The following is a 222,277-nucleotide window of genomic DNA, read 5'->3' as shown; positions in this document are numbered from 1 at the left end:
GCTGCGCAAGGACGGCAGGGAAAGGTCGGCCGAAACGCAACATCTTCGCGCCTCCGCGCGAACCCCGAAAAAACGAAGCCCCCGCTTTCGCGGGGGCGACATGAACCATGACAAGGAAAGGACGCGATACCCGCCCTCAAAGCGCCTTTTCGTAGATCACGTATTCGCGGTTGACCTTGCTGTTGATGGCATCGGCAATCGCGACCATTCCCTGATTGTCCTCAAGGATCCAGCCGATCTCACCGCGCTTCGCACCGAACTTGGCCGTGGCCGAACGGCGGATGTACTCGATCATCATGAAAGCCAGCTGGCTGGCCAGACGCGAGGATTGCAGCTTCTTGCGCACGCCCATCAGCGGCACGCGCATGTCGGCCGGATTGGGCTTGCGCAGCCACAGCAGCAGCTTGATCAGGCCGAACAAGCCCGGCTTGCCCTTGGGACCGTTGAACCGCTTCTGCGCCTGATTGAGATCGGGCCAGGTCATCATGAAGGCCACGGGCTCGCCCTCGTATTCCGCAATGCGGATCAGTTCGGGGTGAACCAGCGGCTTCAGCGCCTTGCCGGTGTACTCGATTTCCTTCTCGGTGAAGGGAACGAAGCCCCAGTTGTCCGACCAGGCATCGTTGAGGATGTCGCAGATCAGCGCCGCTTCCTCGTTGAAACGCTTAGGATCGACTTCGCGGATGCGGATCTTGGCGTTCTTCTCGCCCGAGGAGACGATGCGCTGGACCAGCGGCGGGAACTGCTGGGTCACGTCCAGATCGTAAGTATAGAGCGTCTTGGCGGGCGTATAACCGCTGCCTTCGATCCACGGCTGGTAAGCCGAATCGTGGTGCGCCATCATCACCATCGGCGCATGGTCGAACCCGCGCACCTGAAGGCCGGGCTCTTCCCAGACCGAGAGATTCATCGGCGCCAGAACGCGGGTCATGCCTTCCGCCCGCAGCCAGTCCTCGGCGGTGGCGATCAGGGCCTTGGCGACATCTTCGTCCTCGGCCTCGATCGCGCCCCAGTTGCCGGTGCCCGGGCCCATGCCCTGCTCCAGCGGCTGTTTCACCGCCAGTTCATCGATATGCGCCGATATGCGCCCGACAACCTCATTCCCGCGCTTTGCCAGGAACAGCTGGCCCCGCGCGTGATCCCAGAACGGGTTCTTGCCGGGGGTGAACTTGGACACTTCCTCCGAGCGCAGGTTGGGCACCCAGTTTTGATCTGACGCATTGTGCCGATAAGCGTAATCGACAAAGGCGTTCCTGTCGGCCTTGCTGGAAACGGGTGTGATGACTAGTTCGGCTTTGGCCACGATCCTGCCTTTGTTCCGCGTTATGGGACTTTCAGGATCGCGACCTGCGGCCGGTGCCTGCACCTTGTCAAGCAGATGCAAGGTGAAATCCGGGGCCCGCCGCTCGCAAAACCCGTACCGGGCCGGCTTTTTGCCCGATGACTTTGGAATTTTGATCGTATGACCGCCCAGGAAGCCATCGACCTGTCCCCCAGCGCCCCGCGCGAAGCGGCCGGACACGTGCGCTCTTCGCAGATCCCCGACGACAAGGAGATGCTGCGCGCCGCCGTGGAATTGACCCGCGATATCGCCACCGCGCGCCCGGCGATCTACTGGCCCGACATGCTGGGCTCTGCCCTGGTAGGCTACGCCGCGCTGGCCGCCACGATTCTGGCGAGCAATCCCTGGGTCGCGCTGGCCTGCGGCGTGCTCTCGGCGCTCGCGCTCTACCGCGCGCTGCTGTTCATTCATGAGCTGACGCATATCCACCGCGATGCACTGCCCGGCTTCCGCTTTGCGTGGAATCTGCTGGTGGGCATCCCGATGCTGATCCCCTCGCTGATGTACGAGGGCGTGCACACGATCCATCACACCCGCACCCGCTACGGCACCGTGGAAGACCCGGAATACCTGCCGCTGGCGCTGATGAAGCCGTGGAGCCTGCCGGTGTTTGCGCTCACCGCGATCCTGCTGCCCGTGGCGCTGCTGATCCGCTCGGCCGTGCTGGTGCCGCTGGGCGCGATCGTTCCGCCAGTACGCAAGCTGGTCTGGGAACGGGCCTCTGCCCTCGCGATCAACCCGCAGTTCGGCCGCCGCCCGGCCGAGGGCCCGTTCGCGCGCATGGTGTTCTGGCAGGAACTGGGCTGTTCGGTCTGGGCAATCGCCGTGCTGGCCGCCAGCTACGCCTATGGCTGGCGGCCGCTGATCATCGCGCTCTGTGTCGTGTCGGTGACCGCCTTCCTCAATCAGGTCCGCACGCTGGTCGCGCACCTGTGGGAGAACGACGGCGATGCCATGACCGTGACCGCGCAGTACCTAGATTCGGTCAACGTGCCGCCGCCCGCGAAGTTCTCCGAGCTGTGGGCGCCGGTGGGGCTGCGCTATCACGCGCTGCACCACCTGCTGCCCTCGATGCCCTACCACTCGCTGGCCGAGGCGCACCGCCGCCTTGCCGCGCAGTTCGGCTCAGGATCGACCTATTCGAAGGCGAACTACCCCGGCCTGATGCCGCTACTGGAACGCCTCGCGAAGAGCACGATGCAGGCGCGCTGATTGACGGTGTTGGATATGAAAAAGGCCTCGCGGATTGCGGGGCCTTTTTTGTTTGGGGAAGGAAGAGGAGATTCTGGGGCCCTTCGACAAGCTCAGGAGATCCCCCAGACCCGCGAAATGTCTGCGTTGCGGCCTGCTCTATCCGTTCTGCGCCCACTTCGAGCCGGGAGACATTAATGGCCTGCGGCCGCAAGGGGCGCACGTCGCCTTAGGCACGCGCGACGAAGACGGTAATGGGAGTGCAGGGGGGCCATGCTCCCCTGCTTTAACCTTCTACTCTTCGGTCCGTATCAGCACCGTCTCGCCAATCAGCGCAAACAGCACGAACGGCGCCCATGCCGCGATCAATGGCGGATACCCACCGAAGTTACCCATCGCCAGCGCCGCATTGTCGAGCACGAAGTAGGCAAAGCCCAGCGCCATACCGATCACAGCGCGAATCAGCAGCTGGCCCGAGCGGGCAAGACCGAACGCGGTCACCGCGCCCAGCAGCGGCATCAGCACCGAGGAGAACGGCCCCGACAGCTTGTGCCACCACGCCGCCTCAAGCTCGCTGGTGCGGCGACCGGCCGCCTTCAGCGCCTCGATAGAGCGCGTCAGCTGAAAGATGTTTTGCGAATCCGCATCCACGTTCGCGAGCATGATCTTGGCGGGCGTAATCCCCGGCGCCACGGTCACCGCGGCGGACCGCGACGTCGTGATCGTGGCCACGTCAAAGCGGACCGGATTTTCGAAACGCCAGCCCGGATTGGCAAATGTCGCGCGATCGGCGCGAAGCTTTTCGGTGACGATGGCGGTGTCGTCACGATGGTAGAAAGTCACATCGTGCAGCACCATCGCGTTGCCATCGCCGTCGATATTCCCCGCGATCAGCAGATCGCGCCCATCGGACATATAGAGGTTGGCCTTGGCGTTGGAACTCTTGGGGATCGGCCCGTACTTCACGGCCTGCCAGGCATTGAGCATCGCCGTCGCGCGCGTGACCACGCGCTCGTTGAAGGCAAGGCTTCCGGCCGAGATCACCAGCGCGGACAGGAACAGCGGCGCCAGCACCTGATGCGCGGAAAGGCCCGCCGCCTTCATCGAGATGACTTCGCTGTTCTGGTTCAGCGTGGCCAGCGTGATGATCGTCGCCAGTAGCACCGAATAGGGCAGGAACCGCGCGATCAGCTGCGGAACGCGCAAAGTGACGTAGTAGAGCAACTGCGCCTGACCATTGCCGTGATAGGCAAGGATATCGCCGCTCTCACCCAGCAGGTCGAGCACCTGGAGCACCAGCACCAGCATCAGCAAGACCGCGAAGATGCGGGTGACAAACAGGCGCGCGAGATACCAGGTCAGCGAGCGCGAAGGGAAGAATTCCATCTGCATCCGGGATCAGGCCCCGCTTTCGGGGGCGGGTTCAGGCAGGATCGGCCCATGCCGCCGCCGTTTGAGCAGCGACTTGAACCATTTGATGACGACGTCCGAGCCCTTTTCAAGCCAGCCGATCGCCTGTCCGCCGGGAACATAGGCAACGCGCCAGTACATCCACACGATCAGCGCACCGAACAGCGCGAACGGCCCCCAAAGGCCAAGGATCGGATTGATCCGGCCCAGCGAGGCCACATCGGCCGCGTACTGGTTCACCTTGTGATAGGCGACCACCATCACGATCGAAACGAACAGGCCGAGCGCAGAAGTCGAGCGTTTGGGCGGGATCGCCAGAGCCACTGCCAGCAAGGGCAGCAGCAGCATCATGATGACTTCCACCATGCGGAAATTGAAATTGGCCTGACTGGAAATCCGTTCCTCGCGCGGAAGGCTCTTGTTCCAGCCGAGTCGCATCAGTTCGGGCAGCAGGTACTCGCGGTCCTGCCCGCCGCGCTGACGGAAACGCTCCACCTGCGGAAGCTCGATCGGCAGGTCATGCCGCGTAAAGCTCAGCACGCGGGGGTCCCTGCCCGGCATGTCCTGAATGATCTGGCCATTGTTGAGCCGCAGGATGATGGTGTCCGGCTGGCCCTTCAGCGCAAGGAACTGGCCCTCGCGCGCGGAGATCGACATGACTTGCCCGTTCCTGTCGGCAACGCGCGCAAAGATGCCGATCAGTCGGCGGCCGTCATCCTGACTCTCGTCGATGCGAAGGGCGATGCGGTCCTTGAGCGACGTGAACTCGCCCACCTTGATCGAGGCACCGAGCGCGCCCGACTTCAGCTCGTAATTCAGCTCTTCGTAGGCGTAGCGCGCGAGCGGCTGGAGATAGCCGACAATCGCGAAGTTCGCCCCGGCCAGCAGGATCGCAAGGATGTAGGGCACCCGCAGCAGACGCGTATAGCTCAGCCCGACAGCGCGCATGACGTCCAGTTCGCTGGATGTCGCCAGCTTGCGGAACGCCAGCAGGATGCCGAGCATCAGCCCGAGCGGAATCGCCAGGCTTGCATATTCGGGAAGCAGGTTGATCAGCATCTTGAAGACGACCCCGATCGGGCCGCCCTCCGTCGCGACAAAGTCGAACAATCTCAGCATCTTGTCCATGACAAGCAGAGACGCCGCGAGAAGGAAGATGCCGATCATGGGCATCAACACCAAGCGGAAGATATATCGGTCGATGGCGTTGAGGAATTTCACGCTGGTAGGTTCACCGGAATGTCGTCACAAAACCGTGCACTTGAGGCCCTTAAACGCTTGCCGCAGGTGGGCAAAGCGAATTGTCCACCGCTGCGTGCACAACACGCCTCTGCGGGGTCGCAAAGCGGCGGAAGGCCACGGATCTGCGGCAGAATGAAGCCGGCAGAGCGGTAGCGACCCCAAAGCTGCCCATCATCGATTAACTATCTGTTATCCAACGATTTAACTGTTAAACGGTGCCGTTTCACGATTGCGCGTGCGCCCCAAGCTCCGAAGAGCGGCGGCGAATTGGCCTCCTGCAAACGGCGGGCGGCCCACTGCAATTTCCTGAAAACAGGCTCCCCCCCGATGCCGCCAGAACTGCCGCCGACAGAATTTTTCGATACCGAAGCACTCTTCCTTGCCGAGCGCGAGGTCCTGGGATCGACCGGTGCCGATTTCGTACGAGACCTTGAACGCTTCGCCCTGCGTGCCGAAATGGCCGAGAAATCCCAGGCCGGGATCGTCGTGCTCGAAGCGCTGGTGATCTTCGGACGGGCCGGCAGGACGCTTGACGAGGATCGCTGGAACCTTCTTGCCAACGAGGCCGCCGCCCACGTGCGCAAGGGCGAGGAAGAGGCGGCGGCGAGGCTGCTGACACCCCATGACGCGGAGCTTTCCGTCGAGACACTGGCGCCGACGGTGGAACTTGCCCGAATGGTGAGGGTCGAAGGAGCGACAGACTCGCAGAGCACGGGACGGTCGCGCTGTGCCGCCATCATCGCGGCACTGTTCCGCGCGCTGGCCAGCCATTTCGCCGGGATCTGCATCGAGGATTGCCCCGCGGATGCCGGTGCGGTCGACGATTGTGCCGCCAATGCCGGTGCGCCCGAGTCGGTGTCCGAAACCGACACCTGATCCAGGTCATCTCAAGGGAGGTGGCGCAACCGCGTCACCTCTCAAAAAAGCCCGATCAGGCCTTTTCGAGCGTGCACTGAAGCGGGTGCTGATTCTGCCGGGCGAAGTCCATGACCTGGTTCACCTTGGTTTCGGCGATCTCGTAAGGAAAGATGCCGCAGACCCCCACGCCCTTCTGGTGGACATGGAGCATGACGCGCGTCGCCTGCTCAAGATCCATATGGAAGAAGCGCTTGAGGACCATCACCACGAATTCCATCGGGGTGTAGTCGTCATTGAGCATCAGCACCTTGAACTGGCTGGGCTTCTTGGGCTTGGCGCGGGTCTTGGTGGCAATGCCGACCTGCTCGCTGCCATCGGTATCGCCCCCTTCCGAATCGGGGCCGCCGACCGTGAGGCCGGCAGTGGCCGCAAGCGTGCCTGGAACGTCAGCATGCGCCAAAACGGCGCACAGGGACGCAGGAAGGCTCGGGCAGGAATCGGACGTGGGGGAATTCATGGGAACAGAATATCGTATCGCCCCCCCGGGAAACAAGGTCTGCGTCGAACATTGTCGCCTTTGGGCGAACTACGACCGGATGGATCGCTCCATCCGGTCGCTGGATCGACGTCGACAGGACTGCCCGGGGACGGTTCAGCCCGCCTGATTCAGGGTGAACCCGAAATCAGGTCGGCCGAAGATCAGACCGATACGTGGCGGGCCTTTTCCATGGCCACGCTGACGCGGCCCGAGATCGGGGCGATCGCATCGCTCACCAGCTTGAGCATCGTTTCGCTGTTCTTCGAGCCGTAAGCGACGGCGGTGTCGAAGTTCTTGCGCAGGATGTCGCCCTGAAGCTTGAAGAAGTCGGTCGGCGACTTGACGGCCGCGAGTTCCTTGATGTCGCCCGAGAAGGTCGCGAACGAGGTGCGGCCTTCGGCAACCAGTTCCGAGCTGATGCCCTGAAGGCCCTCGGCGAGGATCTTGCCCGATTCCACCACGGCCTCGAGGTTGCCCTTGGTGAAGTCACCCAGCTCGCCCATCAGGCTGGAGCTCTTTTCGAAAGCAGCCTTGGCCTTGCCCTGGGCCTCGGTAACGGCATCCTGGAAAGCATTGATATTAGCGCTCATGTCCATCGTGGTATCCTCGAGCATGAAGTTGGAGATCAGTCCTGCGAAGCTAGTCTTGGCGGCCCCTGTTGTTCCGGGGCCTGTCTTGGTCGCGCTGCCGGGCGTGGCCTTTGGCTGGTCCGGCTTGCCGGCCACCGGGGCCGGTTTGGGAACGACAGGCGCGCGCGCAGCGACTGCCGGTTTGGTAATGATCTTGACCTTGCTAGCCGTCAGCTGCGGAGTCGCCTTTTTCGCGGCAACGGCTGCGGGCTTGGCCGAGGCAAGCTTGGCTGCTGCAGCCTTGGCCGGGGTCTTCGGCGCGGCCTTGGGCTTTACGGAGCCCTTGGGCTTGGCCGCGACTTTCGGCTTCACCGGCGCCTTGACAGCAGGTGACTTCACGGGAGCAGCCTTGGCCGCGACGGGAGCCACCGGGGTCGGTACAGCCTTGATCGGCGCTGCCACGACGGGTTCGGGAACCGCAGGCGAAACCGGTGCCGGCTTGGCGCTCTCCACCGGAGCCGTTTTGGCTTCGGCGGGCGCCAGCGGCGTAGTGACAGGCGCAGATGCCGCTTTCGCTTCGGGCATCGGGGCAGTTACCGGCTTGGCTTCGGAAGCAGCCTTCGCAGGCGCGGCCTTGCCACTGCCGATTTTCGTTACATTCTTGGCCGAGAGGTCTTTCGCAACCGCACCCTTATCGACCTCGGCCTTTAGAGCGGTCGGGGCCTTTTCAGCCGCAGCCGCATAGGCCTTTTCAGCCAACGCGTCGTCCTTGTCTTCGTTGCCGGCCATCTGACTGTTCCTGCGTTCCTGGCGAGAAATCGTACTGATAGACGATGTCCGAGCCATGGGCGCCACGTGACCGTTATATCGATCCGCATGCCCTGCCAGCCCGGCGTGACTGCAAACTTGGAAGTCCCTGCGATTCGTTAATTCGTTTGTTGCGTTGCACAATATGCGTTCGCGAAGGCGGTGTCAATCGCCTTATGTTGCACTGCAGCATAAATGCTGCAGTGCAACTAATCTCCGATTTAAGGTGAGTTCGCGCGCCTGCCTGCAGCCCCAAATCTGGCCGGCCGCAGTCCGTTGGCGCCGGTTCTAAGCCACTGAAACGCTCATGCAAAACGCGATTGCACCCGAAATGGAGCAAGCGCGCCGATGCTTCATCGGCGCCTGCCGCGCCGCTTCAGAACCCCAATCGACCGGCCGACACGGGCCGATCGGGAGCCGATACACGGCAAACCAAGTCGGCATACCGTTTGAGATGCAAGGCGAAACGTTGGAAAGCGCTCGGTGTCTGTCTGGAAATCCGGCCGGTGCCGTGCCGAACTGCTCGGACGGGCATTTTCCGGGCAGCCTCTCAGCGCATCGTGACGTAGCGGCCCGGCGCGTCCTCTATCGCCTGATCGCCGCGCCCTCCCGGCCGGCGCTTTCCGCGTGCGGGCACTTCCGCCGGGTCGAGCGCGCGCAGCCACTCGGCCCAGTGCGGCCACCAGCTTCCCGGATGGACCTCGGCACCATCGACGAAGGCCTCAAGCGTGTCCGCACCGGCATCGTTGGTCCAGTACTGATACTTGTTGGCCGAGGGCGGATTGACGACGCCGGCGATGTGGCCGGAACCAGCCAGCACGAAGGTCGAGGGACCGGAAAGGTAATGCGTCAGCTTCCAGACGCTCTCCGGCGGCGCAATGTGATCCTCGCGGCCCGCCTGAATGTACGTGGGCGTCGCGATGCGGTGGAGGTCGATCGGCACGCCGCAGGCCTGCAGCGAATCCGCCACAACCATCCGGTTGTCGCGATAGAGATCGCGCAGATAGCTGCGGTGCCAGCCTGCCGGCAGATTGGTCACGTCGGCATTCCAGTGGAGCAGGTCGAAGGCGGGATACTGCTCGCCCATCAGGTAGTTCTTCTCGACCGTGCTCCAGATCAGGTCGTTGCCGCGCAGGATATTGAACGTGGCGGCAAGATAGCGCCCGTCGAGATAGCCTTCGGGCGAGAGCTTGCCGATCGTCTCGATCTGCTGGTCGTCGATGAAGTTGCGAAGATCGCCCGCATCCTCGAAATCGACTTGGGCGGTGAAGAACGTGGCGCTGGCGACCTTGTCAGCCTCGCCCTTGCGCGCCAGCACGGCCAGCGTCGCCGCCAGCGTGGTCCCCGCCACGCAGTAGCCGATGGTGTGCACAGCGGGCACGCCCAGCCGCGCGCGCACATGATCGATCGCCTCGATCTGCGCGGCGATGTAATCGTCCCACACCAGATCCGCCATCGACGCATCGGCAGACTTCCACGAGACCATGAACACCGTCACGCCCTGCTCCACCGCCCAGCGCACGAAGCTTTTCTTGGCGTTGAGGTCGAGGATGTAGAACCGGTTGATCCACGGCGGGAAGATCAGCAGCGGGGTCTTGAGCACCTTGTCGGTGGTCGGCGTGTACTGGATGAGCTGGTAGAGCGGGGTCTCGAACACGACCTTGCCCGGCGTCACCGCAATGTTCTCGCCCAGCACGAAGGCGCCGGGGCGCGTATGGGTAAGCTGGCCCTTGCGCATGTCGTCGAGCATGTTCTCGAAACCGCGGATCAGGCTTTCGCCCTGCGAGTTGCGGGCGGCCTCCAGCGCGACCGGATTGGTCAGCGGGAAGTTCGCCGGGCTCAGCGCATCGGCAATCGTCTGTGCCGCGAATACCAGCTGCATCTTGCGCGCGGGCTCCAGACCTTCGGCCTTCTCGGCCATGCCGACGAACTGCTCGGTCAGCATCAGGTAGAGTTGGTGAATCACCGCGAAAAACGGCTGGCGGCGCCATTCCGGATCGGCAAAGCGGCGGTCCGATCGCGGCAGGTCCGGACCGTCGGCGCCGCGCGCCTCTTGTGCTTCGGCCTGCGGGCCAAGGCCGTATTGGCCCAACACCGCATTGATTAGTTCCGCCGCATCGTTCCAGAGACGCTGCTGGATCGCCGGATCGGACAGCGGCAACTGACGCACCACCGATTCCGCCGTGGCGACCCACTTGGCCGGATCGGACCAGTGCGCCTTGCCCTCCTTCGCCTTGCCGAGCTGTTCGACCTGAAAGTCCGTCCAGATCGAATGCATGCGGCTGGCGATCTCCGCCCAGTGCACCGCGTTTTCGGCTTCGGGCGTGCCTTCCTTGGGCACGAGCCCGCCGAACAGGCCGGTAACCTGGCTAGCGTGGTCGCGCAGGAGATTGGCCATGAAGTTGGCGGCCAGATCGGGGGCAAGATCGTTGGCGTCGGTCGCCATGTGCGGTCGAACTCCAGTGCGGGGCGGGATCCAGAGCGAATCCCTCGCCCGCCATTCCTATCGATTGGGCCGCCGCTCGCCAACCAGACAAAACTTGCGCGTTACCGCGATTTCCCAACACACGATTGCGCAAGCCCCATTTGCGCTGCGCCTTTATTCCCCTACAGGGACCGGCGCGGCACTTTCCGCCGCAAGCATCATGGATTCTCAGAGGTCATGGAAGACGAGTTCTACCGCATCAAGCGACTGCCGCCCTACGTTATCGCCGAAGTCAACGCGATGCGTCATGCGGCCCGCCAGGCGGGTAAGGACATCATCGACCTCGGCATGGGCAACCCGGACCTGCCGCCGCCCGCCCACGTGATCGACAAGCTGTGCGAAGTGGCCCGCAAGGAAGACGCGCACGGCTATTCGGCCTCCTCGGGCATTCCCGGCATCCGCAAGGCCCAGGCGAACTACTACGGCCGCCGCTTCAACGTCGATCTCGATCCCGAGACCGAAGTGGTGATGACGATGGGGTCTAAGGAAGGCCTCGCCAGCCTCGCCACCGCGATCACCGCGCCGGGCGACGTGGTGCTGGCGCCCAACCCCAGCTACCCGATCCATACGTTCGGCTTCATCATCGCCGGCGCCACGATCCGCTCGGTGCCGACCACGCCGGACGAGCGCTATTGGGAATCGCTGAACCGCGCGATGGCCTTCACGGTGCCGCGCCCGTCGATCCTGATCGTCAACTACCCCTCGAACCCCACGGCCGAGACGGTGGATCTCGCATTCTACGAACGTCTCGTCGCCTGGGCGAAGGAGAACAAGGTCTGGATCCTGTCCGACCTTGCCTATTCGGAACTCTATTTCGACGGCAACCCGACGCGCTCGATCCTCGAAGTGCCGGGTGCCAAGGACGTGGCGGTGGAATTCACCTCGATGTCGAAGACGTTCTCCATGGCCGGCTGGCGCGTCGGCTTCGCGGTGGGCAACCCGAAGCTGATCGCCGCGCTGAAGCGCGTGAAGTCCTATCTCGACTACGGTGCCTTCACGCCCATTCAGGCCGCTGCCTGCGCCGCACTGAACGGCCCGCAGGACATCGTCGAGAAGAACCGCAACCTCTACCAGAAGCGCCGCGACGTGATGGTCGAAGCGTTCGGCCGCGCCGGTTGGGACATCCCCAGCCCCAAGGCATCGATGTTCGCCTGGGCCCCGCTGCCGCCGGCACTGAAGGACATGGGCAGTCTCGAATTCTCGAAACAATTGCTCACCCATGCCGAAGTCGCGGTCGCACCGGGCGTCGGCTATGGCGAGGATGGCGAAGGTTTCGTGCGCATCGCCATGGTCGAAAACGAGCAGCGGCTGCGTCAGGCGGCGCGCAACATCAAACGATACCTTGCGTCGATGGGCGTCAACACACCGGCGGGGTGATGTCGGACAAAATTATACCGACCTAAAGGCTGAAGCACGTAAAACTGGGGAATTTCAGCCTACAATATACTCGTACTGTAAAATTATAGGTATTGTTCCGAGGCCTTCATCCGCTCAGGGTGCGGGCTTCGGAACCACCATCGACCTTGCGGAATAGGGGGGGGAATGACCTATCTGGGCAAGAGCGACTGCCATGCGCCACGTTTTCGTTGGCTGGCACAGCAAACAATACCGGCTGAGCTGGATCTGCGCCGGTGCGGCTGGATCCTTGAGCCGGAACAACTGCCGTCGGCCGATTGCATCGGCATGATCGACGCACTCCATCTCGATTCCGGGCAATGGTTGACCTTGCTCAACGCATTGCCACAGGACCAGCGCCGCACGGTGCTGGTAACGGGCGTGAGCGAGGCCTGCGAACGCGCCTCGCTGCTTCATGTCGGCTTCGGCGATGTGCTGTCGGAGGCGATCGAACTGAACGAGTTGGACGCCCGCGCCAGCCGCCTCTCCCAATTCGCGCAGTGCCTGCCGCGTCGGCGCCGCATCGGCCGCCTCACGCTCGACCTGCTCGCGCGGGAGGCATTCGGAGACGGCGAACCGCTGAACCTCAACCCGCGTGAGTTCGCCCTGATCTGGCGCCTTGCTGATTCGCTCAATGACACCGTTAGCAAAGAGACATTGATCTACGACGTCTGGCGCATGGGCTTCGTTCCCGAGACCAACAGCGTGGCCGTCCACATGTCACGCCTGCGGCGCAAGCTGGCTTTCGTCGGACTTGCGGGCGTGATCGAGACATCGGCCAATGGCGGCTACCGCCTGCTGACGCCTTCGGTCGACGTTCCGGCCATTGATCGCCCCCTCCACGCAAGCGCCGAAACGCTCTCGCACTAAAGGCCGCACATTACCGTTTCTTCAGCGCGGCAAGATCCTCCGGCGTGTTGATATTGGCGATGGCCATCGGCAGTTCGATGGCCATCGCGCCGATGCGTTCGGCAAAACGCCGCATCGCATGCGGCTCGTCGCTGTGCAGCAGGGCCTCCAGCGTCGCCGTGGCCGAAACCGGCCAGATGCCGATCACCGGCTGCGCGGCCAGGTAGGCTGGAGCGCGGCCAAGCCGTTCCGGCAGATCGTCGGGCAAGGGCCCCGAATCCACCCCGCACGTCAGCACTTCCGTATAGCCCTCATCCTGCGCATGGCGCATCGCGGCGGCCAGCCCGCCCAGCGGCCCCATGCCCGCGGCAGGCCAGTCGGGCAGCGTCGGCGCCGGAGCCGTCTCCCGCCCTGTCACCACGACATATTCGCACCAGCCCGAAAGCGTATCGACGGCCAGTGCCAGCAGACTGTGCCCGTCCAGCATGGCCAGCGCCTTGTCGCTGCCGAACCGGGACGACTGCCCTCCGGCTAGAACCGCTCCGAGAATCATGGCCAGGCTCCTTGGTAAGACGGGGTATGAAGACAGGAAATCCCAGCGGGCGACCCCCCTATCGCGAAAGCACCCAGCGTTGGCTAGGTTCCCACGCCCACGCGAACCTGTCGATGAAATTCGCCGGAGGTGTGAATCCCGGTTGCGTCCGACCGAATCCGTTGTTAGGGGCGCCTCTCTCCACACGGATGGCCCGATGGCGGAGTGGTGACGCAGAGGACTGCAAATCCTTGCACGCCGGTTCGATTCCGGCTCGGGCCTCCATCTCTTTCTCTCGGCATGGACTGAGAGCAACTCGTAAAAGCCTGTTTTCAGGCGCTTTACGCGGTACTGTGGACACCATTCCCCCCATAGCCCCTCGATACCGATTCCGCCGCTTTCGGCCCGGAGGTATCTCCCATGAACAGATTCATCGTGATTTCCGGCTGCTCCGGAGGCGGCAAGTCAACGCTGCTCTCCGAACTGGCGCGGCGCGGGCATGCGATTGTCGAAGAACCCGGCCGCCGCATCGTCGCCGAAGCGCGCGAAGGCGATGGATTGATGCTGCCATGGGTGGACCCGGCCGCCTTTGCCGAACGCGCGAATGCCCTCTCCTTGCAGGATCGCCAGGACGCTGCGCATCATCCGGGCCGGGTTTTCTTCGATCGCGGGCTGATCGACGCCGCCGTTGCCCTCGAACATGCTCGGGGTACGCCGCTGATCAATCGGCTCGGCGGCGAGCATCGTTATCACCGGCAGGTCTTCTTCACGCCGCCCTGGCCGGAAATCTACCGGCAGGATGACGAGCGTCGGCACGGCATCGACGCTGCAGTAGCCGAGTACAACCGGCTACTGGAGGCCTACCCCCGCCTCGGATACGAAGTCGTCATCCTGCCCAAGGCCCCGGTCGAAGAGCGGGCCGATTTCCTGCTGGATCGACTGGACAACAGCCCGGCCGAATGACCTGTCAGGGGCGCAGCAGGTCGTAGCTCTGGATCATGCCGGCGAGCCGCCCTTCTTGGTCCACGACGGGCACCACCGACAGCGGCCGCCCCGCTTCCTGAAGCAGCAGCAGCACATCGGCGATCACCGCGCCTGCTTCGGCCACGACCGGTTCGGTCTGCATGATCTCGCCAGTGCGCGTGGCGTAGATGTCGCGGCGCGATTCGATCACGCGGCGTACATCGCCGTCGACGACGATGCCGAGCAGCTTGCCAGCCGGATCGACCACGCAGGCTGCCCCCATGCATCCGGCGGAGATCACCGTTATCATGTCCGCCACACTCGCATCCGGGCTGACAATGGGCAGGTCTGCACCCTTGCGCATCACGTGGCGGATCGGGATCATGTGGCGGCCGAGCAGGCCGGCCGGGTGATGGCGCAGGAAATCCTCCCGCGTGAAGCCGCGCGCGCGGCTGACCGCGACGGCGAGCGCGTCGCCGATCGCCATCTGCAACGTGGTGCTGGACGTGGGCGCCATGCCGATATGATCGGCCTCGCCCTGCACATCCATCGGGATCAGATGTTCGACCACGTGCGCCAGCGGCGATTCCGCGCGGCCGATAATGCCGATCAACCGGCATCCGCGTGCCTTGAGGATCGGCAGGATGCGCATGATCTCCTCGGTCGAGCCGCTGTTGGAGAACAGCAGCACGACATTCTCGGTCTGCACCGCGCCCAGATCACCATGGGCCGCCTCCGCCGCATTGAGGAAGAAGGCGGAAGTGCCCAGGCTGGAGAACGTCGCCGCCACTTTCGCCGCCACCAGGCCGGACTTGCCGATGCCAAGGCACACGATCGGCCTCTCCTGCGCGGCGATCAGCGCGACTATGGCAGGAATGGCGCTGTGATCGGCCGTCAGATAGTGACCGAGCGCATCGCGTTCGGCCGCCAGCACGTTACGGAACCAGAGGGTTTCCACATCGCCGACGGATCCCGGCTCGTTCATGACCCGGAAGTGGGCGATAGTATTGTTCAGCATATCTTTCTCCGCCCTGCCCCGTCACGCGCCCTTCTGCAAGAGCGCCGAGCGAAGCTGCCGGTTTTCCCGCTCCACATCGCCGTTCCACGTCGCCAGACCGAAGCGGCGCACATCGACCTGACGCCAGAACAGCCCCGGATCGCTATCGAGCAAATGGAATTTGCTTAGAGCATTGGCGCATTGCGATCCCATGTCGATCACCTCGGCCAGTTCGGTGAGGTAGAAATGAAGCGGCCGCGCAGGATCGCCCATGTGCTCGCGGTGAGGGCTGGCCGCAGCGCGCAGGGCGGTATCGACCCCCTGCTGGAGCGCGCGCCGTGCCTCGTCGCGGTGGCCGTTGGCGATATGGATCCGCGCCTCGTGGAAAGCGGCGCCCACTGCCTTGGTGGCGAGAATCGGGGAGAACGCCTGCCAGTTCGCCTCGGCCGCGGTCCGGTACCAGTTCAGCGCCTCATCGCGGTCTCCGACAAGTTCACAGAGCCGCCCGGCAAGGAACGAGAGCGAGATCGCCCAGCGGCCCACATGCGGCGGTGCATCGGCTCCGGCGGCCGCGACATAGCCCCGAATGGCCTCGATCAGCGCCCCAACCGCGCTGCCCGCGCGCGTTTCCAGCACGCGGTAGCCATAGACGGTCAGCGCCGCGCCCTGATCGGCCGAGCCGGGACGTGCATTGGCGATCACATATTCGGCCAGCCGGGTCAGCGTTTCCTCGTTACCGAGCCGCTCGCCCATCTGCACCATCGAGCGATAGAGCCAGGGATTGTCATAGGCATTGCCGAAGTCCGCGAGCGTCGCCGTTTTCATCTCCACACCCTCGAAGGCGGGATGGCGGAACGCGGCGGCATGGTCGGCACCCGCCAGCGGATTGGCAGAGACGACCACGAAGAACCATGGGCCGTTCGATGCCTGATCCAGCGGCACCGGCGCAATCATCCGCGCGCCCATCGGATCCTGCGTGAGCGGGGTCAATTCGTAGCGGCTCTCGACCAGAAAACGGCTGGACAGCGCGGCATTCAGGGCAGGCCAATCCGCCGGCAGCGCTTCGCCGGGCTGCTGCGCGCTTCGGATCACCAGGACCAGCCGGCCGTCGGCCTTGAGCACGCGCATATAGTCGTCGAGCCGCGCTTCCCAGCCGCGCGGCATCGCGGGCTGCATCGCCACCACCAGGTCGAGCGACCGGTCCGCAACAGTGCGCAGCGTGGGATCGACGCGGGCGACGCCGTTCTCGTCACCCGCACTGCCACCGTGTGCATCCGCGACCTGCCGGACCGTCGCGGCCTGCGACAGCGCCTCCAGAATACGCGCACCATCGGCCGCATAAGCACCGTCGACCAGTACTGCGTCACCCAGCCGGACGTGATTGGCCGCCTGCGCGTAACGGGCGATCACCGCATCCCCCTCCACACCGCCACGGCCGAGCAGGCTCTCTCCCGAAACGGCCGGCGCGCGGCAATAATAGCTGAGCGGCGGCAGCGCATGGCCGTTCCACGCGGCATATTCGGCGTGGTTCATGCCGCCGGGATGGCGGCTCCAGCCCCCGGCGAAGAGCGCGCGCTCCACTTCGTCGCGGCTCTTGCCCGCTGATTGGAGGACGAGCGTGTCCACGCCGCGATAGGGCGCGACGGCTTCGGCCAGCGTCCCGGCCCCGCCGATGCGCGGCCATTCGATGAAGCCGACCACAGTGCGCTCATCCGGCGCGGTGTGGAGTTCGCAGCCCAGCAGCGCCAGTTCCTGCGCCAGCCGACCATGGGCCGAAAGATCGAGCGCGATGCGGCAGGGTCCGAGACGCGCAACGATTGCAGCGGCGTTGTGGATGCTCATGGCGGCTTTCTCACTCCAATGACGTGGGCTGCTCCGCCACCTTGCGAAAGCGCTGGTGGGGCGGCGTGGGGGGCGGCGGGACGGCCTCGGATCGCATCCGGGATCGCCTCGCGATCATGGTATTTATAGGATAACTCCCGCCCGTTTCGACGAGGGGACCCGGCAATTCCTTCCCCTATCCCTTCCCGCGCCCCGGATGCCTTCGTTTCCCTCTATATTTAGGCATGGCCGCGCATCGGCCTCGATCCGCCTTCCGTCCATTTCCCGAGGGATGCCATGTCCACAAACTCCATCCGCGCTGCGGCCCTGCCCAATTTCCTGGACGCGCTGCCGGCGGACCTGCCGATCACCCATCTCTCACTCGACTGTTTCGACACGCTGATCTGGCGCAACACGCAGGCTCCGTACGATCTGTTCGCCGATCTGCCGGTCACCGGCGGCGCGCTGGTGCCGCGTCAGCAGGCCGAATCGCGCGCCCGCATGAATGCGCCGCATACGCAGGGCCGGTACGAAGTCACGCTAGACGAGATCCACGCCGAACTGCTGCCCCGCCACAGCAAGGAAGAACGCGCGGCGATGGTGCAAGCCGAACTGGACGCCGAGTCGCGCCACTGCTTCGCTTTCGGGCCGACGCGCGACCTGATCGTCGACGCCAAGCGGCGCGGCCTCAAGGTCGTGATCGTGTCCGACACCTATCTGTCCGAACCGCGCCTGCGCAATCTGATCGCCGAAGTGGGCGGTGCCGATCTTGCCGCGATGATCGACCGCATCTTCTGCTCCTGCGAATATGGCGTCGGCAAGGCGGGCGGCCTGTTCAAGCCGGTGCTCAAGGCGCTCGGCATCCGGCCGCAGCAGATGCTGCACATCGGCGACAACCTGATCGCCGACCTCGAAGCGCCGCGACTGCTCGGCATCCCGAGCATGCATCTGACGCAGTTCGATACGCAGGCCCAGCAGCGCCTGCGCATGGAAGCCGCCGCCGCCAGCATGATCGATCCGGCCACGCGCGTAACCGTCCCGGTCTACCAGCCGCACCGCGCGCAGATCGCGATGCGCACCGATGGCGATCCAACCACAGCGTTCGGCCATGACGTGCTCGGCCCGCTGATGCACGGCTTCGCTTCGTGGGTCCGCGACGAGGCCGAGGCGATGGAGCGCGCCACCGGCCGGCGCGTGAAGCTGCTGTTCCTCCAGCGCGACGGACACTTGCCCGCCCGCGCCTTCAGCGCGCTCTATCCCGACTGGGCAGACCGCGTGGCCGAACCGGCGATCAGCCGCGTGATCGCCGTCGCCGCCAGCTTCGTCGACGAGGCGGCGATCCGCGAATTCATGGCCCCGTGGCTGTCACCCAATGTCGAAAAGACGCTCGCCAAGGCGAAGATCTGCCTGCGCCAACTGCTCTTCGACGATCGCGAGATCGAGAAGCTGCTGCAAGGCAAGCCCCTTGAAGGCTTCGGCGCGCGCGTGCTCCAGCCCGTCAATATCGCCAGGATCCTGAAGCGCTCCGCCGCATTGGGCGAGCGCATGTTCCAGCATTTGCGCAATCTCGGCGTCGAGCAGGACGACGCGGTCATGATGATCGACCTTGGCTATAACGGATCGGTCCAGAACGCCGCCGAACCGCGCCTGCGCAAAGGCATGGGGCTGGAGGTCGTGGGCCGCTATCTCCTGCTGCGCGAAAACACGCCCTCCGGTCTCGACAAGAAGGGCTACTTCGACACGCGCCACTACGATTACAACGTGCTGTCGACCCTGTTCAGTTCCATCGCCGTGGTCGAGCAGTTCTGCACGATGTCGATCGGCTCCGCCGTCGACTACCAGGCCGATGGCACCGCGATCCGCGATGCCGTGAACGTCGATCAGGCGCAGAGCGAATGCCGCGAACTGGCGCAGGAGGCCTGCCTCGTGTTCCTGCGCGGCATCGGCTCGGCCTTCGTCAAACCGCCCCGCTCGGACAATGCCGAAAGCCGCCGCATGGCTGCCATGGGCGTGATCGGCCGGCTGGTGACGATGCCGATCGACCAGGAAGTCGAACTGCTGAAGACGTTCAGCCACGACGCCAACTTCGGCGTCGACGACCTGATCCAGATGTCCGACCTTGAAGGCGCCCAGCAGAGCATCCGCCGGCGCGGCTTCTTCTACACGCGCCATGCCGAACGCATGTACCTGCCGGGCGAGCTTCAGCAGTTCGGCCTGCCGCTGAACCTGTCGATCTTCGGCATCCGCCGCTTCAATCTCGATTTCGCAAAGGGCGATATCGATATCGAGGCGCTGGAACTGCCCATCCAGGTCTATGGCGGCGGCGATTCCGCGGCCCAGACGGTGGGCGCCCACCGCACCGCCGATGGCTATTTCCGCGCCATCATTCCCATCGGCATGGGTCAGTACTCGATCGGCGTGTTCCTTGGCCGCCTGTTCGAATACGTGCAGTTCGAGGAAATCAGCGTGCAGCCGGTCAAGGCCCTGACCGACGAGGACGTTACCCCCGCGACCGTGGCAACCGACGGCATGGAGGAACTCTCGCCGGGCCTCTACCGGATCGACGGGCCGCAGGGCTTCATGGTCGTGCCTGCCGTCGCCAGCGATGAGCAGATGCTGCTGAACCTTGTCTTCCGCCCTATCGTCACCCGGTCGGAAGCGCAGGCCCGCGCGAACCGCCAAGCGGCCTGATCGAGATCCGGCGCCGCCCTTTCGGGCAGGCGCCGGACAGCCTTCCCGAGGCGAATGACAAGACGCCCGTCGCACACGCGGCGGGCGTCTTGTCGTGTATACCTTCCGGACAAGAAGCCATGCCGGGCTCTCCCGCCCGGCGGTCATATATCGGTCACGCCCGGTCGTTAGGGGCGACGCTCCGAAACGGTCTGCGGGGCGTAATTTTCGGGTCGGTAACGATATAGGGAAAAACCCCCATATGCGGGGATAACCATCCATAAAATATACATTTTTAACGCCGCCACCCCCCTCATAAAACCCATAAGGGAAATCCCTTAGTTGGTTGCGTAGTATACGAAAGCCATTGGTCATTCGTGATGATCAAACACTCCCAGGGTCCGAGGGGCGCGGACACATCAAGCACAGCGGGATGTATTCTTGAGAGTATAATGACGAAAAATTTACCTTCGGGGCGCGTGGAAAACATCGACTGTTATGCAATGTCGCAGATCGAATACTGGTTCTCTCTCAAACTGAGAGTCGATTCTCCTGGCAAGCTCTGGCAGGCAGCCGCATTGCGCTGTCTGGCTCAACCCGGAATTTGCGAGGATGATGTCGCCGAGATGATCGGCCCTGCCGATGATCCGTCGATCGCCGATTGCCTCATGGTGTTGGCGCTGCCCGAGCATGTGCCCGGTTGCACACGCCTTGATGTGGCGCTCGGCAATGAGGGAACCGACGATGGCGCAGACCTTGTGGCGATGACCGCATCGCGCTGACGTCGCCCGCTACAGACACGATCAAGGCCGGCGTTGGGCAACGCCGGCCTTGATAGATACGAAGCCCGAGGGTCGCAAACCGGGCTGGTAGATGTGCGCCGCGACGGCGCTGCCTATATGCTGTCGAACAGCCTCCACCCATCTTGAACGCCAATGCGGCGACGGGGCCCGCCAGCCCCGTCGCCGCCGGCGGGCATCAGATGTTGGTGCCGGACGCGGCGATTGCCACCAGCCCGTCGACCGACATGCGGATGCCGTTGACGCCCAGCATGATCGTCGAACCATCCGTCACCACGTCGGAGACCTTCGCCACCGAGTTGATCGTCGTATCGAGCGTGTCGCCCGCCGCATCGGTTGCGGTGACCGCCAGCGTATAGGCGCCGTTCGCCGCCTTGGTGCCGTCGGCCTGGGTACCGTCCCACTCGTAAGTGCCCTGCGCGGTGGGATCGAGCGTGACCGTCTGGACGACCTTGCCGTTAGAATCGGAGATCGTCGCGGTGACCGCCGTGGGCGTGCCATCCACATAATACGTCCAGTGCGCCGGATCGTCGCCCAGACCCGCCACCGGGGAATCGAAGCGCGCTTCCTTGCCGATGAAGCTGGAAGCCTGCGCCATGTCCTGCGAGCTGAGCTGGGTGAGGATGTCGCTCAGCTTCGAGTTCTGCTGGATCGACTGCTCCACCTGCGAATACTGCACCAGCTGCTGCGTATATTCCGAGGTGTCGGTCGGGTTGAGCGGATCCTGGTTGGTCATCTGCGTGGTCAGCAGCTTGAGGAACAGGTTGTAGTCCGACAGCAGGCTCGTGGTGGAGGCCGCAGTCGGATCGGTCGTCGAGGACGAGCCGCTTGAGGACGAAGTGTTCGAGATCGTGGTCATGCTGCTGGTGTCCTATGCCATGAGATCGACGTGGCCGCTGCTCCTGAGCGACCGGTAGGCCGGGTCGTCGCCCCCGCTGAATCCATCCGATTGGGCCTGCTGGCCCTGCCAGCGCTGACCGCCCTGACTGCCGCTCTGGCCATTGCCCTGACCGGCGCCCTGCCCCATGCCCTGACCGCCGGCGCGCGTATCGAAACGCAGCGACTGGCTGTCGGCACGGATCCCGGCATCGGCCAGCGCGCGGTTGAGATCGGTGCTTTCACGGCGGAGCATGTCGGTGGCAGTGGTGGTGTCCGCCGACATGACCGCGCGCAGGACGCCCTGATGGTCGAACGAGAGGCGCACATCGATGCGGCCCATGTCGCGCGGGTCCAGCTTGATCAGGAGGTCGTTGCCGCCCTTGTCCAGCGCGCGGGCGATTTGCACGCCCATGTCGGTGCCGAACTGTCCCTCGCGCACGGTCACCGTCGCGGACTGCGCGGCATTCTGCGCGGCGGCAGGATAAGGCAGCGCCGCCGGACGGCTCACAGCGGCTGCGAATGTCTGCGACAGCACCGGGGCCGACAATGTCGAACCGTTCGCCGGAGCCGGATCGGCAGTCGCCAAACCGGCGTCATGAGTGGTCGCAGCGGCGCCTCCCGCAGCGTGCCCCGTGCTGGTGCTGGTGCTCGTACCGCTTCCCGTACCGGTTGCCTCGGTCGTGGCACCGAACGCTGCCTGCTTTGCGGGTCCGCGCGCGGATGCTGCCGAGGCGAGCGTGACAGCGGGACCGCCTTCGACCTTGCCCTTGGCGTCCTTGCCCTCCGAAGCGTCGGCCGTGTTCCCGGCTACAGCCTGTGGCGCGCCGGTCAGAGCCGCTTGCGCCGTGGTGGCAGAGGTGGGCGTCGTGGCGGCCAGTTGGGCACCGGCCTGCGGCAGGATCGGCAGCGGCACGGTCTGATCGTCCGCATCGGCGGAACGGGCGCGGTCATCGGTCTTGCCCGGCTCTGCGGTTTCGCCCGCCTTGGCATCACCGGTGCCGGTGGTTTCGGCAGGTGCCGCATCAGCGGCGGCGGCGGGCTCGGCGGCTCCGGCCAATGCCAGTGCCGCCTGCTTCCCGGGCGCGGCCTTGTGCGAGGCCATGTTCATCGGCTTGGCCGCGAGCGGCGTCGCAGCCTGCGCGCCGTTCTGAACCAATGTCGCGGCGGGGTCCGGCGTCAGCGCCGCGCCCGCATCTTCAGCAGGTACGGTCTCGATAGCGGGCACCGTTTCCTCGGCGGCCGCCAGCGTATCGGCAGCGACATCGGCGGTTGCCGTCTCGGCCGGGGCGGCTTGCGTGGCCGCATCGTCCTTCCCGGAGGCCGCATCCTTGGACGCCGTGGAACCGGACTTTGCAGGGGAATCAGATTTGGACTGAGCCGCCTTGGCAGGCCGGTCGCTTTTTACCGGGCGACTGGACGCCGGGCGGCTGTCGTTATCGTCGGCCGCGTGGTCGACCATCGTTCCGAACGAAGAGGCCTTGCCATCATCGCCGCCCGCCGCGTTGTCGGCCGGACGGGGCGCGCTGGCAGCGCTCGCAGCGGGTGCGGCCATCGGAAACGCGGGATTGATGGAAACTGTCATGTGTCGCTACCCTGCGCCGGCGTCGACCGGCTACTTCCTATAATAGAGCGGTTTGCGCCTTTCCGGTCGAAAGGCCCTCCCCTCACCCGATCGTGCCGAGGCTGCGCAGACGCGCGCGCGGGTGGATCTCGTTTTGCGAGAGCACCACGGTCGCCGGGCGCACGCGCTCGATGATCGAGCGGACGAAAGGCCGCAGCGGCGGGCTGGTGAGCAGGCACGGGATCTCGCCCTGCGCGGCGAAGCGGTCGTAGGACTCGCGCACGGCGGCAATGAAGGCTTGCAGGCTGGAGGGCGCCATGGCCAGATGGCGGTCGTCGCCCTGCCCGACGATGGCCTCGCCGAAGGCCTCGTCCCATTCGCCGCCCAGCGTGACGATGGGGATCATCCCGTCGAATGTCTGCTGGGCCGAGATCTGGCGGGCAAGACGGGCGCGTACATGCTCGGTCACTTGCGTCAGATTGTTGGTCATCGCGGTCGATTCCGCGATGCCTTCGAGGATTGTCGGCACGTCGCGGATAGAGACGCTTTCCGAAAGCAGGTTCTGCAGGATCCGCTGCACGCCCGAGATCGAGATCTTGGCCGGGATCAGGTCCGCGATCAGCTTCTCGGTTTCCTTGTGGACTTCGCTCAGCAGCTTCTGCGTCTCGGTATAGGAGAGCAGGTCGGCGATGTTGTCCTTGACGATCTCGGTCAGGTGGGTGGTGACGATAGTGCCGCAGTCGACCACGGTGAGGCCGCGGAAACCCGCTTCCTCGCGCATCTCGCGGTCGATCCACAGCGCCGGAAGCTGGAACACCGGCTCCTTGGTCGGCTCGCCGCGCAGGCCCGTCTCGCCGCCCGCCGCATTGATGACGAGCAGCTTGCCGATGCGCAGTTCGCCGCGCGCGATCTCGGTCTCCTTGACGAAGACGATATATTCGTTGGGCTGGAGCGCCATGTTGTCGAGAATGCGGACGGCGGGCAGCACGAAGCCGAAATCGATCGCCATCTGGCGGCGCAGCGCCTTGACCTGATCGTCCAGACGCGGCTCGGCGCTGGCATCGTTGATGAGCGGCAGCAGTCCGTAGCCCAATTCGATGCGCAGCGCGTCGATGGCGAGCGTGCGGGCGATCGGCTCTTCCGCCTGCGCCGCCTCGCGCTGCTTGTTCTGCGCGGCTTCGATCCGCTCGCGCACGACTTCAGCTTCGGCCTTCTTGGTCATCGTCCAGGCCGCCCAGCCGCAGAGCCCGGCCAGCGTGGCGAAGGGGATGAACGGCAGGCCGGGCATCAGCGACAGCGTGCCCATCAGCGCGGCCACGATGCCGAAGGCCTTGGGATAGCGGCCAAGCTGCTCGCCCAGCGCCGCGCCGGTCTTGCCGGTGACGCCGCCCTTCGAAACCAGCAGGCCCGCCGCCGTCGAGACGATCAGCGCCGGGATCTGGCTGACAAGGCCGTCGCCGACCGTGAGGATCGTGTAAGTCTTGAAGGCTTCGCTGAACGGCACGCCGTGGATGGCCACGCCGATGATGAGGCCGACGACGATGTTGATCGCGGTGATCAGCAGGCCGGCGACGGCATCGCCCTTCACGAACTTGGAGGCACCGTCCATGGCGCCGTAGAAGCCGCTCTCGGCCTCGATCTCGGCGCGGCGTTCGCGGGCCTGCGCCTCGGTGATGGTGCCGGCGTTGAGATCGGCGTCGATCGCCATCTGCTTGCCGGGCATGGCATCGAGGCTGAAGCGCGCCGCCACTTCGGCGATGCGGCCCGCACCCTTGGTGATGACCACGAAGTTGATGACGACGAGGATCGCGAAGATGGTGAGGCCGATGACGGTCTCGCCGCCCATCAGGAACTCGCCGAAGGCCGCGATCACGCCGCCCGCCGCATGGTGCCCCTCATGCCCGTGGCCGAGGATCAGGCGGGTGGAAGCGAGGTTGAGGCCAAGCCGCAGCATCGTCACGATCAGCAGGATCGTCGGGAAGCTGGAAAGCTGGAGCGGCTTTTCGATGAACAGCGCCGTCATCAGGATCAACACCGAGGCGGTGATCGAGAGGGCAAGGCCCATGTCGAGCATCCAGCCGGGCATCGGCAGGATGAGCATGGCGATGATCGCCGTGACGCCGAGCGCCAGCGCAAGATCGCGGCTGGGGCCCAATCGCGCCATCAACTGGTCTAGCCTGGGAAGGACAAGGGCTTTCATCGCGTTACCCGATATATGGACGGCGGTTGGAAGCGGACCGGACGGCGCCCGGCAGCATCACGACAGGATGGGCGGAACTGAAGTGGCACCGCGGGCGGCCGCTAGTGGCGGACCAGCCCCGGCGGCAGCACTTGCCCGTCGGCCAGGAAGGTGCGCAGCTTGTTGCGCATGGTGCGCACCGAAATGCCGAGCATCGACGCCGCGCTGGTGCGGTTGCCCGCGCAGCGTTCCAGCGTCTGGAGGATCAGCTCGCGCTCGACATGGTCGATGCTGTGACCGACCAGCCCGCTGACCGCGCGGCGGAACACCAGCTTGCCCGGCCTTTCGCCGCGCAGGCGCGCCATCACGTCGGGCAGGTCTACCGCGAATTCGATCACCGCGACATCGCCGCCGCAGCGCCAGGTCTCGCGGATCGCGCCGCCGGCCGTGCCGACCGCGATGCTGGCGGCCGAGCCGCGCACCATCTCCACCGCCAGCCCCATCGCCGTGCCCAGCTCTCCGACCAGCATGAGCCGGGTGGCATCGGCAGGTGGCGCCTCGGCGCTCAGCTCGGTTCCGGGTTCGGGGCCGGGATCGACAACCGCGTCGGATTTGCCGGACGGTATCATCCGTCCTGCCTCACGATCTCGGTGAGCGTCACGCCCAGCGTGCTGTCGATCAGCACCACTTCGCCGCGCGCAATCAGGCGGTTGTTGACGAAGATGTCCACCGGCTCACCCACGCGGCGGTCGAGTTCGACCACCATGCCGGGCTTGAGCCGCAGCAGATCGCCGATGTCCATCCGCGAGCGGCCGAGCACGGCCTGCACTTTCACCGGCACGTCGAACACGGCCTGAAGATCGTCGGGCGTCGGCGGCGTCTCGGGACGCGGGGTCCAGGGGCGGGCTTCGGTGAAATCACCGGCAGGCGCATCGTCGTCGTTCAGGAACGCCGGGGCGAGCTGGCGGGGTTCGAGGTCGTCGCTCATGCGGGGGCCTTTCAACTGTTCATCCATTGGCGGATCACCGAAGCGGATTCGGCGGGACTGGAGGAGATGGCATCACCGATGCGGCGCAAGGCGGAGAGCTTGATGCGGCCATCGACCTGAGCCAGCGCGATTTCCTGATCGAGCAGCGGCTCGCCATTCTCTCCGCGCAGCTCTTCAAGGCGGCGCAGCGCATCGGGATCGCCGTCGGCCGCGCGTTCGCCCAGCGACAGCATCTCGCCATCGGCCAGACGCGGTTCGACCACGCCTTCAAGCAGCGGCGGCGGCGGCATCAGCTTGGGCTTCAGCATGCGCAGGCCGATCAGGACGATACCGCCGACAAGCACGATCTTGAACACGTCGAACAGACGGTCCCAGGTCAGGCCGAACGGCAGACCGGCGGACGCGCCATCGACATCCTGCGGCGCGTTGAACGCCATGTTCTCCACGACCACGCTGTCCCCGCGCGAGGCATCGAAGCCCACCGCGTTCTCGACCAGTCGCTGCAGGCGCTGGATCTGCGGGGCAGGCAGGCCCTGCGGCCCACCGTCCACCATCACGGCCACGGTCAGGCGGCTGAGCTGGCCGGGATTGCGCACCGCGACCTTCTGGGTGCGGCTGTTCTGGTAAGTGGTATCTTCCGAGGTCTCGTTGCGGGCGGCGCGGCGGTTGCTGCCGCCGCTGCCGGCAATATTGGCCTGGTTGTCGGGAAGCTGCGTGCTCACGGAAGCGCCCTGTGCGCTGGCGCCGTTCTCGTCGTTCTGGTCGTTCGATTCGACCGTGACCTGATGCGCGACGACCTGCTTGTCGGGATCGTAGGATTCCGATTCCTCGCGGACCTGATCGCGTTCCAGCACGGCGGCGACTTCGGCGCGCACCTTGCCCTGGCCGACGATCGGCGCAAGCATCGCCTCGATCTCGTCGCGCAGACGTCCCTCGATAGCCGACTGGCGCTCTTCGAGATCGCCCGAGCCACCGGCCCCGGCATCGCCCGCGCGCGCCAACAGCGCACCGGTCTGATCGACGATCGACACCGCATCGGGCGTGAGATCGGGGACCGAGGAGGACACGAGATAACGGATCGCCTGCACCGTCTCGTTCGGCAGGCGGCCCATCGTCTTCACGGTCACGGCGGCGCTGGCCTTGCGCGGTTCGGTCTCGAACATCGCGCGCTCGGGCATGACGATGTGGACGCGGGCCTTGCTCACTTTCTCCACCGTCTCGATCGAGCGGGCGAGTTCGCCTTCGATCGCGCGGGTTTCGTTGAGCTTGGCGCGCGAGGAGGAAACCCCGAAAGGCTCCTCGGAATCGAGCACTTCGTAACCGATCTTGCCGCCAAGCTGTTCACCGGCCAGCGACATCCGCAGCTCGGCCAGCTTGTCCACCGGGGCCATGACCGCGCTGCCATCGGCCGAAAGCTGGAAGGGCACGTTTTGCGCCTTCAGCTTTTCGGTGATCGACTGGGCAGCGGCGGGATCGAGATCGGAGTAGAGGTAGCCCATCTCGCTCGCGGGCGTGCGCAGCGCCATCCAGGCGAGCCCCCCGAGCATTGCGAGGGCCACGCCCCCCATCAGCAGGGCCCGGCGCAGGCCTATCTGCTCGATAAAGTTGCGCAACGCGTTCAAGATCGCCTCTTAATCCCGGCGAGGCCCCCCTGGCTTCGCTCACGCTCATTATAGGATAAGAGACTAGGCAACTCTTGCCGGTCGCCGGAAAAGTTTACGCGGCGGCGTCGAGCCCCGAAATCTGCCCATGATCGGTGTCCGGATGGGCTGCTTCAAAGCCGTGTTCGGCAGCTTCGGAACCGACATCTTCCGCCATTTCCGACACTTCTGCCACTTCGCTCCGGGTTTCCACCGCAGCCAGCACCGGCGCATCGCGTCCCGGGCCGAGCAGACCGGCCAGTTCGGCCAGCACCGCCGCGCGGCGCGCACCGGCATCGACGCCAAGACCACCCTCGACCCAGCCGATGCGGGCATCGGCGGGCGAGACGGCCGGATCTTCGACCACCAGCACCTGAAGCGTCCGGCGTTCTGCCGCCTGACGCGCGGCCACGACATGTTCGACCAGTTCGCGCATCGAGGGATGGACGCGCACCGTGATCTGGGTGCTGCGCGCGACTTGTTCGAGCGCGCGGGACAGCGCCTCGTCAATGGCGCGCGCGGGTTCCAGCGAAACGGCATGGCCGGCCAGCATCTCGGCAGCGAGCAGCGCGACCGAGGCCGCCTCGCGCGCGACCAGATCGGTCACTTCGTCGAAACGGCGGGCCACGTCGTCAAGCCCGGCATGGAGCGCGTCGGTCGCGGCGAGCAGCGCGGCATCGCGTTCGTGGCGCGCCTGCGCCAGCCCGGCCTCGAAACCGTCGGCGCGCGCGCGGGCGAGTTCGGCGGCATGGTCTTCACGCATCCGTTCGATACGCGCCTCCATTGCCGCCAGTTCCTCGTGCAGCGCTTCGCCGCCTTCCTTTTCCTCAGCCTCCGCCGAGGAAAAGCGGAAGACCCTGTCGAAGCCGAAGGGCTGAATGCTCATGGCCATCTCCATTGGCGCGAATCCGCTCTCACTTATCGTTAACGAACTGCTAAGTCTCAGTAAATCATCGCATCATCGCTCTTGGGATCGACCAGCATGATCTCGCCGCGATCTCCAAGCGACTTGGCCAGACGCACCAGCGCGGTCTGCGCTTCTTCGCATTCGCGCGCGCGCACGGGGCCCATCGCGGCCATGTCGTCGCGCATCAGCTTGGCGGCACGTTCGGTCATGGCGTTGAAGAACACCTTCTTCATGTCGTCCGGCGCGCCCTTGAGCGCCAGCGCCAGCTCGCGCTTGTTGCAATTGCGCACGATCGTCTGGATCGCGCCGGGCAACAGGTTGGCCAGATCCTCGAACGTGAACATCAGCGCGCGGATGCGTTCGGCCGATTCCGGTGCCTTTTCGTCCAGCTCGCCCAACATGGCCTCTTCGGTCGAACGGTCGAGCGCGTTGAACAGCTCTGCCATCATCTCGTGGGGATCGCGGCGCTGCGCGCGCGAGAGATTGGTCATGAACTCGCTCTTCAGCGTCTGCTCCACCTGGACCAGCACGTCCTTCTGCACCGTGTCCATCCGCAGCATGCGCATGACCACATCGGTGGCGAAATCGCGCGGCAGTTCGGCCAGCACGCGCGCGGCGTGATCGGGGCGCAGCTTGTGCAGGATCACCGCCACGGTCTGCGGATATTCGTTCTTGAGGTACCCCGCGAGCACGGCTTCGCTGACGTTGGACAGCTTGTCCCACATCGTGCGGCCGGACGGACCGCGGATATCCTCCATGATCTCCTTGACCTTGTCGACCGGGAGAATTCCCTCCAGCAGCCGCTCCGTGCTCTCGAACGAGCCGTGGAGCGAGGCCATGCTGGAAACTTCGCCGGAGAACTGCACCAGCAGGTGCTCGACCACCACCGAAGGCACGCGGCCGAGCTGGGCGATAGTTGCCGAAAGCTCCTTTATTTCCTCGGTCGTCAGCTGTTCCCAGATCGGACCGCCCTGCTCGTGCCCAAGCGACAGCATCAACGCGGCAGCGCGTTGAATTCCCGAATACTTCTTCAGCTCGGGTGGTTCGCCGATGGCGGCCATCATCGTCACGTCTTTCATCCCCAAAAAAGTCCGCAATACCGACCTGTCGGCGAATGCAACCGTCTATCTTATAGGATGATAGTGGGCGGGTGCGAAGCCCGGGAGGCAGTTTTGACGATAAACACCAACAATGCGCTGATCGGTCTTTCGATCCTGGGCGGAACCAGCGCCTATTCGAGCGCCCTCTCGTCAACCAGTTCGACGGATACCCCGGCGGTGACCAAGGCCAAGGCGGCCTTCACGATGGCGGCGACGACCCCACCGTGGAAGTTGGACGATCCCAGCGCCTCCACCTCCACCAGCGCGCAAGTCACCGCGATCCAGAAGTTGCTGTCGATCGTGGACGAAAAGACCTACGACCGTGACAGCACGCTGGACAACCTGCCCGACGTCAAGGCCACCTTCACGATCTACAAGGCGCTGGACCGGTTGCAAACGCTGGCCGAAAGCGCCGCCAGCACCAGCACCTCGGCCGCTCAACGCGCCTCGCTCGAAAAGACTTTCGCCAAGGGCCTCAGCGACCTTCAGAGCTATATCGGCTCGGCCGATACCGATCTGCTGACGCTCAACTTCGGCACTTCGGCCAGCCAGGCCAAGACGATCGCGGTGGACAAGCCCGATGTCACCGGCGCGGTCGCCGGCAATCCCATTTCCACCAAGGAAGGCGATGCGATCGCCGGCCTGACCGGCAACGAGATCTTCCAGGTCACCATGACCAAGGGTGCGACCACCCAGACGGTCAATGTCGACCTGTCGCAGTCCACCCAGCCGCCGACGCTCGATTCGGTGGCCGCCGTGCTCAATGCCGCGATCGGCGCCCAGCCGCAGCTCGACGCCAATGGCGATCCGGTGCTCGACGCGGACGGCAAGCCCGTCAGCGAGTGGCAGTCCAACTTCACCGTCAAGTACGACAGCGACTCCGAAAAGTGGGGCCTCGTCTTCAACCCGTCGGGCATTGAGAAGGTCTCGCTCGAACAAGTCGGCGCCGGCGATTCGATCATGGTCGCCAGCGGCGAGACCCGCAAGGATTCGACCACCGACGCCAGCGTCTACCGCTTCGGAGACATCGACGGCTCGCTGAGCTGGTCGCGCCTCGGCTCGATCAACGCCGTCGACGCCGCCGCCACCGCGCAGGCCCAGACCGCCGCGGCCGCCAGCACGACGACCACCACGTCCAGCAGTTCGTCCGGCAGCACCGCCACCCCCGACTACACGGTTGATGCCGCCACCTCGGCGCGCGGGATGGTGACCGACGCCGATGGCTTCAGCTACGTCGTCGGCACTACCAATGGCGACCTTGGCAGCCAGGTCACCGACGGTTCGAACGACATGTTCCTCACCAAGATCGATTCCGAAGGTCAGGTGGTGTGGCAACGCAATCTGGGCGCTGCCGGCTCGGCCTCGGGCTCGGCCGTCACGATCGCGCCCAACGGCGACATCGTCGTGGCCGGCTCGGTCAGCGGCGATTTCAACAACAGCGATCCAAGCCAGACCGACCTGCTGGTGGCGCGCTTCAGCAATACCGGCAACGAACTTTCGACCACCGCGATCCGCCAAACCGGCACCGAAAGCGCCAATGCGGTGACGGTCGGCAATGACGGCAGCATCTACATCGCCGGCCGCGCATCGACCGGCGGCGGCGATGCCGTCATCGTCAAGCTCGATTCCACCGGCAAGTTCGTCGAGCGCCGCACGATCGACAGCGGCGGCAACGACATGGTCAACTCGCTCGCCATCGACGGCTCGGGCAACCTGCTGGCGCTGACCAACGAGGACGGCGTTGCCAAGCTGCGCCAGATCGATGCAAGCTCGCTGTCGAACGACCTCAACTCGGTCACGCTCGGCAATGTCGAGGCGCGCGCAATTTCGGTGTCCGATACCGGCGAGATCGCGGTGGTAGGTGCCGCCAGCACCCCGGTAGGTGGCGATCAGGTCAATACGATCAGCGGATCGCGCGATGCTTTCGTCACCCGCATCGATTCCGGCCTGACTTCCGCCAGCACGACCTATATCGGCACCTCGGACGACGATCAGGCCGATAGCGTTACCTGGCTCAACGGCACGCTCTATGTCGGCGGCCGCACGGCCGGTACGCTGAGCGGGACCAAGGCCGGCACGGTGGACGGCTTCATCGCCCGCGTCGATGGGGACACCGGCGCGGTGCAGACGGTTTCGCAATGGGGCCTCGTCGCCTCGACCGTGGAGCCGGTGCGCATCACCACGCTGGCGGGCGGCGACAACGCCCTCGGCGCGCTCGGCCTGCACAGCGGAACGCTGAACCCGACGACGTCGGCAACGCTGGTCTCGGAGACCAGCCTGCGCGCGGGCGACGAGTTCTCGGTCATGGTCGACGGCGGCGACGCCCGCAAAATCACGATCGACGAAAACGAGACGATGACCACGCTCGCCGCCAAGATCAAGAAGATCACCGGCACCAACGCCACGGTCACGACCTCGCTGGTCGATGGCCAGACGACGCTCAAGATCACCGTCGCCGCCGGGCATACGCTGGTGCTGGGCGCCGGGGGCGACGGCAAGGACGCGCTGGCCAAGCTCGGGCTTTCGCCGGTCAAGCTGAGCACGCCCAAGGTCAAGACCGCGACAGATGCCAAAGTGACGCCGGGCGGCGCGTATAGCCTCGCGCTCACCAGCGCGCTGAGCCTGACCGACTCCAAGGCCGCCTCCGTCGCGCTGACCAAGGTCAAGTCGGCGCTTTCGATGATCCAGACCGCCTATCGCTCGCTTTACTGGGACTCGGGCAAGGCGTCGCTGGTCAACGGCACGCTCTCCACCGGCAGCGGATCGGCCTATCAGCAGAAACAGCTCGCCAACTATCAGGCCGCCCTGACGCGCCTCACCAGTTCCTGATTCTCCGGCTCTTTTCGAGGAATATTCGATGTCTTCGCTTCCCCCTCTGCTGGATGGCATGGCCGCCTCGATGAAGGCGATGGCCGAGCACCAGCGCGTCATTTCCGAGAACATCGCCAACAGCGAGACCCCCGGATACAAGGCCCGCACCGTAACCGCGCCCGACTTCTCGTCGCTGGTCGCGCAATATGGAGAAGCCACCGGGGCGCCGCATGTCTCGCGCCCGCATATAGAATTGTCCGCCTCGATGTCGGCGCTGGGGGCGCGCCCCCCGCAGGGCGGAGGACGCATCGTTCTCGACAGCGAGACCAGCGAGACCAAGCCGGACGGCAACAATGTCACGCTGGAAGACCAACTGCTGACACTTGGCCAGGTCCAGGCGGACTACACAGCCATGACCAACATCTACAAAAAGCAGATCGGCCTTCTCAAGTTGGCCCTTGGACGCGGCTAAAATCGCGCGCGGCTGAACGGAACTGACCGTCCGCCCATCCCCATATAGAATCGGACGGGATTACTCTGGGCGCGCTCCTTCGGGAGTGCGCCCTGTTTTGTTACAAAGATGCAATTCACGTCGAAATTACAGGAACAAAAGAACGATTTCGGCGTTCATTCAATAAGATGCGCAATTTCCAGAATTCCGAGCCTGTCAGGCCTTGGTCCCCCTCCGGCGTGCCCGACGCCCGTTACGCGCGCGCGCATTTCCGCAAGTTCTCACAGTATTATGCACTTTATTTCAAAGATTTGCTGGTAGCGCTCTCAATCAGGCCGCTGTCCCAAAATGGACGTTACAGGGTCCAGGTAACCGTTAAAAACCTGCAATCGGTGCGATACAATGACCATTCACCCTAAAGTCATCATACTAGAAGGCATGGGGTCATCCGCGAACGCGCCCTAACTTGACCCGTTTTGAACCATCATCCCAAGAGCGATATTGACCCTGTTTAAGGATCATGAAACATCTTGGGCATTGCAATGAAATTCGAGCTTCAATGACCGAAAAATCAGTTCGATCTGGCAGGCGGGCAAGGACGGCTACTGCATCCGTACCCGCAACCCTTGAGATCGACGCCTGCCGCAGTCTGGTATTTCCAAACGGGATAAGGAAATTTCGCAAGCAACAAAATATAGGCTCATTGCTGGAACTGGCCGAACGCCTTCCGGACATTACCTATATTCGACTTTCCAAGATCGAACGTGGCGAGGTTTTCGCTCGTGCCCCGGAAATGCGCGCCATCGCAGCCGCACTCCAGGTCGATCCGCTGGATCTGCTTGTGGACATCGACGATCCCGCTTTCGATATCGAGGACTGGGCAGAGCCGATCATGGGTAACGACCGCACCGATCCGGAGGCTGACCGCCTCGCGGTTCTGGTGGCGGCGGCCGTACGCGCCCGCCGCGTTGCCGACGATACGCTGACCATCGCCGTACTCGAAGAACAGTACGGGATTGCGCCGGTGATCCTCTCGCGCATCGAAAACGCCCACAAGCCCTACGACCGCTGGAACGACGAAGTGCGCGGCTCGCTACGCCGCCTGTTCGGCGTGGCCGACGATGCCGCGCTCGCGGCCGCCGTCGTCGCAGCCTGCGCGCGCGGCGAACTCGACGCGTTCCTGTCGCTGGTGGCCAATCCGCAGATCCGCATTACCAAGACCCGCACCCGCACCGCCGCGCTGCGCGCCGAACTGGGTGGTTCACCGGGCGCTTCTGCCGAGGCCCCTGCGATGCGGCAGACCGGCGCTTCCGACGCAAGGGTGCTCAACGCATCCATCGGTTCTTCGCTGGAGACATCCGTGCTCGAACGCCCGGTTCCCGTGCTCGATGCCGCCAGCCCTCCGGCGTTCGCGCCGAAAGCTCCCGAGAGCCCGGCGCCCGCGCAGTCGGTTGGGGAGGACGCATCGGTCCGGCTGGTTCCCGTCTTCGGATCGCCGCTTCCCGATGGCCTGCTCGCCCGCACGCCGACCGGTACATTCGTGGAAGTGCCGCGCAGCGCCGGGCCGAACGCCTATGGCTTGCGCATCGGCCGCTCGACGCTCGGCGCCGGGCTGCCCGGCCGCGCCGTGCTGGTGGTCGATCCCGATCGCTTCCCCTCGGCCGGCGGTCTCGCCGTGATCGAACAGGATACCGGCCTGCGAGTAATCGCCATCACGTTCGACCGGCAGGGCCACACCCTGGGCTTCAGCCTCAATCCCGATTTCGAAGTGGCGCTTGACGCATTCGACCCGGCCCGCATCGCCACGGTGCTGTCGGCTATGTTCGAATAGGCGCTAATTGTAGGACAACCCGGCCGTTGCGCACTCCAATCCCATATAATGGATTAAGGAGACAAGTTGACAGACGATGCGCAGCGCCAGCCAGCGAGATACGACCGCAGGGCACGAACGGAGACCGGGAAGCGATAGCCCGGAATTCGGGAGCGCCGGCGAGTCCCCGTTTGACGGGCACGAACCGCCGCTGCGGAGTGTCGAACGGGCCGTGGCGTTCCTGCGCGGAGAAGACGGCGCTCCGCAGCCGCTTTCCCTGCTGATCCTCGATCTCGACAGGTTCAAGCTGGTCAATGACTTGTGCGGCCACGCCGCCGGGGACGAAGTCATCGCCATCGCCGCCGGACGCTGCGGGCGGATCGCGGCCAAAGTCTCGGGCCGGGTCGTCCATGTCGGCGGGGACGAGTTCGCCTGCGTCCTGCCCCTGAACGACGGCGCCGACCTCTCCGAGGCTGTGGCTGCAGACCTGCTGGACGTACTGGCCTCGCCCATCGTGCTGGGGCGGCACATGATCCACCTGACCGCCTCGATCGGCATCGCCAGCGATCCCTCGGGCACTACCACGCCCGAGCGACTGCTGCGCGGCGCCTCGATCGCGATGTCGCGCGCCAAGGCTTCGGGCGGAGCCGCCGTGCGTCGCTTCACGCCTGAAATGCTTGCCACCCTGACCGACCGTGCGGCGCTGGAAGAGGCCCTGCGCTCGGCCCTGCTGCGCGGCGAACTGGTTCCGCATTACCAGCCCATCGTCGCCCTGCCCTCGCGCAAGATCGCGCGCTTCGAGGTGCTGGCCCGCTGGGAGCATCCGCATCGCGGCCTGCTGGGCCCCGACTTGTTCCTGCAAGTGGGCGAAGACCTCCGGCTGATCGACGAGATGCTGTTCGGCCTGCTGCGTCAGGCCTGCCGCGACGCGCGCGAATGGCCGGACGAGGTGGGCCTTTCCGTCAACATGTCGCCGCAGCAAGTCTGCGATCCGGGCGTTGCCGCAAGGCTGCTCCAGATCGTCTTCGCCTGCGGCCTGCCGCCCGAGCGGCTGACGGTGGAAATCACCGAGAACGCGATGGTGGACAATCTCGCCGATGCGCGCGCGACGATCGACACGCTGCGGGGGGCCGGTGCGCGCATCGCGCTGGACGATTTCGGCACGGGCTATGCCAGCCTTGCGCGGCTGTGCCACTTGCCGCTGGACACCATCAAGATCGACCGCACGCTGATCCAGGCGCTCGACAGCGACCCCGGGCGCAAGCTGGTCAACACGGTGCTCGACCTTGGCCGCAGCCTTGGCATGCCGGTGACGGCAGAAGGCATCGAGACCGAGGAGCAAGCCCACTTCCTCGTCGAACGCGGCTGCGCCTTCGGGCAGGGCTTCCTGTTCGGCCGCGCGGCACCGGCTTCGGCGACCCTTGGTATGCTGGAAAAGGCCGATAAGCTGGAAAAGGTGGGCGGCCCGGACGGCGAGGTCTGACTGCACTTTCGCCGGCGATTGCTGATGCCTCGGAGGTGCTACCCACGGGCTAGATATTGACCGTGAGCTAGCAGCCTCAGACCCCGTCGCCCCCGCGAAGGCGGGGGCCCCGCTTCTTGGCGACGTCCAGCCCCGCACAACAGAAGCGGGATCCCCGCCTTCGCGGGGATGACGGAGTTTGTGTTCGTAACCCGCTCCGTATTCGGGGGAATGGGTCCGTCGCCCAGTATTCCGCTCTGGTATTCCGCCTTAGTATTCGCCGTTGAACGAGATCGGCGTCGCCGCCTCCACGCGGGCCATGTCGCCGCTGGCGCCGTAGGTATAGGAACGGTTGCCGCTCAGCCGCTTGGCTTCCTCGGCGATGGCCGTCATCATTTCCATCGACAGTTCGATCTGCCGCTCCAGCAGCGCCGCATTGGCGATCGAGGCCGCGCGCAGTTCGCTCAGGCAGTCCGACAGGCGCTCGCGCGTTTCCTCGTCCATCTGCTCGGTCCACTCCGGCTCACGGCGGTTGCGGCGGGCCAGCATTTCCTCCAGCGAGGCGACCAGGCGCGCTTTCGCCGCTGCCAGCGAGGCAAGGTCGAGCACGCGCTCGCGGCGTTCCAGACGCTCGGTTTCCTCACGCATGACCAGCGAGAGCGAGGTCATGATCTCGATCATTTCATTCGGCATTGCCGGTCACTCCCTGAGGGTTGCCGCCCTGCATGCGGATGATCTGGGCCTGGACGGCCGAGGCGATGCCCAGCCCCTTGCCCTTGGCGATCTGGTTACCGACCTGCTCGGCCAGGACCCCGCGGAACATTTCCTCGCCGTGGCCGCCCGAGAATTCATCGCCCTGATCGACGCTTTCGAGCATCATCTTGGCGACCTGCCCGGCGAACACGCCTTCGAACTGGCGGGCCACGCTGGCCGGAGACTTGTCCGGCGAAGGAGAAACCTGCGGCGCCGGAAGCGACGTGATGGTGGTGTCGGTCATCTTGCTGCCTCCTTTTCTTATTGCACGGTGATCTCGGCCTGAAGCGCACCCGCGCTCTGCAAGGCCTGAAGGATGGTGATGAGGTCACGCGGGCTGACGCCCAGCGCATTGAGCCCCGAGACCAGATTCTGGAGCGAGGTGCCCCCGGTCAGCATCGCCAGCGAGGCGCCGTTGCCGTCGTTCGCCTCGATCCGGGTGCGCGGCACGGTGGTCGTCTGCCCGCTGGACAGCGGCCCGGGCTGCGAGACTACAGGGGTTTCGGTCACGCTGATGGTAAGCCCGCCCTGCGCGATCGCGACCGGGCTCACGCGCACGTCCGCGCCCATGACCACGGTTCCCGCCGCCTCGTTGATGACGATGCGCGCGGGCTGGTCGACCGGCACGGTCAGGTTCTCGATCCGGGTGACCAGCTCGATCACCGAGCCGCCGTGCGGCGTGATCTCAACCGTCGCGGGATCGAGCACGGTGGCAGCTCCCGAAACTTCGTTGTTGATCCGTTCGGCGATCCGCCGCGCGGTGGTGAAATCGGGGTTCTTGAGCGCCAGCTTGAGGCTCTGCGCAGAGCGCAAATCGTAAGGCACCTCACGCTCGACGATGGCGCCGCCGGCAATCCGCGCGGTGGTCATCACGCCGCGGCTAAGCTTGGCCGCCGCGCCTTGCGCCTTGAAGCCGGAGACCGCGACGGGGCCTTGCGCCACCGCGTAGATCTCGCCGTCCAGCGCGCGCAGCGAGGAGACCAGCAGGATGCCGCCCTGAAGGCTGGTGGAATCGCCCAGCGCCGAGACCTGCACGTCGATCGTCGAGCCCGATCGGGCAAACGGCGGCATCGTCGCGGTCACGGTCACGGCCGCGACGTTCTGGGTCAGCATCTGGTCGCCGCGAATGTTGACGCCCATGCGTTCGAGCATGGCCTGCAACGTCTCTTCGGTGAACGGCACGTTGCGGATACGGTCGCCGGTGCCCTGGAGGCCGACGACGAGACCATAGCCGACCAACTGGTTCGGCCGCACGTTCTCGACATCGACGATGTCCTTGATGCGCGGCTGCGAGTCCGCAAAGGCGGTGGCCGGCGCGGCCAGCGCCAGCACGGCGGCAAGGGCTGGAGCCAGGACAGCGAGCGACGCGCGCTTCCGCGATTTCAGGGGCATCTGCATCAGTGTCCTTATAGGAAGGTGGTTGAGCGCGCCGGAGCGGGTCATCGGCCTTTTTCCCTTCACCGCACGCTGCTCCCGGCAGGGCGTCCGGCGCCGCGACGGGCGAGGCGCATGACGTAGCCGATGATCTCCGCCACGGCGGCGTAGTGCTCAATGGGGATCGGCCGGTCGATCTCGACCGAGGCGAAAAGCGCACGCGCAAGCGGCGGGCTCTCCACGATCGGGACATTGGCCTCGGTGGCGATCTCACGGATCCTGAGCGCGATGGCATCGACGCCCTTGGCAATGACCAGCGGCGCGGCCATCTGCCCGTGGTCGTACTTGAGCGCGACAGCATAGTGGGTGGGATTGGTGACGATCACGCTGGCGGTCGGCACTGCCGCCATCATGCGCTGGCGCGATCGCCGCATCTGGATCTGGCGGATCTTGCCCTTGATCTTGGGATCGCCCTCGCTCTGCTTGTGCTCGTCCTTCACTTCCTGAAGAGTCATGCGCATGCGCTTGAGGAAGGCGCGCTTCTGGTAGACATAGTCGGCCAGCGCCAGCAGCGAGACCGAGATCGCCGCCGCGCGCACCGCGTCGAACATCAATTCGGCCGCCGCCCTGGCTACCGCGCCGGGCGCATAGCCGACCAGCTGGTCGAGCCCGACAATGCGCGGGCTCAGCACCTTGAACACGACGAAGGCAATGCCCAGGAACTTGGCAAGCGTCTTGGCGAATTCGATCAGCGCGCGCTTGCCGAACATGCGCGAGAGGCCGGAGACGGGATTGAACTTGGACCATTTCGGCGCGAGCCGGGCCCAGGCGATGGTGAAGCGGCCCTGCACCATGGCCATCACCGCGATACAGGCCAGCAGCACCGCGAAGACCGGCAGGAGCGACCAGATGAAGTGAATGGCGAGCCCGGTCATAAGGCTCTGCGCTCCGTTGGAATCGAGCCGATATTCGTCGGCATTGCCCCAAAGGCGCACCATCAGCGGGCCCAGCGAGGCAAAGGCGCTGGCACCCACGCCGCCGGTGACGATCAGCGCGCCAATCAACATCGCCGCGTGGCGGACTTCGGTGGCCATCGCCACTTCGCCGCGCTGGCGGGCATCCTCAAGGCGCTTGGGTGTCGCCTCCTGTGTCCGCTGGTCCTTTTCGCTTTCGGCCATGGCGTCAGAACTTCCATCCGTCCTGCATGAACGCGGTCATGGCCGAGGCGAAGGCGGTGAGCATGGAGCCCAGCGTCACGCCGACCAGCGAAATACCCAGCATCAGGTTGAGCGGCTGGGTGATGAAGAAGACCTGGATCTGCGGCGCCACGCGGGCAGCAAGGCCAAGGCCGAGGTTGAACAGCGCGCCGTAGAGGATCAGCGGCGCGGCCAGGCTGACACCCAGCGCCATCGCCTGCCCGGTCACGTGGATCGCCAGTTGCGCGAAGTCCGCCGCAGGCGGCATCCCGCCGACCGGGAAAGTAGAATAGGACCGGACGATCGCCTCGATCCACAAGTGGTGCACGCCGAACGCCATGCAGACGAGCACCGCCGCCAGCCCGAACAGGCGCGACAGCAGCGGTGACTGCCCGCCCATCGAGGGATCGTTGACCAGCGCGGAGGAAAGCCCGACCTGCTGCGTCGCCATGGAACCGGCAATAGCTGCGGCAGTGAACATGATCTTGACGATAGAGCCGAACGCCAGCCCCACCAGCATCTCCGCGATCACGATGATCGGCAGGTTGGCCATGCCGCCCTGCGGGCCCTGCAATACCGGGCCAATGCGCGGGGCAAGCAGCCCGTAAAGCCCGACGGAAAGGCCCAGCGCCATCACCAGCCGGATCTGCGCGGGCACCGATTCCTCGGAAAAGGCCGGAAGCAGCATGACCACCGCACCTACCCGCGTGAACAGGATCAGGAAGGTGGTCGCATCAACCGGCAGCGCGGCAAGGAGGGCGGCGTCCATCGCCTCAACCCGCGACGATGAGGTCGGCTATACGCTCCATGAAAGCCGAAAGCGCATGGCCGATCATCGGCAGGGAAAGCAGCAGCACCGTGCCCACCACCACCAGCTTGGGCACGAAAGTCAGGGTCATTTCCTGCACTTGCGTCAACGCCTGAAGCAGGCCGACCAGAACGCCGACGATCAGCCCCGCGATCAGCATGGGGCCGGCGACCGTCAGCACCAGCACCATCGCGGTGCGCGCAATCTCGATGGTGGAAGCCGAGTCCATGACGCGCCCCTGCCCTTCCGGCTAGATCTGCATCCGCATGATTTCGGAATAGGCGTTGACCACACGATCACGCACCGAAACCACGGTGTCGAGAGCGGTTTCGGCGGCGCCGATGGCGGTGACGACGTCGATCAGGTCACCCTTGCCCGCCACTTGCTTGGCACTCTGCGTCTCGGCGTTGCGCAGCGAGTTGGCAGTATCGCCGACCATCGATTCCACCATCGAACCGAAGGTGCCGCCGCCACTGGCAGCACCGTCGACCGAGGTGGAGCTGTCGTCCGACGTGCCGAACGTAGGCGCAGTGTTCTTGATCGCGCGGCCATAGGCGGCGGCCGCGTCGAGGGCTCCGATTGCCATGGTCTGGTTCCTTACTTGAGCAGGTCGATCGTGCGCATGGTCATGCCGCGCGCGGATTCGATAGCGTTGAGATTGGCTTCGTAAGAGCGCTGGGCGGCCTTCATGTCGGCCGCCTCAATCAGCGGATTGACGTTCGGCTGCTCAACATAACCGCTGGCGTCGGCAGCGGGGCTGCCCGGCTGGTAGACGCGGGTGAACTCGCTCTTGTCGCCCTCGATCGACTTGATCGAGACTTTGGTGGCCCCGGTCGCACGGTCGACTTCGGAGGCGAAAGTGGCGACGCGGCGGCGATAGGGATCACCGCCCGCAGTGGTCGCGACCGAGTCCGAGTTCGCGAGGTTTTCCGCGATCACGCGCATGCGCAGCGACTGGGCACGCAGGCCGGACGCCGATACGTCGATCGAGTCTTGCAATTCCATCGTGTTAGCTCCCCTGTCCGCAGTCAGCCTGCGGTGCAGACAGCTTCCTTATAGGCATTTTTTGCCTAGTTCGGATCACTCCTATATTTTTCTTTCCTATAACGAGGGCGAAAGGAGACGCACTGCAATGTCCGTCCTCGAAGGTATTCCCATCGACCTGTCGATCGTGCTGGGTTCCACCAGCATTCCCATCCGGCAGGTTCTCAAGATGAGCCGCGGCGCGGTGATCCCGCTCGACTGCGGCCACAGCGACCCCACCCGCGTCTACGTGAACGAAGAGCTGGTGGCCGAAGGCAAGATCCTGGTGAACGGCGAGCACATGTCGCTCGAAATCACCAAGGTCGTCGAGCGCGAGGGTTGATCGGTGGAGTTTCTTGCCCTGCTGCGCACGCTGGGCGCGCTGGCCGTGGTGCTGGGGCTGCTGGTCGGCGCGCTCTGGGTGGTGCGCCGATACGACTTGCGGCTGCCGCAGAAATGGCTCGCCAACCTGGGCGACAAGGACACCACGCGCCGTCTGGAACTGGTCGAGCGCCTCTCGCTCGATCCGCGCCGTCAGGTCGTGCTGATCCGGCGCGACTACAAGGAAATCAGCCTGCTGATCGCCCCGGAAGGCGTGATCATGCTGGATTCGGCTCCATGCAGCGGCATCAGCCGGAACAGGGACGCGGGCGAATGAACCGGCGTATCGCACTTGTCGCGGCGCTGGGCTGTGCCGCTCTCGTATTCGTCGTGCCCGAACTCGCCATGGCCAAGGCCGCCGCTGCGGCAGCCGCGCCCGACGCATTAGGCGGGCTTGGTGGCGGCGGTGCCGGCGGCGGCGCGGTGTCGAGCCGGGTGATCCAGCTTGTCCTGCTGATGACGGTGCTGAGCCTTGCGCCCGGCATCCTGATGACAGTCACTTCGTTTACCCGCATCGTCGTCGCGCTCTCGCTGCTGCGCTCGGGCCTTGGCGCGCAGGGCGTACCGCCGAACCCGGTGATCATCAGTCTGGCGCTGTTCCTCAGCTTCTTCGTCATGGCCCCGACGTTCGACGCGGCGTACAAGGATGCCATGGTCCCGTACAACCAGGGCCGCATCAATGAGACGCAGGCGCTGGACCGGGCGCAGAAGCCGTTCCACACCTTCATGCTGAAGCAAGTGCGCGACGAGGACGTGAAGCTGTTCGTCTCGCTCTCCGGCAAAGTCCCCGCCTCGCGCGAGGCGCTGCCGATGTCGACGCTGATGCCCGCCTTCATGATCTCCGAACTGCGCCGCGCTTTCGAGATCGGCTTCCTGCTGCTGCTGCCGTTCCTCGTGATCGACCTTGCCGTGGCCGCCGTGCTGATGGCGATGGGCATGATGATGCTGCCGCCCGCGACAGTGTCCTTGCCGATGAAGATCATCTTCTTCGTGCTGGTGGACGGCTGGGCACTGGTGGCGGGGTCGCTGGTCAAAAGCTTCGGTGGGCCGGGATAAACTCCGGCCCCGATTTCCCCGTTACGATCCGTCTTCCTGCTTCCCGAACCGGGCGCGCATGTCGAGCAGCCAGGGGCCCAGCTCCGCAAACGCGAGCGGTTCGAGGAAGACCAGCCCGCAGGCCTCCTCCCCCACCCAGCGCACCGCCGCCTCGTGCTCGCCAAGGCCTGGGATGGCGATGCCGAGCAACTGGTCGCGCGGCATGGCGCTGGCCACGGTCACGCGAGCGCCGCCCTGCGAGATATCGACCAGACGCGCCGGATGGCGATAGCCCACCACCAGCAGCGCTACCGGGCAATCGGCGGTAAAGCGGGGCCCGCGCGCGATGCCCTCGGCGCCGCTGCGCATCGCCGCATGGGCCAGCAGTTCGGGCACATCGACCTTTTCGTCGAACGCCACGCCGATCCGGCCCGCGCGGTTCCAGCGCACGGTGCCGGCCAGCGTGTCCCCGGCCTTGAGCGTGACTTCGACCGCTTCGTTGACCGCGAAGCTGCCGTGGACTTCGGCCATCATCCCGGTTTCCGAGATGTTGCGCACGCGGCACAGGGTTTCGCGGTCGCCCGCCGCCAGCTTGCCGATCAGCAGGATCGTGGTGACGCGCGGCGCGCGGGCAACGAGATCGCGCGGGTTCATGGCTTCCGGTCCGGAATCGGGTGCAACCTCGACCGCATGGTCGGGGGCAGCACCGAGCGAGCCCGAAAGCTCGTCGGCGGCACCGAGGCGGGATGAAGGCGGCAACGGCATGTACGTGTCCTTGAAGGTGTCAGATCGGTGCTGCCTGGGTGATGACCGCCCGGCGCACGAGTTCGGGTCCGTAGACTTCGCGCGCGGCATCCATCACCACGCGGCGGAATACGTCGAGATTGGGGATCATCCCGTCGGGCCCGCTCGCCAGCGGCTGGCGATAGCTGCGCATGTTGACCGCGTTGAGCAGCACCGGCAGCTGCTTCGTCACTTCCTCGCCCTTGCCCTTGGGCACTTCGAGCTGACACTCGAACGAGACGTAGCCCGAAAGGCGCCCGTCGGCGAACGTGATCGGCGCCAGGATCGTGCCCGTCGGCACGAATTCGCTGGCTGCGGGCTGCTTGTGCATCCCCGGCAGCCATTGCGGCGCCCATTGTACAACGCCATAAGCCGCGCCCCCGCCGATGGCGGTGCCACCGACCAGCGCGGCCACTGCGATCATGATCTTCCTGATCACCTGCTGCTCCAAACTTGCATCATCGTGCCCCGGTAGATCCTTCAGAACCGGAAACTGGCATCCTGCGGCAATGCCGAGGATGCGGCCATCACGACGATCGTGATGCGCCGGTTCTCGGGCCGCTCGGGATGGTCGGGATAGACCGGCTCGGTCCCCGCCTTGGCGACGACTTCGGCGAAACGGTCGGCCGGCAGGCCCGCGCCTACCATGGCCGCGCGCGCGGCAAGCGCACGCTGGGCGGACAGCGACCAGTTGGCCTCGCTCTGCCCGCCGGTGGAATCGGTGTGGCCTTCGATCGCGATCTGCGCGCCGGTTCCGGCCAGCTTGCGGGCGATCCGCACGAGCATGTCGCGCGCATAGTCATTGAGCTGGGCCGTGGCGCCCTTGAACATCGAACGCTGGGCCGTGTCGACAAGGTGGATCCGCAGGCCATCGCGCTCTTGCTCGACATCGACGTTTTGCTTGCCTTCGGAAGCATCGACCGGCTGTTCGAGCGAGAGCTGCATTTCCTGCGCCATCACCCGCAGCGCGGCTTCCGGCACATCGGCCGTGCCCCCGCGCGAGGCGCCCTTCACGCCGGATTCGGCGGAGGGCTGGCCCAGCGCCTTCTGGTCCTCGGCCTGGGCGCGGCGGGTATGCCCGCCAAGGCCCGGCTGCGGGCCCGGCGTGCTGGTCAGCGTCGAAGGCTGGGCGTTGCGTTCGGCGGCCGGTGAGAAGTATTCGGCCAGCCCCTTGAGCTGCGCCTTATCCGGGTTCGCCAGCAGCCAGAGTAGCATGAAGAAGGCCATCATCGCGGTCACGAAGTCGGCATAGGCCACCTTCCACGCCCCGCCGTGATGAGCCGGTCGGGCCATCTTCTTGACCTTGCGGATGACGATCGTCGTATCGCCGTTGCCCTGCGCCACTCAGGTATTCCTTCAGTCGAGCGCGGCGCGGAGGCGCGCCTGCATGACATTGAGCCGGACCTGGCCCAGCGCATCGGGCAGCGGCTGCCCGGCCGCCACGCGTTCGAGCAGTGCCGCGCTCTCGTCCACGTGCTGGGCGATGAGGTCGAAGGCCTGGAGCTGGTCGAGGTAGTCGGCCACGAAGCGCTCGTCGGACACCAGCACTCCGGCCAGTTCCTCCAGCAGTTCGCGCGCCACGCGCATCTCGTGCGCGAGTGCGTGGCCAAACGGCGCCTGGCACAGCGGCGCGCCATCGCCTTCCATCATGATCGTCACTTCTTCGGTCCCCCTGTAGTCGCTCGCCGGCCGATCGAGCGACGCCGTCATCAGAAAAGTTCGAGTTCGCCCGTGCGCTGCGGCGCGGCGAGGGGCGCGGGCCGCAGAGCGACGGGCAGCGGCTGGTCCTTGACCAGCATCGCGCGGACCCGCCCCTCGAACGGCATGAATTCCACCTTGCGGGCCTGCGTGCCGCCCAGGTCGCAGCGGTCGACCGCGATCCCTTCGGTGCGCATGAAGTTGCGGGCGAATTCGCCGTTCTTCGTGCCGATGCCGCCAAGCCCGGCCACGATGTTCGCACCGCCGTAAAGATGCCCCCGCAGCCGCGAGCGCTGGGCGCCGCGCTGCATCAGGGCGTTGATCAGCAGTTCCATCGCATGAACGCCGTATCGCTGCATTTCGACGCCGGTGACCGGGCTATCCGCACCCGGCTCACCCAGCAAGAAATGGTTCATGCCCCCCACCCGCGCCACCGGGTCCTGAAGGCATGCGGCGATGCACGAGCCGAGCAGCGTGGAAATGACCACGCCTTCCTGGCTCGCGACATGGAATTCGCCCTGGACGATGGAGACGCGGCGCATGGAGATCAGACGAGCTCACCGAAGACGCGCTCGATCTTCTCCTTCAGCGCAGCGGGCGCGAAAGGCTTGACCACGTAGTTGTTGACGCCCAGCGCGGCGGCCTTCTGGACGACCTCCTTGTCGGCCGAGCCGGTGAGCATGATAAACACGGTCTTGCCGATCACCGGATCGTTACGCACCGCCTCGAGGAATTCGAGGCCGTCCATGTCCGGCATGTTGTAGTCCGAGATGACGAGATGCACGCGGTCCGATTTGATTGCCGCCAGCGCCTCGCCCGCCCCGGCCTTGTCACGAATGTCCTTGAAACCCAGATCCTGCAATGCGCGGCGGATCATCGCGCGCATGCTTGTCTGGTCGTCGACCACCATTACCTTGATTGCAGCCGCTGCCGGCATGTGACGCGCTCCATTTACCTTCGGCACGCCGCGAGGATAGCCTCGGGCATTGCCGACAAATTCACTTCCTTCTCAACCGCGCCCCGCTCGAAAGCGGCACGCGGCATCCCGTAGACCACGCAGGTCTCGCGGCTCTGGCCGAGCGTGCGGGCACCTCCGGCACGCATCGCCGAAAGCCCCTCGGCCCCGTCCGCGCCCATGCCGGTGAGGATGACCCCCACCGCCCGCGAGCCGAGCCGGGCAACCGAATTGAACAGCACGTCCACCGAGGGCCGATGGCCGCCGACGGGGTCCGACGCGACCAGTCGCACGTGGCCGCTGGTCCCGCCGACCAATTCCATGTGATGGCTGCCGCCGGGCGCGAGGTAGACTGTCCCGCGCTTCAACGGCATGCCGTCCTTGGCCTCCACCACGGTCACCCGCGCCTCGCGGTCGAGCCGCGCGGCGAAGCCACCGGTGAAGATCGCGGGCATGTGCTGAACCACCAGCACCGGCGGGCAATCGACCGGCAGCGCGCCGATGATCGTGAACAGGGCCTCGACGCCGCCGGTGGAGGCGCCGATGGCGATCACCACGTCGCGCATGGGACCGGCCGTAGGCGCCGGATTGGCCGGGACCACGCGCCCCGGAACCGGGCGGGCCACGGCCGCACGCACCGAAGAGCGCGCGGCGGTCTTGACCATCTTGCGCAGCAGCGCGCCATCCTGGGCGATTTCCAGCGGGTTGCCCGAAGGCTTGGCGATGCAGTCCACCGCGCCGAGGCGCAGCGCCTCGATCGTCGCTTCGGTACCGCGCGCGGTCAGCGTCGAGCACATGACCACCGGCATCGGCCGCAGGCGCATGATCCGTTCAAGGAACGAAAGCCCGTCCATCCCCGGCATCTCGACATCGAGCGTGACGACATCGGGGTTGAGCGCCTTGATCATCTCGCGCGCGGCGTGCGGTTCGGGGGCCTGCCCCACCACCTCGATCATCGGATCGTGGTTGAGCAGCTTGGTCAGCAGCGCGCGCATCGCCGCGCTGTCATCGACGACGACGACGCGGACTTTGTCGGTTGTTTCGGTCATGCCGCCCCCGCGCCGTCGATGCGGGCATAGGCGGTCTGCGCAACCGGCTTCATGCGGGTGGCGGCAGGGCCGATCAGGCGTTCGGAATGACCGATGTAGAGCATGCCGCCCGGCACCAGCATGTCGACGAGACGCGCCTCCAGCTCGGCCTTGGCGGTATCGTCGAAGTAGATCATCACGTTGCGACAGAAGATCACGTCGTACTTCTGGCGCATCGGCCAGCTGTCGAAGAGATTGAGCACGCGGGCCGCAACCAGCTTGCGCAGCGGCTCGGCAACGGTGTTGTAGCCGGCGCCCGCCGGGCGCAGCCAACGCTGGCGATAGGCGGCCGGGATCGGCTCCACCGCCGCGTCGGGATAGGTCGCCAGCCTCACCGCCTCGACCACCGGGGGCGAGATGTCGGTGGCGAGCAGACGCACATCGCCCTGCTCCAGCCAGGCCGCACCCGCAGGCGTATCGCCCGCCAGGCACATGGCGATCGAATAGACTTCCTCGCCGCTCGAACAGCCTGCCGACCAGATCCGCACTTTCTCGCCGCGCCGCGCGCGTTCCTGCAACTGCGGCACCACGGCCGAGCGCAAGTGATCGAAGTGATGGACTTCGCGGAAGAAGTGCGTGTGGTTGGTGGTCAGCGCCACGACCATGGCATGACGCTCGGTCGCATCGCGCTGCACCAGCGAAACATAGTCGGCGAAGCTGGTCAGCCCGTGCTCGCGCAGACGGCGGCTAAGGCGCGAATGCACCAGCGTCGTCTTGGCTTCGACAAGATGGATGCGTGCCTCGCGCTGCATGATCGCGGCGATCTCGTGGAACTGCGCGGGGCGCAGCTCCGCGTTCGCCGCGAGCGTGCCCGCAGAAGCAGTGCCGGTGCTCACGCAGCCAGTTCCGGGATATGACGCGTCAGGCTCAGCGCTTCGAGGTCGAGCAGCAGGCACATCGCTTCCGGGTTCGACGCGTCCGAGGTGCGGCGCTCGATCTTGACGAGACCGGCGATAGCGCTCTGGTCATTGACCTCTGTATCGGGCGCGGGCTGAATCTCGCTGCCCTTGATCGAGACGATGTCCTGCACTTCGTCCACCAGGAACCCGGCATTGCGGCCGCCGATGGTGACGACCAGCACGCACGAGCGCGAGTGCAGCACGCTGGGCTCCCAGCCCAGACGCTCGGACAGGCCGACGATCGGGATCACCGAACCGCGCAGGTTGGCGACGCCCAGAACATAGGACGGCACGCTGGGCAGCGGGGTCGGCTCTTCCCACTCGCGGATCTCGATCAGCGAGGCCATCTCGATCCCGAACAGCTGGTTGCCCAGCGTGAACGTGACGATCTTGCGTTCGTCGTTTGCAATCGCTTCGGTGCTCATGCCGCCAGTCCTTTCAGTACATATTTGGAAAAGCCGCCTCCGGGCACGACCAGTGCGTCGACATCGAGGATCAGCGCGATGGCGCCGTCGCCCAGGATGGTCGCGCCGCCGAGGCCGCGGATCGGGTGGAGGTTGTCCTCCAGGCTCTTGATGACCACCTCGCGGCGGTTGTCGATCGTGTCGACCATCAGCCCGACATGGCCCGCCGTGTCACTTTCGACGATGATGACGAGCGAGTCCTCGGGCGCCCGCTGCGAGCGCAGGCCGAACATCTCGCCCACGCGCCGCACCGGCAGGTATTGGCCGCGCAGCTCGATCACTTCGGACGTCGGCGAAGTCGCCTGGACCTGGCCCCGCTCGGGCTGGACGGTCTCGATCACATTGGCCAGCGGCAGCACGAAGCGCTGTTCGCCAAGCCGCACGATCATGCCGTCGAGAATGGCGAGCGTGAGCGGCAGCGCCATCGAGAAGGTCGTCCCCTCGCCCGGCACCGAATTGATTTCCAGTCGGCCGCCCAGTGACTCGACGTTCGAGCGCACCACGTCCATGCCGACACCGCGACCCGAGATGTTCGAGATCGTCTCGGCGGTGGAGAAGCCCGGCGCACAGATCAGGCCGTCGATTTCCTCGTCGGAAAGCTGGGCGTCGGCGGTGATGATGCCGCGCTCGATCGCCTTGGCGCGCACGCGCTCGCGGTTGATGCCGCGCCCGTCGTCACGCACCCGCACGATGATGCGGCCGCCCTTCTGCTCGGCGGAGAGATGGATCGTGCCCTCGGCCGGCTTGCCGGCGGCCTCGCGCTCCTCGGGCCCCTCGATGCCGTGATCCACGGCATTGCGGATCATGTGCGTCAGCGGGTCTCCGATCTTCTCGATCACGCCCTTGTCGACTTCGGTCATCTCGCCGGTGGTTTCGAGCTGAACGCGCTTGCCGGTCTCTGCCATCAGGTCGCGCAGCATGCGCGGCACGCGGGAGAACGCCTGCTTGATCGGCTGCGCGCGCAGCGACATGACGTTGTCCTGGATCTGGCGGATCAGGCGCGAAAGCTCGGGAAGCTCGACGCGCTCCTGGTCGGCGGGCGGTAGGCGGTCCGAGAGGATCGAGCTGCGGATCACCAGTTCGCCGACGAGATTGAGCAGCTGGTCCAGCTTGCCGAGATCGACGCGGATCGATTGCGCCACCTCGACACCGCCGGACTTGGCTTCCGGCTTCGGCGCCTCCGCCTTCCGGACCGCGACCGTGGGCCGGGGCGCCTCGACCGGCGTGGCAACGGCGACCGGCGCGGGGGGCGAGACAGGTTCGGCGAGAACCGGCTCGGCCTCGAACGACACCGGTTCGAACGGGATCGGCTCGAACGGCAATTCCTCGAACGCTGCGGCGACCGGCTCGGCGCCACCGACAACGGTGTCTTCCGCGCGCACGACTTCGATCAGCGAGTCCGGTGCAACGAAGTCGAAGCAGTCGCGAATGTCGCGCTCGTCCACGCTGGCGGGAACCGTCAGCGTCCAGACGAAGTAACTGTCCTCGGGATCGAGTTCGGCCAGCGGCGGCAGGGCCTCGCTATCGACGGCGGTCACTTCGCCGCCCATCGATTCCAGCTCGCGGATCACCAGCAGCGGTTCGCCGCCATTGGCCATGGCCGCGCGCGAGGGACCGAAGCGGACCGTCCAGCCCGCCGGTTCGGCAGCCTCGGGCGCATCGAAATCGTCGAGAGCAACGGCCACCGGCTCGAAACCGAAGGGATCGAAATCGGCATCCAGATCGATGATCGGCGCCGCGACCGGGACGAAGCCGAACTCGTCCTCCGCTACCGCAACGGGCTCCGGCGCGACGGGCTCCGGTTCCGGCTGGGCGGCCGGCGCGCCGCCGCCCGCGAGAATGGCGTCCAGCTGCTCCAGCATCAGCCCGTCGTCCGGCGTATCGCCACCGGTCTGCGCGGCGGAAACATGATCGGACAGGATATCGAATGCGCCCAGCAGGCACTGCGTCACTTCGAGCGTCGGCGCGATACGGCCGGCGCGCACTTCGTCCAGCACGTTCTCGAACCGGTGCGAGAAGCCGAGCAGCGCAGTGTGTCCGAACGCGCCCGAGCCACCCTTGATCGAGTGGACGGCGCGGAACACGCCAGCGATCACGCCTGACGAGGTATCACCGGCGGCCATGGCGGAAAGGCCTTCCTCGGCCACCGCCAGACCCTCGACGCACTCCTCGAAGAAGATCGCCTGGATTTCGTCGAGTTCGTCGCTCACGGGCAGACGCGGCGGATCGCCGCTCCCAGACGGTCGGCGTCGAACGGCTTGGTGATCCAGCCGGTGGCCCCGGCCTCACGGGCGCGGGTCTTCTTCTCGTCCGAGAACTCGGTCGAGAGCACCAGGATCGGCGTGCCCTTGAACTCGTTGGTCTTGCGCACGGCCTCGATCAGTTCGAAGCCGTCCATCTTGGGCATGTTGATGTCGGTGATCAGCAGGTCCGGCTTCACCTCGTGCATGCGCTCCAGCCCGTGCTCGCCGTCATTGGCGCTCTCGATGCGGAAGCCCTGCGCGCTCAGCGATGCCTTCAGCAGCATGCGGATCGTGGCGGAATCGTCGACAGTCAGGATGAGTTTGCTCACGCGGGAAATTCCTCTTCAACGAGCCCCAGCGGCGCCGCCAGTCCGCAAGCGCGGACGCGGTCGACAAAGGGCTGGCTGGGATTGACGATGGCGAACGGGCGACCCGTCGCATCCGCCTCGTTCCGGGCGGCGAGAAGTAGCTGGAGCACGGCCTGCCCCACGGATTCCACGTTCGCGGCATCGATCTCGATGGCGCCGATGGTGGCAACCAGACGGTCGCGCAGTTCCTCGGCCGTCACGGTCGAAGCGTGAGTAGGCAGTGCGAGCGGCCCTTCGCCGCTCGTGCCTTCAGGCAGGCTTGGCATTGAGCTGGTCCTTCACTTCGTCGAGCGCCGCTTCAAGCTGGGTGAACGAGGGCGCGTAAGGCGAGGGGGTCATGCGGCGGGCGAGTTCGATGGCGACTTCGGTGGGCTGCCCCTGCGCGTGGCCGATGATCGCGGTCTTGACGATCATGTAGGGCTTGAAGTCGGAATCGATGACCTGCTGGAGCTTCTGCGCGATCGGGCCGACCAGGCAGTAGGCGAGCAACACGCCCAGGAACGTACCGACCAGCGCGCCGCCGATCATCGCGCCCAGAATCTCGGTGGGCTGGTCGATCGAGCTCATCGTCTTGATGACGCCGAGAACGGCGGCGACGATGCCGAGCGCGGGCAGGCCGTCGGCCATCATCTGGAGCGAGTGCTGCGGCAGCATTTCCTCATGATGATGGCGCTCGATATCGTGCTCCATCGCTTCGGCCAGCTGGTGCGGGTCCTCGAAGTTGACGGTCATCATGCGCAAGTAGTCGCAGGTGAACTCGATCAGCCCGGCATCGATCAGCAGGCGCGGATAGCGCTGGAAGATGCTGCTCTCGGCCGGCTCATCCAGATGGCGCTCGATCGCATTGGCGCCTTCCTTGCGGAACGTGGCGAGCAACGTGAACAGCAGCGTCAGCAGGTCGCGGAAGTCGCCCTCGCTCCAGTGCGAGCCCTTGAATACGCGCAGCACGCCCTTCCAGGCCTTCTTGACCGTTTCGAGCGAGTTTCCAAGGATGAAGGCGCCGATCGCGGCACCCGCGATCGCCATCATTTCGTGCGGCAGGGCATGGAAGATGACCATGATGTTACCGCCCGACATCAGGAAGCTGCCGAAGACGCACAGCAGAATGACGACAAGGCCGATGGCGTTGAGCATGAATGGGTCCGCGAATGATGAATGGCCGAAGCCTTGCCGTGATTATAGGAAGAAGTTCACACTCCCCGGATGCGGCACGCGGGTTTTTGAAGGACGAGGGGCGACAGACCACGCCGCACGACCGTCCGCCGCGATTTCGTCCTATATTGATGGGCGCGCATCGGCGCGGACGACATTCGCTGGAGCCACCATGTCAATCAATGCCTATCGCCGCGTGCAGGAAGTCGCCGCCTCGCCGCGCAGCACCGAGTACCGGCTGATGACCCAGATCACTTCAGAGATGATCGCGGCGCGCGACGCCGGGCTCAGGGGCGCCAAGCTCATGCCCGCCTTGCACCGCAACCGCATGGTCTGGGGCACGTTCGCAAATATCTGTGCGATACCGGGAAATCGCCTTCCGGACGATCTGCGGGCAACGATCATTTCCATTGGCCTGTGGGTGAGCAGATACACCTCGGACGTGATGGCCGGACGCGATGAAATCGACGACCTGATCGACGTCAACCGCGCCATTCTCAACGGTCTTTCCAACGAGAACGGCGTGGTCGGCCAGGGCCTACCGCCGGTCTAAGCCCATCCGGATTCGGCCCGCGCGGGCCCCACAAGAATTCTGGCCCCCGAATTCTGGCCAGCGAATTCTGGCCGGGATTTCGCGGCATCCGCGCGTGCCCCAAAATGCGCTTCATCGCATTTTTGAAAAACTCTTCAGGAAATATCCGGAAAACACCGGTTTCGGGAAACCGAATATCAACCGGTTATCCGCAAACCGGGCCGCATGTCGCGCCCGGCCCCTTCCCCGTCTATTTACAAACCCGCGCGACGCGATAATGCGGCCCTCGCCTTGGAGCCTGAGATTCTAGGCGGAAACAGCGGACCCGGATGCAGGAACTGAATCCTCCTCCGCCGCGCTGGAGCGGGTTGCCTCCTGCCACGTTGGCACCGGCTGTGCCTGCCCTTGTCGCGGTGGCGCAAATCATCGGCATGGTCGTTCTGATGGGCTGGTTCTCGGGGAACCTCAGCCTGACGGGACAGCCCGCCACCGGCTATCTCATGCAGCCGCTTACCGCGGTATCCTGCATGGCGATCGGCATGGCCGTGTGGGCAACCGCGCGCGGCAGGCGTAGTGCTGCCCTTGTCATTCTGCTGCTTCCCATGCTCGTCGGCGTGATCGCGCTGGTCGAAGAGGCCTGCGGACGCGCGCTCGGGATAGACACGCTGCTGTTTCCCGATGCCGTCGCCGCGCAGCTTCGTCCATCGCCGGGCCGGCCGGGCGTACTGCCCGCCATCGCCCTGCTGCTGCTCAGCCTTGCCACGTTCTCGGTCGCCTCGCCGCGCCAGATAATGCGCCGCGCGACCGTGACATTCGCCTGCGTCTCCATCGCAATCGCGGCGATTTCCGGCAGCCTCCTGCCCACCGGCGTCAGCCGGCCGGACGAAGCGACCCGCCATGCGCTGATGTCGGTGCCGACGATGCTTTCGGTCTGCCTGCTGGCCATCGCCATCGTGCTGATGCGCCGCGAATATGCCTGGCCGCGCAAACCGGCTTGCGGGTTCGGCGCCTCCACGCTGCAATGGACGCTGGCGCTGTCGGTCATCCTGCCGGTCGCCTCGGCGCTCACCCACTTCTGGGCCCACAAGCATACCGCGCTCGCGCCCGAGGCGGTGGTGATCTTCCTGGCGGCGCTGCAAGTGACGGCCTCCTGCGCGGTGATCGCCTGGGCGTGGCTGCGCATCGGCCGCGAGAGCAGCGCGCGCTGGGCCATCGATGCCGCGCTCGATTCCGCCCCTATCGCCATCACCGACCTCGAAGGGCGCGTGCTGCGCTGGTCGGACGGTTGCACGCGGCTTTACGGCTGGACCGCCGAACAGGCCATCGGGCTCAACAAGCACGAACTGACCGGCGCGGTGAAAGTCACCGGGCGCGACTACCTGCGCACGCACCCCGCCGCGCTGCAGGAGACTGAGCTGACCGAACTGCGCAGCGACGGCACCCGCCTGCGCGTGTTCGAGACTCGCCAGATCGTGCAGCCGCGCAGCGACCTGCCGCCGATGATGGTGCTCTCGATGACCGACGTCACCGCTCGCCAGCAGGCCGAACAGGCCATGCTGGCGAGCGAGGCCCGCCTGTCACTGGCCGTCGACCTCCACGGCCTCGGCATTTTCGAATGGTCCAGCGATACGGACCGGTTCTGCTTCCACGGCCAGGCGGAAACGCTGTTCGGGCTTGTTCCAGGTGCTTTCACGGGCGGGATGGAGCAGTGGCGCGCGCATCTGGGCGATGCGTTCACGCGCGAAGTTGCGCCGCCCGACACGTGGCAGCCCGGCCGCTACGCCTTCCGCCTCCAGTCGCGCCGCCCCGACCAGCCGCATGTCATCGAGGGCACCGTGCTGGTCCACCGCGACTCCGGCTCCGGCGGCATCGGCGTGATCGGCATCGTGATGGATTCGACCGAGCGCGAGCAGCGCGCCGAAATGCTGGAATCGCGCGAATCCGAACTGCGCTCGATCCTTGAAACCGTGCCCGAGGCGATGATTACCATCGACGAGCACGGCCATGTCCGCAGCTTCTCCGCCACGGCCGAGGCGCTGTTCGGCTACGCCGCGCACGAAGTTCTGGGCGAGGACGTACGCGTTGTGCTGCCGCAGTACTTCCAGCCGATCGCCGAAGTCGAACCGCCTTCCGGACCGGGCGCCGGTGCGGACAAAATGCAGCAGCCACCCACTCGCGCGCCCGCCCAGCCCAGTGCGGCCGAGCGCTGGCAGGGCCGCCCGACGCGCACGCGCATTACCGCCGGGCTGGATCGCTCGGGCAATCAGGTTCCCGTAGAACTCGCCGTGGGCGCCGCCAATGTCGGTAACGAGCAGATCTCGATCGCCTTCGTGCGCAACTTGCGCGAGCAACTCGATACCGAGGCACGCATTCACGAACTGCGCGAACAGTTCCTCCACGCCTCGCGCGTCAGCGCCATGGGCGAGATGGGCGCGGAACTGGCGCACGAGTTGAACCAGCCGCTCACCGCCACCTCGAACTTCCTTGGCGCCATCGAACTGCAATTGCAGCGCGACTGGCGCCCGGACCAGCTCCGCCGCCTGCTGCGCCTCGCCAGCCAGGAAGTGCTCCGCGCGGGCGACATCATCCGCCGCATGCGCGCCTTCGTCTCCAAGGGCGAACTCGACATCCGCGCCGAGCCGCTCGACGATGTGATTGCCGATACGCTCCAGCTTGCCCGCTCGCGCAGCCGGGCGCCCGGGGTGCTGCTCGAATACCGGCCTTGCGGCACCTCGCCGCTGATCCTGGCGGACCGCATCCATGTCCAGCAGGTCTTGGTGAACCTCATCAACAATGCGTTCGACGCGCTTGAGGCGCACGACGTCTCCACCCCCGCCGTGACCATTACCACGCTCACACCGGGCGAGGGCCAGATCATGATCCGCGTCATCGACAACGGGCCCGGTTTCCCCGAACAGGTCATCAACCGCCCGTTCGAGGCATTCAGCTCGACCAAGGCCAATGGCATGGGCCTAGGCCTCTCGATCTGCCGCCGTATCGTCGAGACGCATGGCGGCAGCCTGTCGCTCCGCAACATCGAAGGCGGCGGCGCGGCCATCGAATTTACGCTGCCGACGTATTGCGAGCAGGAGTTGAAGGCCGGATGACCGTGCGCCGGATCTATATCGTCGACGACGACTATGCAGTGCGGACTTCGCTGGAGTACCTGCTCTCGCTGATCGTCGACAGCCGCATCATGTGCTTTGAATCGGGCGACGCGTTTCTGGAGGCAGCGCCCTCGCTCGAACCGGGATGCCTGCTGCTGGACCTGCACATGCCCGGCACGCCCGGCCTCCAGGTTCTCTCGGCCATCGGCGATGCGCCCGCGCGTTTCGTGCCGATCGTGCTCACCGGAGAAGGCGACGTTTCAGTCGCGGTGCAGGCGATGAAGTTCGGCGCTGCCGACTTTATCGAGAAGCCCTGCGACCACCTCAAGCTGATCGCTGCGCTGGAATCCGCCTTTTCGCATCAGGCCGCCTCGCGCGCCGCCGCGCAGCGCAAGGAGCAGGCGATTGCCATGCTCGAACAACTTTCGCCGCGTGAGCACGACGTGCTGATGGGATTGATCGATGGGCAGTCGAACAAGGTGATCGCGCACGATCTCGACATCAGCCCGCGCACGGTGGAGATCTATCGCGCCAAGCTGATGGAAAAGCTCGGCGTGCGCAGCCTGTCCGAAGCGCTGCGCATTGCCTTTTCGGCCGGACTGGTCCCGATGGATTGAGGTCCGGCCCGCAACGGACCGGAGCTCACACCGTCCTCAAAAATCGAAATACATGTCGAAGTAGCCGTACTTCGTATCGCCCGTCTGCGGCGCATTGGGCGCTTCGGTCAGGAACCGGCCCTTGTCGAGATAGGCCACGCCGGTATCGAAATGCAGCACGTTGGGCACCAGCGTACGGCGATAGCGCAGTTCGAACTGGTTACCCGCGAACCGGCCGCTGTCACCCTTGCCATCCTTGACGCTGGTCGAGGCGAAGCTGTCCGTGCGCGAGGCAAGCCACAGCGCGCGGTACATGAACATCACGTCCGACTTCTTGTCCGGCTTGGCTTCCGCGCGCACGCCGCCCGACAGCAGGTTGGAGCGCCCGACCGGGCCATAGAGCCCCGTCGGCCCGAAGTCGAAGCGGCGCGCGCCGTAGAGCGTGTCGAAACGGTTATAGCTCTTCGACCCGGCCTGATCGCCGCTGGCAATATCGAAATCGAGCGAGAGGCGCGGCTGCCAGCTGCTCTTGAAGGTCTGCCCGGCCTCGGCATGGATCATGTAGGCCGAGACGCTCACGTCCTTCATGTCGCTGGCAGCCGTGGTCAGACGGGTCGAGCCCATCTGGTAGGCGCCTTCCAGATCCCAGTCGACCTGCCCCGCCTTGGGCTTGCGATAGAGGCGCATGCCGGGGGTGAAGAGGTGGCGGTTCTTGGTCAACACATCGGGGCTGTCCCGCTCGTCCAGGCCGAAACCGTAGACTTCCATGACGCCGCCGAAGATCCCGGCCTTGGTGAGATGCGCGCCCCAGAGTTGCAGGTCGGTGCTCTCCCGGTCCCACACCACCTTGTTGTCGCGAATGCCGTCGGCATCGTCGGGCAGGCGCTGCTGCGGCATCGACCAGAGCGCGATCAGCTGGTCGCCCTTGCTGTCCTTCCACACGAAGTTCACGCCGGTATAGGCATTGGTGGAGTTGCGGAACTGCTGCCGGGCGACAAGGCGGCGAGAACCGATGTTCATGGTGAAGCGTCCGGCAGTCAGCCTGGCCTCGCTTTTGTCGCCAGTCTTGAAATCGAGCCCGACATAGGCCTGCACCAGCTCCATCGCATTGACTTCGGTGGTGCCGGCCGAGGAATCGTGGTGCTGGCCATAGGCGCGCGCATCCCACAATTCGCCGCCGATGCGGAAGGGACCACCGTCGTAGTCGACCAGCAGCGTGGTCTTCAGCGAGAACATCACGTCGTCCTGAGCCTTGTCCGGCCGGAACTGCCCGTCGATCCCCTCGACACGCGCACGCACGCCGCCGGTGATGGTAAGGCCGTCGGGCCCGCCGACCGCCTGCTTCAGCAGGCCGTCATCGGCATGCGCGGTGCCGGACAATCCGGCCAGCAGCGCCGCCGCGCCGATCAAAGTCCCTGTTCCTTGCGCGATACGGCGTGCGGCACGCGCAGCCACAACAGGAACGGTCGCCTGGGTTGTCCCGTGGGCGAGGGCCTGACGGCCCGATAGACGGTTCATGGTCTTGGAAAGCTCCCTCACTGGCTTCCGGCGCCCTGCTGTTTGCAGGGTTACGCCGGGCTAACCACAATCTAGCACCGATTGGGCGCCAAGTGCGCGGGCCTTCGTTAAAATTCGGCGGGGCGAAGCGGCATCTGCACAAACGATTGGGGAGGAGGCACGCAAGGCACCTCCTCCCCAATCGTTTGTGCAGATGCCTGCGATCGGGCGGGCCCGTCGCCCCGACCGGCAGATCAGTGCGCGCAGAGCAGGCGCCCGTATTCCGCCATCATCGCGAAGCGGGGATCGAGCCCGGCCAGTTCGCACATCGTGCGCGCGGCGCGCTTGGCGATCTGGCGCGCGCGCTCGCGCAGCAGACCGGATTCGTCCTCGAAGATGTCGCCGGGAACGAGGTCGAACAACCGGTTCTCCACCACCATGCGGTTGTGGAGCAGGCGCTCTTCCAGCTCGGCGAGATCGGCGGGATCGATCGGCGCATTCTCGGCGCGCCAGACGCGGCGGGCCTGACGCTCACCGGAACCCTCCGCGGCCTCGGCCTCCTCCGTGCCCTTGCGGGCCTTCTTCGGACGGGCCTGACGGCGCAGACGATCGACGCCCAGCTTGCGCAAATGCTCGATATAACTGTCGGTAAGAGAGAGCATGGCCTCGCGCGCCAGATAGTCCGACGCGGCCGCCTCGGTGCGGCCCAGTGCTTCCTCGTCCTCGATGGAGGCAACGATCGAGATTTCCTCGCCGTCCTCGCCGCTGCCGATCGCGTCGAGCGAGACGGTCACCGCCTCCACCTTCTTCGCCGAAGGGCGCTGGTCGGTCATCAGGCGAAAGCGCAGGCTCTGAAGCTCGCCCCGGATCTGCCAGTTCACGAACGTCGTGAACTGCGCCTTTTCCGGATCGTAGGCCTGGATCGCACGGTGAACGGCGATGGCGCAGGCCTGCTCGGCATCGTCCCAATGGGCGGTGAGGCCGTACTGGCGGATGAAGTGGCGGATGCGCGGTGCAATCAAGCGCAGGATATGCGCGAAAGCACGATCCACTCCGGCGCGTTGCCGTGCGGACGGTGCCTCCCCTTCAGGCGCTGTATTGGCCTTCACGCTGGCCACTGCGGATTCCAGTGCAATAGTGATCTTAGACACGTTGAGCCCCCAAGCACGGGACGGTGCTGCACCCCTGCGGCAACCGTCCGTCAACCAGTCAATCGGTGCTCAATGTCTTAACGCGTCATCAATCCTATAACAAGAAATCTTTTATCCTATATTTTCTCAAAATTAAGCACTAGCCCCGAGGCCCTCGGCCAGTCGCTCAAAATGCCCGTCAGGCCGCGAAATTTGCTGGTTTTATAGTGCGTCCGACATAATCGAGCAGCCACGAACGGTGCGCCGCGACGGCGCTTCCGGCGGCGGCAATGCGGCGGCTGGCCTGCGCCGCGCCGATCTGGGCGTCCAGCAAACGGCGCGCACGGTCGGGATCGAGACTGCCGGTCAGGAAGCGCACCGCGTCGCCGCGGCCGAGGTGATGGCCGATATAGGCAGCCTTGGCAATGTCCTCGACGCCCTCGCCGATGCGCACCCCGGCGCGGCGCAAACCGTCGAGATTGGCGCGCGCATAGTCGGCAGTGGTCTCGATCGCCGCTTGCGGATCGTAGCGCAGCGACAGCAACTCCGCACGGGCATCACCGCGCACATGGCCGCGATCGTCCAGCCAGCCATTGGCGCGGGCGGTGGCGTGCAGCCAGGTGCCTTCGCGCTCGGCCTCGCCCTCCCAGGTGCCCGAGAGAAACTGGCCGAGGCCCGCCGCGCTCGAACGCGGATTGCGGGAATAGGGCAGCCAGCGGCCGTCACCGTCCTTGGCCGCCTCGGCATGGACGATGGTGGCGAGCACCGGCGCCGGCAGCCCGGTGCGCGACGCCGCCGCGCTGAGCGTGGGCGCATAGCGTGCATTGGGGCCGTGGCCGAGCGACAGCGTGCTGCCGTCGTCGTCACCACCCTCGCCCGAGCCGTTCCGGCGCCTGCCATTGCCGCCGCCCTCGCCCAGATCGTCGCCCTGCTGCGGCATTGGCACGGTGCCCGCGAAAGGCCCTTGCGGTGCGGTCTTACCGTCCCCCTCCAGCAGGCCGATCAGCGCCTCAAGACTCATCGGCATGCCGTGCCGGTCGGTCGGACGCGTCTTGTCGCCATCGGCATCGCTGCCCTGCGAACCACCATCGCCCAGCGCGGCGCGCCAGAGCCGGTCGGACATTTCGCTGCGGGCCTGTGCGTAGATCAGCCGCGCCTTGCTGGCCGGATCGAGCGCGCGCACTTGCGCCGCCGCCTGCCCGGCCGCATGCGGAGAAGGTCCGGCAACCGGATCGCTCATGTCCGCTGTCCGTCGCGCATGGCGCGCTGGGCCTTGAGGAAGGCGACTGCGGCAAGATCGTCGATACCGGCCTGCTCGGCGCTGGCCTGAACGCGCTCGGCTTCCTGCCGGAAGGCGTCGGCAGCGCTTTCGATGGTGCGGAAGGTGCCGAAAGCCTCGACCGCTTCCGAACGCAGGGTTTCCAGCCGGGTGCTGAGTTCGGCCTGAAGGCTGGTGAGCTGGCGCCGCTCGTCCCGCTTGCGGGCGAAATAGCCGTGCGAGGGAATGCCGAGGCCTTCGCTCATGTCGGTGCCCGCCAGATCGGCCTCGCGGCGCACGGCGGCGCTGGCCTCGGCCTGCGCCTGCTCGACGGCGGCCAGCACGCCCGCTTCGCGGCTGATGGCGACGCTCATCTCATCGATCTCACGCTGCTGCACGCGCAGCGCGGCATCATACGGTGTTTTCATCGGAGCCCTCCATGATCGCCGCGAGCGCCGCGAAGCTCTCTTCGGCATGGCCGCGTTCGTTCTTGCCCTGCTTGAGCAGGTCCTCGATCCGCGGCGCCAGCGCGACCGCGCGGTCCACCACCTCACTCGATCCGGCGCGATAGGCGCCCAGGCGGACCATCTCTTCCATGTCGCGATAGGTCGAAAGCTCGCGTCGCGCGGCAAGGCGCAAGTGGTTCTCGTTCTCTCCCAGCGCGTGCGGCAGGGTGCGCGAGACCGACTTCAACACGTCGATCGCCGGATAGCGGCCGCGCTCGGCGATCTGGCGGGTAATGACCACGTGCCCGTCGAGAATGCCGCGCACGGCGTCGGCCACCGGCTCGTTGTGATCGTCGCCGTCGACCAGCACGGTGAACAGGCCGGTGATCGTCCCCTGCCCCGGCAGCCCCGGCCCGGCGCGCTCCAGCAGGCGCGGCAGTTCGGCGAAGACGGTAGGGGTGTACCCCTTGGTGGCGGGCGGCTCGCCGCTGGCCAGGCCGATCTCGCGCTGCGCCATGGCGAAGCGGGTGACCGAGTCCATCAGGCACAGCACATTGAGCCCCTGATCGCGGAAATGCTCGGCCACGCTGAGCGTGGTCCACGCCGCCTGACGGCGCATCAGCGCGGGTTCGTCCGAGGTGGCGACGACGACGACACTGCGTGCGAGGCCTTCCTCGCCCAGATCGTCCTGCACGAATTCCTGCACTTCGCGGCCGCGTTCGCCGATCAGGCCGATCACCGCCACGTCGCACTCGGTCCAGCGTGCCAGCATCGAGAGCAGGACGGACTTGCCGACGCCCGATCCCGCGAACAGGCCAAGCCGCTGCCCCTTGCAGAGCGGCGCGAAGATATCGAGCGCACGCACCCCGGTCGACACGCAAGTCCCCACCCGCGCGCGGGATGAGGCCGGCGGCGGCGAGGCCTTGATCTTGCGCAGGATCGCGCCTTGCGCCAGCGGGCCCTTGTCGTCCACCGGGCGGCCGAGCCCGTCGATCATGCGCCCGAGCCACTCGCCCGAGGGGCGCAGCGCGAACTGGCTGGCGGAAAGATTGGCCTTTGCGCCCGAGGCGATGCCCTGCGGATCACTGAACGGCAGGCAATGGGCAATGCCGCGATCGAGCCCGGTCACTTCCGCCTCGACGCCGCCGCCCGGTGCCTGCAACGTCACGCGTGAGCCGATCTGCGCGGCTCCGGCAAGGCCCTCGACCTCGATCAGCGCCCCGCGCACCGCCACAACCCGGCCATGACGCTGGTCGGGCGTGAGCAGGCGCAAGCCGGCAGCGGCAGCAGCAAGACTGGCCATGACGGCGCCCCGTTCAGGCGGCCGGAGCGGCTTCGTCGGCGACTTCGGCCGGTGCGAAGCGAGCGATGGCGTCGGATTCGTAAGCGATCAGCCAGCGGCAGTCGACAAGCGCGGCGTAGAACTGCCCCACCGCGACTTTCTGGGCGAAGCGGATGCAGACGGCCTTGGCCTCATGCGATTCCAGCGCGTCCATCAGCGCTTCCAGCCGCTCCAGCACCGATTGCTGATGGCGCGGCAGATCGGCCTGATCGATATAGGCCATCATGCAGGCGAAATAGAGAGCGCGGGCCGGAGTCACCGCTTCCTCGGGCTGCATCACATCGCGGCCACGCAGGATCGTCGCGGAATTCTCGACGACGAGGTCGGTCCGCGACTGGGCGCGCAGCACCGCGCCGTTGACGATCACCGGCTCGCCCTTCTTGAGCGAAATGCGAAGAGTCATGTGTGCAGCCCCCGAAACACGTTTCACAAATTATAGGATGATGTGAGTCATCCCGGTGACGGTCCCGAGGCTTTTTTCATGCACATCCGCACGGTTGAGCGTGCAGTTCATCCTACAATGCTCTGTCCGTATGCCGGTACCGCCATTTTCCGGCCCGGACGCAAGGAGAATGACATGAGCCTCTATTCAGCTCTTTACGCGGGCGTGTCGGGCCTCGGCGCTCAAGCCAGCGCGATGGCGACCGTTGCGGACAACATCACCAACGTCAACACCGTGGGCTACAAGGGCGTCTCGGCACAGTTCCAGACGCTCGTCACCGACGGCAAGGTCAAGAGCAGCTACTCGGCCGGCGGTGTTACCGCCACGCCCAAGGCACTGATCTCGAAGCAGGGCCTGCTGCAGGCCTCGACCAGCCTGACCGATATCGGCATCGACGGCGCCGGCTTCTTCGTCGTGCGTTCCAGCCCCGACGCCAGCGGCACGATCGCCTATACCCGCGCCGGTTCGTTCACGACCGACCCCCAGGGCTATCTGGTCAACACCGCCGGGTATTACCTGACCGGCTGGCCGCTCGATGCCGACGGCAACTACGTCAACAACGGCAGCATGTCGTCGCTTCAGCCGATCAAGCCGAATGCGCTGACCGGCGCCGCCACGCCGACCACCACGGTCTCGATGCGGGCCAACCTCGATTCCACCGCGGATCCCGTCACCGGCTACACCGCCGGCGACATGACCTCGGGCGCGGTGACGCCGCAGTTCTCGCGCTCGGTCGTCGTCTATGACGCGCAGGGCACGTCGCACTCGCTGACGTTCAACTACACCAAGACCGGCACGAACCAGTGGGCCGCCGAAATCTCGGGCGATCCCGCCGATGTGGCCAGCGTTGGCGGCACTGCCACCACCACCGGCCTGCTTGCCAGCGGCACGATCAGCTTCAATGCCGACGGCAGCCTCGACGTTGCCGGTTCGAGCCCCGCGCTGTTCTCCGACCTCGACATCGGCTGGGCCAACGGCGCCGGTTCGGAACCGATCAGCCTCAAGCTCGGCAGCGATGACGGTCTCGACGGCCTGACCCAGTTCGGCAGCGCTTCGGCCCTGCTCAACTCCAGCGCCAACGGCGGCATGCTCGGCACCGTTTCGTCGGTCAACATTTCGAAGGACGGCGTTGTCAGCGCGGTGTTCGACGACGGCACCTCGCGCGCGATCTACCAGCTTCCGCTGGCGACGTTCGCCAACCCGGACGGCCTGACGCGCATCAGCGGCAATGCCTACGCGGCCTCGCAGGATTCGGGCAATGCCTCGATCAACGAGCCCGGCTCGCTGGGCGGCGGCGATCTGTCGGCCGGTACGCTCGAAGCCTCGAACGTCGATCTCGCGTCCGAGTTCTCGAACATGATCATCTACCAGCGCGCCTACAGCGCCTCGTCGAAGATCATCACGACCGTCGACGACATGCTTCAGGAAGTCAGCAACCTGAAGAGGTGATTTAGTCTGGCTGGAAATGCGCCAAGGCGCATTTCCAGCCGGTACTCCAAAATCCCATCCCCATCCCTTCACGAGACTTGCAGGAAACCGAAACGTGTCCCTCAACCAGATTCTCAGTTCCGCCATGTCCGGCCTTTCGGCGTCGCAGGCGGGGATGCAAACGGTCTCCAACAACATCGCCAACGTCAACACCCCCGGCTACGCCCGGCAGAAGGTGTCGCTGGCGACGTCCGTATCGGGAGGCCAGGTCAGCGGCGTCGTCGTCGGCGAGCCATCGCGCGTGGCAGACAAGTTCCTTGAGAACGCGGTCTATCAGCGTGCAGGCGCGGCCGGCCGGAGCGATGCGGCCAATTCCTATCTCGACCGGCTCCAGTCGCTGCTGGGGGCCACCGATTCCACGTCCAGCCTCACGGCGCAGTTGTCGTCCATTTCCAGCGCGGTCTCCCAGATCAGCGGACTTCAGGGCACCTCGCAGTCGATCGCGCTGTTCACGAGCAATATTTCGAACACGCTGGACACGCTGAACGGCCTGACCAAGGACGTCTCGAGCCTCCAGTCCGACGTCGAGAGCGAAGTCAGCGACACGGTCGCCCGCTCCAACGTGTTGCTGCAAAAGATCAACGACCTCAACGACCAGGTCGCCCGCCTCCAGGGCCTTGGCCAGAGCACGTCCGGCCCCGCCGACGAGCGCATGTCCGCGCTTCAGGAACTGAGCGGGCTGATGAGCGTGAACGTGCGCGAACAGAGCGACGGGCGCGTCTTCATCGACACCGCCTCGGGCCAGACCTTGCTCGACACGCGCCTGCGCCAGCTGTCCTACAATTCGGGCGCGGGTGCCGCGCAGGCGACGTACCCCTCGATCGATATCCGCTTCGCCGCCGATGACGGCACGATGGGCGCCGCCACCGGCGAGAAGATTGATTCCACCTCGGTGGGCGGCAAGCTCGGCGGGCTGCTGGACATGCGCGACCGCGTGCTGCCGCAGTTCAACGAACAGCTCGGCCAGCTTTTCAGCGGCCTGTCACAGCAGCTCAACAAGGTTTCCAACGAGGGCACCACCCTGCCCCCGCCCAACACCATGACCGGACAGGCCAACGGCCTTGTCGGCAGCGACCGCCTCGGCTTTACCGGCAAGGCGACGTTCGCGGTGGTGGGCAAGGACGGCACGCTGGTCAACAAGACCACCATCGACTTCGACGCCCTGGGCGCCGGCGCCACGGTGGATGACGCGGTGGCGGCGATCAACGCGGGCCTCTCGCCCGATGCCACCGCCAGCATCGACGCCAAGGGCGTGCTGTCGATCAGTGCGGCGTCGAGCAGCAACGGCATCGCCATCGCGCAGGATCCCGATACCCCCAGCGACCGCGCGGGGGTGGGCTTCTCGCAGTTCTTCGGGCTGAACAACATCATCCGCTCGGACAGCAGTGCGCTGGCCCCGTCGGGCTTCACGTCCAGCGATCCGACCGGCTTCACCGCCGGCCAGACCTCTCAGATCGTGCTGCGCGATTCCAACGGCAAAGTGCTGTCCCAGTACACGCTGACCAGTGCCGCAGGTGACACTTGGGGCGATACGATCAACAACCTGAACGCCAGTCCGTTGGCCAAGTACGGCAGCTTCGCGCTGGACGACAGCGGCCGGGTGGCGTTCACCCCCAATGCCTCCAGCGCCGGATCGTCGATCTCGATCCCATCGGATTCGACCAACCGCAACGGCACCGGCCTTTCGTTCTCGGCACTTTCGGGCCTTACCGGCAATGCCAGCGGGCTGGCGAACGCAGAAGTCGATCCGGCGATGCTGGCGGATACCTCCAAGGTGCCGCTCGCCCAGCTCCAGCTCACTGCCGCCGTGGGCGAAAAGGCCGTGGGCGCGGGCGACTTCCGCAATTCCACCGCCTTCATCGACGCGCTGTCCTCCAATGCCGATTTCGGCAAGAACGGCAGCAAGACGATCGACAACTTCGCCAACGCCCTGCTCGGCGGCATCGGATCGATGGCCTCGCAGGCCTCCGACGCCAACGACGATGCCTCGGCCCGTCTCAATGACGCGGTCAGCCGCCGCGACAGCTATGCCGGCGTCAACATCGACGAAGAGCTGGCCCAGATGGTGGTGCTCCAGAACAGCTACAGCGCCGCCGCCCGTGTGATGACCACCGCCTCGGACATGTACGACGCCCTGCTCGGCATGATCAGATAAGGAAGCAGCAGATGACCCGCGTTGCCACCATTCCCATGCAGAACACGCTTGCGAGCGCGATCGCGCGTTCGCAGGAAAGCCTGTCCGTCAGCCAGATGCAGCTTGCCACGGGCTCCAAGGCGCCCGACTATGCCAGCCTCGGCCTCGACGCCGTGCGCACGCTGTCGGCGCACTCGATGCTGGCCCAGCAGCAGAGCTACAAGGCGGTCGCCAGCACCGTTTCGACCACGCTGTCGCTTTACGATGCCAATCTCAACCAGATCGACTCCTCGCTCTCCGACTTGCGCACCCAGCTGATGACGGCGCTGGGCACCGGCGATTCGCCCAGCCTCCAGTCGACCGTCGAAAGCGCCTTTGGCGATGTCCGCGCATCGCTCAATGCCACGTCGGGCGGCGTGCCGCTGTTCGCCGGTTCGCAGACCTCGACCTCGCCGTTCCTGCCCAAGACGCTGGACGACACCAAGGGTCTGGATGCCGCCGACGCCTTCGCCAATGACGATGTGCACCAGTCGGCCCGCATGGGCGACGGCGTGGACGTGCAGTACGGCATCACCGCCAGCGACGCCGGCTCGGGCCTGATCCCGGCGTTCCGCACGCTGGCCGAGGCCGGCCCCTTCGGCGACAAGCTGACCGACGACCAGAAGACCGCGATCCAGACCGCGCTCAGCCAGCTGGACACCGGGCTTGCGCAAGTGCGCAATGTCAACGCCGTCAACGGCCAGCGCCAGAACCAGGTGGACACGCTGTCGACGCGCGCCGACGACCGCTCCAACCTGCTCACCGAAGTGATCGGCGGCGTCGAGGACGCGGACCTTGGCCAAGTCGCGATCGACATCACGCAGCGCCAGACCATCCTGGAAGCGAGCTACTCGGTGTTCTCGCAGCTTTCGAGCATGTCGCTCACGAACTACCTCACCTGAGCTTCAGGCTCGCGGAGGGCCCGGCAACCGGCGCAAAAAAGAAGGGCAGGAGGTCGAACCTCCTGCCCTTTTTGTTTGGCTATCTGCCCGCTGCTCTCAGTGCTTGGCCTGCTTGGTCGGAACCGGGGCCACATCGGGCGCGCGGTCGATCAGGTCGGCAAGGTCGCCAGCCGGGCTGGCCGAGGGCAGAGCCGCCATCGCCCGGCCGAGCGCACCGGCATCGGCGCCCATCGGATGGGCGGTAAGCATCTCGAACACCGGCGCGGTCGTCAGCCCATTGAACGCCCCGGCATAGCGCGCATGCAGCGCCGTCAGCGCATCCTCGTGGCCAAGCATGGCCAGCGAGATCGCATGGCGCAGCACCACCGCCTGCCCGACCTGATCGAGCGCACGCGGCGGCGGCAGGCTGGACGCGGACTTATCTGCATAGCGCTGCCAGTCGCGGTGCTTCCACAGGATCTCCGCCTGTAGCGGCGTGCTGCCGGGCACCGTGTCGAGCACCGCCAGCGCCTCGTCGATGCGGCCGATCTGGCTGAGCGCCACGGCCTCCACCCGGTCGCGCTCACCGATCATGGCGTCGGGGAAGCTCGGATCCTCGGACTTGCGCAGCGCCTCCAGCGCCTTGTCGGGACGGCCGGCAAGGATGTAGAGGCTCGCCACCCGGGCCGAGAGCGGCCCGCGCGCAAGATCACCCGCGCGCACGAAAAGCTGGTAATCGAGCAGGTCTGCCGCACGCTCGTAAAGCCCGGCAGCCTGCAAGCGCTCGGCCAGACGGCTCGACAGCAGGTCGCCCTCGGCACCGCCGGGCGCCAGGTCGCGATAGTCCCAGTAAAGCCCCGCGGCCTGATCGAGCGGCAGGTTGCGAGCAGGATCGAGCGCGGCGGTGAGCTTGGCGCGCAGTGCGGGCAGAATCGCCGCATCCTGCCCCTCCAGCCCGAAACCGCGCAGCAGGGCGGCGCCGCTTTCCAGCGCGCCGGCAATGTCGCCGCGCGCGTCCTGAAGCCGGTAGGTCAGCCGCAGCGCGCGCTGCTCGATCGCATCGCCGCGCCAGCCGTAGCGCAGCGCTTCAAGCTGGCGCAGTGCGTCGTTCATGCCGATCGTATGCGCAGCCACGCGCGCCTCGATCTCGCTGAGCTGCGCATCGGTGCGCTGCTCCATCGTGCCCGAGTGGGCGACGCGGGCGAAGCGCAGCCGCGCCTCGTCGCCATGCCCTTGCTGCAGCTGGGCGCGCCCGCGCAGCAGGTTGGCGGCGGGATCGCTGTCCGGCATCGGCTGGAGCCATTCCATCGCCTTGTCCGGCTGCCCGCCCTCGACCGCCGATAATGCGGCAGCCAGCACGAACGACTTGGGCCGCGCCGCGCGAAGGGCCGGGCGGGCGCAGGCCACTTGCCCCAGCGCTTGTTCGGCCAGATGGCTCGCGGCCAGCGCGCGCAGGCGCCAGGCACAAGCCTCGGGATTGATCGCAAGGCCGGACGAGGACAGCGCGGCAACCGCGTCAGCATTGCGATCAAGCAGCGTCAAGGCCGCCCCGCGCGCAAGGCGGTAGCTGTCGACCATCGCAAGGTCGGGATCGTCCTGCACCATGACTTCGAGCACACCGAAAGCCTCCGCGCCGCGCTCGGCGCCGACAAGGCTGCGCGCATAGTCCCAGCGCGCCTGCTGAAGTTGCGGTTGCGGCACGCGGGAGATCCGGTCCCACGCCGCCGCCTGCGTCATCGCGCCCCAGGCCGAAGGGCCCAGGATCACCGGTTGCTGGGCAAGGTCCGCCGCAAAGCCGGGCAGGCGCGAGGCGGGGGGAAGCGCCGGAGGACCGGCCTCGGGAGCCGCGAGGGCAGCCGGTAACGCGGTGGGCGATGCGGTAGGCGATGCAGCGGGAACAACCGAAACCGCCGTGGCACCGGGCAAGAGCGCGGCGCTGGCCGCGAGCAGCAATGCCTTCGTCGAACGCGAACGCGTCATGGCGGAACGGATCACTGGAATATGCCGGGGAACAGCAGCGACGTGGTCACGAACAGCCCGCCCAGCGTGCTGCCGATCACGAAAAGAACGATGGCACCGGCAACCCACAACAAGCTTGGGCTCGCATTGTCATCCTGACCCGCTTTGGCATTGGCAACGACAGACGGGACCGAAGCGCCCTGCTCGCCCTTGTCAGATCCGCCAGTATTGCCGGGATCGCCGCGCCGACGCGCAGGCTCCGCAGCCGGAATGCCCGAGGACAAGACCCGGACTTTGGCCGGGCTGGTATTGGTGTTCATTCTTGGCGCCCCCTGCGACGTTTACCGCATGTTACCGAATCCACTCTATTATAGAGGAGCAGGCTCCCTCGTGGGCCATGCGCTATCCGTATTCGTCCTGCCTATCAGACGCATACATGCAACTGGAGTTCCGCATGTCCTTAAGCGCCCTCAATGCCACCGCGGCCCTCGCCGTGGCCCTTGCTGCGGCTGCCGGACTCGCGCCCGCGTCCACACAGGCCGCGAAGCAAGTCGATCCCGCCAATCTCATCACGCTCGAACAGATCGATACCCCGATCGTCGACGCCGGACGGATCGACGGCGTGATGCACGTACGCGTGGTGGTTGAGGCTCAATCCGCCTCCACGGCCACCGAACTGACGCGGCGGATGCCGGAACTGCGCGCCGCATCGCTGGCCGCCTCCATCGAATTCGCCCGGCTCCGCGCCTCGCCGTTCGCCGCGCTGGATGTCGAGCGGCTGTCGCAGACGCTCACGCCCGCACTCAAGCGCGTCGATCCGAGCGTGGCCCGCGTCCTCATCGTGCGCGCCACCGCCTTCCGCAGCTGATCCGCGCTACCGCAAATACAACAAAGGGGCCCCACGCGCAGCGTGTGCCCCTTCGTCACATCTCCCCCTAAGGGGAGCGCTTTACCCCCAAATCAGTGGGCGGCGGCAGCCTGAGGCGGAGTGCCTTGGCCCACCGGCCCCGCAAGCTTCGCCTGCGGCTTGAGCCGCGTCTGCGGCGGCGTCTGCGCCACCGGCGGCGGAGTCCGCACATGCACCACCTTGCGCCCTGCCAGCGACATCGAGAGTTCGACCGCCGCAGCCGGCGTCATGTAGGACAGGATCTGCGCGGTCACCTGATCGCGCATGCGGCGCGCAACCTGGGTCTGCACTTCCAGATCGAGCTTCTCGAAGATCGGCGCGGCGCGCTGCGGCTTCATGCGCTGGTAGATCTGGGCGAGCGTGTCGTAAGGCACCTCGGGCTGGTCCTGTCCGGGACGGCCGGGCGTCGGCGTGCCCGGCTGCGCCGGCTGCCCGGGCTGCTGGCCCTGAAGCTGACCGGCCAACCGCGTCTCACCGGCGCGGACGGCCTGCTCGCGCATTTCGAGCTTGCGACGTTCGGCCGCCGCATCGCGGTCCCGCTTGCCAAGCGCGTCCTGAAGCGAAGCGCCAAGGCGGCCCGAAGACGCGCCCCCCGCTGCCGCATTGGGCTCGGGCGCGGCGCCAAGCGCCATGGCATTGGCCACGACCGCCACCCCGGCGACACCGAACAACAGGCGCGAAGGCCGGGTCATCCCGCGCAGCGCGTTCATCAGCCGGCTCATTCCGGTAACCGGAACGGGCAGATTGGCGGTTGCCGTGGTCATGCCGCGGCGCGCTGGGCGTTCGCGGCGCGTGCCGGGTGCATGACGATTTCGGCCGAAAGCTCACCGGCCTCGGCGATGGCAGCGGCAATGGCGGCCTCGACGAGCGGATCTGCCTTCTGGATCGGCGCGGTCGTGCGGGCGGGCGCCTTGCGGGCACGGCTCTTGCGGGGAGCCGCCGCCTTGCGGGCGGGAGCCTTTTCGGCGGCCTTTTCGGCGACCTTCTCGCCGGTCGCCGCATCGGTCGCGGCCTCGGCCTTGACGGCGCGCTTGCGGCCGGTGCGGGCAGCGGCCTTCTGTTCCGGCTGCGCGGCGGCGGCGACAATGCGCTCGGCCACGGCATTGCCGATCCCGACCATCATCGAAAGCTCATCGCGCATGGCTTCGGCTTCCGCAATCGTGTTGGCCTGCGCGATGCCGTCGGTCGCCAGCACGCGCTTCAGTTCGCCCAGCACGCCGCGCGCCTGCGCGGTGGCATGTTCCAGGCTCATGATGCCATCGGTCAGCGTGGCATTGCGGAAGGCCTTCATCCGGCGGTCGATCCGCCAGCCCTGCACCAGCACGGCCATGCACAGCGGAACCAGCGAAAGGTTGATCATGGTGGCAGTGTTCACTTCGGATACCCCCTTGAGATGTCGTTCGCCATGCGCACGGCGATGTTTCTCGAACGTTGCCCGATATGCGCGATCCCCAGCGGCACACCGCCGCACTGGACCTGAAGCGCATCATTCGGGCTCTGACTGAAAGCGATGGTCTGGCCGACCTTGAGGTTCATCACCTCTCGCAGCTTCATCTGTTTCTCGCCCAGCACCACGTCCACGGTGACTTCGGTGTGGGTGAGTTCGCTGGCCATGTGCGCGGCCCACATGCGGTCACGCCCGAGCTTTTCGCCCATGAAGCGTTGCAGCAGCTTGTTACGCACCGGCTCGATCGTGGCATAAGGCAGCAGCACGCTGAACTTGCCGCCGCGCCCTTCCATGTCGACGCGGAAAGTCGCGACCGCGGCGATGTTGCTCGGCCCGGCAATGGCGGCGAAGCGCGGACTCGATTCCATGCGCTCTACCCGCATGTTCACCTGCTCGATCGCCTCGAACGCCTGCGACAGGTCGTCGAGCGCCAGTTGCACCATCTTGGAAACCAGCATGGTCTCGATCGTGGTGAAGGCGCGGCCCTCCACGCGCATCGGGCGGCTGCCCTTGCGTCCGCCCAGCAGGGCATCGACCACCGCGTAGATCAGGCTCGATTCCACCGTGACGACGCCGTAGTTCTCCCACTCGGTCACCTGGAACACGCCGAACATGGCGGGCAGCGCCACGCGGTTCATGAACTCGCCGAAGCGGGTGGAGGTGATCTCCTCAAGGCTGACGTCGATGGCGTCCGACGTGAGGTTGCGCATGCTGGTGGCAAACGTGCGCACCATGCGTTCGCAGACCACCTCGAGCATCGGCAGACGCTCGTGGCTGATCACATTGGATTCGATGACCGCCTTGAGGCCGCTCTTGGGCTGTGCGGGCGCATCGCCGTCGAAGCCGAACAGCGCATCGATGCCCGCCTGGTCGAAGGTATCGTCGCCCGACGCCTCCATCTTCGGCGGATCGGGCAGCAGGAAGTCGTCGAAATCGTCGATCATTGCTGGATCAGGTCCTGAATGAGTACGTCGCTGACCATGCCGGGCCCAAGCGCCTGCGTGGTCCGGCGCATCATCTCTTCCTTGATGCGGAACACCGCCGCCGACCCGTCAAGGTCGTCCGGGCGCAATTCGCGCAGGAAGGGCTGGAGCGCGTCGAGCACCACCGGCAGCTTTTCCTTGACCTTGGCGGCCTTGCCCTCGTCCGCGGCGACAATGATGAAGCGCAGCTTGAGGAAGCGCGCAGAGGCATCGCTGCCGCGCAAGTTGACCACCAGCGGCGGCACTTCGACATAGGAGGAGACGCCGGCCTTCGAGGCCTCCGAACCGCTCTCCGACGAAGCGCTTTCGCTGCTGCCGGCACTGCTGCTGCCACCGGCGAACTGGCGATAGGCGAAATAGCCGCCCACCCCGCCGACAAGCAGCACGGCCACGGCCGCGCCGATCACGATCAGCCGCTTGCGCGACGATGACGTGGTCTTGTCCGCATCGACGGGCGCGACGTCGATGATCTCTTCACTGGACACTGTGAACCCCCTTGGCTCTCGCGAAGGCGGACCGGAAAAGTGAAATCCTTCATTCCGACCGCATTCGCGTTTTCGCCTCTATTATAGGATGACAATGCGGCAAATTTTGCCTTGTGCAGAAATCCGCGAACTTTTTCCCGAGGTACCGGAAATGGACGTTTCCTCCTTCGTTTTGCTGAGCCACGAACAGGCCTTGCGCCGCCAGTTGGACATCGTTGCCAACAACATGGCGAACACCAGCACGGTGGGCTTCAAGCGCGAACGGGCGCTGTTCCACGAATATGTTGAGACCGCGCAGGAAGCGCCGGTGGACGATGCGCGCAAGACGTCCTTCGTGCTCGACTTCGGTACCGTGCATGACACCTCGCAGGGCTCCTTCCAGGCCACCGGCAATCCGCTCGACGTGATGATCGACGGTGACGGCTACCTCAATGTGGAGAGCCCGGACGGCGGCGTGGTCTATACCCGCGCCGGGTTCATCAAGGTGCTTCAGAACGGCGATCTGGCCACGTCGGGCGGACAGCGCCTGCTGGACGAGAACGGCCGCCCGATCAATGTGCCGGCCGACCAGATGAGCGGCATGTCAATCGCCGAGGACGGCACCGTGATGGGCAAGAACGGCCCGCTCGGCCGCCTTGCCGTGACCACGTTCGCCGATGAAAACATGGTCGACCCGCGCGGCGACGGCCTGTTCACCGGCACCGGCGGCAATATGCTGGCGGCCACGCAGACCAAGCTCAAGAGCGGCGGCGTCGAAGCCTCCAATGTCGAGCCGATCACCGAGACCACCCACATGGTGGAGATCCTGCGGTCATACCAGACCAGCCAGCGGATGACGGCCGACCTTGCCGACATGCGCAAGCGCGCGATCGACCGGCTGAGCAAGGTCAGCTGACCCAGAATAACCGCCGACCACCCATTCTCACGAAGGAGCCATCATGCGTTCGCTCTCCATTGCCTCGACCGGCATGCTTGCACAGCAGACCAACGTCGACGTCATTTCGAACAACATCGCCAACATGAACACCACCGCGTACAAGCGCCAGCGCGCGGAGTTCCAGGACCTGCTCTACCAGCAAGTCTCGCGCCCCGGCGCGGCCACCAGCGCGGACGGCACGCAAGTCCCCTCGGGCATCCAGCTCGGCGCGGGTGTGAAGACCGGCGGCATCTACCGCATCACCGAACAGGGCGCGCTGACCAACACCGGCAATACCTATGACCTCGCGGTCGACGGTCAGGGCTATTTCCAGGTCATGCAGCCCTCGGGCGAGCTGGCCTATACCCGCGCCGGCTCGTTCCAGCTTTCGGACCAGGGCGAACTCGTCACCACCGACGGCTACCGCGTCCAGCCCGATATCACCATTCCGCAGGGCGCCGTCAGCGTCACTGTCTCGAAGACCGGCGAAGTGCAGGTCAAGATGGACGGCCAGACCAACCTGCAGACGGTTGGCCAGCTCCAGCTCGCCACGTTTGTCAACGAAGCGGGCCTCGAAGCGATCGGCTCGAACCTCTATCTGGAAACCGGCGCTTCGGGCCAGCCGACCGTCGGCAACCCGGCCGATCCCTCGTTCGGCTCGATCAACCAGGGCTTCGTCGAGGCATCGAACGTCAACCCGGTTTCGGAAATCACCTCGCTCATCACCGCGCAGCGCGCTTATGAGATGAACAGCCGCGTGGTGAAGACCTCCGACGAGATGCTCCAGACCTCCACGCAGACCGGCGGCTAAGGTCATGGCGGCGGCGATCCTGTTCATGCTGGCGGCAGCGGCTCCGGTCGCCGCTCCGGCCGTACCGGAAATGGTCAAGGCCCCGGTGCTCGTCCGCACGGTCGAGCGCGGCGAGACGCTGGCCGCCGGGGACTTCACCCAGTCCCCGCTCGCCCCTGGCTCGGCGCGCGGCGCACTGTCTCCGGCGCAGGCCGCCGGGCAGCAAGCGACGCGCCGCCTGAACCAGGGCGCGCCGGTGCGGGCCGGGGACGTTGCCGCCCCGCGCCTCATCCACCGGGGCGAGGCGGTGACGATCTCGGTCTCCACCGCCACCATGCACATTTCCTCGGCCGGCCGCGCGCTGGCCGATGCCGGCAAGGGCGAGCCCGTACGTGTGCTCAACCTTGCCACCAACCGCACGCTCGACGCCGTCGCCGACGGGCCCGGGCAAGTCAGTATCCCGATGCGTTGATCGCTGTGAGCGGCACCGGCCCACTCCCCCACCCGACCACTCATCAGGATACACTCGTGGGTGGTCGGGCGGGAGAGTGGGCCGGTGCCGCAGGCCTTCGACGGATGTCGAAGACATGCCAAGCCAAGGACATTCTCATCATGAAACCGACTTACACCCGTCTCGTGCCCGTCTTGATGGCCGCCACGCTGTTGACCGGCTGCGGCGCCGTGGGCCGGCTCAAGAACGTGGGCAAGGCACCCAAGCTGAGCGCCGCGGAGGTCCCGGTGGCCCCGCGCGTCGAACCTTCCATCGGCAACCAGGGCATCGCCGAGCGCGGCGCCGTGGATGATCCCTCGCTGACCCAGGGCGAGCGCGGCGCATCGCTGTTCCGCACCGGCGCGGGCGCGTTCTTCCACGACCAGCGCGCCTCGCGCGTGGGCGACATCGTCACCATCCGCATCAACATCGCGGACAATGCGCAAGTCGACAACACGACCACGCGCACCCGCGACGGTACGGAAACCGCCGGTATCGCCCACCTGCTGGGGCTGGAGAACAATATCCAGAAGATAACCGGCTCCGACCCCTCGAAGCTGGTCGACACCAACTCGGCATCGAGCGCGGTGGGCGTGGGCAAGACCGCGCGCAGCGAGCAGATCAACATGACCATCGCCGCATCGGTGGTGGGGGTGCTGCCCAACGGCAATCTCCAGATCCGTGGCCGGCAGGAAGTGCGCGTGAACTACGAGCTGCGCGAACTCGTCGTTACCGGCGTGATCCGGCCCGAGGACATCGCGCGTGACAACTCGATCAAGCACTCGCAGATCGCCGATGCCCGCATCAGCTACGGCGGCCGCGGCCAGTTGACCGATGCACAACAGGCTCGTTGGGGCCAGCAGATCTACGACGCGCTGTTCCCATTCTGATGGGTTTCAGGGGCGCATCGAATTCGGAGCTAAGCCCCCCATTCTGCACCTCAGACCCAATACATCGTCGCCCCCGCGAAGGCTGGGGCCCCGCTTCCTTCTTCCTTGCGCTCGAAGAACAAGCGGGATCACCGCCTTCGCGGGGATGACGGGGTTGGGTTGGGGACAGCGGTTTTTAGATAGGGGTGCGACGGCCTTTACATAGGCAGCATCCGCCGTCCGGTCCGGAAATCCGCCTGCTGCTTCTGACAGGATTTGAAAAATAAAGGAGGGGGTGCTGCCACGTGCGGCGCCCCTCTTTGTTTTGAGGCCCCTCCCGCGTTGAAAAAGGCCCGAAAGCGCCTTTCCATCTGCTTCAGCTAGGCAAATTTTGCCGCCCTCTCAAATAAATAGCGCGGATCGCGTCCGGTCTCCCCAAGCACGTTCCTAGAAGAGTCTTGCGGGCCTGAAGAAGCAGGTCTGCACGGGGACCGGCGTACTCCGGTTCAGGCCGCAGAATTCGGCCTTAATATTCTAGAAGGAATGAAAACGATGTCGTTTTCCGTCAAGACCAATGCCGGCGCAATGGCCGCCCTTCAGTCCCTGAATGCCACCAACCAGTCGCTGTCCACGACCCAGAGCCGCATCAACACCGGCCTGAACGTGTCCTCGACCAAGGATGACTCGGCAAAGTACACCGTCGCGCAGACCCTGCGTGGCGACCAGGGTGGTCTGGCCTCGGTAACCTCGTCGCTCAACAACGCCAAGAGCGTTGTCGACGTCGCGGTTTCGGGCGCAGAGCAGATCTCGGACCTCATGAACGACATGAAGTCCAAGGCCTACGAAGCTGCCTCGGCAACCGACTCGGGCACGCTCAGCGCGCTCCAGAAGGACTACGACGGCCTGAAGTCGCAGATCGACTCGATCATCAAGTCGTCGGACTTCAACGGCGTCAACCTGCTCGACAGCAGCGGCGGTTCGGTCAGCTCGCTGCAGACCCTCGACACCAGCAACCTGCTGAAGGTCGGCAGCGTTGACCTTACCACGCTGAAGGGCACGTCGTCTGTCACCCTGGGCTCGCTCAGCGGCAGCACCGACCTTGCCTCCGCTTCGTCGGCAGCTACCGCGGTCACCAACCTCGATGCCCTGTCGACGGCTCTGAACGACAAGCTCAGCACCCTCGGTGCCGCTTCGCGTCAGATCGACGGCCAGCTGGACTTCACCAGCAAGCTCAGCGACACCATCGAGACCGGCATCGGCAACCTTGTCGACGCCGACCTCGCCAAGGAATCGGCGAAGCTTCAGGCCCTGCAGGTCCAGCAGCAGCTGGGCGTTCAGGCTCTGTCGATCGCCAACCAGGCGCCGCAGACGATCCTGTCGCTCTTCCGTTAAGAGTCGACCGGCGGCCTTTCAGCCCCCAAGCAGAAGGCCGACACGTCATGGAGGCCAGGGTGGTTCGCCATCCTGGCCTCTTTTTTTAATTCGGTCCGCAGTCGCCGGAACAGACGCGAATTCCCCTTGATCGGGGTCACTTTGAATAATGCGCAAAAGCGCATGCCTGGCGCGGCGCCGGCCGCCCCCCATCCGACCGCCCGGCGGACCTACGCTCGGACGGTGGGATGGGGAGCGGATCGCCGCCGCAGGTCCGGTCATGGCCGGATTTTCAAACAGTCTCGCAGCCTGCCCGAATTCGATGCGAAGCCGATGAATTCTTGACCGGATCGTTTCCCCAAGCCGCCCGAACCGCGCCGTCATCCTATAATATTCATGGCGCGCCGATGGCGGGGCCGACCCCTTCAAGCTGGAATTGGACCTAAGATGCTTGATTCTCTAAATAATTGGCGGTTGCCCAAAAAGCTTCTGGCCGCCTTTATCGTTCTCGGCGTCATGCTCGGCGCTGTGGGACTCAACGGATTTCTTTCGACGCGCACGCTGAATACCATCGCGCAGACGCATGTTCAGCGCGGCGTCGGCGGCATGTCCGCGCTTGCCGACGTGATCAGCAACGTCAAGGAACTGCGGATCATCGTTTACAGCTACTACAACGCCGCCGATGCCGACGATGCCGCCAAGCTGCGTGACCGCGTGAAGAGCGGCAATGACGAACTGCTCAAGTCCATCGACGCGTTCGACAACATTGCCGATGACTCGCTCAAGCCCGATATCGCCGAAATGCGGCGCGTGGCCGGCGAGCTTACCCAGGTCAACGATCGCATCTTCGATCTGCGCACCAAGGGCGATTTCCCGGGCGCGATGGCGATGATCAAGAGCGAAGGCAAGCAGGCCTCGCACGACACCATCGCACAGGCCCAGAAGCTCATCGACATGATGCGCAAGCGCACTGCCCAGAAGGCCGCCGAAGGCGAAGCGACCGCCGATACCGCGATCTTCCTTGCCATCAGCCTGGCCACCACCGGCATCATTGCCATCATCCTCGTCTGGCTGGCAATCAACCGCTCGGTCGCGGTGCCGATGGGCCGCATTGCCGAAGTGACCACCACGCTGGCCGAAGGCGGCAAGGTCGACGTGCCCTTCCGCGACCGCCGCGACGAGATCGGCGAGATCGCCGAAGCCGTCGAGCAGTTCCGCGCCGCCGCCGAAGCCCGCGCCGAGATCGACGCGCGCATCGCCGCCGAACAGGAAATCGTCACCACCACGCTGCGCTCCAGCCTTCAGGCGATCCGCGAAGGCGATCTGACGCAGACCATCTCGGCCGAGTTCCCCGCCACTTATGCGGAGCTGAAGACGAACTTCAACGCCGCCCTTGCCGCGCTGCGCGACCTGATCGGCGCCGTGGCCGAAAGCGCCGTCGCCATCCGCACCGGCTCGGGCGAGATCGCCCAGGCTTCCGAAGACCTTGCCCGCCGCACCGAAAGCAATGCCGCGAGCCTTGAAGAGACGTCGGCCGCGATCACCCAGATGGACGACCGCCTGCGCGCCACTGCCGCCGCCGCCGGCCGCACCGTGCAGCGCGCCGACGGGGCGATGGGCGTGGTCGAATCCGGCCGCTCGATCGCCGATGAGGCCGTGCAGGCCATGGGCCGCGTGAGCGAAAGCGCCAAGGGCATCGACTCGGTTATCGAAGGTCTCGACAAGATCGCCTTCCAGACCCGCGTGCTTGCCATGAACGCCGCCGTCGAGGCGGGCCGTGCCGGTGATGCAGGTCGCGGCTTCGCAGTCGTCGCCGATCTCGTTTCGGCCCTTGCCATGCGTTCGGAAGAAGAAGCCAAGCGCGCCCGCGAGCAGCTCACCGCCACGCAGACCGACATCGGCACTGCGGTGGAAGCCGTGCAGCGCGTCGATGGGGCGCTCCAGAACATCTCGGGCGACGTGACCGAGGTGCATACGCTGCTGAGCGACATCGCCACCGACAACCAGGCGCAGTCCTCGACGATCACCCAGATCAGCGCCGCCATCGGCACGATGGATCAGGCGACGCAGCAGAACGCCGCTATGGTGGAGGAAACCTCGGCCGCCGCGCGCAACCTCAACAGCGAGGTCACCGCGTTGTCGGACCGCGCCGCGATGTTCCGCATCGGCAACGAGCCGCGCGGCGCCGCCCCGGCCCGCCCGGCCGCGCGCCCTGTCCCGGCCGCCATCACCACCAGCCAGGTCGCGCCGCAAGTCAGCGCTGTCCGCAAGCCCGCCATCGCACTGGCGACCGGGCAGGACGACTGGGTGGATTTCTGACGCATTGATCTTCGGCGGGCTGCCCTTTGGGCTGCCGCCGCATCCTGAAAAGGCCGCCTCTTCGCAGGCGGCCTTTTTTGTGCGCGGCTACTTCAGCCGCAGCGGCAGACCGGCCGCGACGAAGACCACGGAATCGGCAATCGCGGCGATCCGCTGGTTGAGCCGCCCCGCCTCATCGCGAAAAGCGCGGCCCAGCGGGGTTTCCGGCACGAGGCCCAGCCCGACCTCATTGGCCACCAGCGCAATCGGGCAAGGACAGGCGGCTACGGCGGCGCAGAGCGCATCGAACCGGGGCGCGAGCGCGATCTCGGCCAGAATCAGGTTGGACAGCCAGAGCGTGAGGCAATCGACCAGCACGGCATCGGCCTCATCGGCCGCGCGCGCGATGGCGCCGACGAGATCGAGCGGTGCCTCGATCGTGCTCCAGCGCGGGCCCCGCTCTTCGCGGTGGCGGGCGATACGCGCTTCCATCTCAAGGTCGAGCCCCTCGCCGGTCGCGATATAGGCAAGCTTGCCGGGAAAGCCCTCGATCAGGGATTGCGCATGGCGGCTCTTGCCCGACCGCGCGCCGCCGAGGACGAGAGTGCTCAGGGTCATGGGCGATACTCCGTAAGGGCAAGAAGGCCATCGATGTCGAGATGCGCCTCCATGGCGGCGGCGAGTTCGTTCAGCGCGGCATCGACGTCGGCATGGTGGTCGCGCCGGTCGCTCATCGCGCCGAGGCGGGCGAGCAGTTCGGCACGCAGATCGGTCGAGGCGAGCAGGCCGTGGCAATAGGTTCCGATCACGCGCCCACCAGCATCGACGGCACCGTCCGGCCGGTCCCCGTCCAGCATGGCGAACGGCGCCGCCATGTCACGTTCTGTGACGCCCATATGCATCTCGTAACCGGTCAGGTTCACGCCAAGTGCGGTGCCCGAAACCTCGCGCAAAGCCTTGCGATTGCCCAGCACCGTCGTGACATCGAGCAGGCCGAGCCCCGCCATTTCGCCGGGCTCGCCCTCGATCCCCAGCGGGTCGGCAATGGTCCTGCCCAGCATCTGGAAACCGCCACAGATGCCCAGGATCATGCCCCCGCGCCGATGATGCGCCAGCACATCGATATCCCAGCCCTCGGCCCGCATGAAGGCCAGATCCGCCATTGTAGCCTTGGAGCCCGGCAACACGATCAGCGCGGCCTGCGCCGGGATCGGCGTGCCCGGCGGGATCATCGCGACTTCGACGGCTGACTCCTGCCGCAGCGGGTCGAGATCGTCGAAATTGGCGATGCGCGGCAGGATCGGGCAGGCGACGAGCAGCTTTCCGGAACCGCCGCCCAGCCCGCGTTCGAGCACCACGGCGTCCTCGCTCGGCAGGCGGCCGACCGCGCTCTGCCACGGCAGCACTCCATAGCCGCGCCAGCCCGAACGCTGCTCGATGGCGGCGTAGCCATCGGCGAAAAGCGCCGGATCGCCGCGGAACTTGTTGATGAGAAAACCCCGGATCTGCGCGGCATCCTCGGGCTCGATCACCGCGCGGGTACCCACCAGCGAGGCGATCACCCCGCCCCGGTCGATATCCCCGATCAGCACCACGGGAACGTCCGCCTCGCGCGCAAAGCCCATGTTCGCGATGTCCCCGGCGCGCAAGTTGATCTCGGCCGGAGAGCCCGCGCCTTCGACCACGACGAGATCGCAGCGCGCCTCCAGCCGGCGGTAGCTGGCCATGACTTCGGGCAGCAGCCTGCGCCGCGCCTCGCGGAAATTGGCGCTTCCCAGCGTGCCGCGCACTTCGCCGTGGACCACCAGTTGCGAAGTCCGGTCGGCCTGCGGCTTCAGCAGCACGGGGTTCATGTCGACATGGAGGGGCGCCCGCGCCGCCAGTGCCTGAAGCGCCTGAGCACGGCCGATCTCGCCGCCTTCCGGGGTGACGGCGGCATTGTTGGACATGTTCTGCGGCTTGAACGGAAGCACGCGCAGACCCCGGTTGGCCAGCGCACGGCACAGCCCCGCGACCATGACCGACTTGCCCACGTCGGAGCCGGTTCCCTGCAACATCAAGCCAGCCATGCTACTCCTAACGCGATAAGTCCCAGCAGCACGCAGGCCCAGCGGTAGATCGCCAGTGCCCGCCGCAAATCCGCCGCCTGCGCTTCGGCGCCCTCCTCCCCGATCCACGGCTTGGCCGCAAGCACGCCGTCATAGGTGACCGGCCCGGCCAGCCGCACGCCCAGCGCGCCCGCCATCGCCGCCTCCGGCCATCCGGCATTGGGCGAGGCATGGCGGCCATGGTCGCGCGCCAAAACGCGCCAGCCGCCCGCTCCGGCAAGGCAGAGCAGCACGCCCGCCAGCCGCGCCGGGATCAGGTTCGCGAGATCATCGATCCGCGCCGCCGCCCAGCCATAGGCGCGGAGCGGTTCCTCCGGATGGCCGATCAGGCTGTCCGCCGTGTTGATCGCCTTGTAGGCCCAGACGCCCGGAAGTCCGCCGACCAGCAGCCAGAACAGCGGGGCGGCGACGCCGTCGCAGAAGCTTTCGGCAAGGCTTTCGATGGCGGCGCGGACGACGCCCGCCTCGTCAAGTTGCGCGGTCTCGCGGCCGACGATCATGCCCACGGAGCGCCGCGCGGCGGCGAGATCTCCAGCCTCCAGCGCGGCCAGCACTGGGCGCACGTGATCGTCGAGGCTGCGCGCGGCCAGCGCGGGCCACGCCAACAAAGCGAGCACAATCCATGCGAAGTTCCCGGCTACGGCGCGGACGGCGAATTTGACCAGCAGCGCCGCGCCGACAACGCCGCCGATCAGCGCGAGCATCGCGCCAAGCCCCGCCATGCGGCGCAGCGACGCGGGCCATGCCGCACGGTTCAGCATGCGCTCGCAGGCGCCGATCGCCTTCGCGAAAAAGCCCACCGGATGGCCGGTCAGCGCATGCAGTCGCGACGGCCAGCCCAGCAGCGCCTCAAGCACCAGCGCCGCGACGGCGACCGGCTCAGCCATGGCCCAGCGCCGCGTCGAGACGTGCCAGCGCGGCGGCATCGGCCGGTACGCCGAAGCGCAGCCAATCGGGGAATTGCTCGAAGGGGCGCACCAGTATCCGCGCGCGGGCAAGGCGCTCGAAAACCTCTCCGGCCGCGCAGCCGGTGACCAAGCGGAACAGCGGGCAATCGCCGCGCGGTTCGAGGTCGTGACGCCGCAGCACCGCATCCAGCTTGGCGGCGCGGGGGGGAAGCTCCTGCCGGGTCCTGGCGATCCAGTCGATATCGCGATAGGCGGCCGCGCCGATAGTCAGCGCCGCCGTGTGGAGCGGCCAGCTTCCCATCAGCGCGCGCAGCGTGGACAGGATCTTCGGCGGCGCCAGCACGAAGCCGAGGCGCAGCCCGGCGAGTCCGAAGAACTTGCCGAACGAGCGCAGGACGATGAGCCGGCCCCCGTCCACCGCATCGGCCACGCTCGTTTCCGGGCGGCAATCGGCGAAGGCTTCGTCGACGATCAGCCAGCCGCCCTGCCGTTCGATCCGGTCAGCCCAGTCCAGCACATCGCCGCGCGCGTGCAGGGCGCCGTCCGGATTGTTCGGATTGGCCATGACGACCACTTCGGGCGTGGCAGGGTCCTCGCCAAAGCGCACCGGACGGGATTCCGCGAAAGCCTCGACATGGCTGCGATAGCACGGCACCACCGCGCGGCCCGGCAGGCCTAGCACATGCCCGAGCAGGCGCAGCGCCGTCTCGCTGCCGGGGACCGCACAGCACAGCGCCGGATCGACGCCATAGTGGCGAGCGGCGACGGTCTCCAGCCGAGCGAGCCAATCCGGGTCGGGCAAGGCGCTCCAGTCCGGCGCCAATGCGTATGGGATCGGCCAGGGCGCGGGATTGAGGCCGGTGGACAGGTCGAGCCAGTCCTCCTGCGCGCCGCCGAACAGCCGCGCCGCCTCCGCCACGCGGCCGCCATGGTGCAGGAACCGCGCGATCACCGCAGCACCACCAGCGCGGCGAGCAGCGCGGTTTCGACAAGCTCGATGCCCGCGCCGTGCCCGTCGCCCGAAATGCCGCCGATCCGGCTCCTCAGCCAGTAGCCCCAGAGAGGCACGGCAAGGAACAAAACGAGCAGCGGCGGCGCGATCAGGACTCCGGCAAGCACTGCGGGCACGCACCAGCAGGCAAGATGCGGCCAGCGGATCGCGCTGCGAAAGCGGCTTCCGAGCCCTTCATGCAGCGGCGGCAGGGCCATGGTCCAGAACAGCGGCCCGATCCGCGCCAGCGCGGGCACCAGCAGCAGCGCCCAGACCTGCCCCGGCATCAGCGCATGAAGTAGCACCAGCTTGGCCAGCAGTTGCAGCACGATAGTGACGACCGCAAAGCTGCCGACATGGGGGTCGGCCAGAACCGCCGAAAGCCGCGCCCGGTCCTTGTGCGCGGCGCCCGTGGCATCGGCGATGTCGCCAAGCCCGTCGAGATGGAGCGCGCCCGTCACCGCTACCCAGGCGACAAGCGCGGCCAGCGCCGCCAGCCAGTCCGGCCCGGCCTTCGCGCCGAGCCACCAGCATCCGGCGACCAATGCCCCCACCATCAGACCCGCCAGCGGAAACCAGCGCATCGATTTCGCAAAGTCGTCATCATCCGCGCGCACGGCCGGCAGCGGCAGGCGCGTCAGGAACTGAAGCGCGAGGACGACTTGCCGGATCACGCGCTGCCCCGGTCCAGCGAAACGATCTGCGCGGCCGGCAGCCGTCCGCCGGTTTCCGGCCAGAGCCGCAGGCTGAGCAGCGCGCTATAGCCCAGTTCGAAAGCCCAGACTTGCCGGTGGTCGAAGCCAAACAGCACCGAGAGCACCGCGCGCATGGCACCGGCGTGGGTGACGACCAGCGTGGCGCGGTCAATGCCGCGCAGGGCCTCGGCAATGCGGTTGCGCAGTTGCGACCAGCGCTCGCCACCGGGCGGGGCGGAGCCTTCCGGATCGTCCCAGAACCGCGTCTGCACGGCGGGGTCCAGCTCATGCGGGGCCATGCCGTCCCACTCGCCGAAATCGAGTTCGCGCCAGCGCCGGTCGGAGCGATGCGGCAGTTTCCGCTGCCCAGCGATCTGCCGCGCGGGGACTTGCGAGCGCGAGAGGTCCGAACTCAGCACCTGGGCGAAGTCCAACCCGTCCGCCCGCAGCACGCAGCGCGCAGTACCCGAGGGAAGCGGCGGATCGTCGCGATGGCCGAGCAGGAGGCCCGGTTCGCGCGGCTCGCCGTGGCGCATCAGGTGAAGGACAATGCCGTTCACGCGGTCTCCGTTCCGGCGCCAACTCCGGCCTGCGCCCCGGCAACGGCGGCTTCGGCAAACGTCGCCATGCCTTCATGGGCCGCCAGGGCCGAGAGCACCACTTGCGCCGCCACCGCCGCGCCGGAGCCTTCGCCAAGGCGCATGCCAAGGTGGAGCAGCGGATCGAGGCCCAGCTTATCCAGCAGCCGCACGTGCCCCGCCTCGGCCGAGCAATGCGCGGCCAGACAGTGGTCCAGCACGCCGCCATTGTCCGCGAAGAGCGGCGCCAGCGAGGCGCAGCAGATGAACCCGTCGAGCAGGACCGGAACGCGGTGATGCCGTGCGGCCAGCACGGCGCCCGCCATCGCGGCGATCTCGCGACCGCCAAGGCGGCGCAGCGTCTCGAAAGCGTCGGTGCAATCGGCGCCGTGGAGCGCCAGTGCTGCCGCGACCGCCTCGGCCTTGCGCGCCACGCCCGCATCGTCGAGCCCGGTGCCACGGCCGGTCCAGTCGCGCGCCTCGCCGCCGAAGACTTGTGCCGAAAGCGCGGCGGCGGGGGTGGTGTTGCCGATGCCCATCTCGCCCACGAACAGCAGGTCGGTTTCGGGACGGACCACGGCGGCGCCAATGTTGATCGCCTGAAGGCATTCGGCCGCGCTCATGGCCGGCTCACGCGTGATGTCGCCGGTCGGCCGGTCGAGATCGAGCGGCACCACGCCCAGTTCCGCCCCACAGGCGCGCGTCAGCGCATTGATCGCTGCCCCGCCCGCACGGAAATTGGCGACCATCTGGTGAGTGACTTCGGGCGGATAGGCGCTCACCCCGCGCGCGGCGACGCCGTGGTTGCCCGCGAAGATCACGGCGTGGATCCGCTCGGCGCGGGGGATTTCCTGGCCCTGCCAGCCGGCCATGAAGACCGCGATCTCCTCCAGCCGGCCCAGCGAACCGGCGGGCTTGGTCAGCTCCGCCTGCCGCCGCGCCGCCGCATCGGCGGCCCCGGCATCGGGCGCGGGAAGATCGGCAAGCGCGGCGGCGAAAGCCGCGCTGTCGGCGAACATGGTCATGTGCAGATATACCCTTCGGGGGGAGTGCGGGTGATGAAGTGGCCTTTCACGCCCTGCGGCCATTCGCGATAAGGGACCTGCCCTTCCTCACTGGCCGCGTGGCGCACGGCATATTCGAGGATCGCACGCGCGGCCTCTTCGTCGGGCGTGAAGTCGCCCAGCACATAGCCCACCTTGCCCGGCGCGCGCAGATGGACGGCGCAGTGGCGCTGGCAGGCGAACAGGCAGGGCATCTCCTGGACCGCCACGCCTTGCAGGCCCGGTTCGGCGGCCTGCACCGTGCGCATGGCCTCGGCCAGCAGCGCGCCGCCGCGCTGCCCGCCTTCGTCCTCGCGTGCAGCGGCCGAGAACCGGCAGGTGCTGCAAACCACCACCGACGGTCCCGGCTCGACTGCGTTCAACATCAGAACTGGCTCCTCAGGCCCAGGTAAACCGTACGGCCGAGCGAATTGTAGCCGGCCGCCGTCTCGTAGTCCTTGTCGGTCAGGTTTTCGATGCGGCCCTGAAGCATGAGCCCGGGCGCGACTGTCCACTGGGCGCGCAAGTCGAGCAACCAGTAATCGTCAAGCTTCGCCGTGCCGGTGGCGGCGTTGTAGCTCCCGCCCGAATAACGCGCGGCGATGCTGGCGCGGATGCCCTGCGGCAGGTCCACGCCGCCCTCGATATTGGCGAGATGGCGCGGCACGCGCTGAAGTTGGCGGCCATAGGTGCTGCTGTCCGGCGTGCGGTCCTCCGCCTCGATCAGGCTGTAATTGCCTTCGGCGAAGAGCACCTTCCACTTGGCGGACGCCGCCAGTTCGAGGCCCTGCGCATGGGCCTTGCGAACATTGGCGTAGTAGCCGAAGCGCTCGGTGGTGGTGCCCGGGATGTAGCAGATGTCCGGCAGGGTGCCGCTGGTCGGGCAATAGGCGAAGTCGATCAGGTTGTCGGTATCGCGCTGGAACCAGGTGGCCGAGACGTGGAACAGGTCGCCAAGCCCCTGCTCGGCGCCCACCTGCCAGCCCTTGGCCTTTTCAGGCTGGAGGTTGGCCGCGCCGTAGTCGCTGAACAGCTGGTAGAGCGACGGAGCCTTGTAGCCCTGATCGTAGCTGGCGCGGATCACGGTCTTGCCCGCGTTCGGCGTATAGGCCGCACCGGCGCTGAACACCGTGTTGCCACCGAAGCGCGACTGATGGTCGTAACGCGCGCCGCCGCTCACGGTGAGCCCGGTCACAGGGCTGACGCGCAGTTCGCCGTAGACGCTGTTGGTATCCGCCTTGCTGGGCGTCAACACGTAAGGATCCGTGCTGTCCGTGGGCGAGGCGGTGGTCATCCGCTGCTCCTCGCGCTCGGCGCCGAAGACGGCCTGCACCGCGTCCGAGAAGCTGTAGGTGCCCTGATACTCGTAGCGACGCACGCGGCCATGCGCATCGAACGTGAGCTGCCGAATGGTCTGCGCGGGATCGAAGTTCTGGCGGTCGGTCTCGGTCTGGGTCACGGCCACGCGGTTGACCAGCTTGCCATCGAGCAGCGCGAAGTTGAGCCCGGCGTAGCCCGCCCACTCCTTGTTCACGCCATAGGCGAGCGAGTCCCCTCCAAAGCCGTCGAAGTCGTTATGCGAATCCGACCAATAGCCCTTGAGATCGATCGAAACGCCCGGCGCGACGCGATATGTGAACGACCCGTTGGCCGCAGACCGGCGATAGCCATCGGGCTCGGTGCCCTGATCGCTGGCCGAGATGCCGTCGGTGGTGAAGCGCGAGGCGGAGACACGCCAATCGATCGAATCCGACGTGCCGCCCACGCCGGCACGCGCCGAGACGGTATCGTGCGTGCCCGCTTCCACCGCGAAGCTGCCTTCCAGCGGCTTGGTCGGGGCACGGGTGGTGACATTGATGACGCCGCCGATGGCATCGCTACCCCAGAGGATCGACTGCGGACCGCGCAGGATCTCGATGTGATCGATATCGTCGGTGAAGAGGTTGGAGAAGGCATAGCCGCCCGCCGTCGAAGACGGATCGGCGAGGCGCATGCCGTCGATCACCATCACGCTCTGACCGGCATCGGCGCCGCGAATGCGTAGGCTGGTGGTCGTGCCGTAGCCGCCGTTGCGCGAAAGGCTGATGCCCGGCGTGCGCAGCAGCATGTCGGTGAGGGCGATCGGCTGCGCGGAAACGATGTGTGCGTCGTCGAGGACGGTCACCGTCTGGGCGACGCGATCGGCCGCCAGCGGGGTGCGCAGCGCGGTAACGACGATGCTGTCGCCACTATCTGCTTCGTCGGCGAAAGCCATCGTCGGGCAGGCCGCCGCGAGGGCCGCGAGCGAAACCGTGGTGGCGAAAATCCGGAACGTCATGGGTTTTCCTTCAAACAAGCATCGAAGACCCCCGCCGAAGCGCGAGCACCGGCAAGGCAATGGCTGTCGTTGCGCGAGGAAAAAGCCCCCTCGTTCACCCGGCACACCCTGTCCGGACGAAGAACGACTGCGTCAGGCAGGTCTCCTGGCTTGCGGGTCAATGCCGTCTCGGCCGCCTTCTCAGAATCCTGCCAAGTCAATGGCTTCGGCTCCAATGGCGAAATGGCCGCACGGCTCGCCGCTCACAGTTGCAGGGGCAGCCCGGGTCTTGAACCCGTGTTCCCTTTTGATCCTCTTACGAGGAACCTGTCGCGGCGCGGCAACTATCGTGCGGGCGCCCCGCTGGCAAGTGCCCGAAGCTTGCGCGCGCCCGCGAAGTGCCATAGGTCCGCCCCTGCAAAGGGTGCCCGAGAGGGCTTAATCGGGAAGTCCGGACCTGCGGGGAAACTCGCGGGACAGGCCGGCACTGCTCCCGCAACTGTAACCGGGGATGCGCCCCGCCACGCGCCATTGGGACCGGACGGTTCCGAGAAGGCGGCGGAAGGCGCGACGATCCGGGAAGTCAGGAAACCGGCCCCTTGCCGTCGTTCCTCTGCGCGGGCGGGATGCACCGGGCGGACGAGGGCATGGTTCCCGTAGCGGGAAGCAGCCCTGGCGAGACGACAGTCGAAGTCGTGTCGAAAGGAGCCTGCCAGAGTGACACCGATCCGCTGATCCTCTCGCCGGGGCGATATCGCCCGGGGCCTTTCCTGCACGCCTTTCCCCAACCGCCTTGGGAGATCCCAGACCATGAACCGTTCCGCCAATCCGCCATCCGCCCGCGTCAGCCTCTTCGTGTTTGCCGCGCTCGCCGCCGTCATGCTGGTGACGCGCACCAATTCGCTGAGTCAGGTCGTCCACTTGCCAGACACCGACCTTGCGAGCTTCTTCGTGCTCGGCTTCTTCGTCCGCCGTGTCATCGGTTTCGCCGCGCTGTTCGCGCTCGGCTATGCGATCGATGTCGTGGTGATCTCGGTGCTGGGCGGTTCCGGATTCTGCTTTACCCCGGCCTACGCGATGCTGGTCCCGGCCTATGGCGTGATGTGGCTCGCCGGGCGCGTGGCGGCGGCGAAGCTCGGTGACCGCCTTGCCGCCCTGCCTGCCATGGCCGTGCTGCTGATCGCCGCCACTTTCACCTCGCACTTGCTGTCGAGTGGCGGGTTCTACTTCCTTGGCGGCCGTTTCCCCGATCCGACGCTGGCCGGGTTCCTGCCGCGTATCGGGCGCTATTTCCCGACAACGCTCCTCTCCACGCTGCTGTGGTCGGGCATCGCCGCCGCGCTCTGGGCGCTGGCTGTGACGGTGCGTCCGGCTCTGCACGAGGGCCGCAAGTGACCGCCTGCCCTGCCCTGCTGGTCGCCGCGCCCGCCTCGGGGCAGGGCAAGACGCTCGTCACCGCCGCGCTCGCCCGCCGCCACGCCCGCGAGGGGCGGCGCGTGCGCGTGTTCAAGTGCGGGCCCGACTTCCTCGATCCCATGATCCTCGAAGCAGCGAGCGGTGCCCCGGTGCATCAGCTCGACCTCTTCATGGTGGGCGAGGCCGAGTGCCGCGCCCTGCTGTATGACGCCGCTTGCGAGGCGGACCTGATCCTTGTCGAAGGGGTGATGGGCCTGCACGATGGCGATCCCTCCGCCGCCGATCTCGCGCGGCGCTTCGGCCTGCCGGTGCTCGCGGTGATCGACGGATCATCCATGGCGCAGACTTTCGGCGCGCTCGTCCATGGCCTCGCGACCTATCGCGCGGGCGTGAACCTTACCGCCGTGCTCGCCAACCGCGTGGGCAGCGCAAGGCATTCGGACCTGTTGGAGCAAAGCGTACCCAGTGACATCCGCTGGCTGGGCGCACTGGGCCGAGACGCCGCAATCGGCCTGCCCGAACGGCACCTCGGGCTGGTGCAGGCGGGCGAAGTGGCCGACCTTTCCGCCCGGTTGGACCGGGCGGCGGACCTCCTGCCGGAAAGCGCACTCTGGCTGCCGGAGCCCGTGAGCTTCGCCGCGCCGGAGGACATTCCTCCACCGCCATCGCTCGCCGGAAAACGCATCGCCATTGCCCGCGACAAAGCTTTCGCCTTCATCTACCCGGCCAACCTCGCCTTCCTCGAAAAGGCAGGCGCGCAGGGCGTGCTTTTCTCGCCGCTGACCGACGCGGCCCTGCCCGCATGCGATGCGCTCTGGCTGCCGGGCGGTTATCCCGAACTGCATCTGGACCGCCTTGCCGCCAATGCTGCGATGCTGGCCTCGATCCGCGCGCATCACGCCGCCGGTCGCCCGATCCTCGCCGAGTGCGGCGGCATGCTCTACACGTGCGAGACGCTGGATGACGGCAAGGGCACCCGCGCCGCCCTGCTCGGCCTGCTAGCGGCCCAAGCGACAATGCAGCCTCGACTGGCTGCTCTGGGAATGCAGGAGGCCGAGATCGACGGCCATCCCGTGCGCGGCCATACGTTCCACTATTCGACGCTGGAAACCGCGCTTTCCCCCATAGCCCATGCCGACACACCCGATGGGCGCCCCGGCGAGCGCGTGTTCCGCCGTGGGTCGCTGACGGCCAGCTACATGCACCTCTACTTTCCCTCGGGACCGGAGCTGGTGGCCGCGCTGTTCACCGGGACCGCCCTGAAGTCAGCCGCAAAGCCCGGTTGACACCGCGCCGCGCAAGCGCCCTAAGCTGCCGGCATGTCCGCCGATATGCAGACCATTGCCGATGCCCGACAGGCCCTGTCCTCGGGCGATCTCGACCGCGCCGAGGCGCTGGCCGAAACGGCCCGCGCGCAGCCCGCGCTGGCACTCGACGCGATCGAGGTGCTGGCCCTTGCCGCCAAGGCGCGCGGCGCGGACGACCGCCACGAAGCCCTGTTGCGCGAGGCTATCGCCCTCGTTCCCGAGAGCGCCTGGCCGCGCGACGCACTGGCCGAGGAACTGCATGGCACCGGCCGCCTGCATGACGCCGAGACGGTCCAGCGCGAAACGATTGCCGCCCAGCCCGACAACCCCGATGCCCACACGCGCCTCGGCCATATGCTGAGCGAGCGCGACGAACTGGTCGAAGGCACGCACCACCTTTCCGAGGCCATCCGCATCGCCGGACGGCAGCCCCAGTTGCTCGCCGATCTCGGCCGCAATCTTCAGCGTCAGGGGCGGCTCGACGAAGCTGCCCCTCTACTGGAAGAAGCCGTGCAGGCCATGCCCGAAGCGCTGCCGCCGCTGCTCTGGCTGGCGGAGTTGGAGGAACAGGCCGGCCGTTTCGACCGCGCCGGCGCCCTGCTCGGCGGCGCGGAAACACTGGCCCAGCGACAGGGCACCGACCTGACGCTCCAGCGCGTGACGCTGCTTTCGCACACGGTGGACTGGCCGAAAGGCCTCGCCATGCTGGAAGCCGAACCCGAGCCTTCCGGCCCCGCCCTGCTGCTGCGCGGCCGCCTGCGCGACCGGGCCGGGTGTAAGGCCGAGGCATGGGATGATTTCGTCGCGGGCAAGGCCGCGCTCGCCCATGCCGCCAGCCGCAGCTATCCGGCCCGCGCGGTGGGCGAACTCGTCGCGCAATGGCGGGACTTCTTCACGCCCGAGCGCTTCGCCGATTTCCTGCCCGCCTCGCGCCGCAAGGGGGTGCCGCAGCCGGTGTTCATCCTCGGTTTTCCGCGCTCCGGCACCGCGCTGATCGAGCAAGTGGCAGCGAGCCATTCCGAAGTCCGGGCGGGCGGCGAATTGCCCTTCGGCCGCGAGCTGGCGGACAAGGCGGCCTTGTGGACTGCGGGCGCGTTCCCTCGCCACGCCGAGGCCGTAACCGAGGAACAGCGCGACACGCTGGGCGTACAACTGCGCGACCATTACTTCGCGCTTGCCGAACGCCATGGCCTGCTGCGCGATGGCGCCACGCTCTTCACCGACCGGATGGCGCTGAACGAGCTTTACCTGCCGCTGCTGCAACTGGCGTTCCCGCAATCACCGGTCGTGGTGGTGGCCCGCGATCCGCGCGACGTGATGGTCTCGGCGATGGGCCATGACTTCACGCACGGCTTTTCCTGCGGTTACCGGATCGAGGACCTCGCACAGCACTATGCGCGGATGGAGGAACTGACCAGACACTGGCTGGAAAGCTTGCCGGTCCCCGCGCACGAACTGCGTTACGAGCATTTCGTGGCCGATCAGCACGCCCAGACCGCAGAGCTGATGGCGTGGCTGGGGCTCGACATGGAACCGGCGCAGCTTGAATTCCACACCTTCGCCCATCACAGTCCGACGCCCAGCCACGCGCGCATTCGCGAGCCGCTCAGCACCCGGTCGATTGGGCGCTGGACGGGCTACGCGCGGGAACTCAACGATGTGCTGCCGGTGCTGGCCGAGGCCATCGAACGCGGCGGTTATGCAGCCCCCGATGCCGACGCACGCGAGAGCGGGCCGACAATCAACTGAGCCCTTCCGCGCCGCGTGGAACCCTGCGCGCCGCCATGCCCAAAGGCCATCGTTGCCCGTTCCCGCCCTCGGGGAGCGCTCATCCTGCTTGCGCATTAGTAGTACAAACTTAATACCAAAATTTGCCTATCCGCAAAATCCATGATTTTTGGTATTGAAGTGGCATTGTCCTTTGCCGTAGAAAACGGGCCACTGAATGGAGACAAAGGCAATGTTCGTCGATCGCGTCGGCAGGCTTCCGGAGGGGGATACCGCCCCGCTCTACCGGCAATTCGAGCGCCTTTTGCGCCAGGCGATCGAGCATCAGGTCCTCCTGCCGGACGAGGCCCTGCCGCCCGAGCGCGACCTTGCCGCCGCCTACAACCTTTCCCGCGTGACGGTACGCAAGGCGCTCGACGGCCTTGTCGAAGCGCGCATGCTCACGCGCCGTCAGGGGGCCGGCACCTTCGTTGCCCCGCGCGTCGAGAAGAACTTCGCGGCGATCTCCTCGTTCACCGAGGACATGCTGTCGCGAGGCCGCGCGCCGCACAGCAGATGGATCTCGCGCACCGAAGCGGTGGTCTCGCCCGAAGAGGCGATGGCGCTGGGGCTGAGCCCGGGCAGCACGGTCTACCGCTTCACCCGGATCCGTTATGCGGACGGCGTTTCGATGGCGCTGGAATCGGCCACGGTTCCGGCCTCCTCGCTGCCTTCGCCCGATGCCGTAGAGGATTCGCTCTACGATGCGCTGGGCGATGATCGGCCCGTCCGCGTGCTCCAGCGCTTCCGTGCGGTGCTGTTCACCGACGAGCAGGCCGCCCTGCTCAAGATCCCGAAGAATTCGCCGGGCCTCGCCATCGAACGCCGCGGATATAATGCCGAAGGGCGCCCGGTGGAGCTGACCCGGTCGTGGTATCGCGGCGATGCCTATGACTTCGTCGCCGAACTCAACGTGCCACGCGCCGGATAGCAGGACCATGATCGACAATCCTGAAACCACCCTGATGTTCGCCGAGACCGCCGAAGCTGCCGAGGCCGTGGCTCGCCAGCGCGCACGCAACGCGCCTGCCCTTGCCGCGCTGGCCGAAAGTTTGCGCGCGGCCCCACCCCGCGCAGTGGCGACACTGGCGCGCGGCAGCTCTGACAATGCCGCCACGCTCGCCCGCTATCTGGTGGAGACGCAGCTAAGGCTGCTGACCACTTCGGTCGCGCCTTCGGTCAGCTCGGTCTACGATTCGCCACCCGACTATGCCGAGACGCTGATGATCGCGATCTCGCAATCCGGCCGTAGCCCGGACCTGATCGCCGCCGCCGAACATGCCCGCGCGGGCGGCGCGCGTCTGATCTCACTGGTCAACGACGAAGCCTCGCCGCTGGCGACCGATGCCGAAGTGCTGCTGCCGCTCTGCGCGGGGCCGGAGCGTTCGGTTGCGGCGACGAAGTCCTACATCACCAGCATTGCTGGCATTCTCGACCTGATCGCGGCGTGGAGCGAGGACGCGGACCTCACTGCCGCGCTGAGCGCATTGCCGAGCCTGCTCGCGCAGGCGTGGCAGCTTGACTGGACGCCCGCGCTCGAACCGCTGCGCGAGGCGCGCAATCTCTTCGTCGTCGCGCGCGGTCCCGCGTTCGGCGTGGCGCAGGAGATGGCCCTCAAGATCAAGGAAACCTGCGGCTTCCATGCCGAGGCCTTCAGCGCCGCCGAAGTGCGCCATGGACCGATGGCCATCGTCGAGAACGGCTTCCCGGTGATCCTGCTGGGTCAGGACGACGAATCGAACGAAAGCGTCGCCGCCCTCGCCCCGATGTTCGCCGAGCGCGGTGCCACCGTGATCGGCGCGGGCATCGGCCCGAGCATCGGCAAATTTCCCGGCATCACCCTGCCCACGCTAACCGCGCATCCGATGCTCCAACCGGTGCTGGCAGCGCAGAGTTTCTACCGCCTTGCCAACGCCCTTTCGGTCGCGCGCGGCCGCGATCCCGACAGCCCGCCGCATCTCGCGAAAGTGACCCGTACTCTTTGACAGGGCCCGTAGAGGCCGAGGAAAAAGTCCGCGCCCGGAATGAGGCGGTTATCGAGCGTCTTAACCACCGTCCGCCAAGAAGATGCGGCCGCTCAACGGGTTGTATGGTCAACAAAATCAACCTTGCCGCCCCCGTCTTCGAACCGCGCCTCCACTATGTATTTTGATACATTTTTTGTTCTCCCGCAGGGGCAAATGCTCTGCTACAGGGGCGCCGAACTAGATATCGTATATTTTCATAAGATAGACGAAATCCCGGGGGTCTCGCTTGTCCACGTCCGTTTTCCGCCTCGCAACCGCCATTCTGCTGGCAGGCGCGGCGCTTCCTTGTCTCGCTCAGGCGGCGACTCCGGCAGCGGCCCCGTCGCCTGACGCCGGCGCAACGGCCGACGCGCGCTTCAAGGCGATCACCGACAAGGAATGGGCCTGGCGCAGCGAGCAACTGGGTGAGGACGATGACGGCCCGGGCCATTTGCGCGCGCATCTGCCGGACGTCACCCCCAAGACCCAGGCCGCGCGGCTCGCCTACTGGCAGGACGTGCGCAAGCAGGTTGCCGCGATCCCCGCCGACCAGCTTTCGCCCACCGTGCGTATCGACCAGCAAGTCTACCTCGTGCAGATCGATGCGCTGATCGCCCAGCAGCAGTTCCGCGAGTGGGAAAAGCCGCTCAATTCGGACTCCAGCTTCTGGAGCGATCTTGCCAGCGTTGGCCGCCGCACGTTCTCCAGCGAAGACGAATACCGGCGCTACATCGCGCTGATGAACGAATTCCCGCGCTATTTCCACGACCAGATCGCCAACATGCAGGCCGGTCTGGCGCGCGGCTTCACCTCGCCGCATGTCACCTTGTACGGCCGCGACGATTCGATTGCCTCGGTGGCCGACAAGGCGGCCGAGGACACGGCCTACTTCGAGCCGTTCAGGGCCATGCCCGCGACCATTCCCGCCGCGACGCAGGCCGAACTGCGCGAGGCAGGGCTGAAGGCGATCCGGGAATCGGTGATCCCCGCGCACAAGGAACTGCTGGCCTACGTACGCGGCAAGTACATTCCCGGCGCCCGCAAGACGCTCGCCGCCGAGGCCCTGCCCGACGGCAAGGCCTACTACCGCTCGGTCATCAAGGAATACGCGACGACCGACATGAGCCCCGAGCAAATCCATCAGCTCGGCCTGTCGGAAATGGCCAAGATCCGCGCGGAAATGCTGGAGACCATGAAGGAGGCCAAGTTCGACGGCGACTTGCCCGCCTTCCTCGAATTCCTGCGCACCGATCCGCAATTCTACGCCAAGACCCCGCAGGACCTGCTGGACCGCGCCGCCTGGACCGCCAAGGAAGTGGACCGCAAGGTCGGCCGCTTCATCGGCCACCTGCCGCGCCAGCGCTTCGGCATCATCCCCGTGCCGGCGGATATCGCGCCCTTCTACACCGCCGGTCGCGGCGGCCCGGGCGTCTACCTCGTCAACACTTACGACCTGCCGAGCCGCCCGCTCTATTCGCTGCCGGCGCTGACGCTGCACGAATCGGCGCCGGGTCACGCCTTCCAGATGCCGGTCGCCGCCGAGAACAAGGATCAGCCTGACTTCCGCCGGGGAACGTACATCTCGGCCTTCGGCGAAGGCTGGGCGCTCTATTGCGAACGCCTCGGCACCGAGATGGGCATCTATCAGACGCCTTACGAGAAGTTCGGCATGCTGAGCTACCAGGCCTGGCGCGCGGCGCGGCTCGTGGTCGATACCGGCGTCCACCACTATGGCTGGACCCGCGAGCGGGCGCAGCAGTACCTCTACGACAACACCGCGCTCTCCAATCACGAGATCGAGACCGAGGTGGACCGCTACATCGCGTGGCCGGGGCAGGCGCTGTCCTATTACCTCGGCGAAATGGCGATCATGGACGGCCGCCACAAGGCCGAGGCCGCGCTCGGCCCCAAGTTCAACATCCGCGCCTTCCACGACACGGTACTGGCGCTCGGCTCGGTGCCGCTGCCGGTACTGTCCGCGCGGATCGACCAGTTCATCGCCGAAGGCGGCAAGGGTCCCTATCCCGACGAGGAGTCCTGACGATCACGAGAGGGGCGACAGCGATTGCCCCCCGGATCAGAAGAGCCCGACGGGTCGCAAGGAGGGGGCGGGAAACCGCCCCCTCCGTTTATTTAGGGGTTGAGGGTGAGGGTCCGGTCCAGCCGCGATTACCGAAACCCAAGCCTCGACAGTCAAAACGCTCCGTCAGCCCAAAGCACTCCGTCGCCCCCGCGTAGGCGGGGCCCCGCTATCTTTCTCGCCACGCAGCCAAGAAAAGCGGGTCCCCGTCTATGCGGGGACGACGAGGTTTGGGCCAAGGAAACTGCTTTCGATTTATTCCGGCCCGTTCAACCGAACGGCTGATCGATCGACGGCTGCGGCTCGGTGAACCACTTTGCGCCGTTCTCCGTCACGTAGAAGTGGTCTTCCAGACGCACACCGAAACGATCGGGAATGACGATCATCGGCTCGTTTGAGAAGCACATGCCCGGCGCCAGCGGCGTCTTGTCGCCACGCACCAGATAGGCCGGCTCATGGATCGAAAGCCCGATGCCATGCCCGGTGCGATGCGGCAGGCCGGGCAGCTTGTAGTCCGGCCCCAGCCCCGCCTTCTCCAGCACCGCACGCGCCGCGTAGTCGACCAGTTCGCAAGGCTTGCCGGGCTCGACCGCGTCGAAGGCCGCCTGCTGCGCGGTGCGTTCCAGTTCCCAGATCGCACGCTGCTCGTCGTTCGCCTCGCCGTAGACATATGTGCGGGTGATGTCCGAGTGATAACCGGCCACGCGGCAGCCCGTATCGATCAGCACGATCTCGCCCTCATGCAGTTCGCGGTCCCCCGGCAGTCCATGCGGATAGGCACTGGCAAGGCCGAACTGGACAATCACGAAAGCATTGCCGCCGGGCGCACCAATGGCGCGATGAGCCTCGTCGATGAAGCGGGCGACCTCGCTGGCGCGGATGCCGGGACGCAGTATGCTGGCGGCGCGGCGATGCACTTCCAGCGTCATCGACTTGGCCTGCTGCATCAGCGCCAGTTCGGCAGCGGACTTGAACATGCGGCACCCATCGATCACGGGCGCACCGGACACGAGCGTGGCCGACGGTGCATCCTTGGCGATACGGTCGACGAAGAGGTAGCTCATCGCCGGATCGATCGCGAGGCGCGATACGCCCTTCTCACGCAGCGCGGCGGCCAAAAGCGCGGTCGGGCTCTCATCTTCTTCCCAAAGGCGGAAGTCCGCCTCAATCAGCAGACCCGCTTCCAGCGTGCCCAGTTCGAAGCGCGGCGCGATCAGGATCGGCGCGCCATCGACCGGCAGCAGCATCGCCACCAGACGCTCGGATTCACTCCAGGCAAGGCCTGCAAAATAGTTGAGGCTGGCTCCGGCCGTCACAAGCAGCGCCTCGGCACCGATATCGCGCGTCAGGCGGCGGGCCTTTTCAATGCGGGCCATGCGCTCATCCAGCGCGATCGCCGGCGCGGGATCGGCCCAAGGGCGAATTTCCGCCAGCTGCTCGACCGCATTCGATCCGCCGATTGCCTGTGCCACCTAGAACTCCTGTAATGTTGAACCGCCGCGCTAGCACAAAGCCGTTGCTGACACAGATTATATATCGTATACGAATTGTTCCGTCAATTTTCAGGAACACCGCAAGATGCCTTCGACCAAGACGCTCTGGACCGGGGTCTATCCCGCCGCGACCACGCAATTTGCTCCGGACTACTCGGTCGATCACGATGCCACGCAGGCTGTCCAGACCGCGCTCGTGGACGACGGAGTCGACGGCCTGATCCTGCTCGGCACCTGCGGCGAGAACAACTCGCTGGAAGGCGATGAAAAGCGCAAGATCCTGACCGGCGCAGTGGAAGCCGTGGGCGCGCGCGTGCCGCTGGTGGCGGGCGTTTCCGAATTCACCACCGAACGCGCCGTCGCCTACGCCAAGGATGCCGAAAAGATCGGCGTGGACGCGCTGATGCTGCTGCCGGCGATGGTCTACGTGCCCACCACCGAGGAACTGGTCGCCCATTTCCGCACCGTGGCCGAGGCAACCTCGCTGCCGATCATGCTCTACAACAACCCGCCGGCCTACCGCGTGAACGTCAGCGCCGAAGCACTGGAAGCGCTGGCCGACGTGCCGAACATCGTCGCAGTCAAGGAAAGCGCGCCCGACACCCGCCGCTTCACCGACCTCATCAACCGCTTCGGTGACCGTTACTCGGTCATGGCCGGCCTCGACGACGTGGCGCTGGAAGGCATGATGCTGGGCGCGAGTGGCTGGGTCTCGGGCCTCACCAGCGCCTTCCCGCGTGAATCGGTGCGCCTGATCGCCGCCTTCAACGAAGGCAATATAGAGGAGGCCCGCGCGATCTACCGCTGGTTCATGCCGTTGCTACACCTCGATGCCGAGCATGATCTCGTGCAATCGATCAAGCTGGCCGAAACGATCATGGGTCGCGGCACCGAACGCGTCCGCATGCCGCGCCTTCCCCTCTCCGGCAAGCGCCGCGAGGACGTGATCCAGTGGGTCGAAACCTGCAAGGCCACCCGCCCTTGCCCTGACGCCTGATCCGTCAAAAGACTTGAGCGTGCGCGATACCAACGGCGTCGCGCACGCCTCACTTCAAAACCTTCGCGACACACCGAAGTACAGTTCCAGATCCGGGGCATCGCGGTCCAGCCCGACATTCCCGCCCGCATCGAGCTGAAGGTCGTCCGTCGGCTGCCAGCCGAGTGACAAGCCTGAAAGGTGTGCGACACTGTGCCCCTGCGGATCGTGATCCGCCGTGATCTGGTATTCGGCCGTGGCCGTCACGGCTGTGCCGAGTTGCAGGGACGCCCCGATCACCTGACTGAACGCAAAGTGTCGGCCATCGCGGTCCTGGTCCACCGCCGCATCGAACTCGGTCGTCGATGTGAGGCTCCACTTGTCCGAGAGTTCATAGGACAATGGCATCAGCACCCCGGCGCCCCAGTCCCCCGCTCCGGACGGCTGCCCCCCTGTCGGCAGCGATACGTAAGGCATGAGTGCAACCGACAGGCCCGAGCCATCAGGACTGACGAGATTACGCCGCAACGCCAGAGTGACATCCCCCGTACCGCTGCGATGTTGGACCTCCCCGGTCGCCCGATCGCGCGTGCGGGAAAAACCAAGCATGGTCCAACCGACCTGCACCTCGGCATGCTCGGCAATGCCGTAACGGACAAGCAGGTCGCCCACGCCAAAGTCGTCCTCCCGTTCGGCCGAACTCCTGTCGAGCGTCCAGTCCCCAATTCCGAGCTCAACCGAGGCCTGCCCAGGAGAGATAGTACAAGGCGGCGTACCGATACCCGGCCGATCGGGGCAATAAGGACGCCCGTCAGCAAGCGCGGCCGACGGAACAAGGGCAAGACATAGGAAAGCGGCTGCGCGAAAATGCATCACGGGAGTCTCTCGAAGGATTACAAGCGCATATATCGCCGCATTCTAGCCAGTTCCCCAGCGCTTTGTCTCGGCGGCAACACTGCGTCGCCACAGATGCCGTCCAGCGACAGATAGTGCAATGGCGAGAACCCCTCACATGCCCGCTAACGCGGACGCCTGATTTCATGAATCCTTGAAATAGCCCTCTGGCGCAGCGCGGGAGGGATTATAAGTATTGTTAAATACATTTTTTAATACAAAATCTTATTCCAACAATCACTTACAGCCGCCACGCCCTTACCCACACGAACAAAAATCATAAAATTGGTGACACTGTTCGCTCTATTTTATGGACGCCGAGGGCCTTGTCCATAGGTAATTTTCAATTTCGTCCATCCTATTGCATCCATGCAAATCCACACCCGTCTAGATATATAACGGACACCTCCAAGAACCGACTGTTCGGGCGTGATGGGGCACAGATTGGGGAACAAGGCCATCTAGGCCTTTCCCATTCGGTAAGTTTTGGCGGTTCGGGAAAGGCTTTTGACGCCAACTCGAAGCCGTTTCCCTGTCGGCCTAGCGCAGTGGCCTGCGGCGCAGCGACCAGCTTCGCGCAAAACCTCGAAGTCCACGACAGCGCCAGGGCGATCCAGTGGGTCGCCCGCAGCGCTCAATGCCAGCATCGCCCGAAAGATCGAACAAATCCGGATGCCCAACCATCCCCTACCTCCGCCCTCGCGCTCCGGAAGTGAAACACCACACGCCACCAGAGCCTACCGGCTTTTCGAGGTGTCCAGCTTCTTCGCCAGTGCGACCTTCAAACTCAACTACGTTCCATCTTCGGGCGGCAATGGCTGTGGGGGCTGCAATCCATCAACCATCAACAACAGACCGCTCCAGAAGGTGTGGTCGGCGTTAAGCGCACTCTAAGAGCAAGTCCCCTCAACTAGGTGACAAGCCCGACCTGCCAGAAGGCGGACCAAGGCCTCTGCAGTCCATTCGCACTGAGGTGAGGAAAATGATCCACATTTAGCAAATGTGGCCCAAATAATAACCTCACCCCGACCTCATTTTGATCCATTAAATTGGGTTATTTTCTTTGCCACAGACAATGGTATGATTGCGGTTGCTAGTGTTCTAGCCACTCCGAGAACAGAATTAATTTCAAAAATATTAAAATACTTAACTTGAGCCCGCAACCTCGCCATTATTTGTTTTTTTCTCCTGCTATTTGATATCCCATTCGGATCATCAACGTATTTTATCAAAACTTCGTCGAGAGACCGCACCTTCGACAAGCTCGCCATCCTCAAAGCCAGCTCGTAATCTTCCGCACCACAGTACGCCCGATCATATCCGCCAAATAGATCTAGAGAATCAGTCCGCATAAAGAACGTAGAGTGTTTGAAAGCCGCGTTAAAATACAACACGTCTTTCACATCGCCGATTCTATCACCATGAACAAATAGAAAGTTATCAAATTTATCAACAACCCTCGACGCCCCACCTAGAAGTGAGACATCGAGATTTTCTTCCATGAACTCGAATTGACGCTTAACTCTATCGGAAGCAGAGGCATCACCAACATCCAGGCGGCATATATATTTATATTTATTCCGCACGGCGTAATCGGTTCCCGCGATCAACGCACCGGTTATCCCTTGATTTTGTGGCAGCCTCAGAACTTTCACGAAATCAACCTGATCGGCATGCAATTCGATCGGCTCAGGAGAGCCATCATCGATAACGCAAATATCGACAACAGTTGATTGATTCAACATAGAAGCAATAGTCTGAAACAAATCTGATTTTGACGGCCTATATGCAGGAATCAAACAGACAATATCTGAATTCATTTTCACGGCCTTTCACGCAAGGCTTCCTGGTAAACTTCATCAAGCTGAGCAAACATACGGTCAGAGGCATACTCTGCCTCGAATACGGCCCTAGCCCCCCGCCCGAGCTCAGCAATATCACTATTCGATACTTTTATGATACCATCTCGAAGTGAATTAGCATTATCCGGTTCAACTATTACACCGGTCATACCATCTCTAATACATTCGTTTAATCCGCCCACATCGGTGCCAACGAGAGGCCTCCCCGCTCGCATCGCCTCAAGCGCAACGAGCGGCATACCTTCCCACCTTGATGGCATTACAACAATGTCAGAAGACGACATAATCCTTCTCACCTCATCCGGGCTCTGCCATTTCAAATGAGTAACGCTAGAAGGAATTTCTATATTGGAACCCGAACCAACGACAGAGTCACCGATAAGAGTAAGATGAAATTCATCTTCAGGGAGGTTTCCATAGGCATCCATCAAGATGTCTAGCCCCTTTTGTTTGTCAAATCTACCAACAAACAGAAGTTTGATTTTCTCTTCGTTCGGGAAGGCGGGAAGCCATCCCGTCATTCTAATTCCATTTTTAATCAGACGACATTTGGAGATATCGATTCCCGCGTTTTTTGCACGCTGCTGCTCCGCGTCCGAAATGGTAATTATAGAATCGGCTTTATGCGCCAAAAGTCTTTCGACCACCTTGTAGGCCTGACGAAAAATCCAAGGGTGCGATTTTGCGGCGAATGCCCACCCATGCGGGCAATATATTATGGCCGAATCAACCGTTCCTAGAAATAATCGACCGATTATACCCGCAAATGTACTGTGCAGGTGAATCACATCGAATTCACTACACCTGATGACTTCTCTAAATTTTGAATACGCGCCAAGTATTCCTCGAATGTTTCGAGCCGAATACCTAAACCCATGTCGAATCAAACGCCCCTCTCTCACATGGTCCATGTGAGAATCCGGACACAGCAAATGAACTTCATGCGAGGCATCGCACTGCAGACGAGCTAGCTCATCTATATATGTCGCTGGACCACCCGGAAGCGTTTCCGCAAAATGGAGTATTCTCATCATTATCTCTTATATTTTGCGACCACAATTGATTGAGTTTAGCGCACTAAATACAATGAAATCCCTCTAATTCTTGAGAACTTCATGTAGTTTTTGATAGTTTTTACGCGAACGCAGGAGAACGTCTGGAAGTGCTTTCTTCACCACATTTCGCAAGCGAGGCAAATCTGTGACGAATCTGTCTATGGCATCCTCCATCATTCCAACCTCGAGCGCACGTGAAGCGCTGATCAGCATTTCCTCGGGCAGATCGAAATGGCTAAACAGGCCCTCAAATTTGTCTTGGTAGGTCACACAAAGAACGGGCACGCCTTTGCCTAGTGCGCCGATAGCAAGGTGCATCCGCCCGGTGACCACCCCGTCGAGAATGCCAGCGATTGATTTGAGATCCGCCGCATTGCATTCGGCGGCATCGACTAGCATAAGGTTGCCCGCTTGCTCTGCCTCCAGCGCATCAAAAACTGCCTGTAATACAACAAGATCACCCACGCTTCCCCTGCGGTCATGGGGAATTAGGACCCAAGATATCCTATGCTTTTTGATACCGAAGCGCAGTGACGAAACGCTCTCTGCGATAAGCTGGCGGACCAGCAGAGGGTCCTCCTTGACCAGCATCGGGTGCAAATTGAAGCCCAGCACGCACCGCCCATTCAACCGTTGGTTAGCGACCCAATCACTGACGTCTGAACGCGGTGTAGTCGCATGCATCATGAATGCACTATCCGCAACGAGCAGCGGCTCCGCCCCTGTGAACGCCGCAAACCTTTCCAACGAAGGTTGATCCCGCAGACACAGAGTCACGTCCGGAGAAATCGCGCCAATTGCTTCAATGAGTTCGGGTCGCGGATGCTTGTTGAAGCTTGAACCAAGGATTGTCGTAGCGACACCCGCGCGCGAAGCGATATCGGCTGAATATATCATGCGCCCAGGCACTAGGACGCCGTACACTCCGTCGATAATATCGGCCCCATTGCCAACCATGGCTCCAATCCTCTCTTCGCGCAGCATGGTGCAGAATCTCGAGAGGAATTTGTCACATCGCCATAGGTCAATCGGCTTAACGCCCATCCTGCGAGCGATACCAGCAGCCTTGTCGCCGCAAACGATAATACAAATATGAGCGGAAGGGTCAGCTTCTCGCGCTTGCTGGATTGAAGCGGTGATCATCGCTTCGTCGCCAACCGAGCCAATTAGTTCCACGGGATCGCCTGGGAAAATCAGCAATCCCTTCCCCTGCACGGCTTCTTCGCCTGGCGCGACCGAGGAATGCATGGACAACCACTCGTCGCGAAGGGACACGAATCCACGCTTATCCGTCACTTCATTGACATATCCCCGCAGGCGACGCGGCGTCACTCGCTTCACCAAGCCCTTAAAGCTCATGATTTGCTTCCTTGTAGCCGCTTGAGGACAAATTCATACACCAACCTAATTTGCGGCCGACCAAGGACCAAAACGACAGGGAAATAGACGATCGCAAATAGCCCACCGAGTATCATTCCCTTTGAAAGCGCTGCCGTGATGCCATGCAACTCAAGGAAGGGACGCGTCAGCGAGACAGCTCGGTCCGCAAGCCCGCCGCCGATCGCTACCGGCAAAAGATCGCGGATCAGACGGCTGATAGGAGCGCCCAGTTCCCTTGATGTGATGTAGAAAGCCACTGGAGAAGCCAGCAGCTGCATCGCAGCGAAAACCTGAACCAACTGATAAAGCGATTTGTGCGGCAGCAAAACCAAGCCACCAATGGTGACGGAGAATTTGAACACCGCGATAATTAACACTCGTTCCGATCGACCCCGCGCGCTTAAATAGGGGCGACTGAGGAATTGGACCACGAATATCGCGCCAAGCAAAAAAAGCGGCCTCATAATGACGCCGACACCATCCCATTTAGAACCAAATACAAAACTTGTTATTTCTAACGAGATAGAGGCACATAAAATGAATATTGGAGAAAGTAGATTCGAGGCAATAATTGTCGACATCCGGTAAATTGTAGCCAAGCGCTCTCGTTCGTCTGATATTTTGGACAACACTGAGAGCGAAACGTCGCTTAGCGCGGCCTGCAACATATCGAGCATCGTCTGGCTGAGCCTAGAGCCAGCAGCGTAGAGCCCGTAGGAGTGCACGCCGTAGCGCCCAATAGTGATGATTTCCACCAGGCGTGTTGATCCAAAATCCAGCACACGCATAACTAGGATTGAAACGCCAAACCTTACGAGCTCGATAAATGTATTTAGTCTTAGCTCCAGGCCGGGTCGCCAATAAGGACGCGCCCACATCCACACGAGACCAACGATCGTCGCGGTGTATTGCTGCGCTACGAGAGCCCAAACACCGTACCCAGCGACCGCCATCGTTATCGAGATAACTCCGGAGACGCAGTTGGCCACCAAGACTCGAGCCGCCAACCGCTGGAAAGCTAGATGACGCTTATACTGCATCTCCTGGAACAATGAGACCGTCGTTATCGGAGTCAGCAAGGCCAGCGCGACGATCACCGGCCTCGCCCCCTCCACGTGAACCCAAGCCTCTAGCCACGCAGAAAACGTTACGACCAATCCAGCCATTATCGAGGACAACGCGAGCGAAAAATAGAATGGCAGATTCACATCCGCGTCTTCTAGTTCAGGGCGCTGGATAATCGCGTCAGTAAATCCGAATTCTGCGATTAGGGTAATGATAAGTACAATAATAGCTGCAGCCGAAGCGATGCCAAACTGCATAGGGTCCAGCAAGCGCGCCAAAACCACAAACAGTACGAAGGTTACTACTCGCCCACCCCAGTTCTGAACTACGGACCAAAATAGGCCGTGCATGGCCATGCCACCCACGGAACCATCATTCTTCAAGATTTTCATAGAAATCGGACGCGCGCGCAAAAATTTTGACCTTTATCTCTGCGGCGCTCCGAGACTGCTCCGCCGAGCGAAGGGCCCATTTCAGAATGCCGCACGTAAAGCGAACTAGGAGGTTGTCAATCCAGAGCGTGTCCAGCCTACAAACCCATGAAAATCTATGCCTTATGAGATGATGCGGTGGATCGACGCGACACACCGAGCAACGGAGAGCGCCTAAGCAGTTGGCGTCATTAGAGAGTCCGCCCCCGAAACGTGCGGCAGCCCGGTCCCGCAGCCGATCGATGCTCAGCACATACAGTAGCCTTCTCGGACGGATACCTGCAAAACGTGACCGGAAATGACGCGGAACATGCCGACATTTTCATGGCAGGACGCTCTCGATGGATTCACTCCCGCAAGGCCTCACGGTTGCATTTCAGCGGACACGCGCAACCAGCTTCGGGAGCGGCTGCGGCCCAAGTTCGCACTGCGACAGGACAGGAGATACCAAGCGGACCCTCCCCGAGTTTGACATGGAGGCAGTGCAGCGGACGGCAGGCGTTGCGAAGCGCGCCTCATCCGTTTTGCGCGCCCCATAATCGAGAGCCCCTCCTATGATCGAGATATGGCATGATCAATTTGTTCGGTCGGAGCATGATCTGTAGGGATTACAAAATCTCGGTACACCCCATGCGTGCCAAGCCTCATCTTCTGGCACTTGATTATTCCCTCAATCTGCAACCCATCAAAACCGATGCATTATGAGCAAGGCCGAGCCAGGCGATTCAATCAAGGAAGATCAGAGTTCGACATTTCGTAAATCCTTGTCCATCACGACCGCCAGATCGCGAAGGAGAGAATTTGACGCCCCTCACACACCTCCCATAGCTTACCCCCCAACCAGGAAACCTGATGAAATGTACTCAGCTTGCGAAATACTCCTTAGACTTATTATATACTCGCTTCCGTTTAGTGGACTAAAGACATCCGTTGGACTTGGCGAGGTCCAAGGAGAGGCAAGTTTTTATGTATCTTTCGTGTACATTTTATTCATTTTCATGCTTTTTCTTAAAAGCAAACAACTGGACACCATTCCAGCCAAATCTTATATTAAGCTACAGTCACCTTATATTATTATTATAATTTTTAGTTTCGCATTAAATTCCGGCATCATATTTTCAAATTATCATGCGGGAAAAACAGGGTTGAGTAGATACTTCTTATCTTCAGCAACTTTTATTTATTATGTTTTGTTGGGATGTTGCATAACTTGGCACGCTAGGCACATCGGCGTTTCTAGATTTACGTCTTTGATAGCATCAACATTCAGAAATTTGGGTTGGTTCCTTGTCGCGATCTCAATAATCGGCGTTATCGGCTGGTTCGCTCCAGCAGCAGAAGCTCCGCTCGTTGCATTGCGAACTCTCCTGTATCCTCGGCCAGAATCGGTCATTTTCCGCTTGTCCGGCGTCTCTGGTGAACCATCATTCCACGCGTTCACTATGCTCGCGTGCGTTCCATGGACCCTGCGCATCTCCCGCAAGGACTCTGGCGCACCCTTTCTGTTTACCGCGCTAGCCCTGTGCTGCACCCTTTCGGGCTCAAGGAGCGCCTATGTCGGCATCGTGCTCGCCATGCTTTTCTGGGCCCTGATTGCCGTTGGTGGTAAAGAGAGGCGTATTCTTTCCACAGCCCTCCCGACGAGCGTAGCATTAATTTGCGCTGTCGGAATATATATCCCGGTTTATGCCTTTAAACGACTCGCTTTTACAGCTTCTGTTTCGGATGTCACGAGATCGTATCTGTCATCCATGGCAGTTGAGGCAGGAAATGCGAACTTTTTTGGCCAAGGATTTGGGCAAGTCGCCTTTTACATAATGAAACACCCGTCTCTTATGTTCAAGGAAAGCTGGGAACTCGTCTCCTACTACAAGGGAAGCTGGTACGGAGATCTTCCTCCAATATTTTCATGGTACACACGTACACTCGGTGAGTTCGGCTGGCTTGGATTCTCTCTACTTCTCATATTTTTGTTCGGATCAGCTACACGTATCATAACGGTATCAAGAAGAACCCTCCCTTATGATTTAAAACTTCTGTCTACAATTGGAGGTGTTTCTTTTTCTCAATTCCTAGCGTCCTCATTTTCGATCGATAGTGTAAGAGTCGTTTCCTACTGGCTAACTTGGTCGATCTTAACGTTGCTTTGGATGGAGAAACGATACCCAACAACAGCCAAAAGAAATCACAATCACCATCATATTGACCCCGTCCCGGAAAATGCCTCCAGCGGAATTGCGAGAAATCTGACAAAATCGAAGCCGAGCCGAGCTCGAGATTTTGTATGAAGAAGTCGAGGTTCCCAGGCTAGCAGATCGCGTTTACGCTGCGCCAGATGGAGGCCCGCGCACCGATCGCCGAGACGTGCCCGGAGACGGGCATGTCCGATGCGTCCTACTCATGCCGGAAGCAGCTGTACGGAGAATTGGGTCCATCGGAGCTGCGCAAGATTCACCAGCTTGGAGAAGAGAACCAAAAGCTGAAGCGCCTCGTGGCGGATTTGTCGCTGGATAAGGCCATGCTCCGGGAGGTGCTGGCAAACGAAGGGAAGCGTCTGGTCGACTGCGCGAGATCGTCCACCGGGTGCAGGATCGTTGTCGGGTAAGTGAGCGGTGCAGTTGTGCCGCTCTCCGGTTCGACCGCAAGACGCACCGCTATCGATCGATCCGAAGCGACCAGCCGCCACTCAGAAAGAGGGGCAAGGAAATCGCGGCGACCCGCGTCCGCTGTGGGCATCGCCGTATCTACGTACTGCTTCAGCGCGAAGGCTGGCCGGTCAATATAAAGCGGGTGCACCGACTTCATCGTCTGGAAGGCCTTAAATTGGGCGAAAAGACCCCGCCGGCATGCCTTGGCCGCTCAGCAGGCGGAACGGCCCTTACCTTCGCGCAGGACCTAGATCTGGAGGGATGGACTTCGTGTCCGACGCCCTAATCGACGTTAAGCGCTTCCGCGCATTGACCGTTGTCGATGCCTACACCCGCGATTGCCTGACAATCCATCTCGACCAATCGATCAAGTGTGAATAGGTGGTCGCCGCCGCAGAGCAAGGGGGCGTTCGTCTGGCACCCAGACTTCCGGCAGCAATCCGGTTGAATAGAGCTTCGCCAGCACAGCGGCATCAATCGCACCTGTCTTGATCTTGGCGTGAGCGATCATCCACACCTACTTAGGGTTGGCGATTAGGACGCGGCCGACATGAGGTGTCAGAACCTCTGCAACAGCCGCAGCGTTGCCAGTGGCCTCGACGATCACGTGGTCATCGTGCGTCAGTTCCTTCCGGGCAAAGGCTTCAAGGCTGTATAGAGCCATGGGGATACGCTCCATGCGGTGGAATTGCCCATCCAGCAATGAGACGACGTCGGCCGCAACTCGGTGGATGTCCATTCCAATAATGCGCGTCTCCCCCTCCATGGTCGGTGCGAAAGGGGGCTGCGGGCAACACGACAATTACGGATCCGCGCTCGCAGCGCATCAACGGGCACCGAACTTTCCCCAGATGTGGGCGCCCAAAATTCCCTAGGTTGGCGGTTAGGGATGGTGCGGTGATCAGCCGTATTCGAGATCGGTTTTTCCCTTCATCGGTGGTCGGCCGCGCCGCTTTTGCGGCGGTGGATTGAACGCGGCGCCGTTGCCCACATTTTCGGGCACGAGCGCCGCGTGCTCGCGCATGCGATAGCTGAAACCCTCGATCTGAATGACGACGGCGTGGAGGACGGACTTAACGGGCCCCGACCTCAGACATCCTTAGGATCCATGACACCAGCCGAATTTGTTTCATGGCCGGGGTCACCCCCGGGCCGATGAAATACCGGATCTCTCGTTCTGGCCGGTGGCAGAACTGGGACAGGATCAGGTGTGGCCGTCAAGCAAGCAGATGGCAGGAAGGGAGCGACTGTCCCTCCTGTGCGCGCTCCGCCCCTGCCATCAGTCCCTCACGCTGGTTGCGACTACCGATCGAACCACGGCCGGCTGAAAAAGCGGCCGCGTTCGAAGCCGCGCACCAAAACTGGACACCTCGAAAAACCGCTGGCGCCTAGCGGCTTGAGCTGATTCACTGCCTTTGCACGACGGTGGAGGCGATGGTGGCGGGACAGCCGAGTTTCTTCGATCTTTCGGACCGATACGAGGCGTTGAGCGCGGCAGGCGATCCGCTTGAACGGCTTGCGGCTGTGGTCGACTTCGAGGTTTTCCGCGGCCCGTTGGTAGCAGCACTGCGGCGGAGTGTCCGCGGCAAGGGCGGCAGGCCGCCGTTCGATCCGGTCCTCATGTTCAAGATCCTGGTGCTGCAGGCGCTCTACTCGCTGTCTGACGAGGCCACCGAGTTCCAGATCAAGGATCGCTTGTCGTTCCAGCGCTTCCTAGGGCTCGGGCTCGACGGCACGGTGCCGGACGCAACGACGGTGTGGTTGTTCCGCGAGAGGTTGGTCAAGGCCAAGGCGATCGACAGGCTGTTCGCTCGCTTCGATGCCGCGCTCACCGAGCGGGGCTATCTCGCCATGGGTGGGCAGATCATCGACGCCACGGTCGTGCCGGCACCCAAGCAGAGGAACACCGAGGCCGAGAAGATGGCGATCAAGGAAGGCAGAGTGCCCGAAGACTGGAAGCCGGCCAAGGTCAGGCAGAAGGATCGCGATGCGCGCTGGAGCGTCAAGTACACCAAGGCCAAGGTGAAGGAGGGCGCCGATCCCAAGGCGCCGAAGCCAGTCGACCTCGCTATCCCGATGTTCGGTTACAAGAATCACATCGGCATCGACCGCGCTCATGGTCTCATCCGCACCTGGGACGCGAGCGCCGCCAATGCCCACGACGGCGCGCGACTGCCCGAGGTGGTCAGCAAGGACAACACCGGCTCGGGCGTGTGGGCCGACACCGCCTACCGGTCCAAGAAGAACGAGGCCTTCCTCGCCAAGGGCATGTTCACCAGCCACATCCATCAGAAGAAGCCGCCACGCCGGCCGATGCCCGAGCGCATCGCCAGGGCCAATGCGAAGCGCTCCGCCGTGCGCTCAGCAGTCGAGCACGTGTTTGCCGGCCAGAAACACCGCATGCGGCTTGTCGTTCGCACCATCGGCATCGCCCGCGCCCGCATCAAAATCGGAATGGCGAACCTCGCCTATAATTTCCAACGCCTCGCCTGGCTTGAGGGGCGAACTGCGCCCGCGTGACGCCGGAAACCAGCCTTCCGGCCGCCCATCACCCGAAAATCAGAAGATCAGGAGCAGGAAACTGAGGTCCACCGTCCCCTCCCGCGCGGTCACGTCAAAATCATGCCGAATTCAGACGGTTCTTCGAGGCGTCCAACTCGTCACAGGGTCGAATGCCAGGCGACGCTGCACGCGAATGCGACCCTACATTGCGGTCGCAGACTTCAGGCGCATCCAACCAAACGAGTCATTACGCAAGCGAGGTGCTTTTTGAAGGATTGGACAAGCCGTTTGCGACCCTCCTTCCAAGCCGATTAAATGGCTGCTCAACATACGTGAACAAGGCCCATGATGAAAACATAATAAGGGGGAAAGATAAAAATGTTATCCCAGCCACGGAAGCCTGACTGGCTCCGGGATTTGCCAAAGCGAAAGACCCAACTATTATTGAAAATACAGGAATATGGATCAAATATGTCGAATATGACCAAGAACCCACTTTCGACATAATGCGACTTTTAAAAAGGACATTAACCGATCCATTAATAAAAGCATTATCGAATTTTATAAGTCCCCATTCCGTCATAGCGAGGGTTACGAAAACTATCCAAATTGCTGCCTCGACGGGCCCCGCCAAGGTGGCCACTGCGATAGCGAGCACAATTAACGACTCTGCCCCAGCCTTTTTCATCTGAGGATCGCCAAGCAGGATTCTGCTTAATATGCCAATCAGGAAGTATTGGAAAGCTAACGGAAGGAAAGAGGGGAAACTCCATTTTCCAATTATCCCGAACTTCGTAATTGCAAGCAAAGCAATCATTCCGAGAGCGGTCGTCAACATCACCTTACTTCGACGAGAAAGCAAGAAAATCAACAGAGGGGCCACAATATAAAACTGCCACTCCAACGACAAACTCCAAGCCGGAGACAAAAATGTCGTAGACGAATAAGGGAGAACGCTGTCTGGAAAAATTCCGTGAATCATCAACAGGTGGAGCATTAAATATTCAGTGAAATGCCCATGCTCCAGGCCCGCCCGTTCGAGGCGCATCTCACTTCCCGCGACCCAAGGCAATGAATACGCGGAAATATATAATCTTGAGACTGCAATAGCCAGAAACAGACAAAACAGATATGCCGGAAACAACCGAAATATTCTCCGAGTCATATAGGGAATATACGGCTCTTTTTTAGATAAAACCAAATGAGTTATAACAAATCCGCTGACAATTATAAAAACATTTACAGCTATCCCAGCCCTCTCCAAAATCTCTGTGAGAAATATAGGAAGAAATCTTCCACCCCCTACCAAGTGACACGCGTGACCCACCACAACCCACCATGCCATGTAGCCACGCAAACTCTCAATGGACGTGAAATTCTTCATTATCGTTCCTACGAATTTCTCGATATATTCCGGTCCGGGAGACCCAAAATTGGAGAACGCGATACCGGCGCTTTATTCACGGCTCCACCCCTAAAATCAGCCCAAAATGCGCGAATGCGCATCCTGACACGGCACCACCCCAACACGGTCCAACTGGCCACAGGATTCACCTATGACCAATGGACAAGCGCGCTGATGCGACAAATCCCGCCTCAGCGGGATTTGAAAGCTGGCACTAATCTGGCCAAAGCCCATTGTCGAAGGCGATTTTGCAGCATCGCAACCCATCGACGCCTCACAGTAGAACATTCAGCACACACAAAATTAGAAATATTATTCGATTATCACAACCCCTCACTCCCGTTATCTACTAAAATATCTAGCCAATATCCCAGAATTTTCCGTTAAACACGGCTGGATACTATAAGGATCGCCATCCTTGTCCCATATATCCCCATCCCATGTGTAGTAGAATACGGCATAAATTGCATCGGAGTAAGGTGAATTAAGAAGCTGATCGTCTGTCGACTGGATTAACTTTGTGCGCGAATCTGGGCAATCGCCTGGCTTATGGGTATAACCCCACTCGGTCACCCAACACGGCTTCGAGGATGAATATCGGCAGGCCTCAAGCGCATATTTCGAAAACCGCTGGCTGCGCGCGGCATCTGCTCGAGGATCGCCCGGCGATGAATTCCACGGGTAACTGTGGACCGCATAACCATCAACGTATTTAGACAAGCCAAGCTTATCCAAATATTGTCTGGTTGCTATCGCATCCAGCATGCTCGGAGATTTGACATCTATAGCTTGGGGCGGGCCTTCGTGAACACTAAGTCCAGCAGATATGATCTTCACGCGCCCCGCATCGGAAGTGGCATTCACCACTTGTCGAACTTTAGCGACCAGCTCCACATACTTTTTCAATCCCAACCGAACTGAATTACCGCTTTCTGAATTAAGCCAATCATAACCATAAATTCGGCCGGTGTCATCGACTTTAAAATCACCATTAAACGGAGATATATTTATCTCGTTTCCGACTTCTATCGCAAATACAGGATTTTGCCCCTTCAACTCCCCTAAAAAGCGCCCAAGCTTGTCTCCTAAAATCTGAGAGTCCAGCGTTGAAATTGCATATCTAGACCAAAAACCGGCAATCTTCTGGCTCTTAGGCCTGAACTGAGAAGTTTTACTCGCAGCATAGTCCAGATCAACCACCATTAGTACGGATATACCGTTTTCATAGCATTGTTTAAGAAATGTCACGCCGTCTTCGTTTAATTTTACAGGAGACCTCACATACCTCACGCCTTTTTCGTGAAGATCCTGAAGCAATTTCTGACGGTCGCTCTCACTGCGATTCATCGGATTAGTGATGTTAAAGCCCGCGATTTGCCCAGCAACGACGACCTGAGGGACAAAAAAAAGACTAATCGACAACAATACGACTATTGATTTGCAGATTAATTCATATATTCGCATCATCTTTATTCACCGATATCAGGTAGCCGGTAGCTCAATCACAAACATCTATCACAAGCGCGCCACGACAAATGCAGCCCGGTCACCACGTTGCATCTTCATGAAATCTGGGCCAATCTTGATCGCGCCATCGAGCAATAGCAAGAACCAGTAAGCACATTCGCGCTGCGAAGTGGCCCAAAAGTGTCAAACCGAAAGCGATGGACTGCCATCCCTTTCGACAAGGCAGTTGTGAGCCCGCAGAGAGCCGCAGCTGCCATGTGGGCCTTCGCCACTTGCGGGGCGTCACCGCATCCGGATCGGCGGGTTCAACAAGAACTTTCACGGATTCCGCAGGTACGAATTCCATGTCGAAATTCTGAAGGTGCTGCGGAGATGTATGGTCGCCGCTTTCAGCATGCTATGATTGTTCTCGACAGAGCCGCCTCATAACCGGTCGAACCTTGATGGTTAACTCATCGGAATATATGCAGCCTGGAAATTTGGAATCCTGAGTTGTTAGCGGGGTACGGCGGTGCATATCGTGAAGCGGGCTGAGCGCCTTCTGTGGCTTGATGCCGCAAAGGCTATCGCCATCATTTTTGTGATCCTAGGCCACATATTCCGCGGGCTGAATGACGCAGGAGTTTTCGCGGATGAGCGCGCCTTCCAGATGATGGACAACGCCATCTACATGTTCCACATGCCTGCGTTCTTCCTGATTTCGGGTATGCTGTTCCGCCGCAAAGATTGGTCAACGTTTGCAAAAACTTCTGCTTGGAACATCGTGCTTCCCTACTTCCTGTGGAGCTCCGTGATCATTTTCGTTCAGATGGCTTTAAGCTCGGTTGCAAATGCCAACGCGACATGGGCGAACCTCTGGATGCTTCCCTATATGCCCTACTCAATATTTTGGTTCCTCTACGCATTACTGCTCATCCAGATCTTTGCACAGATTATTCTACCATTGACCAACGGCATGTGGCTTTTAGCTGCTCTCGGCATTGCCGCCTCAATCATCCAGGCTACCATCCTCCCGAAGGGCTTTGCCCCATTGAGCTTGGCAGCAACGTTCCTCGTGTATTTCGCGGCCGGCCAACTTCTCCACAGTGAGCTCAAAAAGAACCGATCCAATCACGCCGCAGCAGCCGGATGCCTCGCAGCACTTCTGGTAATTGACGCACTCGCAGTGTCGAGCGGGGTGGCCGTGGAAACTCTTCCTGGCCGCGCGACTGGCATTGTGCTTGCCTACCTGTTCGTCGGAGTTTTCATTTTTTCGCCGCAATTCAATGCTTGGCGGGCGTTCCGCAGGATAGGCGAAGACACAATTGCGATATACTGCATGCACACGATCTTCACGGCTGGCACACGGGCGGTTCTGTCGAAGGTCGGAATCGTATCCGTGCCCATTCATGTAATAGTTGGCTTGGCGGCTGGCTTATTAGGACCAATGATCGCAATCGAGATCGCTCGGCGGTTTGGTATGCAGCAACTGATTGGCTTTGGATCCGCCCCGTCCCTTCCGCCCACGACGCGAATTGATCTTCCCGAGCGCCAGACGACTTGAACGATTGCCTACAAATTTAATCGAAAGCAAAGCTCGATCGCAACCACGCAATTCGATTTTCTACCGCGCAGCGTTCCGACCTGATCGCGCGCAACAGAAGCGGCTGATCGTCAGTCGTCGTTCGCATCTATCTTGGCGGTTTGGTCAAGCGGCGGAGACGGCCCCAGGACCCACGTATGATTCACCGTCAAGTTCGAGCCGCTTTGCATTGCGAAAGAGACGGCCCAGGATCGCGTCGCGTAGGTCGGATCGTTTACTGTTTGATGCCAGAGAGATACTGGGAGTTCGCCAGTGCCGAGCGTGGAGCGCTAACCGTATTACCCCTTGAGCACGTCGACGAGATGATAGTGGACGCTGCCGTCGAACCGCTGAAGGCCCCAATCATCCACGATCGGCAACTCGACCTTGGCATGCGTGATCGTCGAGCTACCTTGGCTGCCGGGCGTTGAGTACGTAGCGGCCATCACGGCAAGCCAAGCGACCGATCGCACAGAACAATCAGCCTTTCCCAATGCCGATCGGGCCGAGAAGGGCCAATTTCTCGTGCCTAGTGGTTCGATTCAATCAGGATGGATCCCCAAGGATTGACGGAAATCTGCGCCTTTGAGGACCAATTCACGGGACTCATCCGTTGCGTTCATACCACTAGAGATCAATTCTCCGGCGTAACGCGTCTCGAAGAGCCGCCGATCATGTCTGCGGAGCGTTCGGTAATCGACATTTTCAGACATCGCTCGGTGCTGCGCGTTGGCGTGTCCCAGGCAGAGCGAGTCATCTGAACTTGGGATATGTGGTCGCAACTTCGAGCAGCGATGCCTGCCCTTCGACAGGGCTTAGATTGGCAACATCATCGCTGTTGGCTATCTCGACAAAGGCTGTCCATGCTGGCGAGCGGTCAAAGAGGTCGAGCGCCATTGCCTACCAGAGCACACGCCCGCTGCCTTGCTCGCAATCTAGAGATATGATGCCGACGCCATTCAAGCCAACCTTGCCGATCGGAAGATCGAGACCGTCATTCCCTGTCGGTCAATTCGTCGCGCGAAGATCGAACTTAGCCGCACGCTTTACAAGTAGCGCAATCGCATCGAGCGGATGTTCGTCCACCAGAAGGCAACTACTCCACCCCCAACCGCCACGACCAACTGTCCACCTGGTTACTCGGCGCGTTCGTCTCGTCAACGCCAAATACTGGCTGAATTTGCTCATCCGACCAGTCAGCGATTCCACACAATACTCAGACTTCCACACTTAAAAACACTATTTTAAATATAACATTCATTGACCAATTACGGATCTATAAAAATTCTCGTGGCTGTTCGATATAACCTCCCAAGAAAATCTACTTTGGTTATTTGCATCTCTATTTTTTCCCACAATCGTGGAATCATTGACTATCGCGTCAGCGAAAGCTTGAACGTCGCCTTCTTCTATTAAGCACCCGGTGTCACCATCATCAATTACGTCTACTAGTCCGCCCACCGCAAACGCGATAACAGGCCGAGAGTTTGCAAAAGCAGCTGCGACAACACCACTTTGCGTAGCACTTCGATAAGGCAAAGCAATAAGTTCGGCTTCCTGAAATGCACCTATCACTTCTGCAGGCGACAGGAACCTATCTGAGACGAAAACGTTCCTGGCCTTGTCTATTCTTTTAGAGAGCCTCTCCAGTTCTGGTCCTCGACCTGCAAAATGAAATCTTATGTCAGGTCTAACGGCGCCCACTAGATCCGCAACGTCTAAAAGCAAGTCTACCCCCTTGTAATACTCCATCCTTCCAAAAAAAAGAACGACCCCTTTATTTGGATCCTTTCTATCCTTAAGGGAAGGATTAAACAGCTCCCCATGATCAACGGAAAATAGCATCTTTCCACGAGAAACATCTAATGACGAATATAGATTTAGGCAGAAATTTCCGTGAAGGACGATCCCATTGGCCCTCCGTCGCACTTCACTAATAACCTGAGACCCCGCCTCGGCCTTGCCCACATCACTCCCTTCGTGAGGAACCGGATCGTGAACAGTCAACAAAACAGGCGCTCGGACTCCAAATATCTTTGCGATGATTCTGTTCGAGAAGTGAGGGGTTTCTTGTAAGTGAACAACTTGTGGTCTAAATATCAGAAGCATCACCAATAACTTCGCACCACCAAAAATAGTGCTCCAACGAGAGCTACCGATATCAACAGTAATGCACGAAGAAGGGAGCGGTAAATCGACGCCCTCCAACTCAGAAATTACATTTTTACGACTTCTTACGAGAAATACGCTATTATTAACGGCCAGTTCTTTAGCCAGGCGAGTGGAATACTCAGCAAACCCCTGAGAGTAAATTAACACTCTAAGCGCCTTATCACCAAACATACTACTAACCATTCCAAAAATTGAATAATAAATTTGATTTCATTGTCGCGTACTTCAAGCAAGAGACTTTATTTCGAAACATTTTAAAAAATTTAATCTAAAATATAGTGAAATATTATGACGAGCCCAAGGCGAATAGCGCGATCTTCATTTACATGGACCCACGTATATTTTTTACACTACACTAAAATCTTCTCCAATCCGTCTCCCAACCAACCGTCAATCATCAGCCCCCAATCCAAAAAATCATAGGTCTCCTATTCTGCGTGCGCAAATCGGGCGTCAATGAGATTGTACCGCACTTGCAAAATACGGCGATAAACCGTGACTTTTCAGATGTTGAGACGATGTGGCTGGTGCCGCGCTGTCCTCGCTCGTCAATCGTTTCATGGAGTCCTGCTGCCAGATTGTTACTCTTCGCCAAGTGCTTTCAGGGGCTTAGGCTCGCCGCTCAGGATACCGCCATCCACGTCCATCGGCAGTCATCCGAAGAATCTCAAGCGCATCTCGTACAATCAGCTCCGGTAGCGGGGGACACGCGGACTAATCGGCAAACTTGCGTGTTCGCCTGATCAGCCCCCGCAAGCTGTCCAGAGGCACAAGGGTCATCGATCCGATCTTGGCGATCTCGATTTGGCCGTCGGCAATAAGCTCGTAGAGCTTGGAACGGCTAATCCCCGTGAGACGGCATGCCTCGGGAATACGGACCGCCAAGGGCTCGGTCAGCGATTGATTGTCGTGTTTGTTGCTCACAGCCCGCGTCCACTCGTCGTCCATCATTTCTCTCCTTCGCCTGACGTCGAATTCCCACTCCCCCTTCCGCCTTGTCCTCTCGCCGCCTGCTCTCCAACCAGCCGGACGAATGCGTCGTAACGTGCCAGCCCAAGTTTTCGGGTCGCCGCATCGAATGCAGGATGATGCGCGGTCAGTGTCAGTTGATGCCGCACGAAGAGCCCGACCACCTCGGTAAGGTAATCGAGCCTCCGTTCCATTCGTTCGGCCGCCCTCGCCTGCCGCTCCAGCTTCTTCCCGAACTGTCGCTCGGCCTCGACGTCTTCGCGGCGCTCGAACCAGGCGCCGAGCGCCGCGGTCATGATCGACGTCTTGGAATTGTTCGGCTCCGCCGCCAATGCATCAAGCCGCGCCGAGAGGTGATCGGGCAGGTAAAGCTGATGGCGGGTCTTGCGCGTCTGCATGCACGCGAGAATGCCAGCCGGCAAATTCCGATCATAGACTCCGACGGATGCACCGAAGGTACTTTCCGGCGCCTCTCGTGACGATCACGAGATTTCCGGGCCGCCGCGATCGATCCCGCGCCGCCACGTGATCCCCGCTCCCCGCACAAGGCCGGACACCTCCTGGTTGAGATGCTTCTCCAGCTCTGATCGCCAGGGCACCAGCGTGAACTCCCGTGACTTTTCGATCAGGGCGTACTTCTCGCCGCCGACCTCAATGGCCCGGCGATAGGTCCCCTCGACATGAGCATGCCGATTTTCAGCAAATGGGAGCCCCAGTTCTTCGGAGAGTTGGCCAGCCACACGGCGAAGCTCACGCTGCTGCAGGTTGGCGAGCAGATTTGCTCTGAAACGAACCGTGCTGCCCTCCTGCTCGGCGAAGCCCTGTTCGATGAGCCATTGCCGGCGCTGCTGGAGTGCGCCACGAACTTCGCCGCCCAATCGCCCCTGAAGCTGCTCGGGATCCTGGGCGATGCACTGCCGGTCCAGCCAGGTCGGACCGTCGTGCTGAACCAACTGCTCCAGTGGACGCTCGGCCAGAACCTCCACCTTGACCGGTCGACTTTGCGCCAGGCGCAGTTCGTACTGCTCGACACGCTTCAGATGGTCTTCCGGGATCTTCCAGGTCCCATCGAGCTGGCGCTCCACCCCGCCCTGGGCTCGCCGAATGGCTTCAAGGCGGCGCACGTGGGTTTCGGCAAATTCCCGCCTGGCGGTGCGATCATGGGCCAGATGCTTTTTGACGCTGTAGATCCCGCCATTGGCAGCGGCGATCTCGGCCACGTTGCGATCTGCAATGCGGGTGCCGAACCGCGCCTGCTCGACCCTGACAAGCCGACCCTGCATGGCGCCGTCGGCCAGTTCGTGTCCGAGATCGACGTAATGGGTTCGACCATCGGTCGCCTCGACAATCATGTAGTGGCGATCCTGGTGCTCGTCGGACAGGCCTCGCGCTTCCACTCGGCCGACAATCGCGTGGTCGTTGCCAGGCTCGAAGATCGTATAGTCATGCGGCGCCAATTCGGGTCGCGCTTTCAGGCGATCATGCATGGTGGCGATGATGTCGCCGCGCTTGCCCATTATCCGCAGCGTACTCTCGAGATCGGGGTCGAGGCGGTAGCGCCCCTTCTCTTCCTCGACAGCGAGCCCCATCCGCGCGAGCGTGCCAAGCCGCGCAGCACGCACGCTTTGTTCGAACGAGTCGCGATGCCAGGCCGGTGCCAGCCCCTGCTCATCGAGCGAGGTCAACAGAGTGCGGTCGATCCGGGTGAAGCGCTCGGCTGAAATCTCGGAGCGCCGCGCTTGCTGAATTTCCAGCTCGGTGCGCGGCCCGAGATCGAGACTGACGATATCGGAAGCGCGGGCGGCGATGCCTCTGCTGATGTAATCGCGGGCGATGACGAGGTCCTTGCCCCGATCATCGACGCCGCGCACGACGATATGCGTGTGCGGATGGCCGGTGTTGTAGTGGTCGACCGCCACCCATTCGAGGCGGGTATCGAGGTCGGTTTCGACATCCTGCATCAGACGGCGCGTCAGTGGCTTCAAGTCCTCGTAATGCTGGCCGTCTTCAGGCGAGACGATGAAGCGAAACTGGTGGCGATCGCCAGCTCCGCGTTCGAGGAATGCCTTGCCATCCTCGGCATCGATTTCGCGGCCGTAGAGCGTGCCGCGCTCCCCCTCGCGGGTGGTGCCGTCGCGCTGCAGATAACGCAGATGGGCAATGGCAGCCTTCGCGCCCTTTCCGGCGAGCTTCACATAGCGAACTTTGACGATGACCCGGCGCGCACGGGACGCACCAAAGTCGTCACGATTTGCCAGCATCCGTCCTGCGGCAGCGCCGCGGCCGATCCGGCTTCCAACGAAGCGGGCTTTCCCGCTTCCCGAAGCGCGGCGGCCTCCCCCGGCCTGATTGACCGCCCGCCGCAGTGCATTTCGGAAGGAACGCTCCTTGCCAATGTGGCCAAGCCACACCAGGAAATTGTCATCCATCGCGCGTACCTCGCTTGCAAAGCCCTCGATGAGGGATTGCGCGCGCGTTGCTTCAAGGGCCTCCACTGTCAGCGAGTCCCAAGGGCGCAGGAATCCGCCATTTCTGGGGCCAAAAATCTGGCGATGGAGGCATGGCGAGGCCAGGAACCCGCCGAAATCTCGTAAAAAACGGTGTGCAGACAATGAGTTGGATCGCGGCGCGAGACTACGCCTTTTAACTTGCCCTCCCCCTTCTTACCCTCTCATGCCTTCCACACCCTCTCCCCCACCATGTTCCCCAGCAGCGCCAAGACGTCCTCGCTCGGCACGCGCGCGGCAACATCAAGCACCCTGCTCGATGCTGCTGTCTCAGGTCAGCGGAGATTTTCGCCGGTCTTTCAAGACTGGTCGTGATGGGTGATGTCGGGTCGGTGCTCCCCGATTTGGTCTCGCCTGCAGGTGCCCGCATTGACCCAAATCCAGGCGAAAACAGGTCAGGAATGAGCGGCAACTTCGAGCAACAAACCGATCGGATCACGCCGGTTTTCCGCAGCGGAACCGGACAGAAAAAGGGCGTCGCCGGTCATGGCGACGCCCTGGATTTAGCGCTCGATTTTATGGGAGCGGCCGTACCTAGGTGCGGCTGCCGGTCTTCTTGAGGTGAGCTGCGCAGATCTCCTTGGTAACCTCCTGAAGTATCTTCGCCCGATCCCCCAACCATTCCAGTTCGACATCCCTGACGTTGTAATGCGGTGAGTAGCGGGCCTTCACATAAGCCTGCTGAAGAAGCTCAAAGCAACGCCGGGCAAACTTCGTATCTCGGGGCCAGACTGGTATCAGATCGCGGGCGATATCCTCGGCCTTGTTCCGCAGGAACTCAAGGTTGTGCGACTTTGGGCTATAGAGGGTCAGAGTTAGCAAATTGCAGTGATAAAGTTGCTCCACTGCCTGGTGCAGTTCGAACACAGCCTTATTCCGCCAGTAAACATCATCCCCTTGGCTCCGTTGGAGACGGAATGTGGAAAGTGACCGGTCCGCCATGGAGAACCAACGCGTGTAGTTCTGCTCGGCCTCCAAGAAAGCCACCGCCGTATCCAGCGGCTTGGGCATTTCGAAGTGCTGCTCTTCGAGCGAGTAAAGGACCACGCCCTCGCGCACGACATCCATGAAGAAGGGCCGGCTGCGCGACAATTGGCCGTTCACGTCGGCCATACTGTGGACGACCATGCCGACCGGTGCCGAGATGCGCTTGGCGATGCTCCACTCGCGCATCAGATGTTCCTGCGCGCGGTGCCAGTATTCGGGATCGGCCAGCCGCTCGTCATTCACGATGACGAGGATATCGTAGTCCGAATAGTACCCGCCCTGGTGATCCTCGATCCAGTTCCCACGCGCATAGGAGCCATAAAGGATGATCTGGGCGATCCGCCCCTCCCGCTTCCATTTCTGCGTGGAAAGCGCGCGCGCATCCTCGAATTCCGCAAAGATGATCTGCACCACGCGTTCGAGATCGTGGCGCTTGCGGTCGGGGAGATGATCGAGATCGGTCTTCATGGGCTTGGCTCGACTGTGGGGCATAAGGGACGGCAGGCGCAAGGAAAAGACGGCGGGCTCATGGCCCGCCGCCTTCTTCCAGTATGCGCGTGATGATTCCGATTGCCCTGCTCATCCGCTTCTCGATGTCCTTCACCGAACGGCAGGTCCGCCGCGCGATTTCCACGTAGCTCATGCCGTCCAGACGCGCGGCGAGGAAAATCTCCCTATCGATTTTTGACAATGCAGCCATGGCGGCTTCCAGCCGGGCCAAAAGCTCAGGGCTCGGTTCTTTGTCCATTTGCGATCTCCCGATGGCGGGAAGCCCGGCAGCGCTCTCACGTCGCCGGGCTATTTCCCTCATGCTCCGTTCGCAGAGTCTCGAGGTTGCGCGGCTTCATCGCTGCCTTCCTTATCGAGGCCTGCACATCCGATAATGCTTCGGACGATGCGTTTGACGGCGCACCCCATGAGCCTGCGGACCTCGCGCTCGGAGAGCCCCGTCTGACGGGCGATTTCGTGCATCTCCATGTGATAGACACATCGGGCGAGGAAGATTCGCCGCTGCAATTCCGGCAGTTCGGCCAGTGCTGCTTCGATGCGTGCCAGCCCTTGCGAATTGGCGGCTTGATCGGATTTCTGTTCCATTTCCATATCTCCCGTGGAGGGAAATCCCGGCCCCGCTGCGCGCAGCCGGGCTTCCGGGTCAGGCTGCGTGCGGCAGGTTGTGGGGTTGATCGGCGTCGCCCTTGCTCGTGGCTTCCGCTGCCGGCAGCATGGCAATCCGCTGCGACCGCTCGGCACTGCCGACACCCCCGCGCGCGGTGTAAGTCGCGGTCGGAAACGCCATCCAGCGCGGTACCCAGCCCTCGACTTTCGCCCGTCCGTGCTCGCCCGCAAGGCAATCCCGAATGATTGCGCGCTGGACCTTGGTGGCAGCTTTCGCGTTCTCGGCGGCGACCGTTTCACCCGCCACTTCGGTCAGCAGCAGCCCCATGACCTCGCGGTCGCGGATACTATCGAGCAAGGCATCGTCCGCCTGCCACACAGCCGCCATGTCGACGCCCATATGCCGCCCGAGCAGGTCGACAAGGCTGGTTCCGACCGCCAGCGTTTCGCCCATGACGATAGCCAGCACGGCCATCACCTGTTCGTCACTGAGCGCAATCAGACGCAGGAGCAGACAGCAAATATCGCCGCCATCCGGATCGCTGCCGGTGACGGTGGGCGTCTCCCCGTTCAATCCCAGCAGCGCAAGAACCTGCCGCCGCCCGGCATCGAATGCCGCTTCGGAAACGCAGCCCTCGACGCTCTCCGCCACAGCATCGTTCGGAGCGCGCTGATCCGCGATCCGCACATGCCAGAGCGGCGAACCGGCAATCACGTGCGCGACCATGACCCGCAGCGACAGGCCGGGATCGCCCGCCAGCCTTGCCCGGACTGCCGCATGGCGATGCAGGTCGATGTAGGCATTGACCGTACTCGATACCTCGGGGCGAACCGGGTGCTCGATCGCCTCGCCGCGTTCCAGCCGCCGCGCTTCCCTGGCGGTGAGATAGCCTTCGTGGATCGTCACATCGCCGCGATGGCCGATAGCGATATAGACCCTGCCGCCCCTCGATTTGGCGACGTGCACGTATTCCCATGAATGGAAAGTCTCGCCCCGCGGCATCACCACGACCTCGGCCCAGCCATGCTCGCGCAGATCCGCCGCCCTGGCCTCGACCGCTTCCATCTGCGCTGCCCAGAAAGGCTCGGTGGAGGCGAAGTAGCGCTCGGCGCCGAACAGGTCCGCGACGATCTCGCCCGTGTAGGCCTCGACATCGAACAGGGCCGACGAGGTCGGGATCGATGCCCCTCCGAACAGCCACGCCTTCAGCCCAAAACCGGTGGGCGTATAGGCGCCGGGGGTATCGAACAGGGCTAGCCATTCGCGCTGCCGGGACCTCGATGCCATGGTGAGATGACGCAGCGACACGGGATCGATCTTCTCCGAGCGGTAGAGATTGCGCAGACGCGGGATCAGGTTGCCCAGCGCCAGCGTGCGCTTCACCTGCAAGGCGGTCAGCCCGAAGGTGTAGGCCACGTCCTCGACCGACCGCCCTTCCCGCATGAGGCGCACGAACGTCTCGCAGCGGGTCATCTCGTCGGGATCAAGCCGGGCAATGTTCTCGATCAGGGAGGCTTCGAGCGCGGCTGCATCATCGCCGGGTTCCAGCACCGCGCAGGGCAGGTCCTCGATGCCGCCCCCTTCCTCGGCCAAGGTCAGAGCCGCATGGTAGCGCCGCTTGCCTGCGAGGATTTCATAGGCGGGAGCGTGATCGCCGCCCTCACCTTCGCCGCTTAAACCGGCAGCATCGCCCGCCAGTTCGCGAACGATAAGCGGCACCAGCACGCCCCGTGCCCGAACCGAGGGCAGGATATTGGCGATATCGCAGGCCTTGCGGGTGCCCCGCATGTTGAGCTCGGAGACCGACAGACGGCCAAGCTCGATGTGCTTCAGTTCCATTGTCCTTCACTCCTTTTCTAACCGCGCATTGGCCGCCGGACGGCGGGGTGGGCGGCAAGAGCGATCCGGCAGGCACGCCGATCGAGGCGCGGTGCACCCGCAGGGCCGGAATGGAATGGAGGAGGCGAGCCTGCTCGCCTTGCGCCGCGCCGCGGCGGGCCTAGAGGATGAGCGACGCCCACCCCGCCAGGCCGGAAGGCCAATCAGGCGCCATCGCGCACACGCGCGATGTCTGCTTGCGGGACCGCAGGCCCCGCCCCCTGCAAGGGATCGTCACCCGAAGGGACGAGACGCCGTCAGGCGGCTCGGTCGAGCGCAAGCGAGATAGAGCCCGGCCGCGCGCCCGCGCGGGGCAGCCCGACTTTGCCTCATCACTTGCCTTGGAATTGCTCACACAGCCGCCCGGCCCCGAGCACGGCAAAGAGGCCGGTAGTGGCAGGGGGCCCATCAACCCGCCTCTCTAAACAGCGAAACCTACCCCTCGCCGAAATTCAAGAATGGGACCACCTGTTGGACTCATACGCCAGACTGTGGAACCGAAATATCGCCAAAAATTTGTCATCAAAATACCAATTAAGGATGATTTTCAGGCGGCTCGATTTGCGGGTTTTCAGTCAGAAATTTTGCGCTGCGGCAAAATGTAACCTTGTGTTAATATTAAATTTGTTCAGTCTACGGATCGACGCGGATCGCTTTGCAAGAATCCGCGTCAGAGCTATTTGAGCGTGTCTCGAAAGGATAGTCGCATGCAGATGATCCCACAGGCAGTGCGATGCCTTTTGAACCGTCACGAACCCGTTCGCCATGATGCGAAATGGGACATCTCGGGCCACTATCTGAGCTCGTGCGCAAACTGCGGCACGAGCATCAAGCGTCTGCGCAAGGGCGTGTGGCGCAGGGACGAGGCGCCCCCTCACTAATACGGCGGGGTCAGGAACTCCGACGGCTACTCCGCAAGCTTCTTTCCGCAGCCCAAGCCGCTCCGCTCGAGGCGATTCCTGCAACATTTCCTCTGCATCCAGATCGCGAACGAATCAGCCATGCTGATCTCGGCTACCGACCATTTTGCTGCAAATTTTCCGCGCAAAAAACGAAGCGCCTCTCAGGAAATCGAGCCTGAATAGTCCCTTATCGCAAATAATGACACATTTAATATTGCGATGAACGGGTGTATTATGGCGACGAATCGAGGGGAATAAAAGTGAACGGAGCGGATTTGAAGATCAAGGTCGAGCGGCTTGCCGACGGCGAGCTTCTCGGTCAGGTCGCGGATGACACCTCTTCGAACCCATGGGTCCGAACAGGGGCGGAAGTTCGCTTATATTTGAACGAGCCGGGCACCGTATTCAGAAGTCCGGACACTCTGGGTATCGGCCGGGTCTATGAGGACCGAGTGGAAGTCGACATGATCCTTCCGCCTTCCGTCATAAACAGGCTGCTCACGCAGTTGACCGACGGCAAACAGGCCTGTCTCGGCCTCGATACCCACGAGACCGGCGAATACACATTTCGCGTACTGTCCTGCACGAGCCAATCCGCGCGGCAAGAGAGCAAACCGGCTTCGAGATACGCGGCAGCAGCCAAGCACGCCGCGTAAGCGGTCTTCTAAGGAGATCGGTGCGAAGGTTCAGGCACCTGGATTAGACGAAGCGAGGCCGGGAACACCGAAACGCTCCCGCTCCTTCGCCCAATCCCGATAAGCAGGCAAACGCTACGCCGAGGCGCCTCGCATCAATTGCCCGCCTGCGTTTTGTCTGCCGGCGCAGGCACTTCGATATCCACCAGCTCCCATCCCAGGCCATCGCGCTTGAAGATGAGCGTCGGCGCCTTTTCGCCGTCCTGTGCCTTCGGATGCGCCGTGAAGCGGTCCAGCCCTCGCCGCTCGATCTGCCACTGGGCCTCTTCGCCCTTGGTCTGATCGGCTACCGGCTGCCCCGGAGTCTTCATCTTCCCGCTTTCGACCATGACCTTGATGCCTTCGGGCGAAACGGCACCATCGATCATGGGGTCGATGATAGCGCCCGCAAAAGCCATGCCCATCGCGGCAAAGGGATTGTCCTTCTCCTTCGCCAGTTCGGCGGTCACCATCGCGCGCATCTGGCTCTTCAAGGATTCGCGAATGGCGGGAAAATCGACACGCTCGCGCAATTCGTCCTTGTCGCCCGCCAGCGCCGCATCCCGCAGCCCCTTCATCGCCAGACCGGGCGACAACCAATACCAGCCACCGGCCGCGACGACGATCGCGGCCACAACCGCCAAAACAGCTTTCTTCAACTGAGCCCCCGTTCAATGTTTCGAAACGGCTAAGTGAAGCGCTATCCCGCTGTCTACATGGATTTTTTCACTCTTCGTGATCCAGATCACTTTCGCTGGCCGAAGCGGAGGCATCTAATTCGCCACTCTCGTTCTGACAACAGAACGCCGCCCAATCATCCATCATGATCCGCCGCTTCTGGAGCAGATTGCCGCGCCGGTAGGCGGCTTCGGTCTTGTCCTTCACAAGATGCGCCAGCGCGGCTTCGGCGACATCTCCGGGATGCTGGGTCTCCTCGCTGACCCAGTCCCGGAAGGACGAGCGAAATCCGTGGACCGTGGATGACTGCTTCATGTCCCTGAGAAGCTGGGTTAGGGTCATATCGGAAAGCGGCGCATTGCGCCGAAGGCCCGGAAACAGAAGCGGGCAGCGCGGGTGGCGCAGTTCGGCACAGCGCTCGAGAATCCGGATTGCGGGTTTGGAAAGCGGCACGACGTGCTCGCGCTGCGCCTTCATGCGCTGTTTGGGGATCGTCCAGAGCTTCGCCTCCAGATCGATCTCGTCCCAGGTGGCGCCTCGCACCTCGCCGGACCGGGCCGCCGTCAGGATGGCAAAGTGCAATGCGAATCTACCGTACGATTCGCGCGCGCTGAGTTTGACTAGGAACGCAGGCACCCTGTCATAATCCATGGCCTCGAAGTGAGTGTCCTTTTTGGGCTGCCGGGGCAGGCCCTTGGAGATCGCCCGCATCGGCGCTTCGCTGTCCCGGTACCCTGAGGCATAGGCCCAATCCAGCACGGTCCCGATACGCTGCCGGACGCGCCGGGCCGTTTCCGGCTTCGAGAGCCAGATTGCCATCAGCACTTCGCGAATCATGGGCCCGGTGATTTCGCTGACTTTCACGTTCCCGAGGCGCGGAAAGGCATAGACCTCGAGCGTCCTCATCCACTGGGCTTCGTGCTTTTCGTTTCGCCAGGTCTTGCGAAGCGCCGCTATCACCTGCCCAGCCATTAGTCGAAAGGTCGGAACGCCTTCCGCTTTTTGTCTCTCGAGAATCGGATCGAGCCCCATCTCCACCCAGGTGCGAATTTCGGCGGCTCGCTCGCGCGCCAGCGCCAGGGGGACCTTTGTCGCGCTGCCGAGGCCGAAATCGCGGCGCGTGCCGTTCTTTTGGACCCGGCACAGCCAGCTCTTGGTCCCGCTTGGTTGCACGACCAGAAAGAGACCGTCGCCGTCGCCCCATCGGCCGGGGCGGGTAATGGATTTCACAGCTGCCGCAGAGAGTTTTCCCATAGCCTTTTTTCCCACACTTCTTATCAAGTTACCAATCGGTCACCGATGGACAGAGAAGGACGCGTGGGGACGCGAATCGCTCGTAACGCTCTAAGAACGTGGAGCTTTTTTGATTCGCTTTGGATTTGGCTGGATCAGCCGGTGGCGGAGCGGGAGGGATTCGAACCCTCGATACGCTTTTGGCGTATACTCACTTTCCAGGCGAGCGCCTTCGACCACTCGGCCACCGCTCCGCATGCACTGGAGACGCGCGCCCTAGCGTGGGATGCGGGCTTTCGCAAGCGTTCCTGGCATGCCAAGACCCACTCATGCGCAAATTCCTTTTGACCGCCATGCTTTCCGCCGCTTTTTCCGCCCCGCCGATCGCTTCGGAGGCGCCGAAACTGCTCACGCCCAGCGATATCGTCGCCAGTTCCCCGGCCTCCGACTGGCGCCGGATCGCGCCGAAGGACCTCCTCGTCATGGACCTTGCGCCCGATGCCGCCGGAAAGCCGCGCCGGGTGGTGATCCAGCTGATTTCCGCACCTTTCTCGCAAGGTTGGGTGGACAATATCCGCAAGCTTGTGGCCGCGCGCTGGTACGACGGGATCGCCGTCGTGCGCGTGCAGGACAACTATGTCGCGCAGTGGGGCGATCCCGATGGCGAAGTTGCGGGCAAAGCGAAAGCACTGCCGGTGGGTCTGAAGGTCATGAAAGACAGCGACTACGCCGTTGCGGATAAGTCGGTCTTGGCGGCCTATTCCGCCGGGGCCAAGCTGAAGGACAGCTATGCCTCGGTGACTTCATTTCGAGATGGATGGCCGTTCGCCGGGTCTTCGCATGCGATCTGGCCTGTCCATTGCTACGGCGCGGTAGGCGTCGGCCGCAATCTCACGCCTGACGCCGGTACGGGTGCCGAGCTTTATGCCGTGATCGGCCATGCCCCGCGCCAGCTTGACCGCAATGTTGCCGTGGTTGGCCGCGTGATCGAGGGTATCGAGAATCTCTCCGCCCTGCCGCGCGGGACTGGACCGATGGGCTTCTATGCAGACCCGGCGCAGCGCGTGAAACTGCTCTCGGTCCGCATGGGCGACGAAGTGCCCGGCCTGCCCGCCTACGAATATCTTTCGACCGAGAGCCCGAGCTTCGCCGCCTATGCCGGCAAGCGGGCCAACCGAAAGGACGATTTCTACATTCAGCCGGCCGGCGGTGTGGACATCTGCAACCTGCCCGTGCCGATCCGTGTCGTGAAACCGTGACCGGCGCGCTTCATACCGAGCATGTCACGCATACCGGCCGGCTCTGGCGCTGGGCCGGGGGTGCGAACGGCACCTGGCACTTTCTCACTATCGACGGGGCCGCTGGCGAGGCGCTTTCGGGCACGGCGCTGATGCGCAAGCTTGAGGGCCAGTCGCGTGGGTTCGGCTCGCTCAAGGTCAAGGTGCAGATCGGCCAGACCGTGTTTGCCACCTCGGTCTTCCCCAGCAAGGCGGAAGGGGGCTGGCTGCTGCCCGTCAAGGCCAGCGTACGGCGCGCCGAGAGCCTTGCCGAAGGCGACGACGTGGAGGTCTCGCTCGAATTCTGAGCGAGACCTCCACGTCTTCAGATGCGTTCGGCGTTCGCCACGGCCTCGCTCGCGCGCAGGGCGCCGACGATGCGGGTGAGGTGCGCGAGGTCGTTCACCTCCAGATCGACGATATAAGTGCCGAACGGCTCGTCGCGCTGGATCATCTGCAAGTTGGTGACGTTGGCTCTGTTGGAAGCGAGGATCTGCGTCACTTCGGCCAGCGTGCCCGGCCGGTTGTAGAGGACCAACTGCAAGTGGCCGACCGCGCCGGTGGTGCGTTCGCCCCATGACAGGTCCAGCCAGTCCGCATCGACGCCGTTAGCGAGCGTCAGACAGTCGATGGTGTGAACTTCGACCTTGTGATCGGGGCGACGCAGGCCGACGATGCGGTCGCCGGGAACCGGGTGGCAGCAGGATGCCAGCTCGAAGCCCACGCCCGGCGTGAGCCCCCGGATCGAGATCGCGCGTTCGACACGGGTCCATTCGGGCTCGTCCGGCAGTTCCGCCGTGCTGCCGGGCATCAGCGCTTCCATGACCTGCCGGTCGGTCAGCCGCGCCGAGCCGACCGCGAACAGCAGGTCTTCCTCGTCACGCATACCGAGGCGCTGGATCGCACCGTCGATCGCCTTCTTGCCGATGCGGGCAGGCAGGCGTCCGGCGATCTCGTCCAGCAGCTTGGCACCGATCTCGGCGACCTCGGCGCGTTCCTTGGCCCGCACCGCACGGCGGATCGAGGCCCGCGCCTTGCCGGTGACGACGAAGCCCAGCCACGAGAGCTGCGGTTCCGAACCGGGGCTCTTGATGATCTCCACCACGTCGCCGTTGGACAGGCGCGTGCGCAGCGGCATGTGCCGCCCGTTGATCTTCACGCCGACCGCGGCATTGCCGAGATTGGTGTGCACCGCATAGGCGAAGTCTACTGCGGTCGAGCCTTTAGGAAGCTGGAACAGCGCGCCCTTGGGCGTGAAGGCGAAGATGCGGTCCTGATAGATCGCCATCTTCGTGTGTTCGAGCAGTTCCTCGGCATCGTGGCTGGCATCGACAATCTCGATAAGGTCGCGCAGCCAGCCCACTTGCCCGTCGGGGCGGGAGCCGCCCTGCTTGTAGGCCCAGTGTGCGGCGAGGCCGAACTCGTTCGTGCGGTGCATCTCCCGGGTGCGGATCTGCACTTCGACACGCATCGAATTCTCGTAGATCAGCGACGTGTGGAGCGACTGGTAGCCGTTCGACTTGGGCGTGGAGATATAGTCCTTGAAGCGCCCCGGGATCGATTGCCAGGTCGTGTGCAGCACGCCTAGCGCCTTGTAGCATTCCTCGACCGAATCGGTGAGCACGCGGAAGGCCATGATATCGGTGATCTGCTCGAAGGTGACGTGGCGCTCGGCCATCTTGTGCCAGATCGAATAGGGATGCTTCTCGCGACCGGAGACTTCCACGTTGAGCCCGGCCTCGGTCAGCGCCTGCTTCACCGACAGCGCGATGGCATCGACATGGCCGCCTTCCTGATTGCGGATCTGCGCGAGGCGGCCGGTGATCGTGGCATAGCCTTCCGGCTCAAGCTGCTCGAAAGCGAGCAGCTGCATCTCGCGCATATATTCATACATGCCCACGCGCTCGGCGAGCGGGGCGTAGATATCCATGGTCTCGCGGGCGATGCGGCGGCGCTTGTCCTCCTTCTTGATGTAATGGAGGGTGCGCATGTTGTGCAGCCGGTCGGCCAGCTTCACCAGCAGGACGCGCAAGTCCTCGCTCATGGCGAGCAGGAACTTGCGCAGGTTTTCCGCCGCGCGCTCGTTCTCGGTCATCACCTCGATCTTGGAGAGCTTGGTGACGCCGTCCACCAGCCGCGCGACATCGGGGCCGAACAGCTTCTCGATCTCCTCGATCGTCGCCAGCGTGTCCTCCACGGTATCGTGGAGCAAAGCGGTGATGATGGTCTGGGGGTCGAGTTTCAGCTCGGTCATCAGGCCCGCGACTTCGACCGGATGGCTGAAGTAGGGATCGCCCGAAGCACGCTTCTGGCTGCCATGCTTCTGTACGGTGTAAACGTAGGCACGGTTGAGCAAGGCCTCATCGGCCTGGGGTGCGTATTCCTTGACGCGTTCGACGAGTTCATATTGGCGCAGCATTTGCTACAGCATGTCAGGATTTTTCGCGGCGCGGCAAGGGGCAGATGCTGCGAATGCAACATTTGCAAGCGCGCAGACCGCGCGAACATACCTCCGGATCGCACAAGACACCAATCGTTTGCATGAGGAAACTGCGCAGCGTTTGCTTAAATTGACGTGAATTCGCCCTCCCCCATGCTCCACCAGGACAGAAGCCAAGCCGCCTTCATGGACGTCTGCCACTGGGATGTCCGGGGCCGCCCCTCCTGCATGGAGGCCGAGATGGGGAACAGCCTGGACATGGCAATCTACGCCGCAATCCTGGGCATGAGCGACGACGAGCTGCTTACCGCGTCATTCCTGCCGGAAGCCGATGACGAACACAACGATAGCGGCCGTCGCTACCCGCGCGCACCGCGACTGCACACCTTGATCCGTGCCAGCCTGATCGCCGATCACGGTACGGGCAAGAGCGGGGAACCGATGGAGGAGCTGACACTCGTCCGCAATGTCTCGGAGCGCGGCATGTGCCTCGTCCTGCGCGGAACCGCGCCGCATGCGGGCGACATGGTCTACGTGCGCCTGCCCACCGAACAGGAATTTCGCGGTCAGGTACGCTGGAGCGACGGACGGGCCTGCGGCATCCAGCTCTTCGAGAAACTCGATGTCGAGGCGCCGGTCGTCACCACGCAGCGCCGCAATGCCCCGCTGTCGCGCATGTTCAACGGTGAAGGTGACGAACCGCTAGTGGCTCCGCCCAGCATGCCGGCCCAGCCGATGCGCGCCTGCTGAAAGGCCCCGCCTGGGTCAGCTATACGAGAAGGCCGTCACCACGCCGTGGCGCGTGTCGCACTTGAACGTCTTCTTCTTCATCTTGATCGAGCCGTCCTTCTGACGGATCGCGACATCGACTTCCGCGCGCACCGAGGCGCGGCCGTCACTCTTCTTGTCGGTATCCTCGACCTTTTTCATGCTGACGTCGGCCGCGCCCAACTTGTCCCCGCGCGCCTTGGCCTCGGCCATGCAGACCGCAACGGCCTGATCGCGGGCATCGGCATCGGCCGACATTGCCGGAGGCGCAGCGGGTGCGGGAGCGGGATCCTGGCTCCACGCCTTGCTCACCACCGCAAACCCGAGCACCAGCACATTGGCGCTTGCAAAGAATTTCCACGATGGGTTGGACATCGCCGTCTCCTGCCATCGACGCCCCGCATCTTCGCGGGGGCCATCGAGAGGATAGCGTGGAGGCAAAATCGCACCGGCCCCATTGGGGCGAATCCGCACATGCCCACAGGGAAAACCCTAGGCGGTGAATGCATGAACGGATGACCTCGACAGCAATGGCGAGCCGCCAGTTTCACCTGTTCGTCGCCCCCGCGCAGGCGAGGGGGCCGCTTTCTTGAAACCTCGCCTTAAGCGGGATCCTCGCCTACGCGGGGATGACGAGTGCTAGGCCAGCGTTCAGGCTGAGAACAATTGCTGCGCCGCCCGCCGAGTCGATACGCCCCACTGCCCGCTCAGCTCCAGGTCGCCTCGGGCGGCAGGCTCATCAGGATTGCGTCGATATTGCCGCCGGTCTTGAGGCCGAACAACGTGCCCCGGTCGTAGACGAGATTGAATTCGGCATAGCGCCCGCGCCATTCGAGCTGGCGCGCCTTGTCCTCGGCCGTGAACGCCATCCCCATGCGCCGGCGCACAAGGCGCGGGAAGACGGCAAGGAACGCCTCGCCCACGGCGCGGGTGAAGGCGAAGTTCGCGTCCCATGCGTCCTCATCGGCGCATTCGAGGTGGTCGTAGAAGATCCCGCCGACGCCGCGATGGACCTTGCGGTGGGGGATGTAGAAGTAGTCGTCCGCCCAGGTCTTGTAGCGATCGTGGTCCGCCCCGTGCGCGTCGCAGGCGGCCTTCAGCTCGGCGTGAAACTCGGCGGTGTCTTCGTCATAGGGGATCGGCGGGTTGAGATCGGCGCCGCCGCCAAACCACGCCTTGGTCGTGGTCAGGAACCGCGTGTTCATGTGCACGGCGGGCACATGCGGATTGGCCATGTGCGCGACCAGACTGATGCCGGTGGCCGAAAAGGCGTTCTGCTCGGCCGAGGCACCATTGATCGTGCCAGCGAAGTCCTTCGACAGCGATCCGACCACGGTAGAGACGTTGACGCCCACCTTTTCGAAGATCTGGCCCTTCATCATCCCGCGCGTACCGCCACCGGTCTCGCCCTCTTCGCCGCCCTCGACCGCCGCGCGCTTCCACGGCTTATATTCGAAGCATGCCGCAGAGCCGGCCTCGCGCTCGATCGCTTCGAACTCGGCGCAAATCATGTCGCGCAGGGTTTCGAACCATTGGCGGGCGCGGTCGGTACGGGCGGTCCAGTCGGTCATTCAATCTCCCCTTCCGCCGGGCGCTTGCCAAATCGGGCGCCCTGCGGCAAGGGAAAGCCATGGTTCCCTTTTCGTTCTGCGCGCAGGAGATCTGTCTGGTGCCTGCCCCGGCAGGGCGCGGCGTGGCGCTCTACTGGCCGCGCGAGCAGGCGCTGCTAGTAGCGGATCTCCATCTCGAAAAGGCCAGCTATTTCGCGAAGACCGGGCAGATGCTGCCCCCTTACGACAGCCGCGAGACACTGGAGCGGCTTGCACTGGCCGTGCGGCAGACCGGGGCGCGGCGGGTCTTTGCGCTGGGAGACAATTTCCATGACAGCGCCGGGACCGAGCGCCTCGATGCCCATTCGGCGGGAATGCTCTCGGCGCTGACGCGCGCGCTCGACTGGGTCTGGATCACCGGCAATCACGACCCGGTGCTGGACCCGTCCATCGGCGGCACCCGGGTTGAAGAGATCGCAGTCGAAGGCATCGCGCTGCGCCATGAGGCGAAGCCGGGCACGCGCGAGCCCGAACTGTCAGGCCATTTTCACCCGCGCCTCGTGGTCCATGCGCGCGGCCGCCGGATTGCCCGTCCTTGCGTTGTGCATGGCGGAAACCGGCTGATCCTGCCCGCATTCGGTGCGCTCACGGGCGGAATGGACGCGGCCGATCCGGCGATCCTCTCGGCCCTTCAGCCCGCCATCGAGATCGACGCGCTGGTGGCCGCGAAGGACAAGCTCCTGCGCTATCCCCTCTGGCGCGCGGCCGCATAGATCGGACCCGGCACGGGTGCGGAAAAAACGCTGAAAACGCCTCCCGCCACTCTTTCAAATCGGGTCCGACTACCTATATCCGACTAGGCCGTTTTCTGCGGCCGGGGCGTCCTGTAGATTTCCTTGAAATCCGTCTTTGCGTGTCGGGCCGATTCGCATTAATGACGCCCGCACTCGCATCGCGACAGAAACGATTCAGGAGAACGCTTATAGCACCCCCACCCCGGCGCATGATGACGCCACCGGTCAAGAGTGGACCGCGCTTCAATAACATGATCCAGTCGGACAAGGTCCGTGTGATCGACGAGAACGGCGAGAATATCGGCGTCATGTATACGCGCCAGGCGATCGAGCAGGCGGCCGAAGTCGGCCTTGACCTGGTCGAAGTATCGCCCAACGCGGATCCGCCGGTTTGCAAGTTCCTCGATGTGGGCAAGTTCCGGTACGAGGCCCAGAAAAAGGCCAATGCCGCGCGCAAGACCCAGAAGACGCAGGAGATCAAAGAGATCAAAATGCGTCCGAACATCGACGATCACGATTATGACGTGAAGATGCGCAACATCCACCGGTTCATCCTTGACGGTGACAAGGTGAAGGTGACGCTGCGTTTCCGCGGCCGCGAGCTTTCGCACCAGCAACTGGGCATGAACCTGCTCAAGCGCGTGCAGGATGACGTGAACGAGATCGCCAAGGTCGAAGCCTATCCGCGTATGGAAGGCCGCCAGATGCTGATGGTGCTTTCGCCGAAGTAATCGCGGCGGCCTATCGCAAGGCAAACGCAAAGGGCGCGCCGCAAGGCGCGCCCTTTGTCGTATCGGGCAAAGTTGTCGGGGGCGGCCTTATCCGGAGACGTTTGCCGGCAGCAGCGGCTTTTCCAGGACGACCATCCCCAGCGGCGGATCGAGCACGATCGGGAAAGCGCGCTTTTCGCCCGTCAGCACATAGCCGCGCCGCTCGTAATAGGCGATCAGTTCGAACCGCTTGTCGATCACCGTCATTTCCATGGCGCGGGCACCGAAGACATCCCTTGCCAAACCTTCCGCCGCGGCAATCAGCATGCGGCCAAGGCCGCCGGCTTGCAGCACGGGATCGATGCAGAGCAGACCGAGATAGGAGAGCCCCTCGCCGCGATCGGTAACCTGAACGCACCCGATCGGCGCGCCTTCGTCGGAGAGGGCGACGAGCAGGCGGTCGGCGGGACTTTCCAGAACCGCCGTGAGTTCCTCAAGATCGGTCCGCTCGCCATCGAGCAGGTCGGATTCGAACGTCCAGCCCGCCCGCGCGCTATCGCCGCGATAGGCGCGTTCGATGACGGGATGGAGCGCAGGCAAGTCTGATGCGACGGCGACGCGAATTTCCATGGACGTCCTCTAGGCAGGTCTAATGGCGCAAATGTCTGAACGGCGTTCCCGGAACAGGCAGGAGTCGCGCGCTCAGCGGCCCTTCCACTCGCGGCGTTCCTCGGCCGCGCGCAGGACTTCGTAGGCAAGCTGGTAGGTCTGGAAGGCCTTGGCGGCATCGGCATCGCCGGGCTTCACGTCCGGATGGACTTCCTTGGCCTTCATCCGCCACGCCTTGCGCACGGCGTCGAAGTCGGCATCGGGATCGAGGCCCAGCGCTTCCAGCGCGCGCAGCTCGTCGCGGCTGCGCGAACCGTCGCCCGAGCCGGTCCAGCCATAGTGCGCCGATTCCTTGTAACCCTCTGCCTCAGAGCGCTCTTCCGCCTCCCGGCGAGCGGCTTCCTCGGCGTCGAGACCGGCGAAATAGTCCCAACCGGCGTTATATTCGGCCGCGTGCTTCTGGCAGAAATACCAGCGGTCCGGGCTATTCGGGCTCTTGGGAGCGGGGCAATCCCCCGATTCGGTGCAGCCGTGCCGGTCGCACAGGCGCACCTGTGCCGCCTCGCGCGAGCTGCCATAGCTGCGCCAGCGCGGAAAACCCCAATCCATGGATCTGCCAGCCCGACTCATTCGACCGCCGATACCTGCCGACTCGAAACCATTGCAAGCTCCATCTCGGCTGCACCACAAAAGTGTCAGAAATTGCGCCGAAAATACCGGTCCAAAAGACAAGAACCCGGCTCGCGCCTGCGAACCGGGTCCCTGCGAAAATATCGGGTTGGCCGCGATCAGTCGATCGTGACAGTCACCGCGCGGCGGTTCTGCGCCCACGACGCCTCGTCCGAGCCGAGTGCGATCGGGCGTTCCTTGCCGTAGCTCACGGTGTTGAGACGCGCGGCGTTCACACCCAGGCTGACGAGGTAGTTCTTGGCCGCATTGGCGCGGCGCTCACCCAGCGCGAGGTTGTATTCGCGGGTGCCGCGCTCGTCGGCATGGCCTTCGATCGTGGCGCGCTTGTTGGGGTACTGCATCAGCCACTGCGCCTGCTTGGACAGGGCGGCCTGATCTTCCGCGTCGATGTCATAGCGGTCGAGCGCGAAGTGGATGGTGTCCGAACCCATCATCTTCGCCACGAAGTCCGCCTGGCTGCCGGCAACGGGACCGGCCGACTGATCGGGGCCCTGCGTGGTGGTGGCCGGGCCCGGCTCGGGCGGAAGCTGCTTGGGCGCCTTGGTGCCGCAGGCCGAAAGGGCCAGCGCGCCGGCAATGAGGAGCATCGTCGATCCGGTCTTCACGTATCCGGTCTTGCCACGTCGCATAGGCATGGCGGACATGAGGGCAGGCATTAGGCAATCTCCTGTGGTGCGCAGCCGATAAAATGGCCTGCGTCTGTTGAAGTTCCGTGTAATTTTAAACACTGTCAACCTGAACGAATGCCGACCGGATGGCCGGCAACAGGCTCAGGTCGCAGCGAAAATGCGGATCAGGGGCGTACCGGGCCCCAAGCCGGATCCGAGGCGCCCACCGGGGTCGGCAGCTTGCGCTCGTTCTTGCCGGTAAGGTCGACCTGCCAGATCGAGCTTCGGCCGGAGCCCTTCTCGGTCCGGAAGAACTGGACGATGCGGCCGTTGGGCGACCAGGTCGGCGCTTCGTCCTGCCACGAATTGGTCAGGTAGCGCATGCCGCCGCCATTTGGGTTCATCACCGCGACGCGCAAGTTGCCGGCGATATGCGTGAACGAGATCTGGTCTCCGCGCGGGCTCCACTCGGGCGTGGCCGAACGGCCGCCGAAGAAGCTGATGCGGTGCTGCTCCGAACCGTCGGCGTTCATCACGTAGATCTGCTGCGAGCCCGAACGGTCGCTCTCGAACACGATCTTGCTGCCGTCGGGCGAGTAGGAGCCGCCGATCGAGATGCCGGGCGTATTGGTCAGCCGGGTCGCCGTGCCGCCGTTCGACGAGATGCGGTAGATGTCGGTATTGCCGCCGCTCGCCATCGAATAGAGGATCCACTTGCCGTCAGGCGACCAGCGCGGCGCCATCGTCGGATTGCCGGTGCGGGCGATCAGCCTCTGCGTATCGCTGGCAAGGTCGTAGACGTAAATGCTCGGCTGCCCGTTGAGATAGGACAAGTAGAGGATCTTCGAATAGTCCGGCGAATAGCGCGGCGTCAGCGCGGTGGCCTGCCCGCTCGTCAGGTAGCGGTGGTTGGCACCGTCCGAATCCATGATCGCCAGACGCTTCATGCGGTGGTCCTTGGGACCGGTCTCGGCGATGTAGGCGATCTTCGAATCGAAGAACGGGCTTTCGCCGGAAAGGCGCGAATAGACCATGTCCGCACACTTGTGCGCGGCGCGCCGCCAGTCAGAGGCACCCACCTGCCAGCCACCCTTGATCAGCTGCTGCTTCAGCTGGACGTCGTAGAGGTAGCAGCCGATCGTCAGATTACCGTCCGCACCCGCGCGCACATAGCCCTGCACCAGCATGTTGGCGTTGCGGGCGGACCAGACGGGATAGTCGGGCGATTGGACCTGCGGATAGGCCGGCTGCGGCAGGCCATCCGGGCCCGAAGGCTTGAACAGGCCGTTGTTGCGAAGGTCCGAGGCGACCACTTGCGACAGCGCACGGCCCAGCGCGCCGGTGGAACCGGCATTGGTCTGCGTGGGCACGTCGTTGTCGGTGGCGAAATTGGTGATCGCGATGCCCAGATCCTGCCAGGCACCATCGGCCGAGACCGAGCCGGTCAGGCCGCCATCATCGGCATCAAGACCTTGATCGGCCTGAGCGCCCTGCGCAGGCGCCGACTGGGCCGGAACCGGCTGCGCGGGCGCCGGCTGCGATTGTGCATAGACCCCATAGACCGGCGCGGCCGAAGCCAGAGCGAACGACAGGACGAGCGTAAGAGGACGAGAAGTCATTGCGAAAGCCTCAGGTCGAAGCGGAAGGACGAAACGCGTTTCCACGCATCGTAATATTCCGAGGGGAGATTGAAAGGCGAAGCGAGCTGGACGGCGCGGATCGCCTGTTCGGCATGGCGCTGCGCCTGCGCGCGGTTGGCGTCGGTGATGCCCATCTGGCGCACGACCGTCGGCCTGCCGGCAAGGCTGCCGTCCGGATTCAGGTTGAACGACAGGATCGTCACCAATTGATCAGCATCGGCGCCGTCTGGCGGATTCCAGTGCGGCTTGAGCTGGCGGGTAATCGCCCCCGACAGGGCCGAGCGGACTTGCGGACCGAGAGCGGCGGCGGGCGCACCCTTGCCCTGAGTGCTCGTCGCGCCCGAAACGCCCGAAAGGAAGTCCGAACCGACGCGCGTACCGCCCGCCTGCTTCGGCGGCGTAGCGGCCTTGCCGGCAGTATTGGCCGAATGGTCCATACCCTTGAGGATCTGGTCGATCGGGCTCTTGCGCGGCGGCGTTTGCGGGGCGGGCTTGGCAACCGGCTTCGGCGCAGGCTTGGGCGGCGCCTTCACAGGCGGAACCGGAGCGGGCTTCGGCTCGGGCTTCTGGACCGGCTTAGGCACAGGCTTCGGGATGGGCTTGGGCACAGGCTTGGGAGTCGGCTTGGGCACCGGAGCCGGCGGAACCGGCTTGGGCTGCGGCGTCGGCTTGGGCGGCGGTGCCGGTTGCGGCTCTGGCTGTGGCTGTGGCTCCGGTTCGGGCGCCGGGGCAGGAGCCGGCGCGGCTTCGCCCAGTTGCGGCGCCACATCCGGAGCGGCCTGCTCGTTGGGGTTGGGAGAAGTCGAGGTCGGGCCGACATTGTCGCTCAACGTCACTTCGATCCGCTTCGGCGGCTCGACGACGGGCGGCTTGGCCGGGTGCAGCAGAAGCGCGGCCAGAACCGCCGCATGCAGCGCAAGCGCTACCGCGAGGCCCAGCCCCTCTTCCTTGCGTAGTCCCTGAGTTGCCATCCTGATCAGCCTAGCTCAGTTGCCTGAACCGCCGCTGACACCCGTCACCAGCGCGATCTGGGTGAACCCGGCATGGTTGAGCTCGCCCATGACTTCCATCACCCGGCCATAGTCGAGCGACTTGTCGGCGCGCAGGGTCACCTGCGGCTTCTTGCCGTCCACATCGGCGGGTACGGCAGCAAGCCGCTCAGCCAGTTCGCCCGCCGCCAGCGCGTCCGTCTCGTAATAGACCGTGCCGTCGCGCTTGATCGAGATGGTGATCTGGTCGTTGTCGTCACTGGTCGCATTGGCTCGGCTGTCTGGCAGGTCGATCGGCACGGCCGCCTTCATCAGCGGCGCGGTGACCATGAAGATGATCAGCAGCACCAGCATGACGTCGACCAGCGGCGTCACGTTGATTTCGGCCATCGGCGTGCGGCCGCCGCCGCTGCGACGGCTCCCTCGCCTGCCTCCTCCGCCGGACATTCCCATCGCCATCAGCGCTGCTCCAGCTCACGGGTGAGCGCAGAGTGCAGCTTGTCCGCAAAGCGCTGCATGCGCGATTCGAACAGGTTCACGCGGTGCGAGAAGCGGTTGTAGGCAATCACCGCCGGGATCGCCGCGAACAGGCCGATGGCAGTGGCGAACAGCGCCTCCGAAATGCCGGGCGCGACCACTGCGAGCGAGGAATTCTGCTGCTGGCCGATCTGGAAGAAGCTGTTCATGATGCCCCAGACGGTGCCGAACAGGCCCACGAACGGAGCCACCGAACCCACCGTCGCCAGGAAGTTCAGGCGTGCCGCCAGATTGTCAGCCTCTTCGCCGACGGAGGAGCTCATGGCCAGCGCGATGCGTTCGCGCGCGCCTTCGGAATCGAGCTTCTTCATCGCGGCATTGCGGCGCCATTCGGCCAGACCCGCACCCGCAACCTTGCCCATCGGCACGTCGCCGCGGCGGCGGTCCTTCTGGTAGGCCTCGAAGTTCTGGGCCTCCCAGAAGCCTTCCTCATAGTCTTCAGCCGCGCGCGAAACGCTGCCCATGCGCAGGGTGAAGCCGATGATGATCGTCCAGACCCAGAGGCTCGCGAGCAGCAGCCCGCCCATGATCGCCTGCACGACGATGTCGGCATCGAGGAACAGCTTGACCGGGTTCAGGTGATTGGAATCGCTGCCGATGGAGATGGCGGAGGCGAGCATTTCGAACGTCATTCTAGTCCTTCCGGGCCAGTCTTAAAGTCCTGCGAGGAGCTTTGGAGGATCTGGGCGAAGGCCTGTTGCCAGGCTTCGGGTTGCCTGCGCGGTCGTCCTTCAGGGCTGATGAACCCGACCTTTACCGTAGCTTCGGCAAGCCGGGTTTTTCCGCGCCGGGCGACCTGGCGCAGGGTGCAGCTCACCCGGCCGACTTGCAGGGCGTGGGTATCGATCACCACGCCGTCGCCAAGGCGGGCGGGCGAAAGGTAGCGAATGTTGACTTCCGCTACCGTGTAGAGCCCCTCGCCCGATTCCAGAGCGGCGCGCTGGTCGATGTCGAGCAGGTCGAGCAGGTCCGAGCGGGCGCGCTCGAACCAGCGGATGTAGTTGGCGTGATAGACCACCCCGCCGGCGTCGGTGTCCTCGTAGAACACGCGCAGGGCGTAGCGATGCACCGGGCCGTCGAAGCTGCCGCTCTGGGGCCGGGGATCTGGAGATTGGGGATCGTCGCTCATCCGGGCGGTTGTGTAACGGCAGGGGCCCGCGCTGGGAACCCCAAGGGGCGAGATTGCCGTTCTGACGGCCTGGGACCGGGGTGAATTCCCCGGTTATCCCCCAAAAATCCTCAATCCGCGATCATCTGGAAGAACTGGCGGCCGCCGAAAATGTGGACGTGCAGATGCGGCACTTCCTGATGTCCGTTGGTGCCCATGTTGACCAGCAGGCGGTAGCCCGGCCCGTCGAGTTCGAGCTGCCGGGTAACATTGCCCACTGAGCGCATGAAACCGGCGATCTCGGCATCGTCGGCCTTGGCGGTGAAATCGTCCCACGAAACGTAGCGTCCCTTGGGGATCACCAGTACGTGGACCGGCGCCTGCGGGCGGATATCATTGAAAGCAAGCGCGAATTCGTCCTCATAGACCTTGCTGCACGGCAGTTCGCCGCGCAGGATCTTCGCGAAGATATTGGCATCGTCGTAGGGCTGACGGGGATCGATCGGCATCACTGTCTCCGCTGGTTCAGTCGTTGGGGCGGGCGGCCTTCTCGGCAATTCCCGAGATTCCCTCGCGCCGGTCAAGCTCGGCGAGAACGGCACCTAACGGTACATTGCGGGCACCTAGCAGCACCATGAGGTGAAAAATCAGGTCCGCCGCCTCTCCGGTGAGCGCCTGCGCGTCCTCGGTCAACGCGGCGATCACCGTCTCGGTCGCTTCCTCGCCGAGTTTCTGCGCAATCTTGCCCAGACCCTTGGCGTGGAGCTTCGCCACGTAGCTGGACGCGGGATCGGCATCGCGGCGCGCGGCGATGGTCGCTTCGAGGCGGGCCAGAGTGTCAGAGCTGCTCATGGCGCGCAGCCATGCGCAAGCGCGCGCGCCGGGTCAAGCGTGGCGGGCCCTCAGTCGCGGCCCCGGACCTCTTAATCCTTGTCCTTGCCGCGCGAAAAACGGCGGCCGAGCCAGACCCCGGCGACGCCGATGCCCAGCAGCACAAGGCCGCTCGGTTCGGGCAGGACGGCAACGTCGGCAGCGAACGCGGGGCTGGGCGCAAGCACGGCCGCCGCGATCAGACAGAAATGGCAGGTCAAGCGCGGCAACGGGGGACTCCGGCAATTCCAACAGGCTGCTAACGATTGCGGGCCCGCGGCCCGTCCGGCAAGCTGTCATGGGGCACCGTCCCGTTACGGGCCAGCTATTTAGCGAATGGTTACGATCTAACCCCGCGCCGGAAGCCCTGCCGCCCGCAGGGCGGCGTGCGCTTCCGAAATCGAGTGCTTGCCGAAGTGGAAGATCGAGGCGGCCAGCACCGCGCTCGCCTTGCCCTCGGTCACGCCCGCCACAAGGTGGTCGAGATTGCCGACCCCGCCGCTGGCGATCACCGGCACCGAGACGCTCTCCGCGATCAGGCGCGTCAGTTCGAGGTCGTAACCGTTCTGCGTACCGTCCCCGTCCATCGAGGTGACGAGCAGTTCGCCCGCGCCGTAATCGGCCAGCTTCACCGCGTGTTCGAGCGCATCGATCCCGGTCGCCTTGCGGCCGCCGTGGGTGAATATCTCCCACTTGCCCGGCGCCACCTTGCGGGCATCCACCGAGGCGACGATGCACTGCGAGCCGAACCGCTCGGCAATGTCGGCCACCACTTCGGGGCGCGAGACGGCGGCGGAATTCACCGCCACCTTGTCCGCGCCGGCCAGCAGCAGCGCGCGGGCATCCTCCACCGCACGCACGCCGCCGCCGACGGTGAGCGGCATGAAGCAGACCTCGGCCGTGCGCTGCACCACGTCGAGCAAGGTGCCGCGCCCTTCGTGGCTGGCGGAAATGTCGAGGAAGCACAGCTCGTCCGCGCCCGCCCTATCATAGGCGCGCGCCTGCTCGACCGGATCGCCGGCATCGATCAGGTCGACGAAGTTCACGCCCTTCACCACGCGCCCATTGGCAACGTCGAGGCAGGGGATGACGCGGATACGAACGGTCATGAAATCACCCTTGGGGCTTGATGATGAGATAGAGACTGCCGGCGATCCCCACCAGATAGACCGCCGCATTGAACGCGCAATAGTGCTGGAAACGGCGCGGATCGGTGGCCCGCTCGATCGAGAGCGGATTGCGGCGACGGCTGAAGATCAGCAGGCGGGCCTTGCCCTCCCGCCAGTCCTGCACCGTCAGCCATACCGAATAGAGAAGCACGGCCAGCGCCATGATTCCCGCCACGCGCGCGTCGTTCATGGCCGGAATACCATGGCGGCGCCGAAGACCACGATCAGCGCGACGAGCGCGGCATTGACCGTAGTAAAGGCCCAGAAGAGCAGCGGCGCGCTGTCGCGGCGCACATCGAAGCGGCTGATCCGCCCTTCGCGAAACCCGGACAGCTGAGCCTTCGCGCTTAGCAGGCCAACGCAGAGACCTATGGCACCGATCAACCGCAGGCTCACCCCTCGCGCTCGGCCATCTGGATGGCGGCGGCAAGGTCCAGACGCCCGTCGTAGAGCGCGCGGCCGGTGATGACGCCTTCGATCCCGTCGCGGGCATGGAGCGCCAGCATGCGGATATCGTCGAGGCCCTTCACGCCGCCGCTGGCGATCACCGGCAGGTCGGTCTGGCGGGCGAGATCGACGGTCGCCTCGATATTGCAGCCCTTGAGCAGGCCGTCGCGGCCGATGTCGGTGAACAGCAGGCTGGCGACGCCCGCGTCCTCGAACCGGCGGGCCATGTCGACGATGGACACGTCGGAGACTTCCGCCCAGCCCTCGGTCGCGACCATGCCGTCGCGCGCGTCCACGGCGACGACGATGCCGCCGGGATATTCCTTCGCCATGTCCTTGACGAACTGCGGGTCCTTCAGCGCGGCGGTGCCCATGACGATGCGGCTGACGCCAAGGTCGAACCAGCCCGCGACCGCTTCGCGGGTACGGATGCCACCGCCGAGCTGGACGTGGCCGGGGAACGCCTCAAGGATAGCTTCCACCGCCTCGCGGTTCTCGGCCCGGCCCGCGAAGGAACCGTCGAGATCGACCACGTGGAGGTACTGCGAGCCCGCCTCGGCAAACATCATGGCCTGCGCGGCCGGGTTGTCTCCGTAGACGGTGGCGCGGTCCATATCGCCTTCGGCAAGGCGCACGACCTGACCTTGCTTGAGGTCGATGGCGGGGAATACGATCATCTTGCGATCCTGAGGGTCTGAGGGCAGCGGATGGGCTTCGACAAGCTCAGCCTGAGCGGATTTTGGGAGTATTCCGGATTTCCCGGCAAAGCACCGCTTGCGTCCCGCTCAGGCTGAGCTTGTCGAAGCCCCCTGAGGCAAGGCGCGCTCACGGCTTCCATTCCAGAAACCGCGCCAGCAGCGAAAGCCCGTAAGCCTGGCTCTTTTCCGGGTGGAACTGCACGCCCACGACATTGTCCTTCGCCACCGCCGCGACGAGCCCGCCACCATGATCGGTCATCGCCGCCACATGCGCGCCGTCGTCGGGCTGGAAGTGGTAGGAGTGCAGGAAATAGGCCTCGCCCGGATCGATCAGGCCCTGCGCCGGGTCCTTGCGGCCCAGCGACACATCGTTCCAGCCCATGTGCGGGATCTTGATCGCGGGATCGGTGCGCTCGATCAGTTGGACTTGCCCGCCGATCCAGTCGAGCCCCTTGGTCACGCCATGCTCCAGCCCGCGCGTGGCGAGCAACTGCATGCCCACGCAGATGCCGAGGAACGGTGCGCCGCCCACGTGAACGCGCTCGTTCATCGCCTCGACCATGCCGGGAATGCCCCAGAGCCCTTCGGCGCAGGCACGGAACGAGCCCACGCCCGGCAGCACGATGCGGTCCGCCGCGCGCACGACATCGGGATTCGCCGTGATCGCCACGTTCTCGGCCCCGGCCGCGTGCAGCGCGTTGGCCACCGAATGCAGGTTACCCGCGCCGTAATCGATCAGCGCCAGAGTCTGCCTGCCTCCCGTCATCCGGCCAGACCGGCCACGCTGTCGTCCAGGAAGCCCGGCGCCCATTCGATCACTTCGACTTCGGCGACGACGCCGGCCACGAAGGGATCGGTGGCAGCCAGTGCGACCATCGCCTCGCGGCTGTCGCCCTTGGCCAGGATGATGCCGCCTTCACGCGGAACCTTGCGGCCCCAGCCGACGAAGCGACCGGCGGCGTGGTTGGCGCGCAGCCAGTCCACGTGCTCGTCCAGCAGCGCATCGACCTGTTCGACGGGCGCAATGTAGCGCAGCGAGAAGATGAAGAGTGCCATTAGAGAGTGTCTCCGCCGAGAATGCCCTTGGTCGAGGGGATTGCCCCGCCCTTGCGCGGGTCCAGTTCCACCGCCGAACGCATCGCACGGGCAAAGCCCTTGAAGATGCCTTCGCAGATGTGGTGGTTGTTGGTGCCGTAAAGCTGCTCGATATGGAGCGTGATGCCCACGGCCTGCGAAATCGAATGGAACCAGTGTTCGACCAGCTCGGTGTCGAACTCGCCCAGCTTGGGCTGGGTGAATTCGGCCTTCCAGACCAGATAGGGACGGCCCGAAATGTCGAGCGAGACGCGCGAAAGCGCCTCGTCCATGGGCGAGTGGACATCGCCGTAACGGCCGATTCCGGCCTTGTCGCCCAGCGCCTGGCTGATGGCCTGGCCGATGGCGATGGCGCTGTCCTCGGTCGTGTGGTGCTGGTCCACGTGGAGGTCGCCCTGGATATGGCAGGTGATGTCGATCAACGAATGGCGCGAGAACTGCTCGATCATGTGATCGAGGAATCCGATCCCGGTCGAGACGTCATAAGTCCCGGTGCCGTCGAGATTGACCGAGACCGCAATCTGGGTCTCGTGGGTCTTGCGATTGATCGAGGCGGTGCGCATGCGAAGGGCCTATAGACCTCTGTCGCACGGAATCAATTGTGCGCATGGCCGCCCGCGCAAGCAATCTTCGTTCCCGCAAATCATCCCCTGCACGGCCCTTCCCTCAAAACGACCTAGGGAAAACCCGACGGGTTATGCTATTTTATAGTCGAACATGCTTGACCGACCGGTGAAGCATAAGCACCTAGGGCGCGATGAACGATACGCCTCAAGACAGCCTGATCCCCTACGACGAGATCGTCCAGGAGGCCCTGCGCGCCGTCGTCGGCCGCGTGCTAGGCCAGGTCGAAGCCTCTGGCGGCAACCTTCCGGGGGGCCATCACTTCTACATCACGTTCAAGACCGGAGCGCCGGGAGTCTCGATTCCCACAGAATTGCGCGCCCGATTCCCGGACGAGATGACGATCGTGCTTCAGAACAAGTTCTGGGACCTTTCGGTGGGTGAGCAGGGCTTTTCGGTCAGCCTTAGCTTCAACCAGCGGCCGTCGAATCTGGTGGTGCCGTTCTCGGCGATCACCGCTTTCGTCGATCCGGCGGTGGACTTCGGGCTACAGTTCCAGGCGATCTCGGACGACGAGTTCGACGATGAACCCACCGTGGAACCCGGTAACGACGCGGAACGGGACGTCGCCGCGCGCATTACTCCCAGTGAAGACGGTTCGAACGTCGTTTCGGTCGACTTCGGGAAAAAGAAGTAACGCAGCGGGCACGGCAGCCCGGGAAGGCGGAACGATGGCCTCGGGTAAATTGCAGCGCGCGATCGAGGACGAAACGGAGCGGCGGGCCAACGGGGCCGTAGCTGCTCCCGCCGATGCTGCTACCGGGACCACTCCCGAGGGCGGAAAGCCCAGAAAAAAGCGCCGGATCAGGGGCAAGGCGGATGACCTTCATGGCCCCAGCCCCAATCCCGCCACCAATCTCGTCATTGCCGATATCGCCTTGCGCGGCGGCGCTGCCATTGCCCGCCGCGCGGTCGAGCATGCGCTGCTGCGGCAGGACTATGCGCCGAAGAAGGCCGCATCGATCCTTAAGGGCCGCTCGCTGGGCGAGTCGCTGGTTCAGGGCCTGCTTGCCAGAGTCGCACTGACTTCGGTGCCCGGCGCTATCGTGGTGGTGGGCGGGCTTGCCGCCAAGACGCTCTACGACCGCTCGCGCGCCCGCAAGGCCCGGGCAAGGGGCGAACGGACGCTGGCCGACATGGCCGAGGACGGCAAGGAAGGCTGAGATTCGCCGCGGCACCGGCCCGCTCCCCCGCCCGATCTCCCTAAGGGGTAGACTCTGGGAGGTCGGGTAGGGGAGCGGGCCGGTGCCGCAAGCCTTCGACGGATGTCGAAGGCGCACCCGACAAAGACTCTCTTGATTTGCAAGTCATGCATCGGCATCGGGGTGCATGGTCAATTCTCCCGAAAATCCCGCCGATACGCTGGCCCGGCGCGGCCTTATGCTCATCATGTCCTCGCCCTCCGGCGCGGGGAAGACGACGATTTCGCGCATGTTGCTTGAGCACGATTCGCACATCTGCAACTCGGTTTCCTGCACCACGCGCCCGCCCCGGCCCGGCGAAGTCCATGGCAAGGACTACTTTTTCGTCTCGCAGGACGAGTTCGACCACATGGCGGACGAGGGCGAGTTCCTCGAATGGGCCACCGTGTTCGGTCATTCCTACGGCACCCCCAAGGCGCACGTGAAAGCCGGGCTCAAGGACGGGCAGGACTACCTGTTCGACATCGACTGGCAGGGCACGCAGCAGCTTTACCAGAAGCTCGAACGCGACGTTGTGCGCGTGTTCCTGCTGCCGCCCAGCATCGATGAACTGCGCCGCCGCCTGACCGGCCGCGGCACCGACAGTGCCGACGTGATCGCCGCCCGCATGGAGCGCGCCCGCTCGGAAATCAGCCACTGGGACGGTTACGACTATGTCGTCGTCAACGACGATATCGAGGCCTGCTTCGAGAAGGTGAAGAAGATCCTCGCCGCCGAACGCATGCGCCGCGCGCGCCAGACCGGCCTGATCGGCTTCGTCCGCGAGCTGATGAAGCCCTGACCTAAAGAGCGGCGGAGGGGATGCTTATCACTCCCCCACCCTTCTTACTTGTCCTGCCCGGCCGCAGCTTCTAGGCGCGCGGACGAACAGAATTCTGGAGACGCGAACATGTCCGAACTCGAAACCGCGATCGAAGCCGCCTGGGATGCGCGCGACACCGTCACTCCCGCCAGCGCGGATGTCCGCAAGCTGGTCGACGAAGCGCTCGGCCTGATCGAATCGGGCGCCGCCCGCGTCGCCGAGCCGGACGGCAACGGTGGCTGGAAGGTCAACCAGTGGCTGAAGAAGGCCGTTCTGCTCTCGTTCCGCCTGAACGACAACGCCCCCGTCGCCCACGGCGCCGGCGGCGCGCCTGCCTTCGACAAGGTGCCGGTGAAGTTCGACGGCTGGGCCGACGAAGACTTCCGCAAGGCCGGTTTTCGCGTGGTTCCGGGCGCCGTCGCCCGTCGCGGCACCTTCATCTCGAAGGGCGTCGTGCTGATGCCGAGCTTCGTGAACATCGGCGCCTATGTGGGCGAAGGCACCATGGTCGACACCTGGGCCACCGTCGGTTCCTGCGCGCAGATCGGCAAGAACGTGCACATCTCGGGCGGCGTCGGCATCGGCGGCGTGCTCGAGCCGCTGCAGGCTGGCCCCGTCATCATCGAGGACAACTGCTTCATCGGTGCCCGTTCGGAAGTGGCCGAAGGCGTCGTCGTCGGCGAAGGCGCGGTGATCTCGATGGGCGTGTTCCTCGGCGCCTCGACCAAGATCGTCGACCGCGCGACCGGCGAAGTCCACATCGGCAAGGTTCCGCCCTACTCGGTGGTCGTCCCCGGCTCGCTGCCCGGCAAGCCGCTGCCGGACGGCACGCCCGGCCCGTCGCTCTACTGCGCCGTGATCGTCAAGACCGTCGACGCGCAGACCCGCTCGAAGACCGGCATCAACGAACTGCTGCGCGACTGATCCGCCTCAGCGCGAATTTCGAAAGGGCCGGATGCCGAAGCATCCGGCCCTTTTTTATGTCCGAAACCCACGGAACGCCCCGTCTCTCAATGCGTTGAACACGCAATGTGGCCTCCGGTCAGGGATGCCCACGAACGGGATTCGCATCCATGGACACAGGCGGTAAAGAGGCTCGCCATGAGGACATGCGTCGAAAACAGCAGCTCCCGCGCGTCGAACCCATGCCGGCGGCGGTGCGCACGGTGCTGCTTCTCAGCTTCACGCTGTCCGTCGTCGTGCTTGCGGTAATCGGCGTGATCCACGCGATGCGGGTGCTGGACGAGTCCAACGAGCGCGCCGTCGAACAGGAAGACGGCCTGGACCAACCGGCCGCGCACAAATCGAAACCTTCGAAGACCTTGCTTCCGAGCGCCGGTCTAAATGACTGACCTCGATCGCTTCATCGCGGCGCAGGCGGCCATTTATCCGGACATCGTTGCCGAGCTGGAAAACGGCGCCAAGTGCAGCCACTGGATGTGGTTCGTGTTCCCCCAGATTGCCGGGCTGGGCCGGAGCGAGACCGCCCGCCGCTACGCGATTGCGGACTTTGCCGAAGCCCGTGCCTACCTCGCGCATCCGGTGCTGGGCGCGCGGCTGGACGAATGCACCGACACCATGCTCGGCTGGGCGGGCGAGCGCAGCGCCGTCGCCATCCTCGGTGAGATCGACGCGATGAAGTTCCGCAGTTCGATGACCCTGTTCGAAGCGGCGGCCGGGCCGGGGAAGACGCCCGGAAACGAGCGCTTCGCCCGCGCCCTCGATGCCTTCTGCGCGGGCCGCCGCGACGAGCGCACGCTGCACCTGATCGACCGGCCGCCCGCCGCCTGAAAACCGCGTCCGGGAACCCGGGAGCATGCACGCGCGTTTATCGGTCGGCCCATGATGCACTGTGGCCACTTGGCCCCGGCACACGCGCCCCATGTACATAGACTTGTACACTTCGGCAGCCCTTGAAGGCTGCCAGCCTGCGGGAGAGCCTTGATGCAACGCTTGGGCGAAGAAGTTCACCTCGACGACGACGAAGCCCGTTCGGGCAGCACGCCGCATGTGGTGCGGTGGATGCTGATATTCGGACTCATCCTGGCCGTTCTGGCGATGTCCGCGATATGGATCAGCCGGGCGATCTGGGACCAGCCCCGGCAAGGCGACCCGGTGACTGCCGAGGAACATGCGCTGGGCAGCTAGCCTACTTTCCAAAATCGATGGGGAGCCATCCACACACCGCCGTCGCCCCCGCGAAGGCGGGGGCCCCGCTTCTTGGCGACCTCGCGCCCTGCACAGAAGAAGCGGGATCCCGCCTCCGCGGGGACGACGGGGTTTTAAATAGGCGTTGGCTGGCTTGGGGCGGTCTTGAGGGGACCTTACACTTTGCCCCCCTTCAGAACGTCGTCGGCGATTCAATCGGCGGATCGCCGCGATGCGCTGCCGCGTAAGCTTCGGCGGCCTTCATCAGCCGCAACATGTTCCCGCTCGAAATCTTCTCCAGATCGGCCTGCGAATGCCCCCGCCGCGCCAGTTCGGCGAAGAGGGCAGGATACGTCGAAACATCCTCCATGCCGACAACAGTGGTCTCCACCCCGTCGAAATCGCCGCCAAGGCCGACATGGTCGATCCCGGCCACGGCGATGATGTGATCGATATTGTCGGCAACGTCCTTGATCGTGCCGCGCGGCATCGGATGCGCGGTCTCCCAATCCTTCAGCGCCGCTTCCGCCGCCGCCGGATCGCCGATGTTGAGCGCGTCCTGACGCGCCTTTTCCCCGGCGCGCGCGGCGAGCCACTGGCGGGTTTCCTCGACCACGTAAGTCGGGAAGATATTGACCATGACGATGCCGCCATTGGCCGCCAGCGCCTTCAGCACCGGGTCCGAGACATTGCGCGAATGGTGGTTGATCGCGCGCGCGTTCGAGTGGCTGAATATCACCGGCGCTTTCGCCACCGCCAAAGTGGCGCGCATGGTCGCCTCGCTGGTGTGGCTGAGATCGACGAGAATGCCGATCCGCTGCATCTCGCGCACCACATCGCGGCCGAAATCGGTGAGGCCGTCATGCTCCGGCTTGTCGGTGGCGCTGTCGGCCCAGGCGGTGTTCTTGAAATGGGTGAGCGTCATGTAGCGCGCGCCCAGCGCGTACATCTGCCGCAGTACGCCCAGCGAACCGCCGATCGAGTGCCCGCCCTCCATGCCGAGCAGCGAGGCGATCTTGCCTGCCTTCATCGCCTTTTCGACATCGGCGGCGCTGGTGGCCAGCTGCATGTCCTGCGGGTAGGTCGCGATCAGGCGCTTGGCGACGTCGATCTGTTCGAGCGTCGCCTGCACCGCGTGCGGATCGTCGAGCGAGGCCGAGACGTAGACCGACCAGAATTGCGCGCCCACATGGCCCTTGCGCAGCCGCGTGAGGTCCGTGTGCATGGCCTGCCAGTCCTTGGCGGGATCGGCGGTATTCGTGGTGTCGCGGAAGTCGAATCCGGCCAGAATGTTCTTCCGACGCGCGCGCAACTGTTCCGGCACGTCGTTATGGCCGTCCCAGACCGGCGCGGCGCGCAGCGCGGCCTCTGCCACGTGTTCGGGAGACGGCGCGGCCTGTGCCGCGATCGGTGCCATCGTCGCTATCGCCATCAGGGTGAGCGCCTTACCCGCCCGCCGGAATTCCTTGCCCATCGCTTGCCGTTGCCCCCGTATATCGTTGTGCGAACCGACACGCAGAAAACGCCATGACGCGCCATTGTGCAAGTGCAGCAATGGTTAAAATCAGCAGCTTGGGATCAGTGAGGAAAGGTAAGGAAGAGCCGCCGGTGAAGGCGGAGCACGTGAGGCGACCCACTCATGCCCGATCACCCTGTCCACACGGTTCGCCCCCCGACGACCAGCAGACCAAGCACCGACGGCTCCCGTTAAAATGGCGACTCATCGCCATCCCCTATTCGCTTAACGCTTAGGTTTATTCCCTGCGCCATTGGTTAAATCACCACGGATTCCCCGCAAGATCCCTCGCGGATTAAATTCCTGTAATCCGGGAACCATAATTTGCGGACCTGCAAGAGGAGGCTTCCGTGCGAGGCCCTTTCCGGCCCTCCGCATCGCCCGGGCGGGTTTAGACCCCGGCTCCCCCTACCCCCGGCTTGATCGCCCATCTCATGCGGCCTAGCCCCGAGAAATGGGAGAGTTCGACTATATCGTGGTGGGCGGCGGCAGCGCCGGCTGCGTGCTCGCCAACCGGCTGAGCGCGGATCCGCGAAACCGCGTGCTCCTGCTGGAGGCGGGCGGGAAGGACGATTACGTCTGGATCCGCGTGCCGGTGGGCTATCTCTACTGCATCGGCAATCCGCGCACCGACTGGTGCTACGCGACAGAGGCCGAGCAGGGGCTGGGCGGGCGCACGCTGAAATACCCGCGCGGGCGCGTGCTGGGCGGCTGCTCCTCGATCAACGGCATGATCTACATGCGCGGTCAGGCGGCGGATTACGACCAGTGGCGGCAGGCGGGCAATCCCGGCTGGGGCTGGGACGACGTGCTGCCCTACTTCACCCGCGCCGAGGACCATTTCGACGGAACGAGCGCTTTCCACGGCTCCGGCGGCGAGATCCGGGTGGAAAAGCAGCGGCTGCGCTGGGACATCCTCGAAGCCTTCCGCACCGCCTGCGAGGAACAGGGCATTCCGGCGAGCCACGATTTCAACACCGGAGACAATGACGGCGCCGGGTTCTTCCAGGTCACCCAGCGCCGGGGCTGGCGCTGGAGCGCGGCCGACGCTTTCCTCAAGCCGGTGCGCACCCGCGCCAATCTCAAGGTGGAGACCGGCGCGCTGGTCGACCGGGTGCTGTTCGAGGGAACCCGCGCGGTGGGCATCGCCTATTCGGTGGACGGCCAGCCGCGCGAGGCGCGGGCGCTGGGCGAAGTGGTGCTGGCGGCCGGCGCCATCGGCTCGCCCGCGATCCTCGAACGCAGCGGCATCGGCGATGCCGCGCATCTCGCCGGGCTGGGCGTAATGGCGCGGATCGACCGGCCCGAGGTCGGCGCCAATTTGCAGGACCATCTGCAACTGCGCTGCGCCTGGCGCGTCACCGGGGTCTCCACGCTCAACCAGCGGGCCGCCACGCTGTTCGGCAAGGCGCTGATCGGGCTGGAATATGCCCTGCGGCGCAGCGGCCCCATGGCGATGGCGCCCAGCCAGCTCGGCGTCTTTACCCGCAGCGATCCGCATTATGCGACGCCCAATCTCGAATATCACGTCCAGCCGCTGAGCCTTGAGGCCTTCGGCGGCGCGCTCGATCCCTATCCGGCCTTTACGGCGAGCGTGTGCAACTTGCGGCCGGAAAGCCGGGGCACCACGCGCATCGCCAGCGCCGATCCCGCCGCGCCCCCGGCGATCCGGCCGAACTACCTTTCGACCGAGGAAGACTTGCGCGTTGCCGCGCAGGCGATCCGGCTGACTCGCGCCATCGTCGCCCAGCCCGCGCTCGCCCGCTACGCGCCCGAGGAAATGCGCCCGGGCGCCGATTTGCGCAGCGAGGAAGACTTGCGCCGGGCGGCGGGCATTATCGGCACGACCATCTTCCATCCGGTCGGCACGGCGGCGATGGGGCGCGTGGTCGACGGGCGCCTGCGGGTGACGGGGCTCGAAGGGCTGCGCGTGATCGATGCTTCGGTCATGCCGACGATAACCTCGGGCAACACCAATGCGCCGACGATGATGATCGCCGAGAAAGGCGCGGAGATGATGCTGGCGGACGCGAAGGACTGAGGGGCTGATGAATCGTTCAGCCTAGCCCAGCCTATCCTCGCGCATCTCCTACCGTCATCCCCGCGAAGGCGGGGATCCCGCTTTCTTGCGCTGCCGTTCAAAGAACAAGCGGGGTCCCCGCCTTCGCGGGGACGACGGGGTTGTCTAATCGCGTCCGCAAGGTCAAGGGCGTTAGGTTGTAGAATTTTAAGCCGGGCCGCGATGTTCGAGCGGCACAGTATTTGGCTGGGCGCAATCGGAAATCTTCAGAGACCGTTGTGGGGCGGGGCTCGTCGTTTGCTGTGGGCAGGGTTGTCTCCGCGGTCGGCATGAGCCGCCGCACGATGGGTCTTCGCAGGTAAAGCCTTCCTATGTTTTGGACGCAGTCTTCTTCAAGCTGCAGCCCGTCGTCCGGAATGGCCCGACCCACGTCCACGGCAGGGACGCCTCGACGCACTTTGGCGCGCTGAGGATATGGGGCTGACGGTCGTAGTTAGACGATGGCGCCAGCCGATGCGTTGAAGGGTTCTCCTGTCTTGAGCATGGTGTGCATAATGACCGCTAGTTTACGCGCTACGGCTATGGCGGCGCGCCTGAAGCCCAGTCGTTCACGAAGCTTGAGCCCCCAATCTTTGAGGTTGCTCCCCGTCTTGACGGTTGTGCGGGTCAGCATTGCTGTCGCGGCTTCAAAGAGAAGACTCCGCAGATGGTTGTCGCCTCGTCGTGAGATATGGCCCTCGTAATCCACTTCGCCGGACTGGTAACGACGCGGCGTTAGCCCCAGCCATGCGCCGACAGAGCGCGACGTCCGGAAGTTCGCTGGGTCCTCAACCGCCGAGACGTACGATGCAGCAGTGACCGCGCCGATCCCTGGGATCGTCATGAGTAGCTGAACCGCCTGGCTCTTCCGCGCTAGTGTGAGGAGTTGGCGATCGAGATCGACAATATGCTGACGGATGTCGCGCCAAGCCTCGAGCAGGGGTAATATGATCCGCGCCAAGCTATCCCGCCCGTCCAGAAGCTCCCGGACGTTGCCGCTAAACACGGCGCCTTTGCCCGGAGGGACGATAAGACCGAACGTCTTCATCAAGCCACGGATCTGGTTGCTCAGTTTGGTTGAGACCTCGAGAAGCTGGTTGCGGGCACCCACCAGCGTACGTGTCAGCATGGCGTCAAACGACTTGATCCGTACCGCCTTATAAAAACCGGCCTCCGCCAGTTGGGCTAAGCCGTCAGCATCATTGGCGTCTGTCTTGTTGAGCGTTTCATTCAATATCTTCTGAGCATGGCGTGCTTCAATGCAAATGGCAGGCACGCCTTCAGCCACCAAAGCATGATGAAACCAGGTCGACAGGGGACCGGTCTCGAACACGACGCGCACGGCGTTCGGCGCGCGCTCCCTGATCACCTCCGCCAGAAGCCTGGGATCGGAGGGACATTTTCCACGCCATATCCGCATCCCACCCTCGCGGATCGAAACTGCCGTCTCTTTCAGCGAAACATCAAGCCCGATATATTGCTCCATGGTTGCTCTCCATTAGACGCTTGGGCCCGGTACCAATCGTGAGCCCGTATCTCCATCTTATCGGGGAGCAACCACCCTGTCAGATCACACGTCGGATCTTGGTTAAGGGCGAATCGTACCGCGATTACCCCATGTCTTGGGCCTTGGAGGGTTAAGCGAGGCCGCTGAACCAGACGCGGACCGTCAGACCAGCAGCGCCCGCGTGCGCGCCACGATCTCGCCCACGTAGTCCTTCGCCGCTTCGAAGCCGATCGCGGCTTGCGGCAGAGTCACGTCGATGCCCAGCGTCTTGCCGCGCGGCAGGGCGTCGACGAATTCGCGCAAGGGCAGTTCGCCCTGCCCCGGGATCAGGCGCGGGCTCTGGGTGTCTTTCTTCCCGTCCCCGAATGCACCGTCGCAGATGCGCACGTGGCCGACCAGCGCCGAGTCCAGCTCGGCGATCTGGCGCACCGAGCCGCCGGTGCGGAAGAAATAGAGCGCATCGATGGTAAGGCTCGCCTTGTCCTCACCGATCTCGCGCACGAGCGTCAGCGCTTCGGGCAGGCTGCGCGTGGTCAGCACCGGCGCGAAGATGATCGAGAGGTCCATGCCCCGATCCCGCGCCATCGTCGCCAGTTCGGCCAGTTGGTCACGCGCACGCTCGCGTTCGAGGCCGTTGTCGTGCGCGCCCAACCGCTTGGCGCCGAGTTCGGCATAGAGGTCGAAATCGGCCGCCCGGGCAGCCGGCGCGACCATGTCAGAGGCCGCCAGCCCTTCGCCCAGCTTGATGCAGATGCCGTTGTCCGCCAGCGCGGCCTTGACCTCGCGCCGCAGCCCCGCGTCCTCGCGCAGCGACCAGGCGGGATAGCCGGATTCACTGCCCGGCACTTGCTCCAGCCCTAGCGAAACGCGCGTGCAGCCCAGTTCCGCGGCGAGCCGGATGTGCTCCACCGGTCCCATTCCGGCAACCGTGCGCGACTCGATACCGAGCGGATGGGGCATGATCGAATCCTCTCGTCCCTGATGGACCGTAACCTGTAACGCGGGCGCCGACGCGGGCTGTACAGCGGCCGGCGATTGCCCCCAATATCGCGCCCGAGACGCCATTGCACGCACGAAAGGCTTTCATGACAGAACCGGACGAAACGCCAGCCGGGATCATCGCCCGCCTCGGGCTGGAACCCCATCCCGAGGGCGGCTGGTACCGTGAGACCTGGCGCGCCGAAGCCGCCGAAGGTGCGCGGCCGACGGCTACCGCGATCCACTTCCTGCTCGAAGCGCACCAGCGCTCGCACTGGCACCGGGTGGATGCGGCAGAATTGTGGTTCTGGCATGCCGGTGCGCCGGTCGCGCTGTCCATCGCGCCCGAAGATTCGGGCCCGGTCACCCGTACCGTGCTGGGCGCGCGGGTGCTGGAGGGCGAGGCGCCGCAAGTGCTGGTGCCGACCGGGCACTGGCAAGCGGCCGAACCGCTCGGCGGCTGGGCGCTGGTGAGCTGCGTGGTCTCTCCGGGCTTCCACTTCGGCGGCTTCGAGCTGGCCTCGCCCGGCTGGTCGCCCAGCTGAGTTAGCCTATCGAGCAGCCGCCGCCCTCGCTCGTCTTGGTGCCGTCGGGCCGATACCATGTCGCGATCGGACCCGCCTTCTCGTCATAGTAGCAGACCGAGGAGACGCGGTTGGTCGCCGCGTCGACATGGACGGCGTAATTGCGCGCACCGCAGTTGTGGAGTTCGCAGCGCGAGGCGGCGATCTCGTCGCCCACGCGCTTTACCGGCCCCACCGGCCCCTTCATCGCGGCAATGGCGGCGGCGGCCTTGGGATCGGTGACGGCAGCAGCCACGCCCGAGACCACCACGGGATCGTCAAAGAAAGCATGAGCGCCGACTTTGTCGAGTGGATAGGTGCCGATATAAACCGACATGTTCGCCTTGGAACGCGCGGCCGAAGTGGCGGCAGGCGCAGCGGCAGGCGTGGCCGCGCCCGTCGCGACGGCCACCGGTTCGACCGTCGCGGCAACAGCGGTCGTGGCCGTGGCCGCCGGTTCCTTGCTTCCGCAACCGGCTGCCAGCAGCAGCATCGCCGCCACCACGCTTGAGTGCCAGCTCAGTTCATATCCCCGGTTCAGGTCGTATCCGTGCAGATCGCGCATCGTCGTCTCCCGTGCGAAAGGATGGCCCGGCCTTAAGCCCCTGCCTCCTTTGGCAAACGTCGCCGATCCCCATCGGCTCCATCCGGGAGCGCGCCCCACGCAAAAGAATATGCCTCCGCGCCGCCGATCCTGTCCAGCCGCACGCGCGGAGCGGCAGGCCGCGCTAGCCCCGGAGGGCAGGCCGCAGGCGCAGCGCCATCATGATGATCAGCGGCCAGAACAGCGTGGCGATGGCATCGCCGATGGTGTCCGGCCAGCGCCATGACCCATGCGCGAGCCGGTCCATATATTCGTTGGCCGCCTCGGCCACCGCCACCACCACGACCGGCCAAGGCGAGCTGAGTTTGCGGCGCATCAGAATCGCGGCGATCAGCCAGATCGTCAGGCCGGCATAAGTATGCGCGAACTTGTCGGGCTGGGGGCATAACGAGACAATCCAATCGATTGCCCGCTCATATTGGTGAACCAGGTCCATGGCGCGGACTTATGCTGCAAGGCACCATCGCGGTCCAGTGCGGACCGTCGCGTCCTGTGCACGGCCGGTGCTCGGCCGGGATTGAGGCCCGCCCCGCCCCCGATTCCGTTCAGACCTTGCGTTGCAGCTTTACCAGCGCGCGGTCGATGGCATCGCGCGCGGCGGCATCAAGATTGCCCGATACCACCCGGTAGACGATCCGCCGCCCTTCCAGCGAATAGGCCACTGTCGCCATGTCGTCATTGAAGCTGGAGAGGTAGAGGGCGGGCTTGCGCTGGATAAGGGCGAGATCGTCCGCCCGGGGAACCAGAGTGTCGCGCAGGAAATACGCGCCCGTCATCGCATCGGGATCGACCGCGCCGGCTGCAGCGGGCAGCGGCTGCTCCAGACTCTGGGCCGGACTCTGGCCCGGCCAGACCAGCGCCAAAGCCGCCAATCCTACGTGAAATGCCGTCAGGAATTGCTTCATGACACCATCCTCTTCCAGTGACGGTGCCGTCATGCGGCCCGCCTTATCCGAACCCCGGACGATAACAGTCGATTAAGCAAACCCCAAGCGCTCAAGAGCCGGTGGGGCGATATCGGGATCCCGCGAAATTCCGCCGAATTTCGCCGTGGAATGCCGCCGCGCTCCATCGGGCCAGACCACTGTCATGACTCGGCCGCCTTTTCGTGCGACACATCGCGGCCCGCGCATCGCGCCGGGCAGCACCGAAAGGACCTCCCCGATGACCACCAATTCCGCTTCCGCCCGCTACGAAGGCCTCGGCAAGGAAGGCAAGGGTTCGATTTCCACGCGTTCGGGCGTGCTTTCCAGCCAGCCTTACGGTTTCGGTACCCGCTTCGAAGGCAAGCCCGGCACAAATCCCGAGGAACTGATCGCCGCTGCCCATGCCGCCTGCTTCACCATGGCCACCAGCTTCGTGCTGGCGCGCGAGGGCTTTGCGGAAGGTACGCTGGACACCCAGTGCACGATCACCCTCGATCAGGCCGACGGCGGTTTCGCGGTGACGAAGTCGGCGCTGGTGCTCAAGGGCGCGATTCCCGGCATCTCGGCGGAAGATTTCGCCCGATTCGCCGAGGAAGCGGAGAAGAACTGCCCGATTTCCAAGCTGCTCGATTGCGAGATCACGCTGGAAAAGTCGCTCGAAGGCTGACGCGATGGCGTGCGGGGGGCTGCCCCAGAGCATTTTCAAGTCAGGTGGGATCACCTGACGACTCGGAAAATGCGGCAAACAAAGAATAAACAGAGCATGATCCGAAGGGATCATGCTCTGGCGGCCTCCCTCACACTTCGGGGGCGCTTACGGGGTGGGATCGACCTGAACGCCCTTGATGGCCTTGTCTTCCGGCCATCCGCTCTCGGCGCCTGCGGTGGCTCCGCCGATCTGGAACTGCCGGTCCTCGATGATTCCCGATTCGGCCGCCGAGCGTGACGGTTCGCCGGGCTTGGTGATCTTGGCCGGATGCTGGTCGCTCCACGCGCAGCCCTTGCGGACTTCGTCTCCCACGCGCAGCAGAGCGTTGAACGGATAGCGCCGGTCCGACATGCCATCGCTGCACGGCCCGGGCTCGATCGCGATCGTGTATTCCTTGCCCAGTAGCGTGCCGCTGAACGAAACCCCGCCCCGCCCGGCGAAGCGGGCCACGGAAACCTGATCGCCGCCCGGCCGTTCGGGCGTACGATATGTGAGGAGGTTGTTGCGAATCTCTGCATTCCAGAACGGCTCGGTGCCCACCACGCGAATCCGCTCGGCAACGGCAATACCGCTCCATGGCTTGTGATCGTCGCGGTCGCCCGGAACGCCGTGTCCGGCATCGTTGCTGCCATGACAGGCAGCGAGTAGCAGGCAGCCCAGCGTAGCCGCCGGGAGGCTGGTTTTGATGCGGCGCGGCATGCAAGTCACGGAACCCATTGGCATCCTGAGAGCGTAACCGGGGTCAGCCACCGCCGCAAGAAGGAACGATTGCAGCCTCTGCACGCTGTCCGGAATAGCCAAAACCCGGGGGACGTTGGCCTCGCAAGCCGCAATTTTTTCTCCGGCCGGACGCTTTTCGCCCGATGTTGCCTAAGCGCATAACTTGTCGGAGTTTTTCCACTATGTTGCGTTTTCCTCAACACAGGTAGCATCTATTGCCATTGCGAAAAAGGGGCCTCCCATCCATGTTGCACTGCAACAAGAGGTTGGATGCCCCTTAGGCGATCTCCTTCCTCACCAGTTAGGGATTTTGCCATGTTCAAGACGATCTTTGCCGGTGGCGCTGCCATCGCCGCTGTTGCCCTGGGTGCCGTTTCCGCTCACGCCGAAGACGCCCGCGACTTCCAGCACGACGGCGTGCACTACAACTACACCACTGCCCAGAAGGGCAACGTGACCGTGATCCAGGGCACCGCTTCGGGCCAGGTTCCGTTCCGCCTCTACGTGAGCGGCAACCGCGTGACCGGCACCTACAACTCGCGCAATGTCGATTTCCGTCTGGCCGATGCGCGCAACGCGCTCGCCGGCGCTGCCGACAAGAGCAACTGATTTCGCGGCGGCCGGGCTTTGGCCCGGTCGCGGTGAATGAAACGAAAAGGGCGCCGCCCCGGCCGGGGCGGCGCCCTTTTCGTGCGCGCAGCTCGGGACGGCGCCCTCCCCCCCTAACGGAAATGCGGCATCAATGCCGCTTGCCCAGGATCGCCGCGTGGCTGACAAGGCGGACCTCAAGGTCTCCGCCCGGCTCGATCCCGTGCTGCGCGCAAAGCCGGTCGCGCAGCGCCTCGATGGCCTCTTCATCGCTGCCTTCGGGCAGCGGGTAGCGGGCGATCACCACGCCGTCCGCCGCGTCCACCACGCTGAAGTGGCTCGACATGCAGGAGGCGGCCAGCGCGTCGAGATCCAGACCCTCGGCCAGATTCCAGACTTTGCCCTCTCGCGATCGGATCTGCTTGCGGCAATGGCGGCAGGTGCAGAGGATCGATCCGTCCTCCTCGCGCTCGCGGCGGCCGTCGGGCTGATGCACACCCCGGTACCAACAGGGTGTCATCGCAAAGGAATCGCGCCGCGTGTACATCTGCTAAAATAGCCTCATGGGTATGGCTTAACCGTCTCATAATCCTGATTGCCGGATCGTTACCGGCACCCTCCGGGGAAATACGCAGATGCGCGTTTCGCCGTTCACCGCCCTCCGTTCACCGACCGGACAGGGCAGACTGTCTAGGCGGCGCGCGGGAAGCGGCGGAATCATACGGGACGTGAGTGACGATGGGTGCGGGTAAGTGGATGGTTCTCCTGCTGGTGGCAGGCACGGGTGCGGGCTTCGTCGCGGGCGGCATGGCGGCCGGCGGCATGCGGCAACTGACCGCGCGGTTCGCCCCGCACGACAATGCGGCACCGCAGGGCTACGTGGCGTTCAACGCCGGTCCCGACAGGTCACGCAGCGACGGCGCGATGGCGGAGCGCCATGTCTATAACGATCAGGAAGGCTATCCGCTCGAAGGCAACGACGGCGACGAATACGCCTATGCGCCCCAGCCGGACGGTCCCGCCTTCCGCGCGGCCCCTGCTCCCGGCCAGATCGTGATCCTGCGCGGAGACGGTTGGCAAGGTCCGGACTGGCAGAGCGACGACGGATCGGACGATAGCAATTATGCGCAGGCCGCGCCGCGTGGGCGGGCCTATGCGCCTGCCCCTCAATATGCCCCTCAATATGCGCCCGACCGGCAGATGCGTGCGCCCGCGCCCGCCGGACCGCCGGTTCAGGATGCCGCTTCGGCCGCCGCCGCCCGCGCCCGCGCCGCGGCCGACGACGTGACCGCCGCCGAGCACGGCACCAGTTAAGCCAGCGTCAGGAAGATCTCGGCCTCGATCACCCACTCGCCGCCGAGTTCGCGCCACTTGGCGGTATAGCGGCCCGAGGCGAGCGTCGTTCCAGCGCCGTCGAGGCCCTGCCAGCAGCCATGCTCCATGGCGATGGGCTCGACCGGCGATATCTCCAGCCGCTCCGGCGTGCGCACATAGACCATGCGACCGGCGGCGGCGAATTCGCGGCGCCAGACTTTCACTTGCCCCATGCGTCCGGCGATCACCGCGCTGTCGGTGCCGGTCACCATCACGCAGTCGCGCGCGAGGATCGAGCCGATCGCGGCGGCATCGCCCTCGGCAATGGCGCGGTTGAACGCGGCGCGGCGCGCGCGGATCGCGAGTTCGCCGGAAGCGCTCATGGAACCGCTCATGGATGGGCCGGATTCGCCGCCTGCGCGCCCACCACGGTGTTCCAGCGGCGCACGGTCCAGCGCTGCACCAGCCCCTCGGTCACATAGGGATCGGCGGCGGCGAATGCCTCGGCCGCTTCCGGCCCCTCACCCGCGAACAGCAGCATGGCGGTATCGACCGGATCCTCGACAGCGCCGCCCAGCAGCAGTTCGCCGCGCTCGGCGGCGGCCCACGCCAGCGCCAGATGCGCGTCGCGAAATTCGGGGCGCCGGTCGAGATAGTCGGCGGCGAGGTGATAGGTGAGCAGATAGTGAGCCATGCGCGCCCTTCTGCCACCGGCCGCTGCGCAGTTCCAGCGCCACGGAATCCGGGCGTTCCAAGGCATCCCCAGGAAATCGGAGCGCGCCCCGTTAACCTCGGGTTACAAAACCCGCGTCCATGGGGTAGAGAGCGCTCGGACCGCCCGGTCCACATAAGGGATCTGCACCTAGAAAATGGCCAAGAATACCGGCCGGAGCCGCTCGTCCGGCGGGCCCTCCTCCTCGAATCCGAAAGAATCGTCGTTCTTCGGTCGCCTCGTGCGGCGCGTGCTCGTGTGGGGGGGAGCGCTGACGTTGCTGGCCGCCATCGGCATCGGCACCGCCGTTGCCGTGACGATGAGCCAATTGCCCGCTTTCGACGCTCTCAAGAGCAGCCAGAACGGCCAGATGATCGTCGTGCGCGCGCGCGATGGCAGCGAACTGGTCTCGCTCGGGCCGAGCTATGGCAAGTGGCTGTCCTATAACGAGATTCCACCCGTCATGCGCGGCGCCATGGTTTCGGTTGAGGACCGCCGCTTCCGCGATCACGTCGGTGTCGACGCGCTCGGCCTTGTCCGCGCGGTCTATGTCTCGCTGACCACCGGCGGCCGCGCCAAGGCGACCTCCACGATCACCCAGCAGCTCGCGCGCAACGTGTTCCTGAACAACAGCCGCTCGATGGGCCGCAAGGTTCGCGAAGCGGTGCTGGCGCTGGCGCTGGAGCGCAAGTTCACCAAGGACCAGATCCTCGAACTCTACCTCAACAAGGTCTATTTCGGCGGCGGCGCCTATGGCATCGACGCGGCCAGCCGCAAGTTCTTCGGCCACCCGGCTACCGAACTCTCGACCGCAGAGGCCGCGATCATCGCCGGTCTGGTGAAGGCGCCTTCGAACTATTCGCCCACGGCGGACCTCGATGCGGCCAAGGGCCGCGGCGAAGTGGTGCTGGGCCTGATGGTCAAGAACGGCGCGATCACGCAGGAAGAGGCCGACATCGCCGACATCGCCGATGTCGCCGTGAACCACGAAAAGGGCCAGAACTCGGTCCGCTACTTCACCGACTGGGCCCTCCCCCAGCTCGACACGCTGCTGCCCGATACCAACGAGCCGATCGAGGTCTGGACCACGCTCGACCCGAAGATGCAGCAGGCCGCGACCAGCTCGATCGCCGCCAATGCGCCGCAGGGCGCACAGGGCGCGCTGGTCAGCCTTGACCGCGACGGCGCCGTTCTGGCCATGGTCGGCGGCACCGATTACGTGAATTCGAACTATAACCGCGCCACCAATGCCGTGCGCCAGCCCGGCTCTGCGTGGAAGCTGTTCGTCTACCTTTCCGCGCTGGAAGCCGGCTACACGCCCGACGACCGGGTGATGGACGAACCCGTCACCATCGACGGATGGAGCCCGCAGAACGACGGCCGCAACTTCGCCGGCCAGATCGACGTGCGCACCGCCTTCGCCTATTCGAAGAACACCGTGGCCGCGCAGCTCGGCAACGAAGTGGGCTTCGGCACGGTCGCCTCGATGGCGCGCCGCTTCGGCATCAGCACGCCGATCAACACCAAGCCCGCGATGGTGCTTGGCACGTCGGAAGTGCGCGTGATCGACATGACGCGCGCCTTCGCGGCGATCTCGGCAGGCGGCACCTCGGTCGAGCCTTATGGCATCGTCAAGGTCACCACCACGTCGGGCCAGGTGCTCTACGAGCACAAGTCGGTGCGCGGTCAGGTCCTCGTACCGCCGAACGTCGCTGCCGGCATTACCGACCTGCTGCAGACCACCGTCGCCACCGGCACCGGCCGCGCCGCGCAGATCGGCCGTCCGGTCGCGGGCAAGACCGGCACCACCAGCTCGAATAAGGACGGCTGGTTCCTCGGCTTCTCCAGCGGCATCACCACCGGCGTATGGATGGGCCGCGACGATGCCCACCCGGTTCCCGGCCTCTCCGGCGGCCACGCCCCGGCGCGTGCCTTTGCCGACTATATGAAGGTCGCCGTCGCCGGCCGCCCGGTCGAACAGTTCCAGACCGAGGTCAAGCTGCCCGAATGGCAGCTGGAACCCGACGACGAGGCCCTGCAGGGCAGCCCGGACGACTACTACTATGTCGACGAGAACGGCAACGTGGTGCATCCCGGCGCGAACGATCAGGGCGATGGCCAGCCGCGCTACGAAGACGGCACCGTCGGCCCCGGCCCCGGTCCGGGCACGCCGCAGATGCCGGACTACGGCCCCGGCGGCGCTGCCGCTCCGGGAGCGGCGCCGGGCTCGCCGCCCGAGCGCGCGCCGCGCGCACCGGGGGGCGGCGCTCCTCCGGCCGCCAACGATGACTTCCTCAGCCGCGCCACCGGCCGCCCCGCGCCGGATGACAGCGCACGCGGCGGACAGGGATCCGGCGCCGCGCGGCCCAGCGCGACCCGAACACCCTCGCCGGTGCGCACACCGGGCGTCTGAGGCCGATCGATACGAGAAAGGGACCGGATTTCCGGTCCCTTTTTTGTTTGGGGGTGAGGCTGAATACCCCCCGCCCTTCTTGCGAAACAAAACCGCGTCGTCCCCGAGCAGGCGGGGGCGACGAGGTGCTATTGGTCCACCGTATCTACCGCATCGCGGCCATGGGGCGTGCCTGTTTCAGCCCTGCCCCCGCAACACCCCAAACCTCAGCCCTCATCCTCGGGCTTGAAGTCCAGCGAGGCGCTGTTGATGCAGTAGCGCAGGCCCGAGGGCCCGGGACCATCCGGGAACATGTGACCAAGGTGGCCTTCGCACTTGGCGCAGCGCACTTCGGTACGGACCATGCCGTGCGACACGTCCCGGTGCTCGTCGACCGCCTCGGCGCTGACGGGCGCAGTATAGCTCGGCCAGCCCGAGCCCGAATTGTACTTGGTTTCCGACGAGAACAGCGGCGCCCCGCAGCCGGCGCAGAAGTACATGCCCTCTGCCTTGTTGCTTTCGTATTTGCCGGTGAAGGCGCGCTCGGTCCCGGACTGGCGCAGCACCTGGTACTGCTCCGGGCTCAGCTTTTCGCGCCATTGTTCTTCGGTGAGATGGATCTTGTCGGTCATCGGCTTCTCCTTGCGCCCGGATATGGGAGAAGCGGCGGCCGCTTTCCAGTATCCCTTCCTGTCTTGGAGCGGTTTACAGCGTCGCGTAGAGCGCCAGCATCCGCTGCCACGCCTTGTCCGCAGCGTCCGGGTCCCACGAGGGGGAATCGGGCACGCACCAGCCATGGTCGGCGGGATAGACTTCCACTTCGGCAGGGCGGTTCGCGGCTTCGGCGGCCTGTTTCAGGTCGGTCTTCTGGTTGGGCTGGCTGGCATCGTCGTTGCGGGCGATGGCGAAGAGGAACGAGGCCTGCGTCTTGGCGATCAGGCGGTGCGGGCTGTCGGGATCGGCGGTGACCAGCCCGGCGCCGTGGAGCGAGGCGGCCGCGCGCACGTGGTCCGGCTCGGCAGCGGCGGCGCGCACAGTAAAGGGGCCGCCCATGCAATAGCCGTTGCTGCCGATACCGCGTTTGGTGTCGACCGCCGGATCGCCCAGCAGGAAGGCGACATAGGCCCGCGCGTCCCGGGTGATCGCCTCGGGCTTGAGCGCGGCGCGCAGCGGGGCGACCTTGGCCTGCCCCTCCGGCGTGCGGTAGTCCGAGAAGCTCTCGAACGTCGGGGCCGGTCCGCCGCGATAATAGGGATTCACGCATAGCACCGCGTAGCCCTCTGCCGCGAGCGTGCGGGCCATGATCTTCATCGCCTCGCGCAGGCCGGCAATGTCGGGCCACATGATGATCCCGGGATGCGCGCCCTTGCCGGGATGGACGAAGAAAGCGTCGGCCACACCGTCGGTGGTGGTGATCGAAACCATCTTCTCCTTGACGCCGCTGCCGCCGGTCTTAGGCAGGATGCTGCCCCCCGTGCACCCGGCCAGCGCGGCGCTGGCGCCCAGCGCGGCAAACGTGCGGCGGTCGAGCCCGCGGCGTTTCAGGTTCTCGTCTTCGGCCAGAGCGGTGAAGTCGTCACACATCGAACGGATGCTCCATAGTTACCCGGCCGCAGTTGTTTTCGGGATGGAATTCAGGCTAGCGACCATCATGACGCATGGCGAGTCCCCTCCTTCACGAAAGGCACGGAATCGATGGACGACCCCAAGGACATCGCCTGCTGGCAGCGCATCGACGCGCGCCTCACCACATCCGGCAAGCTGGTCGAGGGTGATCCCGGCCGGTTGGCCGCGCTGGGCGTGCGGCGGGTGATCAACCTTGCGCTGGCCGACCATCCCGATGCCCTGCCCGGTGAGCCGGCCGAGCTGGCGGCGGCCGGGATCGATTACGTGCACATTCCGGTCCCCTTCGACGCGCCGGGCGAGAGTCACTTCGCTGCTTTCGAAGCCGCGATGGCGGCGGCGGGCGAGGCGCCGGTGCACGTTCACTGCATCTTCAACTGGCGGGTTTCCGCCTTTCTCTATCGCTGGAACCGCGCGCGGGGCATGCCAGAAACCGAGGCCCGCGACCTGATGCGCGTCCAGTGGGAGCCGGAGACGAATTCCCACAAGGACGCGCCCATCTGGGCACGCTTCATCGCCGGGGATTAAGCGGCGATTCCCGGAGTACAGTGAGACCTCCCTCTCTCCCTCTCCGCACCCACTCCGCTCATCCTGAGCCTGTCGAAGGATGGAGGCCTCGCGCCCCGCTCGCAGGGGCTTCGACAAGCTCAGCCTGAGCGGGTGGGGAGGATGACGGAGTAGAGTTGGCCGTCGGCGGGCGCGCCAACTTGGGACCAACGCAGGAACGCCACTCGCATGCTGGGTGGATGCCGCGTTCGCCAAGTCCCCGGATGCTGGCAGCAGAACCCGCCAGCCGCCTAGGCAGCGCCGGGGAAATTCAGTTCGATATTCACGGCGTTGGGATCGACCAGGAAAATCTGCGCCAGACCCAGCGAGGGATGCTCCATCGCCCGGTGCGGCACGCCCATCTCCTCTATCCGCGCGCGCATTTCGGCAAAGCCGGTGCAGCGCAGCGCCACGTGATGGAGCGCATTGGTCGGCAGGCCGGGAACATAGCCGTCGTAGCGTTCCCGGGCCGTGGTGCGGTCGACAAGGTGGACGATGGCATTGCCCGCCGAATCGCGCATCCAGTAACCGGCGATATGCGAGGCCACGGTCGAGTTGGGGCTGCGCGTCAGGCCCAGCAGGTCCTCGTAGAACCGCGCGGTGCCTTCAAGGTCCTCGGTCAGGACGTTGACGTGATCGATACCGCTGACCTGCATTGCAACCTCACCTATCCTCTGAACACCACCGTGCGTGCGCCATTGAGCAGGACGCGATCTTCAAGGTGGAGCCGCACGGCCTCTGCCAGCACGCGCCGTTCGATGTCACGGCCCTTGCGCACCATGTCCTCGGGCGTGTCGGCGTGAGTCACCGCTTCCACATCCTGATGGATGATCGGCCCTTCGTCGAGGTCTGCCGTGACATAATGCGCCGTGGCGCCGATCATCTTCACCCCGCGCGCATGCGCCTGATGATAGGGCTTGGCGCCCTTGAAGCCCGGCAGGAACGAGTGATGGATGTTGATGCAGCGGCCCGAGAGGAACGCCGCCATCTCGTCCGAGAGGATCTGCATATAGCGCGCCAGCACCACCAGCTCGGCGCGCGTCTCGTCCACCAGCGCGCGGATCTGCGCTTCCTGCGCGGCCTTGGCATCCTTGGTGACCGGCAAATAGTGGAACGGCAGGTCGCCGATCATCGCCGAATCGATCGCCTCGCGCGGGTGGTTGGAGACGATGCCCACCACGTCCATCGGCAATTCGCCGATGCGCAGGCGGTAGAGCAGGTCGGCCAGGCAGTGGTCGAACTTGCTGACCATCAGCAGCACGCGGCGCGGCCGGTCGCGACGAGTCATCGACCAGGCCATGCCGTATTCGTGCGCGATGGGGCCGAAGCCCTCGCGCACTTCCTCGCGATCGGCCGAACCGGGATCGAAGGCCACCCGCATGAAGAACTTGTCTTCATCCAGGTCGTTGAACTGCTGCGCCTCGATGATGTTGCCCCCCGCTTGCGCGAGGTAGCCGGTCACCCGGGCAACGATGCCCGGGCGATCGGCGCAGGACAGCGCGAGGATCAGCGGTTCTGCCATGGGTCGATCCTCAGGCCGCAGCGCGGTTGGAAAGCGCGGTCTCGGATTCGACCATGAGCGCGGCGATGATGTCCGTCACCGGCTCTTCCTTGCTGACCATGCCGACCGACTGGCCCGCCATGATCGAGCCGTTCTCGACATCGCCGTCGATCACCGCGCGGCGCAGGGCACCGGCCCAGAAGTGCTCGATCTTGAGCTGGGCCTCACCCATGTCGACCTCACCGGCGTCCAGCAGGCGCGCCACTTCGATCTGCTTGGCGGTGAATTCCTCGGTGCCCTTGTTCTTCAGCGCGCGCACCGGGATCACCGGGAGGCGCGGATCGACCTGTACCGACGCCACGGCATCGCGGGCCGAAGCGCGGAAGAAGGCCTTCTTGAAGTCCGGATGCGCGATCGATTCGGTGGCACAGGCAAAACGGGTGCCGAGCTGTACGCCCGCCGCGCCCATTTCGAGATAGCCGGCCATCGCCTCGCCCCGGCCGATACCGCCCGCCACGAAGACGAGGTTATCGCCGGCCAGCGCGGGCAGGATTTCCTGCGCGAGGACCGAAGTCGAGACCGGGCCGATGTGGCCGCCGGCTTCCATGCCCTCGATCACCAGCGCGTCCGCACCGGAGCGCAGCAGCTTCTTGCCCAGCGCCAGCGTCGGCGCGAAACAGATCACCTTGGCGCCCGATGCCTTGATCGCTTCCACGCTGCCCTTGGGCGGAATGCCGCCCGCAAGCACGACATGGCTGACCTTGTGCGCCGCGCAGACCTCGATCAGGTCGAACAGCTGCGGGTGCATGGTGATGAGGTTGACACCGAAGGGCTTGTCGGTCAGGGCGCGCGTGGCCGCGATCTCCTTGTCGAGAAGATCCGGGTTCATCGCCCCGCAGGCGATCACGCCGAAACCGCCGGCATTGCTGATCGCCGAAACCAGATTGCGTTCGGACACCCAGGACATGGCGCCGCACAGGATCGCATATTCGCTGCCGAGAAATTCGCATCCCCGCGCCATCAGCGCAGAGGTCTTATTGGTGGCGGCCATCGAAGCTCCCATAGCCCGCATTCATGAACGAACGAGCGCCATAGGGTGCGGAAACGCGCGGCACAAGCCGCGCCTTTGCGAACCTTCCGCCATCACGCCCTTCCCCAACCTCCCTTGAACGATCCAACCACCGGACCCTTGCACGGTATGACCAATGCCCCCCGTGGCGCCCTGCGCCAGCCTTCCATTCTCTTCCTCCTCGCCCTGGTAGTGATCGCGGGCGTCGCGCTCGCCGTCACTGTGGTCGCGCGGCCGCATGTCGCCGCGACCGGCATGACGGCCACGCCGCGTTTCGCCAGCCTTGCCGATGCCGACCGCAAGGCCTTGCTCGACATCGAGATCATGGCAAGCAACGTCGCCGCCCGCCTCGACGGCACCAGCGAGGATCGCCAGCTTGCCTTCGTGCAGCTCGGCGTGCTCTCCGCCTCGGTCCACACGCTGGACGCGGGCGTACCCGTCAGCCTGCGCCGCCATATGGCAGAGCAGGTCAGGCTGGCGCACGAAGCCGTCAAGCAGGGCCAAACCGATGCGGCAGCGAGCACCCTGCGCGAACTCAGCAGCCATCTCGCATCAGGCCGGGCAGTTTAGGAATTTTCGCGAGGCTTGATCTCGTCGCCCGGGGGTGAGACCCATGGGCGATGGATGTCCGCAGTCTCTACCAAGCCAAGCTGACCACGGCCGACATGGCGGTGCAGGCGCTCGAAAGCGACAGCGACCTTGCCATGGGCATGGCCGTGGGCGAGCCGCCCGCGCTGCTGGCTGCCATCGCCCGCCGGGCCGAGGCGGGCACGCTGCGCGACCTCAGGGTCTGGTACCTGCTCTCGCAAGTCCATGCCGGATCCACCATCCTGCGGCGCGACCTGCTGGGCAAGATTCGTCCGCAGTGCCTGTTCATGAGCGGGGTCGAACGCGCGCTGATAAAGGCCGACCCGGCTGCCGAGGCGCTGATCGACTTCGTACCATGCGCCTTTTCCGGGTCCGCGCGCCTGCTGCGGGACGAGATCGAACTCGACGCCTGCGTGCTCACGGTCTCGCCGATGGATGCGGACGGCTATTTCAGCTTCGGCGCGGCGAACGACTATACATCGGTTGCCGCGCATTGCGCCCGGATCGTGATCGTCGAGGTCAACCCGGCGATGCCGCGCGTCACCTGCCCGCGTCCGCTCCACATCTCCGAAGTCTCGGCCATCGTCGAGAACCACGTCCCCCTGCTCTGCTTTGGTGAGGCGGCGGGATCGCCGGAGGACGAGGCGATTGCCGCCTCCATTGCCGAGCTGATCGACGACGGCGCCTGCCTGCAAATGGGCATCGGCAACCTGCCCGCCGCGGTCTGCCGCCGCATCGGTAACCGCCGCGATCTTGGCATCCATACCGAACTGCTGACGCCCGCGATGGCCGGGCTGGCCCAGTCCGGAGTCGTCACCAACCGCCTCAAGACCACGCAGCCGGGCCTTACCGTCTATTCCTTCGCGATGGGGGACGAGCCGTTCTACCGCTGGATGGACGGCAATCCCGAGGTCTATTCGATGCCGGTGGACGTGGTGAACGCCCCCGCCGTGATCGCGCTGAACGACAAGGTGGTCTCGGTCAATGCGACGATCCAGGTGGACTTGCAGGGCGCCTGCAATTCCGAATTCATGGGCGGGCGGCAGTTCTCCGCCGCCGGTGGCCAGCTGGATTTCGTGCGCGGGGCCTATGGTTCGAAGGGCGGCGTTTCAGTGATCGCCTGCCGCTCGACCGCGCTGGGCGGCACGGTCAGCCGCATCGTGCCCAAACTGGACGGGCCGGTGACGACGCCGCGCAACGATGTGCACTGGATCGTCACCGAGCACGGCGCTGCCAACTTGCGCGGCAAGTCCCTGCGCGAGCGGGCTGAGCTGCTGATCGGGCTGGCGGATCCGAAGTTCCGGGACGAGCTGGCGAAAGCGCTCTAACCTTATCGCTGCAAAGCAGACTTAGCCTCAAAACAGTCTTAGTCTAAAACACCCCGTCGCCCCCGCGAAGGCGGGGGCCCCGCTTTCTGGTTTCACGCGGAGACGCGGAGACGCAGAGAGGCCGTGCAGCAGTCCACCGTTCTCTCTGCGTCTCTGCGTGCTGAAAGAAGAACAAGCGGGGTCCCCGCCTTCGCGGGGACGACGGGGTGGTTTTGGCTATCCTTGCGCTTAAATCGCCGCTTGGATCTAAATCGCCATCGCCCCGAGCCGCTCGACCCAATCCGCATGGCGCTGCTTGAGTTCCCGCCCCAGCCCAAGGCCGAGTTCTTCGACATCCAGAACTTCCAGCACCTCGAACGCAAAGGCGTCCGCTCCGTGCGCGTTCCATGCCTCCTGCAACGTACGCTGCGGTGTCGTGCCCTGTCGCAGCGTGAACGACAGCCGGTTCCAGATCGTCGCAAGATCCGGCGCGCGGCCGACCCAGGCCTCTCCGCTCGCCGTGCAGCGCAAGGCGTAGATGCCCGGATCGACTTTGCGTTCGCGATATTCGGCAATGGCGGCCTTGCGGTCCTGACGTTCCATGGTTCGATTCCCTATTGTATTTTCACCCGGATAAATTGACTCGCACGCAAATTCAATTTACCCGGGCAAAAATATTGTCAGGACCCACGATGACCCAGACCTGCACCGCCTTCATCGGCACCACCCGCGCCGCACGCGGCACGCCCGCCGAACTGATCGCCGCCCTGCGCGGCCGCGAGCAAGGCGTGCTCGTGTTCGACGACGCCACCGGCCGCCCGGTCGATCTCGACTGGCGCGGCGTCGCCACTCCTGCCCCCGAGGAGAGCGAAGCGCCGCGCCGTCGCGGCCGCCCGAAGCTGGGCGTCGTCGCCCGCGAAGTGACGCTGTTGCCCCGGCAGTGGGACTGGCTGTCCCAGCAGCCCGGCGGCGCCTCGCAGGCACTGCGCCGCCTCGTCGACGAGGCCCGCAAGGTCGACCACGGCCGCACCGCGCGGCGCATGGCGCACGAGCGCGCCTACCGCGTCATGTCCGCGCTCGGCGGCGACTTGCCGGGGTTCGAGGAAGCCAGCCGCCTGCTCTTCGCGGACAGGCTGGAGGATTTCGCCAAGGCCCTCGCTTCATGGCCCGGCGATTTACGTGATCACGTGCTCGAACTGGCCCAGCCCTCACTGGAAGACTGATACGAAAAAGGCGGCGCTCACCGCGCCGCCTTTCTCTAATTCACACTATTCCGACCGCTCACCCTGAGCTTGTCGAAGGGTCAGGCCGCAGCGTCGAGCCCGTAAGCCGTGTGCAGCACGCGCACCGCCAGTTCGGTCTCGTCGGTGTCGATCAGGACCGAAACCTTGATCTCGCTGGTCGAGATGGCGATGATGTTGATCCCGCGATCGGCCAGCGTCTTGAACATGGTGGAGGCAACACCGGCATGGCTGCGCATGCCGACGCCGACGACGCTGATCTTCGCCACGCTGCTGTCGGCGATCATGCGGTAATAGCCGATGGCTTCCTTGCGCTCTTCCAGCAGCGCCTGCGCGCGGACGAGGTCGGCCTGCGGCACCGTGAAGGTGACGTCGGTCTCGCCCTTATCCTTGGCGACATTCTGGATAATCATGTCGACATTGATGTTCGATTCCGCAAGCGGCGCGAAGATCGCGGCCACGGCGCCCGGACGGTCGGGCACGCGGGTAAGGGTAACCTTGGCTTCGTTCTTGTCAGCGGCGATGCCGGTGATCAGCTGGCGTTCCATGTCGCTTCCTTCAAGTTCTTCGTCGCTGACGATCATCGTTCCGGGGAGGGTGTCGGCCGCAGGGGCATTCTCGTCAATGAACGAGGACAGCACCTGAACGCGCACGTTCTCCTTCATCGCGAGGGAGACCGAGCGGGTCTGCAACACCTTCGAGCCGACCGAGGCCAGTTCGAGCATTTCTTCGTAAGTCACCAACGGCAGCTTGCGTGCCTTGGCAACGATGCGCGGGTCGGTGGTGTAGACGCCGTCGACGTCGGTGTAGATGTCGCAGCGGTCGGCCTTGACCGCCGCCGCCACGGCCACCGCCGAGGTGTCCGAACCGCCACGGCCCAGCGTGGTGATGCGGCCATCGGGCGAAACGCCCTGGAAGCCCGGAATCACCGCGATTTCACCGGCAGCCATCGAGGCCAGCAGGGCGTCCGAATCGAAGTCTTCGATACGGGCCTTGGCGTGGGCGTCGTCGGTCTTGATCGGCAACTGCCAGCCGAGCCACGAGCGCGCCTTGCAGCCCATCGCCTGAAGCGTCAGCGCCAGCAGCCCCGACGTGACCTGCTCGCCTGCGGCCACGACCACGTCGTATTCCGCCGGATCGTAAAGCGCATTGGCCTCGCGGCAGAAGTTCACGAGACGGTCGGTCTCGCCGGCCATCGCCGAGACGACGACCGCCACTTCATGGCCCGCTTCCTGCTGGCGTTTGACGATACCCGCCACGCGCCGGATTCGCTCGGTGCCGGCCATCGACGTGCCGCCGAATTTCATCACGATGCGTGCCAAGGTCTGGTTGCTCCCCATCAGGATTGTGCGCATGACGGATGCGCGTGTGGATAACGGTCGGGCGCGCTGTTAGGGGGGAGTCATGGACAATGCAACTGCTTCGAACACGCCTTCCGGCGCAACAATCGATCCGAAGGAAGCGGCGCACTTCGGCGCCATGGCCGCCGAGTGGTGGGATCCGAAGGGCTCCTCGGCCATGCTCCACCAGCTCAACCCGGTGCGCCTGGGCTTCATTCGCGCCGCGATCGACGCGCATTTCGGCGCCGATTCGCGCGCGTTGAAGCCCCTTTCCGGCAAGCGCGCACTCGATGCCGGCTGCGGTGCCGGGCTGCTCTGCGAACCGCTCGCCCGCCTTGGCGCTGCAGTGACGGGCGTGGATGCGGCGGCGGAGAACATCGCTGCGGCAAGCGCCCATGCCGAGGCGATGGGCCTGCCGATCGATTACAAGCACGGGGAACTGGGCGCGCTGGGCCTCTCCGGCTACGACCTCGTCTGCTCGCTGGAAGTGATCGAGCATGTGACCGACAAGGCGCTGTTCATCGGCCAGCTTGCGGATGCGCTGGCGGACGATGGTCTGATGCTGCTCTCCTGCCCCAACCGCACCGCCGCCTCGCGCCTGCTGTTAGTCGAGGCGGCCGAGCGGCTCGGCAAAGTTCCGCGCGGCACCCACGACTGGAGCCAGTTCGCGACGCCCGAGGAACTGCGTGCGCTTGTTGAAGGCGCGGGTCTGGTGATGGGCGAGCCGAAGGGCATCGCCTGGTCGCCGACGCGCGGGCTGCACCTGTCGGACGACCTCTCGCTGAACTTTATCGTGACGGCGCGGAAGGGCTGAGATTCAATTCCTCCCCTGCAAGGGGAGGGGAACCGCCCGAAGGGTGGTGGAGGGGTATAACGCTCTCGCCGTGGCGCGCCATCGAGAGGCTGATACCCCTCCGTCAGCGCTCCGCGCTGCCACCTCCCCTTGCAGGGGAGGATCTGGAGCCCGCGCTCTAAGCTCTTCCATCCTCTGCAACCATCCCGTCGTCCCCCGCGAAGGCGGGGACCCCGCTTGTTCTTGCGGCGGGGCGAAAAGGAAGCGGGGCCCCCGCCTTCGCGGGGGCGACGGGACTGCTGTTAGGACTGCTTCGGTTGGGACTACTTCGGTTAGGACTGCTTCGGTTAGGGCTTCTCCGGTTAGGCCTTCTGCATTTACGGCCCTACGCTGCAGGGAGCCCCGCGATAGCCGCCCGCACTTGCGCCTCACGCTCCTCCCACGAACCGCCGATCCGCGTGAACGAGACTCCCGCCCGCACCAGCATCTCCTCGGCCAACCCGGCAAAGCGCGCCCGCGCCTCGTCGGTGCCGAAGAACCGCGTACCATCGTCCCGCCACGGCACATCGGGCGAGAACAGCAGATAGTGATCCGCCTTCGGATAGTTCATCAACACCTCCGGCACCTCGCCGAACAGCATCTCGGCCCAGGCGGCGGTCATGAGCTGATCGGTATCCAGCACCAGCAGCGGCGGACGCGCGGCCATGGCCAGCCGGTTCTCGTCCGCCTGCCCCTCGGCAATGGCGATCAGGTCGGCCATCGTCAGGTCGGTCCCGCGCTCCTCGCAGTACGTGCGGCCATACTCGGGCACCCACGGATGGCCGAGCCGCGCGGCGAGTACCGACTTGCCCGTGCTTTCCGCCCCGTGCAGGCAGACCGTGATCATGCGATGGCTGCTGCGGCTTCCCGCTCGCGCTCACGCGCGTTCTGGGCCTTCTCGGCAGCGATCCATTCGCGCAGGCCAAGCACCGACATCGTGAGCATGACCAGATAGAGCACCACCGTCGGCCAGAGATCCTTGTAGACGTAGACCCCGATCGACCCCAGATCGATGGCGATCCACAGCACCCAGTTCTCGATCCGGCGATAGGCCAGCAGGACCTGCGCGGCGATCGAGGCCCCGGCGATGGCGGCATCGGCATAAGGCAGCGAGGCATCGGTGAACTTGTGCATGACCCAGCCGAGGTTGAGCGTCAGCGCCACTGTCGCCACCAGCCAGAGCATGCGGCTGAACACGTCGAGCCGCCGCACCGGCACCCGCGTCTCACCCCCGCCCGCGCGCACCCAGAGCACCCAGCCCCAGACCTGCGCGGCCAGGAAGAACACTTGCAGCCCCGCCTCGCCGTAGAGCTTGGCCTCGAAGAACACGAAGAAGTAGAGCGCCACCATGGCGATGCCGAACGGGAAGTTCCACACGCTGCGCCGCACCAGCAGCGCGATGTTGGCAAGCCCCAGCCCTGCCGCAATCCATTCGACCGTGTTCATCGTCGCCCCTTCAATCGTCCCTTCAATGTGCAGTCCGGCCTCCGCTCAGGCTGGATGCACTTGGGTAAATCCATTCGTTCAGGACAGCGCCGCGTCCCATTCGTCCTGCTTGAAGCCCACCAGCAGCCCGCCCGGATATTCGACGACCGGACGCTTGATGGTGCTCGGCTGCGCCACCATGATCGCGATGGCCTTCGCCGCATCGAGGGCGGCCTTGTCCGCGTCGGGCAGCTTGCGGAAGGTGGTGCCCGCGCGGTTCAGCAGCTTTTCCCAGCCCGCCTCCGCCACCCATTTTTCGAGCCGGGCCGGATCGGCGCCTTCCTTCTTGTAGTCGTGAAACGTGTAATCCGTACCGCGCGCGTCCAGCCAGTTACGCGCCTTCTTCACGGTGTCGCAGTTGGGGATGCCGTAGAATTCAAGGCTCACGAGTCGGTTTCCCTTTCGAAGTGGCGCACCCGCGGCTCGTTGCAGGCGAAGAGCGTATAGTTCTGATAATAATGCTCGCGGCCCTTACCCTGCACTTCGGCGTGGGCGGCCACGCGCCGCCATGCCAGCGCGGCGGCTTCGTCGGCCCATTCGGACAGGGCGATCACTTCGCCGTCGTCGCCGGTGTAGCTCTTGAAGGCGAGGAAACCGGGCTGTGCGCGGGCCAGCACCTCCATCGCCTCGGCATCGGCGGAATAGGCTGCGGCATCGATATCGGCACGCTTGCGATTGCGGAATACGACCAAGAACATAGCCCGCTCATGGCCTCTCGCGGCGCATTCGGCAAGCATGTGGCGCGCCGCGCATGCTGGACAAACCGAAGATTGCGCGCCAGAGCGCGAGGCCATGAGCGTGAACACTTTCGGCCGTCTTCTGCGATTCACCACCTGGGGCGAGAGCCACGGACCGGCCATCGGCGCCGTCGTCGACGGGTGCCCGCCGGGCCTCGCCATCGACGAGAGTGTGATCCAGCCCTTCCTCGACGCGCGCCGCCCCGGCCAGTCGAAGTTCACCACGCAGCGGCAGGAGCCGGATCAGGTCCGCATCCTTTCGGGTGTGTTCGAGGGCAAGACCACCGGCACGCCCATTTCGCTTATGATCGAGAACGTCGACCAGCGCTCGAAGGATTATTCGGACGTCGCCAAGGCCTATCGCCCGGGCCATGCCGACTATGCCTATGACGCCAAGTACGGCTTCCGCGACTATCGCGGCGGCGGCCGCAGTTCCGCGCGAGAGACCGCCAGCCGCGTGGCGGCGGGCGGCGTGGCGCGTCTGGTGATCCCGGAAGTGGCGATCCTCGCCTATGTCTCGGAGATCGGCGGCGACGCTATCGATAGGACGAACTTCGACGCGGCCGAGATCGGCAACAACCCGTTCTTCTGCCCCGACGCAGAGGCCGCGAAGCGCTGGGAGAAAATCGTCGACGATGCGCGCCTTGCCGGATCTTCGGTCGGCGCGGTGGTCGAATGCGTCGCCACCGGCGTTCCCGCCGGCTGGGGCGCGCCGCTCTACGGCAAGCTCGACGCCGATCTGGCCGCCGCGATGATGGGCATCAACGCGGTGAAGGGCGTGGAGATCGGCGACGGTTTCGCCGCCGCGCGCCTGACCGGCGAGCAGAATGCCGATCCGATGCATCCCGGTGTTGGCGGTCCCGAATTCAGCGCCAACCACGCGGGCGGCATTGCTGGCGGGATTGCGACCGGCCAGCCGGTGGTGGTGCGCGTGGCCTTCAAGCCGACCAGCTCGATCCTCACCCCGCAGCCCACGATCACCCGTGAAGGTGAGGCGACCGAACTGTTCACCAAGGGCCGCCACGACCCCTGCGTCGGCATTCGCGGCGTGCCGGTGGTCGAGGCGATGATGGCGCTGGTGCTGGCCGATCACAAACTGCTCCACCGCGGCCAGTGTGGCTGATTTCGCGAGGCTGAGGTGATCGCCCTTCGCCCCGAGCAGGACGGCGACGCCGCAGCCATTGGCGCGCTGGTGACCGCCGCCTTCCTTGGCGCCGAGCATTCGAGCGGTACCGAAGTCGCCATCGTCGATGCCCTGCGCGCCTCTGGCCAGCTCACCGTCTCGCTGGTGGCAGAGGAGGATGGCGTGATCGTCGGCCATGTTGCCTTCTCGCCCGTCATGATCGATGACGCGGATCTGGGCTGGTTCGGCCTCGGCCCGGTGGCGGTCAGCCCGGATCACCAGCGAGGCGGCATCGGCGCCCGGCTGATCGAGGCCGGCCTTGCGCAATTGCGCGACGCCGGTGCGCAAGGCTGCGTGGTGCTGGGCGATCCGGCCTATTACGCCCGCTTCGAGTTCGAGAGCGATCCCACCCTCGCCTATCCCGGCGTGCCGGCCGAATACTTCCAGCGCCTCGTCTTCGCCGGGACCGCTCCCACAGGCGAAGTTGCCTATCACCAGAGCTTCGCCGCAAGCTAACCTTCCTCCCCTGCAAGGGGAGGGGGACCGCCAAAGGCGGTGGAGGGGTATCCCCCTCTCGATAGCATGGCACCCCTCCGTCATCGCTTCGCGATGCCACCTCCCCTTGCAGGGGAGGACCGGAGTTCGCCGGCAAACTGCGCCGTAGATTGGGCAAGCTATCAGCCCCCTCACACAACCGATCCGTCATCCCCGCGAAGGCGGGGATCCCGCTTTTCTTGAGCCCCGGCGCAAGGAAGCGGGGCCCCCGCCTTCGCGGGGGCGACGAAGGTGTTTTGGGATTACGTCCCTCACATCGCCCCTCTCCAAACCGCTCAGGCTGAACTTGTCGAAGCCCCCGCAGGCGTGGCGCAAGGCCTCACATCCTTCGACAGGCTCAGGATGAGCGGGAGTAGGGTTAGAGGTATCCGCCCTCAATCCAGCTTCGCGTCCGGCAGCGGCGCCGTGCGCGCCTCCAGCCTGCCCTCGCCGCGATAGACCAGCGCGCAGCTTGCGCTGCCGGCGCAGAACTGTTGCACCGGCGCCAGCGCGCGGGCGCCGTAGCGGTAGGTCAACTTGCCTTCGGTGATCTCGAACCCGGAAATGTCGCGGATGCGGTGTTCATGCGCGAACATTACCGCATGGCCCTGCTTTACCGGCGCCCAGAACGACCACTGATCGTAAAGGCGGTGGTGATAGCGGAACTTCATGTCGCCCTGCGCGCGGTTGTCCAGCGAGGTAGGCCAGCTGTTGCAGGCGGCCAGCGATGCGCAGGCCGCTGCCAGCAGCGCAAGTCGTATCGTCTTCATACCTCCCCCTAAACCCTCTTTCCGCATCGCCGCACGGATTTTCGCAATCGCGAGCATTTTATCGACAGAAACGTTCAATCCATCGCCAGTGATCGGCCAATCCGATCAACCCAATCGGATCAACACCCTACACATCGGCGCCCCGTCCGCCTATCTCGGTCCTCGAAGTTCAACACCCAATCGAGGGAGAATACATCCATGGGTATCATCGGCAGCACCATCAAGCCTTTCAAGAACACCGCTTTCCAGGCCGGCAAGGGCTTCTTCGACGTCACCGACGCCGACATCGCCGGCAAGTGGGCCGTGTTCTTCTTCTACCCCGCCGACTTCACCTTCGTCTGCCCGACCGAGCTGGAAGACCTGGGTGAACAGTATGCCGCACTGCAGGGCATGGGCGTGGAAGTGTACGGCGTTTCGACCGACACGCACTTCAGCCACAAGGCCTGGCACGACACCTCGGACAAGATCGGCAAGATCCAGTACGCGTTCCTGGGCGACCAGAACCACGCGCTGACCGAAGCCTTCGGCGTTCTGCGCGAAGATTCGGGCCTGGCCGACCGCGCCACTTTCGTCGTCGATCCCGAAGGCGTCATCCAGATCATGGAAATCACCTGCGAAGGCGTTGGCCGTAACGCTGTCGAACTGGTCCGCAAGATCAAGGCTGCCCAGTACGTCCGCGCCAACCCCGGCCAGGTTTGCCCGGCCAAGTGGGAAGAAGGCGGCGAGACCCTCGCTCCCTCGCTTGACCTCGTCGGCAAGCTCTAAAAACTACGCGATCCCACGGGTCGCGTGCTGAAGGTGCGCGGCCCGGGGCCTCCCTCCCCCCGTGCCGCGCCCCCATGCCCCCAAGCTATGGCGCGCCGGTAAGGAACCTGTCCCCGGGCCGCCCCTTTCGTCACACTGATTTCAAAGGACCTGACTCATGCTCGACGCCGCTCTGAAGCAACAGCTCTCGCAATATCTCGCCATGCTGCGCGAGCCGATCGAGCTTGTCGCCTCGCTGGGCGACGACGCCAAGTCGGCCGAGACCCGCGAGCTGCTGACCACCATCGCCTCGCTCTCGGACAAGGTAACCGCCACTTTCGACGGCGACGATGCCCGCCGCCCCAGCTTCATCGTGCGCCGCGCTTCGGACGCCAGCGCCTGGGTGCGCTTCGCGGGCTTGCCGCTGGGCCACGAATTCACTTCGCTCGTTCTCGCCCTGCTGTGGACCGGCGGCCATCCGCCCAAAGTCTCTGACGAGACTCTGGAGCAGATCCGCAATCTGGAAGGCAGCTACGAGTTCGAGATGTATTTCTCGCTCTCCTGCCACAACTGCCCGGACGTGGTGCAGGCGCTGACCTTGATCGCGCTCAACAACCCGCACGTGAACGCCACCCTGATCGAAGGCGGCGCGTTCAAGGACGAGGTCGAGGGACGCGGCGTCATGGCCGTGCCCGCCGTGTTCCTGAATGGCGAGATGTGGGGTTCGGGCAAGATGGGCGTGGAAGAAATCCTCGCCAAGCTCGACACCGGCGCCGACGCCAAGGCCGCTGCCAAGCTAGCCGAGAAGAAGCCTTTCGAAGTGCTGGTCGTGGGCGGTGGCCCCGCCGGTGCCTCGGCCGCGATCTACACCGCGCGCAAGGGTTTCAGCACCGGCATCGCGGCGGAACGCTTCGGCGGGCAGGTGCAGGACACCATGGGCATCGAGAACTTCATCTCGGTCCCCTACACCGAAGGCCCGAAGCTGGCCGCCGCGCTGGAAACGCATGTTGGTGAATACGACATCGACGTGATGAACCTGCAGCGCGCCGAAAAGCTGATCCCGGCCAAGGAACTGGGCGGCTATCACGAGGTGGTCTTCGCCAACGGCGCTTCGCTCAAGGCGCGCTCGCTGGTGCTGACGACCGGTGCCCGCTGGCGCAACCTGGGCGTGCCCGGTGAGGCCGAGTACAAGAACAAGGGCGTGGCCTACTGCCCGCACTGCGACGGTCCGCTGTTCAAGGGCAAGCGCGTGGCGGTGATCGGCGGCGGCAACTCCGGCGTGGAAGCGGCGATCGACCTTGCGGGAATCGTCGGCCACGTCACCCTGATCGAGTTCGACAGCCAGCTGCGCGCCGATCAGGTGCTGGTGGACAAGCTGCGTTCGATGAAGAACGTCGTGATCCTCACCAGCGCCCAGACCACCGAAGTCACCGGCGACGGTGAGAAGGTGAACGGCCTGCACTATAAGGACCGCGCAAGCGGTGTGGAGCATAAGGTCGAGCTGGAAGGCGTGTTCGTCCAGATCGGTCTGGTGCCGAATACCGAGTGGCTGAAAGACAGCGGCGTTGCGCTCTCACCGCGCGGAGAGATCGTGATCGACGACAAGGCGGCGACCAACCTGCCCGGCATTTTCGCGGCGGGTGACGTGACCACCGTGCCGTACAAGCAGATCATCATCGCCATGGGCGAGGGATCGAAAGCGGCGCTGTCGGCCTTCGACTACCTGATCCGCAACGAGGCGCCGGTCGCGGTTCTCGAACCGGCCTGAAAATAGAACACCCCCCGAGCAAGCGGGCGGGCGCCGAAAGGTGCCCGCCCGTTTTCGTTTGCGCGTTTGAAATCCGCCGGACCGCGCGGATACATTCGGGAGACCTTTGGCTCGGCAAAAGCCGCAAGTTTGCGCCAAAAAGCTGCTGTTCCGGTTTCGCCTACATTGCCGCCGTAACTTTCCACCGGCATATCACCTGAATGCTGCCGCGTTTTCTCAATTGGTTTAGCCGGAAATCAAGTTCGCGCGCCGCGTTGGACGTGCTGGAAGCTGGTCTTAGTGTCGAACCATCGGATCGTGATCTGTCACGCGTCGTGCCGATCATACTCCCGTTGGAATCGCTGAGTGCGGCATGGCCCGGCCCCATTGTCCAAATCGGCGAGCTTCCATTCTGCGTAGCATGGGCGACATGCGGCGAAATGAACAGCTTCTTCTACGTTACCGAGCGCGAAGCTCAGTTCTGGGACGATGTCGGTGTTGATTGGCGAGCAGCGGCACTCGAAAACCTCTCAAGAATATCCGCAAGCCGTCCGGCTTCCGGTGCAAAACTAGACGAAAACGGCGTGCCGTTCGTGAAGGTCATGCTGCACGACGATGCCATCGGCCCGTCGCGTCTCCTGCTACCGCATTTGTTCGATGACATTCTTGGCGCAGACTATGAAGTAGCGCTTCCAGAGCAGACATGTGCCATCGCCTATCGAAAAGACTTGTCACCTGGCCAAGCGTCCGACGTGCACGGTTTGATCACCGGATGCTATGAACATGGCACGGAGCCGATGAGTCCTGAGAGATTTCAGGCAAGTCGCTTCTGGCAGTTTGCTGAGGACGATCATCAATGAATGGCGGCAATCCTTCGATTTAATCCGAAAGCGGTCCGTCACTTTCCCCCACATTACCGCCCTTCAAATCCGCTCAGGATGAGCGGGGTGTGGGAATAAGCAGCATGAGTGGAACGGGGGAGAGCCATGGCGCTTTCCGCTCGCCCCCGCAGTTCCCGCCTTCGCAAATACCTGCCGAAACCGAATAGCGATTTAGGAAGGCGTAGCTGGCGACTAAGGAGTTTTACGGACGCTCTAATTTTTCGTTCGCCGCGTTCGAGAAAATCCTGCACCTACAAGAATATTGTTGCCCGCGCGCCACAGCATCTCGCTAATATTTCACATTATTTACAATGTCGCAGAATTCTGTTGCGCAGCAACATGGCGCAAGTGACGCTCCCAAGTACCCGATTTAGGGGACAATCTTGAGGGGTCGTTACATGAATATGCGTAACTTCCATTTGCATTGCAGCATTGCCGCACTCACTCTCGGGGCACTGGCCATGCCCGCTACCGTCCAGGCACAAGACACCGCATCGGACAACGGTCTGGATGCTCCCGCACAGGCCATCATCGTCACCGGATCGCGCATCCGCCAAAACCCGCTCGATAATCCGAGCCCGGTGGTCACCGTCAGCAACGAAGATATGGCCCGATCCGGCCTCTCCTCCATCGCCGACGTGCTGCAACGCCTGCCCAGCGCGGCGGGCGGGCTCAACACCAAGGTCAACAATTCGGGCAATATCGGCAATCCGCAGGACGGCGGCGGCGTCGGCGCGGGCACCAGCGAGATCGATCTGCGCTACCTCCTCGCCAAGCGCACGCTCGTGCTGGTGGACGGCATGCGCTACGTGAACGCCACGGCCGCGAGCGGCATTCCCTCCACGGTCGACCTCAACACCATTCCCGCCAGCCAGATCGAGCGGATCGAGGTTCTGCAATCGGGCCAGTCGCCGCTCTATGGCTCGGACGCCATCGCCGGTGTCGTCAATATCATCACCAAGTCCGAGCAGGACGGCCTGCGCGCCTCGGGCCAGTTCGGCACCTATCGGCAGGGCGACGGACATACGCAGAACTATAACGTCAGCTACGGCGTCAAGGGGCCGACCACTTCGGTGGTGTTCGGCGCCAGCTACGTGAAGCAGGACAAGGTCAGCACCGCCGACCGTTCGATCTCGCAGTTCCCCAATCCCGGCCAGACCTCCTGTCTCGACCCGCGCGGCGGCTGTTCGTCGGCAGCGGTGAACGGGCGCATCGTCTTTAACGAAGGCAACCCTTCGCTGCCCGCGGGCGGCAGCATCACTCCGCGCAACCCGCCGCTGACCACGCAGGGCGTCTATGACCCAACGCTGGTCGGTGGTGACTTCCGCGCCTTCACCGATGCGGACCGCTTCAACTTCTCGCCCTACAACTACTTCCTGACGCCGCAGGAGCGCTATGGCGCCTGGGTCAGCGCCAAGCAGGAGCTGACCTCCAACATCACCTTCCGCGCGAAGATGGTCTACAACCATCGCAATTCGCAGAACCAGGCGGCCTTCCTGCCGCTCTTCGTCGGGCCGGACGCGGGCAACGGCAACTTGCTCGACACGGTGTCGATCGACGCGACCAACCCCTACAACCCCTTCGGCATTACCCTGAATTCCGGCGCGAACGGACAGCCGGCGACTTACAGCTTCATCGCCCGCCGCCTGGTTGAGGCCGGGCAGCGGACCTACACCCAGCACGTCGACACGATGACGGCCAACGCATCGCTGGACGGCAGCTTCCATATCGGCACGCGCAAGTTCTACTGGGACGTGAACGCCGCGTTCGGCTGGAACGACGCGAACCAGACCTTCACCGGCAACGTCAACGCGGCGAAAGTGGCGCAGGCGCTGGGGCCGCTGGCGGACTGCACCGGGGCCTGCGTACCGCTCAATCTGTTTGGCGGCGAAGGCTCGATCACACCGGCCATGCTCGACTACATCTCGTTCACCGAGCATGACCGGTCGAGCCAGCGCATGCAGGACTACACCGCCAACGTCACCGGCGATCTGTTCGACCTGCCTGCAGGGCCGGTAGGCATGGCGGTAGGCTATGAGCACCGCTATCAGTTCGGCTCGTTCACGCCCGATCCGATCATCCAGGCGGGTCTGGGCGCCGACATCCCGGCACAAGCGGCGGCGGGCAGCTACAATTCGGACGAGTTCTACGGCGAACTGCGCGTCCCGATCCTGAAGGACACGCCGTTCTTCCAGCAGCTCGAAGCGGACGGCGCGGTGCGCCACGCCAACTATTCGACCAGCGGATCGAGCACCACGTTCACCGCCACCGGCCTGTGGAAGCCGGTGTCCGACCTGCTGCTGCGCGCATCCTATGCCGAGGGCTTCCGCGCTCCGGCGATCGGCGAACTGTTCGGCGCCCAGTCCCGCGCGGACGCGCCGATCAACGACCCCTGCACCAATGTCGACGGCTCGCTCTGGCAATCCTCGCAGACCGTGCGGAACAACTGCATCGCCAACGGCGTGCCCGCAAGCGGCAGCTATCAGGAACCGCAAGGCGGCCAGATCGGCACGCTGACCGGCGGCAACGACACGCTGAAGCCCGAAACCAGCAAGACTTGGCTGTTCGGCGGCGTCTACAGCCCAGCGTGGGCGCGCGGCGGATTTGCCCGCAACCTCAGCCTTGAGGTCAATTACTACGACATCAAGGTGAACGACGCGATCTCGGCGATCAACCCGCAAGTCACGCTGTCGCGCTGCGCCGAACTGGGCGATCCCACGGCCTGCGCCAATGTGATCCGCACGCCCAGCGGCATCATCTCCCGCGTGGTCGGCCTGCTCCAGAACATCGGCGGGATCCGCACGCAGGGCATCGACATCAGCCTCAACTACACCTCGCCCGAGACCGGCGCGGGCACCTTCGGCCTGTCGTTCAACGCCAACCGGCTGCTCAAGTATACCGAGACTTTCCCGACTGCGGATGGCTCGGCCACGATCAGCTACAAGGGCACCACGCGCGGCTTCCCGGACCAGTCCTATCCGGAGTTCAAGGGCACCGGCATCCTGTCGTGGTCCTACGCCGGGGTCGATGCCTCGTTCACCGGCCGCTATATCGACAGCGTGGTGGAGAGCGACGGCCACAAGATGAGCGACCGTTTCTATGGCGACATCCAGCTCAGCTACACGCCGAGCTTCATGGACAGCGCGCTCACGTTCACGGTGGGCGTGATCAACCTGTTCAACACCGATCCGCCGGCCTGCAACACCTGCACCGGGCCGAACTACGACCCGACGACGTATGACGTGCCCGGCCAGTTCGGCTACTTGCGCGTCTCGGTGAAGATGTAACGAACCTGTTTCCCGGCGCGGGAGTTCCTTCCGCGCCGGGTGCAACGGTTGACGACAGACGGGGCCGGACCAACCCGGCGCACCGACGCTCCCCATCCCGCCCCCTTCGTCATTGCGAGCGTAGCGAAGCAATCCAGAGCGGTTTGCGCACGCTCTGGATTGCTTCGCTACGCTCGCAATGACGAAGGTTGGGAAGGTGCGGAAGGCCCGGTTTAGCCCCCGCCCTCCGACTACCGGCGCTTTTTCAGCACCACATAGAGCGCGCCCTGCCCACCATGGCGGCGATGCGCGCCGCGTACGGCGACGATGTCGAAAGCATGTTCGCTCGCCGCCAGCCAGTCGGCGATCTTGGCGCGGATCGCGCCGCGCGCGGTGCCGCGATCCATGGCGTCGACCGGGCGCGGCTTGCCGGTCACCACCAGCACCACCCGCGCGCCCATCGACTTGGCCTGCGTCAACCCGTGCATCAGCCGCAGATAGGCCTGATCGAGGCTCGATCCGTGGAGGTCCAGACTGAAATCCGGCGCCAAGGTGCCCTTGGCGATGCGCTTTTCCCACGAACCGTCGAGCTGGAGCGCCCCCGGCCCGGCCGGTTTGGGCGGCGCCGGTTTCGGCACCAGCGGCGGCGGGACGCGGCCCTTGACCTTCTTCGGCGGCAGCGCGGCAGGCGCGGCCACGGCCTTTACCTCCACGGGTTCGGCAGGCGCAGGCGCGGGCCGACGCTTTTCGAGCGGCGTCACCGTCCGGGCGACTTGCGCCCAGACTTGTGCTTCCTCCGCTGTCAGTCGTCGTACCGGTCTTCTCATCTAAGCCTTCTTACTCGATCACGGCTGCAAACGCGCGAGCGTACCCTTGGGCACCAGCACCAGCGCATCGCCGCGACCGCTCATGCCACCAGCCGTCAGGCGTGCCTGATCGCCCGCGCCCCAGAACGTGTCGAAGCGGTTGGCGCCCTTGATCGCGCCGCCGGTATCCTGCGCTATCCATAGCCCGCTGGCCTCACCGCGATCCAGCGCCAGCCAGACCGGCGCGCCGAGGGGCACGAATTGCGGATCGGCCGCGACCGAGGCATGGGCGCGCACCGGCACGCCCAGCGCGCCGAGCGGCCCGGCGCCGGTCAGCTCGCGGAAGAACACCCACGACTGGTTGCGGCGCATCAGGACATCGCCTTCCACCGGGTGATCGTGGATGTACTGGATGATCCCCTGCATCGAGCCCGGATATTGGCCCGGCCCGGTGCCCACCAGCCCGCTGTCGCGCATCACCGCGCCGATGCCGGTATAGGGAAGCCCGTTCTGCCCGGCATAACCGATCCGCATCACGGTGCCGTCCGGCGCCCGCAGGCGACCCGAGCCCTGAACCTGAAGGAAGAAGAATTCGACCGGGTCATGAACCCAGGCGATCTCCAGCCCCTTGCCCGCCAGCGCGCCGTCCTCGATCTGCGCGCGGTCGAAATAGGGCACGAACAGCCCGTTCTCGTCATAGCGGCCGAGCGGCATCTGGCCCTTGGCATTGGGCTGGGCATCACCCGGTCGCGCGCGGACGAGATCGGCCGGCATGCCGTAGACCGGCACTTCATAGCCCGGCAGGTGCGTGCGCGATCCGGCGATCTCGGGCTCGTAGTAGCCGGTCGCGAAGCCGCGCCCATCGCCCACTTTCACCGCCTCGAAATAGGTCTGGAAGAACTGCACGGCGGTACCCGGCCAGGTGGCAGCGGCGGTGCAGGCGGTCTGCCAGTCGCCGGGGCGGGTCAGGCCGCTGGCGTCATTGCGCTTCGAAACGCTGGGGCAGCTTTCGCGGAAAGAGGCCAGCGCGGCGGCGCCGTCGGCCGCGCCCACCGGAAGGTCGGTGATCGGCGGCCCCGCGCGCACGCCCAGCGCGACGGCATTGGCCGGAGGCGGCGTCCCGGGAGGCGTTGTGGACGGCAAGGTCGGCGAGATCGGCGGCCGCGACACGCTGCCGGGACCCGCACCGCTGGGAACCACCTGCGCGCAGCCGGACAGCAGCACGCCATAGAGCAGCGCCCCCGCGAGCGCGCCAAACCGGACGGGGAAACTCTTCCGCCGCGTCATCCCTGCTGCCTGCAAGATCGTCCTCCGCACCCCAAAAGGCCGCAAAAAAGCCCTAAAAACAAAGGGGCCGGACCTTTCGGCCCGGCCTCTCAATCCTTGTGGGATCAGGTCGTTGAAATCAACCGCCCTTGCGGCATTCCGTGACGGAAGCGAGTCGGTTGAACCTCGGAATCCGGAGCGTCAGCCCGCGTCCGTCTCGTCGAGCAGCCAGTCGGGGCCGGTGGCATCGACGTGGCGGCTGAAGGTCCAGATATCGACCGCCTCGATGGCGTCGTCCAGCGATCCTGCGATCACATGACCTTCGGCATCGCGCGTGACGGCGGCAATGTCCGAACGGAAGCGAATGGTGATGCGGGCAAGGCCGTTATCGACCCCGGCCGCCGAAATGGCCGCTTCCTCGATCCGGATCAGGCGGTTGTCGAGCGTTTCGCCCGCCGCCAGACGCGCATCGATGGCCGCGCTGAAGCTGTCATAGACATCGCCGTCGCAGAGCGAACGCAGTTCGGCCTTGTCGCCCTTCCAGAAGGCTTCAAGGATCAGGCGGTAGGCGCTGCGCGCGCCTTCGAGGAACGCGAAAGCATCGAAACGACGGTCGGCATTGGCGATTTCGCCAAGGCCACGCTCCACCGAAGGCGGGGCGAGCGGCATTTCGCGCTGACGCGGTGCGAAGGGCTGGCGATCCGTCGGCTTGGCGTCGGGCTTGGCCTCTGCCTTGGGCTGCACGGGGACGCGCGGCGCACCGGGCTGGCCCTGGCGGCCTTCGAAGCGTCCCTGGATCGGCTCTTCCTCATGCTCGGCACGGCGGCCGAGTACCGAATAGAGCCGCAGGCCAAGAAAAGCTGCGATCATGGCCAGGATCACGATTTCCGGTGTCACGTTCCTTTGTCCATCCTTTGCTTGGACGCTATATCTTCGGATGCTGCGCGCCTTGGACAGTGCGGGCAAAAGACGAATCGCCCGCATCCGCGAGAAGTCAGGCACGCGCCCGGAAGCGTCATCATAAACCCAGATAGGTACAGTTTACAAATGAACAACGCGTGAGCGCGGCAATCGGGGATTTTTTTCGCCGAAACGCCCGCTGCGGCGGTTCCTTTGCGGTAAAGCTCTGCGACTAACGCCCGAAACCGGCCCAACCTCGCCCTGTATGCGGTGGGCAATGGCCGCCTGCCTCGGCGAATCGCGGTTAAAACTGCGCAACAAATTCGGCCCCGCGCCTTTCCCAGCCTGCGAAAATGCTCTAGGCGCCCCGCCAGACTTCATCCGTATCCTTATAGACGGGACACAATCGAAATGGCCGACGAAGGCAACGTCATCTCCGACATCAACCTCGGCACCGGCGAGGACAACGCGCCGACCGCCGGCATCATCTCGCAGTACGTGAAGGACCTCTCGGTCGAGAATCCGAACGCGCCGCAGAGCTTCTCGTGGCAGGCCGCGCCGCAGGTCGACATCCAGTTCAACATCGGCGCCCGCCCGATCGACGGCGAAGTTCACGAAGTCGAACTGAAGATCACCGTCGCCGCCAAGGCCGACGAAGGCACCGCCTATGTCGTGGACCTCAGCTATTGCGCGCTGATCGGCATGCGCAATCTTGATGAGCCCAGCATGCACGCGTTCCTCTACGCCGAAGCGCCGCGCATCATCTTCCCGTTCGCCCGTCGCGTCGTTGCCGATGCCGTGCGCGATGCCGGCTACCCGCCGCTGATGCTGGAGCCGATCGATTTCAACGGCCTATACTTCCAGCAGCTCGCCGCCCGCCAGCAGGCCGAGGCCGAAGGCATGGGCGAGCCGGTCGGCCACGCCTGAGGCTTTCGCCGCAGTGACTTCAAGGCCCGTCCGCTCCCATCCCGCAAGGGCCACGGGGCGGGCGGGCCTTTTGGCGTTTCGGCCATCGACGATCCGGCCCTGATTTTGCCGCTGATTTTGCCGTTGAATTTCTGAAGGACCCATCCGGGGATGAATCTCACCAAGGCGCTTGCCGGTGTCGGCGGCCTGACCCTCGCCAGCCGGGTCCTCGGGCTCGTGCGCGACAGCCTGTTCGCCCGCTTCGTCGGCGCCGGTTTCGCATCGGACGCCTTCCTGATCGCCTTCCGGCTGCCGAACATGTTCCGCGCGCTGTTCGCGGAAGGGGCTTTCGCCTCGGCGTTCATCCCGATGTTCAACCAGAAGGTCGCGGACAAGGACGGGCCGGGACTGGCGGCCGGCATCACCTTCGCCGAACAGGCACTTTCCGTGCTCCTGCCGATCCTGATCGTGATGACGGTGATCCTGGAAGCCTTCGCCTGGCCGGTGACGCTGATGCTGTCGGGCGGTTTCAACGGCGTCAATCACGAGCAGTTCGCCTTCGCCGTCACGCTCAGCCGGTTCACCATTCCCTATCTGGCGCTGATCAGCGTGGTCTCGCTGCTGGGCGGCATCCTGAATTCGCTCAACAAGTTCTGGGTCAACGCCGCTGCGCCGATCCTGCTGAACCTGACGCTGATCGTGGTTCTGCTGGGCTTCCACTCCAGCGATCCGCTGGTGACGGCCCGCAACCAGGCCATCGGCGTTACGGTATCGGGCGCGCTGCAGCTCATCTGGCTCTACTTCGCCTGCCGCGCCAACGGCGTGTCGATGCGCCTGCGCGCGCCGGTCTGGAACCCTGACGTGAAGCGGTTGATGGCGCTGATCTGGCCTGCCGCCGCCGGTGCCGGCGCCGTGCAGATCAACCTTGTCGTCTCGACTTTCCTTGCCGCCACGTTCCTCGCCCATGGATCGGTCACCTATATCTACATGGCGGACCGGCTGAACCAGCTTCCGCTGGGACTGATTGGCATCGGCCTTGGAACCGTGCTGCTGCCCACGATCTCGCGCCAGCTCGGCGGCGGGGACGATGCGGCCGCCATGGATACGCAGAACCGCGGCATGGAGCTGGCACTGCTGCTCACCCTGCCCGCCTCGGTCGCGCTGATCGTCTGCGGCCAGCCGATCGCTGCCGCGCTGTTCGGCTATGGCAAGTTCGACGCGAACGACGTTGCCCGCACGGCCGAGGCGCTTGCCGCCTTCTCGATCGGGCTGCCGAGCTACATCCTCGTCAAAGTGCTGACGCCCGGCTTCTACGCCCGTCAGGACACCCGCACGCCGGTCCGCTACGCGATGATATCGATGGTCGTGAACCTCGTGCTCAACCTTGCGCTGATCGCACCGCTTCAGCACATGGGCCCGCCGCTGGCGACGGCCATCGCCTCCACCGTGAATGTCGCCATGCTTTATTGGACGCTGGTGAAGCGCGGTCATTTCCAGTCCGACGCCCGGCTCAAGCGCCGGGCCCCGCGCCTGGCGCTGGCCGCCATCGCGATGGGCGTGGCGCTGTGGTACGGGCAGGACCAGCTTACGCCCTATCTCCACGGGACATGGCTGGTGCGCGGACTGGCGCTGGCGGCTCTGGTTTCGGCGGGCGGCGTTGTCTACGCGCTGGCAACTCTGGTGACGGGCGCCTTCACCCGCGACGACCTCGCCCTGCTGCGCCGCCGCAAGGCAGCCTGACGTCTCGGTGGGCCACTCCCGTTCCCGATCGAACATTTCCGTCGCCCCCGCGAAGGCGGGGACGACGACTTATGGGGCCGATGCCCTGCTCTTCCATCCGCGCGCAGGTATGCTATGAGCCACGGCCATGCAGGACCTTTCGCACCCGAAGTCTGCCAAAACCCGTCGCCTCTCGTGGCGATGGCGGAGTGTCGCGCGCGTTTCGCGCTGACCCTGCCTGCATGCGCGCCCCGGCGGGCGCACCATCCACACACAAACGACAACCCATAAATCGCGAAGGACGCGTCCATGCGTATCGTCTCCGGCATTCAGCCCACCGGCAACCTGCACCTCGGCAACTACCTGGGCGCCATCCGCAACTGGGTCTCGATGCAGGACGATGCCGCCGCCAGCGGCGGCGAATGCCTTTACTTCCTGGCCGATCTCCACGCGATCTCGATGCCGCACGTGCCCGCCGACCTTTCAGCCAACACCCGCGAGATGGTCGCCGCGCTGGTCGCCTGCGGGATCGATCCCGACCGCTCGATCCTTTTCAATCAGGCGCAAGTCCCCCAGCATGCCGAGCTGCAATGGCTGCTCAACGGCACCGCGCGCATGGGCTGGCTGAACCGCATGACGCAGTGGAAGGACAAGGCCGGCAAGAACCGCGAAGGCCAGTCGGTCGCGCTGTTCACCTATCCGGTGCTGCAGGCCGCCGACGTGCTGATCTATCAGGCCACCCACGTCCCGGTGGGCGAGGACCAGAAGCAGCACCTCGAACTCGCGCGCGACATCGCCCAGAAGTTCAACAACGACTTCTGTGCAGAGGACGCGCCGCTGTTCACGCTGCCCGCGCCCTTCATCCCGCCCGAAGCCGCCCGCATCATGAGCCTGCGCGACGGTTCGTCGAAGATGAGCAAGTCGGACCCCTCCGACATGAGTCGTATCAACATGACCGACGATGCCGACACGATCATGCAGAAGGTCAAGAAGGCCAAGACCGACCCCGAGCCGCTGCCCTCTGAAAAGGCCGGCCTCGAAGGCCGTGCGGAGGCCAACAACCTCGTCTCGATCTACGCGGTGATGGCGGGAACCACGGCGGACGACGTGCTGGCGCAGTTCGGCGGTCAGGGCTTCGGCTCGTTCAAGCCCGCACTGGGCGAACTGCTGGTCGAGAAGCTGGCACCGATCAACGCCCGCTTCGTCGAACTGCGGCAGGACCGCACGGCGCTCGACGCGATTCTGCGCAAGGGCGCCGAAAAGGCCCGCGCGCTGGCGATCCCGACCCTGGAAAAGACGTACGACGCGCTCGGGCTCGTTCGCGGGTAAGGCGTGGGGGGCGCTTCCGGCGCCCCCTTCCCCTAACCTTCCAGCCCTAGCAGCTTCGCCCGCCGCCGAACCCATGGCGTGGCCAGTGCCGAAACCTCTCCGAGTGCTTCCAGCCCTTCGGGGTCCCGCTTGTGGTCGCCCGCGATCAGCAGGCCGAAGACACGCTGCACGCTCCATTCCGGCCACGGCCGCCCCATCAGTTCCATCGCGTCTCCGGCAGCGACCGTGCCTTCCTCCACGACGCGGTAGTACCAACCCGCCCGGCGCGATTTTACCACGCCCAGATTGACCGCGGCGCCGTCGAAGCGGTGGTCGAGCTTCCAGCAGGGTTGCCGCCCCTGGCTCACTTCGACCAGCGCGGTGCCAAGGCGCCAGCGGTCGCCGATGCAGACAGCTTCCTCGGTCAGCCCGTCGGTGGCGATATTTTCGCCGAATGCGCCATAATCGGCCAGCAGCGGATGCGCGCCGATCGCCCGACGCCAGAAGGCATAGTGATCGTGCGGATAGTGGTGGATCGCCTTGTCCGGGCCGCCATGGACGGCAAGGTCGGCCTGCTCATCGCCCTCCAGCCCGAGGCGGTGGACGCGCACCGGCCCCTGCACCGGGTGCTTGCCGATTGCGCTCGGTTCGTCCAAGTCCCGGAAAGGATGGACCCGGCCGCACTGAATCGAGCGAATCGGTACGGAAAGCGGCGTTTCTGCACTGGCGATCATCCGACGAGAATCCTACATCCAACGAACAAGCTCAAGCCATGACCGGCGGCTGAACGCGATGAGCGATCCATCACGAACTTGCCACCATTCAACCGCTATTCAGGGCATTGATATTAGGGCAGGATCGCAAGGAATCGCGGGCCGCGCTTGGGAAGGGCGTCTCGGGCCTTCGGGTTCATGGAGTGAAACCAATGACAGACCATCCCGGATCGCAGTTCGGCAGGTTGAGAATGGCGGCCGTTGCCGTGCTTCTCATCGCGCTGGCCGCCTGCGCCACCCCCTTCAAGGCCGATGTTTCGCGCTTCCACCAGTCGCAGCTTCCGGCACCGCAGGGTCAAACTTTCGTCGTCGTCGCCGAGGACCCCCGACTCGCCGGTGGGCTTGAGTTCGCGACTTACGCCGGCCTCGTGCGCGACCGTCTGGCCCGTCTGGGCTATACCCCGGTCGACGATGCCGCCAAGGCAACGCTGATCGTCCACTTCGACTACGGCATCGACAATGGCCGCGAGCGGGTGCGTTCGACTCCTGGCATGGGTGCCTGGGGTCCGTGGTACGGTCCCGGCTGGGGTCCTCGCTGGGGCGGAGCCTGGGGCGGCTGGGGCGGCTGGGGCGGCGCCTGGGGCGGACCGTGGCGTATGGGCTGGTATGATCCGTTCTTTGACGGCGGCATCGATTCGTACACCGTCTTCACCAGCGGCATTTCGTTGAAAATCGACCGTGCGGCAGACAACCTGCGCCTGTTCGAAGGCCGTGCAGAGGCCGTTTCGACCTCGAACCGCCTGCAATACCTCGTCCCCAATCTGGTCGAGGCGATGTTCACCAACTTCCCAGGCAATTCGGGCGAGACCACACGAATCTCGGTCGCGCCGGAACGCAAGTGACCTGACAGGGAGGCTCCCCCCGCAAGGTGGGAGACACCGGGGAACGGGCTCGTCGCAAACGACGGGCCCGTTCTTGCTTTCAGGGTATGCTGCGGGGGGATCCCCCGATATAGCCGCCCGGAATGAACACCTTCATGGCCATCATGTCGCAGCTCTTCTGGGGGGTGACCATCGGAGCGCTGACATCGGCCTTCTCGCTGCTAGCCAAGGGGCTGGCAAGCATCGGCGTCATCGCCAGTCTGGGCTGGTACGGTTTGAAGCGCCACCGCGAATGGCGCGCGCGGATCGAGCGCGAGGACTGAGCGGCGCTTGCCTCACGGGTCGTTGCCTATTGCACTTCCCATAACGGGCTGCGCCGTAACAGCCTGCGGGCTTTTCTGAGACAACCTCATCCACAAACACTTCGTCGCCCCCGCGAAGGCGGGGGCCCCGCTGCCTTTCTGCTATGCCGCGAGAAAAAGAAGCGGGATCCCCGCCTTCGCGGGGATGACGGGTTTGGATGGGAAGTCTATTTCGAGGCGCCGGTCGCTATCATGACTGAGCGGTGAGGCGCATGCTGCTCACCGTGGTGGTCTTGTCAGCCCTCGGCGCCTTTTCAGGCGGTTGAGCAATCGGCCGTGCAATCAGTTCCCCAGCGCGACCACACCGCCGGTCGAACCGAAGCCGCCTTCGCCGCGCACGGTCTCGTCGAGTTCTTCCACCTGCAGCCACGTCCCGCGCGTGACGGGGGCCAGCACCAGCTGCGCCACCCGATCGCCCCGGCGGACGTCGAAGGCATCGGCGCCGTGGTTGATCAGGATCACCTTCAGCTCGCCGCGATAGTCAGAATCGATCGTGCCCGGCGCATTGGGCACCGAGATTCCGTGCTTGAGCGCAAGGCCCGAGCGCGGGCGGACCTGAATCTCGAAGCCCGGCGGGATCGCCATGGCCAGCCCGGTGGCGACCGCATGGCGCGCGCCGGGGGCCAGCGTCACGTCCTCGGCCGAAACCACGTCCATGCCCGCCGCGCCGTCGGTCGCGTAGACCGGCAGCGGCAGGCCCTCGCCATGCGGCAGGACCTTGATGGGAACAGGGACGTTATCTGGGAAGTGCATCTGCGAACCTTTCGACGAGGAGGCGCGCGACCTCCTCCTTGGGCATTTCGGGAAGAGAGATCACATCGTCGCCCCGGACGATATGAACGGTATTGGCGTCCCCGCCCATGACATCGCCCGAAACGTCGTTGGCGATGATCCAGTCCGCGCCCTTGCGCTTACGCTTTTCCTTGGCGTAGCGGATCACGTCCTCGGTCTCGGCAGCGAAGCCGATCAGCAGCGGCGGCCGGTCGGGCCGCGCGGCGACGCTGGCGAGAATGTCGGGGTTTTCGGTGAGCAGCAGCGCCGGCGGCGCCGAACCGCGCTTCTTCAGCTTGTCTTTGGCGACATTGATCGTCCGCCAGTCGGCCACGGCGGCGACCATCACCGCAATGTCGGCAGGCAGCGCGCTCTTGACCGCGTCGGCCATCTGCTGCGCGCTTTCCACGTCCACGCGGTCCACCCCCGGCGGGGTTTCGAGATGCACCGGGCCCGCCACCAGCGTGACCCGCGCGCCGGCCTTGGCGGCGGCGCCGGCAATGGCGAAGCCCTGCTTGCCCGAGGAGCGATTGGCGATGTAGCGCACCGGGTCGATCGGCTCCCAGGTGGGGCCGGCCGTCACCAGCACATGGCGGCCCGAGAGCGGACCGTCCGTCGGCTTTTCGAAGGGCGCCTCCGGCGCGGAGCCGAAAGGCTGCGGCGCGGCGCCGAAAGGCGAAATGACGTGGTTGATCGCGTCAGGATCGGTCGGCGGAGCAGAACGCGCACCGCCTTTCTTCACCACCAGCAGCCCCGCTGCCGGATCGGCGACCGCGCCGCCGTCGGACAGCGAATGGGGCGAAAGCGGGTCGGACGCGAGCCCGTCGTTGTCGGACGCGCCGAAGCTGATCGCCTTCTTGGCTTTTTGCAGGCCGCGGCTGATCATCGAACCGGTGAGGCCACCCAACCCGAAGCTGTCCGCCGCGCTGTCCGCGCCAATATCGTGGCCGGTGTCGTTATCGGCATCCTCGGCGGTCGGTTCCGGCTCGGGCGCAGCGAACTGCGGCTGCCAGGGGAACGGGTTGCGCAAGTCCAGCCCCATTTCAGGCTGTGGCAGCGTCGGCACGGTGCCGGGCAGCGGCGCCACTTCCACGGGGCCGAGGCCGAGCGCCCAGGCAATGCGCTGCCAGATCGCGATAGGATCGGGCAGGCGGCCCGGGCCGAATTCGCCGCAGGCCATGGTGCCTTCGTCCGGCTCCATCACATCGACGCCCACTTCGCGCAGGATCTGCACGTTGCGGACCGTGGCGGCGTGCTGCCACATGCGCACGTTCATTGCCGGGACGGCCATGACCGGCTTGTCGGTCGCCAGCATCATCGTCGTGGCCAGATCATCGGCAATGCCCGAGGCCATCTTGGCCATGAGGTCCGCCGTCGCTGGGCAGACCACCACCAGATCGGCCTCCCGGCTCAGCTGGATATGGCCCATCTCGACCTCGTTCTTGAGGTCCCAGAGCGAGGTGTAGACCGGCCGCTCCGACAGCGCCGCCAGCGCCATCGGGGTGACGAACTTGGCGCCGGATTCGGTCAGCACGCAGGTGACCTCGCCGCCTTCCTTGCGGATCTGGCGGACGAGTTCGCAGGCCTTGTAGGCCGCGATACCGCCGCCGATGACGAGGAGAATACGGGGACCACTCATGGTCCCGGCTTGTGCAACAGCGTTCATAACGGTGCAATCTGTTTAGGGGATCTTTACCGGAGATTTGGCCAGCCTTTCGGCTGAAACAAGTCCTGCCGCCGAGACGAGGCCTGTCAGCGCGCGCGGCGCGAAGGCTATCCCGGCGAACATCGCAGGGGCAATCATCGCCCCCCAATAGAAGTTGTCCCAACGGCCGGCGGCCATGAACAGCACCCCGTACCCGACGGCGAGCAGGAAGGCGAACACGCCCTCCGCGCGGTTCCAGCCGAGCCAGCCGAACGTCATCAGCACCACCGCCGGTCCGGCCAGCCAGTGCGGCAGCCAGCGCAAATTGCTCGACTGGATCACGTTGGAGAGCCAGCCCGACAGCCCGCGCATGACCAGCCAGGGCGCGCTGTGCGGATCGGTGGGCAGGACTTGCTGCGAGATCAGCGCAAGGTGCCAGGCAAGACCCGCGACAAACAGCGCCATCAGCGCGCTCCACGCCGCCGCCTCGCGCCAGTTGCGCTGCCACAGCGCGGTCGCGGCCAGAAGCGCGACGAAGGGCAGCGCATGCTCGCGGATCGCCAGCGCCAACGCGGCGGCGGCAAAAGCGGCGTGCCAACGTCCGCCCTCGCCGCGCGTGCCGATCCGGTGGAGGCCCAGCGCCAGCGCAATGAGCCCGCCCGACCATAGCTCGTGCAACGGGAAATAGTGCCGGTTGAGCGCCAGCGAGGCACCGACGAAGACCAGCGCCGTCGCGATCCTGCGTAGCCGGGGCAAAACACCCGCATCACCCAGCTTGCGCCACCAGACGACAACGATGCCGACCATCAGCGCAACGGCGGCCAGGATCTGCCCCGCCTCGCCCAGCCATGCATTGAGGTAGGCCAGCGTCGGCAGACGCACCGCGATGGCGGGGTTCACCGGATAGTCGCGCGAACGCTGTTCGGGGACGATGAAGTGGTAATAGTTCTCGCCCTTGCGAATGCGCGCGATGGCGACTTCGTAGAGCGCGATATCCTCGTCGTAGGGCTTTTTCGCGGCGCCGGGAGCATTGGCGGTCGAAACCGGCCCTTCGACCGGCCCCTGCCACGGCGAGCGGTTGCCCGACTTGGCGACGGGCACCAGCGCCGAGGCGACCAGCAGCGCGGCGAGAAGCGCCAGCGCCAGCCGCGCCGCCCGGACCGGCCAATGTGTGAAAAGCGTGGGTGCCGGGCCGGAATCCCGCCCGGCGACCCCAGCCGTTTTCATGCGGCCGGGGCTCAGTGCCCCAGCAGAGTCCAGTACGTCAGCGCCCATGCAGCGACACCCCCAAGGATTGCCGCCAGACCATAGCCTGCCCAGTGGTTACTTTGAGGTTTACGCTCGCCGCCCGGCGACCAGATCAGGTCGACATCCGGCAGCGGCGCCTGCTCCGGCGCGCCGCCCTTGGGCGGGAACTTCTCCTCGATCCGCCGCACCAGTGCGGGCAGGCGGAACAGCGTGCCGAGATCCTCACGCAGGCGGTCGGCGATCATCGCCTCGGGCCCGAGTTCGTCGCGCAGCCAGCTCTTCACGAACGGCGCCGAGACGTCCCACATGTTGATGTCGGGATCGAGCGCCGTCGCCAGCCCCTCGACCATGACCATGGTCTTTTGCAGCAGCAGCAGGTGCGGTTGCACCGCCATGTCGAAATCGCGCGTGATCGCGAAGAGCCCGTCGAGCATCTGGCCGACCGACAGTTCGGACACCGGCTTGCCGCGCATCGGCTCGCCCACGGCGCGCAGTGCGGTCGCGAACTCTTCCACGGTGTGGTAGCTCGGCACGTATTGCGCTTCGAAATGGATTTCGGCCACGCGGCGGTAATTGCCGGTGGTGAGACCGTAGAGAATCTCCGCCAGCCACAACCGCGCCTGCCGGTTGATGCGGCCCATGATGCCGAAATCGATGGCGACGATGGTGCCGTCCGCTTCCACGAACAGGTTGCCCTGGTGCATGTCGGCATGGAAGAAGCCCGACGAGATCGCCTGGGTCAAGAAGGTGATGACCAGCTTGTGCGCCAGCCGCGGCAAATCATGCCCGGCGGCGCGCAGACTGTCGAGATCGCCCATCTTGGTGGCGCCGATCCACTCGACGGTGAGGACCTGCCCATTGGTGCGGTCCCATTCGATCGCGGGCACGCGGTAGCCGTGGATGCCCTTCATCGCATCGGAAAGCTCGGAGGCCGAGGCCGCCTCGCGCCGAAGGTCCAACTCGCGCAGGGTCCAGCGCTTGAGATTGGCCACCACAGCGCGCGGGCGCAGGCGCGCGGCTTCGCCGCCCAGCGCTTCCAGATGCGCGGCAGCCCATTCATACGTCTCGACGTCGTGCGCGAACTGCTCGCGGATGCCGGGACGCAGCACTTTGACCGCCACTTCGCGGCCATCGGGCGTGACCGCGCGGTGGACTTGCGCGATCGAGGCGGCACCCACCGGGGTTTCCTCGATCGAGGCGAAGAGCTTGTCGAGCGGCACGCCGAAGCTGCCCTCGATCGCGTGCCGGATCTCGGAAAAGGCGACCGGCGGCAGGCTGTCCTGCAAGGTCAGCAGGTTGTGCGCGGGGCCCTCGCCCACGAGATCGGGGCGCGTCGCCAGCGCCTGCCCCAGCTTGATCGCGGCCGGGCCGATCTCCTGGAAAGCCCCGGCATAGTCGGGCTCCACCGGCTGGCGCGTGCCGAACCGGGCGATCCGGCACAGGCGCTTGACCTGCGCGGGGGCATTGCGGTCATTCTCGATCCCGCGCAGCGCTCCGTGGCGCGCGAGAACGCGCCCCCACTTGAGCAGGCGCAGGATATGCGTTGCAGAACCCGTCACGATCTGGATCTCAGACCTTCCAGCCCGAATGGATCGCTACGAGGCCGCCCATGATCGGTTCGACCTTGGTGTGCCGGAAGCCGGCCGTGCGGATCATCTTCTCGAATTCCGGCATCGGCGGGAAGCGGCGGATCGATTCGATCAAGTAGCGGTAGGACTCAGCGTCACCGGCGATGGCCTGACCGATCTTCGGCACCAGATGGTGCGAATAGGCGTCGTAGGCCTCCTTGAAGCCCGGCCATTCGGTGGTCGAGAATTCGAGGCAGAAGAAGCGCCCGCCGAACTTGAGCACGCGGTGCGCCTCGGCCAGTGCCTTGTCGATGTGGGTGACGTTACGGATGCCGAAGGCAATCGTATAGGCATCGAAGTGGCGCGCCGGGAACGAGAGTTCCTCGGCATTCTGGCGCGACCAGACGAGGCCATCAATGCCGCGCTCCATCGCGCGCTCGATGCCGACGTCCAGCATGTCCTGATTGATGTCGGAGACAGTGACCGAGGCGCCGTGCGCGGCCATGCGGAAGGCGATGTCGCCCGTGCCGCCCGCCATGTCGAGGATCTGCTCGTCCTCGCGCGGCTTCACGCGGCGCACGAACTTGTCCTTCCACAGCCGATGCATGCCTGCCGACATGGCATCGTTCATCACGTCGTACTTGCGTGCGACGCTGGAGAAGACAGCGCCGACGCGCTCCTGCTTCTCCTCGGTGGCCACATCCTCGTAGCCGAAGGAAACCGTTTCGCTCATGGCGCCGCTTTAGGCGTAAATGCCGTTTGCGCAAAGGGTGATGCTGGCCAGTGAACGGATCCTTTGCCCAATATAGTTTGCGGCGCGGCGAAAATTGAAATTGCACGTTATTTCAATAATTTCACCGGCGCTTTAAGAGTTGCAATGGCAGTCCTCCCTATCATTTCCGCACGAAGAATCAGTCACGCCGGTTCGCAATCGGAAAAAAGGGGACAGAAGAATGGAAACGGAAACCCGCGAAGACGCACTCTCAACCAGCGAAGGATTGAGTGAAACGGCCACGACGGAATGTCCATTCTGTGCGGAAGCGGTCAAGGCAACCGCCAAGAAATGCCGTCATTGCGGCGAAACTCTGGATATTGCCTTGCGCCGCGCCGAAGAGGCCCTCCGCGCCAGCGAGAGGCAAGGCAACGTCTATATGAACGCGGCCGTTTCCACCGGAGGATACAGCCGTCCGGTGAAAAGCAAGGGGGCTGCCATCGTGCTCGCCCTGCTCTTGGGCGGCCTTGGGGCGCACAAGTTCTATCTCAACCGAACCGGCTTGGGCATCCTGTACCTCGTCTTTTGCTGGACGCTGATCCCGGGCTGCATCGCTTTCGTGGAGGCCATTGTCTACGCCTGCACCAGCGACGAAGCCTTCCACTACAAATACGGCTGATCCAGCCGCTTTCGGCGGCGGGCGCGGCGTTCATGCCGTCGCGTTCGCCCGTACCCGCCGCAGGGCGAGCGCGGAAAGCACGATACCTGCCAGAATCAGCGCCATGCCCGCGAGGTGGTAGGGCATGAGCCGCTCGCCCAGCAGCAGCGCCGAGAGCAGCGCGCCGAACAGCGGCATCAGCGTGATCGCCTGCCCGGCGCGGGCCGCGCCAAGCTCGGCCGTCGCGCGGTTATAGATGAAGTAGGCAATCGCCGAAGGAAACAGGCCGACATAGGCGAAAGCCGCCAGCACATGCGGGCTCCAGTGCACGGCCTGCCCGCTCGCCGCCTCCAGTGCGGCCAGCGGGGCCATGCCCATCGCGCCAAGCGCGAAAGTCAGGAACAGGAAGACCACCGGCGACACCGGTGGCCGCTTGCGCAGCAGCACCGTGTAGAATGACCATGCCGCCACCGCGCAGAAGATCAGGCTGTCGCCCGGGCCGAAGCGCAGTTGCATCAGCGCCGCCGGATCGCCTTTGAAGACAATGGCCATGACCCCCAGCGTCGAGACGACGACGCCCAGCACATGCAATTTCCCAGGCCGCCCGCCGAACAGCACCCGATCCAGCACCGTCACGGCCGCCGGGATCGAGGCTTGCAGCAGCAGGGCATTGGCGGCGGTCGTGTAATGCAGCCCTTTATAAAGGAAGCCGTTGAAGCAGACGACGCCGAGCACGCCCAGCACCACAATCCACCGCCAGCCCGCCAGAACCGCGCGCCACTCGCGCCGCAGCGGACCCAGCGCGAAAGGCAGCAGGACCATCAGCGCCAGCAGCCAGCGCCCGAATGCCAGCGTGAACGGCGGCACATCCGCACGCACCGCCCGGCCGACGATCGAATTACCCGCCCACAGCAGCATGACGAGGCCCAGCATGGCAAAGGCGCGAAAGTTCGAAGGCTTTTCTTCCATGACAAGCGCTTAGCGGCCCGTTCGTTGGGTGGCGAGGCTCGTGACATTCGGAATGCCGAGCCCTCGCTCGCTTTTCATGGCGCGTGCGAAGCCCTATCTCCCCCCCACGATGCCAGAACTTCCCGAAGTCGAAACCACCGTGCGCGGCCTTGCCCGCTATCTCGAAGGCGAGCGGATCGCGCGTGTAACGCTCAACCGCGCCGACTTGCGCCGCCCGTTCCCGCCCGATCTGGTCCAAGTCCTGACCGGCGCGCGGGTGACGACGATGGGCCGCCGCGCCAAGTACGGCCTCATCCATACCGACCGCGACCAGACCATGGTGTTCCACCTCGGCATGTCCGGCCGCTGGCGAATCGAGCCGGAGAAACCGGAAAAGCACGACCACCTCGTGATCGAGACCGGATCGGGCCATGTCCTGGCGCTCAACGACGCAAGGCGATTCGGTTCGGTGGACCTCGTGCCCACCGCCGGGCTCGATTCGTGGGGCGCATTTGCCGCACTGGGGCCGGAACCGCTGGGCGAAGGGCTGACGGCCGCGCATCTCAAGACGCAGCTGGCCGGACGAATCGCCCCGATCAAGCAGATGCTGCTCGACCAGCAGGTCGTCGCCGGGCTCGGCAATATCTATGTCTGCGAAGCGCTGTTCCGCGCGCGGATCCGGCCCGACAAGGAAGCCGGCCGCGTTACCCTGCCCGCGCTGAACCGGCTGGTGCCGGCGATTCGCGATGTGCTGTCCGAATCGATCGCGGCGGGCGGCTCGACGATTCGCGACTATGCGCAGCCCAATGGCGAACTGGGCTATTTCGCCACTTCCTGGCAGGTCTATGGACGTGAGGGCGAAGCTTGCCTATGCGGGGCCCCGGTAAGGCGCTTCGTCCAAGGTGGACGCAGTACCTTTTGGTGTCCGAAATGCCAGAAATAGGCGGTTTCGGGCGCCTCACGCGGGTTGACGGAATGGCGCTACACCGCTAAGGGGCGCGCTTTCCGGCGAGTCCGCTCGCCAAAAGCAGATTCGTTAGGCATTGGGCCGGCATCACCAGCGTGGGGCGGCCAGACAGAGGAAATTCGATGGCCAATACGCCGCAAGCCCGCAAGCGCATCCGTCGCAACGATCGCCGTGCGGAGATCAATACCAACCGCATCAGCCGCATCCGTACCTTCGTGAAGAAGGTCGAAGCTGCGATTGCCGGTGGCGACAAGAGCGCCGCTTCGGCCGCTCTCAAGGAAGCCCAGCCCGAGCTGGCGCGTGGCGTTGCCCGCGGCGTGCTTCACAAGAACACCGCAGCGCGCAAGTTCTCGCGCCTGACCAAGGCCGTCTCGGCTCTCTGAGCCCGGCCTGACAGTCCGGGCCCCGATTAATTCGGGTGGCCCGGGACTGCTGCTTCGGCCCAAGCTTCTGTCCGGACACCCCGCACATCTTGCGGGTAACGGGCGGAAGCTTGGGCCGAAGGCGTTTATGGCGTCCTCGTTTATGGCGTCCTCGTTCCTGTCGGCCACCCCTTGCGCCCGGCGCCGCGTGAATCGTGCAGCGCGCGCATCCACCGGCCGCCATTCCGCACAAAAGGACTGCACTCAGCGCTTGCGCCCAACGGGTGCTCCTGCCTAACGGGGCGTAGCAAATGCTCCCGGCGCGAATCGCGTACTGAGGGGCCAACCACAACATCCATCGGGTAGACAGGATCGGAACGCAGGGCCTCAAAACCCCGCGCACTGCTCCACGCCCTTCACAATCCGCACGGAGACCCCATTTCCGAATCGGCACATTGCGTCGAATCGGTCCTTCCGCCTTTGCCGAGGGGACGGGTGTTCCTGAGTCGAATTCCGATTCGGCACACAGGAGCCTCACCTAGTACTTTCGGCCGAGTACGGAACAGGAACGAAATCGGGACCTCGTCACCCGGCCCGAAGCCCCGCTTCGGACCCCGAGAAGGGGCCTGTGCAACGAAATGACGGAAACCTTACGATTCGCATGTGCGCATATGGGAACCGTTTGATTTCATTCATGAAAATTCTTTCATGACGGAAATTGGGCACTCCGAGACGAGTCAACAGGCATAATTTTTTTTATTTGGGGAGGATCGTATTGCACCGCGACCAAACCCGTTTCTAAAAGGGTCCTCGGCCGTTGCGGAACCGGCCGGGGAACATCAACAGCGACGAAGCACCCGCTGCAAACATGCGTTTGCGGTTGGGGATTTTTTTACGCCTGGTGGCGTGTCCTTTCCGGTTGCGCGCGGCCCATTCGGGGCAGCAGCCAACAAGGGGGGTTGGTTTTATGTCAGATACAGCAGGTCAAGGCGCTAACGGCGTGAGCAAGAAATCGAAGGCGGTAAAATTGGTGATGGAAGAGGATCAGGAAGCCGTGAATCTGGCGGCCGACTGGGCGGACATCAGCCAGGGCTTGCGCAAAGACCTCGGTCAGCAAGCGCACAGCCAGTGGATCAAGCCGATTCAGCCCGGCAATTATTGCAAGGAAACGGGAACGCTCGATCTCTATCTGCCCACCGAGTTCTCGGCGAACTGGGTGGCGGATCGTTTCGCGGACCGTCTCTCGCTGGCATGGAAGATCGCTCGTCCCGACGTGCGCCACGTGCGCATCCTCGTGCACCCGGGTCGTCGCCAGCTTCCCGAGCTGCGTCTGGGCGGTGGCGGCCGTCCGTCGAGCGCACCGGCCAATGATTCGGCGCAAGGTTCGGCCGATCCGATCTCGGTCGCACTGTCCGGCGAAGCTTTCGCCGCGCTGGGCCAGGGTCCTGCCGGCATCGATGCCTCGCAGACGTTCCAGACGTTCGTGACCGGCCAGTCCAACGTGCTGGCCTGCAATGCCGCGCAGCGCATGTCGGCCACCGAATCGCCGCAGTTCTCGCCGCTTTACCTCAAGGCCGCCACCGGCCAGGGCAAGACGCACCTGCTGCACGCGATCGGCCATGCCTATCTTCAGCACCACCCGCATGCGCGGATCTTCTACTGCTCGGCAGAGCGCTTCATGGTCGAATTCGTCCAGGCGCTGCGCCAGAACCAGATGATCGAGTTCAAGTCGCGTCTGCGCGGCTTCGACCTGCTGCTGGTGGACGATATCCAGTTCATCATCGGCAAGGCATCGGCGCAGGAAGAACTGCTCTACACGATCGATGCGCTGCTTCAGGAAGGCAAGCGCCTGGTCTTCGCCGCCGACCGCGCGCCGCAGGCGCTCGACGGTGTCGAACCGCGCCTGCTCTCGCGCCTGTCGATGGGCCTTGTCGCCGACATCCAGCCGGCCGACATCGAACTGCGCCGCTCGATCCTCGAAAACCGCCTGCACCGCTTCGCCTCGGTGGACGTGCCGTCGGACGTGATCGAGTTCCTTGCCCGCACCATCAACCGCAACGTGCGTGAACTGGTCGGCGGCCTCAACAAGCTGATCGCCTATGCCCAGCTTACGGGTCAGGCCGTCTCGCTCCAGCTGGCCGAGGAACAGCTTACCGACATCCTCTCGGCCAACCGCCGCCGCATCACGATCGACGAGATCCAGCGCACGGTCTGCCAGTTCTACCGTATCGACCGGACCGAGATGAGCTCCAAGCGCCGCGCCCGCGCGGTGGTGCGTCCACGTCAGGTGGCGATGTATCTCGCCAAAGTGCTGACGCCGCGCTCGTATCCCGAGATCGGCCGCAAGTTCGGTGGGCGTGATCACTCGACCGTGATCCACGCGGTCCGCCTGATCGAGGAACTGCGCACGCGCGATGCCGACATGGACGGCGACGTCCGCTCGCTGCTGCGCCAGCTCGAATCCTGAGGGTCTGCCCGGGGGCACCCCCGGGAACCCGCGGTACCATCCGCACGTTTTGCCTGCAGGGTCGCACCTGACCGCGCGTGGGAACCAGATCGGTTCCCACGCGCGGCGTCGTTTGGGGCGGGGGAATAGTGCCGGTGAGCCGTCATATTCGCACCCTCGTCGCCCTCGCGAAGGCGAGGGCCCCGCTTTTTCCTGACCTCTCGCCTGCACAACAGAAGCGGGATCCCCGCCTTCGCGGGGATGACGGGTGTAGGTTGGCAGGTGCCATTCCCCCGGCCACCACTCATCCTGAGCGCGATCGAGGACGGGCCGGTTGCGAGTTGGCCGCTGGAATTCCGCTCCCACACCCCGCTCATCCTAAGCTAGTAGAGTATGGCAGCCTCGCGCCTCGCTCGCCGGGGCTTCGACAGGCTCAGCCTGAGCGGGATCGGGGGAATGGCGGGTTCCAGCGCATGGGGATGTTTCCCCTCCCACTCCGCTCATCCTGAGCTTGTCGAAGGATGGCAGCCGCGCGCTTCTTCCGTCAAACCGCCAATCCGCCCCTGTCGTAAAATCTTAACCATTAGATAAGGGTCTTCGCATAGCCTTCGTCATGACCGGGCTTCCCGGCTGCACGAGAGGGGCATGCGATGCGCTTCTACCGGGCCACATCCTTTCTGTTCCCGCGCCGCTACGAATGGCGCCTGCTGTTGGCATGTCTGGCCGCCGTGCTGGTGCCCATGCTGGCCGTCGTGGCTTTCGCGGCAGCGACCGGACGGTGGGATCCCGTGCTGCTGGCAGTCACATTCTGCGCCACCGTGCTGGGCGCCGCACTCGGACTGAGCGCCATCCATGCTCTTGTCACGCCGCTGCGCGAGGCCGTTGCCCTGCTCGGCGCCGCTCAGCGCGGTGAGCGGCTGGCGGGTATCCCGCGCGGCGGCAACGACACCGTGGGCCTACTGCTCCAAAGCGTCGCCACGGCCGCCGCAACCGCCGCTATCCGCGCCGGGCAACCGCTCGACGCAGCGCGGCGCGACCGGCTGACCGGACTGCGCAATCGCCACGAATTCCTCGATTCGGCGGAGCGCGTGCTGGCCGGACAGGGCAATGCCGTGCTGGCCCTGATCGACATCGACCATTTCGCCTCGCTCTCCGGACGGTTCGGCCCCACCGCCGGCGACGCGCTGCTGCGCGCGGTGGCCGGACGGATCGACGCCGGGATGCGCCGCACCGACCTTGTGGCCCGCTGGAGCGCCGAGGCCTTCGCTGTGATCCTGCCCGATACCCAGCTCGACGAAGCGCGACTGGTGATGGAGCGGCTGCGCGCCAGCGTCGCGCTGGACAGCGCGCTGGCCCGGACTCTGGCCCAGACTTTAGCCACCTCCGAACACGACGAGACGGAAGGCGAAGCCATTTCGGTCACCTTCTCCTGCGCCCTCGCCCCGCTGCGCAGCTTCGCGCAGCTTGGTGAGGCAACGCACCGCGCCGAATCGACATTGAGTGCCGCCCACAGCGTCGGCAGCAATCGGGTACGGATCGCCGGCAACGGCTAATCCGCACCCCCTTACCTGATGCGGGGGCGTCCCTCCCCACCCCCCACCGAACGCCCCCGCATCTTCGTTTTTGCGCTTTGCCCGCACGGCCCCGATGCTGTAGGCGCATGGCCATGACGCTTCCCGCCTCCTACTGGCAGGCCGCGCTGCGCGGCATACGCTGCCGCTGCCCGCGCTGCGGCGAGGGCCGGCTGTTCCGCAAGTGGCTGAAACCGCTGGAACGCTGCCCGGCCTGCATGGCCGATCTGACGCCCCAGCGCGCGGACGACTTTCCCGCCTATATCGCGATGCTGGTGACCGGCCACCTGATGGCCCCACTGATCATCGCACTGTCCAGCGACTTCCAGTTCGGACCGTCGGCGATCTTCGCGATCGTGGTCCCGGTGGCACTGGTGATGATGCTGGGCATGCTCCAGCCCGCCAAGGGCGCGGTGATCGCCACCCAGTGGTGGTTCGGCATGCATGGCTTCGTGAAGGAGCGGCTGCCGGCGACACCCGGAACCACACAGGAATGATGCAGCAATGACTTTGGCACCCGATCGCCTTGCGCGTTTCGCGCGGCATATCGTGCTTCCCGAAGTCGGCGGCACGGGCCAGGTCGCGCTGGCCGATGCGCATGTGGTGCTCGTCGGCTGCGGCGGGATCGGCAGCCCAGCTCTCCAGTATCTCGCCGCAGCCGGGATAGGACGGCTGACGCTGATTGACGACGACACGGTGGACGTCAGCAATCTGCAACGTCAGACGATTTATACGCCATCGGATATCGGCAAGCCTAAGGCGGAAGCGGCAGCCGAATGGGTGCGGCGCTTTGATCTTGGCCTTGAGGTTGTGCCGCATGTAACGCGTCTCGGGGAAGACAACGCGGCAAAGGTTCTCTTCGGCGCGAGCGTGGTACTTGACGGGTGTGACAACTTCGCGACTCGCCTGCGTGTGTCAGACAGCTGTATTAAACTGGGCATTCCCCTCACGAGCGCGGCGGTTGGTCGCTTTCAGGGGCAAGTCGCCAACTTCGCCGGACACCTGCCAGACCATGCCTGCTACCGCTGTTTCGTGGGCGATGCCTTCGATGCGCAGGACTGCGATACGTGCGCGGCCGACGGCGTGCTGGGCGCGATGGTCGGCATGGTCGGCACGTTCGCGGCGATGCATGCCATGCGCGTGGTCATGGCCGGCCACGCCGCGCTGGGCGATCCCCAGTACGGCACGCTACATCTGATCGACGGCTTGGCGCCTTCGATGCGGCCGCTCAGGATCGCCAAGGATCCCGGCTGCCACGCCTGCGGGGTTCAGGCCCCCGTTCAAGCCGATCTGCCGTCGTAAGCGTAGACGGACAGGCTCTCCAGCAATTCGGGCGCGAACAGGCGCATGTTCACGCCCATCCGGTCCCGCGCCGGGTCCACGGCGCTCCAGTGCGTGGTGCAGCCGCATTGGGGGCAGTGCCAGAACGTCCGCACCCGATCGCCCGTTTGATAGCCGCTGAGCGGGCCATCGATCCGCACGTTTGACGGACTGTGATAGGACCAGAGCGTCCCCAACCGGCGGCACACCGAGCAATTGCAATCGCAGACTTCGCGCGGCGTCTCGGCCAGTTCCAGCGTGACCGCGCCGCAATGGCAACTGCCGCGATGGCCGGCCGGGTTTCCAGCGGCGTCCACCGTCATAGCCCGAGAATCTCTTCCACCCATGCCGGAACCACTTCGGTGGCCGGGCCCTGGCGGGCTTCGTCGAACCAGCCGGTGCCCTGGCTGGGCTCCAGATTGAGTTCGAGCGTCGCCGCGCCAAGATCGCGCGCATTGCGCACGAAGCCCGCCGCCGGATAGACCGCGCCCGACGTGCCGATCGAGACGAACAGGTCCGCCTCCCGCAAGGCGTCGTAGATCGCGTCCATGTGGTAGGGCATCTCGCCGAACCAGACGACATCGGGACGCAGCGCCGCCTTGCCGCATTCGGGGCAGGCCGGACGGTCGATCAGAGTGCCCGTCCAGCGCGAGCGCACGTCGCATGCGGTGCACCAGGCATTGAGATGCTCACCGTGCATGTGGAGCACGCGTGAGGTGCCCGCGCGTTCGTGAAGATCGTCTATGTTCTGGGTGACGATCAGCAGGTCGCCCTCCCACTCACGGTCGAGCCGGGCCAGCGCGTGGTGCGCGGCATTGGGCGCCTTGGTCTGGATCGCCTCGCGCCGCATGTCGTAGAAGCGCAGCACCAGATCGGGATCGCGCTCGAAAGCCTCCGGTGTCGCCACGTCCTCGACTCGGTGCTGCTCCCACAGGCCGCCGCCGTCCCGGAAGGTATCGATGCCGCTTTCGGCCGACACGCCCGCGCCGGTGAGGATGACGATATTGCGGAGTACCGACACGGCTTGCCTTTCCCGTCTCCCCGAACCGTCCGCCCCTCCTCGGGACAGGCTTGTTTCGGGGTTCATTGTGCGCCATTCGCTGCCCGGTGTTTGGGGCACGATGGATGCTGAAACAAGTTCGGCATGACGGCTCCTGGAGACAGTGACGTGGCACGAATCGGAATTATCGGCAGCGAAGGCCGCATGGGACGCGCGATTGCGGAGGCCATTGCGGCTGCGGGCGAGGAATTCGTCGGCGGCGTGGACCGCGACGGCGACGTGGCGGCACTGGCCGCGCATTCCGACGTGCTGATCGATTTCTCCAGCCCGGTCGCGCTGGAAGCCAACCTCGATGCGGCAGTGGACGCCGGCATTCCCATCGTCGTCGGCACCACCGGCCTTGAGGAACGCCACCACTGGCTGATCGATTCGGCCGCGCAGCATATTCCCGTGCTCCAGACCGGCAACACCTCGCTGGGCGTCACCCTGCTTGCCCACCTCGTGCGCGAAGCCGCCAGCAAGCTGGCCGAGGACTGGGATATCGAGATCGTCGAGACCCACCACCGCATGAAGGTGGACGCCCCCTCCGGCACCGCACTGCTGCTGGGTGAAGCCGCCGCCAAGGGCCGCGAGGTCAGCCTGTCGAACGCTGCCGTCCGCGCCCGCGACGGCATCACCGGCAAGCGCGAGGCGGGTACCATCGGCTTCGCGGCCCTGCGCGGCGGCTCCGTGGCGGGCGACCACACCGTGCACTTCCTGGCCGATGGCGAGCGCCTTTCGTTCTCGCACCTTGCCGAGAATCGCACGATCTTCGCCAAGGGCGCGGTCAAGGCCGCGCAATGGCTGAAGGACAAGCACGCCGGGCGCTACACCATGCCCGAGGTGCTGGACCTTTGAACAAGGCCGCAATCTTCGAATTCTTCCGCCGTCTCGCCGAGCTTAACCCCTCGCCCGAGACGGAGCTGGAATTCGGCAATAACTACCAGTTGCTCGTCGCCGTGGTGCTCTCCGCGCAATCGACCGACGTCGGCGTCAACAAGGCGACGCGGGCGCTATTCCGGGAGGTAAAGACCCCGGCGCAGATGGTCGAACTGGGCGAAGAGGGCCTGAAGGAGCACATCAAGACCATCGGCCTGTTCAATTCCAAGGCCAAGAACGTCATCGCGCTCTCGCAGATTCTCGTCGATCGTTATGACGGCGAAGTCCCCGAAGACCGCGATGCTCTGGTCGAACTGCCGGGCGTCGGGCGCAAGACCGCCAACGTGGTGATGAACTGCGCCTTCGGAGCCGAGACTTTCGCGGTCGACACCCATATCTTCCGCGTCGGCAACCGCACCGGCATTGCCAAGGGCAAGACTCCGCTCGCGGTGGAGAAGCAGCTCGAAAAGCGGGTGCCGCAGCCGTTCCGCGTCGGATCGCACCACTGGATGATCCTGCACGGCCGCTACATCTGCAAGGCGCGCACGCCGGAGTGCTGGCGCTGCCCGGTCGTTGACTTGTGCGATTACAAGGACAAGATCATGGAGAAGGGAGCCGCTCGCAAGGCTGCCTGATCAGGAGGATGTCCATGGTTCGCCGTAACGTCGCCTTCGCCCTCATGCCGCTCACGCTCATGGCCTGCACCAAGCAGGAACCCCAGACCCCGCCGCCGGTCAGCCCGGCCGCCGAAGTGGTCGGCCCCGCGCAGGACTGCCTGCCGCTGAGCCAGTTCTCCAACACCAATATCCGCGACGACTGGACCATCGACTTCATCGGCGCCGGCAACCGCGTGTGGCGCGTGACGCTGCCGAACCGCTGCCCGGGCCTGCGCTCGGCGGGGACCTTCACTTATTCGACGTCGCTGTCGCAGCTTTGCCGGCAGGACATCATCTTCCCGCTCAACCGCGTGGGCAGCGGGTTCCAGCGCGGCGCGGGCTGCGGGCTGGCGCCGTTCACGCCGGTCAGGCTGATCCGCTAACCGTTCCGGTGTCCTCCCCTGCAAGGGGAGGTGCCAGCGCCCATCCCATATCGGGGCGCTGACGGAGGGGTGTCCACTCTGGCGGTGACACCCCTCCACCACCCTTCGGGCGGTCCCCCTCCCCTTGCAGGGGAGGAATTTAAGCCATCAGCTGTCGTACTGCTCGGGATCGATATTGAGCCCGTGGCGCCCTTCCGACGAGGTGCGCGTCGGCGCGCGAGGCATCGGCTCCTCGGGATCGACCAGCGGCTGGAGCATGCCTTCGCTGCGGGTAATCACCGCCGTGGCGACCGCGTTGCCGACGACGTTCGTGGCCGAGCGGCCCATGTCGAGGAACGTGTCGATGCCCAGCAGCAGCGCGATACCTTCGACCGGCAGGCCGAACTGCGTGAGCGTGGCGGCAATGACCACGAGGCTGGCGCGCGGAACCCCGGCGATACCCTTCGAACTGACCATCAGCGTCAGCAGCATCAGGATCTGCGTGCCGATCGGCACATGGATGCCATAGGCCTGCGCGATGAAGATCGTCGCGAAGCTCATGTAGATCATCGAGCCGTCGAGGTTGAAGCTGTACCCCATCGGCAGGATGAAGCCCGAAATCCGGCGCGGCACACCGAAGCGGTCAAGCTGTTCGAACAGCTTGGGCAGGCTCGCCTCGGATGATGCGGTCGAGAAGCTCAGCAGCAGCGGCTCGCGGATATAGCGGAACAGCGTGATGACTCGTCCACGCAGGAACACCGCGCCCACAATGAACAGCAGCAGCCACAGCAGCAGCATCGCGAAGTAGAACTCGCTGACCAGCACGCCGTACGTCACGACGATGCCAAGCCCGCGCGTGCCGATCACGCTGGCAAGCGCGCCGAACACCGCGAACGGCGCAAAGCGCATCACGTAGTCGGTGATCTGGAGCATCAGTTCGGACAGCGCCTCGCTGATCTTGACGATGATCGCGCCCTTCTCGCCAATGGCGGTGAGGCCGACGCCGACGAAGAGCGAGAAGACGAGGATTTGCAGGATGTTGTTCTGCGCCATCGCGTCGACGGCGCTGCTCGGGAAGATTTCGAGGATGAAGTGGCGCAGCGTCAGCTCGCCCGTCTCCAGCTTGCCAAGGTCGGCCCGCGTCTCGAAGCCGACACCGACGCCGGGCTTGAACAGGTTGACCAACAGCAGGCCGAGCGCGAGCGAGATCAGGCTGGCCGAGATGAACCAGGCCAGCGCCTTGGCGCCGATGCGGCCCAGCGCCGAACTGTCGCCCATGCCCGAAATGCCGGTGACGATCGTGGCGAAGACCAGCGGCGCGATGATCATCTTGATCATCTTCAGGAAGACGTCCGGCAGCAGCTTGAAGTAGTCAGCCCACTGCTCCAGGCGCGGATCGCCTGCCGACAGGCTCGCATGAAGCACCCAGCCCACGGCGATGCCCAGCACCATGCCGATAACGATATAAAGCGTCAGCCGCCTGCCCATTCCCACCTCGCAATAAAATTGCTTGCGAGACTAACAGCGTAACCCGCCCGGTCAACGCCGGGGGCGCCCCTATTCTTGACGTTTTACGCCGAAATCAGCGGGAGTCAGCGCGTTAGGGCGGCGTCCAGCACGCGCCGATAGATGCGCACCAGCCCTTCGAGGTCGGCGATGGCCACAGCCTCGTCTCGCTTGTGCATGGTCGCGTTGCACAGGCCGAACTCGATCACCGGCGACAGGTCCTTGAGGAAGCGCGCGTCCGAGGTGCCGCCGCTGGTGGACAGTTCGGGTTCCACGCCGGTCTCGGCGCGGATGGCATCGGCCAGCAGGGTCGAGAACGGACCCGGCGCGGTGAGGAATGCCTCGCCCGAAATCACCGGGCGGGCGGTGCCGCCATGGCGCTCGGCGATCTCGGTAACGCGCGCGGACAGGCCTTCGCCCGTGTGCAGGTCGTTGAAACGGATCGAGATGCGCGCCGAAGCCTTGGCCGGGATCACGTTGGTGGCCGGATTGCCGACGGTGAGGTCGGTGACTTCGAGGTTGCTCGCCTGGAACCAGTCGGTCCCCTCATCCAGCACCAGCGCATCGAGTTCGGTCAGCATGGCGACCAGCCGGGTGATCGGATTGTCGGCCAGATGCGGATAGGCGACATGGCCCTGCACGCCCTCGACTTCGAGCCAGATGTTCACCGAGCCGCGACGGCCGATCTTCATCATGTCGCCCAGCCGGTTGACCGAAGTGGGCTCACCGACAAGGCAGAGGTCGGGGATCGCGCCGACCGCGCGCATATGGTCGATCAGCGCCAGCGTGCCGTAGCGCGCGGGGCCTTCCTCGTCGCCGGTGATGACGAAGCTGACCGTGCCCGCCTCGACCGGGAGGTCCGCGACGGCGGCGACCATGGCGGCGATGGAGCCCTTCATGTCGACCGCGCCGCGGCCATAGAGCAGATCGCCCCTGATCTCGGGTGCGAAAGCGCCGCTGGCCCAGCCCTCGCCCGGCGGCACCACGTCGAGGTGGCCGGCAAAGGCGAAGTGGCGCGAGCCTTCGGGGCCCTTGCGGATCGCGAATAGGTTCTCGACCGGGCCGTCCGGCGCCTCGCCCGAGATGGCGCGATGGACGTCGAAACCGAGCGGCGTCAGTTGCGCTTCCAGGCAATCGAACACCGTGCCGGTGGCGGGTGTGACGCTGGGGCAGGCGATCAGCGCTTGGGCAAGCGCGACGACATCGGCGGTGGTCTGCACGGTCTCGGTCATGCCGGGGCCATTGCACAGGTCGGCGCGCAAGACCATAGCTTGGGGACAGGCTCGCGATGGAGGGACAGATGCCGAAGATCGATATCGACGCTATCGCACCGTCGAATGGCACCGGCTATCCGGCGCCATTCGACCAGCCGGTGAAGGGCCGCTGGTGGCGGCGGCTGGCGCCGGCGGGCGGGCTTACCGAAATGGATGCGAGCCACGTGGTGATGAAACCCGGCGCGTGGTCCAGCCAGCGCCACTGGCATGACGACGAGGACGAGCTGCTGGTGATGCTCTCCGGCGAGGCCGTGCTGGTGGAGGATGACGGCCGCACGGTGCTGCGCCCGGGGGATGTCTGCGCCTGGCCCAAGGGCGTCGCGAACGGCCATCACCTGATCAACGAGAGCGACGCGGACTGTGTGTTCGTCGCCATCGGCGCCGGCAATCGCGACGGCTCCGGCGCCTATTCGGACATCGACATGAAGTTCGAAGGCGACGGGTATTTCCACAAGGACGGCACGCCTTACCCGACCGACGGGATCCGCTAGGCGCGCATCCTCCGGGATCACCTCATCCCGCTGCTATCACATTCCCCGTCATCCCCGCGCTGCGGCTCAAGAATATCGGCGCCCCCGCCTTCGCGGGGCCCCCGAGTGTGATTTGGTAAGCAGAGTGACGGTCGAGGTTACCTTATCGGCGCTTCGAATTGCTCGATCACCCATTCCTCGGTCTGCGCGGCGTTGATCCACTGCTGCATCCACTCGTGCTCCCAGACGGCCTCCATATAGGCCACCGCGAAGCCGGGCACGCCAATGCCATAGGTCAGGAACCGGCTGACGATGGGCGCGTAGAACACGTCGGCGGCGCTGAAAGTGCCGAACAGGAACGGCCCGCCCCGCCCGAACCGCGCGCGCGCCTCGGCCCAGAGCGTGAGGATGCGCACCACGTCCGCACGCACGTCGTCATCCGGCACCATGCCTTCGACGCGCATACGGATGTTCATCGGACAGGCGCGGCGCAGCGCGAAGAAGCTGGAATGCATCTCCGCCACCATCGAGCGCGCCATGGCGCGGGCATCGTCGCCCTTGGGCCAGAAGCGGTCGCGCCCGACTTTGTCGGCGAGATACTCGACGATCGCCAGACTGTCCCACACCACGGCGTCGCCATCCCACAGGATCGGCACTTTGCCGTGGCTGGGTGCAAGGTCGTTCGAGCTGCGTTGGGCGTCCCATTCGTCACCGTAGAGCGGGACGGTGATCTCCTCGAAATGGAGCCCCGACTGCTTGCAGGCCAGCCAGCCGCGCAGCGACCAGCTGGAGTAGTTCTTATTGCCGATAATCAGCTTCACTTACGCGGATTCCCCATAAGTCCAAGCCCGGGGACTATCGGTTCAGGCGCGACAAGTCGAGAATGAACGGCGTCGCAGAATGTAACTGCGGCACCGGCCCACTCCCCACCCGATCTCCCTACGGGTAAAATCTGGGAGGTCGGGTGGGGGAGTGGGCCGGCGCCGCAAGCCATTCGCGGATGCGAATGGCGCCCGCGTCAAAAGAGCCGCGTGATCTCGTAGAACAGCGCGCCAACGACGGCGCTGGCCGGGATCGTCACGAACCATGCCACAATCACGCGGCTGGCGACCGACCAGCGCACCGCGCTAGCGCGGCGGGCGGCGCCGGTGCCTACGACGGCGCCGGTGATCGCATGGGTGGTCGAAACCGGAATGCCCATGGCGCTCGCACCGAACACCACGATGGCGCCCGCAGTCGAAGCGCAAAAGCCCGAGTGGTGGTTGAGCTTGGTGAGCTTGGAACCCATCGTCTTGATGATCTTCCAACCGCCCGAAAGCGTGCCGAGCGAGATCGCCGTGTAGCAGCCGATCACCACCCATTCGGGCACGTGGAAGCCGCCCTCAAGGTGCCCGGTGGAGTAAAGCAGCACGGCGATGATGCCCATCGTCTTCTGCGCGTCGTTGCCGCCGTGGCTGATCGAGTAGGCGGCGGACGAGAACAAGTGCAGCGTCTTGAAGATGCCGTTGGACTGGCGCGGCGTCGTTCCCCGGAACAGCCACGAAGTCAGCAGCATCATCAGCATCGCGATCACGAAGCCCAGCAGCGGCGAGGCGATGATGGCGATCAGCGTCTTCACCGTGCCGTCTGCCTCGACCACGCCCGGGCCCGCCGCGACGACGCCCGCGCCTAGCAGTCCGCCGATCAGCGCATGGCTGGAAGACGAAGGGATGCCCTTGATCCAGGTCAGCACGTTCCAGAACATCGCGCCCACCAGGGCGCCGAACACCACGGATGGCGTCACCGCGTCCTTGTTGATGATGCCCTTGCCCACCGTCTCGGCGACATGGAGGCCCATGATCCAGTAAGCGGCGAAGTTGCCGAAAGCGGCGAACAGCACCGCCATCACCGGCGAGAGCAGGCGCGTGGCGACGACCGTAGCGATGGCGTTGGCAGCGTCGTGCAACCCGTTCAGGAAGTCGAACGCCAGCGCGAGCGCGACGAGGCCGATCAGCAGCGGCAGTGCAAGCGTGTGTTCCATCGAAAGGGCAGCTTAGGCGTGATCGATCACGAGACCATCGATCTCGTTCGCCACGTCCTCGAATCGGTCGACCACGCGCTCCAGCCGCTTGAACATCTCCTGACGGACGATGAAGTGCAGCGCATCCTTGCCCGAATCCGCCTTGAACACGCGCTTGAGACCCGCGGCATGGATCTCGTCCGCATGGCCTTCCATGCGCACGAGGCGCTCGGTCAGTTCGTGCAGGCGGTGGCCGTTGTCGGCGATCTTGCGCAGCAGCGGCATGATTTCGGCGGTGAGGCGCGCGGCATCGACGATGATCGCGGCCATGTCGATCATCTCGGGCTCGAACTCGGTGACCTCGTAGAGATTCACGGCGCTGGCCACTTGCTGCATCTCGTCGATGGCATCGTCCATCGTCGTGATCAGGCTGGTGATCGACGAACGATCGAACGGCGTCAGGAAGGTGCGGCGCACCGTCTGGAGCACTTCGCGGGTGATATTGTCCGCATCGTGTTCGCGCTCGCTGATCTCGCGAATGTGCTGGGCGCGGCCCGGGCCGCCCTGCGCCAGGCGCGCAAGGGCATCGGCCCCGGCCACCAGCGTTGCGGCCTGCTGTTCGAACAGATCGAAGAAATTGCCCTGCTGCGGAAGCAGCTTCTGGAACCAGGCAAACATCGTATTGACCCCTGTCTTGTCGGCCATCCGGTCGGCCATCACGCTCAGGAGGCGTGCGGGACTGGCGGCGGCGCGGAACTCACGCGCGCCAAATGAACGGATCAGCGCGCGAAGGTCCTCTTCGTCGACCGCCTTAGCCGCCTCAGCCAGAGAGAACCAGCGGCGTTCGCGCTGGTGTTGTTCGTCCCAGGTATCGAGTTCCTCGGTGACGGCGAACGGGAACACGTCCACGTCCGCCCAGACCGAGGCGCCCGAGGCGCGCTGCTTGCGATAGCGATAGGATCCCAGCGGGATCGGACAGGCCGCGCCGAGCACGCCTGCCTCTTCCTCCGCCTCTGCGGCGGCGGCGGCGTGGGGCAAGTAGCCCTTCATCAGCCCACCCTTGGGAATGACCCAACGGCGCGAACTGCGCGAGGTGATCAGCAGTATCTGGATCGGCGCGTCGACGGCGGGGCCGACGGTACGATAGGGAAGAACGGCGATCTGGCGCATGGCGAGTCTCCTTTCTTCTCTTGACGCGACCGCGTGCCCCCTAGGGGAAGCGAGCCGGTCACGCAATCGTCACATAGATGGATTTCCGGGATCGATCCGGCGTGTGCCGGGATCACGCCGGGCGGGAGCGGTCCGCAAACGCCGATGGTGACAGGTGAATGCGATAGTATGGTGACGGTGCGGCACGGTTGATTACGCCGCAGGCCGCTGAGGGGTAACGGAAAGGTTGGGTGGAGGCCTGATGCTTTACGCCGGCCCCACAGCCCTCACCGAGCGCCTCGTCCCTAAGGCACCTTGATACCCGCGAAGCTCACGTGAAACCACGCCATCATCCAAAACACCGCGGGGCCCCCGCGCAGGCGGGGGCCCCGCTTCCTTTTGCCCCGCTCGCCAAGAACAAGCGGGGTCCCCGCCTTCGCGGGGACGACGGTAAGGTCTTGATTGGAAAAGTCCCGACTAGGCCGGAGTCGAAGGGCCAAACAAAAAGGCCGGGCACAAGGCCCGGCCCGATCAGTTCAGATCAGCGAATCGGACAAAACCGCCCCGCGCAGCTCGGCAATGCCGAGGCCCTTTTCGGACGAGGTAATATGCACCTCGGGATAGGCCGCGGGGTGCTTGCGCGCTTCGGCCACGGTCTCGGCATAGACTTTGTCCAACTCGGTCGCCTTGATCTTGTCCGCCTTGGTGAGGACGATGCGGTAGCCGACAGCGGCCTCGTCCAGCATCTTCATCATGTCGGCATCGACCGCCTTCACGCCGTGGCGCGAATCGACCAGCAGCAGCGTGCGCTTCAGCTCCACGCGGCCGCGCAGGTAATCGCGGATCAGGCGGCGCCAGGTCTCGACCACCGAGGGCGGGGCCTTGGCGAAGCCGTAGCCCGGCATATCGACCAGCCGGAACTGGAGCGGCTCGCCCACATCGAAGAAGTTCAGTTCCTGCGTGCGGCCCGGCGTCACCGAAGTGCGCGCAATCGCCTTGCGGCCAGTCAGCGCGTTCAGCAGCGAGGACTTGCCGACGTTCGAGCGGCCGCAGAACGCGATCTCGGGCACGTCCGGGTCGGGCAGGAACTTGAGCGCGGGCGCGCTCTTCAGGAACGTCACCGGTCCTGAAAAGAGCTTGCGCGCCTGCTCGACGATGTCTTCATTTTCGGTTTCACCCGTCATCAAATCAGGCCTTCTTCTCGCGCTCGAGAGCACGCGCCTTGTCCTGGGCTTCCTTCTCCTGCTGCGCCTTGAGCTGCGGATGCATCACGTAGAGCAGCTTCTGCTGGCCGATCGCGAGCAGGTTGGACGTGATCCAGTAAACCAGCAGACCCGAAGCGAACGGCGCCATGATGAACATCATGAACCAGGGCATCAGGGCGAAGACCTGCTGCTGCGCGGGGTCCATCTGCTGCGGGTTCAGCTTGAACTGCAGGTACATGGTGACGCCCAGCAGCAGTGCCAGAATGCCGATGCCAAGGAAGGCCGGGGGCGTGAACGGCAGCAGGCCGAACAGGTTGACGATGTGGAGCGGATCGGGCGCCGAAAGGTCCTTGATCCACAGCACGAAGGGCTGGTGGCGCATCTCGATCGCGAGGTTGAGCACCTTGTAGAGCGCGAAGAACACCGGAACCTGCAGGAACATGGGGAGGCAGCCGGCAAGCGGGTTTACCTTCTCCTCCTTGTACAGCTTCATGATCTCAAGCTGCTGCTTTTCCTTGTCGTCCTTGTAGCGCTCTTGCAGCGCCTTCATCTTCGGCTGGATCGCACGCATCGCGGCCATCGAGGCGAAGCCGCGCTGGGCAACCGGGAACATGATGCCGCGCACGATGGCGGTCAACAGGATGATGGCGACGCCGAAGTTGCCGGTGATCGCGAAGAGCTTCACCAGAAGCCAGAAGATCGGCTTTTCGAACCAGCGGAACCAGCCCCAGTCGATCGCGAGGCCGAAGTTGGTGACGCCCTGCTGCTCATAGGCGTTGAGCACGGCGTGTTCCTTGGCGCCGGCGAACAGCTTGGTTTCGCGCGTCAGGGTCTGGCCGGGCTGGATCACGCTCTGCTCGAAGACGGCATCAGCGCGGAAGATCTGGTTGCCGAGCGAGCGGAACGAGCCGGTCGCCTTGGCACCCACGGGGATCACGGCCGACATCCAGTAGACGTCGGTGAAGCCGATCCAGTCGACATTGCCGGTCGGGCTCTGCGGGCCCGCCTTCAGCAGGTCGTCGTACTTGG

225 protein-coding genes, 2 tRNA genes, 2 pseudogenes and 2 riboswitches (1 of these 231 cut by a window edge) are annotated in these 222,277 nt (G+C 64.5%); of the genes and pseudogenes, 86 read left to right on the top strand and 143 right to left on the bottom strand.

Going from position 1 to position 222,277, the window contains the following annotated elements; genetic code table 11:
- Positions 1 to 136 precede the first annotated feature (136 nt).
- On the bottom strand, positions 137 to 1,303 hold the full coding sequence (locus AC1VVM_RS06785) for a GNAT family N-acetyltransferase (protein ID WP_132388806.1): 1,167 nt from the start codon (positions 1,301 to 1,303) through the stop codon (positions 137 to 139).
- A gap of 159 nt (positions 1,304 to 1,462) precedes the next feature.
- On the opposite strand from AC1VVM_RS06785, the gene AC1VVM_RS06780 reads away from it, so the two are divergent.
- Positions 1,463 to 2,554, top strand: coding sequence for a fatty acid desaturase family protein (locus AC1VVM_RS06780; RefSeq protein WP_482956186.1), 1,092 nt, complete (start codon positions 1,463 to 1,465; stop codon positions 2,552 to 2,554).
- A 273-nt stretch (positions 2,555 to 2,827) separates the two neighbouring features.
- On the opposite strand, the gene lptG is transcribed toward AC1VVM_RS06780, so the two are convergent.
- Both lptG and lptF read right to left on the bottom strand, forming a co-directional pair.
- Complete coding sequence (gene lptG / locus AC1VVM_RS06775) at positions 2,828 to 3,925, bottom strand: LPS export ABC transporter permease LptG (protein ID WP_482956185.1); 1,098 nt, start codon at positions 3,923 to 3,925, stop codon at positions 2,828 to 2,830.
- Between the two features lie 6 nt (positions 3,926 to 3,931).
- The gene (gene lptF, locus AC1VVM_RS06770) at positions 3,932 to 5,164 is read right to left on the bottom strand and encodes an LPS export ABC transporter permease LptF (RefSeq protein ID WP_132388800.1); all 1,233 of its coding nucleotides are present in this window, start codon (positions 5,162 to 5,164) and stop codon (positions 3,932 to 3,934) included.
- 348 nt (positions 5,165 to 5,512) lie between these two features.
- On the opposite strand from lptF, the gene AC1VVM_RS06765 reads away from it, so the two are divergent.
- Positions 5,513 to 6,061, top strand: coding sequence for a hypothetical protein (locus tag AC1VVM_RS06765; RefSeq protein WP_482956184.1), 549 nt, complete (start codon positions 5,513 to 5,515; stop codon positions 6,059 to 6,061).
- Between the two features lie 55 nt (positions 6,062 to 6,116).
- Here the strand turns inward: AC1VVM_RS06765 and clpS are convergent, their stop codons facing one another.
- The 3 genes from clpS to AC1VVM_RS06750 all read right to left on the bottom strand — a co-directional run bounded on the left by clpS (position 6,117) and on the right by AC1VVM_RS06750 (position 10,403).
- A complete protein-coding gene (gene clpS / locus AC1VVM_RS06760) occupies positions 6,117 to 6,398 on the bottom strand; it encodes an ATP-dependent Clp protease adapter ClpS (RefSeq protein ID WP_132389544.1) in 282 nt (93 codons plus the stop codon).
- Positions 6,399 to 6,742: 344 nt separating this feature from the next.
- Complete coding sequence (locus AC1VVM_RS06755) at positions 6,743 to 7,939, bottom strand: phasin family protein (protein WP_482956183.1); 1,197 nt, start codon at positions 7,937 to 7,939, stop codon at positions 6,743 to 6,745.
- Positions 7,940 to 8,507: 568 nt separating this feature from the next.
- Positions 8,508 to 10,403 carry a PHA/PHB synthase family protein gene (locus tag AC1VVM_RS06750; RefSeq protein ID WP_482956182.1) on the bottom strand — a complete coding sequence of 632 codons (1,896 nt, stop codon included), beginning with the start codon at positions 10,401 to 10,403 and terminating at the stop codon, positions 8,508 to 8,510.
- 216 nt (positions 10,404 to 10,619) lie between these two features.
- Between AC1VVM_RS06750 and AC1VVM_RS06745 the strand changes: the two genes are divergently transcribed.
- Positions 10,620 to 11,819: an LL-diaminopimelate aminotransferase gene (locus AC1VVM_RS06745; RefSeq protein ID WP_132388792.1), complete on the top strand. Its 1,200-nt coding sequence runs from the start codon at positions 10,620 to 10,622 to the stop codon at positions 11,817 to 11,819.
- A gap of 165 nt (positions 11,820 to 11,984) precedes the next feature.
- Entirely contained in the window at positions 11,985 to 12,707 is a 723-nt protein-coding gene (locus AC1VVM_RS06740; RefSeq protein ID WP_482903306.1) for a winged helix-turn-helix domain-containing protein, read from the top strand.
- A 10-nt stretch (positions 12,708 to 12,717) separates the two neighbouring features.
- Here the strand turns inward: AC1VVM_RS06740 and mobA are convergent, their stop codons facing one another.
- The gene (gene mobA / locus AC1VVM_RS06735; RefSeq protein WP_482956181.1) at positions 12,718 to 13,239 is read right to left on the bottom strand and encodes a molybdenum cofactor guanylyltransferase; all 522 of its coding nucleotides are present in this window, start codon (positions 13,237 to 13,239) and stop codon (positions 12,718 to 12,720) included.
- A gap of 190 nt (positions 13,240 to 13,429) precedes the next feature.
- On the opposite strand from mobA, the gene AC1VVM_RS06730 reads away from it, so the two are divergent.
- A tRNA-Cys gene (locus AC1VVM_RS06730) sits at positions 13,430 to 13,503 on the top strand.
- Between the two features lie 135 nt (positions 13,504 to 13,638).
- On the top strand, positions 13,639 to 14,181 hold the full coding sequence (locus AC1VVM_RS06725; protein WP_482956180.1) for an AAA family ATPase: 543 nt from the start codon (positions 13,639 to 13,641) through the stop codon (positions 14,179 to 14,181).
- Positions 14,182 to 14,185: 4 nt separating this feature from the next.
- Here the strand turns inward: AC1VVM_RS06725 and AC1VVM_RS06720 are convergent, their stop codons facing one another.
- Entirely contained in the window at positions 14,186 to 15,199 is a 1,014-nt protein-coding gene (locus tag AC1VVM_RS06720) for a KpsF/GutQ family sugar-phosphate isomerase (protein ID WP_482956179.1), read from the bottom strand.
- 21 nt (positions 15,200 to 15,220) lie between these two features.
- Entirely contained in the window at positions 15,221 to 17,020 is a 1,800-nt protein-coding gene (locus AC1VVM_RS06715) for a hypothetical protein (RefSeq protein WP_482956178.1), read from the bottom strand.
- A 276-nt stretch (positions 17,021 to 17,296) separates the two neighbouring features.
- On the opposite strand from AC1VVM_RS06715, the gene AC1VVM_RS06710 reads away from it, so the two are divergent.
- Both AC1VVM_RS06710 and AC1VVM_RS06705 read left to right on the top strand, forming a co-directional pair.
- Complete coding sequence (locus AC1VVM_RS06710) at positions 17,297 to 19,690, top strand: HAD family hydrolase (protein ID WP_482956177.1); 2,394 nt, start codon at positions 17,297 to 17,299, stop codon at positions 19,688 to 19,690.
- Positions 19,691 to 20,172: 482 nt separating this feature from the next.
- On the top strand, positions 20,173 to 20,451 hold the full coding sequence (locus tag AC1VVM_RS06705; protein ID WP_482956176.1) for a hypothetical protein: 279 nt from the start codon (positions 20,173 to 20,175) through the stop codon (positions 20,449 to 20,451).
- A gap of 196 nt (positions 20,452 to 20,647) precedes the next feature.
- Here AC1VVM_RS06705 and AC1VVM_RS06700 read toward each other — a convergent pair whose 3' ends face one another.
- The 8 genes from AC1VVM_RS06700 to AC1VVM_RS06665 all read right to left on the bottom strand — a co-directional run bounded on the left by AC1VVM_RS06700 (position 20,648) and on the right by AC1VVM_RS06665 (position 29,687).
- Positions 20,648 to 21,328: a flagellar hook assembly protein FlgD gene (locus AC1VVM_RS06700; protein WP_132388780.1), complete on the bottom strand. Its 681-nt coding sequence runs from the start codon at positions 21,326 to 21,328 to the stop codon at positions 20,648 to 20,650.
- A gap of 12 nt (positions 21,329 to 21,340) precedes the next feature.
- Entirely contained in the window at positions 21,341 to 22,930 is a 1,590-nt protein-coding gene (locus AC1VVM_RS06695; RefSeq protein ID WP_482956175.1) for a flagellar hook-length control protein FliK, read from the bottom strand.
- Positions 22,931 to 23,012: 82 nt separating this feature from the next.
- Positions 23,013 to 25,109 carry a flagellar biosynthesis protein FlhA gene (flhA, locus tag AC1VVM_RS06690; RefSeq protein WP_482956174.1) on the bottom strand — a complete coding sequence of 699 codons (2,097 nt, stop codon included), beginning with the start codon at positions 25,107 to 25,109 and terminating at the stop codon, positions 23,013 to 23,015.
- Between the two features lie 101 nt (positions 25,110 to 25,210).
- Positions 25,211 to 25,717: a helix-turn-helix domain-containing protein gene (locus AC1VVM_RS06685; RefSeq protein WP_132388774.1), complete on the bottom strand. Its 507-nt coding sequence runs from the start codon at positions 25,715 to 25,717 to the stop codon at positions 25,211 to 25,213.
- On the bottom strand, positions 25,714 to 26,076 hold the full coding sequence (fliN, locus tag AC1VVM_RS06680; protein ID WP_132388772.1) for a flagellar motor switch protein FliN: 363 nt from the start codon (positions 26,074 to 26,076) through the stop codon (positions 25,714 to 25,716). The genes AC1VVM_RS06685 and fliN overlap by 4 nt, the downstream gene beginning before the upstream one ends.
- An 11-nt stretch (positions 26,077 to 26,087) precedes the next feature.
- Positions 26,088 to 27,698, bottom strand: coding sequence for a flagellar basal-body MS-ring/collar protein FliF (gene fliF, locus AC1VVM_RS06675; RefSeq protein ID WP_482956173.1), 1,611 nt, complete (start codon positions 27,696 to 27,698; stop codon positions 26,088 to 26,090).
- Positions 27,699 to 27,792: 94 nt separating this feature from the next.
- Positions 27,793 to 28,602: a FliH/SctL family protein gene (locus tag AC1VVM_RS06670; RefSeq protein ID WP_482956172.1), complete on the bottom strand. Its 810-nt coding sequence runs from the start codon at positions 28,600 to 28,602 to the stop codon at positions 27,793 to 27,795.
- A 56-nt stretch (positions 28,603 to 28,658) separates the two neighbouring features.
- Positions 28,659 to 29,687: a flagellar motor switch protein FliG gene (locus AC1VVM_RS06665; protein ID WP_482905161.1), complete on the bottom strand. Its 1,029-nt coding sequence runs from the start codon at positions 29,685 to 29,687 to the stop codon at positions 28,659 to 28,661.
- 108 nt (positions 29,688 to 29,795) lie between these two features.
- On the opposite strand from AC1VVM_RS06665, the gene AC1VVM_RS06660 reads away from it, so the two are divergent.
- The 4 genes from AC1VVM_RS06660 (at position 29,796) to AC1VVM_RS06645 (ending at position 36,278) form a co-directional block, all read left to right on the top strand.
- Positions 29,796 to 32,552 (top strand): SBBP repeat-containing protein, encoded by a 2,757-nt coding sequence (locus tag AC1VVM_RS06660; RefSeq protein WP_482956171.1) that lies wholly within the window; start codon positions 29,796 to 29,798, stop codon positions 32,550 to 32,552.
- 28 nt (positions 32,553 to 32,580) lie between these two features.
- Entirely contained in the window at positions 32,581 to 33,006 is a 426-nt protein-coding gene (locus AC1VVM_RS06655) for a flagellar basal body protein (protein ID WP_482956170.1), read from the top strand.
- Positions 33,007 to 33,688: 682 nt separating this feature from the next.
- The gene (locus AC1VVM_RS06650) at positions 33,689 to 34,816 is read left to right on the top strand and encodes a helix-turn-helix domain-containing protein (protein WP_482956169.1); all 1,128 of its coding nucleotides are present in this window, start codon (positions 33,689 to 33,691) and stop codon (positions 34,814 to 34,816) included.
- Between the two features lie 76 nt (positions 34,817 to 34,892).
- Positions 34,893 to 36,278, top strand: coding sequence for a putative bifunctional diguanylate cyclase/phosphodiesterase (locus AC1VVM_RS06645; protein WP_482956168.1), 1,386 nt, complete (start codon positions 34,893 to 34,895; stop codon positions 36,276 to 36,278).
- Between the two features lie 249 nt (positions 36,279 to 36,527).
- Here the strand turns inward: AC1VVM_RS06645 and AC1VVM_RS06640 are convergent, their stop codons facing one another.
- From AC1VVM_RS06640 to flgC, 8 genes are all read right to left on the bottom strand, one after another.
- On the bottom strand, positions 36,528 to 36,950 hold the full coding sequence (locus AC1VVM_RS06640) for a flagellar biosynthesis protein FlgN (RefSeq protein ID WP_132388758.1): 423 nt from the start codon (positions 36,948 to 36,950) through the stop codon (positions 36,528 to 36,530).
- Entirely contained in the window at positions 36,940 to 37,254 is a 315-nt protein-coding gene (locus AC1VVM_RS06635) for a rod-binding protein (protein ID WP_482903291.1), read from the bottom strand. The genes AC1VVM_RS06640 and AC1VVM_RS06635 overlap by 11 nt, the downstream gene beginning before the upstream one ends.
- A gap of 17 nt (positions 37,255 to 37,271) precedes the next feature.
- Complete coding sequence (locus AC1VVM_RS06630; RefSeq protein ID WP_482956333.1) at positions 37,272 to 38,402, bottom strand: flagellar basal body P-ring protein FlgI; 1,131 nt, start codon at positions 38,400 to 38,402, stop codon at positions 37,272 to 37,274.
- Between the two features lie 65 nt (positions 38,403 to 38,467).
- Positions 38,468 to 39,562, bottom strand: a complete 1,095-nt coding sequence (gene flhB, locus AC1VVM_RS06625) for a flagellar biosynthesis protein FlhB (RefSeq protein ID WP_482903290.1) — start codon at positions 39,560 to 39,562, stop codon at positions 38,468 to 38,470.
- Between the two features lie 4 nt (positions 39,563 to 39,566).
- On the bottom strand, positions 39,567 to 40,349 hold the full coding sequence (fliR, locus tag AC1VVM_RS06620; protein ID WP_132388750.1) for a flagellar biosynthetic protein FliR: 783 nt from the start codon (positions 40,347 to 40,349) through the stop codon (positions 39,567 to 39,569).
- Between the two features lie 4 nt (positions 40,350 to 40,353).
- Entirely contained in the window at positions 40,354 to 40,617 is a 264-nt protein-coding gene (locus tag AC1VVM_RS06615; protein ID WP_132388748.1) for a flagellar biosynthetic protein FliQ, read from the bottom strand.
- 21 nt (positions 40,618 to 40,638) lie between these two features.
- Entirely contained in the window at positions 40,639 to 40,974 is a 336-nt protein-coding gene (gene fliE, locus AC1VVM_RS06610) for a flagellar hook-basal body complex protein FliE (RefSeq protein WP_482903289.1), read from the bottom strand.
- Between the two features lie 11 nt (positions 40,975 to 40,985).
- On the bottom strand, positions 40,986 to 41,393 hold the full coding sequence (flgC, locus tag AC1VVM_RS06605; protein WP_482956167.1) for a flagellar basal body rod protein FlgC: 408 nt from the start codon (positions 41,391 to 41,393) through the stop codon (positions 40,986 to 40,988).
- Positions 41,394 to 41,520: 127 nt separating this feature from the next.
- On the opposite strand from flgC, the gene AC1VVM_RS06600 reads away from it, so the two are divergent.
- The 3 genes from AC1VVM_RS06600 to fliP are packed head-to-tail and all read left to right on the top strand — an operon-like array spanning position 41,521 to position 42,848.
- Positions 41,521 to 41,754, top strand: a complete 234-nt coding sequence (locus tag AC1VVM_RS06600; RefSeq protein WP_132388742.1) for a FliM/FliN family flagellar motor switch protein — start codon at positions 41,521 to 41,523, stop codon at positions 41,752 to 41,754.
- Between the two features lie 3 nt (positions 41,755 to 41,757).
- Positions 41,758 to 42,069 carry a FliO/MopB family protein gene (locus AC1VVM_RS06595; RefSeq protein ID WP_482956166.1) on the top strand — a complete coding sequence of 104 codons (312 nt, stop codon included), beginning with the start codon at positions 41,758 to 41,760 and terminating at the stop codon, positions 42,067 to 42,069.
- A complete protein-coding gene (gene fliP / locus AC1VVM_RS06590) occupies positions 42,066 to 42,848 on the top strand; it encodes a flagellar type III secretion system pore protein FliP (RefSeq protein ID WP_482903287.1) in 783 nt (260 codons plus the stop codon). The genes AC1VVM_RS06595 and fliP overlap by 4 nt, the downstream gene beginning before the upstream one ends.
- Before the next feature lie 21 nt (positions 42,849 to 42,869).
- Here the strand turns inward: fliP and AC1VVM_RS06585 are convergent, their stop codons facing one another.
- From AC1VVM_RS06585 to motA, 13 genes are all read right to left on the bottom strand, one after another.
- A complete protein-coding gene (locus AC1VVM_RS06585) occupies positions 42,870 to 43,592 on the bottom strand; it encodes a PilZ domain-containing protein (protein WP_482903286.1) in 723 nt (240 codons plus the stop codon).
- A gap of 19 nt (positions 43,593 to 43,611) precedes the next feature.
- Positions 43,612 to 44,049 carry a hypothetical protein gene (locus AC1VVM_RS06580; protein WP_347812988.1) on the bottom strand — a complete coding sequence of 146 codons (438 nt, stop codon included), beginning with the start codon at positions 44,047 to 44,049 and terminating at the stop codon, positions 43,612 to 43,614.
- 41 nt (positions 44,050 to 44,090) lie between these two features.
- On the bottom strand, positions 44,091 to 44,903 hold the full coding sequence (locus AC1VVM_RS06575) for a flagellar motor protein MotB (RefSeq protein ID WP_132389536.1): 813 nt from the start codon (positions 44,901 to 44,903) through the stop codon (positions 44,091 to 44,093).
- 63 nt (positions 44,904 to 44,966) lie between these two features.
- The gene (locus AC1VVM_RS06570; RefSeq protein ID WP_243652610.1) at positions 44,967 to 45,320 is read right to left on the bottom strand and encodes a hypothetical protein; all 354 of its coding nucleotides are present in this window, start codon (positions 45,318 to 45,320) and stop codon (positions 44,967 to 44,969) included.
- A complete protein-coding gene (locus AC1VVM_RS06565) occupies positions 45,320 to 45,850 on the bottom strand; it encodes a chemotaxis protein CheD (RefSeq protein WP_482903285.1) in 531 nt (176 codons plus the stop codon). The genes AC1VVM_RS06570 and AC1VVM_RS06565 overlap by 1 nt, the downstream gene beginning before the upstream one ends.
- A gap of 5 nt (positions 45,851 to 45,855) precedes the next feature.
- Positions 45,856 to 46,245, bottom strand: coding sequence for a response regulator (locus AC1VVM_RS06560; protein ID WP_207904713.1), 390 nt, complete (start codon positions 46,243 to 46,245; stop codon positions 45,856 to 45,858).
- A 14-nt stretch (positions 46,246 to 46,259) separates the two neighbouring features.
- Positions 46,260 to 47,312, bottom strand: a complete 1,053-nt coding sequence (locus AC1VVM_RS06555) for a protein-glutamate methylesterase/protein-glutamine glutaminase (protein ID WP_482956165.1) — start codon at positions 47,310 to 47,312, stop codon at positions 46,260 to 46,262.
- A complete protein-coding gene (locus tag AC1VVM_RS06550) occupies positions 47,309 to 48,187 on the bottom strand; it encodes a CheR family methyltransferase (RefSeq protein ID WP_482956164.1) in 879 nt (292 codons plus the stop codon). The genes AC1VVM_RS06555 and AC1VVM_RS06550 overlap by 4 nt, the downstream gene beginning before the upstream one ends.
- Positions 48,184 to 48,675, bottom strand: coding sequence for a chemotaxis protein CheW (locus tag AC1VVM_RS06545; RefSeq protein ID WP_132388730.1), 492 nt, complete (start codon positions 48,673 to 48,675; stop codon positions 48,184 to 48,186). Before AC1VVM_RS06545 ends, AC1VVM_RS06550 begins: the two co-directional genes overlap by 4 nt.
- On the bottom strand, positions 48,672 to 50,924 hold the full coding sequence (locus AC1VVM_RS06540) for a chemotaxis protein CheA (RefSeq protein WP_482956163.1): 2,253 nt from the start codon (positions 50,922 to 50,924) through the stop codon (positions 48,672 to 48,674). Before AC1VVM_RS06540 ends, AC1VVM_RS06545 begins: the two co-directional genes overlap by 4 nt.
- Positions 50,921 to 51,286, bottom strand: a complete 366-nt coding sequence (locus AC1VVM_RS06535) for a response regulator (RefSeq protein WP_132388726.1) — start codon at positions 51,284 to 51,286, stop codon at positions 50,921 to 50,923. The genes AC1VVM_RS06540 and AC1VVM_RS06535 overlap by 4 nt, the downstream gene beginning before the upstream one ends.
- Positions 51,283 to 51,591, bottom strand: coding sequence for an STAS domain-containing protein (locus tag AC1VVM_RS06530; RefSeq protein WP_482903282.1), 309 nt, complete (start codon positions 51,589 to 51,591; stop codon positions 51,283 to 51,285). The genes AC1VVM_RS06535 and AC1VVM_RS06530 overlap by 4 nt, the downstream gene beginning before the upstream one ends.
- Positions 51,575 to 52,459 (bottom strand): flagellar motor stator protein MotA, encoded by an 885-nt coding sequence (gene motA / locus AC1VVM_RS06525; RefSeq protein WP_482903281.1) that lies wholly within the window; start codon positions 52,457 to 52,459, stop codon positions 51,575 to 51,577. Before motA ends, AC1VVM_RS06530 begins: the two co-directional genes overlap by 17 nt.
- A gap of 190 nt (positions 52,460 to 52,649) precedes the next feature.
- Between motA and flaF the strand changes: the two genes are divergently transcribed.
- From flaF to AC1VVM_RS06510, 3 genes are all read left to right on the top strand, one after another.
- A complete protein-coding gene (gene flaF / locus AC1VVM_RS06520) occupies positions 52,650 to 53,030 on the top strand; it encodes a flagellar biosynthesis regulator FlaF (protein WP_482903280.1) in 381 nt (126 codons plus the stop codon).
- 308 nt (positions 53,031 to 53,338) lie between these two features.
- The gene (locus AC1VVM_RS06515) at positions 53,339 to 56,116 is read left to right on the top strand and encodes a PAS domain S-box protein (RefSeq protein WP_482956162.1); all 2,778 of its coding nucleotides are present in this window, start codon (positions 53,339 to 53,341) and stop codon (positions 56,114 to 56,116) included.
- Positions 56,113 to 56,733: a response regulator transcription factor gene (locus tag AC1VVM_RS06510; RefSeq protein WP_482903278.1), complete on the top strand. Its 621-nt coding sequence runs from the start codon at positions 56,113 to 56,115 to the stop codon at positions 56,731 to 56,733. The genes AC1VVM_RS06515 and AC1VVM_RS06510 overlap by 4 nt, the downstream gene beginning before the upstream one ends.
- A gap of 36 nt (positions 56,734 to 56,769) precedes the next feature.
- Here the strand turns inward: AC1VVM_RS06510 and AC1VVM_RS06505 are convergent, their stop codons facing one another.
- The 6 genes from AC1VVM_RS06505 to AC1VVM_RS06480 form a co-directional block, all read right to left on the bottom strand.
- Positions 56,770 to 58,230 (bottom strand): alginate export family protein, encoded by a 1,461-nt coding sequence (locus AC1VVM_RS06505; protein WP_482956161.1) that lies wholly within the window; start codon positions 58,228 to 58,230, stop codon positions 56,770 to 56,772.
- A 233-nt stretch (positions 58,231 to 58,463) separates the two neighbouring features.
- Positions 58,464 to 59,360 (bottom strand): sigma-70 family RNA polymerase sigma factor, encoded by an 897-nt coding sequence (locus AC1VVM_RS06500; protein WP_132388712.1) that lies wholly within the window; start codon positions 59,358 to 59,360, stop codon positions 58,464 to 58,466.
- Between the two features lie 178 nt (positions 59,361 to 59,538).
- Positions 59,539 to 60,579: a peptidoglycan-binding protein gene (locus tag AC1VVM_RS06495; protein WP_482903276.1), complete on the bottom strand. Its 1,041-nt coding sequence runs from the start codon at positions 60,577 to 60,579 to the stop codon at positions 59,539 to 59,541.
- Positions 60,576 to 61,025 (bottom strand): hypothetical protein, encoded by a 450-nt coding sequence (locus AC1VVM_RS06490; protein ID WP_132388711.1) that lies wholly within the window; start codon positions 61,023 to 61,025, stop codon positions 60,576 to 60,578. The genes AC1VVM_RS06495 and AC1VVM_RS06490 overlap by 4 nt, the downstream gene beginning before the upstream one ends.
- A complete protein-coding gene (gene fliI, locus AC1VVM_RS06485) occupies positions 61,009 to 62,346 on the bottom strand; it encodes a flagellar protein export ATPase FliI (RefSeq protein ID WP_132388709.1) in 1,338 nt (445 codons plus the stop codon). Before fliI ends, AC1VVM_RS06490 begins: the two co-directional genes overlap by 17 nt.
- 13 nt (positions 62,347 to 62,359) lie before the next feature.
- A complete protein-coding gene (locus AC1VVM_RS06480; protein WP_132388707.1) occupies positions 62,360 to 62,788 on the bottom strand; it encodes a flagellar biosynthesis repressor FlbT in 429 nt (142 codons plus the stop codon).
- A gap of 174 nt (positions 62,789 to 62,962) precedes the next feature.
- Between AC1VVM_RS06480 and flgE the strand changes: the two genes are divergently transcribed.
- The 3 genes from flgE to AC1VVM_RS06465 all read left to right on the top strand — a co-directional run bounded on the left by flgE (position 62,963) and on the right by AC1VVM_RS06465 (position 67,390).
- Entirely contained in the window at positions 62,963 to 64,276 is a 1,314-nt protein-coding gene (flgE, locus tag AC1VVM_RS06475) for a flagellar hook protein FlgE (protein WP_482903274.1), read from the top strand.
- A 94-nt stretch (positions 64,277 to 64,370) separates the two neighbouring features.
- A complete protein-coding gene (gene flgK / locus AC1VVM_RS06470; protein WP_482903273.1) occupies positions 64,371 to 66,470 on the top strand; it encodes a flagellar hook-associated protein FlgK in 2,100 nt (699 codons plus the stop codon).
- Between the two features lie 11 nt (positions 66,471 to 66,481).
- Positions 66,482 to 67,390 carry a flagellin gene (locus AC1VVM_RS06465; RefSeq protein WP_482903272.1) on the top strand — a complete coding sequence of 303 codons (909 nt, stop codon included), beginning with the start codon at positions 66,482 to 66,484 and terminating at the stop codon, positions 67,388 to 67,390.
- 96 nt (positions 67,391 to 67,486) lie between these two features.
- On the opposite strand, the gene AC1VVM_RS06460 is transcribed toward AC1VVM_RS06465, so the two are convergent.
- A complete protein-coding gene (locus tag AC1VVM_RS06460) occupies positions 67,487 to 69,349 on the bottom strand; it encodes a hypothetical protein (protein ID WP_482956160.1) in 1,863 nt (620 codons plus the stop codon).
- A gap of 11 nt (positions 69,350 to 69,360) precedes the next feature.
- On the bottom strand, positions 69,361 to 69,648 hold the full coding sequence (locus tag AC1VVM_RS06455) for a hypothetical protein (RefSeq protein WP_482903270.1): 288 nt from the start codon (positions 69,646 to 69,648) through the stop codon (positions 69,361 to 69,363).
- Positions 69,649 to 69,782: 134 nt separating this feature from the next.
- Here AC1VVM_RS06455 and AC1VVM_RS06450 point away from each other — a divergent pair, with 134 nt between their 5' ends.
- Positions 69,783 to 70,196: a hypothetical protein gene (locus tag AC1VVM_RS06450; RefSeq protein ID WP_482903269.1), complete on the top strand. Its 414-nt coding sequence runs from the start codon at positions 69,783 to 69,785 to the stop codon at positions 70,194 to 70,196.
- A gap of 92 nt (positions 70,197 to 70,288) precedes the next feature.
- Here the strand turns inward: AC1VVM_RS06450 and AC1VVM_RS06445 are convergent, their stop codons facing one another.
- The 4 genes from AC1VVM_RS06445 to AC1VVM_RS06430 are packed head-to-tail and all read right to left on the bottom strand — an operon-like array spanning position 70,289 to position 73,150.
- On the bottom strand, positions 70,289 to 70,999 hold the full coding sequence (locus AC1VVM_RS06445; protein WP_482903268.1) for a MotE family protein: 711 nt from the start codon (positions 70,997 to 70,999) through the stop codon (positions 70,289 to 70,291).
- Positions 70,996 to 71,610, bottom strand: coding sequence for a DUF6468 domain-containing protein (locus AC1VVM_RS06440; RefSeq protein WP_482903267.1), 615 nt, complete (start codon positions 71,608 to 71,610; stop codon positions 70,996 to 70,998). Before AC1VVM_RS06440 ends, AC1VVM_RS06445 begins: the two co-directional genes overlap by 4 nt.
- Positions 71,607 to 72,626, bottom strand: coding sequence for a flagellar motor switch protein FliM (gene fliM / locus AC1VVM_RS06435; protein ID WP_482903266.1), 1,020 nt, complete (start codon positions 72,624 to 72,626; stop codon positions 71,607 to 71,609). The genes AC1VVM_RS06440 and fliM overlap by 4 nt, the downstream gene beginning before the upstream one ends.
- The gene (locus AC1VVM_RS06430) at positions 72,623 to 73,150 is read right to left on the bottom strand and encodes a flagellar basal body-associated FliL family protein (protein ID WP_482903265.1); all 528 of its coding nucleotides are present in this window, start codon (positions 73,148 to 73,150) and stop codon (positions 72,623 to 72,625) included. The genes fliM and AC1VVM_RS06430 overlap by 4 nt, the downstream gene beginning before the upstream one ends.
- Before the next feature lie 151 nt (positions 73,151 to 73,301).
- Here AC1VVM_RS06430 and AC1VVM_RS06425 point away from each other — a divergent pair, with 151 nt between their 5' ends.
- The 6 genes from AC1VVM_RS06425 (at position 73,302) to AC1VVM_RS06400 (ending at position 79,905) form a co-directional block, all read left to right on the top strand.
- Positions 73,302 to 74,045 (top strand): flagellar hook-basal body complex protein, encoded by a 744-nt coding sequence (locus AC1VVM_RS06425; protein ID WP_132388693.1) that lies wholly within the window; start codon positions 73,302 to 73,304, stop codon positions 74,043 to 74,045.
- A gap of 43 nt (positions 74,046 to 74,088) precedes the next feature.
- Entirely contained in the window at positions 74,089 to 74,877 is a 789-nt protein-coding gene (gene flgG / locus AC1VVM_RS06420) for a flagellar basal-body rod protein FlgG (RefSeq protein ID WP_132388692.1), read from the top strand.
- A 4-nt stretch (positions 74,878 to 74,881) separates the two neighbouring features.
- Positions 74,882 to 75,328: a flagellar basal body P-ring formation chaperone FlgA gene (gene flgA, locus AC1VVM_RS06415; RefSeq protein WP_482956159.1), complete on the top strand. Its 447-nt coding sequence runs from the start codon at positions 74,882 to 74,884 to the stop codon at positions 75,326 to 75,328.
- A 140-nt stretch (positions 75,329 to 75,468) separates the two neighbouring features.
- Positions 75,469 to 76,236, top strand: a complete 768-nt coding sequence (flgH, locus tag AC1VVM_RS06410) for a flagellar basal body L-ring protein FlgH (protein ID WP_482903263.1) — start codon at positions 75,469 to 75,471, stop codon at positions 76,234 to 76,236.
- Positions 76,237 to 76,767: 531 nt separating this feature from the next.
- Complete coding sequence (locus AC1VVM_RS06405) at positions 76,768 to 77,607, top strand: flagellin (RefSeq protein WP_482903262.1); 840 nt, start codon at positions 76,768 to 76,770, stop codon at positions 77,605 to 77,607.
- 426 nt (positions 77,608 to 78,033) lie between these two features.
- A complete protein-coding gene (locus tag AC1VVM_RS06400) occupies positions 78,034 to 79,905 on the top strand; it encodes a methyl-accepting chemotaxis protein (protein ID WP_482956158.1) in 1,872 nt (623 codons plus the stop codon).
- An 87-nt stretch (positions 79,906 to 79,992) separates the two neighbouring features.
- On the opposite strand, the gene cobU is transcribed toward AC1VVM_RS06400, so the two are convergent.
- From cobU to AC1VVM_RS06355, 9 genes are read right to left on the bottom strand one after another with little or no spacing between them, the layout of a single operon-like run.
- A complete protein-coding gene (gene cobU / locus AC1VVM_RS06395; protein ID WP_482956157.1) occupies positions 79,993 to 80,502 on the bottom strand; it encodes a bifunctional adenosylcobinamide kinase/adenosylcobinamide-phosphate guanylyltransferase in 510 nt (169 codons plus the stop codon).
- Positions 80,499 to 81,953 (bottom strand): cobyric acid synthase, encoded by a 1,455-nt coding sequence (locus AC1VVM_RS06390; RefSeq protein ID WP_482956156.1) that lies wholly within the window; start codon positions 81,951 to 81,953, stop codon positions 80,499 to 80,501. Before AC1VVM_RS06390 ends, cobU begins: the two co-directional genes overlap by 4 nt.
- The gene (gene cbiB, locus AC1VVM_RS06385; RefSeq protein ID WP_482956155.1) at positions 81,941 to 82,879 is read right to left on the bottom strand and encodes an adenosylcobinamide-phosphate synthase CbiB; all 939 of its coding nucleotides are present in this window, start codon (positions 82,877 to 82,879) and stop codon (positions 81,941 to 81,943) included. Before cbiB ends, AC1VVM_RS06390 begins: the two co-directional genes overlap by 13 nt.
- Positions 82,872 to 83,852: a threonine-phosphate decarboxylase gene (locus AC1VVM_RS06380; protein ID WP_482956154.1), complete on the bottom strand. Its 981-nt coding sequence runs from the start codon at positions 83,850 to 83,852 to the stop codon at positions 82,872 to 82,874. The genes cbiB and AC1VVM_RS06380 overlap by 8 nt, the downstream gene beginning before the upstream one ends.
- Positions 83,849 to 84,562, bottom strand: a complete 714-nt coding sequence (gene cobS, locus AC1VVM_RS06375; RefSeq protein ID WP_482905158.1) for an adenosylcobinamide-GDP ribazoletransferase — start codon at positions 84,560 to 84,562, stop codon at positions 83,849 to 83,851. The genes AC1VVM_RS06380 and cobS overlap by 4 nt, the downstream gene beginning before the upstream one ends.
- Positions 84,562 to 85,146, bottom strand: coding sequence for a histidine phosphatase family protein (locus tag AC1VVM_RS06370; RefSeq protein ID WP_132388680.1), 585 nt, complete (start codon positions 85,144 to 85,146; stop codon positions 84,562 to 84,564). The genes cobS and AC1VVM_RS06370 overlap by 1 nt, the downstream gene beginning before the upstream one ends.
- Complete coding sequence (gene cobT / locus AC1VVM_RS06365; protein ID WP_482956153.1) at positions 85,143 to 86,189, bottom strand: nicotinate-nucleotide--dimethylbenzimidazole phosphoribosyltransferase; 1,047 nt, start codon at positions 86,187 to 86,189, stop codon at positions 85,143 to 85,145. The genes AC1VVM_RS06370 and cobT overlap by 4 nt, the downstream gene beginning before the upstream one ends.
- Positions 86,186 to 86,593, bottom strand: coding sequence for a DUF1636 domain-containing protein (locus AC1VVM_RS06360; protein WP_132388676.1), 408 nt, complete (start codon positions 86,591 to 86,593; stop codon positions 86,186 to 86,188). Before AC1VVM_RS06360 ends, cobT begins: the two co-directional genes overlap by 4 nt.
- Positions 86,593 to 88,524: a TonB-dependent receptor plug domain-containing protein gene (locus tag AC1VVM_RS06355; RefSeq protein WP_482956152.1), complete on the bottom strand. Its 1,932-nt coding sequence runs from the start codon at positions 88,522 to 88,524 to the stop codon at positions 86,593 to 86,595. The genes AC1VVM_RS06360 and AC1VVM_RS06355 overlap by 1 nt, the downstream gene beginning before the upstream one ends.
- Before the next feature lie 118 nt (positions 88,525 to 88,642).
- Positions 88,643 to 88,849: riboswitch (cobalamin riboswitch) on the bottom strand.
- 59 nt (positions 88,850 to 88,908) lie between these two features.
- Positions 88,909 to 89,117: riboswitch (cobalamin riboswitch) on the top strand.
- Between the two features lie 196 nt (positions 89,118 to 89,313).
- On the opposite strand from AC1VVM_RS06355, the gene AC1VVM_RS06350 reads away from it, so the two are divergent.
- The 6 genes from AC1VVM_RS06350 (at position 89,314) to AC1VVM_RS06325 (ending at position 97,040) form a co-directional block, all read left to right on the top strand.
- Positions 89,314 to 89,898, top strand: coding sequence for a hypothetical protein (locus tag AC1VVM_RS06350; RefSeq protein ID WP_482956151.1), 585 nt, complete (start codon positions 89,314 to 89,316; stop codon positions 89,896 to 89,898).
- Positions 89,895 to 91,205: a cobyrinic acid a,c-diamide synthase CobB gene (locus tag AC1VVM_RS06345; protein WP_482956150.1), complete on the top strand. Its 1,311-nt coding sequence runs from the start codon at positions 89,895 to 89,897 to the stop codon at positions 91,203 to 91,205. Before AC1VVM_RS06350 ends, AC1VVM_RS06345 begins: the two co-directional genes overlap by 4 nt.
- A gap of 33 nt (positions 91,206 to 91,238) precedes the next feature.
- Entirely contained in the window at positions 91,239 to 92,975 is a 1,737-nt protein-coding gene (locus AC1VVM_RS06340; protein ID WP_482956149.1) for a sulfotransferase family protein, read from the top strand.
- 211 nt (positions 92,976 to 93,186) lie between these two features.
- The gene (locus AC1VVM_RS06335) at positions 93,187 to 93,924 is read left to right on the top strand and encodes a GntR family transcriptional regulator (protein WP_482956148.1); all 738 of its coding nucleotides are present in this window, start codon (positions 93,187 to 93,189) and stop codon (positions 93,922 to 93,924) included.
- A gap of 7 nt (positions 93,925 to 93,931) precedes the next feature.
- Positions 93,932 to 94,978, top strand: coding sequence for an SIS domain-containing protein (locus AC1VVM_RS06330; RefSeq protein ID WP_482956147.1), 1,047 nt, complete (start codon positions 93,932 to 93,934; stop codon positions 94,976 to 94,978).
- Between the two features lie 268 nt (positions 94,979 to 95,246).
- Positions 95,247 to 97,040 carry a DUF885 domain-containing protein gene (locus AC1VVM_RS06325; RefSeq protein WP_482903250.1) on the top strand — a complete coding sequence of 598 codons (1,794 nt, stop codon included), beginning with the start codon at positions 95,247 to 95,249 and terminating at the stop codon, positions 97,038 to 97,040.
- A gap of 308 nt (positions 97,041 to 97,348) precedes the next feature.
- On the opposite strand, the gene AC1VVM_RS06320 is transcribed toward AC1VVM_RS06325, so the two are convergent.
- Positions 97,349 to 98,551, bottom strand: a complete 1,203-nt coding sequence (locus AC1VVM_RS06320; protein WP_482903249.1) for a M24 family metallopeptidase — start codon at positions 98,549 to 98,551, stop codon at positions 97,349 to 97,351.
- 106 nt (positions 98,552 to 98,657) lie between these two features.
- On the opposite strand from AC1VVM_RS06320, the gene AC1VVM_RS06315 reads away from it, so the two are divergent.
- On the top strand, positions 98,658 to 99,569 hold the full coding sequence (locus AC1VVM_RS06315; protein ID WP_132388662.1) for a dihydrodipicolinate synthase family protein: 912 nt from the start codon (positions 98,658 to 98,660) through the stop codon (positions 99,567 to 99,569).
- A gap of 54 nt (positions 99,570 to 99,623) precedes the next feature.
- Here AC1VVM_RS06315 and AC1VVM_RS06310 read toward each other — a convergent pair whose 3' ends face one another.
- From AC1VVM_RS06310 to AC1VVM_RS06290, 5 genes are all read right to left on the bottom strand, one after another.
- A complete protein-coding gene (locus tag AC1VVM_RS06310) occupies positions 99,624 to 100,421 on the bottom strand; it encodes a transporter (RefSeq protein WP_482905157.1) in 798 nt (265 codons plus the stop codon).
- A gap of 1,052 nt (positions 100,422 to 101,473) precedes the next feature.
- Positions 101,474 to 102,262, bottom strand: a complete 789-nt coding sequence (locus AC1VVM_RS06305; RefSeq protein ID WP_482956146.1) for a glycosyltransferase family 2 protein — start codon at positions 102,260 to 102,262, stop codon at positions 101,474 to 101,476.
- Positions 102,263 to 102,264: 2 nt separating this feature from the next.
- Positions 102,265 to 103,338: a glycosyltransferase gene (locus tag AC1VVM_RS06300; protein ID WP_482956145.1), complete on the bottom strand. Its 1,074-nt coding sequence runs from the start codon at positions 103,336 to 103,338 to the stop codon at positions 102,265 to 102,267.
- 63 nt (positions 103,339 to 103,401) lie between these two features.
- Positions 103,402 to 104,718 carry a polysaccharide pyruvyl transferase family protein gene (locus AC1VVM_RS06295; RefSeq protein WP_482956144.1) on the bottom strand — a complete coding sequence of 439 codons (1,317 nt, stop codon included), beginning with the start codon at positions 104,716 to 104,718 and terminating at the stop codon, positions 103,402 to 103,404.
- Positions 104,715 to 106,196, bottom strand: coding sequence for an oligosaccharide flippase family protein (locus AC1VVM_RS06290; RefSeq protein WP_482956143.1), 1,482 nt, complete (start codon positions 106,194 to 106,196; stop codon positions 104,715 to 104,717). The genes AC1VVM_RS06295 and AC1VVM_RS06290 overlap by 4 nt, the downstream gene beginning before the upstream one ends.
- A 1,016-nt stretch (positions 106,197 to 107,212) precedes the next feature.
- Between AC1VVM_RS06290 and AC1VVM_RS06285 the strand changes: the two genes are divergently transcribed.
- Genes AC1VVM_RS06285 through AC1VVM_RS06275 form a run of 3 tightly spaced genes read left to right on the top strand, consistent with a single transcriptional unit; the run spans position 107,213 to position 109,169 of the window.
- Entirely contained in the window at positions 107,213 to 108,523 is a 1,311-nt protein-coding gene (locus tag AC1VVM_RS06285; protein ID WP_482956142.1) for an O-antigen ligase family protein, read from the top strand.
- Positions 108,524 to 108,570: 47 nt separating this feature from the next.
- Complete coding sequence (locus tag AC1VVM_RS06280) at positions 108,571 to 108,840, top strand: hypothetical protein (protein ID WP_482956141.1); 270 nt, start codon at positions 108,571 to 108,573, stop codon at positions 108,838 to 108,840.
- On the top strand, positions 108,819 to 109,169 hold the full coding sequence (locus AC1VVM_RS06275; RefSeq protein ID WP_482956140.1) for an IS3 family transposase: 351 nt from the start codon (positions 108,819 to 108,821) through the stop codon (positions 109,167 to 109,169). Before AC1VVM_RS06280 ends, AC1VVM_RS06275 begins: the two co-directional genes overlap by 22 nt.
- 99 nt (positions 109,170 to 109,268) lie before the next feature.
- On the opposite strand, the pseudogene AC1VVM_RS06270 reads toward AC1VVM_RS06275, so the two are convergent.
- Positions 109,269 to 109,649: pseudogene (locus tag AC1VVM_RS06270) on the bottom strand (IS110 family transposase); the annotation flags it as partial.
- Between the two features lie 135 nt (positions 109,650 to 109,784).
- Positions 109,785 to 109,946: pseudogene (locus AC1VVM_RS06265) on the bottom strand (AAA family ATPase); the annotation flags it as partial.
- Between the two features lie 374 nt (positions 109,947 to 110,320).
- Between AC1VVM_RS06265 and AC1VVM_RS06260 the strand changes: the two are divergent.
- Positions 110,321 to 111,403 (top strand): IS5 family transposase, encoded by a 1,083-nt coding sequence (locus AC1VVM_RS06260; RefSeq protein ID WP_482956139.1) that lies wholly within the window; start codon positions 110,321 to 110,323, stop codon positions 111,401 to 111,403.
- Between the two features lie 229 nt (positions 111,404 to 111,632).
- On the opposite strand, the gene AC1VVM_RS06255 is transcribed toward AC1VVM_RS06260, so the two are convergent.
- On the bottom strand, positions 111,633 to 112,769 hold the full coding sequence (locus tag AC1VVM_RS06255) for an acyltransferase family protein (protein ID WP_482956138.1): 1,137 nt from the start codon (positions 112,767 to 112,769) through the stop codon (positions 111,633 to 111,635).
- Positions 112,770 to 113,132: 363 nt separating this feature from the next.
- On the bottom strand, positions 113,133 to 114,257 hold the full coding sequence (locus AC1VVM_RS06250; RefSeq protein ID WP_482956137.1) for a hypothetical protein: 1,125 nt from the start codon (positions 114,255 to 114,257) through the stop codon (positions 113,133 to 113,135).
- A 511-nt stretch (positions 114,258 to 114,768) separates the two neighbouring features.
- Here AC1VVM_RS06250 and AC1VVM_RS06245 point away from each other — a divergent pair.
- Complete coding sequence (locus AC1VVM_RS06245) at positions 114,769 to 115,800, top strand: acyltransferase family protein (protein ID WP_482956136.1); 1,032 nt, start codon at positions 114,769 to 114,771, stop codon at positions 115,798 to 115,800.
- Positions 115,801 to 116,117: 317 nt separating this feature from the next.
- Here AC1VVM_RS06245 and AC1VVM_RS06240 read toward each other — a convergent pair whose 3' ends face one another.
- From AC1VVM_RS06240 to AC1VVM_RS06200, 9 genes are all read right to left on the bottom strand, one after another.
- Positions 116,118 to 116,264, bottom strand: a complete 147-nt coding sequence (locus AC1VVM_RS06240; protein WP_482956135.1) for a hypothetical protein — start codon at positions 116,262 to 116,264, stop codon at positions 116,118 to 116,120.
- Positions 116,265 to 117,075: 811 nt separating this feature from the next.
- Positions 117,076 to 118,161 (bottom strand): glycosyltransferase family 4 protein, encoded by a 1,086-nt coding sequence (locus AC1VVM_RS06235; RefSeq protein ID WP_482956134.1) that lies wholly within the window; start codon positions 118,159 to 118,161, stop codon positions 117,076 to 117,078.
- Positions 118,162 to 118,704: 543 nt separating this feature from the next.
- Complete coding sequence (locus tag AC1VVM_RS06230; protein ID WP_482956133.1) at positions 118,705 to 118,938, bottom strand: helix-turn-helix domain-containing protein; 234 nt, start codon at positions 118,936 to 118,938, stop codon at positions 118,705 to 118,707.
- Entirely contained in the window at positions 118,938 to 119,357 is a 420-nt protein-coding gene (locus AC1VVM_RS06225) for a CopG family transcriptional regulator (protein ID WP_482956132.1), read from the bottom strand. Before AC1VVM_RS06225 ends, AC1VVM_RS06230 begins: the two co-directional genes overlap by 1 nt.
- An 84-nt stretch (positions 119,358 to 119,441) precedes the next feature.
- The gene (rlxS, locus tag AC1VVM_RS06220; protein WP_482956131.1) at positions 119,442 to 121,454 is read right to left on the bottom strand and encodes a relaxase/mobilization nuclease RlxS; all 2,013 of its coding nucleotides are present in this window, start codon (positions 121,452 to 121,454) and stop codon (positions 119,442 to 119,444) included.
- Positions 121,455 to 122,000: 546 nt separating this feature from the next.
- Positions 122,001 to 122,921 (bottom strand): nucleotidyltransferase and HEPN domain-containing protein, encoded by a 921-nt coding sequence (locus AC1VVM_RS06215; RefSeq protein ID WP_482956130.1) that lies wholly within the window; start codon positions 122,919 to 122,921, stop codon positions 122,001 to 122,003.
- A gap of 58 nt (positions 122,922 to 122,979) precedes the next feature.
- A complete protein-coding gene (locus tag AC1VVM_RS06210) occupies positions 122,980 to 123,201 on the bottom strand; it encodes an RNA polymerase sigma factor (RefSeq protein ID WP_482956129.1) in 222 nt (73 codons plus the stop codon).
- A gap of 59 nt (positions 123,202 to 123,260) precedes the next feature.
- Complete coding sequence (locus tag AC1VVM_RS06205) at positions 123,261 to 123,548, bottom strand: sigma factor-like helix-turn-helix DNA-binding protein (RefSeq protein WP_482956128.1); 288 nt, start codon at positions 123,546 to 123,548, stop codon at positions 123,261 to 123,263.
- Between the two features lie 58 nt (positions 123,549 to 123,606).
- Positions 123,607 to 125,409, bottom strand: a complete 1,803-nt coding sequence (locus AC1VVM_RS06200; RefSeq protein ID WP_482956127.1) for a ParB/RepB/Spo0J family partition protein — start codon at positions 125,407 to 125,409, stop codon at positions 123,607 to 123,609.
- Between the two features lie 1,201 nt (positions 125,410 to 126,610).
- Here AC1VVM_RS06200 and AC1VVM_RS06195 point away from each other — a divergent pair.
- Complete coding sequence (locus AC1VVM_RS06195; RefSeq protein WP_482956126.1) at positions 126,611 to 127,006, top strand: hypothetical protein; 396 nt, start codon at positions 126,611 to 126,613, stop codon at positions 127,004 to 127,006.
- A 134-nt stretch (positions 127,007 to 127,140) separates the two neighbouring features.
- Here AC1VVM_RS06195 and AC1VVM_RS06190 read toward each other — a convergent pair whose 3' ends face one another.
- From AC1VVM_RS06190 to AC1VVM_RS06180, 3 genes are all read right to left on the bottom strand, one after another.
- Positions 127,141 to 127,683 (bottom strand): DUF2939 domain-containing protein, encoded by a 543-nt coding sequence (locus AC1VVM_RS06190; protein WP_482956125.1) that lies wholly within the window; start codon positions 127,681 to 127,683, stop codon positions 127,141 to 127,143.
- A 67-nt stretch (positions 127,684 to 127,750) separates the two neighbouring features.
- The gene (locus AC1VVM_RS06185; RefSeq protein ID WP_482956124.1) at positions 127,751 to 128,956 is read right to left on the bottom strand and encodes a tyrosine-type recombinase/integrase; all 1,206 of its coding nucleotides are present in this window, start codon (positions 128,954 to 128,956) and stop codon (positions 127,751 to 127,753) included.
- A gap of 142 nt (positions 128,957 to 129,098) precedes the next feature.
- Positions 129,099 to 129,189, bottom strand: a tRNA-Ser gene (locus AC1VVM_RS06180).
- A gap of 75 nt (positions 129,190 to 129,264) precedes the next feature.
- On the opposite strand from AC1VVM_RS06180, the gene AC1VVM_RS06175 reads away from it, so the two are divergent.
- Entirely contained in the window at positions 129,265 to 130,194 is a 930-nt protein-coding gene (locus tag AC1VVM_RS06175) for a peptidylprolyl isomerase (RefSeq protein WP_482956123.1), read from the top strand.
- Positions 130,191 to 130,520, top strand: coding sequence for a DUF1905 domain-containing protein (locus tag AC1VVM_RS06170; protein ID WP_482903164.1), 330 nt, complete (start codon positions 130,191 to 130,193; stop codon positions 130,518 to 130,520). Before AC1VVM_RS06175 ends, AC1VVM_RS06170 begins: the two co-directional genes overlap by 4 nt.
- A 17-nt stretch (positions 130,521 to 130,537) precedes the next feature.
- Here the strand turns inward: AC1VVM_RS06170 and AC1VVM_RS06165 are convergent, their stop codons facing one another.
- The gene (locus AC1VVM_RS06165) at positions 130,538 to 132,631 is read right to left on the bottom strand and encodes a RelA/SpoT family protein (RefSeq protein ID WP_482903163.1); all 2,094 of its coding nucleotides are present in this window, start codon (positions 132,629 to 132,631) and stop codon (positions 130,538 to 130,540) included.
- Positions 132,632 to 132,892: 261 nt separating this feature from the next.
- Between AC1VVM_RS06165 and AC1VVM_RS06160 the strand changes: the two genes are divergently transcribed.
- Positions 132,893 to 133,402 (top strand): PilZ domain-containing protein, encoded by a 510-nt coding sequence (locus tag AC1VVM_RS06160; RefSeq protein ID WP_482956122.1) that lies wholly within the window; start codon positions 132,893 to 132,895, stop codon positions 133,400 to 133,402.
- Positions 133,403 to 133,417: 15 nt separating this feature from the next.
- Here AC1VVM_RS06160 and AC1VVM_RS06155 read toward each other — a convergent pair whose 3' ends face one another.
- Complete coding sequence (locus tag AC1VVM_RS06155) at positions 133,418 to 133,795, bottom strand: hypothetical protein (protein WP_482956121.1); 378 nt, start codon at positions 133,793 to 133,795, stop codon at positions 133,418 to 133,420.
- 332 nt (positions 133,796 to 134,127) lie between these two features.
- Positions 134,128 to 134,991, bottom strand: a complete 864-nt coding sequence (gene hemF, locus AC1VVM_RS06150; RefSeq protein ID WP_482956120.1) for an oxygen-dependent coproporphyrinogen oxidase — start codon at positions 134,989 to 134,991, stop codon at positions 134,128 to 134,130.
- Between the two features lie 59 nt (positions 134,992 to 135,050).
- Here hemF and pdeM point away from each other — a divergent pair, with 59 nt between their 5' ends.
- Positions 135,051 to 135,743 (top strand): ligase-associated DNA damage response endonuclease PdeM, encoded by a 693-nt coding sequence (gene pdeM, locus AC1VVM_RS06145; protein WP_482903158.1) that lies wholly within the window; start codon positions 135,051 to 135,053, stop codon positions 135,741 to 135,743.
- Positions 135,744 to 135,973: 230 nt separating this feature from the next.
- Positions 135,974 to 136,495 (top strand): translation initiation factor IF-3, encoded by a 522-nt coding sequence (gene infC, locus AC1VVM_RS06140; RefSeq protein WP_132388475.1) that lies wholly within the window; start codon positions 135,974 to 135,976, stop codon positions 136,493 to 136,495.
- Between the two features lie 87 nt (positions 136,496 to 136,582).
- On the opposite strand, the gene AC1VVM_RS06135 is transcribed toward infC, so the two are convergent.
- From AC1VVM_RS06135 to hisB, 18 genes are all read right to left on the bottom strand, one after another.
- Complete coding sequence (locus AC1VVM_RS06135; protein WP_482903157.1) at positions 136,583 to 137,104, bottom strand: GNAT family N-acetyltransferase; 522 nt, start codon at positions 137,102 to 137,104, stop codon at positions 136,583 to 136,585.
- Positions 137,105 to 137,176: 72 nt separating this feature from the next.
- Complete coding sequence (locus tag AC1VVM_RS06130; RefSeq protein ID WP_132388471.1) at positions 137,177 to 137,713, bottom strand: J domain-containing protein; 537 nt, start codon at positions 137,711 to 137,713, stop codon at positions 137,177 to 137,179.
- A 158-nt stretch (positions 137,714 to 137,871) separates the two neighbouring features.
- The gene (gene pal, locus AC1VVM_RS06125) at positions 137,872 to 138,360 is read right to left on the bottom strand and encodes a peptidoglycan-associated lipoprotein Pal (RefSeq protein WP_132388635.1); all 489 of its coding nucleotides are present in this window, start codon (positions 138,358 to 138,360) and stop codon (positions 137,872 to 137,874) included.
- A gap of 206 nt (positions 138,361 to 138,566) precedes the next feature.
- Entirely contained in the window at positions 138,567 to 140,000 is a 1,434-nt protein-coding gene (gene tolB / locus AC1VVM_RS06120) for a Tol-Pal system beta propeller repeat protein TolB (protein WP_482956119.1), read from the bottom strand.
- Positions 139,997 to 140,992, bottom strand: a complete 996-nt coding sequence (locus tag AC1VVM_RS06115) for a hypothetical protein (RefSeq protein WP_482956118.1) — start codon at positions 140,990 to 140,992, stop codon at positions 139,997 to 139,999. Before AC1VVM_RS06115 ends, tolB begins: the two co-directional genes overlap by 4 nt.
- A 15-nt stretch (positions 140,993 to 141,007) precedes the next feature.
- A complete protein-coding gene (tolR, locus tag AC1VVM_RS06110) occupies positions 141,008 to 141,469 on the bottom strand; it encodes a protein TolR (protein WP_482903154.1) in 462 nt (153 codons plus the stop codon).
- The gene (gene tolQ, locus AC1VVM_RS06105; protein WP_482956117.1) at positions 141,469 to 142,179 is read right to left on the bottom strand and encodes a protein TolQ; all 711 of its coding nucleotides are present in this window, start codon (positions 142,177 to 142,179) and stop codon (positions 141,469 to 141,471) included. The genes tolR and tolQ overlap by 1 nt, the downstream gene beginning before the upstream one ends.
- Entirely contained in the window at positions 142,176 to 142,676 is a 501-nt protein-coding gene (locus AC1VVM_RS06100) for a YbgC/FadM family acyl-CoA thioesterase (protein WP_132388461.1), read from the bottom strand. The genes tolQ and AC1VVM_RS06100 overlap by 4 nt, the downstream gene beginning before the upstream one ends.
- A 110-nt stretch (positions 142,677 to 142,786) precedes the next feature.
- The gene (locus AC1VVM_RS06095) at positions 142,787 to 143,164 is read right to left on the bottom strand and encodes a histidine triad nucleotide-binding protein (protein WP_132388459.1); all 378 of its coding nucleotides are present in this window, start codon (positions 143,162 to 143,164) and stop codon (positions 142,787 to 142,789) included.
- A 16-nt stretch (positions 143,165 to 143,180) separates the two neighbouring features.
- The gene (locus tag AC1VVM_RS06090) at positions 143,181 to 143,507 is read right to left on the bottom strand and encodes a phosphoribosyl-ATP diphosphatase (RefSeq protein ID WP_132388457.1); all 327 of its coding nucleotides are present in this window, start codon (positions 143,505 to 143,507) and stop codon (positions 143,181 to 143,183) included.
- A gap of 71 nt (positions 143,508 to 143,578) precedes the next feature.
- The gene (locus tag AC1VVM_RS06085) at positions 143,579 to 143,755 is read right to left on the bottom strand and encodes a PEP-CTERM sorting domain-containing protein (RefSeq protein ID WP_243652594.1); all 177 of its coding nucleotides are present in this window, start codon (positions 143,753 to 143,755) and stop codon (positions 143,579 to 143,581) included.
- 117 nt (positions 143,756 to 143,872) lie between these two features.
- Positions 143,873 to 144,634 (bottom strand): imidazole glycerol phosphate synthase subunit HisF, encoded by a 762-nt coding sequence (gene hisF, locus AC1VVM_RS06080; protein WP_132388455.1) that lies wholly within the window; start codon positions 144,632 to 144,634, stop codon positions 143,873 to 143,875.
- Between the two features lie 4 nt (positions 144,635 to 144,638).
- Entirely contained in the window at positions 144,639 to 144,884 is a 246-nt protein-coding gene (locus AC1VVM_RS06075; protein ID WP_482956116.1) for a hypothetical protein, read from the bottom strand.
- Positions 144,881 to 145,078 (bottom strand): hypothetical protein, encoded by a 198-nt coding sequence (locus AC1VVM_RS06070; RefSeq protein WP_482903152.1) that lies wholly within the window; start codon positions 145,076 to 145,078, stop codon positions 144,881 to 144,883. Before AC1VVM_RS06070 ends, AC1VVM_RS06075 begins: the two co-directional genes overlap by 4 nt.
- A gap of 8 nt (positions 145,079 to 145,086) precedes the next feature.
- A complete protein-coding gene (gene hisA / locus AC1VVM_RS06065; protein ID WP_132388451.1) occupies positions 145,087 to 145,818 on the bottom strand; it encodes a 1-(5-phosphoribosyl)-5-[(5-phosphoribosylamino)methylideneamino]imidazole-4-carboxamide isomerase in 732 nt (243 codons plus the stop codon).
- Positions 145,819 to 145,966: 148 nt separating this feature from the next.
- Positions 145,967 to 146,605, bottom strand: a complete 639-nt coding sequence (hisH, locus tag AC1VVM_RS06060; protein WP_132388449.1) for an imidazole glycerol phosphate synthase subunit HisH — start codon at positions 146,603 to 146,605, stop codon at positions 145,967 to 145,969.
- Positions 146,602 to 146,895 carry a YciI family protein gene (locus tag AC1VVM_RS06055; RefSeq protein WP_132388447.1) on the bottom strand — a complete coding sequence of 98 codons (294 nt, stop codon included), beginning with the start codon at positions 146,893 to 146,895 and terminating at the stop codon, positions 146,602 to 146,604. Before AC1VVM_RS06055 ends, hisH begins: the two co-directional genes overlap by 4 nt.
- Positions 146,895 to 147,497: an imidazoleglycerol-phosphate dehydratase HisB gene (gene hisB / locus AC1VVM_RS06050; protein WP_132388445.1), complete on the bottom strand. Its 603-nt coding sequence runs from the start codon at positions 147,495 to 147,497 to the stop codon at positions 146,895 to 146,897. The genes AC1VVM_RS06055 and hisB overlap by 1 nt, the downstream gene beginning before the upstream one ends.
- A 194-nt stretch (positions 147,498 to 147,691) precedes the next feature.
- Between hisB and AC1VVM_RS06045 the strand changes: the two genes are divergently transcribed.
- From AC1VVM_RS06045 to AC1VVM_RS06015, 7 genes are all read left to right on the top strand, one after another.
- Entirely contained in the window at positions 147,692 to 148,195 is a 504-nt protein-coding gene (locus AC1VVM_RS06045; RefSeq protein ID WP_132388443.1) for an SspB family protein, read from the top strand.
- 34 nt (positions 148,196 to 148,229) lie between these two features.
- A complete protein-coding gene (locus AC1VVM_RS06040; RefSeq protein ID WP_482903151.1) occupies positions 148,230 to 148,721 on the top strand; it encodes a hypothetical protein in 492 nt (163 codons plus the stop codon).
- Between the two features lie 166 nt (positions 148,722 to 148,887).
- Complete coding sequence (gmk, locus tag AC1VVM_RS06035) at positions 148,888 to 149,541, top strand: guanylate kinase (RefSeq protein ID WP_482903150.1); 654 nt, start codon at positions 148,888 to 148,890, stop codon at positions 149,539 to 149,541.
- Between the two features lie 108 nt (positions 149,542 to 149,649).
- Entirely contained in the window at positions 149,650 to 150,486 is an 837-nt protein-coding gene (gene dapD / locus AC1VVM_RS06030; protein WP_132388437.1) for a 2,3,4,5-tetrahydropyridine-2,6-dicarboxylate N-succinyltransferase, read from the top strand.
- A gap of 149 nt (positions 150,487 to 150,635) precedes the next feature.
- Complete coding sequence (locus AC1VVM_RS06025) at positions 150,636 to 150,914, top strand: hypothetical protein (RefSeq protein WP_482903149.1); 279 nt, start codon at positions 150,636 to 150,638, stop codon at positions 150,912 to 150,914.
- Positions 150,907 to 151,353: a DUF1810 domain-containing protein gene (locus tag AC1VVM_RS06020; protein WP_482956115.1), complete on the top strand. Its 447-nt coding sequence runs from the start codon at positions 150,907 to 150,909 to the stop codon at positions 151,351 to 151,353. The genes AC1VVM_RS06025 and AC1VVM_RS06020 overlap by 8 nt, the downstream gene beginning before the upstream one ends.
- A 153-nt stretch (positions 151,354 to 151,506) precedes the next feature.
- On the top strand, positions 151,507 to 151,710 hold the full coding sequence (locus AC1VVM_RS06015) for a hypothetical protein (protein ID WP_132388431.1): 204 nt from the start codon (positions 151,507 to 151,509) through the stop codon (positions 151,708 to 151,710).
- 193 nt (positions 151,711 to 151,903) lie between these two features.
- Here AC1VVM_RS06015 and AC1VVM_RS06010 read toward each other — a convergent pair whose 3' ends face one another.
- A complete protein-coding gene (locus AC1VVM_RS06010; RefSeq protein WP_482956114.1) occupies positions 151,904 to 153,184 on the bottom strand; it encodes a dipeptidase in 1,281 nt (426 codons plus the stop codon).
- A 496-nt stretch (positions 153,185 to 153,680) separates the two neighbouring features.
- Here AC1VVM_RS06010 and AC1VVM_RS06005 point away from each other — a divergent pair, with 496 nt between their 5' ends.
- The gene (locus AC1VVM_RS06005) at positions 153,681 to 155,267 is read left to right on the top strand and encodes a GMC family oxidoreductase (RefSeq protein WP_482956113.1); all 1,587 of its coding nucleotides are present in this window, start codon (positions 153,681 to 153,683) and stop codon (positions 155,265 to 155,267) included.
- Positions 155,268 to 155,739: 472 nt separating this feature from the next.
- Here the strand turns inward: AC1VVM_RS06005 and AC1VVM_RS06000 are convergent, their stop codons facing one another.
- Together AC1VVM_RS06000 and AC1VVM_RS05995 are read right to left on the bottom strand one after the other, a co-directional pair.
- Positions 155,740 to 156,771, bottom strand: coding sequence for an IS110 family RNA-guided transposase (locus tag AC1VVM_RS06000; protein WP_482956112.1), 1,032 nt, complete (start codon positions 156,769 to 156,771; stop codon positions 155,740 to 155,742).
- A gap of 183 nt (positions 156,772 to 156,954) precedes the next feature.
- Entirely contained in the window at positions 156,955 to 157,752 is a 798-nt protein-coding gene (locus tag AC1VVM_RS05995) for a sugar phosphate isomerase/epimerase family protein (protein ID WP_482956111.1), read from the bottom strand.
- A gap of 125 nt (positions 157,753 to 157,877) precedes the next feature.
- Between AC1VVM_RS05995 and AC1VVM_RS05990 the strand changes: the two genes are divergently transcribed.
- The gene (locus AC1VVM_RS05990; RefSeq protein ID WP_482903145.1) at positions 157,878 to 158,315 is read left to right on the top strand and encodes a cupin domain-containing protein; all 438 of its coding nucleotides are present in this window, start codon (positions 157,878 to 157,880) and stop codon (positions 158,313 to 158,315) included.
- Position 158,316: 1 nt separating this feature from the next.
- Here AC1VVM_RS05990 and AC1VVM_RS05985 read toward each other — a convergent pair whose 3' ends face one another.
- From AC1VVM_RS05985 to AC1VVM_RS05975, 3 genes are all read right to left on the bottom strand, one after another.
- Complete coding sequence (locus AC1VVM_RS05985) at positions 158,317 to 158,898, bottom strand: hypothetical protein (RefSeq protein WP_482956110.1); 582 nt, start codon at positions 158,896 to 158,898, stop codon at positions 158,317 to 158,319.
- Between the two features lie 163 nt (positions 158,899 to 159,061).
- A complete protein-coding gene (locus AC1VVM_RS05980; protein ID WP_132388421.1) occupies positions 159,062 to 159,373 on the bottom strand; it encodes a hypothetical protein in 312 nt (103 codons plus the stop codon).
- Positions 159,374 to 159,482: 109 nt separating this feature from the next.
- Positions 159,483 to 159,875 carry a hypothetical protein gene (locus tag AC1VVM_RS05975; RefSeq protein ID WP_482903143.1) on the bottom strand — a complete coding sequence of 131 codons (393 nt, stop codon included), beginning with the start codon at positions 159,873 to 159,875 and terminating at the stop codon, positions 159,483 to 159,485.
- A 226-nt stretch (positions 159,876 to 160,101) separates the two neighbouring features.
- On the opposite strand from AC1VVM_RS05975, the gene AC1VVM_RS05970 reads away from it, so the two are divergent.
- Entirely contained in the window at positions 160,102 to 160,530 is a 429-nt protein-coding gene (locus tag AC1VVM_RS05970) for an OsmC family protein (protein WP_132388417.1), read from the top strand.
- Between the two features lie 147 nt (positions 160,531 to 160,677).
- Here the strand turns inward: AC1VVM_RS05970 and AC1VVM_RS05965 are convergent, their stop codons facing one another.
- Positions 160,678 to 161,271, bottom strand: coding sequence for a COG3650 family protein (locus AC1VVM_RS05965; protein ID WP_482956109.1), 594 nt, complete (start codon positions 161,269 to 161,271; stop codon positions 160,678 to 160,680).
- 336 nt (positions 161,272 to 161,607) lie between these two features.
- On the opposite strand from AC1VVM_RS05965, the gene AC1VVM_RS05960 reads away from it, so the two are divergent.
- Complete coding sequence (locus AC1VVM_RS05960; protein WP_132388415.1) at positions 161,608 to 161,901, top strand: hypothetical protein; 294 nt, start codon at positions 161,608 to 161,610, stop codon at positions 161,899 to 161,901.
- A gap of 130 nt (positions 161,902 to 162,031) precedes the next feature.
- On the opposite strand, the gene AC1VVM_RS05955 is transcribed toward AC1VVM_RS05960, so the two are convergent.
- Entirely contained in the window at positions 162,032 to 162,376 is a 345-nt protein-coding gene (locus AC1VVM_RS05955) for a hypothetical protein (protein ID WP_243652592.1), read from the bottom strand.
- 236 nt (positions 162,377 to 162,612) lie between these two features.
- On the opposite strand from AC1VVM_RS05955, the gene AC1VVM_RS05950 reads away from it, so the two are divergent.
- Positions 162,613 to 163,194, top strand: a complete 582-nt coding sequence (locus tag AC1VVM_RS05950; RefSeq protein WP_482903140.1) for a hypothetical protein — start codon at positions 162,613 to 162,615, stop codon at positions 163,192 to 163,194.
- Here the strand turns inward: AC1VVM_RS05950 and AC1VVM_RS05945 are convergent.
- The gene (locus tag AC1VVM_RS05945; protein ID WP_482956108.1) at positions 163,191 to 163,577 is read right to left on the bottom strand and encodes a nuclear transport factor 2 family protein; all 387 of its coding nucleotides are present in this window, start codon (positions 163,575 to 163,577) and stop codon (positions 163,191 to 163,193) included. The two genes, AC1VVM_RS05950 and AC1VVM_RS05945, sit on opposite strands and share 4 nt — an antisense overlap.
- Positions 163,578 to 163,585: 8 nt before the next feature.
- Positions 163,586 to 163,888, bottom strand: a complete 303-nt coding sequence (locus tag AC1VVM_RS05940) for a YciI-like protein (RefSeq protein WP_482903138.1) — start codon at positions 163,886 to 163,888, stop codon at positions 163,586 to 163,588.
- Between the two features lie 175 nt (positions 163,889 to 164,063).
- On the opposite strand from AC1VVM_RS05940, the gene AC1VVM_RS05935 reads away from it, so the two are divergent.
- A complete protein-coding gene (locus AC1VVM_RS05935; RefSeq protein ID WP_482956107.1) occupies positions 164,064 to 166,319 on the top strand; it encodes a transglycosylase domain-containing protein in 2,256 nt (751 codons plus the stop codon).
- Positions 166,320 to 166,525: 206 nt separating this feature from the next.
- Here the strand turns inward: AC1VVM_RS05935 and msrB are convergent, their stop codons facing one another.
- On the bottom strand, positions 166,526 to 166,930 hold the full coding sequence (msrB, locus tag AC1VVM_RS05930) for a peptide-methionine (R)-S-oxide reductase MsrB (protein WP_482903137.1): 405 nt from the start codon (positions 166,928 to 166,930) through the stop codon (positions 166,526 to 166,528).
- Positions 166,931 to 167,003: 73 nt separating this feature from the next.
- The gene (locus tag AC1VVM_RS05925) at positions 167,004 to 167,882 is read right to left on the bottom strand and encodes a dienelactone hydrolase family protein (RefSeq protein ID WP_482903136.1); all 879 of its coding nucleotides are present in this window, start codon (positions 167,880 to 167,882) and stop codon (positions 167,004 to 167,006) included.
- 111 nt (positions 167,883 to 167,993) lie between these two features.
- On the opposite strand from AC1VVM_RS05925, the gene AC1VVM_RS05920 reads away from it, so the two are divergent.
- The gene (locus AC1VVM_RS05920; RefSeq protein WP_482956106.1) at positions 167,994 to 168,449 is read left to right on the top strand and encodes a beta-lactamase hydrolase domain-containing protein; all 456 of its coding nucleotides are present in this window, start codon (positions 167,994 to 167,996) and stop codon (positions 168,447 to 168,449) included.
- Between the two features lie 269 nt (positions 168,450 to 168,718).
- Here AC1VVM_RS05920 and AC1VVM_RS05915 read toward each other — a convergent pair whose 3' ends face one another.
- Genes AC1VVM_RS05915 through AC1VVM_RS05905 form a run of 3 tightly spaced genes read right to left on the bottom strand, consistent with a single transcriptional unit; the run spans position 168,719 to position 171,019 of the window.
- Positions 168,719 to 169,123 carry a VOC family protein gene (locus AC1VVM_RS05915; RefSeq protein WP_132388398.1) on the bottom strand — a complete coding sequence of 135 codons (405 nt, stop codon included), beginning with the start codon at positions 169,121 to 169,123 and terminating at the stop codon, positions 168,719 to 168,721.
- An 11-nt stretch (positions 169,124 to 169,134) separates the two neighbouring features.
- Positions 169,135 to 169,989: a formyltetrahydrofolate deformylase gene (gene purU, locus AC1VVM_RS05910; RefSeq protein WP_482956105.1), complete on the bottom strand. Its 855-nt coding sequence runs from the start codon at positions 169,987 to 169,989 to the stop codon at positions 169,135 to 169,137.
- A gap of 10 nt (positions 169,990 to 169,999) precedes the next feature.
- Positions 170,000 to 171,019, bottom strand: a complete 1,020-nt coding sequence (locus AC1VVM_RS05905) for an NAD(P)H-dependent flavin oxidoreductase (protein WP_482956104.1) — start codon at positions 171,017 to 171,019, stop codon at positions 170,000 to 170,002.
- A 147-nt stretch (positions 171,020 to 171,166) separates the two neighbouring features.
- On the opposite strand from AC1VVM_RS05905, the gene AC1VVM_RS05900 reads away from it, so the two are divergent.
- Both AC1VVM_RS05900 and AC1VVM_RS05895 read left to right on the top strand, forming a co-directional pair.
- Complete coding sequence (locus AC1VVM_RS05900; protein ID WP_482956103.1) at positions 171,167 to 171,607, top strand: hypothetical protein; 441 nt, start codon at positions 171,167 to 171,169, stop codon at positions 171,605 to 171,607.
- A 50-nt stretch (positions 171,608 to 171,657) separates the two neighbouring features.
- Positions 171,658 to 172,953, top strand: coding sequence for an acetyl-CoA hydrolase/transferase family protein (locus AC1VVM_RS05895; protein ID WP_482956102.1), 1,296 nt, complete (start codon positions 171,658 to 171,660; stop codon positions 172,951 to 172,953).
- 246 nt (positions 172,954 to 173,199) lie between these two features.
- On the opposite strand, the gene AC1VVM_RS05890 is transcribed toward AC1VVM_RS05895, so the two are convergent.
- On the bottom strand, positions 173,200 to 173,535 hold the full coding sequence (locus tag AC1VVM_RS05890; RefSeq protein ID WP_482956101.1) for a GIY-YIG nuclease family protein: 336 nt from the start codon (positions 173,533 to 173,535) through the stop codon (positions 173,200 to 173,202).
- A gap of 89 nt (positions 173,536 to 173,624) precedes the next feature.
- Between AC1VVM_RS05890 and AC1VVM_RS05885 the strand changes: the two genes are divergently transcribed.
- On the top strand, positions 173,625 to 174,155 hold the full coding sequence (locus AC1VVM_RS05885; RefSeq protein WP_482956100.1) for a DUF2239 family protein: 531 nt from the start codon (positions 173,625 to 173,627) through the stop codon (positions 174,153 to 174,155).
- Positions 174,156 to 174,235: 80 nt separating this feature from the next.
- Here AC1VVM_RS05885 and AC1VVM_RS05880 read toward each other — a convergent pair whose 3' ends face one another.
- Positions 174,236 to 175,495: an aspartate kinase gene (locus tag AC1VVM_RS05880; RefSeq protein ID WP_132388629.1), complete on the bottom strand. Its 1,260-nt coding sequence runs from the start codon at positions 175,493 to 175,495 to the stop codon at positions 174,236 to 174,238.
- A gap of 82 nt (positions 175,496 to 175,577) precedes the next feature.
- On the opposite strand from AC1VVM_RS05880, the gene ubiG reads away from it, so the two are divergent.
- Entirely contained in the window at positions 175,578 to 176,327 is a 750-nt protein-coding gene (ubiG, locus tag AC1VVM_RS05875; protein WP_482956099.1) for a bifunctional 2-polyprenyl-6-hydroxyphenol methylase/3-demethylubiquinol 3-O-methyltransferase UbiG, read from the top strand.
- A 364-nt stretch (positions 176,328 to 176,691) separates the two neighbouring features.
- Here ubiG and AC1VVM_RS05870 read toward each other — a convergent pair whose 3' ends face one another.
- The 4 genes from AC1VVM_RS05870 to AC1VVM_RS05855 all read right to left on the bottom strand — a co-directional run bounded on the left by AC1VVM_RS05870 (position 176,692) and on the right by AC1VVM_RS05855 (position 178,528).
- A complete protein-coding gene (locus AC1VVM_RS05870; protein ID WP_482956098.1) occupies positions 176,692 to 177,192 on the bottom strand; it encodes an AAA family ATPase in 501 nt (166 codons plus the stop codon).
- Positions 177,189 to 177,791, bottom strand: coding sequence for a nicotinamide riboside transporter PnuC (gene pnuC, locus AC1VVM_RS05865; protein ID WP_132388380.1), 603 nt, complete (start codon positions 177,789 to 177,791; stop codon positions 177,189 to 177,191). Before pnuC ends, AC1VVM_RS05870 begins: the two co-directional genes overlap by 4 nt.
- A gap of 78 nt (positions 177,792 to 177,869) precedes the next feature.
- Positions 177,870 to 178,217 (bottom strand): ArsC family reductase, encoded by a 348-nt coding sequence (locus AC1VVM_RS05860; protein WP_482956097.1) that lies wholly within the window; start codon positions 178,215 to 178,217, stop codon positions 177,870 to 177,872.
- Positions 178,214 to 178,528, bottom strand: coding sequence for an antibiotic biosynthesis monooxygenase family protein (locus tag AC1VVM_RS05855; protein ID WP_132388374.1), 315 nt, complete (start codon positions 178,526 to 178,528; stop codon positions 178,214 to 178,216). Before AC1VVM_RS05855 ends, AC1VVM_RS05860 begins: the two co-directional genes overlap by 4 nt.
- Before the next feature lie 94 nt (positions 178,529 to 178,622).
- Here AC1VVM_RS05855 and aroC point away from each other — a divergent pair, with 94 nt between their 5' ends.
- Together aroC and AC1VVM_RS05845 are read left to right on the top strand one after the other, a co-directional pair.
- Positions 178,623 to 179,690, top strand: a complete 1,068-nt coding sequence (gene aroC, locus AC1VVM_RS05850) for a chorismate synthase (RefSeq protein WP_482956096.1) — start codon at positions 178,623 to 178,625, stop codon at positions 179,688 to 179,690.
- Between the two features lie 15 nt (positions 179,691 to 179,705).
- Positions 179,706 to 180,206, top strand: coding sequence for a GNAT family N-acetyltransferase (locus tag AC1VVM_RS05845; protein WP_482956095.1), 501 nt, complete (start codon positions 179,706 to 179,708; stop codon positions 180,204 to 180,206).
- 413 nt (positions 180,207 to 180,619) lie between these two features.
- On the opposite strand, the gene AC1VVM_RS05840 is transcribed toward AC1VVM_RS05845, so the two are convergent.
- The gene (locus AC1VVM_RS05840; protein ID WP_482956094.1) at positions 180,620 to 180,994 is read right to left on the bottom strand and encodes a hypothetical protein; all 375 of its coding nucleotides are present in this window, start codon (positions 180,992 to 180,994) and stop codon (positions 180,620 to 180,622) included.
- 198 nt (positions 180,995 to 181,192) lie between these two features.
- Between AC1VVM_RS05840 and ahpC the strand changes: the two genes are divergently transcribed.
- The 4 genes from ahpC to AC1VVM_RS05820 all read left to right on the top strand — a co-directional run bounded on the left by ahpC (position 181,193) and on the right by AC1VVM_RS05820 (position 187,653).
- Positions 181,193 to 181,759: an alkyl hydroperoxide reductase subunit C gene (gene ahpC / locus AC1VVM_RS05835; RefSeq protein WP_132388366.1), complete on the top strand. Its 567-nt coding sequence runs from the start codon at positions 181,193 to 181,195 to the stop codon at positions 181,757 to 181,759.
- Between the two features lie 157 nt (positions 181,760 to 181,916).
- Positions 181,917 to 183,506, top strand: a complete 1,590-nt coding sequence (gene ahpF, locus AC1VVM_RS05830) for an alkyl hydroperoxide reductase subunit F (RefSeq protein ID WP_482956093.1) — start codon at positions 181,917 to 181,919, stop codon at positions 183,504 to 183,506.
- A 200-nt stretch (positions 183,507 to 183,706) separates the two neighbouring features.
- Entirely contained in the window at positions 183,707 to 184,345 is a 639-nt protein-coding gene (locus AC1VVM_RS05825; RefSeq protein WP_482956092.1) for a hypothetical protein, read from the top strand.
- Between the two features lie 419 nt (positions 184,346 to 184,764).
- Positions 184,765 to 187,653 carry a TonB-dependent receptor domain-containing protein gene (locus AC1VVM_RS05820; RefSeq protein WP_482956091.1) on the top strand — a complete coding sequence of 963 codons (2,889 nt, stop codon included), beginning with the start codon at positions 184,765 to 184,767 and terminating at the stop codon, positions 187,651 to 187,653.
- Positions 187,654 to 187,883: 230 nt separating this feature from the next.
- On the opposite strand, the gene AC1VVM_RS05815 is transcribed toward AC1VVM_RS05820, so the two are convergent.
- The 3 genes from AC1VVM_RS05815 to AC1VVM_RS05805 all read right to left on the bottom strand — a co-directional run bounded on the left by AC1VVM_RS05815 (position 187,884) and on the right by AC1VVM_RS05805 (position 190,601).
- Positions 187,884 to 188,459, bottom strand: coding sequence for a Smr/MutS family protein (locus tag AC1VVM_RS05815; protein ID WP_482903117.1), 576 nt, complete (start codon positions 188,457 to 188,459; stop codon positions 187,884 to 187,886).
- A gap of 18 nt (positions 188,460 to 188,477) precedes the next feature.
- Complete coding sequence (gene mltA / locus AC1VVM_RS05810) at positions 188,478 to 189,725, bottom strand: murein transglycosylase A (protein ID WP_482956090.1); 1,248 nt, start codon at positions 189,723 to 189,725, stop codon at positions 188,478 to 188,480.
- A 180-nt stretch (positions 189,726 to 189,905) separates the two neighbouring features.
- Complete coding sequence (locus tag AC1VVM_RS05805; RefSeq protein WP_482903115.1) at positions 189,906 to 190,601, bottom strand: Tim44/TimA family putative adaptor protein; 696 nt, start codon at positions 190,599 to 190,601, stop codon at positions 189,906 to 189,908.
- A gap of 414 nt (positions 190,602 to 191,015) precedes the next feature.
- Here AC1VVM_RS05805 and secB point away from each other — a divergent pair, with 414 nt between their 5' ends.
- From secB to trpS, 3 genes are all read left to right on the top strand, one after another.
- Positions 191,016 to 191,531 (top strand): protein-export chaperone SecB, encoded by a 516-nt coding sequence (gene secB / locus AC1VVM_RS05800; RefSeq protein WP_132388352.1) that lies wholly within the window; start codon positions 191,016 to 191,018, stop codon positions 191,529 to 191,531.
- Between the two features lie 150 nt (positions 191,532 to 191,681).
- The gene (gene murJ, locus AC1VVM_RS05795) at positions 191,682 to 193,250 is read left to right on the top strand and encodes a murein biosynthesis integral membrane protein MurJ (protein ID WP_482956089.1); all 1,569 of its coding nucleotides are present in this window, start codon (positions 191,682 to 191,684) and stop codon (positions 193,248 to 193,250) included.
- A gap of 288 nt (positions 193,251 to 193,538) precedes the next feature.
- Positions 193,539 to 194,558, top strand: a complete 1,020-nt coding sequence (gene trpS / locus AC1VVM_RS05790; protein WP_482956088.1) for a tryptophan--tRNA ligase — start codon at positions 193,539 to 193,541, stop codon at positions 194,556 to 194,558.
- 32 nt (positions 194,559 to 194,590) lie between these two features.
- Here the strand turns inward: trpS and AC1VVM_RS05785 are convergent, their stop codons facing one another.
- Positions 194,591 to 195,271 carry an MOSC domain-containing protein gene (locus AC1VVM_RS05785; RefSeq protein WP_482956087.1) on the bottom strand — a complete coding sequence of 227 codons (681 nt, stop codon included), beginning with the start codon at positions 195,269 to 195,271 and terminating at the stop codon, positions 194,591 to 194,593.
- 191 nt (positions 195,272 to 195,462) lie between these two features.
- Here AC1VVM_RS05785 and AC1VVM_RS05780 point away from each other — a divergent pair, with 191 nt between their 5' ends.
- On the top strand, positions 195,463 to 196,152 hold the full coding sequence (locus tag AC1VVM_RS05780; RefSeq protein ID WP_482956086.1) for a DUF4136 domain-containing protein: 690 nt from the start codon (positions 195,463 to 195,465) through the stop codon (positions 196,150 to 196,152).
- 134 nt (positions 196,153 to 196,286) lie between these two features.
- Positions 196,287 to 196,454, top strand: coding sequence for a hypothetical protein (locus tag AC1VVM_RS05775; RefSeq protein WP_482956085.1), 168 nt, complete (start codon positions 196,287 to 196,289; stop codon positions 196,452 to 196,454).
- Between the two features lie 321 nt (positions 196,455 to 196,775).
- Here AC1VVM_RS05775 and dut read toward each other — a convergent pair whose 3' ends face one another.
- Genes dut through AC1VVM_RS05750 form a run of 5 tightly spaced genes read right to left on the bottom strand, consistent with a single transcriptional unit; the run spans position 196,776 to position 202,458 of the window.
- Complete coding sequence (dut, locus tag AC1VVM_RS05770) at positions 196,776 to 197,246, bottom strand: dUTP diphosphatase (protein WP_132388340.1); 471 nt, start codon at positions 197,244 to 197,246, stop codon at positions 196,776 to 196,778.
- Positions 197,230 to 198,903: a bifunctional phosphopantothenoylcysteine decarboxylase/phosphopantothenate synthase gene (locus tag AC1VVM_RS05765; RefSeq protein WP_482903108.1), complete on the bottom strand. Its 1,674-nt coding sequence runs from the start codon at positions 198,901 to 198,903 to the stop codon at positions 197,230 to 197,232. Before AC1VVM_RS05765 ends, dut begins: the two co-directional genes overlap by 17 nt.
- 42 nt (positions 198,904 to 198,945) lie before the next feature.
- Positions 198,946 to 200,136: a hypothetical protein gene (locus AC1VVM_RS05760; RefSeq protein WP_482956084.1), complete on the bottom strand. Its 1,191-nt coding sequence runs from the start codon at positions 200,134 to 200,136 to the stop codon at positions 198,946 to 198,948.
- Positions 200,137 to 200,147: 11 nt separating this feature from the next.
- Positions 200,148 to 201,716 (bottom strand): 2-polyprenylphenol 6-hydroxylase, encoded by a 1,569-nt coding sequence (gene ubiB / locus AC1VVM_RS05755; RefSeq protein WP_482956083.1) that lies wholly within the window; start codon positions 201,714 to 201,716, stop codon positions 200,148 to 200,150.
- Positions 201,717 to 201,726: 10 nt separating this feature from the next.
- A complete protein-coding gene (locus AC1VVM_RS05750) occupies positions 201,727 to 202,458 on the bottom strand; it encodes a class I SAM-dependent methyltransferase (protein ID WP_482956082.1) in 732 nt (243 codons plus the stop codon).
- 220 nt (positions 202,459 to 202,678) lie between these two features.
- Between AC1VVM_RS05750 and AC1VVM_RS05745 the strand changes: the two genes are divergently transcribed.
- A complete protein-coding gene (locus AC1VVM_RS05745) occupies positions 202,679 to 203,116 on the top strand; it encodes a TM2 domain-containing protein (protein ID WP_482956081.1) in 438 nt (145 codons plus the stop codon).
- Between the two features lie 30 nt (positions 203,117 to 203,146).
- On the opposite strand, the gene AC1VVM_RS05740 is transcribed toward AC1VVM_RS05745, so the two are convergent.
- Entirely contained in the window at positions 203,147 to 204,064 is a 918-nt protein-coding gene (locus AC1VVM_RS05740; RefSeq protein WP_482903104.1) for a DMT family transporter, read from the bottom strand.
- A 109-nt stretch (positions 204,065 to 204,173) separates the two neighbouring features.
- On the opposite strand from AC1VVM_RS05740, the gene mutM reads away from it, so the two are divergent.
- The 6 genes from mutM to AC1VVM_RS05710 all read left to right on the top strand — a co-directional run bounded on the left by mutM (position 204,174) and on the right by AC1VVM_RS05710 (position 210,691).
- Positions 204,174 to 204,986: a bifunctional DNA-formamidopyrimidine glycosylase/DNA-(apurinic or apyrimidinic site) lyase gene (mutM, locus tag AC1VVM_RS05735; protein ID WP_482956332.1), complete on the top strand. Its 813-nt coding sequence runs from the start codon at positions 204,174 to 204,176 to the stop codon at positions 204,984 to 204,986.
- A gap of 146 nt (positions 204,987 to 205,132) precedes the next feature.
- On the top strand, positions 205,133 to 205,393 hold the full coding sequence (gene rpsT / locus AC1VVM_RS05730) for a 30S ribosomal protein S20 (RefSeq protein WP_132388328.1): 261 nt from the start codon (positions 205,133 to 205,135) through the stop codon (positions 205,391 to 205,393).
- 1,012 nt (positions 205,394 to 206,405) lie between these two features.
- A complete protein-coding gene (gene dnaA, locus AC1VVM_RS05725) occupies positions 206,406 to 207,839 on the top strand; it encodes a chromosomal replication initiator protein DnaA (RefSeq protein ID WP_132388621.1) in 1,434 nt (477 codons plus the stop codon).
- A gap of 629 nt (positions 207,840 to 208,468) precedes the next feature.
- Complete coding sequence (locus AC1VVM_RS05720; RefSeq protein ID WP_482903102.1) at positions 208,469 to 209,371, top strand: GGDEF domain-containing protein; 903 nt, start codon at positions 208,469 to 208,471, stop codon at positions 209,369 to 209,371.
- 113 nt (positions 209,372 to 209,484) lie between these two features.
- Positions 209,485 to 209,886 carry a DUF983 domain-containing protein gene (locus AC1VVM_RS05715; RefSeq protein WP_482956080.1) on the top strand — a complete coding sequence of 134 codons (402 nt, stop codon included), beginning with the start codon at positions 209,485 to 209,487 and terminating at the stop codon, positions 209,884 to 209,886.
- 7 nt (positions 209,887 to 209,893) lie between these two features.
- Positions 209,894 to 210,691, top strand: coding sequence for a HesA/MoeB/ThiF family protein (locus tag AC1VVM_RS05710; RefSeq protein ID WP_482956079.1), 798 nt, complete (start codon positions 209,894 to 209,896; stop codon positions 210,689 to 210,691).
- On the opposite strand, the gene AC1VVM_RS05705 is transcribed toward AC1VVM_RS05710, so the two are convergent.
- Both AC1VVM_RS05705 and AC1VVM_RS05700 read right to left on the bottom strand, forming a co-directional pair.
- Positions 210,670 to 211,032, bottom strand: a complete 363-nt coding sequence (locus AC1VVM_RS05705) for a GFA family protein (protein WP_482903099.1) — start codon at positions 211,030 to 211,032, stop codon at positions 210,670 to 210,672. The two genes, AC1VVM_RS05710 and AC1VVM_RS05705, sit on opposite strands and share 22 nt — an antisense overlap.
- Positions 211,029 to 211,730, bottom strand: coding sequence for an NAD-dependent deacylase (locus tag AC1VVM_RS05700; protein ID WP_482956078.1), 702 nt, complete (start codon positions 211,728 to 211,730; stop codon positions 211,029 to 211,031). Before AC1VVM_RS05700 ends, AC1VVM_RS05705 begins: the two co-directional genes overlap by 4 nt.
- Positions 211,731 to 211,877: 147 nt before the next feature.
- On the opposite strand from AC1VVM_RS05700, the gene dapB reads away from it, so the two are divergent.
- From dapB to AC1VVM_RS05685, 3 genes are read left to right on the top strand one after another with little or no spacing between them, the layout of a single operon-like run.
- Complete coding sequence (dapB, locus tag AC1VVM_RS05695; RefSeq protein WP_482903097.1) at positions 211,878 to 212,606, top strand: 4-hydroxy-tetrahydrodipicolinate reductase; 729 nt, start codon at positions 211,878 to 211,880, stop codon at positions 212,604 to 212,606.
- Positions 212,603 to 213,262, top strand: a complete 660-nt coding sequence (nth, locus tag AC1VVM_RS05690) for an endonuclease III (protein WP_482956077.1) — start codon at positions 212,603 to 212,605, stop codon at positions 213,260 to 213,262. The genes dapB and nth overlap by 4 nt, the downstream gene beginning before the upstream one ends.
- A gap of 14 nt (positions 213,263 to 213,276) precedes the next feature.
- Positions 213,277 to 213,666 carry a hypothetical protein gene (locus AC1VVM_RS05685; RefSeq protein ID WP_132388316.1) on the top strand — a complete coding sequence of 130 codons (390 nt, stop codon included), beginning with the start codon at positions 213,277 to 213,279 and terminating at the stop codon, positions 213,664 to 213,666.
- 147 nt (positions 213,667 to 213,813) lie between these two features.
- Here the strand turns inward: AC1VVM_RS05685 and AC1VVM_RS05680 are convergent, their stop codons facing one another.
- Positions 213,814 to 215,133, bottom strand: a complete 1,320-nt coding sequence (locus AC1VVM_RS05680) for a dicarboxylate/amino acid:cation symporter (RefSeq protein WP_482956076.1) — start codon at positions 215,131 to 215,133, stop codon at positions 213,814 to 213,816.
- 104 nt (positions 215,134 to 215,237) lie between these two features.
- Positions 215,238 to 216,383: a succinyl-diaminopimelate desuccinylase gene (gene dapE, locus AC1VVM_RS05675; protein WP_482956331.1), complete on the bottom strand. Its 1,146-nt coding sequence runs from the start codon at positions 216,381 to 216,383 to the stop codon at positions 215,238 to 215,240.
- A gap of 68 nt (positions 216,384 to 216,451) precedes the next feature.
- On the opposite strand from dapE, the gene AC1VVM_RS05670 reads away from it, so the two are divergent.
- Positions 216,452 to 216,916 (top strand): cupin domain-containing protein, encoded by a 465-nt coding sequence (locus tag AC1VVM_RS05670; protein ID WP_132388310.1) that lies wholly within the window; start codon positions 216,452 to 216,454, stop codon positions 216,914 to 216,916.
- A 137-nt stretch (positions 216,917 to 217,053) separates the two neighbouring features.
- Here the strand turns inward: AC1VVM_RS05670 and AC1VVM_RS05665 are convergent, their stop codons facing one another.
- From AC1VVM_RS05665 to yidC, 5 genes are all read right to left on the bottom strand, one after another.
- Positions 217,054 to 217,716, bottom strand: a complete 663-nt coding sequence (locus AC1VVM_RS05665; protein WP_132388308.1) for a glutathione S-transferase family protein — start codon at positions 217,714 to 217,716, stop codon at positions 217,054 to 217,056.
- Between the two features lie 197 nt (positions 217,717 to 217,913).
- Positions 217,914 to 218,915, bottom strand: a complete 1,002-nt coding sequence (locus AC1VVM_RS05660; RefSeq protein ID WP_482903093.1) for an inorganic phosphate transporter — start codon at positions 218,913 to 218,915, stop codon at positions 217,914 to 217,916.
- 12 nt (positions 218,916 to 218,927) lie between these two features.
- Positions 218,928 to 220,064: a DUF47 family protein gene (locus tag AC1VVM_RS05655; RefSeq protein ID WP_132388304.1), complete on the bottom strand. Its 1,137-nt coding sequence runs from the start codon at positions 220,062 to 220,064 to the stop codon at positions 218,928 to 218,930.
- A 515-nt stretch (positions 220,065 to 220,579) separates the two neighbouring features.
- Positions 220,580 to 221,227 (bottom strand): ribosome biogenesis GTP-binding protein YihA/YsxC, encoded by a 648-nt coding sequence (gene yihA / locus AC1VVM_RS05650; RefSeq protein WP_132388302.1) that lies wholly within the window; start codon positions 221,225 to 221,227, stop codon positions 220,580 to 220,582.
- Between the two features lie 4 nt (positions 221,228 to 221,231).
- Positions 221,232 to 222,277, bottom strand: partial view of a membrane protein insertase YidC gene (yidC, locus tag AC1VVM_RS05645; protein ID WP_482903092.1) — the 3' portion only. The gene runs 724 nt beyond the window's last position; only the last 1,046 of its 1,770 coding nucleotides appear in the window; the start codon falls outside the window, past its right edge — the gene reads right to left on this strand; the stop codon is at positions 221,232 to 221,234.

The organism is Novosphingobium sp. BL-S-33, assembly GCF_056857025.1.
This window is presented reverse-complemented; position numbering and strand designations above follow the sequence as displayed.

Excerpts from the sequence above, each read along its gene's own strand:
- AC1VVM_RS06780 (WP_482956186.1), top strand. The coding sequence starts at position 1,463 with ATGACCGCCCAGGAAGCCATCGACCTGTCCCCCAGCGCCCCGCGCGAA.
- lptG (WP_482956185.1), bottom strand. The coding sequence starts at position 3,925 with ATGCAGATGGAATTCTTCCCTTCGCGCTCGCTGACCTGGTATCTCGCG.
- AC1VVM_RS06765 (WP_482956184.1), top strand. The coding sequence starts at position 5,513 with ATGCCGCCAGAACTGCCGCCGACAGAATTTTTCGATACCGAAGCACTC.
- AC1VVM_RS06755 (WP_482956183.1), bottom strand. The coding sequence starts at position 7,939 with ATGGCCGGCAACGAAGACAAGGACGACGCGTTGGCTGAAAAGGCCTAT.
- AC1VVM_RS06750 (WP_482956182.1), bottom strand. The coding sequence starts at position 10,403 with ATGGCGACCGACGCCAACGATCTTGCCCCCGATCTGGCCGCCAACTTC.
- AC1VVM_RS06745 (WP_132388792.1), top strand. The coding sequence starts at position 10,620 with ATGGAAGACGAGTTCTACCGCATCAAGCGACTGCCGCCCTACGTTATC.
- AC1VVM_RS06740 (WP_482903306.1), top strand. The coding sequence starts at position 11,985 with ATGACCTATCTGGGCAAGAGCGACTGCCATGCGCCACGTTTTCGTTGG.
- mobA (WP_482956181.1), bottom strand. The coding sequence starts at position 13,239 with ATGATTCTCGGAGCGGTTCTAGCCGGAGGGCAGTCGTCCCGGTTCGGC.
- AC1VVM_RS06725 (WP_482956180.1), top strand. The coding sequence starts at position 13,639 with ATGAACAGATTCATCGTGATTTCCGGCTGCTCCGGAGGCGGCAAGTCA.
- AC1VVM_RS06720 (WP_482956179.1), bottom strand. The coding sequence starts at position 15,199 with ATGCTGAACAATACTATCGCCCACTTCCGGGTCATGAACGAGCCGGGA.
- AC1VVM_RS06715 (WP_482956178.1), bottom strand. The coding sequence starts at position 17,020 with ATGAGCATCCACAACGCCGCTGCAATCGTTGCGCGTCTCGGACCCTGC.
- AC1VVM_RS06710 (WP_482956177.1), top strand. The coding sequence starts at position 17,297 with ATGTCCACAAACTCCATCCGCGCTGCGGCCCTGCCCAATTTCCTGGAC.
- AC1VVM_RS06705 (WP_482956176.1), top strand. The coding sequence starts at position 20,173 with ATGTCGCAGATCGAATACTGGTTCTCTCTCAAACTGAGAGTCGATTCT.
- AC1VVM_RS06700 (WP_132388780.1), bottom strand. The coding sequence starts at position 21,328 with ATGACCACGATCTCGAACACTTCGTCCTCAAGCGGCTCGTCCTCGACG.
- AC1VVM_RS06695 (WP_482956175.1), bottom strand. The coding sequence starts at position 22,930 with ATGACAGTTTCCATCAATCCCGCGTTTCCGATGGCCGCACCCGCTGCG.
- flhA (WP_482956174.1), bottom strand. The coding sequence starts at position 25,109 with ATGAAAGCCCTTGTCCTTCCCAGGCTAGACCAGTTGATGGCGCGATTG.
- AC1VVM_RS06685 (WP_132388774.1), bottom strand. The coding sequence starts at position 25,717 with ATGATACCGTCCGGCAAATCCGACGCGGTTGTCGATCCCGGCCCCGAA.
- fliN (WP_132388772.1), bottom strand. The coding sequence starts at position 26,076 with ATGAGCGACGACCTCGAACCCCGCCAGCTCGCCCCGGCGTTCCTGAAC.
- AC1VVM_RS06670 (WP_482956172.1), bottom strand. The coding sequence starts at position 28,602 with ATGAGCATTCAGCCCTTCGGCTTCGACAGGGTCTTCCGCTTTTCCTCG.
- AC1VVM_RS06665 (WP_482905161.1), bottom strand. The coding sequence starts at position 29,687 with ATGATGGCCGCCATCGGCGAACCACCCGAGCTGAAGAAGTATTCGGGA.
- AC1VVM_RS06655 (WP_482956170.1), top strand. The coding sequence starts at position 32,581 with ATGTCTTCGCTTCCCCCTCTGCTGGATGGCATGGCCGCCTCGATGAAG.
- AC1VVM_RS06645 (WP_482956168.1), top strand. The coding sequence starts at position 34,893 with ATGCGCAGCGCCAGCCAGCGAGATACGACCGCAGGGCACGAACGGAGA.
- AC1VVM_RS06640 (WP_132388758.1), bottom strand. The coding sequence starts at position 36,950 with ATGCCGAATGAAATGATCGAGATCATGACCTCGCTCTCGCTGGTCATG.
- AC1VVM_RS06635 (WP_482903291.1), bottom strand. The coding sequence starts at position 37,254 with ATGACCGACACCACCATCACGTCGCTTCCGGCGCCGCAGGTTTCTCCT.
- AC1VVM_RS06630 (WP_482956333.1), bottom strand. The coding sequence starts at position 38,402 with ATGCCCCTGAAATCGCGGAAGCGCGCGTCGCTCGCTGTCCTGGCTCCA.
- flhB (WP_482903290.1), bottom strand. The coding sequence starts at position 39,562 with ATGGCCGAAAGCGAAAAGGACCAGCGGACACAGGAGGCGACACCCAAG.
- fliR (WP_132388750.1), bottom strand. The coding sequence starts at position 40,349 with ATGGACGCCGCCCTCCTTGCCGCGCTGCCGGTTGATGCGACCACCTTC.
- AC1VVM_RS06615 (WP_132388748.1), bottom strand. The coding sequence starts at position 40,617 with ATGGACTCGGCTTCCACCATCGAGATTGCGCGCACCGCGATGGTGCTG.
- fliE (WP_482903289.1), bottom strand. The coding sequence starts at position 40,974 with ATGGCAATCGGAGCCCTCGACGCGGCCGCCGCCTATGGCCGCGCGATC.
- flgC (WP_482956167.1), bottom strand. The coding sequence starts at position 41,393 with ATGGAATTGCAAGACTCGATCGACGTATCGGCGTCCGGCCTGCGTGCC.
- AC1VVM_RS06600 (WP_132388742.1), top strand. The coding sequence starts at position 41,521 with ATGTCCGTCCTCGAAGGTATTCCCATCGACCTGTCGATCGTGCTGGGT.
- fliP (WP_482903287.1), top strand. The coding sequence starts at position 42,066 with ATGAACCGGCGTATCGCACTTGTCGCGGCGCTGGGCTGTGCCGCTCTC.
- AC1VVM_RS06585 (WP_482903286.1), bottom strand. The coding sequence starts at position 43,592 with ATGCCGTTGCCGCCTTCATCCCGCCTCGGTGCCGCCGACGAGCTTTCG.
- AC1VVM_RS06575 (WP_132389536.1), bottom strand. The coding sequence starts at position 44,903 with ATGGCCCGACCGGCTCATCACGGCGGGGCGTGGAAGGTGGCCTATGCC.
- AC1VVM_RS06570 (WP_243652610.1), bottom strand. The coding sequence starts at position 45,320 with ATGACGGCGTCGCTCGATCGGCCGGCGAGCGACTACAGGGGGACCGAA.
- AC1VVM_RS06565 (WP_482903285.1), bottom strand. The coding sequence starts at position 45,850 with ATGCGCCGCGTCTCCATCGTCCAGGGCGAATTCCATGTCGCGAGCCAG.
- AC1VVM_RS06560 (WP_207904713.1), bottom strand. The coding sequence starts at position 46,245 with ATGCCGGCAGCGGCTGCAATCAAGGTAATGGTGGTCGACGACCAGACA.
- AC1VVM_RS06555 (WP_482956165.1), bottom strand. The coding sequence starts at position 47,312 with ATGACCGAAACAACCGACAAAGTCCGCGTCGTCGTCGTCGATGACAGC.
- AC1VVM_RS06545 (WP_132388730.1), bottom strand. The coding sequence starts at position 48,675 with ATGAGCACCGAAGCGATTGCAAACGACGAACGCAAGATCGTCACGTTC.
- AC1VVM_RS06530 (WP_482903282.1), bottom strand. The coding sequence starts at position 51,591 with ATGCCAAGCCTGCCTGAAGGCACGAGCGGCGAAGGGCCGCTCGCACTG.
- motA (WP_482903281.1), bottom strand. The coding sequence starts at position 52,459 with ATGCTCAACGCCATCGGCCTTGTCGTCATTCTGCTGTGCGTCTTCGGC.
- flaF (WP_482903280.1), top strand. The coding sequence starts at position 52,650 with ATGTCAATCAATGCCTATCGCCGCGTGCAGGAAGTCGCCGCCTCGCCG.
- AC1VVM_RS06515 (WP_482956162.1), top strand. The coding sequence starts at position 53,339 with ATGCAGGAACTGAATCCTCCTCCGCCGCGCTGGAGCGGGTTGCCTCCT.
- AC1VVM_RS06510 (WP_482903278.1), top strand. The coding sequence starts at position 56,113 with ATGACCGTGCGCCGGATCTATATCGTCGACGACGACTATGCAGTGCGG.
- AC1VVM_RS06505 (WP_482956161.1), bottom strand. The coding sequence starts at position 58,230 with ATGAACCGTCTATCGGGCCGTCAGGCCCTCGCCCACGGGACAACCCAG.
- AC1VVM_RS06495 (WP_482903276.1), bottom strand. The coding sequence starts at position 60,579 with ATGAGCGATCCGGTTGCCGGACCTTCTCCGCATGCGGCCGGGCAGGCG.
- AC1VVM_RS06490 (WP_132388711.1), bottom strand. The coding sequence starts at position 61,025 with ATGAAAACACCGTATGATGCCGCGCTGCGCGTGCAGCAGCGTGAGATC.
- fliI (WP_132388709.1), bottom strand. The coding sequence starts at position 62,346 with ATGGCCAGTCTTGCTGCTGCCGCTGCCGGCTTGCGCCTGCTCACGCCC.
- AC1VVM_RS06480 (WP_132388707.1), bottom strand. The coding sequence starts at position 62,788 with ATGACTCTTCGCATTTCGCTCAAGAAGGGCGAGCCGGTGATCGTCAAC.
- flgE (WP_482903274.1), top strand. The coding sequence starts at position 62,963 with ATGAGCCTCTATTCAGCTCTTTACGCGGGCGTGTCGGGCCTCGGCGCT.
- AC1VVM_RS06465 (WP_482903272.1), top strand. The coding sequence starts at position 66,482 with ATGACCCGCGTTGCCACCATTCCCATGCAGAACACGCTTGCGAGCGCG.
- AC1VVM_RS06460 (WP_482956160.1), bottom strand. The coding sequence starts at position 69,349 with ATGACGCGTTCGCGTTCGACGAAGGCATTGCTGCTCGCGGCCAGCGCC.
- AC1VVM_RS06455 (WP_482903270.1), bottom strand. The coding sequence starts at position 69,648 with ATGAACACCAATACCAGCCCGGCCAAAGTCCGGGTCTTGTCCTCGGGC.
- AC1VVM_RS06450 (WP_482903269.1), top strand. The coding sequence starts at position 69,783 with ATGTCCTTAAGCGCCCTCAATGCCACCGCGGCCCTCGCCGTGGCCCTT.
- AC1VVM_RS06445 (WP_482903268.1), bottom strand. The coding sequence starts at position 70,999 with ATGACCACGGCAACCGCCAATCTGCCCGTTCCGGTTACCGGAATGAGC.
- fliM (WP_482903266.1), bottom strand. The coding sequence starts at position 72,626 with ATGATCGACGATTTCGACGACTTCCTGCTGCCCGATCCGCCGAAGATG.
- AC1VVM_RS06425 (WP_132388693.1), top strand. The coding sequence starts at position 73,302 with ATGGACGTTTCCTCCTTCGTTTTGCTGAGCCACGAACAGGCCTTGCGC.
- flgG (WP_132388692.1), top strand. The coding sequence starts at position 74,089 with ATGCGTTCGCTCTCCATTGCCTCGACCGGCATGCTTGCACAGCAGACC.
- flgA (WP_482956159.1), top strand. The coding sequence starts at position 74,882 with ATGGCGGCGGCGATCCTGTTCATGCTGGCGGCAGCGGCTCCGGTCGCC.
- flgH (WP_482903263.1), top strand. The coding sequence starts at position 75,469 with ATGAAACCGACTTACACCCGTCTCGTGCCCGTCTTGATGGCCGCCACG.
- AC1VVM_RS06405 (WP_482903262.1), top strand. The coding sequence starts at position 76,768 with ATGTCGTTTTCCGTCAAGACCAATGCCGGCGCAATGGCCGCCCTTCAG.
- AC1VVM_RS06400 (WP_482956158.1), top strand. The coding sequence starts at position 78,034 with ATGCTTGATTCTCTAAATAATTGGCGGTTGCCCAAAAAGCTTCTGGCC.
- cobU (WP_482956157.1), bottom strand. The coding sequence starts at position 80,502 with ATGACCCTGAGCACTCTCGTCCTCGGCGGCGCGCGGTCGGGCAAGAGC.
- AC1VVM_RS06390 (WP_482956156.1), bottom strand. The coding sequence starts at position 81,953 with ATGGCTGGCTTGATGTTGCAGGGAACCGGCTCCGACGTGGGCAAGTCG.
- cbiB (WP_482956155.1), bottom strand. The coding sequence starts at position 82,879 with ATGGCTGAGCCGGTCGCCGTCGCGGCGCTGGTGCTTGAGGCGCTGCTG.
- cobT (WP_482956153.1), bottom strand. The coding sequence starts at position 86,189 with ATGACCATGTTCGCCGACAGCGCGGCTTTCGCCGCCGCGCTTGCCGAT.
- AC1VVM_RS06360 (WP_132388676.1), bottom strand. The coding sequence starts at position 86,593 with ATGTTGAACGCAGTCGAGCCGGGACCGTCGGTGGTGGTTTGCAGCACC.
- AC1VVM_RS06355 (WP_482956152.1), bottom strand. The coding sequence starts at position 88,524 with ATGACGTTCCGGATTTTCGCCACCACGGTTTCGCTCGCGGCCCTCGCG.
- AC1VVM_RS06350 (WP_482956151.1), top strand. The coding sequence starts at position 89,314 with ATGAACCGTTCCGCCAATCCGCCATCCGCCCGCGTCAGCCTCTTCGTG.
- AC1VVM_RS06340 (WP_482956149.1), top strand. The coding sequence starts at position 91,239 with ATGTCCGCCGATATGCAGACCATTGCCGATGCCCGACAGGCCCTGTCC.
- AC1VVM_RS06335 (WP_482956148.1), top strand. The coding sequence starts at position 93,187 with ATGTTCGTCGATCGCGTCGGCAGGCTTCCGGAGGGGGATACCGCCCCG.
- AC1VVM_RS06330 (WP_482956147.1), top strand. The coding sequence starts at position 93,932 with ATGATCGACAATCCTGAAACCACCCTGATGTTCGCCGAGACCGCCGAA.
- AC1VVM_RS06315 (WP_132388662.1), top strand. The coding sequence starts at position 98,658 with ATGCCTTCGACCAAGACGCTCTGGACCGGGGTCTATCCCGCCGCGACC.
- AC1VVM_RS06310 (WP_482905157.1), bottom strand. The coding sequence starts at position 100,421 with ATGCATTTTCGCGCAGCCGCTTTCCTATGTCTTGCCCTTGTTCCGTCG.
- AC1VVM_RS06305 (WP_482956146.1), bottom strand. The coding sequence starts at position 102,262 with ATGAATTCAGATATTGTCTGTTTGATTCCTGCATATAGGCCGTCAAAA.
- AC1VVM_RS06300 (WP_482956145.1), bottom strand. The coding sequence starts at position 103,338 with ATGATGAGAATACTCCATTTTGCGGAAACGCTTCCGGGTGGTCCAGCG.
- AC1VVM_RS06295 (WP_482956144.1), bottom strand. The coding sequence starts at position 104,718 with ATGAGCTTTAAGGGCTTGGTGAAGCGAGTGACGCCGCGTCGCCTGCGG.
- AC1VVM_RS06290 (WP_482956143.1), bottom strand. The coding sequence starts at position 106,196 with ATGAAAATCTTGAAGAATGATGGTTCCGTGGGTGGCATGGCCATGCAC.
- AC1VVM_RS06280 (WP_482956141.1), top strand. The coding sequence starts at position 108,571 with ATGGAGGCCCGCGCACCGATCGCCGAGACGTGCCCGGAGACGGGCATG.
- AC1VVM_RS06255 (WP_482956138.1), bottom strand. The coding sequence starts at position 112,769 with ATGAAGAATTTCACGTCCATTGAGAGTTTGCGTGGCTACATGGCATGG.
- AC1VVM_RS06250 (WP_482956137.1), bottom strand. The coding sequence starts at position 114,257 with ATGATGCGAATATATGAATTAATCTGCAAATCAATAGTCGTATTGTTG.
- AC1VVM_RS06240 (WP_482956135.1), bottom strand. The coding sequence starts at position 116,264 with ATGGCCGCTACGTACTCAACGCCCGGCAGCCAAGGTAGCTCGACGATC.
- AC1VVM_RS06235 (WP_482956134.1), bottom strand. The coding sequence starts at position 118,161 with ATGTTTGGTGATAAGGCGCTTAGAGTGTTAATTTACTCTCAGGGGTTT.
- AC1VVM_RS06230 (WP_482956133.1), bottom strand. The coding sequence starts at position 118,938 with ATGGACGACGAGTGGACGCGGGCTGTGAGCAACAAACACGACAATCAA.
- AC1VVM_RS06225 (WP_482956132.1), bottom strand. The coding sequence starts at position 119,357 with ATGCAGACGCGCAAGACCCGCCATCAGCTTTACCTGCCCGATCACCTC.
- AC1VVM_RS06215 (WP_482956130.1), bottom strand. The coding sequence starts at position 122,921 with ATGAAGACCGATCTCGATCATCTCCCCGACCGCAAGCGCCACGATCTC.
- AC1VVM_RS06210 (WP_482956129.1), bottom strand. The coding sequence starts at position 123,201 with ATGGACAAAGAACCGAGCCCTGAGCTTTTGGCCCGGCTGGAAGCCGCC.
- AC1VVM_RS06205 (WP_482956128.1), bottom strand. The coding sequence starts at position 123,548 with ATGGAACAGAAATCCGATCAAGCCGCCAATTCGCAAGGGCTGGCACGC.
- AC1VVM_RS06200 (WP_482956127.1), bottom strand. The coding sequence starts at position 125,409 with ATGGAACTGAAGCACATCGAGCTTGGCCGTCTGTCGGTCTCCGAGCTC.
- AC1VVM_RS06185 (WP_482956124.1), bottom strand. The coding sequence starts at position 128,956 with ATGGGAAAACTCTCTGCGGCAGCTGTGAAATCCATTACCCGCCCCGGC.
- AC1VVM_RS06175 (WP_482956123.1), top strand. The coding sequence starts at position 129,265 with ATGCGCAAATTCCTTTTGACCGCCATGCTTTCCGCCGCTTTTTCCGCC.
- AC1VVM_RS06165 (WP_482903163.1), bottom strand. The coding sequence starts at position 132,631 with ATGCTGCGCCAATATGAACTCGTCGAACGCGTCAAGGAATACGCACCC.
- AC1VVM_RS06160 (WP_482956122.1), top strand. The coding sequence starts at position 132,893 with ATGGGGAACAGCCTGGACATGGCAATCTACGCCGCAATCCTGGGCATG.
- AC1VVM_RS06155 (WP_482956121.1), bottom strand. The coding sequence starts at position 133,795 with ATGTCCAACCCATCGTGGAAATTCTTTGCAAGCGCCAATGTGCTGGTG.
- hemF (WP_482956120.1), bottom strand. The coding sequence starts at position 134,991 with ATGACCGACTGGACCGCCCGTACCGACCGCGCCCGCCAATGGTTCGAA.
- pdeM (WP_482903158.1), top strand. The coding sequence starts at position 135,051 with ATGGTTCCCTTTTCGTTCTGCGCGCAGGAGATCTGTCTGGTGCCTGCC.
- infC (WP_132388475.1), top strand. The coding sequence starts at position 135,974 with ATGATGACGCCACCGGTCAAGAGTGGACCGCGCTTCAATAACATGATC.
- AC1VVM_RS06135 (WP_482903157.1), bottom strand. The coding sequence starts at position 137,104 with ATGGAAATTCGCGTCGCCGTCGCATCAGACTTGCCTGCGCTCCATCCC.
- AC1VVM_RS06130 (WP_132388471.1), bottom strand. The coding sequence starts at position 137,713 with ATGAGTCGGGCTGGCAGATCCATGGATTGGGGTTTTCCGCGCTGGCGC.
- pal (WP_132388635.1), bottom strand. The coding sequence starts at position 138,360 with ATGCTCCTCATTGCCGGCGCGCTGGCCCTTTCGGCCTGCGGCACCAAG.
- tolB (WP_482956119.1), bottom strand. The coding sequence starts at position 140,000 with ATGACTTCTCGTCCTCTTACGCTCGTCCTGTCGTTCGCTCTGGCTTCG.
- AC1VVM_RS06115 (WP_482956118.1), bottom strand. The coding sequence starts at position 140,992 with ATGGCAACTCAGGGACTACGCAAGGAAGAGGGGCTGGGCCTCGCGGTA.
- tolR (WP_482903154.1), bottom strand. The coding sequence starts at position 141,469 with ATGGCGATGGGAATGTCCGGCGGAGGAGGCAGGCGAGGGAGCCGTCGC.
- tolQ (WP_482956117.1), bottom strand. The coding sequence starts at position 142,179 with ATGACGTTCGAAATGCTCGCCTCCGCCATCTCCATCGGCAGCGATTCC.
- AC1VVM_RS06100 (WP_132388461.1), bottom strand. The coding sequence starts at position 142,676 with ATGAGCGACGATCCCCAATCTCCAGATCCCCGGCCCCAGAGCGGCAGC.
- AC1VVM_RS06095 (WP_132388459.1), bottom strand. The coding sequence starts at position 143,164 with ATGCCGATCGATCCCCGTCAGCCCTACGACGATGCCAATATCTTCGCG.
- AC1VVM_RS06090 (WP_132388457.1), bottom strand. The coding sequence starts at position 143,507 with ATGAGCAGCTCTGACACTCTGGCCCGCCTCGAAGCGACCATCGCCGCG.
- hisF (WP_132388455.1), bottom strand. The coding sequence starts at position 144,634 with ATGACCGTTCGTATCCGCGTCATCCCCTGCCTCGACGTTGCCAATGGG.
- AC1VVM_RS06075 (WP_482956116.1), bottom strand. The coding sequence starts at position 144,884 with ATGAACGACGCGCGCGTGGCGGGAATCATGGCGCTGGCCGTGCTTCTC.
- hisA (WP_132388451.1), bottom strand. The coding sequence starts at position 145,818 with ATGATCGTATTCCCCGCCATCGACCTCAAGCAAGGTCAGGTCGTGCGC.
- hisH (WP_132388449.1), bottom strand. The coding sequence starts at position 146,605 with ATGACGGGAGGCAGGCAGACTCTGGCGCTGATCGATTACGGCGCGGGT.
- AC1VVM_RS06055 (WP_132388447.1), bottom strand. The coding sequence starts at position 146,895 with ATGGCACTCTTCATCTTCTCGCTGCGCTACATTGCGCCCGTCGAACAG.
- hisB (WP_132388445.1), bottom strand. The coding sequence starts at position 147,497 with ATGCGCACCGCCTCGATCAATCGCAAGACCCACGAGACCCAGATTGCG.
- AC1VVM_RS06045 (WP_132388443.1), top strand. The coding sequence starts at position 147,692 with ATGAACGATACGCCTCAAGACAGCCTGATCCCCTACGACGAGATCGTC.
- AC1VVM_RS06040 (WP_482903151.1), top strand. The coding sequence starts at position 148,230 with ATGGCCTCGGGTAAATTGCAGCGCGCGATCGAGGACGAAACGGAGCGG.
- gmk (WP_482903150.1), top strand. The coding sequence starts at position 148,888 with ATGGTCAATTCTCCCGAAAATCCCGCCGATACGCTGGCCCGGCGCGGC.
- dapD (WP_132388437.1), top strand. The coding sequence starts at position 149,650 with ATGTCCGAACTCGAAACCGCGATCGAAGCCGCCTGGGATGCGCGCGAC.
- AC1VVM_RS06025 (WP_482903149.1), top strand. The coding sequence starts at position 150,636 with ATGGACACAGGCGGTAAAGAGGCTCGCCATGAGGACATGCGTCGAAAA.
- AC1VVM_RS06020 (WP_482956115.1), top strand. The coding sequence starts at position 150,907 with ATGACTGACCTCGATCGCTTCATCGCGGCGCAGGCGGCCATTTATCCG.
- AC1VVM_RS06015 (WP_132388431.1), top strand. The coding sequence starts at position 151,507 with ATGCAACGCTTGGGCGAAGAAGTTCACCTCGACGACGACGAAGCCCGT.
- AC1VVM_RS06010 (WP_482956114.1), bottom strand. The coding sequence starts at position 153,184 with ATGGGCAAGGAATTCCGGCGGGCGGGTAAGGCGCTCACCCTGATGGCG.
- AC1VVM_RS06005 (WP_482956113.1), top strand. The coding sequence starts at position 153,681 with ATGGGAGAGTTCGACTATATCGTGGTGGGCGGCGGCAGCGCCGGCTGC.
- AC1VVM_RS06000 (WP_482956112.1), bottom strand. The coding sequence starts at position 156,771 with ATGGAGCAATATATCGGGCTTGATGTTTCGCTGAAAGAGACGGCAGTT.
- AC1VVM_RS05995 (WP_482956111.1), bottom strand. The coding sequence starts at position 157,752 with ATGCCCCATCCGCTCGGTATCGAGTCGCGCACGGTTGCCGGAATGGGA.
- AC1VVM_RS05990 (WP_482903145.1), top strand. The coding sequence starts at position 157,878 with ATGACAGAACCGGACGAAACGCCAGCCGGGATCATCGCCCGCCTCGGG.
- AC1VVM_RS05985 (WP_482956110.1), bottom strand. The coding sequence starts at position 158,898 with ATGCGCGATCTGCACGGATACGACCTGAACCGGGGATATGAACTGAGC.
- AC1VVM_RS05980 (WP_132388421.1), bottom strand. The coding sequence starts at position 159,373 with ATGGACCTGGTTCACCAATATGAGCGGGCAATCGATTGGATTGTCTCG.
- AC1VVM_RS05975 (WP_482903143.1), bottom strand. The coding sequence starts at position 159,875 with ATGACGGCACCGTCACTGGAAGAGGATGGTGTCATGAAGCAATTCCTG.
- AC1VVM_RS05970 (WP_132388417.1), top strand. The coding sequence starts at position 160,102 with ATGACCACCAATTCCGCTTCCGCCCGCTACGAAGGCCTCGGCAAGGAA.
- AC1VVM_RS05965 (WP_482956109.1), bottom strand. The coding sequence starts at position 161,271 with ATGCCGCGCCGCATCAAAACCAGCCTCCCGGCGGCTACGCTGGGCTGC.
- AC1VVM_RS05960 (WP_132388415.1), top strand. The coding sequence starts at position 161,608 with ATGTTCAAGACGATCTTTGCCGGTGGCGCTGCCATCGCCGCTGTTGCC.
- AC1VVM_RS05945 (WP_482956108.1), bottom strand. The coding sequence starts at position 163,577 with ATGAGCGCTTCCGGCGAACTCGCGATCCGCGCGCGCCGCGCCGCGTTC.
- AC1VVM_RS05940 (WP_482903138.1), bottom strand. The coding sequence starts at position 163,888 with ATGGCTCACTATCTGCTCACCTATCACCTCGCCGCCGACTATCTCGAC.
- AC1VVM_RS05935 (WP_482956107.1), top strand. The coding sequence starts at position 164,064 with ATGGCCAAGAATACCGGCCGGAGCCGCTCGTCCGGCGGGCCCTCCTCC.
- msrB (WP_482903137.1), bottom strand. The coding sequence starts at position 166,930 with ATGACCGACAAGATCCATCTCACCGAAGAACAATGGCGCGAAAAGCTG.
- AC1VVM_RS05925 (WP_482903136.1), bottom strand. The coding sequence starts at position 167,882 with ATGTGTGACGACTTCACCGCTCTGGCCGAAGACGAGAACCTGAAACGC.
- AC1VVM_RS05920 (WP_482956106.1), top strand. The coding sequence starts at position 167,994 with ATGGACGACCCCAAGGACATCGCCTGCTGGCAGCGCATCGACGCGCGC.
- AC1VVM_RS05915 (WP_132388398.1), bottom strand. The coding sequence starts at position 169,123 with ATGCAGGTCAGCGGTATCGATCACGTCAACGTCCTGACCGAGGACCTT.
- purU (WP_482956105.1), bottom strand. The coding sequence starts at position 169,989 with ATGGCAGAACCGCTGATCCTCGCGCTGTCCTGCGCCGATCGCCCGGGC.
- AC1VVM_RS05905 (WP_482956104.1), bottom strand. The coding sequence starts at position 171,019 with ATGGCCGCCACCAATAAGACCTCTGCGCTGATGGCGCGGGGATGCGAA.
- AC1VVM_RS05900 (WP_482956103.1), top strand. The coding sequence starts at position 171,167 with ATGACCAATGCCCCCCGTGGCGCCCTGCGCCAGCCTTCCATTCTCTTC.
- AC1VVM_RS05895 (WP_482956102.1), top strand. The coding sequence starts at position 171,658 with ATGGATGTCCGCAGTCTCTACCAAGCCAAGCTGACCACGGCCGACATG.
- AC1VVM_RS05890 (WP_482956101.1), bottom strand. The coding sequence starts at position 173,535 with ATGGAACGTCAGGACCGCAAGGCCGCCATTGCCGAATATCGCGAACGC.
- AC1VVM_RS05885 (WP_482956100.1), top strand. The coding sequence starts at position 173,625 with ATGACCCAGACCTGCACCGCCTTCATCGGCACCACCCGCGCCGCACGC.
- ubiG (WP_482956099.1), top strand. The coding sequence starts at position 175,578 with ATGGACAATGCAACTGCTTCGAACACGCCTTCCGGCGCAACAATCGAT.
- AC1VVM_RS05870 (WP_482956098.1), bottom strand. The coding sequence starts at position 177,192 with ATGATCACGGTCTGCCTGCACGGGGCGGAAAGCACGGGCAAGTCGGTA.
- pnuC (WP_132388380.1), bottom strand. The coding sequence starts at position 177,791 with ATGAACACGGTCGAATGGATTGCGGCAGGGCTGGGGCTTGCCAACATC.
- AC1VVM_RS05855 (WP_132388374.1), bottom strand. The coding sequence starts at position 178,528 with ATGTTCTTGGTCGTATTCCGCAATCGCAAGCGTGCCGATATCGATGCC.
- aroC (WP_482956096.1), top strand. The coding sequence starts at position 178,623 with ATGAGCGTGAACACTTTCGGCCGTCTTCTGCGATTCACCACCTGGGGC.
- AC1VVM_RS05840 (WP_482956094.1), bottom strand. The coding sequence starts at position 180,994 with ATGAAGACGATACGACTTGCGCTGCTGGCAGCGGCCTGCGCATCGCTG.
- ahpC (WP_132388366.1), top strand. The coding sequence starts at position 181,193 with ATGGGTATCATCGGCAGCACCATCAAGCCTTTCAAGAACACCGCTTTC.
- ahpF (WP_482956093.1), top strand. The coding sequence starts at position 181,917 with ATGCTCGACGCCGCTCTGAAGCAACAGCTCTCGCAATATCTCGCCATG.
- AC1VVM_RS05825 (WP_482956092.1), top strand. The coding sequence starts at position 183,707 with ATGCTGCCGCGTTTTCTCAATTGGTTTAGCCGGAAATCAAGTTCGCGC.
- AC1VVM_RS05820 (WP_482956091.1), top strand. The coding sequence starts at position 184,765 with ATGAATATGCGTAACTTCCATTTGCATTGCAGCATTGCCGCACTCACT.
- AC1VVM_RS05815 (WP_482903117.1), bottom strand. The coding sequence starts at position 188,459 with ATGAGAAGACCGGTACGACGACTGACAGCGGAGGAAGCACAAGTCTGG.
- mltA (WP_482956090.1), bottom strand. The coding sequence starts at position 189,725 with ATGACGCGGCGGAAGAGTTTCCCCGTCCGGTTTGGCGCGCTCGCGGGG.
- secB (WP_132388352.1), top strand. The coding sequence starts at position 191,016 with ATGGCCGACGAAGGCAACGTCATCTCCGACATCAACCTCGGCACCGGC.
- murJ (WP_482956089.1), top strand. The coding sequence starts at position 191,682 with ATGAATCTCACCAAGGCGCTTGCCGGTGTCGGCGGCCTGACCCTCGCC.
- trpS (WP_482956088.1), top strand. The coding sequence starts at position 193,539 with ATGCGTATCGTCTCCGGCATTCAGCCCACCGGCAACCTGCACCTCGGC.
- AC1VVM_RS05785 (WP_482956087.1), bottom strand. The coding sequence starts at position 195,271 with ATGATCGCCAGTGCAGAAACGCCGCTTTCCGTACCGATTCGCTCGATT.
- AC1VVM_RS05780 (WP_482956086.1), top strand. The coding sequence starts at position 195,463 with ATGACAGACCATCCCGGATCGCAGTTCGGCAGGTTGAGAATGGCGGCC.
- AC1VVM_RS05775 (WP_482956085.1), top strand. The coding sequence starts at position 196,287 with ATGGCCATCATGTCGCAGCTCTTCTGGGGGGTGACCATCGGAGCGCTG.
- dut (WP_132388340.1), bottom strand. The coding sequence starts at position 197,246 with ATGCACTTCCCAGATAACGTCCCTGTTCCCATCAAGGTCCTGCCGCAT.
- AC1VVM_RS05765 (WP_482903108.1), bottom strand. The coding sequence starts at position 198,903 with ATGAGTGGTCCCCGTATTCTCCTCGTCATCGGCGGCGGTATCGCGGCC.
- AC1VVM_RS05760 (WP_482956084.1), bottom strand. The coding sequence starts at position 200,136 with ATGAAAACGGCTGGGGTCGCCGGGCGGGATTCCGGCCCGGCACCCACG.
- AC1VVM_RS05750 (WP_482956082.1), bottom strand. The coding sequence starts at position 202,458 with ATGAGCGAAACGGTTTCCTTCGGCTACGAGGATGTGGCCACCGAGGAG.
- AC1VVM_RS05745 (WP_482956081.1), top strand. The coding sequence starts at position 202,679 with ATGGAAACGGAAACCCGCGAAGACGCACTCTCAACCAGCGAAGGATTG.
- AC1VVM_RS05740 (WP_482903104.1), bottom strand. The coding sequence starts at position 204,064 with ATGGAAGAAAAGCCTTCGAACTTTCGCGCCTTTGCCATGCTGGGCCTC.
- mutM (WP_482956332.1), top strand. The coding sequence starts at position 204,174 with ATGCCAGAACTTCCCGAAGTCGAAACCACCGTGCGCGGCCTTGCCCGC.
- rpsT (WP_132388328.1), top strand. The coding sequence starts at position 205,133 with ATGGCCAATACGCCGCAAGCCCGCAAGCGCATCCGTCGCAACGATCGC.
- dnaA (WP_132388621.1), top strand. The coding sequence starts at position 206,406 with ATGGAAGAGGATCAGGAAGCCGTGAATCTGGCGGCCGACTGGGCGGAC.
- AC1VVM_RS05720 (WP_482903102.1), top strand. The coding sequence starts at position 208,469 with ATGCGCTTCTACCGGGCCACATCCTTTCTGTTCCCGCGCCGCTACGAA.
- AC1VVM_RS05715 (WP_482956080.1), top strand. The coding sequence starts at position 209,485 with ATGACGCTTCCCGCCTCCTACTGGCAGGCCGCGCTGCGCGGCATACGC.
- AC1VVM_RS05710 (WP_482956079.1), top strand. The coding sequence starts at position 209,894 with ATGACTTTGGCACCCGATCGCCTTGCGCGTTTCGCGCGGCATATCGTG.
- AC1VVM_RS05705 (WP_482903099.1), bottom strand. The coding sequence starts at position 211,032 with ATGACGGTGGACGCCGCTGGAAACCCGGCCGGCCATCGCGGCAGTTGC.
- AC1VVM_RS05685 (WP_132388316.1), top strand. The coding sequence starts at position 213,277 with ATGGTTCGCCGTAACGTCGCCTTCGCCCTCATGCCGCTCACGCTCATG.
- AC1VVM_RS05680 (WP_482956076.1), bottom strand. The coding sequence starts at position 215,133 with ATGGGCAGGCGGCTGACGCTTTATATCGTTATCGGCATGGTGCTGGGC.
- dapE (WP_482956331.1), bottom strand. The coding sequence starts at position 216,383 with ATGACCGAGACCGTGCAGACCACCGCCGATGTCGTCGCGCTTGCCCAA.
- AC1VVM_RS05670 (WP_132388310.1), top strand. The coding sequence starts at position 216,452 with ATGCCGAAGATCGATATCGACGCTATCGCACCGTCGAATGGCACCGGC.
- AC1VVM_RS05660 (WP_482903093.1), bottom strand. The coding sequence starts at position 218,915 with ATGGAACACACGCTTGCACTGCCGCTGCTGATCGGCCTCGTCGCGCTC.
- AC1VVM_RS05655 (WP_132388304.1), bottom strand. The coding sequence starts at position 220,064 with ATGCGCCAGATCGCCGTTCTTCCCTATCGTACCGTCGGCCCCGCCGTC.
- yihA (WP_132388302.1), bottom strand. The coding sequence starts at position 221,227 with ATGACGGGTGAAACCGAAAATGAAGACATCGTCGAGCAGGCGCGCAAG.